The 167,120-nt window shown below is 47.0% G+C and carries 132 protein-coding genes, 9 tRNA genes, 1 rRNA gene, 1 other RNA gene and 1 riboswitch; of the genes, 24 read left to right on the top strand and 119 right to left on the bottom strand.

Translation table 11 applies throughout. The features are described 5' to 3' along the window. Nucleotides 1-549 precede the first annotated feature (549 nt). The 7 genes from J2Z28_RS19055 to J2Z28_RS19085 form a co-directional block, all read right to left on the bottom strand. Nucleotides 550-1,095 carry a GNAT family N-acetyltransferase gene (locus J2Z28_RS19055; protein WP_211083725.1) on the bottom strand — a complete coding sequence of 182 codons (546 nt, stop codon included), beginning with the start codon at nucleotides 1,093-1,095 and terminating at the stop codon, nucleotides 550-552. A 51-nt stretch (nucleotides 1,096-1,146) separates the two neighbouring features. Then, nucleotides 1,147-2,751 (bottom strand): response regulator, encoded by a 1,605-nt coding sequence (locus J2Z28_RS19060; protein WP_211083727.1) that lies wholly within the window; start codon nucleotides 2,749-2,751, stop codon nucleotides 1,147-1,149. Beyond that, complete coding sequence (locus J2Z28_RS19065; protein ID WP_211083729.1) at nucleotides 2,748-4,616, bottom strand: cache domain-containing sensor histidine kinase; 1,869 nt, start codon at nucleotides 4,614-4,616, stop codon at nucleotides 2,748-2,750. The genes J2Z28_RS19060 and J2Z28_RS19065 overlap by 4 nt, the downstream gene beginning before the upstream one ends. 28 nt (nucleotides 4,617-4,644) lie before the next feature. Further along, nucleotides 4,645-5,493, bottom strand: a complete 849-nt coding sequence (locus J2Z28_RS19070; protein WP_211083731.1) for a carbohydrate ABC transporter permease — start codon at nucleotides 5,491-5,493, stop codon at nucleotides 4,645-4,647. Then, nucleotides 5,490-6,440, bottom strand: a complete 951-nt coding sequence (locus J2Z28_RS19075) for a carbohydrate ABC transporter permease (RefSeq protein WP_211083733.1) — start codon at nucleotides 6,438-6,440, stop codon at nucleotides 5,490-5,492. The genes J2Z28_RS19070 and J2Z28_RS19075 overlap by 4 nt, the downstream gene beginning before the upstream one ends. 47 nt (nucleotides 6,441-6,487) lie before the next feature. After that, on the bottom strand, nucleotides 6,488-7,828 hold the full coding sequence (locus J2Z28_RS19080; protein WP_211083735.1) for an ABC transporter substrate-binding protein: 1,341 nt from the start codon (nucleotides 7,826-7,828) through the stop codon (nucleotides 6,488-6,490). A gap of 266 nt (nucleotides 7,829-8,094) precedes the next feature. After that, entirely contained in the window at nucleotides 8,095-10,338 is a 2,244-nt protein-coding gene (locus tag J2Z28_RS19085) for a glycoside hydrolase family 88/105 protein (RefSeq protein WP_211083894.1), read from the bottom strand. 360 nt (nucleotides 10,339-10,698) lie between these two features. Here J2Z28_RS19085 and J2Z28_RS19090 point away from each other — a divergent pair, with 360 nt between their 5' ends. Next, nucleotides 10,699-11,526 (top strand): methyl-accepting chemotaxis protein, encoded by an 828-nt coding sequence (locus J2Z28_RS19090; protein ID WP_211083737.1) that lies wholly within the window; start codon nucleotides 10,699-10,701, stop codon nucleotides 11,524-11,526. 162 nt (nucleotides 11,527-11,688) lie between these two features. Here J2Z28_RS19090 and J2Z28_RS19095 read toward each other — a convergent pair whose 3' ends face one another. Continuing rightward, nucleotides 11,689-12,507, bottom strand: coding sequence for an endonuclease/exonuclease/phosphatase family protein (locus J2Z28_RS19095; RefSeq protein WP_211083739.1), 819 nt, complete (start codon nucleotides 12,505-12,507; stop codon nucleotides 11,689-11,691). 280 nt (nucleotides 12,508-12,787) lie between these two features. Between J2Z28_RS19095 and J2Z28_RS19100 the strand changes: the two genes are divergently transcribed. Together J2Z28_RS19100 and J2Z28_RS19105 are read left to right on the top strand one after the other, a co-directional pair. After that, nucleotides 12,788-14,566 carry an SWIM zinc finger family protein gene (locus J2Z28_RS19100; RefSeq protein WP_211083741.1) on the top strand — a complete coding sequence of 593 codons (1,779 nt, stop codon included), beginning with the start codon at nucleotides 12,788-12,790 and terminating at the stop codon, nucleotides 14,564-14,566. A gap of 5 nt (nucleotides 14,567-14,571) precedes the next feature. Further along, nucleotides 14,572-17,592: a DEAD/DEAH box helicase gene (locus tag J2Z28_RS19105; protein WP_211083896.1), complete on the top strand. Its 3,021-nt coding sequence runs from the start codon at nucleotides 14,572-14,574 to the stop codon at nucleotides 17,590-17,592. Between the two features lie 149 nt (nucleotides 17,593-17,741). On the opposite strand, the gene J2Z28_RS19110 is transcribed toward J2Z28_RS19105, so the two are convergent. Then, nucleotides 17,742-18,206, bottom strand: coding sequence for a hypothetical protein (locus J2Z28_RS19110; RefSeq protein ID WP_244988411.1), 465 nt, complete (start codon nucleotides 18,204-18,206; stop codon nucleotides 17,742-17,744). A 383-nt stretch (nucleotides 18,207-18,589) separates the two neighbouring features. Here J2Z28_RS19110 and J2Z28_RS19115 point away from each other — a divergent pair, with 383 nt between their 5' ends. Beyond that, nucleotides 18,590-19,273 carry a type 1 glutamine amidotransferase domain-containing protein gene (locus J2Z28_RS19115; RefSeq protein ID WP_211083743.1) on the top strand — a complete coding sequence of 228 codons (684 nt, stop codon included), beginning with the start codon at nucleotides 18,590-18,592 and terminating at the stop codon, nucleotides 19,271-19,273. Nucleotides 19,274-19,377: 104 nt separating this feature from the next. On the opposite strand, the gene J2Z28_RS19120 is transcribed toward J2Z28_RS19115, so the two are convergent. The 4 genes from J2Z28_RS19120 to J2Z28_RS19135 form a co-directional block, all read right to left on the bottom strand. Further along, nucleotides 19,378-20,337: a 2-keto-3-deoxygluconate permease gene (locus J2Z28_RS19120; protein WP_211083745.1), complete on the bottom strand. Its 960-nt coding sequence runs from the start codon at nucleotides 20,335-20,337 to the stop codon at nucleotides 19,378-19,380. 6 nt (nucleotides 20,338-20,343) lie between these two features. Beyond that, nucleotides 20,344-21,801 (bottom strand): glycoside hydrolase family 1 protein, encoded by a 1,458-nt coding sequence (locus J2Z28_RS19125; RefSeq protein ID WP_211083747.1) that lies wholly within the window; start codon nucleotides 21,799-21,801, stop codon nucleotides 20,344-20,346. 47 nt (nucleotides 21,802-21,848) lie between these two features. Further along, nucleotides 21,849-23,777 (bottom strand): beta-glucoside-specific PTS transporter subunit IIABC, encoded by a 1,929-nt coding sequence (locus J2Z28_RS19130; RefSeq protein ID WP_211083749.1) that lies wholly within the window; start codon nucleotides 23,775-23,777, stop codon nucleotides 21,849-21,851. A 126-nt stretch (nucleotides 23,778-23,903) separates the two neighbouring features. After that, nucleotides 23,904-24,740, bottom strand: a complete 837-nt coding sequence (locus tag J2Z28_RS19135) for a PRD domain-containing protein (protein ID WP_036616378.1) — start codon at nucleotides 24,738-24,740, stop codon at nucleotides 23,904-23,906. Between the two features lie 322 nt (nucleotides 24,741-25,062). Here J2Z28_RS19135 and udk point away from each other — a divergent pair, with 322 nt between their 5' ends. From udk to J2Z28_RS19155, 4 genes are all read left to right on the top strand, one after another. After that, nucleotides 25,063-25,695, top strand: a complete 633-nt coding sequence (gene udk, locus J2Z28_RS19140) for a uridine kinase (protein ID WP_017691162.1) — start codon at nucleotides 25,063-25,065, stop codon at nucleotides 25,693-25,695. A 112-nt stretch (nucleotides 25,696-25,807) separates the two neighbouring features. Next, nucleotides 25,808-26,137, top strand: coding sequence for a chaperone CsaA (gene csaA / locus J2Z28_RS19145; protein ID WP_211083751.1), 330 nt, complete (start codon nucleotides 25,808-25,810; stop codon nucleotides 26,135-26,137). Between the two features lie 332 nt (nucleotides 26,138-26,469). Beyond that, complete coding sequence (locus J2Z28_RS19150; protein ID WP_211083753.1) at nucleotides 26,470-27,741, top strand: S-layer homology domain-containing protein; 1,272 nt, start codon at nucleotides 26,470-26,472, stop codon at nucleotides 27,739-27,741. 496 nt (nucleotides 27,742-28,237) lie between these two features. Next, nucleotides 28,238-31,132: a DUF5704 domain-containing protein gene (locus J2Z28_RS19155; protein WP_342357525.1), complete on the top strand. Its 2,895-nt coding sequence runs from the start codon at nucleotides 28,238-28,240 to the stop codon at nucleotides 31,130-31,132. Between the two features lie 718 nt (nucleotides 31,133-31,850). Then, nucleotides 31,851-32,042: riboswitch (cobalamin riboswitch) on the bottom strand. 77 nt (nucleotides 32,043-32,119) lie between these two features. Here the strand turns inward: J2Z28_RS19155 and J2Z28_RS19160 are convergent. Next, on the bottom strand, nucleotides 32,120-32,947 hold the full coding sequence (locus J2Z28_RS19160; RefSeq protein ID WP_211083755.1) for an AraC family transcriptional regulator: 828 nt from the start codon (nucleotides 32,945-32,947) through the stop codon (nucleotides 32,120-32,122). Between the two features lie 202 nt (nucleotides 32,948-33,149). On the opposite strand from J2Z28_RS19160, the gene melA reads away from it, so the two are divergent. Beyond that, a complete protein-coding gene (gene melA / locus J2Z28_RS19165) occupies nucleotides 33,150-34,451 on the top strand; it encodes an alpha-glucosidase/alpha-galactosidase (protein ID WP_211083757.1) in 1,302 nt (433 codons plus the stop codon). 117 nt (nucleotides 34,452-34,568) lie between these two features. Here melA and J2Z28_RS19170 read toward each other — a convergent pair whose 3' ends face one another. The 9 genes from J2Z28_RS19170 to ytxJ form a co-directional block, all read right to left on the bottom strand. Further along, nucleotides 34,569-35,270: a response regulator gene (locus J2Z28_RS19170; RefSeq protein WP_211083760.1), complete on the bottom strand. Its 702-nt coding sequence runs from the start codon at nucleotides 35,268-35,270 to the stop codon at nucleotides 34,569-34,571. A gap of 1 nt (nucleotide 35,271) precedes the next feature. Beyond that, complete coding sequence (locus J2Z28_RS19175; protein WP_244988413.1) at nucleotides 35,272-36,864, bottom strand: ATP-binding protein; 1,593 nt, start codon at nucleotides 36,862-36,864, stop codon at nucleotides 35,272-35,274. Nucleotides 36,865-36,871: 7 nt separating this feature from the next. After that, nucleotides 36,872-39,211: a histidine kinase gene (locus J2Z28_RS19180; RefSeq protein ID WP_211083762.1), complete on the bottom strand. Its 2,340-nt coding sequence runs from the start codon at nucleotides 39,209-39,211 to the stop codon at nucleotides 36,872-36,874. Nucleotides 39,212-39,301: 90 nt separating this feature from the next. Continuing rightward, complete coding sequence (gene kdpC / locus J2Z28_RS19185) at nucleotides 39,302-39,862, bottom strand: potassium-transporting ATPase subunit KdpC (protein ID WP_211083764.1); 561 nt, start codon at nucleotides 39,860-39,862, stop codon at nucleotides 39,302-39,304. A 61-nt stretch (nucleotides 39,863-39,923) separates the two neighbouring features. Further along, nucleotides 39,924-42,011 carry a potassium-transporting ATPase subunit KdpB gene (gene kdpB, locus J2Z28_RS19190; protein WP_415841466.1) on the bottom strand — a complete coding sequence of 696 codons (2,088 nt, stop codon included), beginning with the start codon at nucleotides 42,009-42,011 and terminating at the stop codon, nucleotides 39,924-39,926. A 121-nt stretch (nucleotides 42,012-42,132) separates the two neighbouring features. Beyond that, on the bottom strand, nucleotides 42,133-43,812 hold the full coding sequence (kdpA, locus tag J2Z28_RS19195; protein ID WP_244988414.1) for a potassium-transporting ATPase subunit KdpA: 1,680 nt from the start codon (nucleotides 43,810-43,812) through the stop codon (nucleotides 42,133-42,135). Between the two features lie 59 nt (nucleotides 43,813-43,871). After that, entirely contained in the window at nucleotides 43,872-43,949 is a 78-nt protein-coding gene (locus J2Z28_RS31845) for a potassium-transporting ATPase subunit F (RefSeq protein WP_074096687.1), read from the bottom strand. 325 nt (nucleotides 43,950-44,274) lie between these two features. Then, entirely contained in the window at nucleotides 44,275-45,471 is a 1,197-nt protein-coding gene (locus J2Z28_RS19205; protein WP_017691174.1) for a spr1629 family repressor/antitoxin, read from the bottom strand. Between the two features lie 70 nt (nucleotides 45,472-45,541). Further along, the gene (ytxJ, locus tag J2Z28_RS19210; protein WP_244988415.1) at nucleotides 45,542-46,081 is read right to left on the bottom strand and encodes a bacillithiol system redox-active protein YtxJ; all 540 of its coding nucleotides are present in this window, start codon (nucleotides 46,079-46,081) and stop codon (nucleotides 45,542-45,544) included. A gap of 222 nt (nucleotides 46,082-46,303) precedes the next feature. On the opposite strand from ytxJ, the gene J2Z28_RS19215 reads away from it, so the two are divergent. Continuing rightward, nucleotides 46,304-47,161 (top strand): hypothetical protein, encoded by an 858-nt coding sequence (locus tag J2Z28_RS19215; protein ID WP_211083766.1) that lies wholly within the window; start codon nucleotides 46,304-46,306, stop codon nucleotides 47,159-47,161. A gap of 116 nt (nucleotides 47,162-47,277) precedes the next feature. Here J2Z28_RS19215 and J2Z28_RS19220 read toward each other — a convergent pair whose 3' ends face one another. From J2Z28_RS19220 to J2Z28_RS19315, 20 genes are all read right to left on the bottom strand, one after another. Continuing rightward, nucleotides 47,278-47,706: a VOC family protein gene (locus J2Z28_RS19220; protein WP_211083768.1), complete on the bottom strand. Its 429-nt coding sequence runs from the start codon at nucleotides 47,704-47,706 to the stop codon at nucleotides 47,278-47,280. 167 nt (nucleotides 47,707-47,873) lie between these two features. Further along, nucleotides 47,874-48,434, bottom strand: a complete 561-nt coding sequence (locus J2Z28_RS19225; protein WP_211083770.1) for a hypothetical protein — start codon at nucleotides 48,432-48,434, stop codon at nucleotides 47,874-47,876. A gap of 79 nt (nucleotides 48,435-48,513) precedes the next feature. Beyond that, nucleotides 48,514-48,741 (bottom strand): hypothetical protein, encoded by a 228-nt coding sequence (locus J2Z28_RS19230; protein WP_017691180.1) that lies wholly within the window; start codon nucleotides 48,739-48,741, stop codon nucleotides 48,514-48,516. 188 nt (nucleotides 48,742-48,929) lie between these two features. Beyond that, entirely contained in the window at nucleotides 48,930-49,802 is an 873-nt protein-coding gene (locus J2Z28_RS19235) for a sugar phosphate isomerase/epimerase family protein (protein WP_211083773.1), read from the bottom strand. A 12-nt stretch (nucleotides 49,803-49,814) separates the two neighbouring features. Beyond that, a complete protein-coding gene (locus J2Z28_RS19240; protein ID WP_047841499.1) occupies nucleotides 49,815-50,690 on the bottom strand; it encodes a sugar phosphate isomerase/epimerase family protein in 876 nt (291 codons plus the stop codon). Continuing rightward, the gene (locus J2Z28_RS19245) at nucleotides 50,687-53,875 is read right to left on the bottom strand and encodes an alpha-mannosidase (protein WP_244988416.1); all 3,189 of its coding nucleotides are present in this window, start codon (nucleotides 53,873-53,875) and stop codon (nucleotides 50,687-50,689) included. Before J2Z28_RS19245 ends, J2Z28_RS19240 begins: the two co-directional genes overlap by 4 nt. Continuing rightward, nucleotides 53,872-56,184, bottom strand: a complete 2,313-nt coding sequence (locus J2Z28_RS19250) for a glycoside hydrolase family 3 N-terminal domain-containing protein (RefSeq protein WP_211083775.1) — start codon at nucleotides 56,182-56,184, stop codon at nucleotides 53,872-53,874. Before J2Z28_RS19250 ends, J2Z28_RS19245 begins: the two co-directional genes overlap by 4 nt. Nucleotides 56,185-56,234: 50 nt before the next feature. Beyond that, the gene (locus J2Z28_RS19255; RefSeq protein ID WP_211083777.1) at nucleotides 56,235-58,454 is read right to left on the bottom strand and encodes a helix-turn-helix domain-containing protein; all 2,220 of its coding nucleotides are present in this window, start codon (nucleotides 58,452-58,454) and stop codon (nucleotides 56,235-56,237) included. Between the two features lie 175 nt (nucleotides 58,455-58,629). After that, the gene (locus J2Z28_RS19260) at nucleotides 58,630-60,267 is read right to left on the bottom strand and encodes a type 2 periplasmic-binding domain-containing protein (protein ID WP_083677571.1); all 1,638 of its coding nucleotides are present in this window, start codon (nucleotides 60,265-60,267) and stop codon (nucleotides 58,630-58,632) included. A 129-nt stretch (nucleotides 60,268-60,396) separates the two neighbouring features. Beyond that, the gene (locus tag J2Z28_RS19265) at nucleotides 60,397-61,305 is read right to left on the bottom strand and encodes a carbohydrate ABC transporter permease (RefSeq protein ID WP_017691189.1); all 909 of its coding nucleotides are present in this window, start codon (nucleotides 61,303-61,305) and stop codon (nucleotides 60,397-60,399) included. Nucleotides 61,306-61,320: 15 nt separating this feature from the next. Then, nucleotides 61,321-62,298, bottom strand: a complete 978-nt coding sequence (locus J2Z28_RS19270) for an ABC transporter permease (RefSeq protein ID WP_074093076.1) — start codon at nucleotides 62,296-62,298, stop codon at nucleotides 61,321-61,323. 497 nt (nucleotides 62,299-62,795) lie between these two features. Then, nucleotides 62,796-64,208: an alpha-L-fucosidase gene (locus tag J2Z28_RS19275; RefSeq protein ID WP_211083779.1), complete on the bottom strand. Its 1,413-nt coding sequence runs from the start codon at nucleotides 64,206-64,208 to the stop codon at nucleotides 62,796-62,798. 1,057 nt (nucleotides 64,209-65,265) lie between these two features. Beyond that, nucleotides 65,266-66,324: a Gfo/Idh/MocA family protein gene (locus tag J2Z28_RS19280; protein WP_211083781.1), complete on the bottom strand. Its 1,059-nt coding sequence runs from the start codon at nucleotides 66,322-66,324 to the stop codon at nucleotides 65,266-65,268. Nucleotides 66,325-66,579: 255 nt separating this feature from the next. Next, entirely contained in the window at nucleotides 66,580-67,446 is an 867-nt protein-coding gene (locus J2Z28_RS19285) for a sugar phosphate isomerase/epimerase family protein (RefSeq protein WP_211083783.1), read from the bottom strand. Between the two features lie 266 nt (nucleotides 67,447-67,712). Next, nucleotides 67,713-69,482, bottom strand: a complete 1,770-nt coding sequence (locus J2Z28_RS19290) for a glycoside hydrolase family 35 protein (RefSeq protein WP_211083785.1) — start codon at nucleotides 69,480-69,482, stop codon at nucleotides 67,713-67,715. Between the two features lies 1 nt (nucleotide 69,483). Further along, nucleotides 69,484-70,944, bottom strand: a complete 1,461-nt coding sequence (locus J2Z28_RS19295; protein WP_211083787.1) for an alpha-L-fucosidase — start codon at nucleotides 70,942-70,944, stop codon at nucleotides 69,484-69,486. A gap of 30 nt (nucleotides 70,945-70,974) precedes the next feature. Further along, complete coding sequence (locus J2Z28_RS19300) at nucleotides 70,975-71,739, bottom strand: copper homeostasis protein CutC (protein ID WP_211083789.1); 765 nt, start codon at nucleotides 71,737-71,739, stop codon at nucleotides 70,975-70,977. 42 nt (nucleotides 71,740-71,781) lie between these two features. Next, entirely contained in the window at nucleotides 71,782-71,973 is a 192-nt protein-coding gene (locus tag J2Z28_RS19305; protein WP_211083791.1) for a hypothetical protein, read from the bottom strand. A gap of 217 nt (nucleotides 71,974-72,190) precedes the next feature. Beyond that, nucleotides 72,191-72,382 carry a hypothetical protein gene (locus J2Z28_RS19310; protein ID WP_017691199.1) on the bottom strand — a complete coding sequence of 64 codons (192 nt, stop codon included), beginning with the start codon at nucleotides 72,380-72,382 and terminating at the stop codon, nucleotides 72,191-72,193. A 189-nt stretch (nucleotides 72,383-72,571) separates the two neighbouring features. Beyond that, nucleotides 72,572-75,355 carry a glycoside hydrolase family 3 C-terminal domain-containing protein gene (locus J2Z28_RS19315; protein WP_211083793.1) on the bottom strand — a complete coding sequence of 928 codons (2,784 nt, stop codon included), beginning with the start codon at nucleotides 75,353-75,355 and terminating at the stop codon, nucleotides 72,572-72,574. Nucleotides 75,356-76,028: 673 nt separating this feature from the next. Between J2Z28_RS19315 and J2Z28_RS19320 the strand changes: the two genes are divergently transcribed. Beyond that, nucleotides 76,029-76,706 (top strand): PBECR4 domain-containing protein, encoded by a 678-nt coding sequence (locus J2Z28_RS19320; RefSeq protein WP_211083795.1) that lies wholly within the window; start codon nucleotides 76,029-76,031, stop codon nucleotides 76,704-76,706. Between the two features lie 121 nt (nucleotides 76,707-76,827). Here the strand turns inward: J2Z28_RS19320 and J2Z28_RS19325 are convergent, their stop codons facing one another. The 8 genes from J2Z28_RS19325 to J2Z28_RS19360 all read right to left on the bottom strand — a co-directional run bounded on the left by J2Z28_RS19325 (nucleotide 76,828) and on the right by J2Z28_RS19360 (nucleotide 83,777). Further along, nucleotides 76,828-77,916 carry a low temperature requirement protein A gene (locus tag J2Z28_RS19325; RefSeq protein ID WP_150364683.1) on the bottom strand — a complete coding sequence of 363 codons (1,089 nt, stop codon included), beginning with the start codon at nucleotides 77,914-77,916 and terminating at the stop codon, nucleotides 76,828-76,830. Nucleotides 77,917-78,032: 116 nt separating this feature from the next. Then, nucleotides 78,033-78,986: a ring-cleaving dioxygenase gene (locus J2Z28_RS19330; protein WP_211083797.1), complete on the bottom strand. Its 954-nt coding sequence runs from the start codon at nucleotides 78,984-78,986 to the stop codon at nucleotides 78,033-78,035. Between the two features lie 86 nt (nucleotides 78,987-79,072). Next, on the bottom strand, nucleotides 79,073-79,303 hold the full coding sequence (locus J2Z28_RS19335; protein WP_076329630.1) for a DUF896 domain-containing protein: 231 nt from the start codon (nucleotides 79,301-79,303) through the stop codon (nucleotides 79,073-79,075). Between the two features lie 185 nt (nucleotides 79,304-79,488). Continuing rightward, nucleotides 79,489-80,538: an SPFH domain-containing protein gene (locus tag J2Z28_RS19340; RefSeq protein ID WP_211083799.1), complete on the bottom strand. Its 1,050-nt coding sequence runs from the start codon at nucleotides 80,536-80,538 to the stop codon at nucleotides 79,489-79,491. A 77-nt stretch (nucleotides 80,539-80,615) separates the two neighbouring features. After that, nucleotides 80,616-81,416: a TPM domain-containing protein gene (locus tag J2Z28_RS19345; RefSeq protein ID WP_211083801.1), complete on the bottom strand. Its 801-nt coding sequence runs from the start codon at nucleotides 81,414-81,416 to the stop codon at nucleotides 80,616-80,618. Then, a complete protein-coding gene (locus J2Z28_RS19350; RefSeq protein WP_211083803.1) occupies nucleotides 81,413-82,444 on the bottom strand; it encodes a TFIIB-type zinc ribbon-containing protein in 1,032 nt (343 codons plus the stop codon). Before J2Z28_RS19350 ends, J2Z28_RS19345 begins: the two co-directional genes overlap by 4 nt. A 184-nt stretch (nucleotides 82,445-82,628) precedes the next feature. After that, nucleotides 82,629-83,330: a PspA/IM30 family protein gene (locus J2Z28_RS19355; RefSeq protein WP_211083805.1), complete on the bottom strand. Its 702-nt coding sequence runs from the start codon at nucleotides 83,328-83,330 to the stop codon at nucleotides 82,629-82,631. A gap of 228 nt (nucleotides 83,331-83,558) precedes the next feature. Continuing rightward, on the bottom strand, nucleotides 83,559-83,777 hold the full coding sequence (locus J2Z28_RS19360) for a hypothetical protein (protein WP_211083807.1): 219 nt from the start codon (nucleotides 83,775-83,777) through the stop codon (nucleotides 83,559-83,561). Between the two features lie 228 nt (nucleotides 83,778-84,005). Between J2Z28_RS19360 and J2Z28_RS19365 the strand changes: the two genes are divergently transcribed. The 7 genes from J2Z28_RS19365 (at nucleotide 84,006) to J2Z28_RS19395 (ending at nucleotide 92,031) form a co-directional block, all read left to right on the top strand. Further along, a complete protein-coding gene (locus J2Z28_RS19365; RefSeq protein WP_211083809.1) occupies nucleotides 84,006-85,688 on the top strand; it encodes a sigma-54-dependent transcriptional regulator in 1,683 nt (560 codons plus the stop codon). A gap of 166 nt (nucleotides 85,689-85,854) precedes the next feature. After that, nucleotides 85,855-86,841 (top strand): 2-keto-3-deoxygluconate permease, encoded by a 987-nt coding sequence (locus J2Z28_RS19370; RefSeq protein ID WP_211083811.1) that lies wholly within the window; start codon nucleotides 85,855-85,857, stop codon nucleotides 86,839-86,841. A gap of 95 nt (nucleotides 86,842-86,936) precedes the next feature. Continuing rightward, nucleotides 86,937-88,232, top strand: coding sequence for a four-carbon acid sugar kinase family protein (locus J2Z28_RS19375; protein ID WP_211083813.1), 1,296 nt, complete (start codon nucleotides 86,937-86,939; stop codon nucleotides 88,230-88,232). Beyond that, the gene (pdxA, locus tag J2Z28_RS19380; protein ID WP_211083815.1) at nucleotides 88,229-89,230 is read left to right on the top strand and encodes a 4-hydroxythreonine-4-phosphate dehydrogenase PdxA; all 1,002 of its coding nucleotides are present in this window, start codon (nucleotides 88,229-88,231) and stop codon (nucleotides 89,228-89,230) included. The genes J2Z28_RS19375 and pdxA overlap by 4 nt, the downstream gene beginning before the upstream one ends. 306 nt (nucleotides 89,231-89,536) lie before the next feature. Beyond that, entirely contained in the window at nucleotides 89,537-90,103 is a 567-nt protein-coding gene (locus tag J2Z28_RS19385) for a TetR/AcrR family transcriptional regulator (protein ID WP_211083817.1), read from the top strand. Nucleotides 90,104-90,226: 123 nt separating this feature from the next. Next, complete coding sequence (locus J2Z28_RS19390) at nucleotides 90,227-91,348, top strand: ABC transporter permease (protein ID WP_211083819.1); 1,122 nt, start codon at nucleotides 90,227-90,229, stop codon at nucleotides 91,346-91,348. Continuing rightward, a complete protein-coding gene (locus tag J2Z28_RS19395) occupies nucleotides 91,348-92,031 on the top strand; it encodes an ABC transporter ATP-binding protein (RefSeq protein ID WP_211083820.1) in 684 nt (227 codons plus the stop codon). The genes J2Z28_RS19390 and J2Z28_RS19395 overlap by 1 nt, the downstream gene beginning before the upstream one ends. A 123-nt stretch (nucleotides 92,032-92,154) precedes the next feature. Here J2Z28_RS19395 and J2Z28_RS19400 read toward each other — a convergent pair whose 3' ends face one another. After that, entirely contained in the window at nucleotides 92,155-93,096 is a 942-nt protein-coding gene (locus tag J2Z28_RS19400; protein WP_211083822.1) for an AraC family transcriptional regulator, read from the bottom strand. Between the two features lie 199 nt (nucleotides 93,097-93,295). On the opposite strand from J2Z28_RS19400, the gene J2Z28_RS19405 reads away from it, so the two are divergent. Beyond that, nucleotides 93,296-96,469, top strand: coding sequence for an alpha-mannosidase (locus J2Z28_RS19405; protein WP_211083824.1), 3,174 nt, complete (start codon nucleotides 93,296-93,298; stop codon nucleotides 96,467-96,469). Between the two features lie 117 nt (nucleotides 96,470-96,586). Here the strand turns inward: J2Z28_RS19405 and J2Z28_RS19410 are convergent, their stop codons facing one another. The 20 genes from J2Z28_RS19410 to secG all read right to left on the bottom strand — a co-directional run bounded on the left by J2Z28_RS19410 (nucleotide 96,587) and on the right by secG (nucleotide 118,356). Continuing rightward, nucleotides 96,587-97,441 (bottom strand): aldo/keto reductase, encoded by an 855-nt coding sequence (locus J2Z28_RS19410; RefSeq protein WP_211083826.1) that lies wholly within the window; start codon nucleotides 97,439-97,441, stop codon nucleotides 96,587-96,589. A gap of 164 nt (nucleotides 97,442-97,605) precedes the next feature. Beyond that, entirely contained in the window at nucleotides 97,606-98,850 is a 1,245-nt protein-coding gene (locus tag J2Z28_RS19415) for a macrolide family glycosyltransferase (RefSeq protein WP_211083828.1), read from the bottom strand. A gap of 184 nt (nucleotides 98,851-99,034) precedes the next feature. Continuing rightward, on the bottom strand, nucleotides 99,035-99,484 hold the full coding sequence (locus J2Z28_RS19420; RefSeq protein ID WP_017691221.1) for a hypothetical protein: 450 nt from the start codon (nucleotides 99,482-99,484) through the stop codon (nucleotides 99,035-99,037). 377 nt (nucleotides 99,485-99,861) lie between these two features. Beyond that, nucleotides 99,862-101,115 (bottom strand): mechanosensitive ion channel family protein, encoded by a 1,254-nt coding sequence (locus J2Z28_RS19425; RefSeq protein ID WP_211083830.1) that lies wholly within the window; start codon nucleotides 101,113-101,115, stop codon nucleotides 99,862-99,864. A gap of 148 nt (nucleotides 101,116-101,263) precedes the next feature. Continuing rightward, nucleotides 101,264-101,905 carry a polysaccharide deacetylase family protein gene (locus tag J2Z28_RS19430; protein WP_211083832.1) on the bottom strand — a complete coding sequence of 214 codons (642 nt, stop codon included), beginning with the start codon at nucleotides 101,903-101,905 and terminating at the stop codon, nucleotides 101,264-101,266. Between the two features lie 186 nt (nucleotides 101,906-102,091). Then, the gene (locus J2Z28_RS19435; protein WP_211083834.1) at nucleotides 102,092-102,967 is read right to left on the bottom strand and encodes a carbohydrate ABC transporter permease; all 876 of its coding nucleotides are present in this window, start codon (nucleotides 102,965-102,967) and stop codon (nucleotides 102,092-102,094) included. A gap of 15 nt (nucleotides 102,968-102,982) precedes the next feature. Beyond that, entirely contained in the window at nucleotides 102,983-103,852 is an 870-nt protein-coding gene (locus tag J2Z28_RS19440; protein WP_076210184.1) for a carbohydrate ABC transporter permease, read from the bottom strand. Nucleotides 103,853-103,999: 147 nt separating this feature from the next. After that, nucleotides 104,000-105,313 carry an extracellular solute-binding protein gene (locus J2Z28_RS19445; protein ID WP_211083837.1) on the bottom strand — a complete coding sequence of 438 codons (1,314 nt, stop codon included), beginning with the start codon at nucleotides 105,311-105,313 and terminating at the stop codon, nucleotides 104,000-104,002. Between the two features lie 183 nt (nucleotides 105,314-105,496). After that, a complete protein-coding gene (locus J2Z28_RS19450) occupies nucleotides 105,497-107,263 on the bottom strand; it encodes a response regulator (protein ID WP_211083839.1) in 1,767 nt (588 codons plus the stop codon). Then, nucleotides 107,254-109,266, bottom strand: coding sequence for a cache domain-containing sensor histidine kinase (locus J2Z28_RS19455; RefSeq protein ID WP_211083841.1), 2,013 nt, complete (start codon nucleotides 109,264-109,266; stop codon nucleotides 107,254-107,256). Before J2Z28_RS19455 ends, J2Z28_RS19450 begins: the two co-directional genes overlap by 10 nt. Nucleotides 109,267-109,899: 633 nt before the next feature. Continuing rightward, a complete protein-coding gene (locus J2Z28_RS19460; RefSeq protein ID WP_211083843.1) occupies nucleotides 109,900-110,262 on the bottom strand; it encodes a hypothetical protein in 363 nt (120 codons plus the stop codon). A 108-nt stretch (nucleotides 110,263-110,370) separates the two neighbouring features. Beyond that, the gene (locus tag J2Z28_RS19465; RefSeq protein WP_211083846.1) at nucleotides 110,371-111,078 is read right to left on the bottom strand and encodes a uracil-DNA glycosylase; all 708 of its coding nucleotides are present in this window, start codon (nucleotides 111,076-111,078) and stop codon (nucleotides 110,371-110,373) included. A gap of 131 nt (nucleotides 111,079-111,209) precedes the next feature. Next, nucleotides 111,210-111,554, bottom strand: a complete 345-nt coding sequence (locus tag J2Z28_RS19470) for a hypothetical protein (RefSeq protein WP_211083848.1) — start codon at nucleotides 111,552-111,554, stop codon at nucleotides 111,210-111,212. Further along, nucleotides 111,554-112,138, bottom strand: a complete 585-nt coding sequence (locus tag J2Z28_RS31850; RefSeq protein ID WP_211083850.1) for a metal-dependent hydrolase — start codon at nucleotides 112,136-112,138, stop codon at nucleotides 111,554-111,556. The genes J2Z28_RS19470 and J2Z28_RS31850 overlap by 1 nt, the downstream gene beginning before the upstream one ends. Nucleotides 112,139-112,508: 370 nt before the next feature. Beyond that, nucleotides 112,509-112,793, bottom strand: coding sequence for a hypothetical protein (locus tag J2Z28_RS19480; RefSeq protein WP_244988417.1), 285 nt, complete (start codon nucleotides 112,791-112,793; stop codon nucleotides 112,509-112,511). After that, nucleotides 112,786-112,983, bottom strand: a complete 198-nt coding sequence (locus tag J2Z28_RS19485) for a hypothetical protein (RefSeq protein ID WP_211083851.1) — start codon at nucleotides 112,981-112,983, stop codon at nucleotides 112,786-112,788. The genes J2Z28_RS19480 and J2Z28_RS19485 overlap by 8 nt, the downstream gene beginning before the upstream one ends. A gap of 88 nt (nucleotides 112,984-113,071) precedes the next feature. Beyond that, nucleotides 113,072-113,436: a transfer-messenger RNA gene (gene ssrA / locus J2Z28_RS19490) on the bottom strand. A gap of 592 nt (nucleotides 113,437-114,028) precedes the next feature. Then, complete coding sequence (gene smpB, locus J2Z28_RS19495; RefSeq protein WP_036674736.1) at nucleotides 114,029-114,511, bottom strand: SsrA-binding protein SmpB; 483 nt, start codon at nucleotides 114,509-114,511, stop codon at nucleotides 114,029-114,031. Between the two features lie 260 nt (nucleotides 114,512-114,771). Continuing rightward, the gene (gene rnr / locus J2Z28_RS19500; protein ID WP_211083853.1) at nucleotides 114,772-117,561 is read right to left on the bottom strand and encodes a ribonuclease R; all 2,790 of its coding nucleotides are present in this window, start codon (nucleotides 117,559-117,561) and stop codon (nucleotides 114,772-114,774) included. Nucleotides 117,562-118,122: 561 nt separating this feature from the next. Beyond that, nucleotides 118,123-118,356 (bottom strand): preprotein translocase subunit SecG, encoded by a 234-nt coding sequence (gene secG, locus J2Z28_RS19505; RefSeq protein ID WP_017691238.1) that lies wholly within the window; start codon nucleotides 118,354-118,356, stop codon nucleotides 118,123-118,125. Between the two features lie 221 nt (nucleotides 118,357-118,577). On the opposite strand from secG, the gene J2Z28_RS19510 reads away from it, so the two are divergent. Beyond that, a complete protein-coding gene (locus J2Z28_RS19510; protein ID WP_211083855.1) occupies nucleotides 118,578-119,378 on the top strand; it encodes a helix-turn-helix domain-containing protein in 801 nt (266 codons plus the stop codon). A 98-nt stretch (nucleotides 119,379-119,476) separates the two neighbouring features. Beyond that, nucleotides 119,477-119,845 carry a DUF8051 family protein gene (locus J2Z28_RS19515; protein ID WP_211083857.1) on the top strand — a complete coding sequence of 123 codons (369 nt, stop codon included), beginning with the start codon at nucleotides 119,477-119,479 and terminating at the stop codon, nucleotides 119,843-119,845. Nucleotides 119,846-119,970: 125 nt separating this feature from the next. Here J2Z28_RS19515 and eno read toward each other — a convergent pair whose 3' ends face one another. From eno to J2Z28_RS19545, 6 genes are all read right to left on the bottom strand, one after another. Continuing rightward, on the bottom strand, nucleotides 119,971-121,257 hold the full coding sequence (gene eno / locus J2Z28_RS19520) for a phosphopyruvate hydratase (protein ID WP_211083859.1): 1,287 nt from the start codon (nucleotides 121,255-121,257) through the stop codon (nucleotides 119,971-119,973). Between the two features lie 239 nt (nucleotides 121,258-121,496). Further along, entirely contained in the window at nucleotides 121,497-123,041 is a 1,545-nt protein-coding gene (gene gpmI / locus J2Z28_RS19525; RefSeq protein ID WP_211083860.1) for a 2,3-bisphosphoglycerate-independent phosphoglycerate mutase, read from the bottom strand. A 1-nt stretch (nucleotide 123,042) separates the two neighbouring features. Further along, the gene (tpiA, locus tag J2Z28_RS19530) at nucleotides 123,043-123,795 is read right to left on the bottom strand and encodes a triose-phosphate isomerase (RefSeq protein WP_036616221.1); all 753 of its coding nucleotides are present in this window, start codon (nucleotides 123,793-123,795) and stop codon (nucleotides 123,043-123,045) included. A gap of 36 nt (nucleotides 123,796-123,831) precedes the next feature. Then, the gene (locus tag J2Z28_RS19535; RefSeq protein WP_036674741.1) at nucleotides 123,832-125,013 is read right to left on the bottom strand and encodes a phosphoglycerate kinase; all 1,182 of its coding nucleotides are present in this window, start codon (nucleotides 125,011-125,013) and stop codon (nucleotides 123,832-123,834) included. Between the two features lie 151 nt (nucleotides 125,014-125,164). After that, nucleotides 125,165-126,172, bottom strand: a complete 1,008-nt coding sequence (gene gap, locus J2Z28_RS19540) for a type I glyceraldehyde-3-phosphate dehydrogenase (protein WP_017691243.1) — start codon at nucleotides 126,170-126,172, stop codon at nucleotides 125,165-125,167. Between the two features lie 106 nt (nucleotides 126,173-126,278). Continuing rightward, complete coding sequence (locus J2Z28_RS19545; protein WP_036616216.1) at nucleotides 126,279-127,304, bottom strand: sugar-binding transcriptional regulator; 1,026 nt, start codon at nucleotides 127,302-127,304, stop codon at nucleotides 126,279-126,281. Between the two features lie 426 nt (nucleotides 127,305-127,730). On the opposite strand from J2Z28_RS19545, the gene J2Z28_RS19550 reads away from it, so the two are divergent. After that, nucleotides 127,731-127,805, top strand: a tRNA-Arg gene (locus J2Z28_RS19550). 176 nt (nucleotides 127,806-127,981) lie between these two features. Then, nucleotides 127,982-128,578: an ATP-dependent Clp endopeptidase proteolytic subunit ClpP gene (gene clpP / locus J2Z28_RS19555; protein WP_017691245.1), complete on the top strand. Its 597-nt coding sequence runs from the start codon at nucleotides 127,982-127,984 to the stop codon at nucleotides 128,576-128,578. Between the two features lie 171 nt (nucleotides 128,579-128,749). Here clpP and J2Z28_RS19560 read toward each other — a convergent pair whose 3' ends face one another. From J2Z28_RS19560 to J2Z28_RS19605, 10 genes are all read right to left on the bottom strand, one after another. Beyond that, nucleotides 128,750-129,847, bottom strand: coding sequence for a stalk domain-containing protein (locus tag J2Z28_RS19560; protein WP_211083862.1), 1,098 nt, complete (start codon nucleotides 129,845-129,847; stop codon nucleotides 128,750-128,752). 387 nt (nucleotides 129,848-130,234) lie between these two features. Continuing rightward, nucleotides 130,235-130,987: an SIMPL domain-containing protein gene (locus J2Z28_RS19565; RefSeq protein ID WP_047841458.1), complete on the bottom strand. Its 753-nt coding sequence runs from the start codon at nucleotides 130,985-130,987 to the stop codon at nucleotides 130,235-130,237. Nucleotides 130,988-131,143: 156 nt separating this feature from the next. Next, entirely contained in the window at nucleotides 131,144-131,413 is a 270-nt protein-coding gene (locus J2Z28_RS19570) for an HPr family phosphocarrier protein (RefSeq protein ID WP_017691248.1), read from the bottom strand. 255 nt (nucleotides 131,414-131,668) lie between these two features. Then, the gene (gene whiA / locus J2Z28_RS19575; RefSeq protein WP_211083865.1) at nucleotides 131,669-132,607 is read right to left on the bottom strand and encodes a DNA-binding protein WhiA; all 939 of its coding nucleotides are present in this window, start codon (nucleotides 132,605-132,607) and stop codon (nucleotides 131,669-131,671) included. A 6-nt stretch (nucleotides 132,608-132,613) separates the two neighbouring features. Continuing rightward, nucleotides 132,614-133,600: a gluconeogenesis factor YvcK family protein gene (locus J2Z28_RS19580; RefSeq protein WP_017691250.1), complete on the bottom strand. Its 987-nt coding sequence runs from the start codon at nucleotides 133,598-133,600 to the stop codon at nucleotides 132,614-132,616. Nucleotides 133,601-133,613: 13 nt separating this feature from the next. After that, a complete protein-coding gene (gene rapZ / locus J2Z28_RS19585) occupies nucleotides 133,614-134,513 on the bottom strand; it encodes an RNase adapter RapZ (protein WP_017691251.1) in 900 nt (299 codons plus the stop codon). A 51-nt stretch (nucleotides 134,514-134,564) separates the two neighbouring features. Beyond that, nucleotides 134,565-135,515: an ROK family glucokinase gene (locus J2Z28_RS19590; protein WP_017691252.1), complete on the bottom strand. Its 951-nt coding sequence runs from the start codon at nucleotides 135,513-135,515 to the stop codon at nucleotides 134,565-134,567. Between the two features lie 446 nt (nucleotides 135,516-135,961). After that, complete coding sequence (locus J2Z28_RS19595) at nucleotides 135,962-136,993, bottom strand: AI-2E family transporter (RefSeq protein ID WP_036616412.1); 1,032 nt, start codon at nucleotides 136,991-136,993, stop codon at nucleotides 135,962-135,964. A 162-nt stretch (nucleotides 136,994-137,155) separates the two neighbouring features. Beyond that, on the bottom strand, nucleotides 137,156-138,115 hold the full coding sequence (gene trxB / locus J2Z28_RS19600; RefSeq protein ID WP_211083866.1) for a thioredoxin-disulfide reductase: 960 nt from the start codon (nucleotides 138,113-138,115) through the stop codon (nucleotides 137,156-137,158). Nucleotides 138,116-138,286: 171 nt separating this feature from the next. Beyond that, on the bottom strand, nucleotides 138,287-140,020 hold the full coding sequence (locus tag J2Z28_RS19605; RefSeq protein WP_211083868.1) for a tetratricopeptide repeat protein: 1,734 nt from the start codon (nucleotides 140,018-140,020) through the stop codon (nucleotides 138,287-138,289). 459 nt (nucleotides 140,021-140,479) lie between these two features. Here J2Z28_RS19605 and J2Z28_RS19610 point away from each other — a divergent pair, with 459 nt between their 5' ends. Continuing rightward, nucleotides 140,480-140,932, top strand: coding sequence for a hypothetical protein (locus J2Z28_RS19610; RefSeq protein WP_211083870.1), 453 nt, complete (start codon nucleotides 140,480-140,482; stop codon nucleotides 140,930-140,932). A 147-nt stretch (nucleotides 140,933-141,079) separates the two neighbouring features. Here J2Z28_RS19610 and J2Z28_RS19615 read toward each other — a convergent pair whose 3' ends face one another. The 31 genes from J2Z28_RS19615 to J2Z28_RS19765 all read right to left on the bottom strand — a co-directional run. Further along, nucleotides 141,080-142,831: a hypothetical protein gene (locus tag J2Z28_RS19615; protein ID WP_211083872.1), complete on the bottom strand. Its 1,752-nt coding sequence runs from the start codon at nucleotides 142,829-142,831 to the stop codon at nucleotides 141,080-141,082. A gap of 255 nt (nucleotides 142,832-143,086) precedes the next feature. Continuing rightward, nucleotides 143,087-144,037, bottom strand: coding sequence for a sugar phosphate isomerase/epimerase family protein (locus J2Z28_RS19620; RefSeq protein ID WP_211083873.1), 951 nt, complete (start codon nucleotides 144,035-144,037; stop codon nucleotides 143,087-143,089). Nucleotides 144,038-144,091: 54 nt separating this feature from the next. Further along, nucleotides 144,092-144,964 carry a carbohydrate ABC transporter permease gene (locus tag J2Z28_RS19625; RefSeq protein WP_036616194.1) on the bottom strand — a complete coding sequence of 291 codons (873 nt, stop codon included), beginning with the start codon at nucleotides 144,962-144,964 and terminating at the stop codon, nucleotides 144,092-144,094. 70 nt (nucleotides 144,965-145,034) lie between these two features. Continuing rightward, entirely contained in the window at nucleotides 145,035-145,934 is a 900-nt protein-coding gene (locus J2Z28_RS19630; RefSeq protein WP_036616191.1) for an ABC transporter permease, read from the bottom strand. Between the two features lie 116 nt (nucleotides 145,935-146,050). Beyond that, nucleotides 146,051-147,652, bottom strand: a complete 1,602-nt coding sequence (locus J2Z28_RS19635) for an extracellular solute-binding protein (protein ID WP_211083875.1) — start codon at nucleotides 147,650-147,652, stop codon at nucleotides 146,051-146,053. Between the two features lie 447 nt (nucleotides 147,653-148,099). Further along, nucleotides 148,100-150,361 carry a helix-turn-helix domain-containing protein gene (locus tag J2Z28_RS19640; RefSeq protein WP_211083877.1) on the bottom strand — a complete coding sequence of 754 codons (2,262 nt, stop codon included), beginning with the start codon at nucleotides 150,359-150,361 and terminating at the stop codon, nucleotides 148,100-148,102. Nucleotides 150,362-150,615: 254 nt separating this feature from the next. Beyond that, a complete protein-coding gene (locus J2Z28_RS19645) occupies nucleotides 150,616-151,563 on the bottom strand; it encodes a ribose-phosphate diphosphokinase (protein ID WP_036616184.1) in 948 nt (315 codons plus the stop codon). Nucleotides 151,564-151,827: 264 nt separating this feature from the next. Continuing rightward, nucleotides 151,828-152,652: a histidinol-phosphatase HisJ gene (hisJ, locus tag J2Z28_RS19650; RefSeq protein WP_211083879.1), complete on the bottom strand. Its 825-nt coding sequence runs from the start codon at nucleotides 152,650-152,652 to the stop codon at nucleotides 151,828-151,830. Between the two features lie 12 nt (nucleotides 152,653-152,664). Beyond that, entirely contained in the window at nucleotides 152,665-153,399 is a 735-nt protein-coding gene (gene hisIE, locus J2Z28_RS19655) for a bifunctional phosphoribosyl-AMP cyclohydrolase/phosphoribosyl-ATP diphosphatase HisIE (protein WP_127546306.1), read from the bottom strand. After that, complete coding sequence (gene hisF, locus J2Z28_RS19660) at nucleotides 153,392-154,153, bottom strand: imidazole glycerol phosphate synthase subunit HisF (protein ID WP_017691268.1); 762 nt, start codon at nucleotides 154,151-154,153, stop codon at nucleotides 153,392-153,394. Before hisF ends, hisIE begins: the two co-directional genes overlap by 8 nt. A 30-nt stretch (nucleotides 154,154-154,183) precedes the next feature. After that, nucleotides 154,184-154,918 carry a 1-(5-phosphoribosyl)-5-[(5-phosphoribosylamino)methylideneamino]imidazole-4-carboxamide isomerase gene (gene hisA, locus J2Z28_RS19665; RefSeq protein ID WP_047841450.1) on the bottom strand — a complete coding sequence of 245 codons (735 nt, stop codon included), beginning with the start codon at nucleotides 154,916-154,918 and terminating at the stop codon, nucleotides 154,184-154,186. Between the two features lie 62 nt (nucleotides 154,919-154,980). Next, the gene (gene hisH, locus J2Z28_RS19670; protein ID WP_211083881.1) at nucleotides 154,981-155,607 is read right to left on the bottom strand and encodes an imidazole glycerol phosphate synthase subunit HisH; all 627 of its coding nucleotides are present in this window, start codon (nucleotides 155,605-155,607) and stop codon (nucleotides 154,981-154,983) included. A 3-nt stretch (nucleotides 155,608-155,610) separates the two neighbouring features. Continuing rightward, nucleotides 155,611-156,240 (bottom strand): imidazoleglycerol-phosphate dehydratase HisB, encoded by a 630-nt coding sequence (gene hisB, locus J2Z28_RS19675; protein ID WP_244988418.1) that lies wholly within the window; start codon nucleotides 156,238-156,240, stop codon nucleotides 155,611-155,613. Next, nucleotides 156,224-157,537, bottom strand: a complete 1,314-nt coding sequence (gene hisD / locus J2Z28_RS19680; RefSeq protein ID WP_211083883.1) for a histidinol dehydrogenase — start codon at nucleotides 157,535-157,537, stop codon at nucleotides 156,224-156,226. The genes hisB and hisD overlap by 17 nt, the downstream gene beginning before the upstream one ends. A gap of 151 nt (nucleotides 157,538-157,688) precedes the next feature. Further along, nucleotides 157,689-158,348, bottom strand: a complete 660-nt coding sequence (gene hisG / locus J2Z28_RS19685; protein ID WP_211083885.1) for an ATP phosphoribosyltransferase — start codon at nucleotides 158,346-158,348, stop codon at nucleotides 157,689-157,691. 1 nt (nucleotide 158,349) lies between these two features. Beyond that, entirely contained in the window at nucleotides 158,350-159,549 is a 1,200-nt protein-coding gene (locus J2Z28_RS19690; protein ID WP_211083886.1) for an ATP phosphoribosyltransferase regulatory subunit, read from the bottom strand. Nucleotides 159,550-159,939: 390 nt separating this feature from the next. Further along, nucleotides 159,940-160,482 (bottom strand): acyltransferase, encoded by a 543-nt coding sequence (locus tag J2Z28_RS19695; protein ID WP_036616162.1) that lies wholly within the window; start codon nucleotides 160,480-160,482, stop codon nucleotides 159,940-159,942. Further along, nucleotides 160,479-161,135, bottom strand: a complete 657-nt coding sequence (gene ppaX, locus J2Z28_RS19700; RefSeq protein WP_211083888.1) for a pyrophosphatase PpaX — start codon at nucleotides 161,133-161,135, stop codon at nucleotides 160,479-160,481. Before ppaX ends, J2Z28_RS19695 begins: the two co-directional genes overlap by 4 nt. 6 nt (nucleotides 161,136-161,141) lie before the next feature. Next, nucleotides 161,142-162,167: a prolipoprotein diacylglyceryl transferase gene (gene lgt / locus J2Z28_RS19705; RefSeq protein ID WP_211083890.1), complete on the bottom strand. Its 1,026-nt coding sequence runs from the start codon at nucleotides 162,165-162,167 to the stop codon at nucleotides 161,142-161,144. A gap of 121 nt (nucleotides 162,168-162,288) precedes the next feature. After that, the gene (gene hprK / locus J2Z28_RS19710) at nucleotides 162,289-163,227 is read right to left on the bottom strand and encodes an HPr(Ser) kinase/phosphatase (protein WP_017691278.1); all 939 of its coding nucleotides are present in this window, start codon (nucleotides 163,225-163,227) and stop codon (nucleotides 162,289-162,291) included. A gap of 418 nt (nucleotides 163,228-163,645) precedes the next feature. Beyond that, on the bottom strand, nucleotides 163,646-164,773 hold the full coding sequence (locus tag J2Z28_RS19715) for an ABC transporter ATP-binding protein (protein WP_017691279.1): 1,128 nt from the start codon (nucleotides 164,771-164,773) through the stop codon (nucleotides 163,646-163,648). 103 nt (nucleotides 164,774-164,876) lie between these two features. Next, a complete protein-coding gene (locus J2Z28_RS19720) occupies nucleotides 164,877-166,070 on the bottom strand; it encodes a PucR family transcriptional regulator (protein ID WP_211083892.1) in 1,194 nt (397 codons plus the stop codon). Between the two features lie 143 nt (nucleotides 166,071-166,213). Continuing rightward, a tRNA-Lys gene (locus J2Z28_RS19725) sits at nucleotides 166,214-166,286 on the bottom strand. Nucleotides 166,287-166,293: 7 nt separating this feature from the next. Then, a tRNA-Tyr gene (locus tag J2Z28_RS19730) sits at nucleotides 166,294-166,379 on the bottom strand. A gap of 15 nt (nucleotides 166,380-166,394) precedes the next feature. Further along, a tRNA-Phe gene (locus J2Z28_RS19735) sits at nucleotides 166,395-166,467 on the bottom strand. Between the two features lie 20 nt (nucleotides 166,468-166,487). Continuing rightward, nucleotides 166,488-166,565: transfer RNA gene (locus J2Z28_RS19740), tRNA-Asp, on the bottom strand. Nucleotides 166,566-166,574: 9 nt separating this feature from the next. Further along, nucleotides 166,575-166,650, bottom strand: a tRNA-Thr gene (locus J2Z28_RS19745). Between the two features lie 5 nt (nucleotides 166,651-166,655). Continuing rightward, nucleotides 166,656-166,731 (bottom strand) — tRNA-Val (locus J2Z28_RS19750). A 9-nt stretch (nucleotides 166,732-166,740) separates the two neighbouring features. Continuing rightward, nucleotides 166,741-166,817: transfer RNA gene (locus J2Z28_RS19755), tRNA-Met, on the bottom strand. Between the two features lie 43 nt (nucleotides 166,818-166,860). Then, a tRNA-Ser gene (locus J2Z28_RS19760) sits at nucleotides 166,861-166,952 on the bottom strand. An 81-nt stretch (nucleotides 166,953-167,033) separates the two neighbouring features. Further along, nucleotides 167,034-167,120, bottom strand: a 23S ribosomal RNA gene (locus J2Z28_RS19765); the annotation flags it as partial.

The raw sequence follows: 167,120 nt of genomic DNA on the forward strand, positions 1-167,120 counted from the left end.
TCCTGAGCCAGGATCAAACTCTCCAATAAAGTATTGAAAAGAGCGATAAGCTCATTTTGAATCTGACGAGATTAAAAATCTCATTTGTGCTCCAGTCGATCCAAGCCAAGGCTTGTCTCGAACTTTCGCGTTCATTCTGCAAGCAGAACGTTTACTCACTCGTTGTTCAGTTTTCAAAGATCAAACCTGTTTCGTTACCGAGCGTTGTTCTCCTCAGCAACTTTTATATCATAACACTTCCGAACCAACTTAGCAAGCTCTTTTTTTAAGTTTCTTTCGAAGCTTATTTGTTTTGCCTAGCGACACTTTGTTTCTCGTGTTTTTTTGGCCGGAAATAGAATATATCATATACACAACACAATTACTACTTGTAAAATATCCCATCTGAAAACTGATTATATATTTGATTCAATCTCTTCATAATATCTCTTTTTCCAATGGCAATATCCTCTTACTATACCCTATATACACTCACCGGTCTAATCAATTTCAATATAGGTTGTGAACAGACCCATTCAACATCATTACTGCTTTTCACTTTTTATACTTTTAGTCTCTGAACCTGCCCATCACTATCGTGTCGTGATACTGTCCATCCGTGTGTCGCCGATCCTTTTTCAAAATCCCTTCGATCTCGAAGCCACTCTTTTGGTATAACTCGATTGCCTTTTCATTAAATGCCAGCACGTTCAACGTCATCTTCTCTACACCAGTCTGGTCTGCCCATTCTATCGACTTCTCCAACAAGTTCTTGCCAATCCCATGCCCCCAGAACTCTCGGACTACACAAACGCCGAACTCAACTTTATGGCAAAAGCGCTTCAGCACTGTACCTTCACATCGGGAGTATCCCACAACCTCCCCTGCCACTACAGCAACAAGGAATAGATTCCGTGACTTCTCAGTGTCCAAATGGATGATCCGCCTAAACCCGGTTGCATCGATATACGCCTCGCCCTCTTCACGATCCATGTTCTCGGTTTCCCCATCGATTTGTACACGTAGTGAAGACAAGGCCTCAGCATCCTTTTCCTCTGCCGATCTAATGGAGTAAGATAAGCCTTTAATGTAATATTCCTGCTGAACGATCATCATAAGAACCATACCTCCTCTTCCGCTTTGTATAATTACTGTACCTGTATCACTCTACCCCACCTCAGACGGACTCTTTCCCGTAAGCATTTTGAACACTTGGCTGAAGTACGTCGCATTACGGAACCCCGTCATCTCGCTCACCTCATATACCATGTAATGTCCCGACTGCAACAGTTCCAATGCTCTCTGAATCCGGTACCCGTTCAAATAACTCACGAAATTCTCACCGGTCACCCTTTTGAACAGTTGACTCAGATACTTCGGATGTACAAACAGCCCCTTGGCTATCGCTTCAAAACTAATCTCTTCGGCGTAATGAAGCTCTACATACTGTTTCACCTGCTCGATAAGTTTATTGCTTTTCTTCTCGCCCATCTCCTTACGTATCTGTTCCAGCCAGTCGCAGATAATACGATCCATCCAGCTTACCAGATCATGCAAAGCATATTTCGATTGAATTTCACGCAGAAAATCACTCATCGCCAGCGGCGGCGCTAACATAGGATGAAGTCGGTTCCAGCTATGCATCAACGTGTCAAACAGACTGACGGCCACAACCTGTACATCCTGTATCCCAACACATTTCCCCTCTTTCAGCAAAAGGCAAATATGGTGCCATACCTCTTCCGCCAGGTCAGGTCGAATATCCGCCCAAGCCTCATTCCATTGACGAAGCAATAATGAATAATCGGTCACACTTGGTTCTGCTTCCTCTGATGTTTCATAGTGGTAAATACGACTTCCACCTTGAAACTCTGCTGTTTCCACCGCTTCCCTGCTCTCGAGATAGGAATCTATCACCTCACATGGGTGACTCTTGGATCTTCCGATTCCAGCACTCACTTCAATTTTCAGATACGTAAAGATCTGATCAATCATTCGCTCCACAAGTGGCAGGCATTCCTCCAGATGATCTTTATCTCCTAATAGAAGCAACACAAATACCTGATCCGAATAATCAACAATCTCTACCTGACCATTCATGCGCGCCGCTTGCTCCTTCACCGTCTCCTGAATAATATCGGCCGCCCCATAGCGGAGAAGCTGCCAATCCCGTTCTTTCATTCGTGTCAAAAATACGGGTCGATTCAGTTGCAGACTAATGGCGCGTGTCTGTGAGGACATATGAATGCCTATATAGTCCATGCGCTCTTTAGGCAGCTCGTCTGCCCGATATCGCGTAGTCAGCAGTTCGTGAAGAAATTGTTTGCGCAAATACGGAAGTACCCGTCCAACCTCCTGCTTGTACGTCTGCTCCAGTCGCTCATGCCGCTCTCGGACATCTTGTTCCAGTAGCACCTCCCGCAGCACAGACTCAATCTCCTCAACCTCTGCCGGCTTCAGCAAAAAGTGATTTACCCCCCAGCGCATGGCTGCCCGGGCGTTCTCGAATTCGTCATATCCACTAAGAATGATGATCGGCAAGTGGGGATGATCACGTCGCAACGTCTGTGTGATCTCAAGCCCAGTCATTCCCGGTAGATAGACGTCAGTCATAACCACATCTGGATGCATGCGTTGAAACAGCTCCAGCGCATCCAAGCCATTGGAAGCAGTGCCTGCAATGCTGAGGCCCAGAGAAGGCCAATCGATATGATCTGTTAATGCCTTTACAATATGAGGATCGTCATCAACAAGCATAATGGTCTTCATCATTTTTCACCGTCCAGCCATAGATTTAATTGCTCGTCGGTCTCAATACGCGGCAGCGTAATAGTCACTTCCACGCCACCTGACTCTCTATCGCTCAGTTGAACGCCATACCTCTTCCCACAATAGAGCTGAATGCGCTGATGTACATTCCGTACACCGATGCCACACGTCTCTTCGAGTTTCCACCCCTCCGGCAAACCCCGCCCATTATCCGTGATACGAATGACGATATCCTCATGCGGGCCAACCTCTTCGTGCATATGCACCTGAATTCGAAGTGTGCCTTCTTCAGAGTGCCCGTGCATAACGGCATTTTCGATGAAGGGCTGCAAAATGATTTTGGGAATGTAACAACCGCGAATATGCGGATCGATCTGCTCCTGATATTGAATGGAGAACGGCAGCCGCTCTGACTGGATGTTAACGTAGCAACGGGCATGTTCCAACTCATCACGAACCCGTATAAACAATCTCCCTCCACTCAGTCCGATCCGTAACAGCTTACTGAGTTGTACAATCATGCGACTGATATCCTTGGCTTCGTAGTCAAGTGCGCGCCAGTGGATCATGTCGAGGGTGTTGTATAGAAAATGGGGTTTGATCTGGGCCTCAAGCAAGCCCGTCTGGGCTTCACGCTTGGCCCGGCTCTCATCCTTCACCTGTTCCATCAGTGTTGTGAGCTGTGAAGCCATGTGATTAAAGCCATAAGCCAAGTGGGCATATTCCTCCGTAAACGAAAGTTGGACCCGGGTATCGAAGTCCCCTTTCTCCAGTTGTCTCATTCGCTTGATTAATTGTCGCAAAGGTCGGATGATCTGCCTTACAAACAGATACGCAAGTACAGCCGAGCATAACAGCCCCAGCACGGCGATGCCGAGGATCTGCCAGCCCGCTTGTCTGAGCGGAGATAACAGTGTATATACCGGAATAGTCTGTACAAGGCGCCACTGAAGCATGGCTGGCCTGGAGTACAGCACCAATTGAGCACCTCCAGGTTGGCCGGAAACTACTTCGTACCCGTCTGCACCATGCTGGACATGTTCCTGAATCCATGCACTATCTATAATAGAAGAAGGTGAATTTACAGCTCCACCCGTTTCCTGTACTTTACTCGCTTCATTTCTTCGATCCGCTCGTTCCTTCTCCCCTGCTGGATCAACTCTCCCCATCTGCATTACGACATTACCAGCCGTATCTACCAACAGGACTTTTCCATCAAGCACCATGGGTACATCGGCAAACCTGCGTACGATGTCCGCTCTACTCAGTCGAATGAGCACATAAGCAACCGTTCCGCCATGACTGTCGAAAATCCGCTGGGCGTATCCGACTAGGGATTGGCCCGATTCGTTCTCACGCAGCGGAACCCAAGCCGCATCAGCCTTTTCCAGCGTAGCAAACCAAGAGTCATGTGCGATGGTGTCCACCGGAAATATGCGATCAGCCATAGTCACTGTCACTTCATTGAAGACATCCGTATACAGTTCAATGGAAGTGATGCCTTCACTCACGACCATGGTATGATCCAGAATTCGAGAGACCTCTCTCCGCTGGTGAATCTGTGCAAGCCTGCCCGTATCAGCCGTTTCGAGGAGACTGGACAGTTCCCGATTGCTTGCCAAAGCATAGGCAGTTCCGGTTACCCCTGTGATGAAATCAAATCCCCGACGTGTGCTTTCGTTCAGAAGAGCCAGGCGTGCTTTGCTAATCTCGGCAAATGTGACCGCGGAGAAAGACTGATATGCCAGCCAGACGACAACCGAGACAAGCAACAGGTTAAACGCAATAAAGCAAGTCACCATCAACGTGGAGAGCTTGCTTTGTTGCAGCTTTTGATTAATGAATGAAGACCATCTTCCTTTCCTCATGGAAAAATCAACTCGTTTCGTCTTGGAATTACCCTTTGAGCCCAGAGGTCGCGATTCCTTCCACGAAGTACTTTTGACACACGATAAATACGATAAAACATGGCACCAGCGACAACACCGACATGGCAAACATCGGACCCCAATCGGATTGAGAGCTGGAATCAAGGAACAGACGCAGACCCAGCGGTACGGTGTATTTGCTCACGTCACTCAAGTAGATCAACTGACTGAAGAAGTCGTCCCATGTCCACAAGAACGTAAAGATCATCGTGGTAACCAACGCTGGAAAAGCAAGTGGAATGATGATTTTGGTGTATATTTTCACAGGACCGCATCCATCAATGGTAGCCGCCTCATCCAGCTCTTTGGGCAATCCCCGGAAGAACTGTACCATGAGGAAAATGAAGAATGCGTCGGTCGCCAACCATTTTGGCACGACAAGCGGCAGATACGTATTCACCCACTCCAGGTGGTTGAAAAGGATATACTGCGGGATCAGCGTCACATGATGGGGTAGCATGATCGTCATAAGCATCAGGCCAAAGCAGATGGCTTTGAAACGAAAATTCAGTCGGGCGAAGGCATATGCCGCCATAGAGCAAGAGATAACATTGCCCAGCACGGCGCCAAGCGACAGGATGACAGAGTTGGTCAGGAAGCGGGAGAACGGATTACCCTGAATACCCGACCAGCCATTCATGTAATTTTTCCAATTCCATTCCTGTGGCCAAAACCAGGTCTCTGTAAAGATCATATGTCCTGGTTTGAATGAGCTGCCCAGCATCCAGAGGATCGGGTAGAGCATGACAAAGGCGATGCCTGAGATCAACACATGTTTGCTGACGACCCATGCTGTAGAGTTCCGTTGTCCAATCATGATTTCCCACCATCCTCATAGTGCACCCACAGCTTGCTGCTGCGGAATACGAGCAATGTAAATACGCCAATTAGGATCACCAGCACCCAGGCCATCGCGGAAGCATAACCCATCTGAAAGAATGAAAATCCTTTTTTGTACAGATACAGAGAGTACATTAAGGTTGAGTTCACTGGTCCTCCGCTACCGTTACTGATGACAAAAGCCTGCGTGAACGATTGAAAGGACGTAATCAGCTGCATGACGAGATTGAAGAAGATAACGGGTGACAGAATCGGCAACGTTATATAGAAGAATCTCCGCAGGGGACCTGCACCATCTACCGCTGAGGCTTCATCATACTCGGGTGGAATCTGCTTCAGGCCTGCCAGGAAAATAATCATCGACGATCCGAACTGCCACACGGATAACAGCACGATGGAGTACAGAGCATATTTCGGATTCGCTACCCAATCGGGCGCCTTAATGCCCACCATGGCAAGCACACTATTGAGTAGCCCGTCCCCACCCAGCATTTTACGCCACAACATTGCAATCGCCACGCTACCTCCAAGCAATGTCGGGATGTAATACACCGTCCGGTAAATACCGAGCCCTCGAATCCCTTTGTTCAGCAACATCGCTACAAGCAGCGCGAAAATCAATTTGACCGGTACGGATACAGCGACATACGTGAAGGTGACTTTGAGCGACTGGGTGAACAGTTTATCCGATGTAAACATCGTGGTGTAGTTATCCAGACCGACCCAGGAAGGGGCGCCCAAGATACTGTAATCGGTGAACGAAATGTACAAGGATACCAACATTGGACCTAAGGTGAGAAATAACAATCCGACAAGCCATGGGGCGAGAAATAGAAGTGCGGCTCCATTATGCGCATATCTCCGTTTGACTCGCCGGGTAGCTACACGCTCGATTCGTGCTTGACTGACCTGTGATGTCGTCATCTTCGCAACCTCCCCGCAGAATTAGAAGTCTGAGACAGTTTCAATTATTATTGAGTCGATCCAAGCGTAGCCTTGGCTCCTTCGATAAACTGGGCAATGACATCTGGAGTATTGCCTTGACCGAAGGCGATCTGCTCGCTTGCGCTCTTGAAACTTGTGTCCACTTCAGCAAATCCTTGCGGGTACGGTGGATCAATCTCGCTGGAGTTCTTCGATACGGTGTCGATAAATTGGAAAATGACTTGTTCCGCTTCCGGCAGCGTAGGCTGCATCTGTTCACGAATGCTGGAATTGACCGGCACCCCACGTTCAGAACCAAGAATAGCGGTTGCTTCTGGATCATTGACCATGAAATCAATGAACATGGCAACTTCTTTGGGATGTTTTGTTTTGCCATAACCGGAGAGGAACTGGCCTGGTTTCAGATATTCACCGATTTGCTTTTCACCTACACCATGCGGGAGTACCTGTATGCCAAGCTTATGATCCTGGTTTTTGTTCACCTGCTGGAATGTCAGCAATTGATTGGACCATGCAAAATCCATGGCAGCTGTGCCCAGTGAGATCGGGCGTGTCTCCAGCGCATTGGTTGTGGATGCCGTTATCTCCGCTGTGGTCACTCCACCATTCTCGCGTAGTGCGCTCCACATATCGAACCATTGTTGAAGCTCCTCGCTGGTAGCTGTCATTGTGCCACCATCAAACAATCCTTTCCCGGATTGCCGAATAAACACTTCAAACATGTTCGTTGTACCGGAAATGTCTGCCGATCCAAAGAACCCCTCACCTTTGGCTGCGGCGATCTTGGTCGCCATATCCCCAAAATCCTTCCATGTCCAGCTCTCTTGTGGTTCTTCGATACCTAATTCCTGAAATACGGTGGCGTCATAGATGACACCTGGTGCGTTAACTCCGAGGGTAATTGCATATAATTTATCGTCAATCGAACCGGCTGTAATCATGCTCTGATCATGATCCTCTGTCCGCAGCTCTTTACTCTCTGCAAACGGGGTCAGGTCAAGCAAGGCACCACGCCGGGCAAAGTCAGTCAAAAAGGCGTAATCCATCTGGATGATATCTGGTGCATTTGAACCGGCTACCTGTGTAGTCAACTTGTCAAAGTAACCATCCCAACCGGAATATTCAGGCTTAATGGTGATTCCCGGATGTTTCTCTTCAAACAATTGGATCACTTTGGTCGTCAGATCATGTCTAGTCTGTGATCCCCACCAGGTCATGCGCAGTTCAATCTTGCCTGAAGAGTCTCCTTCACTTCCACTTGCTTCACCAGAAGAAGCCGGCTTATCAGAGGCCCCTCCCGAACAGGCTGTAGCGAACAATAACAGGGACAGGCAGAACAGGGTTACCCACTTTTTAGTGATCATCATAAATGAATTTCCTCCCCTTTTCACTTCTATGGAATCGCTTACAAAACCTATTGTATCGGTCCATTGCTGTGCATGACATAAACAAAAGTAAGCTTTCCTGTCAAAAAAGTAAGGAGTTGAAGGAATCAAAAACCACCGGGAATGATATTCCCGGCGGTGATGTTCCCGTCTCAGATATGATTACGGGTATTCAACCGTACTACGTGGAGCAGAAGACAACTTGTTGTATAGGAACGATAGTATGAAAGTCAGACCTCGGTGGTCCGTCAGGAATGTGAGACGGCAGGTGAAGACACTCTGTGCTCAGCCAGATGTTCCTTCATTTTGGCTACCTCAGTTCCAGCCAGCATCATAATGCCTATTCCGTGATTGTCATTGGTGACGGTACGCAAGTCCTGATCATAATACTCTGCCGTAAACGCATATCGTGATCCGCTACACACGCCATGGACATTCCCTTGACGGTCAATTGCTTTGCAGATGAGTCCCTTCCAAGCCCGCTCGGCAGCTGTGACGTAAACTTCAGGGTCTTTGAACCAGCCAAAGCGTACACCTCTCGCAAAACCATAGGCAAACATCGCCGTGCAGGAGGCTTCTTCATACGTCTGCGGATTATTCAACACCTGATGCCACAACCCGCTTTCCCCTTGAAGCGCTGCGTACCCTTCACACAGTTCATTGAAAAAATCAATTAAAGCTGGGCGCTCGGGATGCTCTACTGGCAAAGCTTCCAGTACCTCCGTCAAAGAAAACAGTGTCCAACCGTTCCCTCGCCCCCAAGGAATCTGAGTTGCCTGTCCGTATTTGAAATCATATACATGGGACATGATCTTGAACTCAGGCATAAACAGATACTTCCGATAAAGTGAGAATTGTTTGGCGGCTTCATCCAATGCGGTTGAGTTGCCTGTCACCCGGGCATAACGAACGAGAAACGGCGTGCTCATATAGAGGTCATCTGCCCACATGGTATTCTCGGCATACTCCCCTACACATGTGCGATAAAATGCCCCATCCTCCTGCCGTTCCAGGCGGGAAAGCATGAAATCTGCAATGCGTTCAGCAATCGGAAGAAACGTTGGTTCATGACACTCTGAATACGCTTCCAGCATGGCTGAACCAAAAGAACCACAGTTATCCAGCATTTTCAGCATGACCAATTGTTGATTGACTGCCGGGAAACCATACTGCTCCCGATCCCATAAGGAGTACTCATACATCTGGGTACATGCCTGCACATGCTCAGCCGCATAACGTGTAATGTCCGGTCTTTGCAAATAACGCCCCGTCCGTAATAGACCATATACAGTGACACCCAATGGATAATCCCAGCGGCCATAATTGGTCACACTGCCCACTGTCCATTTGTTGCTTAACATGGCATTTTCATAATAAGGTCTGATCCAAGCATCCGGTCGATCTAAGCGCCAATATGTCTGTCCTTGCCCCGTTTGATACACTCGGTCCGTTCGAGTCAGATCCGCCAAGTCCGGTTCAACCTTCGATTCAAAAGGTCCAACATATAACCAAGACTCTCCATTAGCACCGTGCACACGCTGAGGAAGTTCCAGTGAGAGCGGCTTGCCCGACACGGTTGCGTTCAGATTAAAATGCCACGATCCTGCCGTAGTGTTGCACTCACTTCGGACAAGCAGGTCACTCCGTCCAAACGGGACTGGTATATCCACTTCGAACGAACCCGCCTCCTTCACTTGCGCCACGGGCTTGCCGCTAATCCATATACTTAGAGAACCGGAGGATTGACCTGACAATCGTACCTGAATCCCGGTTGAGTCATTGTTGTTCAAATGGGTCCAGGCATAAGCATGCTTTCCAGGCAGATGCCCGTATATTCGTTCGAAAGCTGGCTTGGTTTTATCTTCATCAGACCAGCCTGTCTCAGGCAGCCAGTTCAAGCTATAGTCTGATTCTTTTCCAAGTAGGTCCGGTTGCTTACTCGCAGCCGGGTTCGGTTGGGAGAACACCCACCCTGCTTGTCCCTGTCTCTCCTGAAACGGCGCAAATACGTTCAGAATACGCACTTTACCTTCATCTGACCCAAATTGGCAGCCAAATCCGGCAGGGGTGTTTTTCATTTCCAGCCAAATGGTGTTCCAACCAGGCTTGATATCGATGCTGAGCTTCACCGTTGCGTCTGGACTAATCTCATCCATTACGGTTGAGCGATAGACCATCTGCTCATTGAAATAGAAACGAACAGGTCCATAACAGCGGACCAGTACATCCAGGTTTCGGTCCTCGTCCCCCCATACCAGTGCAGCTGCGTAGGATATATGGTCTTTAGGTGCATCAGGAAAGCGTTTACCTAAATTCAGATCATAAAGCCCTTTTTCATTTTGCAAAATACCAGACTTCTGGAATACCCGATATACAAAATCAGCCTGCGCATTGGCTCCAATATACCTCTCGGCCAGTACCTTCAGCACCTGATCCTGATCTTCTCCAAATCGGTAATACATGCTCTGTGGTTCACTGAAATAGGTCGTCATCGATGGCACACATCCTTCTCCCGTTGAAATAAAGTCTTATATCATTGCATTCATACCATCCACACTGGAGCACTAAATTGATAAAGTATAGCGCTTAACCTAGGTGGGTAATCCCCTTACCGGGAAGTAGGTATGTCCCTTGGTTATCTTCTGAATAGCCGAATAATAATCCCAGTATAACTGACATGTTCGGTGGTGGCTACAGATTTTTGATTACGCTTACAATTATATCGGATTTAGTCGCCTTTTCTCTCTAGGTTAACTTAAATTTAAACAATAGTTTAAAAACGAGAAAACGTTACCGATATAAATACTAGATTGAAAAATTCCACTTTTTGTATCGGGAAGGAAAGATGCACATTGAATACTCTTGAATCTCTGGTAAATGCTATGCCTTTTGTTAGCCAAATGTTCCGTGACGACATATCCATATCCATTAATGATCATGAGAAAGTATTTTATTTTTCCGAAGCAAAAAGTCTGGAGATTGGCGTGAAGGTTGGGGATGAGCTGCATGATGATTATAAACATTTCAAAATGCTGACTAACAGAGATTCCCGTACCGTGACACGCATGCCTGGTGATCTGCAGGGCAGACCTTTTGATGCCATTCTAATTCCTATTAAAGAGAACGATCAGGTCGTGGGTATATTGGGTGTGAACTACGCACTGGATAGTCACATGACACTGGAAACGCTGATCCGTGAAAACGAAACAACCATTAATGCGCTCGTTGGTGGCATTCAGCAGATTGCTGCACATTCCGAAGAACTCTCCGCGACCTCGGAAGAGATTCTGCGCAACTCCAAAAAAGCTTCAGAGAACTCGGTCAGTGTAAGTAAAGTAACAAACGTCATTCGTGAAGTATCGGAACAAACCAATCTGCTTGGACTCAACGCCATGATAGAGGCAGCCCGTGTGGGCGATCAGGGGGCCGGATTCGGTGTGGTTGCCAGTGAAGTACGTAAGCTGTCAGATCATACGAAGCAAGCAGCAGCTGATATCGAATCATCCCTAGGCAGCGTGCAAGATTCCATGAAACATATGGAGCAGGAGATCGGTCAGATTACAACCGCAACAGTGGATCAGGCCAAGCTTGTTACCGAGTTCATGGAAAGTATCGAACAGCTTAGTGAGACAAGCGCGAATCTGAAAAAGTTTGTACATCAGATGCTGGCGCTCGAATAACAATAGAGTTCCACAACAGAAAGAACAAACGATGTGAAATGTACATAACAAATGATTTAGAATGTGAAAAGCCTCCGGCCACTTCCCTTTGCAGGAAGTCAGCGGAGGCTTTGTTTCGTATTTGCAGTGATATCACCTTTACGGTTTATGGTCACACGGCTGTTATATCTCTACAGCGACGCCAAAATGGTCAGACACGACCGGCCCGTTTTTACCGTTCAAGACCACGGTAGAAGATTTAGCCTGAATCGGACGATTGGAGAAAATATAGTCGATCCGAAGATCGCGTTTGTTATCTGCCCAGCCAGCAATGGCCTTCACCACGGTTGCTCCTTCATCCTTTTGCAATGCTGTGGTGTACAGGTCATTCCAGCCTTTGCTCATCATATAATCATAGCCTTCACCACGCACTTCCGCGACATTATTAAAATCACCCATTATATATAACGGCTGGTCCATGTAGGGGGCAAGCTTGCTCTCCGTCAACTCCCACTGTCCCTTGAAAGGTTCCTGCGCATCATCCCACCAGTTATAATGTCCGTTCACAAACCAGGTTGCTTCACCTTGAACGACCGTCTGAATTCCCACAATCTTGCGTGTACGATAGTTGTTATAATCTCGCATGTGGGACACGTATTCCCCAAAAGCCTGCTTAATCGGCGTCCGGCTAAGGATCGCCAGTCCTTCATCGTATTTTTGAAACCCAACATGCGCGGGAATCCACGTCCAGTAATATTGCTCTGTCAGCTGCTGAAGCAGGACGTAGGCATAGTTGTCTTTTTTAATCACAGCGTCGGATTCAGTAGCATAATACATCTTCAGTTCTTCTTCAGAAAGCGCGACTTCCTGCATCGATTGGTTGACCTCCTGCATGGAGATCACATCAAATTGATGTGTATTAATAAAATCAGCCAGTTGACTGATCTTGTTCAGTTGATCCTCTTCCGCCCAGGCGTGTGTGTTTAACGTAAGTATTTTCATATGCACTCTCCTGTTGTGTGTAGTATGGCCGTTTCCCCGGCCTGCATCGTTCCTGATAGGAATACATACCATAAGCATACACAATATGGTGCAATCATGCATTCCGTCCGCCAGCAGAACCGACGTGTTCATCCTGATTCCAGTTGGTCTGAAATAACTTCAAATTCTTCATAACCCATGCACGGATCGGCTCATAACTGATATGATGGATACAACAAATTTACAACATCACGTCACAGACGTGGTGATTACTGAACCTATGTTTACCCCAGGAGATGGAATGATGAACATACCGAATAACATGAGGATGGATGATGCGCAGTGGCAACAATTAATTCGGGAAGTTGCAGAGCATTTTAACAACCTGACGATCATGCGCGGATTCCAATATTATAAACAAAAACGTGTCGGACCATTAACCTATTCAGAACAACAAGGGATTTCGGCCGTTGTACAAGGATCGGAAGAGTACGAAGTAACATTGAGCATGCAATCCCTGACTACAAGTCATTGTACCTGCCCGGTGAGTTCCGTATGCAAACATATGACGGCTGTATTGATGAGTTATGCCGAACAACTGGAGCGACCTGTGCATGCTATTGTAAATGCACACTCCAGTACTGCGCTCAAACAAACGACCAAACCCATCGGTGCCATGTCCGCAGGACTATCCAGCTATACAGAAGCCGATGAACAACAGGATATGGACATTCCGGACAACCAATACAGCCAGATCAAGGAACGTGCAACAGAGCTTGCTGATCTCGAAATCTCGGAATGGCATGAACTATTCCACTCCTGTCTGAGACGGCTGGGTACTGGCACAGCAAGCACATCCTACGTACAGGAAGCAACGGACGAGCTCTATGCTATTAAACCAAGGCTAACCCCTGCGATGGACCAACTTTTTGAACTACATGTGCAGCTGCACCTCATCCGATTCTGCGTGCCGCCTGCTCGTAACTCCATCACGCATACCCCCGTGTACTTGAGCTACCCTGCCCAGCTCGCGGTGGATGCACTTCAGAAAGACATTGAACGGATCTTTAACCATCCGCTAGACCTGTCAGGTCTAAAGGGAAACAAGCTTGAACAACTTTGGAACAGACTGGCCGAAACCTCGGCTTATTTACGCAAACAGATGATGCCTGAGACAGCCAGCATGATGTTCTTCACTCCGATCTATCGACAACTGTGGTTGAACTGGATCGTACCTGAGCTTCAAGGGTCGCGGGACATGTTAGCGTCGGAACAGGCTATCTTAAATGATATAGAACGTAATATAACCGCCGCTTCGACACCATCCCAGTCAGGTGGAAGTGTCTTGAGTAGCGCTCAAAGTAATGGAAGTAGTAGTGATAGACCAGGCAAAGCCGTAACACTGCCTCTGCCGCTAGTACTCGCGCAGAGCTGGATGCACTTCCATCTGGGGCAAGATGATCACGCATGGCAGCGGCTCATCCATGGAAGCTCGGCCTACGGTTTCCCGCCAGAACAACTGTTGCATTTTCTCCATGTACTCGCAGATTCGGCTGAATGGAAGCGGCTTGGCGATTGGTTGGTACAACTTGGCCCCCTTCTGGCGAATCGGCGCAATACACCTTTGAATGATTACATGCAACTATGGGATACGGCCATTCAACATCTGCCCGATGCAGAGAACCGTATGTGGGACACGCTTGTCAGTATGCTTCCCCACTCCCGCCCCGCCTACGAGGATGCTATGCATTCGCGTGGACAGTGGCGCAGATGGATTGATTTTCAGCTGAGTACGGGAACGGAACCTCTCGAATTCCGCGTAGCGATGCTGCAACCAATCGAAAAAGATGCACCTGAGCTGCTGCTTCCCTTCTATCATCAGGCAGTGGAGCGTTATATCGGACACAAAAACAGGGACGGATACAAAGCAGCGGTGAAGCTGTTGAAACGTCTGTCCAAAATCTATAAAAAAATGAAGCAAGAAGCGCACTGGGAGCAATTCATCACCACACTCGCCGTTCGTAACAGTCGGCTGCGCGCCCTGCAGGAAGAGCTTCGGAAAGGTAAACTGATCTCATGAGCTTAATTCATCCTTACACTGAAACGATTGAGGTTCACGTCGCTTTAACCGGATATGGCGATGCTTTGTTTTACGGAGCACTCAACACACACCACTTTGTACCGGGACAGTCGCTTAAGCAGCGATTGTTCGCTTGGCATGCGCCTTCCTTCTACGGGACCGAACTGGAAGTTCGGCAGATTGAGGAGATTGAGCTGGTTGTTCTGCCTGCGGAAGAAGTGATTCCCTTTTTTGCCGAGATGCATACCCTGCTTCATATTGAATGGAAGTGGGACGAGCAAGCGGAACATCTGATTCGACTGGCTCCGGCACTCGCAGCATCTATCGAAAAACGCAAATACATGCCTAGCTTCGAGGCCTACCGTGCAGGACAGCTTCAGTGGACCTGGGACCCGGATAGCTTGAAAAAGCAGGAGCGGGCATCGCTTACGAAAGCGATTCAGCAGACGGACGAGAGCTATGCCGAGGGACTTGGGGCGGCTTACTCCGCCTTCGTATTCCAACGCTGGTACAGTTCGGAAGAAGCTGCGACGGATCTGCGGCGTGAATTTCCGCAGTTGTTCCCAGAGCGCGGCACTCTCCCTAAGACAGCCGGAATGGACGCCCAGTCCTGGCTCGTATCCATTGGCTGGAAAGCAGATGCCGCACCATTCAGACCCATGCTGCAATTGCAGGAGCCGGACGAGGATGAGCCATCTTGGCGGCTGCGACTGGTGTTGCAGAACAAGCTGGATGCCGCCGTATTGGTACCCGTCATGCTGGATTCACGCGGCAGACTTGAAGGCGAATGGCCAGAGGTATGGACACCGTTCATTCTGGATCGCTCCGCCGGATGGCTGGATCAGCTGCGTGCACATCTGCCGCGTCTCGGAAGCTCCATTAGCGGCAGGCGGGATGTGCTGAGTGATCCTTTGGGAGATCAGGAAGCCTGGCAGTTCCTGACGCAGGATAGCGGGCGGTTGCTCGCAGCGGGCTGGCAAGTTCTGCTGCCTGGTTGGTGGGAAGCAGCCCGTAAGAAGAAACCAAAGTTGCGTGCCAAGGTGCAGCCGGAGGAAGGCAGTGAGCGGGGACAGTCGTTCTTTGGACTGGACTCGATTATTCATTTTGACTGGCGAATTGCGATTGGTGACACGGATCTCAGCGAAGATGAATTCGCCGACCTTGTTGCCCGTAATGAACGATTGGTTCGCTTCCGCGGAGAATGGGTTCCACTTGATCCCGACCTGCTGGAACAGATACGTCGTGCCATGGGCGGTGTAGATCGGGAACAGGGACTCTCATTCCAGGATATTCTGCACCTGCATCTGCTGCACAATGAGCAACGGGAATATCGCAACCAGAAATGGAAGGAAGGACAACAAACCGAGGAAGAGCAGCAACCACAGGATGATCAGAATATTCGGCTGGAAGTAGAACTGAATGAGCACCTGAACCGGGTTATTGCACAACTCGGGGGCGGACAAGGCGGCGCACCTTCCCTGCCCATTCCGACAGGGCTTCATGCCGAGCTGCGATCGTATCAGAAGGAAGGTTTTGCATGGCTTGGTTTCCTGCGCAGATTCGGACTTGGGGCATGTCTTGCCGATGATATGGGTCTCGGGAAAACCATTCAGTTCATTACGTATCTGTTACACATCAAGGATCATGAACCACGTAAGCCGGGACAGGCTCCGGCACTTCTGATCTGTCCAACTTCTGTATTGGGCAACTGGCAAAAGGAGATTAGCCGCTTCGCACCCTCCATTAATGTCAGCCTACATTACGGGGCCCGCCGATTAAGCGGGGAAGAATTCCGGGAGCAGACGGAACAGGTGGACATTATCATCACGTCCTTTGCTACGGCTACACTGGATCAGGAAATGTTGCAGACTTACACGTGGGCGTGCATCTGTCTTGATGAAGCACAGAATATCAAAAACGCCCAGACCAAACAGTCTCTGGCTGTCCGCAGTTTCCCGGCGAAACACCGCATTGCAATGACGGGTACGCCGATTGAGAATCGGTTGTCCGAGCTGTGGTCAATATATGACTTTATCAATCCAGGATATCTGGGCAACGCCCGGGCATTCCAGACTCGCTTCATCAGTGCTATAGAGAAAGACAAGGACGAGCAACGGATGCAGGATCTGCAGCAATTGGTGAAACCATTCATGCTACGCCGTAAGAAAAAAGATCCGAATATCCAGCTCGATCTGCCGGACAAAAACGAGATGAAGACCTACATTCACCTGACGGGCGAACAAAGTGCTTTGTATGACCAGTCCGTACAGGCCCTGATGGATAAAATGAAAGAACTGGAAGGTATCAAGCGCAAAGGTGCGATCCTATCAGCCCTAACTCAGCTTAAGCAATTGTGTGACCACCCACTTCTGCTGACCAAAGAGGCCTTGCCAGAGGAACTGCCCGAAGACGGCGCATTAACATCTTCTTATGACGTGTACAGTCCGCAAGATATGGCGATGCTGATCAGCCGCTCTGCGAAGCTGGAACGACTGATGGAGCTTGTCCGCGAATTACGGGACGAGGGTGAGCGATGCCTGATTTTCACCCAATACATCGGTATGGGTCAGATGCTGCAACAGGTACTGCGTCAGGAGTTGCAGGAACCTGTGCTGTATCTGCACGGGGGTACGTCCAAGACGGGACGGGATCGTATGATTGAGGAATTCCAATCCCGTACATTGCCTGAGGACAAGCAACCGTCCGTCTTCATTCTGTCCATCAAGGCAGGCGGTGTGGGATTGAATCTGACGGCGGCCAATCATGTGTTCCATTTTGACCGCTGGTGGAACCCGGCTGTTGAGAATCAAGCTACCGACCGAGCTTATCGGATGGGTCAGACCAAGGATGTTCAGGTGCATAAGTTCATCTCTCTTGGCACATTGGAGGAGCGGATCGACGAGATGTTGGAGAGCAAACAGCAGCTCAGCGATAACATCATCACAAGCTCCGAGAACTGGATTACCGAATTGTCCACGGATGAGTTGCAGGATCTGTTCACTCGGCGTCGTGACTGGTCGGGCTAACTTGGATTGAAGAAAACAGTATACAGACTGGGTCCACACCCGGATTAGATGAGATATATCATAAAAAAGAGAAATACAAAAAGAGCGAAGTTTCGGAAAGTAAATTCCGGCTTCGCTCTTTTTGTGTTGTTGCAGTGAATCATCCGTTCTTAACGCATGTTACCGATGATGGATGATCTTGAATCCTGCATTTTTTTGACAAAGTTCGTCATAACATCAAACGCTTCATTGCGCTTGTTGGACATGGACTGCAGACGAAGCATGTCCATCTGTTGCGAGTTGCTTGCAGCATCAATTTGACCTTTCAGCTTTTGAACAGCTGCTTCATCCCCGTTTTGCTGGGCTACCTGTAATTGAGAGTTCAACTCAGCGATCTGTTGATTACGGTTCTGTACTTCCTGAATTTGCATTTGCAATTGCACATCCAGCAATTTGGTACGTTCTTGTTGGACCATCATCAAAGCCGTTTCGATATCCATACTGCTAATGTTGGCAGGTGTTACGCTAGAGATGTTGGAGACTGAAACTGTGCTCGCTGAAGCTGAAGAGACAATGGATACTGCAGCAACGGCAGCAACTACGGTTGAAGCGAAAAATTTGCCTGAACGTTTCATGAATGTTCCTCCAAGTATATATGTAATATGTACCAGTTTTTCGTTGGCATCTTCCGCCATTCTAAATCAAAAGAACTAGTTGTTCAATCAAATTAACATCAAATTTGAATTAATTTCGATATCGCTTACACACGTCTACCTCCGCTTACAAATTGAGTAAATTAAGCAGGGCATAATAAGTAAAAGTGCATTCTTACGGGCATATTTACTACGACTAGGTTGTTCTTTTCACCTCCGCTTGAAAGTCAAATTGGAGATCGACGATACGTTCATGGTTTTACTTTAGAACATGGTTATGTTATATTTACTAATATATTTTACACAATTTAATTTTGTGATATTTAATATAAATTGATGTTATATACTTTATGGGAGGTTTTTATATGAAAAAAATACTGGTTGTTCTAACAAATGTAGATAAGTACGCAACGAAAGACGAGCCTACTGGCTTGTGGCTGAGCGAAGCAACTCACTTTATTGAAGAGTTTGACCATAATGACAATGTTCAGATCGATCTGGTTAGCCCTAAAGGTGGGAACGTACCTCTTGATCCGAAAAGTCTGGGCGACTCTCTGGATGAGAGCACCAAAGCCTATTTCGAGAACGAAACGTTCATGAACCAATTGAAAAATACGTTGAAACCTAGCGAAGTGAATGCAAGTGACTACGATGCAATCTACTTCACAGGCGGTCACGGTACGATGTGGGATTTCCCGGACAATGCTGAACTTCAAGAGCTTTCTCGTGAAATCTATGAAAAGGGTGGCGTTGTATCCGGCGTGTGCCACGGAGTTACAGCCCTGTTGAATGTGAAGTTGTCCAACGGTCTGCTTTTGATCAACGACAAAACGGTTTCCGGCTTCACGAATGAAGAAGAAACATTGGCTCAACAAACCGAGTATGTTCCTTTCCTGTTGGAAGATGCATTGAGAGAACGCGCTGCACAATATGATAAAGCTGCTGCCTTCAGCTCCTATGTCACAACAGATGGCCGCGTGGTCACAGGACAGAATCCGCAATCCAGCAAAGCTGTAGCTGAAAGTGTTAAAAAATTGCTGGATCTGTAAAATAAACCGATCGATCCCTCTCCTCCCCCAGGAGATCCTATAGATGTACAAAGCAAAACAGCACGTGATCCGTCATAACCTGACAGAACACGTGCTGTTTTTTTCTAGTGATTTGTTGATGCAGAAGCTTCCGTCGCTGTTCCTCCAGCCAAACGCTTCACGATATAAGGCACGGTCACCGACGTCAGGATCACGGCAAACGCAATCTGAGCGATAGCTGTGTCTACATAAGGTGCATACGCCGGATTGAACCCGGCAACCATCGAAGGCACCACCATGGACAATCCAGCAACCGAACATGTCGCAGCCGCTGCGTAACCGGGTCGTCTTAATATCGTTCGATCTATTCCAATGAGCGGCAACATGCAGATCAGCAAAAATAATACCGTGACCAACAAGCCGGACAGACTGGACTGAAATGCAATACGCAGATCAATATTGGACCCAAAGCTTGTGCCCAGGAAAGGCAGCAGAATCAGTGTTCCCGGAGCAAACATCTTCTGTATATTACTATCCAGGTTACCAAGCAGTATCCCGATCAAGAAAGGCACTAGCGTAGCAAGTACACTGAGGTAATCGATACCGACACCGCTTGCCGAATTCAAGATCATGACCGGAATAACCGGTACGGCGATCAGATTCAGAATGCCAAACGCAGCCCGATCCACATCATCTCCATATGTGTTCATCAAGGCCAGATATAATCCTGGATTACAACTGGTCAGAACGGCAATGAAGGCTACCGCAGACACTCCCCCGACCCCACTTATGCCAAAAAAGTGTACAAACGCCCATCCGAACAGGCAGCTGATGAGGATACGGGAGATACAGAGCACCCCTGCTCTCTTCAAAGTCACCAGAAGCTGTGACAAATTAAGCTGTGTTCCTGATATCAGTAAAATCATACCGATCAGCACCATGGTACCTTTCGATGTGAATAGCGCTGTTGTTGGATCTCCGATCTGAAAAAACGATGGAAAAACCGTGTTGATGACCGCGGCGGCCAGCATAGGAACAATCAGCAAGCCGCCTGGGATTTTTTTGATACGACCCAGAATGTTCATGGTGCGTTACAGTTCTGCTCCGTTGGTACGGATCACATTCTGATACCAGAAGAACGAATCCTTACGATATCTTTTCAGCGTACCATTGCCATAGTCATCCTGATCCACGTAGATAAATCCGTACCGTTTGCTCATCTCGGAAGTACCTGAACTGATCATGTCGATTGGCCCCCACATTGTGTAACCCAACACCTCGACCCCATCCGCAATGGCGAGTCCCATCTGTTCGATATGTTTGCTCAGGAAATCAATCCGGTAAGGATCGTTGATCGTTCCATCTTCATTCAGTTTATCGTAGAAACCTGAGCTATTCTCCAGAATGAAGACAGGCTTTTGATACCGGTCATAGACGAGATTAAGCGTATACCGCAGGCCAATCGGATCAATCTGCCAACCCCACTCGTTAGCGGGCAGATGCGGGTTTTTATATACGCTGTGTACATTACCTGCAGTTAGTTCGAGCTGCTCCGTATCACTGCTGGAAATCATCGAGTTGTAATACGACATCCCCACAAAATCAGCCGTGTGTGCGCGAATGCTATCCAGATCGCCATCCTCGATGTTCAACTGGATCTCCTTGTTTTTGAAATACGTTTTACTATAGTAAGGGTATTCGCCTTTATTAAGCACATCGAGATAAAATTGATTCTTCATCTGATCATCCTGCTGCATCTGAAGTGCATCTTCCGGCTTGCAAGTGTAAGGATACGTTGTAAAATAAGCGACCATACTTCCGATCTGGTTATTCGGATCAATCTCATGGGCTATCTTGGTTGCTCTGGACGCAGCTATAAATTGATGATGCAACCCCTGGAACAGCATTTCTTCATAATTTGGAGCATCATAGTCAATGATTCCCAGCGTCTTGGCCGATGCTTTCACGCTCATGTTGATCTCGTTGAACGTCACCCAATATTTCACTTTGCCCTTGTAGCGATTGAACAGCACATCACAATAGTTCACATACAGATCGATCAGCTTGCGGTTATACCATCCTCCGAACTTGTCCATCAGTACAATTGGCGTATCAAAGTGACTGATGGTGATTAGGGGCTCCATACCGTGTTTAAGACATTCATCAATAACCTGATCATAGAACTCTAGTGCCTTTTCGTTCGGAGCGGCATCGTCGCCACCTGGAAATACTCTGGCCCATGAAATGGAATAACGAAACACTTTGAAGCCCATCTCGGCGAACAAGGCGATATCTTCACGGAAAGAATGATAGAAATCAATTCCCCGGCGCTTTGGATATTTCACGGTATCCGGGTCATTCCTTGCCTCTTCAATCATCTCCCAATTCACTCTGATCTGCTTGGTCACTTTGCGATCGTTCTTCTCATTAAACTTCATCACTTCTGGAATGGTCAGACTCTTGCCGTCCACATTATAAGCTCCCTCGGCCTGACAGGCAGACAGTGCACCGCCCCATAAAAAATCTTTTGGAAAATTGGAATTCGTCATTTTAGTTTCCTCCTGTTATTACGTGTTATTAGGTCTTATTACAAGTTTTATGGAATCAGCTTGATCAAAGGTTCACTCTCCCGGATCGGGCCGCTGGTCGCTGTAGTCAGCACATCTCCGTACTGTTGCATGTTGGTTACCACAATCGATGTAATGGTGTTATAGCCTGCTGACGTAATGCCCTCCGGATCAAACTCCACCAATAAATCCCCGGCCTTGATTGTCTGTCCCTGCTCGATATGGGCGTTAAAATATTTGCCTTTCAGACTGACGGTATCCACCCCGATATGAATCAGGATCTCAACACCATTCGCGGCTTTCAACCCGATGGCGTGTTTGGTGCGATAAAGTGCTTCGACTACTCCGTCAAATGGAGCATATACTTTGCCCTCTGTCGGAACGATTGCAATGCCTTTACCCATCAATTCTTGGGCAAACGCTTGATCCTCCACTTCAGAGATCGGTTTGATCTCCCCTGTCATTGGACTAACGATAAGCATGTCAGAAGATGTGGATGTCTGTGATGATACGGACGCTGGAGTTACCTCTGTGGCAACGATTGTTTGATTGCTATTTACTTTATTCGTAGCTTGCTGCTTCGATTTATTTCCATCTGTATCTTCCTTGATGCCCGCCAACAGCGTGAACACAAACCCGAGTACAACTGCGGCAACACAACCAATAACGACATACATGTAACGATCAGAGGAATACGTGCCAATTGCCAATACACCTGGAAGTGAAATTGCATTCGCTGTTGTATGCACCAAGCTGTAGAATCCACCAACTAATCCGCCTGCCAGACAACCTGCGAAAAACGGACGTTTGTATTTTAGCGTCACACCATAGATCGCTGGCTCAGTAATCCCGAATAACGCGGTGAATCCACTCGAAGCAGCCGCTGATTTCATCGTTTTACTCTTCGTTAGGACAAAAACACCGAAGGCTGCTCCAGCCTGAGCCAAATTCGCCGCTAGTGCCGTTGGTAACAACACGGTTGCGCCCAGTGTAGCCACTTGTTGAACCTGAATCGGCATGATGGCATAGTGCATACCGAACATAACCATGATCGGTTTGAAAAATCCAAGAATCGCACCAGCAAGAACACCTGCAGTAGAGAACAATGAGTTAATACCATTGGTCAACCAGTCACCGATATATGATCCTACTGGGCCAAGCACGATCAGTTCCACTGGAATCATAATGAACAAAACAATCATTGGGGTAAGCAGGACCTGTAGAAACTTGGGAATCACTCGATTGACGATTGGATACACATAACTCATAATCCATACCGCCAGAATGATTGGAATGACGGAAGAGGAATATTTCATCAACAGAATCGGCATGCCGAGAAAATCAATACTGTTTACACCTGTCTCAGCAATCTGAGCTGCAGCGTTCAAAATGGTTGGATGCATCAGCCCCGCAGCAAGAGCTACCGCCAAATAGGGATTAGTTTTGAAACGGTTTGCTGCACTAACAGCCAGAAAGAACGGCATGAAGTAGAAAATGCAGTCCCCGATCATGTTAATGATCGTCAGGAAGCCAGAACCCTCCAGGTAACCCATTGCAGTTATAACGGTAGCCAGACATTTGATCATCCCGCAACCAACAAGTGCTGGCAGAACAGGCGTGAATATACCTGCGATAGTTTCAAGCACTACGTTGATGGGGTTACGTCTCTTTTTCGGTCCACTGTCTGTAGACTCCGTAAGCTCACCAATATGGTCAGAAGTTAAATTCTTCACTTCACTGTATACCGCGTCTACTTTGGCACCGATAACAACCTGAACCTGTCCACCGGAATTTTGTGCCTTGAGCACGCCTTCGAGCTGATCCAGCGCCTTGAGGTCTGCTTTGTTATCATCCTTCAATACGAATCTCAAACGGGTTGCACAGTGTGTCAGACCCGATATATTTTGCTCGCCGCCAACGAGATCAAGTACGTTTTTAGCCAAGTCTTTGTTGTTCATGACCCTTCTCCTCTACATGAATAAATTGGATATATAAAAAATGACCAAGCCGGGGAATCGTCATTCCCTACGCTTGGTCATGCCTGATCGAATCAGTAACAGTCCAATATGGATTATTCGGTTAGTTCATTCCGTTGGTTCATTTGAGATCAATCGTTGGATATGCAGAATCAGATATAATTTTTCATCATCGGAACAGGTCCAGCCATAATTATTTTTCAGGAAATCAGCAATCTTCTCCACACAAGCCAGTTCTTTCGGAAACTTCTCCTTCACCATCAGGAAAAGCGATTCATTCTCATCTTTGAGCGATTTACCGCTCATCTGCCTCAGAATGAAATACCGGATATGTGTGGCAAAGCGCATGAAATGGATGGAATCCTCCTGAAAGTCAATTTTGAGAGCATATTTGATCACGGACAGGATCTCGCCCGTAACTGTAGTTACCTTGGTGGTGTCCGTCATCTCTCCAGAGCCCACCTGTGCATTAACAAAATGCAGAGCAATCAGTGTTGTTTCGGCTGTTGGCAGAGCGATATCCGTTTTTTCCTGAATCAGCTTCAGCGCAGCCTCCCCCACCCGGGTCTCGTCCGGATAGAGTGTCCGCACTTCCCATTCCAGCGGGTTTTTGATACGGATACCTTCTCTGGTTCGGGTTAATGCAAAACTGATATGGTCGGACAGGGTGAGAAGCAGATTCGGGTTAAATGTTTTATTCAGGATCTGACTGCCCAGCTTGATGACTTCCTCCGCGAGATAAATATCCTCAATCGGAATGCTGTTCAGCAGGTCATACATACGGATGTTCTTTGGTGCTACAAATATTTTTTCCACCAAGTCCGTCTCCGTCAGCTCATAGGGCGTTTTCAGAAATCCGACCCCTTTACCTACGACAAAAACCTCTTCGTTATGTTCATTAATAGCGATGGCTACGTTATTGTTTACTTTCTTGATAACCTTCAATGTTCTCACCCCCCCAACAAAAATAAAAAAAGACCGAAAGCGATTACAGTAAAGCAATCGAATTCGGTCATGCCTGGTTTCCCCAGTAACAGTCCGTGTTATGAATATAAGTTTATTATAGTGCTGTTTTTGAAAAAGTCAATCATCCAATCTTAGGGAAACATACCTCTGCAAAGCAGATGAAAAAAACAAAGCGCTGTGGTACAATGAAGGAATTGTGTATTCACAGACAGACATGTGGGTAAAGGTGCTGAATCGATTGTGGATCAGTGCTCTTTATCCATGACTATGCTGCCATTCTAGGGAGGCTTATGGAACAACCATGCTCATTATTGGTATCGCCGGAGGAACCGGCTCCGGTAAAACGACGGTAGCTCGCTCCGTCATAGACCGTCTGGGATCAGGTAAGGTTACTTTTATCTCCCAAGACAATTATTACAAAGACCAGTCGCAGCTCACACCTGAGCAACGCCGACTCACCAATTACGATCACCCGTTTGCATTCGATAATGATCTGTTGATTGAGCATCTCACCCTGTTAAAAAAAGGCCAAGCGGCGTATGCCCCCGTATATGACTTCACCATAGATAACCGTGCTGCCAATGAGACGGTTGAACTGGCACCGAACCATATTGTCATTGTAGAAGGATTACATGTGCTGATTGACGAACATCTTCGCAGTCTGATGGACATCAAAGTATTCGTTGATACTGATTCCGATGTGCGGATTCTGCGGAGAGTACTGCGGGACATTGAAGAACGCGGACGCACGATCCAATCCGTGTACAAACAATATCTCGAAACGGTAAAACCAATGCATGATGCTTTTATCGAGCCATCCAAAAAGTATGCCGATATCATTATTCCAGAAGGCGGACATAATGAAGTAGGTATTCAGATGTTATCCATCCTCACTGAGAAATACCTCACCGGGGAAAATTGGAACGGCGCTTAATTTGCTGCAAAGCAACACAACAGAAATCCAGGTTACGATACAGCGTAATCTGGATTTTTTGTTGATTTTTCATTTATAATAGTCCCCAATAGTTGAAAGGAGATCTACCCCTATGGCTACTTTTGAAGAGTTCATGCAACATGACATCCGGGTTGGTACAGTGGTGGAAGCCGAACCCTTCCCCAAGGCTCGCATACCCGCTATTAAAATGACGATCGACTTCGGACCATTTGGTCTTAAGCGCTCTAGTGCTCAGATTACTCAGCGATACACGCCTGACATGATCATTGGCAAACAGGTCGTTGCTGTAGTTGATTTTCCACCTCGGCGGATTGCCGGTTTTGTCTCTGAAGTACTTGTGCTGGGCGGCGTGCCTGGTGAAGGCGATGTTATCTTGCTCACCCCGGATAGTCCATTACCTAATGGAACACCGATAGCCTGACTTTATTTGGAGTAAGAAGAATAGGGCTTTTCAAATGTTTGGAAATCGAGTATTCTTGATTTATTGATTATTGATGGAACTACATATGTTGGAGACCTTAAAGCATAAGGCTATGAATCTGCGGATTCGTGGCCTTTTTTTGTGTTTTTTGAGGAAATATAGGTCTTGAGAATTAGTCGCAGTTGTGTGGAGAGGAGGAAATATATTGATAAATCATACCAATAGCCTAGTTATACATGGTAGAATATTGATTATTATTACAAATTTAGTATCTAGTAGCCTAACTTGTACATACCAAAGACAAAAAACTGCAATTGAGAGGAGTAAGATTCATGAAAAAAATGATGATTTCCGGCGTAACGGCATTAGCTTTATTAACAGGGGGTATCGTAGGTTTTGGAAGTGTTGGGAGTTCTGTAGAAGCCGCACAAGCTACAACTAAATTCAAGGACGTTCCAGCTACACACTGGGCATCTTCAGCAATTAATTCGGCCGTGGAACAAGGTTATTTCAAGGGGTATGCCGACGGGACATTTAAACCAAGTTCACCAGTCACCAAAGCTGAAATGGCAAGTATCCTTGGACGTTTATCCGACCAGCCTAATGCAACGACACAAGAACAAAACAATTTCACGGACATACCCGAATGGGCCAAAAGCGGTGTCTCTATTGCTATTGCAAAAGGTTTTATCAACCCTTCTAATTACAAGGGAAAATTGGATGCACAAGGCGCTCTTCAACGAGGAGAAATGGCTACTTGGCTGACGCAAGGGCTAACCGTGGTTGATCCTGAGTACAAACAAGCAATCTCTGATGTGACGAACACCGTTGTGCCTGCAAAGGAATATTTCACAGGTAAACTCGCAAGCGCTCAAAAAAATGCTGTAGCCGTTGCCCTGGGAACGGGACTGATGAGTGTGGCAAACGATAAAACATTTGGCGTTGATCGTACTACCACTCGGGCGGAAGTTGCTGTGTTGATCGCCCGTTATGCAGCAGTTGCCAAGACAAAACCTGCCGATTTTCAAGGTTTAAATGAGCTACGGGCGGTGGGATTGACGGGGACCAATTTGAATATTATTGCGCCTAAGTATCAGAAAGCAGGACCAGAAAAATTTTCTGAATCGTATGATTACAGCAAAGTAACTGGAGATTTTGGGAAAGTTCGTAATCAAGAATTAGTTACAGTAACGAATTATGCAGATCTGAAGGTCAAGAACTGGATCATCGTCAATCCATATGTAAAAGAAACTGAGAGAAGTATCTATTATCCTGTTTTCGTTGATGAAAAAGATAGATTACTAAGAGGCGCTTATTATTCTTTCACAGAGTTTGATATTAGTATTAAGAACTCTATGAATCAACTGCAAGCCGGTAGTCTTATCCATTCCCCAACTATTAATGCTCTAACTTCACCAAGCACCAAAGCTTTTAGCGAGTACGGACCTAAACATATAAATGATTTACTCGGACCCAAAGGCGTGTTTATCGTAAAGAACCCTGTTTACTGGGGCCATGGTCTCTTACATTTTGATAAGTCACTAAATCCTGGAGTACGCCTGACGCTCAAAGATGGAACAAACTATACTGTAGTTCCAAATTAAACTATGAAAAGGGTGTTCCAATGTGCAGTTCTATAAATCATTAAAAAAATTATTAATAGCATATATAACATTGTGTATATTGTTCCCAGCCCCTTCAGTTGTTTTTGCTGGAGGAGGGCCTGGAACAAAGCCAGTGTTAGAATCCTCTCATATAGTACCTCCATCACCTGCAAAGTCTCAGAAAAAAGTAATCCCCGTTGAGGGCAGTGGAATGTCTAATATCGGTGTTTATGTTTACCAGCTCGATAATTTAAGATGGCGTGTAGATGGAGAATGCAACGGCCAAACATTAAGCAATAACCCCGATACTAACAAACCAAACTCATCATTAGTTTGCGTAAATCTTTCACTGGATGCACCAAGCTACAAACCCTCTGAGTACTTTGATCGTTCCGGTCAGAGGTATTCTAGAAGTGAATTAACTACAATTTCGTTAAAGCCCATGTACATGGATAACACACAATATTACTTACCAGGAAAACCAATCTTGGTTAGTGTGGAATCATTTGACGGTGATACGGTGAAATTTACAACTCAAATCGGAGGTGCGATTGAACCAACAGCCCACAGACCCTATAATCCACCTAAATTCTCTGCCGACTACATATTCAATACGGATATATATTGGCGGGCCTTTGCCGAAATAACCAAAGAGATCAATCTTACCGCTGGCGGACAACTTAGCTTGAACCAGTCCAAACAATTGAATGCAACGGTCAAGACGAAAACTGGAGATGGAAACTTTGGAGCAGAGACCAATGTAAACACTGGAAGCGGTGGTACAACTACATGGGAATCATCCAATCCTGGTGTTGCTACCGTTAGTAACTCCGGATTAGTCCAAGCTGTCAGTAGGGGAACTACAACCATCACCGTACTGTGGAAGAAAGATGGATTTCAGTTAACTACCACAACAAACATTGGTGTTGAAGAGAACCCAGGTACTGGCGAGGGCGACGGTAACGGGGGCGGTGGTGGAGGTTGCACACCAACGATTGGACCACCTTCTGCTGGAACCATCATGAGCATGAATGATCTCGATCCAAATACCAACGGTGTTATCAAGTCAGATAACAGAGATAATGAAACATTCAATGTGTTAAAAGGAATACCTACTTCCGAATCACTCTACACAAATGCCTTTGCTGACAATTATCTGTTTAAACAAGCCTGGGCGAAAATGAGCGGTAAAGTTACATACAACTGTAATGTCACAATCTCGTACGACAGAGAGTGGACAGTACCTGGACCAGATGAATGTGATGATGATGGTTGTACACCAGGGCCACCTGTACCCGCGAACGACACGGTACCCAAGCCATACAACTTCCAGATCACAAGAGACTACTCCTACTGGAAAATTAACAATCTGGAAGTATACAAGATCGCTAAAGCAACCATGAACAATTATGCTTTGCCCGGTGAGACCGTTACGATGAATCCAACAGGATACACACCACCAACACTGGAGTCTAAAAATGATGAATCCGTAGAAAGCCATGTTCGACCAGGGCAAACCACTTCAATCTCATATACTCCACCCAAATTAACAGGTGGTTTGAACCAACCTCCCAGTGTGCCTGATGATACATCACGGTTAAAAGGGATGGCTGAATCCAACACACCTCAAAGTAAAGTGAATAATGATCTAGTGAAATTCAACAACACAACCATTATGAATGATGTGGAAGCAACCAAAGATGGCCCAACGCCATCCAATATTCCTAATCCAACGATGATTGGGCGCGATGTGCTGTACAAACCGGGTAATATGATCAGCAATTCCCTGCTTAATAAAGCAAACACCACAAGCTCTGGTGAAATCTATTATGATTTGCTACCGGGTAACGTGAATGGGGGTGCCAATAAAATATTACCAATTAACGGCATCAACACGGTCACGGTACACACCCCTGTCGTCAACTACGCCTGGGTATCGGATGATCAACCGCATAATCAGAAAACCGTACCGGACCCAACCAGCGCTGCACTCATTCTGGAACGTCCGTTCATTGTGCGAATTCCCACATCAGGACAGCACTTAGACGCAGCGAGTTATCCCGGTTATGGGAATCGGGACTATGCCAAATATTTTCGAATCAAACAGGTGCAATTCCCGTTTGATGTCTATAACGCAGATCGGAGCCAGTTTATCCCTGCTAAGACATGGGTGGATATTCCGGTCAATCAACTGGACACAACATTCTATCTCCCTGTATGGGTAGACGAAGGCAAATACCATATTGTATTCCGCAATATTGCAGAGAATGCACCTGCAAACTTTACCGAGCAACAGGATGCCAATACCAATCTGGCACATCATGTTGCAGCAGATACCGTACCGGTAGATGTCATCGGAAGGTTATATGATTTTCAGGTCACTGATATCTCCGATTACAACTGGGAAAATGTATTTCGCAAGCGATTGGGCAGTCCCGACCCAACGGGCTATAGCTACTGGACTGGGATGAATAGCATTGATGGTGATCCACGAGGTAATCTGGCTCCATTTGTATTGCCCATCCGACCAGGAAGCCATCCGGTGCAGGGATTCGCTAACGCGACTGTGAAGACAGGATACCATTTCAAGTTCGATCTGAAGACCAAGGGCAATATGTTTGGCAAACAGGATGGTATTCGAATTACACCCACTTTTGCTTTTGTGAATAAAGACGGGTCCTCCCGACAAGAAGTGGATCTGTACTACCATCGAGGCCAGGAACGCCTGATCCGTATCGGATCGTCTCAGGATCTGGAGAAACGCTTTGTTGTCCTGAACTCACGTCTTAGAAATGTACCCGGTACAGAGTTAGGCGATACAGCGCGTTATCAGTATACTTATGAACTGACAGCGGAAGAACGCAGCCAGCGTACGTTGGCAGAACATATGGTTCGCCTGGTCGATCAGACTTCTCATCAAAAAACATGGGTAGGTCGCTATGATTGGATGATCCTGTCTGCTCCAATTCGGACACTCATCGGACCCAAAACGGGCATTCCTTCCGGGGTCAACGTGGACCGGGCCAATGCAGCAATCCAGCGTTGGTACGGGGAGTACAGCTTGCCGGCCGATGTATATGCCGTACCAAAAGGTACGGCTCTCGAACCCCTCGCCCGACAAAATCAGCTGGATGAGAAATCGAAGATTTTTCTAAAGAATGGTTATATCGTAGTCAACTTCAACATGGAGAGCCTGCGGAATGGAAATACAGAGGCGCCCCATCTGCAATACATTCATGCACCGCTGATGAATCAATGGCAGATGGAAGGTTTCAACAAAACGCCAACAGACAGTCAAGGCAGAACCTGGCCACTGAAGGATGGCGATATTGTCTTTTACCATGCTGATCAGTCCAGCCGAAAAGACTTCCAATCCCAAGTACCGCACTAGTTTGAATCTCTCATGTCAGCACGACTGGCTAAGCATATGTAGCCAACTACATGTGGACAGAAGAGTCTGTATGCGGAGTACCTCTCCGAAATAAGACTGAATATCTGTATACCGATAATCACCCAATGAAGCAATCAATAAATATATGATGAAATAGCCATGAAGTGCCAGACTGAGTACTATACAGCCTGCGCAAAACTATGGTGTGCTTAATGACATAGGTGTACTGAACCACATACGATAAAGCATTCACAAGTGATTCCAGTGTCACATCCCAACTTCACACAACATGCCTGTTATACAACAAAAGGGTTATCCTGAAAGTCATCTATGGACTTTTGGGGTAACCCTTCTTGCATCATTCTCTTTTTATAACCTTACTTAGACTATAAAGAAAAACCGCACATCAGTATTATCCTGACAGACTTTCTCCAGGAGAGAGGTAGGTTAGCAAGAACGTCAGCAACGTGATACCGAACAATACGCTATCAGTTGTACCAATCGTTTAACGATATATCTGCTCAAGTGCTCTAACGTCCTTCCTTACAACTTTATGTATGTGCCATGATGTTCTCCGTCCACAGCTCCGCTGAAAACTTATAAATTCTATCAAAAAAGGCGGCCCTCTCCGTGTCACTGGATGAGGACGCCTTAAATAAACAGATTTCCAGAAAAAATCATGCTCTCTAAACACCTTCCTATCTCCCGTAGGGTACTACTGTATTTGTTAAACCTGGCAGGTCTCCTGGCTCCAGAATCATGGTCATTGCAGCTCCTTTCCGGTCTAAACCAGTGGATTATCGCTACTGGACTCCTCTGCTACAGTGGCAGGACCGCGCCGGTATTACACCGGACTTCCCTATTAAGCTTCCACCCTGACGGGCAAAGCACCAAGTTCCACATATTCAATTACACTTCTGTATCAGTAAAGCGGGACAACGTTTAATGATCAAAATTTTTCTTTTAAATTTAAAACACTAGATATGTCTAATCTCGATTTCTCGAACCCTTTGGAGACACACCCGTCACTCGCTTGAACATCTTGGAAAAAAGTAATGGGTCCGTATAGCCGACAGAATGGGCCACTTCACTGACCGACAGCCCTGGATTCTGAAGAAGTTCGGCAGCCCGATTCATGCGGTACTCCAGAAAAAAGGACTGTAGCGACATGCCATATCGCTCTTTGAACAATCCCGACAGATACGTGCGATCCAGCCCCACAGCTTGGGCAATATCCAGAATGGAGGTTCGCTGGCTGTACCTGTTCTCCATAAACTGCACCGCCTGCCGGATATACGCATCTTTGCTCGAAAGAAGCTGCCCTATTTCTTCCTCCACAGGCGAAGAAGAGATTAATTCTGCCATCAAGCGGTACAAGAGACTCTGATTCATCACATCTCCTCCCGGACGCGTAGAAGCCTGGACCATCTCCGTATACAACTGTTCCATCGTATTTGTATCATGGGCATCATATATCGGGCGCTCCGGGCTCAATTGGGCACGTTGCATGAATGCTTTGGCTTGTACACCCTTGAATCCAAACCACGAATACGTCCAGGGCTCCTTCGGATCTGCCTCATAATGAATGAGTGTGTCGGGGAGAATGACAAAACCCTGTCCCTCGCTAAGCTTGTATTCCTGATCCCCCATATACACGGTACCCTGTCCTTCATGGATGTAATGCACAATGTAAGAATCACGTACACCGGGTCCCCAATAATGCGCAGGGTCACATGCCTCCCACCCAAAAAACAACAAAATCAGCTCCATCTGTGTCCAGCCTGCGGGAACCACATTCATCTCAATGCGACTCATTTTTCGCCCTCCATCCTGACTTCGTTCGGCTTATCTCTTCATTCAATCAATTTATATTATAACAGCTAAATTTCTTCCATATTAATTGAAAGCGGGAACAAAAATGGGATTATGCCATGTTTGAAAGGGTTTGAGCCATAGTTATATGTGCCAAATCGGCCTATAGTTGGGGTACAACATTTTTCAGGGAGGCTGAACTTAAATGAATAAAATTACGTTTCTCGGTGCGGGAAGCACCGTCTTTGTCAAAAATGTATTGGGTGATGTCATGATGACCGAAGCACTGCAAGATTTTGAATTGGCATTGTTCGATATCGATGCTGAACGTTTGAGCGATTCAGAGCGTTTGCTGACCAGTCTGGCCCGTTCACTCGGAAGTCGTTGCGTTGTGAACGTATATCATGACCGCAAAGAAGCGCTACGCGGAGCCAAATATGTCATCAACGCCATCCAGGTCGGTGGATATGATCCATGCACCATTACGGACTTCGAGATTCCGAAGAAATACGGACTGCGTCAAACAATTGCAGATACACTCGGCATTGGCGGAATTTTCCGTAACTTGCGGACGATTCCGGCCATGCTGGATTTCGCCCGAGATATGCAGGAAGTATGTCCAGATGCATGGTTCCTGAACTACACCAACCCGATGGCCGTGCTTACCAACGTCATGAATGTGCATGGTGGGATCAAAACTGTAGGATTGTGTCATAGTGTGCAGGTATGTGTACCGCATCTATTCGATGCACTTGGGATCGATCAGACAGGTGTTGTGGCTAAGATTGCAGGGATCAACCACATGGCGTGGCTGCTCGAAGTTACCAAAGACGGGCAGGATCTGTACCCCGAGATCAAACGTCTGGCGAAGGAAAAACAGAAGGAACAGCATGACGACATGGTTCGTTTTGAGTTGATGCAGCGTTTTGGCTATTATGTAACGGAATCCTCTGAACATAATGCCGAGTACCACCCTTACTTCATCAAGCGGAATTACCCAGAGTTGATCGAACGCTTCAACATTCCACTGGATGAGTATCCACGCCGCTGTGTGAACCAGATTGAAGGCTGGAAAGAAATGCGTACCAAGCTGTTTGCCAGCGAAAATATTGAACATACCCGCAGCCGTGAATACGCATCCCATATTATCGAAGCGATGGAGACGAATAACCCGTACAAGATTGGCGGAAACGTTATGAACAACGGACTGATCACCAACCTGCCTCGCGAGGCTTGTGTTGAGGTACCTTGTTTGGTGGATGGATCAGGAGTCAGCCCTACGTACATTGGGGATCTGCCTCCACAACTCGCGGCATTGAACCGGACAAACATCAACACGCAACTGCTAACAATTGAAGCGGCAATCACTGGAAAAAAAGAACATATCTATCACGCCGCCATGCTTGATCCACATACAGCTGCGGAGCTGTCTATCGATGACATCGTAGCGATGTGTGATGAGTTGATTGAGGCTCACGGCGACTGGTTGCCAAAATACACGTCATAATACAAAAGCACCGTTTCCTTTGCAGCTAAAGGGGACGGTGTATTGTTCGTTCTATAGCGCTCACCCGCTGAAGCGTACATCACATCATTTATAAGAAACGCCCCGCTCCATTAAACCTTATTCTGCAGGAAGCAAAAAGCGATAACCAATGCCAGGCTCCGTTTGAATATATCGGGGATTCGTCGGATCTTCCTTTAATTTTTTACGCAGATGTCCCACATATACCCGGAGGTAATGACTGTCAGACTCATGATGATGCCCTCCCCATACTTGCTGCAAAAGCTGACGCTGAGTGATGATTTTCCCCGCATTCGAGGCGAGCACCTTCAGCATCTCATATTCCGTCGGGGTTAATTTGACCAAAGTCCCCTCCAGTTCGACCTGCCTTTGGGCCAGGTCAACCGTTAGTGATCCGAAGCGCAGTATTGGCTCATCCGTCGTTTTGGCTACATGACGCAGCGCCACCCGAATACGGGCGACCAACTCACCCATTCCAAATGGTTTGGTCACATAATCATCTGCACCACCATCCAACGCGGCAATTTTGTCTCCCTCCTGATCCTTCGCTGTCAGCACAATAATCGGCACTTGTGACCATTCACGAATCCGGAGAAGGACCTCCATGCCAGACATGCCCGGCAGACCAAGATCAAGGATGATCAGATCCGGATGTACAATACTGGCCTGAATAACGCCCTCTTCGCCATCCCCACACTCGTAGAGTTCGAATTGGTGTGCCTGAAGGGTGACCTTGAGCAATTTGCGAATCTGCGGCTCATCATCGATCACCAGTATGCGAGCCCCTAGTGGTGCGTTCATGTTATTCTTCAACCTCTCCTTGTTCTGAATAGGGAAACCGTGATCCGTGAGCCTCCATGGGGATATCTATGCGCATTCTCGTTCCCCCGCCCGAATTCGGCTCTGCTACTATGGTACCTCCGTGGACCTCCACAATGCCTTTGCAGATTGCCAGACCAAGCCCCGTTCCTGTGACATGCTGAGTAGACTCCGAGCGATAGAACTTATCAAATATACGTATTCTTTCCGCTTCCGGTATACCGATGCCTTGATCAGCTACCCAGATCGTCAATTGACTTGAACTCTTATCGCTTGCCACAGTAATGACAATCTGGCTCTCACCGGGCGAATATTTGATGGCGTTGCTGACGATATTGACCAGTACCTGCTCCAGCAATACTTCATCTCCGTAAATGAAGGCCGGATCATCAGGCAGTTCAACTTGAATGTTGCGATGCGGACTGAATTCCCGAACTTGTGTCAGTACAACGCTAATTATGTCTCCTACGTCACACCATTTCCGGTTCAGTTGCAACATGCCGCTCTCCAGCCGAACCATACCCAGCAGATTCGTGACGAGACGATTCATGCGCAAAGCTCCATCCCGAATGTTGCCTGTTAATTCTCTCCGATCCTCAGGTGTAAAAAGAGTATCATTCTCCAACAATCCCGTAGCCGAGCCGATAATGGCGGTTAGGGGAGTACGCAACTCATGAGAGACAGAGTCCAGCAGCGCTGTACGTATGCGCTCCGATTCGGCGGTGATCTGCGCCAATCGGGCCTCTTCCGCCAGCTTCACTCGGGCAATGGCACCTGCGGCCAGTCCTCCGCATGCCTCCAACAGACGAAGCTCTTCTTGCTGCTCATGAATCTCGCCAGCGTCCATGCTTACGGCGAGCACGCCATGAATCTGCTCCTCTGTGCGTAGCGGCACATATAGCCCGAGAGATTCCCGCAATGTGGATGATCCTTTACCAGCGATCTGTCCGTGATTATACACCCATTTGGCAATGGCAATCTCCGACTCTCCATCTCCCCAGCCATCCTTTTCCCATTCTGATGCGGGTGCAGAAGAGCTTGTAACCAGCAGATCCCCCTGCCCATTCGGAAGATACACAGCTGCTGGCTTACCCAGGGTAAGCGATACTTGGGTTGCGATGTTAACCAGTAATGTGTTCAGATCCGTAATAGCTGTCATCTGACGACTCAATGCGTACAGGGAGTTAGTCGTGGCCTCCCGTGCTTTTACCATCTCCAACTGTTGTCGCAATCGACCTGCAAGACTCGCTGTCAGGATCGCCACCGCAAGATACACAACAAAGGAGATGAGGTATCTCAAGTCTTCAACCGTAAAACTCAAATATGGCGGTACAAAAAAGAAGTCAAACATAATGACGCTAATACTCGCAGCATATACAGCTGGCCCCATTCCCCAATACACGGCACTCACCAGGACGGGAAACAGATATATAAGCGCTACATTAACCAAATCACCACTCATGCCGATGGCATGAAGCAGTAAAGTTAGCAGCGTCACCCCGAGGGTCACCCATACATATGCCGGAACCCGTTTCCCGCGGGCTGCCTGCGTTTCTTTTTTTATTTGTTCAGACAATATCCATTCACATCCCGCTCAGTTCATAATCATAATCTGCAACGATTAATACATCCAGATGCCGCGACAAGCGTACAAGTCGGTTGACCACCGACCCTGAGCCGCGATAGCCATTCAGCCACCACACCCGTCTTGCCTGCCCGACCACCAGCTGGGTTGCTCTTGCCTTCGATGCCTTTCTTGCCAAAATCTCAGGTACATCGCACAGTCTTGGACTGTGATGAATATGAAATTGACCACCAAGCCGAATTGTCAGCTGCTCCAACGCTTCCAGATGGCACTTCACTTCGTCACTCATGGACTCACCGATGTGGATATGATGTACATGCCAGATGGCTTTTAGACGATAAGCCATACGGAATCCGCGCCGGATCAGCCGCTCGGCATGACGATCACTGCTTACACATACAAAGACCGCTTCCTGTCTGCGCCAAGGTCCTCGAAGTGCAATTTTGGCCTGCTGTGTTTCAAGCCGTTCATCGACATCGTCCGCCAGCTCGCGCAGAGCAAGTTCTCGCAAGGCAATCAGATTACCGATTTTGAAGAAATTCGCAAGGGCTTGCTCGACCTTGGCAGTTGCATAGATTTTACCCTCCCTCATGCGCTGCCGCAAGGCCTGGGGTGCCACATCAATCAGCTGCACCTCATCCGCCATCTGAATGATCCGATCGGGTACGGTCTCGCGGACACGAACACCGGTAATATGTTCAACGGCATCATTCAGACTTTCGAGATGCTGTACGTTCATTGTGGTAATCACCGAGATGCCTGCATTCAGCAAGAGCAGAACATCTTCATAACGCTTTTGCCGGACACTCCCGGGTACATTCGTATGTGCCAGTTCATCCACAAGCACCACTTCTGGGCAAAGATGCAGAATGGCCTCCGTGTCCATCTCTTCCAGACGAGCCTCCTGATAAACGCGCTTCGCGCGAGAGATCACAGACAGGTGACCCATCTGCTCCACGGTTTCCGCCCGCCCATGTGTCTCAAGCAAGCCGATCTGTACATCGATGCCCTTGCGGAGCAAATCATTGCCTTCCCGAAGCATCATGTAGGTTTTGCCTACACCTGGTGCAGCTCCGATATATATTTTGAATGTGCCGCGCTGAATCTGACCAATCTGTTCCTTCATTTCCTGCTCGCTTAGTCTGCGGTATGTCAGCGACTCCACATCGTTAACTTTAGCCGGAACCACACGTTCACCCTCTCTTGCCGCTCGATCAGCAACCAGAAACAGATCGACACCACGTAATTTGCGCAGCAGCGAGTTAACAACAGACCCTTGCCACAGTTCCTGCCAGCGTGTACGCCGGGAGTGTCCCATCACAATCCGGGTAATCTGGTGCTCCATGGCGTAACGTGCCAGCGTAGACGGGATGTTGCGACGGTGTAATACGGACAGTTCCTCCATATGGCCGCCAAACTTCTCCACCAACTTGATCATATTTCGCCGAAATACGGTTGCCTCCTTGGTTAATGGCTGCTTCATATTCCGAAAAACCACGGCGCACAGATCACCATTCAGCCGTTTGGCAATCTGTTGTCCACGCCGGATATAGATGGAGCCATTCCAATGATATTGCGTGGACACCAAAATCCGCTCCATGATGCCTGTTGTGACGGTAATTCCCATCTCCTCCCGATGCTCGCGCAGGGATTCATTCACTCCTTCTGCAACCAATCTCAGGGCCAGTTCGCGCAGAATACCCAGATTGCCTTGACGAAATACAGCTTCTCCCTCATGGCCCTTCAGATGACCTTCTGCCAGACGACTCAGTATGGTTTCTGGTGTGACGTCAATCAGCTTGACTTCATCCGCAAGTTCCAGTGTATCGGCAGGTACCGTATGTTCTGCTGCGATACCCGTAAGTTGTCGTGCCAGCTCTGTATAGCCTTCCAGCTCATACACATTCACCGTTGTCATGACACTGATGTTGTTTTGGAGCAAGAACTGAATATCCTCCAGCCGAGTAGCATACCGGGCGCCTTCTCTGTTGCGATGTGCCAAACCATCCACCAGCACAACCTCCGGATTACGCGCCAACAGTGCATCCAAGTTCAGATCCTTCATCTCTACATCATCACTCTGGCGTAACCAGTGAATGCTTGGAATTCGTTCGAGTGCGCCAAGCTGTTCCACCGTTTCCGGTCTGCGCATTGTGGAGACGGCGCAGATGACCACATCAATGCCCTGTTGGCGCAATGTGTTCCCTTCCCTCAACATGTGATACGTTTTGCCTGATCCGCTGACTGGGCCGATGTAGATTTTGAGGGTACCCTGCTGCAGCTTCGTAATCATCCTCAACATTTCTTCCGGTGACTTGCGCTTAAAGCCGTCTTCCATCCGTCTTCTCCCCTTTCCTTTGAAAAATAGGATAAACAAATGGAGAAAGCCCCTCCCGATATATCGTGAGCAGGCTAATATGTTCGTCCGTTATTTCAGTTCTGCTGTCAGCGCCCGATTCAGAGCCGTTACATTCACACGTGGTTCCCCGAATATACCCATCTGACGGCCTTCCGTATGCTCATTTACAAGTTGCACAAGCTGCTGTTCACTAAGCCCGGTAGCTTCGCTAATGCGCGGGATCTGTGCCTCAGCGGCTTCGGGAGAAAGATCCGGGTCAAGCCCAGAGCCTGAACCCGTCACGAGATCAGCAGGGATCTGCTTCAATCCCGGGTTTTCCTGCTGGAGCTGAGCAATCTTTTCTTTCATCTCGCCGATATACTCCTCCGAGGCTACGGCGCGATTTGAACCGGCTGAAGCCGTTGGATCATAATCGGCATTTGATGCCCGGGGCTGGAACAGCCCCGGCGATTGGAAATCCTGCGCCAGCAGGGACGAGCCGATGATTTTCTCATTTTGCGTAATCAGACTGCCATTCGCCTGCGCAGGAAAGAGAAGTTGGGCTACGCCAGTCGTTACGAGGGGATAGATTAGGCCGCATATCAACATAAGCACAACGGATAACCGCACAGCGGGCAAGAACATGTTCATACAGATCACTTCCTGAATTCATTAGGATAAAAGAACAATTTTGATAAGAGTTGTTATCTCGTTAAAGAATCCCCGACAAAACCATGTCAATCAGCTTAATGCCGATAAATGGTACAATCACACCACCCACGCCATAGATGAACACATTGCGACCAAGTAACCGTTCCGCTGACATCGCCCGGTACTTAACTCCTTTCATCGCGATGGGAATAAGCAGTGGAATAATAATGGCGTTGAAGATCAGCGCCGACAGGATCGCAGACTGCGGTGAAGCCAGATTCATAATATTCAGCGCCTGAAGCTGCGGCATGGCGAGAATAAACATGGCTGGAATGATGGCAAAATATTTCGCGATATCATTGGATATCGAAAAGGTTGTGAGTGCGCCGCGTGTAATCAGCAGCTGCTTGCCAATGGAGACTACCGACAATAACTTAGTCGGGTCGGAATCCAAGTCAATCATGTTGGCCGCTTCCTTGGCCGCCATGGTGCCCGAATTCATCGCTAGGCCCACATCGGCCTGCGCCAAAGCAGGAGCATCATTGGTACCGTCGCCCGTCATAGCGACGAGTTTACCCTCCTGCTGCTCTTTTTTGATCGCCGCAATCTTGTCTTCGGGCTTCGCTTCGGCAATAAAATCATCCACGCCCGCTTCCAGTGCTATGGTCGCTGCGGTTAGCGGATTATCACCTGTACACATAATGGTCTTGATGCCCATGGCGCGCATCTCAGCGAACTTCTCTTTTAGCCCTGGCTTCACAGTGTCTTTCAGATAGATCACACCATAGATTCGTTCATCGATGGCTACAGCAAGCGGCGTGCCCCCGGCCTTCGCAATGCGATTTGCAATCTCATCCAGATCACCCGGTATGCGGCCTCCTGCGGAAGCAATATATCTTTTGATCGCATCCACCGCACCTTTGCGAATCTTCATTCCGCTGCTCAGATTGAGACCGGACATCCGGGTCTCTGCCGTGAATTCCACATTTTCCGCATTGGCATACTCCGTCTCAGCCCAGCTCTGGCCTTGTTTGCCTGCCAGTTCCACCACAGAACGCCCTTCCGGGGTCTCATCTCGCACAGAAGCCTGTAAAGCAGCTTGCGTCATCTCTGACGAAGTAATGCCCTGAACGGGAATAAACTCAGATGCCATGCGGTTTCCGTATGTGATCGTTCCTGTTTTGTCCAGAATCAAGGTATCAATATCCCCCGCCGCTTCCACCGCTTTACCTGACATGGCGAGCACATTGAACTGCGTAACACGGTCCATCCCGGCAATACCAATGGCGGACAGCAATCCACCAATTGTGGTTGGGATCAAGCAGACGAGCAGTGCGATCAATGTCGCCAGATCCAGTCGAATACCCAGGTAATTCGCCATCGGAACCATCGTCAGAATGACGATCAGAAAGATCAGAGTTAATACGGCGAGCAGGGTGGTCAGCGCGATTTCATTGGGTGTTTTCTGGCGCTGAGCACCCTCAACCAGAGAGATCATCCGGTCAAGGAATGATTCACCCGGATCGGTCTGAACACGCATGACGATGTAATCGGACACGACGCGGGTCCCTCCGGTAACGGAGGAGAAATCGCCTCCTGCTTCCTTGATGACCGGGGCAGATTCTCCCGTGATGGCCGATTCGTCAATGGAGGCCAAGCCTTCCATAATTTCACCGTCCGTCGGGATCAGTTCACCGACTTCCACACGGACCATATCGCCTTTTTTCAACTGGGTCGAAGACACTTGCCGGATTGTTCCATCCTTCTGTACCAGATTGGCCATGGTGTCCGACTTCGTCTTGCGTAACGTATCCGCCTGCGCCTTACCTCTTCCTTCTGCAAGTGCCTCCGCGAAGTTAGCGAACAGCAGCGTGAATAACAAAATGAAAAATACGGCGATATTGTATCCGCGCCCAGCCTCGGATGCGGTGAAGAGATCGGGATTAATGCATAATAAGAGCGTAATGAATGTACCCACCTCGACAATAAACATGACCGGATTTTTAATCATGACCATCGGATTTAGCTTTTTGAACGCATCCAGTGAAGCCTGAAGTATCATATCCTTGCTTAACGACCGTTTCGATCCGGGATCACGTTGAATATTACCGCGATTGATATTCGGCTCGTTGGCCTTCCTTCTGAACATTTCTGTATCCATCTGTTGCATCGCCTGCTCCTTCTTTCGTTCGACTGCATTCATCGTGCACTGCCACCTCCATACGTTACCTCCTTGTGCTGATCCATCTGTGGTTTCCCTGTCATAACCATCATTGAATCATCGCCAGATGCTCTGCAATCGGTCCAAGAGCAAGTGAAGGGAAGAATGTGAGTGCGCCGACAACAACAATCATCATAACCAGAATGCCAGCAAATAGAGGCGTGTGTGTACGTAGCGTACCTGTAGTTACCGGAACAACCCGTTTGGTGGCGAGTGAACCCGCAATAGCCAGCATGGCAATCATTGAAACGTACCTTCCCAGCAGCATAACGATACCAATTGCGATGTTGTAAAAGTCTGTATTGGCATTTAGTCCGGCAAAGGCCGATCCATTATTGGCTGCACCCGAGGCAAAAGCATAGAGAACTTCGGTCAGACCATGCATGCCCCCGTTCGAGATGGACGCAATGGCTTCAGGCCGCATAAGCGCGATTGCCGTTGGCGCCAGAATAATCAAAGGATGAATGAGCAAGGCGATAGATGCGAGCTTCACCTCTTTGCCCTCGATTTTTTTGCCTAGGAACTCAGGTGTTCGTCCCACCATCAATCCACAGATAAACACAGCCAGAATCACATACAACAGTCCGTTGATCAGTCCTACCCCTTTGCCACCAAACACGTTATTAAGCATCATCTGAGCCAGTGATACCATGCCTCCAAGTGGAGTGAGCGACTCATGCATATTGTTGACCGAACCTGTTGTAGCCGCCGTCGTGACCGCTGTGAATAAGGCCGACTCCGGTATGCCGAACCTGACCTCTTTCCCCTCCATATTGCCTTGAAGACCTACTGCATCCAGCGCGGGTACACCGCGATATTCGGAGACAAATACGGTGGTCAACATCACCAGGAAAAGAAAACTCATCGCTGCGAACAATGCCCAACCCTGCTTCCGGTTATTGACCATCAGGCCAAAGGCGTATACCAGTGCAGTAGGCAACAGCATCATGCAAACGATATGCACCAGATTGCTCAGGGCCGTCGGATTCTCGAATGGATGTGCAGCATTGGTTCCAAACCAGCCACCGCCGTTGGTGCCAATGTGTTTGATCGATTCCAGTGAGGCGACCAGTCCACGTGTGATCGTCTGCTGCGCGCCTTCCAGCGTGGTTGCGTTCACCGCTCCCGCGAGTGTCTGAGGCACACCCTGGAACACGAGGAACAAGGCCACGATGAAGCTCAGGGGTAAAAAAATCCTCGTAATCGACCGTACAAGGTCGACGTAAAAGTTCCCCAGTTCATCCCGGCGGCCTATCAGCCCGCGAATGAACGCAATAGCCACCGCAAATCCCGTTGCTGCCGACGTAAACATCGGAAATGTCACGGCCAGCATCTGTGACAGATACGACAGGGCATTCTCACCCGTATACGACTGCCAGTTCGTGTTAGTCATGAAGGAAACGGCCGTATTAAATGCCTGCGCCGCTGGCATATTGCCGATTCCATCCGGATTGAGCGGTAAATATTTTTGCAGCCGCAGCACCAGAAACATCATTACCAACATTACAAAGTTGGAGAGGAGAACCGCTGTAAGATACTTCTTCCACCCCATGGACTCGTTCTCCCGTACCCCCATCACTCGATAGAGCAGTCGCTCCGGTCCACCAAAAATCCGATCCAACCCCGTTCGCTGTCCATCAAACACGTTCACTATATATTTTCCCACCGGTTTCACCAGCAGCAGGATGATAAGCAGCGTCACCGCTACTTGCACTACACCGATACCCATATCCGCATTTCCTCCCTACTCGACGTTCACTTCTTCCCTCATTACGCACATCGTCAGCATCAGAATTTCTCCGGCTTCACCAGCACATAACCTAGATAAATCACCAGTGCGAGCACAATCATGCCGATGACGATCATCTGGCTTCCCCCTCTCTATCATCAAGCCTTCTCGCAGAATTTCACGAATCCCCAAAACACCGCAAACAGTAGCACAACCAATCCAATCATCGTGGCATCATTCACCATGCGCCCTTCCTCCCTCTCTCTACCGTTTTCTGCACCTGCTACATGTAAAATCGTAATACGAAACGCTGTAAAAAAGGGGTAAAGAAATGCCGTCACAGGTGTAAAAAAAACGTAAAAAAGACCCGATCTCCTCAGCAATGGGCTGAAAAGAACGGGTCTATCATCATTTTTATACGGAGCAATCCATTACGTAACAGTTTATTACCTACCAGTCATTTCAAGAGCTACGTGTAGGCATTTCCCTAACATTTTTAATACTAGTTTGTGGCTTGTTCGTCATGTACTTGTTAAAAAAGTCGGTGTTTATCCCTGTCATATGATGAAAGAAGGAAGTTTCCACTTTCCAATCCTCCTCAATCATATAACGGATATCCACAAGACCTTTATTGGAAAGCAGGTCAATAATGGTTTTAATTCGCATCGGCTTTTGAAGTGGAATCTCCCTGTCGAAAGGCTCCTTTTCCAGATATCCTCTTCGGTGCATCGCCGCATAGAAATTACGATGATCCTTAGCTTCCATCATTCCTAGATGTGCTGCTCTGTATCCCAGCACTTGTAGGGAAGTCTTCCATTTATTTTTCAAATCAAGATATTGATCGGGATTCGTCTTATAAGTGATTTCATTCATGTCCGATGAAAACTCTTCTTCGGGCAATAAAAATGCACCCGCAAACAGATTAGCTTCATTTTCAATCAATTTGTGTTCTTTTCGGTCCAGATTGACAAATTCAAGACGATAATGAAGCAACAAATGACCAAGCTCATGTGCAATATCGAAATTCCTACGAACCGCAGAACGTTTGATGTTGCCCAGTATGATAAACGGACGATCATTTCGTGTCCAAAGGCTGTACGCATCAATTTCTTCACCAATCGCTTTTTCAAAAACATATACACCACTTTTTTCGATCCGGAACATCAGGTTCTCATTCGTGGATGGCTCCATATTCAGCCGTTGTCTCGCAAGATGGGCAACATAATGGATCTGAGTCGTACGATCATCGTCTGTATGGTTCATATACTCAATTGCCTCTTCCCGCAATTGGATAATATTCAGTGTGGGAAGGCTAATCTGAGCGGTAATATAATTAATGAACGTGTCCAGATATTCTACATGCTTTGCTTCTGTCTGTGTCTTGGATATCACATTCATCACTTTCGAACGATAGGCAATGTTCATAACATCAATGTTGGCTGCGTTATTACGCTGTGTAAGCATATCTTTCGTATAAAAATACTTGCTTTTCACACTGAAAATGCGTTTCAACTCGTTAACAATTGGCACCTTCGGAGAGGTATACGCATTTTCATATTGCCAGACTGCTTGTTCTGTCACACCTAATTGTTCGGAGAGCTGTTTTCTCGAATACCCATGCATGATCCGCAAATTGGTCAAATTTTCACCAACGAACATGCTGCTCCCTCCTTACTGAACGACACAGGGAATCACCCCCGCTGTTCTCCTTCCAAAATTTCAATGGCCTTTATCCAAATGGATTCTGTGCCCACTGCAATAATCTCTTCTTCGTGATTTTGCCATGGGAGGTATGTTTGACGACTTTCCCTTGATCAAGCAACAGTATCTGTGGTGACTCATGATGAACCTCTGTTTCCTCTGCAATATGGCGGGACAACGAACGATTTTCAATCACTTTGACGATGCGGTAGTCCATGGGTTGTTTGGGATCTGATGCATGGGTGCCTACAAAAGCTATAAACTCTCTGTACGCTCTCGCACTGGTCGGACAAGTCGTGCTGTGTTTCAGGATAAGCACCGGATGATCCTGCGAGCGATGAAGCGCGTCTTCCCAGTCATCTGGTTTGTGCAATTCACGGACATGTTCGCTGAGCATATGTTCCGAGTCTGACCCTGCACGTTTGCTAACCACCGAACCAATCACAATGCCAAGCGCCACGCCAAAAGCAATCCCGAGTCCAAGCTGCTGCGTAGCCGTACCAATGCTGACTCCCATGGCAACACCTATAGCAAGCCATACGGCTTGATGATTCACCTTCTTCTCCATGCATATCTTCCCTTCCTGAAATATGTATATCAGGGCTATATCTTCCCATCGTATATTCTGATCAAATTATAGCATAGGCCTCTGTGAGCAGGCGTTGATAATCTTCATCTCCGGGTACAGATTTTAGTGATTGGATTTATGCAAAATGCTCATTTGTGATACACTGGTTGTAATTTGGAAACGATGAACATGAAGAATGGATTGGAAGGGCGGAAATTCCATATGACATACGCATTTATGATTGAACCGCAGGATTTTATTGCGCTGGATAACGAAGATGAGCTGATTGAGAAATGTCAGGAGTGGGGCCTGCTTTCGGGTAAAGCTACCAAACTCAAAACGTTCTATTATAAAGGAAACGGATTAAACATGCCGTGCACCATCATTGGATATGTCGATCACATGGCAGCTGTTATTCAACTGGATAATGGACAAAAGCATTGTGTTCACCCGTCTTATCTGAAGGAAATGCAAGCGTCTAGCTACAGTGCCAGAAGCATAAGTAATGCCGGGTCAGATCGAAGCATAGAACCTTCAACTTCGGATACAGTCGTACCAGTTCCCCCTGCTGAACTTACGCAAACTCCAGATGCCTTGGTTAACCTGGATGAAATTCCGGTGAATCTGGATGATTCGGACGATACGGACACAGATGAATTCTCCTCGGGGCTGAAGGGTGATCCGGATGGGCTCGTAGAAGAGTATGTTGGACCTCAAACCGGGGCATCCAGTGAAGCCAAACCTAAAGCCAAAACAGCGAGTAAAGCCAAGACCCTCAAGATTGATCTGCCAGAAGGCAAAGTGAAGATGAGTGCCGTTGTCAAAGAGTTCACCACCGTACCGAATCACTTCTCGGACAATGACGATGAAGTCATCATCTATGAAGCAGTTACCATCACGGAGCCAGACGTCATCGATGTTGGGGAAGCCTGGTCGAGCCACAGTGCTACGGTTAAGAAACAAGAACTGGAAGTGGGAGATGTTATCACGTTTGAAGCGAAAATTATCAAGAAGAAGCTGACACGTAACCCGGTTCCCTATAAAATCAACAATCCTTCCAAGATTCAGAAGGAAGACTAATCAAGGAAGATTAATCACGAGTCATTACAAAAAAAGCAAAAAAACCTCCACAACTGCTCAAAGCAGATTGCGGAGGTTTTTGCCATTTGTAGGCTATATTAGCGAAGAGTATGCTCTTAAGCTTGTCCAGGCGTAGCATTAACCTGAAAATGTACGCCGAATTTGTCGACAACCGTGCCGTAAGCTGGACTCCAGAACGTCTCTTGTATCGCCATTTCCACTACGCCGCCATCTTCCAGTTGGCTGAAAATTGCTTTGGCTTCATCCACAGTATCCGTGTTCACAGTAATACTAACATGATTACCTACAGTGTACGGCATGCCTGGAAATGTGTCGGACAACATTAATACCGAGCTGCCAATCTGCAAAGAAGCATGCATAATACGGTCTTTCGCTTCTGGCGGGATGGGATGATTAGGGTCGGATGGACCTTCGCCAAATGTTTGTAGTGCGAGCACTTCCGCTCCAAATGCCTTTTGATAAAAATCTACCGCTTCACGTCCATTACCGTCTGTTATCAGATACACATTCAAGCTGATCGACATGCGTTCTTCATCTCCTTGGGCTCATGTAATTATACGATTCATGCCACTTGCGACATGAGTATATATGAACAGGTTGTCCTTTGACAAGCGTATATTTCTCCACTCATCTCTGCAGACCCTTACACGATTAGGGTTACCAACATATTCTTGATCCATCCCTCTCTCCACTACTTCTTGCGCCTGCGTATATAGTAGAGAACAGCGATCAGAACACCCGGAACCAGTGCTGCAAAACTAGCATAGATCAGACACCATTTCAACAGGGTAAATATCGGAGTGAGCTCAGCAAGCAAAGGCGTACGTTCAGGATACCGATACATGATCAGGGATGCACCTATATTTTCGAGCATATCCATAGCCCAACCTAAGGTCGGAATCAGATTCAACCAACGCCAGCGACTCTTTACCGGAAGCACGCGATAGAGTACCGATAACAGAACAACCAAGAGGGACAGATAGGCTAAGGGCCATATGAGGTCAAATGTGAATCGTGCCTGAATATAGGAGCTCCGCCCTGCTTCACCATACTGCTCAGCCATCTGATAAAGATCATTTGCAGTGTACAAAAAAGAGGTATCCGGGGACTGCCCTCCACCGGTGGCATCCTCCGACTTTGCCGCCTGCCAGGGCAGAATAAATGCAATAAAACAGGCAAATATAACAACTGTAGCTGCAACCCATTTCCAATTCACCCGCTGATAGAACCAACCTGACACTTTATTCAGCACGTTCTGTCCCCTTTCCGATAAAAAAAAGACCACTCTCCCGAATCCTATCGGTAAAATGGTTGTGTTCAATCCTATGAAGTTATCGAGCTTGAACGATGTTATCTATTTCACTTTTCAATAAGAGGTATCGGTGAACACTTCTCATGATCGGGACCTTCGTTAGTTTGTTCTTGTCCACGTACAGTTTCATCTGGTCTTTGGTCAAACCAAGCAAACTTCCAGCTTCCGATACCGTCAATACTACCTCGGGGTTCGTAGCATTAAACGTCCTCTTTACTTTCTGATTCCAGTCCTCGAATACCTGCATAGATCAGTGACATCTCCTATCCATAGCCAGTTATTATCAGGCTGAATATATCCAGTATACCACACTTGTGCTGCTCGTAACTTAATCCTTGCGCAGAACCATATTCTGATAGGCTTTTTCCCTTGCTGTAACATGAGAAAAAGAGCCACGTCTGAACGCGGCCCTTGATGATCTCTCTATGATATTCGTTACGCCTCTTCCCAGAAGCGGCGCAGGTTGTCCATGGCGATTTTGGATGCGGATTTGCATTCCTCCATGCCTTCGAACTCCACCGTAATGTTGCCATCATAGCCGGAGTCTTTGATCAGCTTTACAATTTTACGAATTGGAATGTCACCTTGTCCAACGATGGCCCCACGCAGGAAGTTACCGTTGGCCGTCGTAAACCATTCACCCTCACCTGGATGCTCATCATAAGGACGGAAGTAAAAATCTTTGAAGTGGACCAGAGAAGCGTACGGCAGATTTTTCATGACACCAATGATCGGATTCTCATCCACACACATGAAGTTTCCAATATCGAGTGTTGTTTTGAAGTTCGGACGATCTACAGCATGCAGAACACGCTGCACCCGATCACTCGCCTGCACGCTGAAGCCGTGATTTTCAATGGTTGTCGTGATGCCAAACTGCGCGGCATAGTCCGCAATGATCTGGCTTCCCCGCACCATCAGAGGCAGATGTTCCTCGAACCAGGCAATGGTCATCTTCTCCTTTGGCAGGGTAAACGCCGTGACGTCATGCCGCATATGTTTTACACCCATTCGGTGTACGACATCCACATGTCTTTTGACCCGAGCCATCTCTTCTTCAAACGCATCTTCCGTCTCCTGCACGAAATTCGCTGGCATGGAGTAGTTGGACAGTTCAATACCCGCAATCGCCGCCCGCTCCCGAATCGCATCCGCCAGATCGTGATTATCCTCAACAGTGTATCCGTAAGGCACCATTTCCATATGCTCGCCGCCGTTCGCCGCAATCCAGTCGATCACATCCAGCACCGTCATCTCACCCGAATTCAAATCGTTCAACAAACTATACGTGCTCAGGCCCACTTTCATCTGCTCAGCTCCCTATCGATATTGTTGGATAAATTGAACCGCTTTGCGAATGTCCTGCTCCGGCTGATGCCCAACCTCACGTTCAATCGTCAGATAACCGGTGTAACCAATCTCCTGAAGCGCTGCAAAGTATCCGTCAAAATCAACGCCACCTTCGCCCAGCGGCACCTCACGGAAGAAAGTCCCGGATGAGACCATTTCGGCTATCTTATCGTGATCCATAGGGGCATAACCGACCGCTCCGTATACGTCTCGTGGGTCAACTTCCTTCAGCCGCACACCATCCTTCACATGAGTATGTACGATGTAATCCTTGAGCAGATGAACGCCCCGCGCCGGATCATCTCCGGTCACCATCACCATATTCGCCGGATCAAAATTCACCGATACTCCGTTGGTCGATAACGTATCCAGGAATCCTTTTAAGTCAGCAGCCGTTTCCGGTCCTGTCTCAATGGCAAAGTATGCGCCAACACTTTTGGCGTATTGGCCCAGTTCCTCACAAGCAGCATGCAGCGTGGCATAAACTTCCGATGAAGGGTCGTGTGGAACAATTCCGATATGTGTTGTGACGATGTTGGTGCCCAGATCGAGAGCCAGATCCACGATCCGCTTCGACTTCTCCACTTTCCACGGATTATCTTCCTTGACTTGAAACCCATGTCCACCCAGATCGCCAACCAATGCTGAAATTTCAAGACCCAGAGAATCAATGTAACTTTTTAGCTCCTTGCGCGCCGCAGGCGACAAATTCTCAGGGTCCATCTCTCCCTTGACGGCGTAGATCTGCACACCTTCCGCACCTACGTCTTTGGCTTTGTTCAACCCTTCCCGTACACCTACCCCAAAGCTATCCACGATGACACCGATCTTATTCGTTAATTTCATGTCATACCTCCTGTGATTGAATGAGTAACTCTACGTTCTCCTGTAAATGTAAGGTTCGACTCATTACTGATATCAACAAGTTTCACCGACTTGATCTCATACGGTTTGAATGTCAGTTCGAATGCTCCGTTCGGACAAGCCAACGGATGGATCTCATCCTCTAACAGATTAATCAGAGATGCCTTGATTTCCTTTTCAGCCCACTGAACCTGCACCGTTTCCCGACCTCCTGATGATTCGTAGAAACGTAACACCGTTCCAGAGCCGTCTTCTGCGGGCTTAATTGCATCCAGAATGACATGCTCACTGTGGAACTGAACCCAAGCGTGTTCGGCTGGCAATTGACCCGAAAAATGACTCGCTGTCACAACCTCCACCGGATGATTCAGCTCCATCGCCCGGCGAACGACGGCAGCTTGTCGCCAATCGCCCTGGTGGGGCAGGATCGAATACGTGAATTCATGATCGCCTTGATCGGCATGTTCATCCGGCCATTTCGGAGCACGAAGCAGAGACAGGCGGATCGTCCGATCCTTGATGTCATACCCGTACTTGCAATCATTCAGCAAACTCACACCGCTGTTGCCCTCCGAGATATCCGCCCAACGATGTCCACAGACCTCGAACTGCGCCTGCTCCCAACTGGTGTTGTTATGAGTCGGACGCTCCAACGCTCCAAACGGAATTTCATAGGCTGCTTTGGCTGCCACCAGATCCACTGGAAAGGCCACCTTAAGCAGCTTATGGCTCTCATTCCAGTTCACTTTTGTATGGAAATCAACACGCCGCTGGTGATGATGCAAAATGATATCCTGACTGATCTCCGATTGATTCAGCTTCCAGACAAACCGAAGTACATCTTGCGTAGCCCCGCGCTGTACAACTTCTCTGGAGATCAACTGCACCGCACCTGCTCGCTGGGATTCAAATCGTGGATCGATATCCCAGGCATCCCAGTATGTCGGTTTGTCATGGAAAAACTGCCACTCATTCGCCCGATCACCGGGCTTCAGCCAGTCGCGCCCTACCGTTTTGTCATACCATCGAGTGATCTCTCCCAAGTCATTGAACTCAAGGGTGTAGAATTCAGTTTCCCACGTGGAAGGGAAAGATTCTTTTTCCCTTAATGGAAGGATAACATCCGATGCCTCGCGCAGCCATATGGTTGTATACCCAAAAGCAGGAATCGATGGAACATGCACAAGCAGCGTATACTTGTCTTCTTTTTGCTCCAGATCACTAGCCAGACGGTTTCCTAATTGATCGAATGCAGCCATCCCGGCGAGGTGGGCATCGCCTATAATGGTGATATTCTCTCCACGTTCCCAGCCGAGGCTGTTGAATATAATGTAGGGAAGACCATCGACTTCATCTGTTGCGATGTTCTCCGCAAGGATATGCAGCGTTTCCCGCAGTGCGGATGTACCTAATGCAGATACCTTCGTGTACTCCTCGGTGGACGTTACGTAAACTTCAGGAATCGACGTTCCCGGAATAATGTCATGGAACTGGTTGAGCATGATCAGCTTCCAGCCTTCATCCAGATCATTCTTCGTGTGTGCAGCGCAAGCTCCGGCAAATTGCCCCCAGATCTCCGCTTCCCTGTACAATACCTCTGCCTTACGGTTGCTACGTTTGTTCCTCGCATGGGTCGTATAGGTTCCCCGGTGTAACTCCAGGTACAAGTCCCCATGCCATTTCGGCAACGTCGGATTATTTAATGATATGTCTTCAAAAAAAGCCCCTGCTGTGCTGAATTTGCTGATTGGCTGTCCAACCATCAAATGGGATCGCTCCGCAAACTCCACCATCTCATTCGTCACGCCACCACCACCATCGCCATGTCCGTAAAGCAACATTTGCTCAGGGTGCACATCCTTTTGTTTAAATGATTGCCAATGTTCATCCACATCTTTGGGACGCGTATGTTCATTCACCCCATGATTCAGATATGCCAGCACGGAAGTGCCATCTATGCCTACCCAGTCGAAGAGGTCATACGGAAACGCATTGGTATCATTCCAATTCAGCTTGGTGGTCATAAAATAAGGAATACCCGCGAGTTTCAGCATCTGCGGTAAGGAAGCGCAGTAGCCAAAGGTATCCGGCAGCCACTCGATGTTGGAGCGTTTGCCAAACTCCGCCTGATAGAAGTTCTGTCCATACAGAATCTGCCGAACTAACGACTCGCCACTCGGAATATTCAGATCCGGCTCGACCCACATGCCTCCGACCAGCTCCCAGCGGCCTTCAGCAATACGGGCTTTAACTCGCTCGTACAGCTCCGGGTAATGATCCTTCACGAAGGCGTACAACTGCGGTTGGCTCTGGGAATACACAAAATCCGGGTACGTATCCATCAAGGTGCACATGGTCGAGAACGTGCGACTGGACTTGCGAACCGTCTCACGTACAGGCCACAGCCAGGCAATATCAATGTGGGATTGTCCAACCAGATGCATGAAGCCACTTCGATATTCCTCCGGGTCTTCCTGCTGTACTGACTGTGCTAATACATATTCGAAGTTCTGTATCCAGGTTGCATCATTCCAGCGTTCCGGGTCATTGTACATGTTATCCATCACCTGATGAATAGCCTGGACAAGTGCCATCCGCTTGGGCTCCTTCTCGTTATATGCCCGGAGCGACTCGGCGAGTACCGTAACGCTGTACATCAGGCTCTGCAGTGGCTGATTGATATAAACCAACGCTGCCCGAATACCCTGAATAGGCAGCTGAATAACAGCTTGTCGGTTGAGTGGATCATGCGGCTCTGGAATCGGATCATAGAGTTCAATCTCCAACTGCGGTGTATTTCCTACCCGACTTCTCGGAAGGGGGACGAACCCGTGATTCCGGTCCAGTCCGTGATACGGCATGCCATTCACCTTCAGCAGCCCTTCTCCTCCAGCCTCGAAGATCAGCCCAACAGCTTGATCTTGCCATTCCGCCGGAATCTCCACACGATTACTCAGAAAATACGTCGTGCCGTGTACGCTTTTCAGCGGATTCAAGCTTTGCATGGCCTTGTCTGCCGGCTCATCTTTATTTACTTCTGCCTGTTCGTACTCGTATTCCCCTGGCCGAATGTATCTGGCCCTCTGCATCTCCCACGCTGGAAGCTCGATCGTATCCAGCCATTGTCGCTGTTTCAGATCTTCGATGAATCGCTGAATTCGAATCATACCTGCACCTCCACCTTCTGGATGTGCAGACTGCAGGCGGTCCAATCCATAGAATTGCGGCCAACCATGAGCCTGAATTCACCCGGTTCTACGACAGACTGGAGACGAGAGTCGATCAGTGCGAGATGTTCTTTTTGCACAGGGAACGTAACGGTCTGGATCTGTCCTGGCTCCAGATGGATTTTACGAAAACCCTTAAGTGACATTTCAGCCCGCGTAACCGAAGCCGACACATCCGTGATGTACAACTGCACAACCTCGCTTCCCGCAACCGCTCCGGTATTCGTGACTTCAACCATCACCTGTGCTTCATCATCCGGGCCAATCACATCCGGTATAACCCTTACGTTCTCGTATTTGAATTTGGTATAGCTCAGTCCATGTCCAAACGGATATTGCGGCGCCAGATCCATCTCCAGATACCGTTTGCCACGAGTGCGTTTGGCATGATAATAGACCGGAAGTTGCCCAACATGCTTAGGAATGGAGACGGTAAGACGGCCAGATGGATTCACATCGCCGAACAGAATATCTGCAATGGCGTTACCACCTTCCTGCCCGGGGTACCACGCTTCCACAATCGCATGGACATGCTTATCAATCCAAGGTTCAGCAATGGGACGGCCGTTGATATAGACCACGATAACGGGTTTCCCCAGCTTATGTACCTCCTGCACCAGCTCCAATTGAACACCCATGAGATTCAGGGAAGCCCGGTCAATGCCCTCACCGCACTCCATATCATTCCATGGATCATCGGTTACCACGGACGCACCTGTCCGCAAATCGATCGTACCTTCACCAAAATCGCGGGCGCTGGACCCGCCCATCACCATCACGATGACATCGGCCTGTTCCGCACAGGCGAGCGCTTGCGCAAAGCCCTCTTTGGAATCGCCTTTAATCCGGCAACCGGGTGCGTACAGTACCTGACCCGAATCCGCACCAAGCTTGCGCGTAATGCCATCCAGTACGGTGACGATCTGTTCTCTCGGCTGTGGCGAGGTATAGTCCCCAAGCTGGTTATAGATATGGTTCGCGTTCGGACCAATGACAGCTAGCTTCGTACCTGTTTTGGCAAGCGGAAGAGTATTTCCCTCATTTTTCAGTAAAACAATCCCCTCTTGTGCAACTTCCCTCGCCAGCTGAGTATGGTCTTCACATCCGATGACCTGTTCTGCAAACTCTGGATCAACGAAAGGCTTTTCAAATAACCCGAGTCTGAATTTCATCTCCAGCACCCGCCGCACAGCCAAGTCCAGATCCTTCTCTTCGATTAATCCCTGCTCCAACGCCTGACCAAGATGTTTGCGGTACATGTACCCGGACATCTCCATGTCTACCCCTGCCCGAAGGGACTGCGCTACGGCCTGTTCCCCGTTCTCGGCGGTGTTATGTCCATAGACCAGCATCTGAATGGCACCAAAATCAGTAATCACAAACCCATCAAAACCCCACTGCTCGCGCAGAAGGTCATTCAGCAGATACGTACTGGACGTGCACGGTAGCCCATCAATCTCGTTATAAGCGGTCATCACGGAGCAAGCCCCAGCTTCCACTGCTTTTTTGAACGGCAACAGATCTATTTCATGCAATTCACGTAATCCCATATGCACAGGTGCTGCATTACGCCCACCCTCTGAGCTGCCATAAGCCGCAAAATGCTTGAGTGTCGCCATAATTGTCTGGTTGGAATCAAGGCGGTCACCCTGTAGTCCCTTCATGGCTTCTACTGCAAATTCACCAATTAAGTAGGGATCTTCGGCGAAACATTCCTCCGTCCGTCCCCACCTCGGGTCACGCACTACATCCAGCACCGGGGAATACGTTGCCGCTCCCCCCTGGCTCCGGGTCTCCACAGCGATGGCTTCACACATCTTGCGGTATAACTCCATATTCCACGTGCTGCCCACTGTTAAAGGTACCGGAAATACTGTCGCCCCAATCGCCATATGTCCGTGGGAACACTCTTCCCCGAACAAAATGGGAATGCCCAGTCGGGAATGCTCCATGGCATACTGCTGAATGACATTCGTTGCAACGGCTCCCTGCCGTGGTGTCAGACCTGTCTCCAGCGTTACTTCAGTCCATGGATCGGCCCGAAGCACACCATACAGAGAACCGACACCGCCCTGTTCCATGTCCGCTTTGAACTCTTCCGTCACCTGTACTGTACCATCTGCTGCTTTATCATACGTCTTCCATCCCATCGGCTGGATGAGTTGTCCGATCTTCTCGGCTGTTGTCATCCGTCCGATCAGATCCTGAACACGCTCCTGAATGGGAAGCGAAGCATCTTTATAGTCCATATGCACATTCTCCTTATGCGTTCGGAATTAGTTAGGTGCGTGCACTCACATCACATGGCTTTGCGGTAGTCACTTGGTGCCACACCCACCACGTTTTTGAAAGCCCGATTGAAGGAATTATAGTTCGTGTATCCCACTTCCTCACTGATCTCCTGAATAGCCTTATCGGTATCCTGCATGAGCAGCTTGGCTTTTTCGATGCGATGACTAATGAGCAGATCCACGAACTTCTCCCCAATCTCATCCTTGAAAAGCTTGCTCAGATACTTCGGATTAATATCGAATAGATCACTAAGGTAGTTCAGCGACAGATCAGGATTGTTGTAATGCTCTTCGATGTATTTGCGAATCTCCAGAATATGTGATCTGTGTTTTCGGGAACAATGCAGCGTCTGCATCTGCAGCGCCAGTTCCCTGAACCCTTCCCAACACAGCTCACGCAGATCGTCTAACGTCTCCCAGCCCTCAAGCCTTGGAAGAAGTGGGGTGAATATAGCAGCCCATGACTCCTGATACTCCCGTGGAAGTTCGGCGAATTCCCGATTGTAATGTTGAAATAACAATTGGATTGTATTCATAATCTCCTGACGGGACAGAACGGACTCACTGATTTGTTCAAACAGTCTTTCAAAATGCTTTTCCCACACATCGTCCGATAAACGCATCGCCTGTACCAGCAGCGAGATGGTCTTCAGGAACTCATACACATCATTGGTCGAATTCGGCACATCACTACACGGAATGATGCGATTTATGCCCAGTACAGCCTTGTACTCCAGCGCGTGCACAGCTTCTTTCAATGAAGCTCTCAGTCCCCGAATATCGACAGCAACCCGACCAACACCGATGGTCACGGTGAAGTTCAGATACTGATCGATTCTGTCCAGATAACCAGCAAGCAATCGATGCTCAGTCTCCTCGGCCTGTTCCATTTCCGGAATCCAGAGGATGGCGTACAGACGCTGATCGGAGAGCCATTCAGCCCATACTTCCGTTCCTTCATGACGCGCACTCTCCTGCAGAATACTGGATAACACAAATTTCAAGAGGGATTGATCCTGATCATGATACTCCGTTACAAATGCATCATACCGATCCATCTCAACTACCATGACGGCCCAATGATGCTCCAGCTCAGGCAGTTTGAACTTCTTCATCTCCGCTGTCAGCTCCGTGCTCGTAAAGTCTCGTGTGCCCTCCAGCAACTCCTGAAAGAACATTTTTTTCTGCAAAATCAGATTCTCTTCATGCTCCTCCTGATATTGTCTCGTCTGATCAATCATGCGTTCCAGCGTTGTATGGATGAATCGGAACTCGTTCTCTTTGCCATAGTTCAGTCCGGATTGCTTCTGCGAAGAGACGGTCTGAATTAACGTGACAATCTGCTGAATCGGCTTGTAATTTCTACGGGTCACGTAGATCACCCACACCACTCCGATCAACACAACCACTACAGCAAAGGCAAACCAGATATTATAAAATTGCAGAGTCCATTTGACGATTTTGCCATTGTTGAGACCTGTCTGCACCTTCCAACCGCTATAACTTGACGTAAATTCGGAGAAGACTTCTCCCGTCGTGGTTTTAGTAGAAGCTGCAACCCCTTCTGGCATGCTGCTATCCCACAGATTGCCGCCCGAACGGTTGAAGATGTTCACAAACGTAAATTCCGGATCATACATCTGCATAATGGATTTTCTCAGGGTAGTCAGGTCCACGTTTGTGACCACAAGTCCTTTGCCGTTTCCTACACTTCGCACAATCGTAATCACCTGCTCCGTCGCTTGTGAAGGAAAAGCCTTGAACGCTCGTGCTCCTGCCCACTTCTGTTCATCCCTTGACCGGCTATCTGCAATAAAGTCTGCATCCGGGAACTCTTCAATCGGAACAGCCTTCCCGTTACTGAAGACCGTGCCATCTCCATATCGAACGAGATAAATTGAATCGATCAGCGGATACTCTATTTTCAATTCATCAACCACCTGGACCGCCTGAATGCCGGCATACACATCATCGCTGCCAGATACCGAGAAATAATTCTTCAAGTTAGGGTTGGTCAAAATCTCACGCAGTACCTTGAAGTCGATGGAGCGCAGGGAGTTGTCCAGATATTGCGTGACCTGAGAGGCCAGAAATTCATTGGCCTTAAGCGCTTCTCTACGGTTCTGTTCATTGAATACTTGAAAGAAAATAAAGAATAGAATGGTCGTCACAATAAAGAAAACAGGCAGATACGATAACAGCAAACGTCTAAACCAATTGTTGTTCATCTCCGAGATCCCCCCACCATTACTGTTCATGCTGAATGACGACAAACATCTGTGCTGATCGCTAATTTTCCATAAATATTCAGTACATTATATCGGATGACGTGGGGTTGTCATAGGAGAAGACCGTCCCGGTCAAGGGTGACAGACGGGACGGCCTCTATATTGAATCCTTCAATTATTGATTCTTCTCAATGGCACGCTGGTAGATCTCAAGGTAATTACTCAGCCCAAGACCATCGAAGCCTTTGACATATGAATCCCATTCCTTATCAATGCTCTTGCTGCCAATAATGAATTGTGCCATATTCGTCTGCACATAATCCTTTATGGCCGTAGTCAGTTGTGCAGCTGATTCCGTATCCTCTGGACGAATAAATACGTTCGCAGGGTATACTTCTTTGGGTGCATAAGGTTCATACACATTGGTAGCTTGAGCCAGACGTGTACCATAACCCTCTGCTTCTAAAGGATTCTGTCCTTCGGCAAACAGATTACGGAACGTGTTGGACAAGTCATGCGCTCCGATCTGTGACCAACTCTCGTTCACAACAACGTTCGGATCACGCTCAGGCAGGTTGTAGTAGCTGTATTTGGCCGGCTCGCCATTGATGTTTTTCTCATCGGCATCTGCCTTCTTCCAGCCCTTGCCTTCAGTTGGTCCATACTCTGCGTACAGCGCACCTTCTTCACTGAACATGTAGTCTACGATCTTGATGGCGGCAATCTGCTGTGCTTCTGTCGCTTTGTTCGTGATGGCAAACTCAAACTCACCTACGCTCTGCGTGGCGCCTGTCGTCTGCACTCCATCTGGTCCTTTCAATGGAGGAACGATCTCCCAGTGCTGATGACGGGTGATATCTTTGTCATAAGTATTCACGAGATAACTGACCAGCGCCGTTGTAATGGAGCCGACCACTTCATCGCCTTCCTTGTTGCCCAGTTGTCCGATTGCCTGATCGTTCTGTGTAAAGGAAGCCGGATCAATCAGGCCATCTGCATACAATTTATTCATGTACTCCAGCCCTTTCTTCCAGCCTTCCTGATTGGCGGCAAAACTCACCTTGCCATCGTTCACGATCAGATATTTGTCGTTGTCATTGTATATAAAGCTATTCATCAGGTAGGCATCAATGTTGCCATTCCATACATACTTGTTCGGTGCGCCTGTAAGTGGAATCTCGTCCGCTTTCCCGTTACCGTTTGGATCTTGTGTCTTAAACGCCTTCAGAACGGTATACAGTTCATCAGTTGTGGTTGGCATTTTCAGGCCCAAATTATCAAGCCACTCCGTGTTGATCCAGTATTTCTGTGCATACGTACAGTGGTAACATTCATTGAAGATCGGCAGCGCATAGATGTTGCCATCCGGCGCCGTAATAGCTTCTTTGAAGTATGGCTTCTCTTCCATAATCTTGGTCAGATTCGGACCATACTTCTGAATTAGATCTTGTAGCGGAAGGAACACGCCCTGTTTTCCATAGGTTTGAAGATCTGAGGTGGTGAACTTGCCGTGAAGAAACACTTCGGGATAATCACCACTGGCCAGCAGTAATTGTCTACGATCCTGCAAGGCGTCCGTTGGGGCCAGATCCCATTTTAGGGTAACGTCGAACTTGTCTTCGATAAATTGGGTAAATTCATTCTCTTCCATGGACGCTTTGCCTTGCGGAGCAAAGAGGGTCATGGTTACAGGACCGCCGCTCTCCCCGCTACCGTCGCTACTTCCACCCGACTCCTCGGATGAACTGCATGCGGACAACAAAGCCATCGAAGCAAAGACCAGAAACAACATCGAAATCCAAGATTTTCTCAATCTGACTCCTCCTTTTTGTTCATAACGGCAAATTATTGACTTGTACTGCACGTGTATAAAATCGACCCCGGAAGCCGGCGTGTTCCTTCCACCTCCTTTCAAGAGGCAACCAGGCTTAACTCACAAGGATTAACCTTTGAGGGAACCAACCATGACCCCTTTAACAAAATGCTTCTGTACAAATGGATACATGATCAGAATTGGAATACTCGCCACAACGATCAGTGCATATTTCAACACCTGCTCGAACCCTTGGTCCCGCATCTGTTGGCTGGTATTGGCAAGCATCGCCGGATCAGCCGCGTTGAGGATGAGCAGATTGCGAAGCACGTATTGTAGAGGGAACAATTTCTCGGAACGCAGGTAGATCAATGCATCAAAGTACGCATTCCAGTGACCTACGGCATACATGAGTGTCATGACTGCCAGAATGGGCTTTGATAAGGGAAGAACCACGCTGATCAGATACCGGATATCCCGGCAACCGTCCATTTCCGCGGCCTCCCCGAGTTCTTCCGGGATGGAAGATTGGAAGAAAGTCCTTGCCACGATGACCTGAAATACTGCGAGCGCCCCGGGCAGCCACATCGCCCAACGTGTATCCAGAAGGTGCAAATCCTTCATCAAGAGGTAGGTGGGAATCAGACCGCCATCAAAGAACATCGTGATCATCATGAAAATAATGATGGCCCCTCGTCCATAGAACGATTTTCGTGACAAAGGATACGCCAGCATGACGGTCAGCACCACGTTAATGAACGTGCCCACCACGGTGTAGATGATCGTGTTATAGAAACCGAGCATAAGCTGTTGGCTTTTGAAAATGGAGATGTACGCCTTGATGTTAAAGTCGACCGGGAACAGCCACACCTGACCGGATGTCACGGCTCGTGAAGAGCTGAACGAAGAACTGATGATATACAAAAGCGGATAAAACACTGTTAGCAGTATGGCGAACAGAAAGATATAGTTGAATGTCATGAAAATGCGGTCACCCAGCGGGTCCTTGATTCGGTTACGATTAATCAGGTTGAACATGGATAAACTCCTCCTTTACCACAAGCTGTTCTGGGATACTTTGCGCGATATGCCGTTGACGATAACCAGCAGGATCAGGTTGATAATGGAGTTGAAGAACCCTACTGCCGAGGAGAAGCTGAAATTCGCCCCGATCAGACCCACCTTGTACACATACGTGGAGATGACCTCCGAAGCGCTTGTGTTGAGCGGATTCTGCATCAGGTATATTTTCTCGAAGCCCACGCCCATAATGCTGCCCAGACTCAGAATAAGCATGATAACGGTGACTGGAACGAGCGACGGGAGGTCGATGTGCCATATTTTCCGAAGCCTTGATGCGCCGTCCATCTTTGCTGCTTCATAGAGAGATGGATCAACACCAGCAAGAGCTGCGATATATATAATTGATGAATACCCCATGCCCTGCCACACACCTGACCAGACATAGATCGATTTGAAGTATTCCGGAATGCCCATGAAGTTGGTCATCGGGAAGCCGAGCAGTGTGAACAGCTTGTCTACTACGCCCACATGCGGGGAGAGCATCAGAATGATAATGGATACCATGACAACCGTTGAGATAAAATGCGGAGCGTAAGTGACCATCTGCACGGTCTTCTTGAAGTAACCCGTTCGAATCTCATTCAGCGCCAGCGCCAGCAGGATGGGAATAGGGAAACCCGCAATTAAGGAATAAAAGCTGATGCCTATCGTGTTTTTGATTAACAGCCAGAAGTTTGGAGATTGGAAGAAGGCCTCAAAGTGTTTGAATCCGACCCACGGGCTTCCCCAGATTCCTTTAACTACACTGAAGTCTTTGAAGGCGATCTGGACACCTACCATAGGAATGTACTTGAAGATCAACAGATACAACACCGGGGGCAGCACGAGCAGGTAGAGCTCCCAGTGTTTCTTGAGGCTTTTGATGAATGGATGCTGCCGCTTGGGCTCCACATGTTTCCTCTGCTGGAGTTCCATCTTGGCGGGTATGCTTTCCGTAGCTCGACTCATTTGCGTCACTCCTTCTACACCTCAAGTGTAATGATACATTACATTTACATCCCTTAAACATCCTTTTTTCTGTCCTTAGTTCCTTGTTCAACAAACATGATGTAAACATTCATATCAGGTAGCGCTTTCTTAATTTGATAGTACATCGCCCGATAAACTTTTATCAATTTGCAATTTTCTCCGACTTCTCTTTATTCCACAAACCCTTGTGTGACAAGCGATTGCGAGCCGTTTCTATTGGGAATTGTGTCCCTTATGTATGAATAAAAAAATCCCGGAGGTGGTTATATCTCCCCCGGAATTGACATGGCATTCTTACATGCAAGTTCAAAAAGTTAACGATTCAGCACCGAGAAGGTTGCGAGAACCTGAAGGAGGAGGAGCGGAGTGTAGGCAAACCTACATGAGCACCGGACTCCGAAGGTGAACGCAAGATTCGATGTCGAGTTCGCTTCGTGGTTTACTTCGTGATCAATTGGGGACTTTTTGAACAACCTCTATGCGCTTGTGACCAATCTGAACGTATGTGTGATCGGTGCTTCACTCGTTGCAGCGGATTGTGGCATATCCACAAGAAGTCCGTCTCCCGTTTGCTGATACGAAAGTACGTCATCGCTACCGACGAGTTCGATCCGCTCTACCTTTTCCAGATAAGGAATGACCAACTGTGGGTGTACGGTCTCATTCTCGTTTCGGTACAAACGGAAGGCATAAACGGTGTTGATCTCTTCCTTCTGAGTGAAGGCCCAATCTTTCGTAAAATATGGCCCGCAAATTCGGGTTCCATAGATGCCTTCTCCATGAGTACCCAACCATTCACCGAGGCCCTTGATGCCTCGAATTGCCCCTTTTGGCAGACGCCCATCGGGTTGTGGACCTACATTCAGCGCCAGGTTACCGCCCTTGGACACAACTTCGAGTAGAATATGTGCCAGCTGTCTTCCCGTTTTATACTGATCATCGAAACCGAAGGCAAAGGAGTTACCAACTGTAATACAGCTCTCCCATGGAATGTTCATCGGATGTTCCGGTATGGTCTGCTCGGGGGTAACGATATTCTCATACGGCCCACCCACGGTGCGATCTGCGGACAGAAGCCAAGGTTGTGTGGTCTGACGCGCCCGTTCCACAACTTCTCCGAGCCTGATATCCTGACCATGGCGGCCTTCGCGCACCCAGCCGGCATCCAGCCACAGACATTCGATCCGCCCGTAATTCGTCAGTAGCTCCATGATCTGCTCATGTGTGAACTCCACGAATTTCTCCCACAGCCACGGATACTTATGGGGATCATACGAGGGCCCGCGCCACATATGACGTCCACGCTCCATGCCCGGTGCCCAGTAATACGGGGTATGCCAGTCCGCTTTGGAGAAATACGCTGAGATGCCCAGTCCTTTGGCCCGAAATGCATCAAATAATGCTCGACAGATGTCCGCATACTTATGGGTATGAAAAGGCGTGTCCTTGCCCGTAATCCGGTAATCCGTCGTCTTGGTATCCCACATGCAGAAACCGTCATGGTGCTTGGTGGTGAACAGGAAGTATTTGAACCCGTTATCTGCCGCCATTTGTGCCCATTCCTCAGGCTGGAAGCGAATCGGATTGAAGGTTTTGTTCAGATCAAAATATTCCCGCTTGAAGTCTTCCATGTCATCCGTCCAGTCGATGTCATCGCGCGACCAATCGCCATCTTCGTCGCTCAGCGCCCAAGATTCCACGAGGCCAAGCTGGGAATACGGCCCCCAGTGCATCATCAGCCCCAGCTTCTGATCCTTGAACCACTCCAACCGCTCATTCAGCAGCGGGTCCTCCGGTTTGATCCACTCGTCCTCTTTGCTAAAATTGTGCACGCCGGCTTCGACAATCTGCTCTTCCTGCTCCAGTACGGTTTCTTTGGTTTCGCTCATTCTGTTTCATCTCCTCTGGATTAGATGTCATACGCTGAACACATAGGTTTACACTCGGCCACTGCGCGGTCAGAATAATCTTCCGATCGCTGTTATCCCCAGATTTTTTTGATTATTTCCCTAGAGGGGAAATCCGGGGATAAAGGCGAGCGCTTCGCTTCTTCAGATTTCTTCTGCCCTCTCCGTTATCGTGTAAATGTTTAATTCAACTAAGAAGGACATCGCAAATCCTGTCATTTTTAGTGTGACTATTAAGGGGCTTAGTAACTCTGTTATTTCGATTGCAGTGCCATCTTCAATTACCATGGAACCCCATATTCCCCTCGTTTCTATAGTGAAATCCAGGAGCAGAGAGTGTGTACTGCGTTGTTTTGGATTGGTTTTGCGTTCTCCGTTTTGGCGTAAACGCTTAGTTTAACTGTGAGGGGCACAGTAATTCTGTTATTTCGAGTGCGGTGCCCTCTCCCAGTCACTATGGAGCCCCATATTCAATCGTTTCTATAGGGAAATTCCAAGGGTAGTGAGAGTGCGATTCGTTACTTTAGATTGGTTCTGCACTCTCCGTTTTGGAGTAAACGGTAAGTCTTCTATAGGGTGTGTCTTCAACTTCAGTTCAGGGAAGATATACGATGATGGATGTCGGCGTTTAAAGCGTCTTAAAATACAGGCCAGTTTATCCTGGTGAATAGGTAAAGTTTTTTCTAAGGAACACAGGGCGTCTTATTTAGCCTTTTGGTCCTCTTTTTAAATTGTAAGGAACATCAGACACGTTATTTTCCGAAATTAGCTGGTTAAAACGCTGTAAACTGCTGTTTATTCTCATATAGCGTGTGTCAGGTTCCTTAGATTTCTACTGGAGCTTCAGCTCCTTAAATAAGACGCCTCAGATTCGTTAGCGCTTGCTCCCTACTCTGCTCCATCGGAGAGCGGGAAGGACGAATCCATACCCGCCCGGAGCGGACCTTTTCATTGAAAAGGAGCGAAGTGCTCATAACTTTTAATGCTACGGGAGTAGTAAAGTATAAAAGTAGAGCATCCCCTTAATGCAATGCCCCTTTTACAGTGTGATTTCGCGGCCTTGTCGGGCTGATTCGTAGATGGCGCAGAGCATCTTCATTACCTCGACGCCGTCTTCGACGGGGCTGAGAGTTTCTTTGCGTCCCTGCGTGCTGTCGATAAAATGGTTGATTTCATTGCGGAACGAGCCCATAAAATCGAATGATTTGAAATCCACCTGTGGAGTCATGTTCAAAATGGTGTTGAATTTCTCGCCAATGATCGAAAATTCCGGCTCCAGCTCTGCGCCGCCTTTATCGCCATATAGCTTGACCGAAGTCTCATCCGCTTTAGCATGGAGCGTGAAGCTGACATCGACGAGCAGGCTTGCGCCATTCTCGAAACGAATCAAGGCATTCGCCATATCCTCAACGGTATTCTGCTCCGCGTCATAATCGGCTGCTTTGTAGAACGATAGATTGTTAATGTTCGAGCGGTTCCCTAATCGGTTGGACACGTTAGCGGAGACGGATTTCACCTTCGGTCTGCCCATCAGATACCAGCAAATGTCGATTACATGCACCCCGATATCGATCAGCGGGCCACCTCCGGAACGGTTAATATCCGAGAACCAGCCGCCCGGATTGCCCAGACGACGCAGACTGGAGGCTTTGGCATAATAGATCTCGCCTAGTTCACCTTCGTCGATAAACTTCTTCAGAATCTGTGCATTGTCGCTATAGCGGCGAACAAAACCAACTTGCAGCAGCTTTCCGCTGCGATGAACGGCCTTCTCTACTTCGAGCGCATCCTCCACCGTTTGGCAGAGTGGTTTCTCACACAGCACGTTTTTGCCCGCGTCCAGAGCAGCAATACTAATCTCCGCATGGGAGTCGTTCCATGTACAGATGCTGACGGAATGGATCTCGGGCAGTGCGAGTAATTCCTTATAATCGGTAAACACATGAGGTGCATTATATTGCTTCGCGACTTCTGCGGCACGTTCTGCATTCAGGTCGCAGATAGCGTATATTTCAACGTCCGGGTTACTCGCGTAGGCTTGCAAATGGCAATCGGATATTGATCCGGCACCGATAACGGCGACTTTCAATTTGGACATAGTGCTGATTCCTCCATAAATAAAATAATTAACGTCCAGCAGGTAGACGTTCCGGTTGCGAATCGTTCTTCCGATCGCTCTTATCCCTAGATTTCTTCAATCCCCTTTTTGTAAAGGGGAAATCCGGTGATAAAGGCGAACTCTTCGTTTCTTCAGAATCGATTTCGCCCCCTCCACTACTTTTTCTGACTGAACTAACTTTCTGTTTGAGCCATACGTAACAAGTCATATTTCATTTAAAACAAGCACTCAGCCCTATGCCTCTTCCCATAGGCGGCGGACGTTATCCATGGCAATGCGTGAGGAGGTTTTGCAATCCTCCATGCCTTCAAATTCAACCGAGATATATCCGTCATACCCGGATTGTTTCAACACACGGAACACCTCAGGCATGTCGATATCGCCATGGCCCACAATGGCACCGCGCAGGTAATTGCCGTGCGAGGTTTGGAACCAGCCTTCACTGGGATTTCGGTAGGAAGGTCTCCAGTAGAAGTCTTTGGCGTGCACGATCGACGCGTACGGAATGTTATTTTTTACGGCACTCACCGGATCTTCATCCACACAGAGGAAATTGCCGACATCCAGTGTGGTTTTGAAGTTACTCCGCGCTGTTTCGTGTAACAAACGCTGAATTCGCTCGCTCGACTGCACATAGTACCCATGGTTCTCGACGCTTGTTGTAATTCCAAAACCCGCTGCATAATCGGCTATGCGCTGACAAGCCTCCACCAGTACCGGCAGGTCAATCTCGAACTGTGTTACGGTTCCCTCTGGTGCTGGGCGGAAAGCCACGTCATGACGCATCAGCTTCACGCCGAGCGCAGCAGCCACATCCACATGTCGCATCACATTCTGGATCTCATGCTCCAACGCTTCGGCGTCCTCCTGCACAGCAAAGTTAGCGCCGATGGCATAATTGGAAATATCGATTCCGACCTCTTTTGCCACAGCTTTAATCTCATCAATCAACTCCGGATTATCGATCAGACTGAATCCCATCGGTACAATCTCCACATGTTCCCCGCCCTGATCGGCGATCCAGCGAATGGCATCTGGTACGGTCAATTCTTTGCTATCCAATGCTTGTTGCAGACTGTAGGTGCTGAGTCCAACTTTCATTTCCCCTCATCCTCTCTTTTAGGACGTGTCTCAAAACTCACTGAAGTGCATCTTTTACCACCTTTTCGCCCCCTGCTGCGTCACTTTCCCTTGACGTGCCCCGGCACGCCTGCGGAAAATTTCCTTGCTTGGAACGAAAATTCGGCAAAATCTGCGTCCTTCGGAGTTTTCAGACACGCCCTAGTCAATGTCCATACCCAACGTATACCTTTTTCCGGCGGACACGACAATTCTCAATAATCGTTTGACTCACCTATTTTCCTTTTCTAGCCCAAATCCGGTGTATCCACGAACGTTACCGCCAGATCATCCGTCTGATGAAGCTGGAATACGATGATTTCATTCTCACCTTCATGAAGGAGCGGAGCAGGTACATACAGTGTTTTTTGCGGTCCTTTATTCCAGTAGCGACCCAGATTGAATCCGTTTACAAAAACAACCCCCTTGGTCCAGTTATCCAGTCGCAGAAAAGTATCTCTTACATCCGTGATATTAAACTCTCCTCGATAAAATGCTGGTCCCTGTACTTCATTAATTGCTTCGCTAATCACATTACTAAATTGCAAACCCGACAGATCAGTTAATGGCAGACAATGAATCGTCCAATCATATAAAAATTGAAAGCCATGTCGCACACCCTCGGTGATGCCCTTCGGATCTCTCAGGTACGGACCATAGTTGATTCGCCCCATATTTTCAACAAGGATCAATAGATCTGCGCCCTCAGGCGGCACTGCAAAGGAAACCGATAATGCCGTATTCCCCCGTTCCAGCACGCCCTGAAATTGCCCATCAACAAACACAAGCGCACGGTCACGAACCTCCTGAACCACCAGTTCCTGTCGCTCCCTGGGTCCGGATATTCGGGTCTGATAACAAATAAATCCATAATCCTGACCCAGCTTCTCCATCGTTTCCGGATTCGTACGCTGCACCGGGGCTGATATCCGGTCCAACTGCGCCAGTAATGGCGCCTGCTGGTTCAACTCCACTCGCCCATAGCCCATAGTCCCCTTCGATTCTGGCAGCACAAGCTCACCCAGATTTACCTCGCTATACCGAGCAATAAGATCACGTACGGTATGGAATTTCGCTGTCGGCTCCCCAGATTCACTGAGCAGTGAATCGTAGTCGTAACTTGTAATTGTGGGTTCGTATTGATCCTTCTGTTGACAGTTCGCCCCGTTGTAAAATGCAAAGTTTGTTCCACCGTGGAACATATAAAAGTTAACCGAAGCTCCTGCTCGAAGCATCTCTTCAAACACACCAGCCACATCTGCGGCTTCCCGGGTATGATGCGACTCACCCCAGTGGTCGAACCAGCCGTTCCAATACTCCATGCACATCAAAGGTTCATCCGCCTGATATTCACGCAGCTTGGCGAACGCTCCCTCCGTACCTGATCCAAAATTGACCGTAGCCAGATGCCCCGGCACCGATCCCGCTTGCAGCATGTGGTCTGTCGGTCCGTCCGAGGTAAATAACAACACATCCATACCGCGTTCTACCATGCCATCACGTAAATATTGCAGGTAACTCGCGTCGTTCCCGAAGCTGCCGTACTCATTTTCAATTTGTATTGCAATGATCGGTCCGCCATGGGTACTAAGAAGGGGTTTTAATTTGGGCAAAAGCACATCATAATAACGATCCACATTCGCCAGAAATTTTGCATCATTACACCGCAGACGAATTTCATCATCGGCAAGCAGCCAGGCAGGTAATCCGCCAAACTCCCACTCGGCACATATATAAGGACTTGGGCGAACAATCACATGCAGACCCACATCTCCCGCAATGCGAATAAAACGTTCCAGATCAGCCATGCCTTCAAAACAATACTGCCCCGGCTGCGGCTCATGAACATTCCATGGCACATACGTCTCCACCGTATTGAAACCGCAGGCTTTCAGCTTAAGTAACCGATCCTCCCAATAGTCGGGGACCACTCTGAAATAATGGATGGCACCCGACAAAATCCGAATGGGCTCACCATCATACATAAATTGTGAACCTTTATACGTCAGCACCGCCATTTTACAACCCTCCCCGCTCGCTCAGATATATGCCTAACCCGGACAACGTAGGGTACCATCTGGATTCATGAATGCTTAATCGCATCTTTCTCGATGTGACCTGTGGGAAACAGCAAATTCGCTTATACCCCACCACCGTCCCCGTGTAAAACGTTTCCCAACCACCATCTGCCCTCTGCGACTCCAGTGTAAAACGCTCAATCCGTTGGCCTGTCTGGATATATTCCATCAGCACCACCCGGTCAAATGATCTTTCTTCCTGCAAATCCAGCTCAATCCAAGCCTGCTCTGTTCCTTCGTGAGGACACCAATACGTATCCCGGCGTTCCGTCAGCACTTCCGATACGGCATGTTGTTCATCCATCGTCTCCGATGCTTTTACCAGCGCCTGCGAGGCGAAATTTTCCTGAAAAATGGTACGCAGCGAATCTCCCAATTCCTTTAGTCGCTCGACATCCCGTTCGTGAATGAGACCACGCGTATCCGGTGGCAGATTGAGTAAAAAGGTGGCGTTGCCCCCCACTGCGCCATGATAGACGGCGAGCAGTTCTTCCAGTGTTTTGACCTCATCATCTTCACTGGCATGATAGAACCATCCTGGGCGAATCGAGGTATTCACCTCGGCAGGGTACCAGATCAGTGGCTCACCTTGGGAACGAATGACCTCTCGGCTTCCCAAATCACTGTCCTGCGTATTGATCCTTGTGGCAAACTCACCATCATCCACCTGTTGCGATTGCTCCTGAATCTTCTCATTATCCTGCATATGCGCTGGCACAACGCTCCATTCCGATTCCCGCGTATGCCCCGCCTCATTGCCGCACCAGCGAACATCCGGGCCACATACCGAGATAACAGCTTCGGGCTGGAGCTCACGAATAAGCGCATAATATGCGTCCCAGTCATAGACCTGCCTTTTGCCATTCGGACCCTCACCACATGCACCATCGAACCATACACAGAAGATGTCGCCATAATTCGTAAGCAGCTCGCGCAACTGATGGAGGAAAAACTTGTTATACCTCTCGGAATCTCCATAAGTGGCTTCATGCCGATCCCAAGGAGACAGGTACACGCCAAACTTCAATCCACCCTCACGGCAGGCATCGGCGACTTCCTGAACCAAATCCCCCGTACCATTCCTCCACGGACTAGCCGCGACCGTATGCGCTGTAAACTGACTGGGCCACAAACAAAATCCATCATGATGCTTACATGTCAGAATCAGCCCCTTCATCCCCGCAGCCTTGCACGCCTGCACCCATTGCGTTGCGTTCAGTTCAGAAGGATTGAAAATCGCCGGGTCTTCCTCCCCAGTGCCCCATTCCTGATCCGTAAATGTATTTACCGTAAAATGAATAAACGCGTAGAACTCCATCTCCTGCCATCTCAGCTGGCGTTCGGATGGGCTGACCTGTGCTGCGGACTTAATCCATTCGGCTGGTTGCAGTTCATCATTCATGGCGTATCACTCCTTTTATTTAGCGCATCCCTATATCATTGGACCACCCTTGCTTGGACCACTACTCAGTGCACTACTGTCCATGAATGGCTGTGATGCAAGCAATAACTGCTGCTTGGCTTCTTCAACCAAATGTGGATCAATGGGATAATTAAAGCTGCCTTTGTACCTCACGCCTGATCCCATATGGATTTCCGTGATACCCGTCTGACTCACTAGCGTTTGAATTCCCTCTATTGTGACCCCCGACCCTGCCATGACAGCGATGTTCAAGGTTTGCCCCAGTTCATGAAGCTGTTTCAGTTCCAATATGGCTTCAGGCGCTGTCTGTTTCCCTCCTGATGTAAGCACACGCTCCACGTTGCCCAATGTGTTAATGGCCTTGAGCGCCTCAGTCAGACTAATGCTCACATCAATTGCACGATGAAACGTAACGCCCAAACCCTGAGCTTCGGCCATACATGATTGCAAGGATAGGAGGTCCACTTCACCATCTCCCGTGAGGGCGCCGATCACGATGCCATCGACTCCAAGTTCCCTCGCCACGCTTATATCCCGAGTCATCGCGCGGATATCATCTGTGCTATAGCGGAACGAGCGGCTATGGGGACGAATCATGACATACACCGGGATGGATACTTGGGACACCACATGCTCCATGACGCCATAACTGGGAGTAAGCCCCCCTTCGGACATCGCAGACACCAGTTCAATCCGATCTGCCCCTCCCTCTTCAGCTGCTAGGGCATCTGCCGCATCCACAGCAATGACTTCCAATACAGGCTGTCTCTTCATAAGGTTGCTCCCTTCACTTCATCGTAGATTATTCCTGAACCGTTAACCCGTATCGATACACATCTCTCGAACTGCACACGGCCTAATCCATGACATAAAGGACCGACTGAACGCTTCATCAGCGCTCCTGCGGTCCTTCTTCATCATTATTTGACGATGGTCAGCTTCCAGATTGCAATCTGCAAAGGCTGGCCGTCCTGAAACGATATATGATTTGTCGGCAATGATCTTCATGATTGGATTCTCCTTTGGGGACCGGAATGGGCTAGCAAATAGAGAGCGCAACGGACATCATATACTTTGTTTGATGAGTTTTGTTATTTTTGTTATTTATAGTGTTATTATTTATTAGCAATAGTCTAAAACGTTAGGATCAGAACGTCAATACAAAAAAAGACACCCGGAGGGTGTCTTCATGTCTTGGATAACCTTCTGGTTATCCGAGCTTTTTCTATTTTCTACGCCGAGCCTTCGTCATTCGATTAAACATAATCAGTGCAGCAATAATCATGGCTATCATGGCAATATTACTCGCCACTTCTTGTGATAATCCGAAAAGAACTCCCAGGTTAGTCACCAGGCCTCTTACAATCAGCGCCACCACAACCAGCAGGATTGGACTCAAAAAATTATAATTTCTCATTCCTCGCAACACCCCTGACCCCATTGTTCAGAACTACGAATCTCATAACACTATCATAACAGTAGCTATTCCGTGTTACAACAAAGGACACCCGCGTACAGTGTCCTTTGTCATATACCAACGTATTCTGCTTTGGATGACAGAACAACCTTTCGATTGCTCTTATCACCTGATATTTCCGATTATCTTCTACACCTGTTTGAATTCGATCCAGTCAATCTGGAGACCTGGTTTGGTGAAGTCCAGTTTCAATTCATACAGTCCTGCTTCAAGATCTACTTTGACAAGTTTCTGTCTGATCCATTTGCCTTCTGTACCATTCGTTTGGATGGTGGTCACCAACTGATCATTCAGGAGCAGGTTACATGCACTTTGAGCCAGTTCCGGCTCAGGGGACATGATCTGTACGATAATCCGGTAATGGCCGGCCTGATCCACTTTCATATAGACGGGTTCAGCTACCGCAGGTTTCACCTGTGCGTTCTCAACCAGATCCTGAGCTTGTGCAGCAGATAGGGATGCATTCGCTTGGAACGAAGCGACGTTCTCCACGATCTCGTGTTTTCTGCCGGACACTGGTGCATTCATGATGAACTTGCAGATGTTAATCGCGGAACGTTGCAGTTCTCCGCGCGTAAGTGTTCCATTTTCCAAGGATTCAATCGTGTTGTCGTCCCAGCCATTGATCTCTGCGCCGTAGTTCGGTACAACCATGTAGAGATCATTCTGCGCACGAATCATCCAGTTGGTGTATTTGCGATCAGCCTCGCCACCTTCGGTCACATCATTCATAATCGCCCACCAGTCGGTCATTACGATTCCGTCGAAATTCCATTCGCCACGCAAAATCGTGGTGTTCAGGTCGTAGTTGGATGCCGCCCAGTGTCCGTTAACCGGGTTGTAAGAAGTCATGATGGAGTTGGCTCCGCCTTCTTTTACAGCGATTTCGAACCCTTTCAGGTAAATTTCACGCAGTGCACGTTCGGAGACAACAGCATCTACTTTACTGCGGTGCTTCTCCTGGTTGTTGCAGGCAAAGTGTTTCAGTGTGGCATTGGAACCACCCTTCATGATACCTTTCGTACATGCTGCGGCAAATACACCCGAGATCAGTGGATCTTCAGAGAAGTACTCAAAGTTCCGGCCATTGAGCGGGCTCCGGCGGATATTGAGTCCAGGTCCGAGCAGGGTATCCACCTGATTTCTCAGCAATTCCTGTCCTTCCATCACATACAACTCTTCAACAAGATCCTTGTTCCATGTCGCCGCAAGCAACGTACCAATGGATACCTGTGTTGCTTTCTCGCCACTATCCATACGAATACCGGACGGGCCATCTGCCGTACATGCTACCGGAATACCGTAGTTAAACAGGCTGTCGCTGACACCACCAAATGCAGATGCCGTTCCCGAAGTAACGAGCGGACTGCTCATGCCTTCACCACGGACAATCGCCGCCAGATCCTGATCACTCAGTTGAGCGATGAAGGTTTCCAGACTCACTTTGCCAGCCTTAACGTCACTCAGCTTGTAGCCCTGATTACCCGTCTGCTCCAGCGTTTGCGGGAGATTCTGCTCAATCCGGTTCGCCATGGATATCTTACGTTTCGGTACTTCTGCATAAGTCAGTTCATAAGATCCATCTTCCTTGCGCGAACCTGGTTTCATCCGTGTAAAATCTTCAGTTGGGGCCATCGCTTCTTGCAGTTGCTCCACTAATTGAAGGGATTCAATCACATATCCATCCTGGCCATCAATGCTGATATGCTCCACTTGTTTCACACTGGTTCCTACATGCAGTCGGTATGTGCCTTCTTCCAGAACATATGCGGAAGCATGACCTGTAACACCGGCATCATCGTAAGATGCCATGGCATGAATCGGGAAGCTGATCGTCAGAATTTCTGACTCACCCGGCTGCAACAATCCTGTTTTACCAAAAGCCACCAACGCCTTCGCCGGTTGTCCCAGTTTGCCTTGTGGTGCTTCATAATAAACTTGCACAACCTCTTTGCCCGCATATGTTGTACCTGAGTTGGTCACATTTACACGAACTTCGATGTAGGTTTCGCCGTCTTTGGACACTGATTTTGCTTCTTCGTGTTGAGCCAAAAACGTCGTATAAGACAGGCCGTAACCGAATTCAAACTGAACGCGCTCAGGTCGAAACGTTTCGAAATAACGATAACCTACATAGATATCTTCCTGATACAGGTTCTTGAACTCATTGCCGTAGTTGCTTGTCGAAGGGTAATCTTCAATGGAATAAGCAATCGTATCTGTCAGTTTACCGCTTGGTGTAACGTCCCCCGCCAGCACATCGGCAATCGCATTACCACCCTCCATACCGCCATGCCAGGAGTAAATTACACCTTGGATTGGATGTAGATACGTTTCGTTTAACCAGCTCATGTCGATGATATTTGAGACATTCAACACAACGATTGTGTGTTCAAATTGCGAAGTAACTTGCTTCAACATCGCTTTCTCATCTTCTGTCAGTTGGTAACTTCCTGGCGCATCCGCATTATCCTGGTCTTCTCCTGCTGTACGTCCAATCACGATAATGGCTTTGCTGGATTTGCTTCTGGCCTGTGCAACCAGTTCATCCGTCAAAGGCATTTCTTTCTGATTCCATGGCTCGGCCGCCCATACTTTTCCGCCATCATCAAATGGATTTTCTTCAATCCACTTCTCATAGACAGCTGCCAGTTCTTCATTCACCGTTATATTCTTTTTGCTTCGCAGACCATCCAATAGATTCGTTGTGTAGGCCACATGTACACTACCGCCTGAACCCGTGCCGCTCCGATAATAATTGACTTGAATCCGTCCAAAAACTGAAACGTTTTCGTTTTCACGAAGTGGAAGCACTTGGCCTTCATTTCTGAGTAAAACGGCTCCTTCAGCGGCAACCGTACGACTAAACTCTGCAAACCCTTCCAATGGAACTCCGATTTGATGTGTGCTCAATGATTTCCCTCCTGATTGTCATCCCCATATCTACGAATCGCTATATATAAAATGAACTAACCAAGCGCACACTCATTTTATAAAAAGAGATTCTATGATCTGGTAGATTCACTTGTACATAGTCTCATATTAACAGATTCTATAGAAGAAATTAAATTAGATTTGTGCTTTTGAGAAGAAATTACCCTAACGTCAAAAGTTGCAGACACAATTACGCCGTTCCACGATGTAAGAACACGCTCATTCAATCAATTATTCGTTAAGAATACAATGATTCAAGGATAATATTTAGGGAATTATTTCCGATAAACGTATGGATAATATCTCTCATTTTGTTGAACTAAAAGGCTTTTGTGGTATACTAGTGATATCAACAAATTTGGAGCGTACTGTGCTCACCAGGGTTGCAACCCTTGGTTCCACTCCGCAGTGGACTTTAAATAAGATGCGGAATAGAGTAATTAGTTGCATAACACACGGTAATACGGAATATACTATATTTGGACCCTTAGGGTCACTGGGGAAGGCGACCCCTAGTTCCACTCCGCGGTGGACTTTAAATAAGACGCGGAACAGAGCTTTTAGTCGCCACCATATTATAATTGTGAAGGCGCTGGTTCTATCTACCTAGCGTCTTTTTTAGTTTGTAAATAGAAACTGTGAGGGAACCTATATGCTCGAAAGGATATCACATGTCCACGACTTAAACTCACTAGATGTAAAACCAAGAATAGATCAGATTAACCTAAAATTGCTCCTCGACTACTACATAAGCTATCTATTACCATATCGATTTACATACCACTTGGGAGACGGCTCCGTACTTCACTTAGATTTTAACAAAGAAAACTTTTGTCATCTTGTAGGCTTACAAAGTATTGTCAATAAAACTTTGAAGGAACGCGCAGCTTCAAAATATAAGGGCATGCCAGGTTTCAATGGTGTTATGAACGGTATAATTACGTTTGAAGATTTAAAAAAGAAAAACAAGGGTGGATTCAATAGTGTAAAAAGTAAATTAGTTAATTTCCATCTCATTCCCAAGCTACTTATGTCTTCAACACAAGTCGTTTACTACACTCAACCTGTTAATAGTATTAATTGTGCCCTATTAATATTTGATGTGTATCACAATGCTTACATCCATCTTGGAATAGATAAAATAGTGGAAGGAACATATGTAGCAAGAACGTTTCTTATCGAACCGATAACACAAAAAAATTCGGGCACTACGTTCATTGATGGTCAAAAAGGACCCATACCCATTGTTAAGACCTTAAAAATGTTAAGACCCGATACACAAGTAGCCTCTACTGCTATCAACATCTCTGAATCATCAGATAACTATTAATGGTGTCTCATCTGGAATCGATTTCAGGTACAAACTAAATAACCGTTCTCCGGTATACTACTGGAAAACGGTTATTTAGTTTGTTTTGCTACCTAGAAGGCTATAGAATTCCTTTGATATATTAAGTCGTAAGTTTCGCATACACCAGGAAGAATAACATGTCTTCGCCCATGATGACATAACCCGGAACCCGGTAGACCAGATCAACAAGGACAAATGCCACCAGTAATCCCACCATGACTGCCAGATGACGTGGCCGGAGTCGTAGATGTGCGTGTCTATAACGATGGAACACAAGTGAGGTCGACAAGAAATACAGTAGCGCTGATCCAAATACAAATCCTATCATGAACACATAGTTTAACTGATTCTGATATAACAGCTGAATGGACGCAGCGATCATACTCATAGAGATGTAGATGAACAGATGGCCGTATATGATCGCTTGCCCGGCAGTCTGAATCTCTTTGCTGACCTTTTTCTCCACGTTGTCGAAGTATTGCCACCATATCGCAATGACAAAGATGGATGTAAAGGCGGCAAACAGAATGGATTTCATATCCCAATGATCGGCTTGCAGCACCGCAATAATGCTTACCACCGATTCACCCAACAGGATGAGTGTAAAGAGCGCGAAACGTTCCAACAAGTGATGGGTCTGAACCGGTACCTTCACCAGATTTTTGCGTCCGATCAGCGGAAGCACAATGTCCACAGCAATCCCCGCATACAAAATCACGTAGCGTAACCAGGAATCGAAGAACAATGAACCTGATGAGATCAATATGCCAATAAGGAAACAGATACCCAAGTAACGAGCCGCTTGCTGCTGATGCTCGCCTTTTGACTTGTGAGCCGTCAGATACTGAATCGCCGTAAATGCCCGTGAGCCGATATATCCAATGAAGAAGGACAAGTAGTATTGGTCAAAATGGGTAGAGAGGCTTGCCGTCATGACCATAACGGACAGAAGCTGAAGGATGAGGAATATTCGATGGATCAGGATATCTTGACCATAGCGGTTAATAAACAAGGTCTGACCGACCCATGCCCACCAAACAGGGATAAAAATAAGCACAAACTTCATTAAATATTCAAACGTAATTACTCCATGTTCGGCATGTAACAAGACATGACCCGCTTTGGAGACCGCTGCTACAAAGAGCAGATCGTAAAACAGCTCCAGCCAGGTAACCTTTTTCTCCATCATCCTTCGTTGCTCCTTTGGTTTTTCTCATACTACAACGCCTGTTGCTCACTCAGTACCTAAATCGCTGACTTGGTGACGCGCCCAGAGGAAAAGCTCTGAGCGCCATCTACCTTACTTCATTGTACTGTAGCAGGTACGAGTGTTCTTACCTCGATCGGTTGCAGATTGTCCTCAATTTGAGGGCGGTATTTCTCGAACCATTCAGGCAGCATCAATTTTTGTCCAAGCGAATCAGCAGGTTCATCTTTGGCAAAGCCCGGAGGATCTGTAGCAATTTCAAACAGAATGCCGCCAGCTTCTCTGAAGTAGATTGCGTTAAAGTACTGACGATCCCGCACTGGAGTCGGTTGGTACCCGTAATCACGTACAGCTTCACTCCACTGTGCATGCTCTTCATCGTCTTTGGCGCGCCATGCAATATGGTGCACGGTACCTGCGCCACCCATACCCAGAGCCATACGGGTCACTGGAACATCTACGACATTACCGATATCCCCGCTGGACCGGAAACGAGCATACTCTTCATTTTCACTTACTCTGACAAATCCCAAAATTTTCTCAAGAGCATCCATCGTTCTTTGCGGGTTAACACTGAACAGGACAGCACCACCGAAGCCTTTGATTGCTTTATCTGTTGGAATGCCCTCGTGCGCCCAAGTGCTGGTTGCTCCCTCTTCCCGTTCAACAAGCTCAAGCCGCAGGCCTTCGCCATCTTCGAATTGAAGCAGGTCTTCATTGAAGCGACTTGTTTTGGTTACCTCAATGTTATACTGTTCCAGCCGATTCTGCCAGAAGCCAATCGATCCAGGAGGAATGACATAGGAAGTGATGCCGACCTGGCCTCCACCAATTTTCCCCCGTGGTGATCCAGCGGATGGGAAGAAGGTAATGATGGTACCTGGGCTTCCATGTTCATCGCCAAAATACAGATGATATACATCAGGTGCATCGAAGTTGATTGTTTTTTTCACCAGACGAAGTCCCAGAACTCCGGCATAAAAATCAACGTTGGCCTGTGGATCTCCTGCGAAAGCTGTAATATGGTGAATACCTGCTGTTTGAATAGTCATGATTAATTCCTCCTTGGTTTGGTAAGTGATTTATAGTAAGTTTGTATTATCTTTAAATTAAGATATATGGTCTGGCGAGTTATATTCTAGTCGTTATTTTTATTGGCCTGTTCTTGTTTCAATTTATCAGGAGTCACGTCATCGCCGTTTGGATCATAGATGGTTGCATTCAGCAGAATGTCGTTGACCGAACCGCGAAAAGTTTGCAGATATTCCTGGCGAAGACGAACCTGTTCCTCTTTCTCCATCTCCGTCAATCCGCCCTCTTTGGCTTTTCTTGAAAGTTCATTTATTCTGGTCAATGTTGGGATAATCATCTTGATCTCTCCTTGTGTTATGGATTAAAGATATTTGTCGGTTGCTGTTTATATTTAAATTAAATATCTTAAATTAAAGATAAATGATTTGTGAGCGGTTGTCAACTCTTTTATAAAAATTAAAAAGGGCTAGCTCCGCAGTAATTTCACTTACTACGAACCTAGCCCTTCACATATTTAATTCATTAGCCCAGCTTTTGACCACAATTCGGACAGAAGTTGGCTCCTTCATTTTTGGCTCCACAGTTCGGGCAGAAGTTTGGCTTCTTGTTGCCTTCTGTAGATGAAGAGTTACCTGAATCACCGTTGCTATTTCCCGCTGGTTTCTGATCGTTATTCTGATTCTGAGACGAATTGGAATTGTTGTTCTGATTCTGGCCTTGGCCTTGATTCTGGTTCATGTTTTTCATCATTTCATTGGCCATGTTCATGCCCATCATCATGCCCGCCATATCCGAAGCTGCGCCGCCGCCTTGTACTTTACCGGATGCGATGCCGTCTGTCATGCTGACCTGCTGATACTTTTGCAGATTACCAACCATCTCATGCGAAGCGGTCTTTGTAATCATATCCTGAATCTCTTTTGGATAATTGAAGCTCATCACCTGAAAACCGGTAATCCCAATCCCGATGTCCATCATCTGCATATCCAGATCTTCCTGAATACCTTTGGCAATATCCGATGCATTGGCCTGCAGGTTGAACATATCCTTCCCTTCACGGCTAATCCACTTCATTAGAAGCTGATCCAGCACGGAAGTGATACGGATTTTGACATCCTCCACCAGATAACTTTGTTTGATGCCTGCAATCTTATCAATCAGGGTCACATAGTCACTTACTTTAAAATTAAATGTGCCGTTGGCCCGAATCGGCATCCCGCCGGGGAGTTGTGGTGTTGGAATCAACACCGGACTTTGTGTGCCCCACCGCACGGTGAACTCTTTTGTATTTACAAACAAGACTTCGACCCGCATGCCGCTGTTGAATCCAAATTTGAATCCTTTTAATGTAGAAAGAAACGGAATGATCTCGGAATCAATATTGAACGATCCTTCGTCCTCGAAAATGCCTTCCACTTTACCGTTATTCAAGAAAATGGCGTCCTGACCGGAACGGATGATCAGTTTACTCCCCTTCTTGATCTCTCGGTTGCTCCACTTCCAAAATATCATGTCATCTCTGAACTCTTCCCATTCCACCACATTCGAAAATTGATTTCTGAAAAATCCCATACTAATTCCCATCCCTTCTATTAGTAAGCATTGTGTGTCATCATGCCTGCGTTAAGTTATTGCGAGTGTCCGTGATGCTAGAAAGATCGGCTGCTACCGCTATGGGAATGGCCACCTCGGGTGGTTCCTCCACCGCCGCCTCCGCCACCGTTATTATTGTTCTTCTCAATCTTGCGTTTGGTGACCGTTGTACGAATGTACCGATCCTGACGATCAATTACACTGGAATTACTGGAATCCTCATACGTTGCACGATTTACAGTAACTCGCCCGCCAGAACGATGGGTCATTACACCAACTACAATTCCTCCGATTGCCACGGATACAGCAAGTTGAAACCACGTCTTAAAGAGGATATTATCCGGGTTTACCCCGGGCTTAAGATCCATATATTCGTAGGAGAGCTCCAAATATTTTTCAAAAGCCAATCTATAATTTCCATCCGATACATCTGGGGCAATTTTGGCCGTAATTTTATCGGCTCTGCCATTATCGATGTACTCTTCCCCTTTGTAAAAACCAGCCAGATACATCTTCCGATTGTACATGTCTATTGTAAGAATAACTGCGTTTCCATGCGTTTTATCGTAACCAAATCCCTGATCGTCATAAAAGTCTTCGGTAAGCAGTTTTTCACTTTTATGCTCCTCATTATTGGAGGTATAGATTACAAAGTCCGTCTGCCGTTCCGCGCCATACTGACTTGCAAGTACATTCAGTTCACTTATCTCCTGCTCACTCAGCAGGTTGGCCTCATCGTAGATGAGATTTTTGTTCTCCGCTGCGGATGCCGATGACATGGGAATCAACGGAGCGACAAGGGTGATCATAAGTAAAATGAGCGTAGCCATCACGGCCAGAGGGGTTCTTTTTCTCATAAGAATCCACCTCCCATCATCCAGGAAACCAGCTTCAGTGACAACAACGAGACCGCAGAGACTCCTGCGAACCATCCTGCCACTTTAGCTTTGCTGATCGGTGGTTTGCCGACCACTTTTCCTGTCTGACCATTCATGGCAAAGGTATACTGTGCCCGATTGTAGTCATAGTTGACCATCCACACCGGGAGCAGCACATAGTCTGCATTTTTGAGCGTAGTATCAATCTGTTTGTCCGTGTAGCTCACGCTGGTATATCCGGATACAGTTGAGGCAATATAAGAATCAATGTACGATCTCGTTTTATCCTTGGCCCGTGGAAAAAGTTCCTCGTCCGTATAACTGTATTTTTCCGCAATGTACCCCGCCAGATACGGGGTCTTGAACAATTTCAGTTGATTATATGGAAAAGGCTCAAGCTTATCCATCAGTTCATCCTTCATTTTCTCCGATGCATCGATGGGCAGGTTCACGTAATTCAGCCGAATCCGGCGGTATATATCGAAGTGCTGTGTTTCCGTGTAATGGTAGTCGCCCTGGGTGTAGGATCTGACCTTGGTGCCACGACCATGCACTTCGATTTTGTTATGTAACTCGTACAACCAGAACGGCACGTACATGCCGGTAATGCTCTGAATCCGATCGGCGGACATGAAGCCACTTGGCGTTAACAGGCCATTTCTGCACCACTTTTTGAAAGCCTGCTTGGCTTGATCCTTGTTGATCGAAAAGGGAATCACCATCGCAGGGGCCAGATTGCCCGTCAGCCGATCACTGAGTACAACCGCTGCACCGCAGAAACTGCACGTCGTCGCACTGGTCTCCGGCTCCGTGACAATGTCAGCTCCGCAGCTGTTACAGTGGTATTCCTTGACCTCATTCTCCGTGAACACTTGTCTCTTCAAGGGATCGGGGATCTGCTCTATGTTGTCCTGGCGGCCGCAGCTGGGACAGGATAATGCACCTGACACACTGTCAAAGATCATGCCACTGCCGCAATTTGGACATTTATATTCAATAACCGGCATCTGCTCACCTCAATGTTAACGAAATATGATTCTAATTGACACTGTATAACTTCGCTGGCAAAACAACCTTCCGATCGCTCTTAAGGGCGAAGTGTTTGCTTCCGATGCAGCTTTCTTTCAGAAAGCTTTTAGCTCCGCTTCTTCAGCTCATTTCTGCCTCTACGTTGTAGTCTATATGTTAAACTCACTTCTTCAGCTTTTCCTGAATCGCTGCGAGTTCTTCCTCCGCACTTGGCGACGCATTCTCATTATTACCCGCATCTGAGTTCATGTCCCTCTCCAACTGGGCGATTAATTCGTCCAAATCATCTTCCTGTGTCCCAGCACGAAGTTCTGCCAAAGCCTCTGCTTCGTTCAGCGCCTGATTCGCCTTATCTTCCATGGCCTTCAATGCAGCATCAGCTCTGCCCGTAGATGTATTCCGTTCATTGGCCTGTTGTTGCGCCTTCGCATCTGCGATGCGACCTTTCAGTTCTGCATGCCGCGCCTCCAATTGCCCTAGATCTGCAACCAGTTTATCGTTCATATGCTTCATCATCTTGGCTTTGGCGGAAGCACGTTCATAGGCGGCTTGTAATTCATTCAATTTGTCAGTCAGCTTCACTTTCTTCTCCAGAAAACCACGTGCCTTGTCTTCGTCTCCCGACTCCGCTGATTTTTCCGCATACCGCTGTAACTTCTTGACCTCGGCGCTGCACTCATCCAATGCTCGCTTCGCCCGGCTCTCATCCGACAGCACCGCTGTCGTTTCAGCCTTCACCTGACCCAGATCACTGCTCAGGCTGCGCATATATTCATTCACACTTTTCTCCGGGTCTTCCGCCCGAGACAACATGTGGTTCACATTGGCCTTCATCACGTCTCTAAACCTCGATAAGATTCCCATTACTTGTTCCTCCTCCGAAAAGTTCATATGTATACTATAATACATGAATACGCCCACATACGTTTCACATTTCACGATGGCAAGTGGAGTTACTACGATCCAAAGTCGGGTAATGATGGAGTATAAAAGAAAAGACGAACACCTATAGTGTCGCCTTATGACCTTGTATAAACACACAAAAACTCAAGTACTAATCCTTTCTCGCAATCCACAAATCCCTACCTAAATCTATGGCTCGACCGGAAGGCTCTCCACCGCTGTGAAAAACACATCCAATAATTCAACGTTATACGTTTTATGGACGTATTCGGTTATTAACGCCACATCCGCTTCCCTCTGATACTCAAGACATGGACGGCCTTCACTCCACAGCACCCTGCACGGGAACTTCCCGACAACATCCTTAATGATGTGATCCGGCTCAGCTACTTTATGAATGTCTCCCATATGAAATTTCCTCATTTCTCTATACTTATCGTGTGCAATTATGCATTAATTTTGAAATACATAACGATTCGATTCAGTGCATTTCATCACATTCCACTCGGAGAGTTATGAAGGCATAACACACAGGCATTTTGCAGACACAACAGGGCTGGTTCCCCCATAGGTGCCATTCCTTCGCAAGTTGGCTATAATAAGGGGATCAAAGTTTTCTATAAAGGCAGGAAAAATATGCGTACACGAGTTCACTTTATTGCTCCCTACGAATCGATGATTCCTATTATACAAGAGTGCATTCCTCGCTTTCCCCAGTTAACCATTCAGACGGACGTGGGCGACTTGGCGAACGGTGTGGAATTAGCAACTCAAGCTGAGAAAAACGGTGCAGAGATTATCATCAGCCGCGGCGGAACCGCCCAACTCATTAAAAAAGCAGTGACCATTCCCGTCATTGATGTGCAGTTATCGGGCTATGATATGATTCGTTCACTTACACTGGCAAGCCAGTTTAACGGCCAAACAGCCATTGTTGGCTTCTCCAACATCACCTCTGGTGCACAATCGATTATTGATCTGATGGATCTGCCCCTCAAGGTCTATACCATACATAGCTCGGAAGATGTCGCCCGATTACTTTTGGAGTTGAAAGCTTCCGGGTACCGACAGATTGTCGGAGATGTGATCACCGTCAACACCGCGAAGACCTATGGTCTGGAGGGATTGTTAATCCAATCTGGCCAGGAATCCATCCTTAGAGCGATGGAGGATGCACAGTTGGTCTACCGTTATTTGAGCAAAAATCATGCGATATCGATCATCCTGAATGACCTGGTTACACGGGAACATCCCAATTTGCTTATTTTAAATGAACGGAATGAAGTTGTATTTGAGAACCTGACCGATTTTGAGAAAAATCCGCTGACCGATAATTACATATATCTGACCAACACCAGCCTGGATTTCCATCAATCCCAGATCCAAAATGTGTTCATGGTGGACGATTACCAGCTCACGGTTAACGCCTATGAAACGACCCTGGACAACAAGAACTACAAGGTATATATGCTGGAAAAAGGACAACCCTATGCCTTTGTACAATTCGGCATAACAACGTTTACGGACGCATCGATGGAGCCTATCGTTGCCGAATCCCCTGCCATGCAGGCGGTATTACAGAACATTCAGGCACTCTACGAGAATCATGAACCGATCTATCTGCGGGGTGAAGCAGATTCCGGTAAATCTTTTCTGGTCAAACATATTCATCAGATGTACTCAGGTGGCGGACTCTTATTACAGATGGATCTCTCGCAAGTTCCGCCCGGTCATTTGCACAAGATACCACTCGCCAAGGTTAGAAATGTAGAGATTAACCACATGGAAACACGTATGGAAGATCCGGAGTTGCTCGCCTTTATCCAGAGCTGCCTTCAAAACCAGATTGGGGTGTTTATACTCGGGGAACAGATAATGAACCCGCAGTGGTCACTTGATCTGGAGCTTAATACAATCATGATGCCAAATCTTGCGGATAGACCAGAGGATCTGGCTCCACTGATGCAGCATTTCCTGACGGATTACTACCACAAATACGGAACTACTGCGGTGAGAATCAAAGAAGATGCTCTACAGCTGATCCAAGATCAGATCACACATATGAATGTCAACCAGCTGAAACAGCTGATCAAGCAGGCTGCACTCAACGAACAAGATTATGTAATCACCACGGCTACCTTGTCCCGCTTGCTGGATCAGCAACCTTCTTCAAGCCCAATGAAGTTGGATGGTACGCTGAAGGAGATTGAGAAAGAAGTTATTCAGTTCGTGCTTCAGGAGGAAAATAATAATCAATCAAAGGCCGCAGAGCGTCTGGGGATTAACCGGGCCACATTATGGCGTAAACTTAAAGATTAACTTTAAGTTTGCGTCTTTTTTATCGCCTTTATATGTTGCATTTTTAAACAGTTAACCGAGTTCTTAAAATTTACAATAATTTATTGTTGCTATATTAAACGATATGGGATAATATAATCCCTGCAAGCGCTTCATAAAAACGATTACTTCATAAGGAGCTACTACTATGAACATTAAAGCAACTTTAGATCGCATCCCTGGCGGTATGATGGTCGTTCCCCTGTTACTTGGTGCAACCATCAATACATTCTTCCCGAATGCCCTGCGCATTGGCGGATTCACGGAAGCACTTTTTGTCAACAGTGCCAGCACGTTGATTGCCCTGTTCCTGTTCATTGCGGGTACACAGATTACGTTTAAAACAGCAGGTTCCTCTGTCGGCAAAGGTTTGACCTTGCTCACGTTCAAATGGGTGATTGGTGCAGCCCTTGGTTTTATCGCTATTTTGTTCGCGGATTCAAATGGGTTATTTCTCGGCCTGGCCCCGCTTGCCATTATTGCTGCAATGACTAACTCCAACGGTGGTTTGTACATTGCTCTCGCCGGCCAATACGGGAAAGAAGATGACAAAGCAGCCTACCCTTTCCTAGCACTCAGTGATGGTCCTTTCCTGACCATGGTAGCGCTCTCCGTCTTTGGTGCGATGGGTTTTGCGAACGGTATGTTTTCCCCAATGGCCTTTGTCGCGGTATTGCTTCCGCTTATCGTTGGTGTCATTATTGGTAATCTGGACCGCAATCTGGGGGAATGGCTGCATAAAGGCAGTGACAAACTTGTTCCGTTCTTTGCATTTGCTCTGGGTATGAACATTAGCTTCTCCTCCATCATTCAAGGTGGTCTTAGCGGAATTTTACTGGGTGTGTTAACCGTGTTATTAACGGGCGGAATCGGTTTCCTGCTCTTTAAAGCCATCGGCTGGAACCCCATCGTGGGTGCTTCCGAAGGTTCAACAGCCGGGAATGCCGTAGGTACACCTGCTGCCATCGTGGCTGCTAATGCTTCATTTGGCCCAATTGCCGAGATTGCTACGGTGCAAATTGCAGCGAGCGTTGTAACAACAGCCATCCTGTTGCCGATCTTCATCGGGTTCCTCTCCAAACGACTGGAGAAATCAGGCGGAGTCGAGAAATACAATCAACGACCAACCACATAAATGGGTATCACCTGATTTAATGTGATTGATCTGTGCTTAATGGATGATCTGAACGGACTTTTTATTAAATTGTGCTTACAAGGAGGGATGACTGCATGAAATTAGCCATTATTGCAGATGATTTGACCGGTGCCAATGACAGCGGGGTGCAGCTTGCCCGTCATGGCTTGAAGACCAGTGTTCTTTTTAATATAGATGAAGGCCCTCTTACACGTTACGATGCCGTCGTCTTTGATACAGATAGTCGTTCCATATCTTCGCAGGAAGCGTATGACCGTGTATATCAGGCTGCTGAATTGCTGACGAACAACGGATTTGAGACGATTTTCAAAAAAATGGACTCCACCATGCGCGGTAATATCGGCATCGAGATTGATGCTGTATATGATGTCGTAAAGCCGGACTTTATGATGATTGCCCCGGGTTATCCCAAAAATAACCGGACGATATTGGAAGGAATCCACTACCTGAACGGCGTTCCGCTGGCAGATACTGAAATTGCCCATGATCCGAAGACACCTGTAACGATTTCCTACCTTCCGGACTTGTTGAAACAACAGACCAAGTACGAAGTTGGCGAAATCACCGTCGCCGATCTGGAAGCCGGGCAGAATCATATTCGCACCAAGCTAGAGCAGTTGAAAACAAATAATATCCCGTATGTAATGGTGGACTCCACCGAAGAAAGACATCTGGAACTGATTCTGCAGATGACTCGCGAGTTGGAGTATACCTTTACTTGGGCAGGTTCGGCGGGCATTGCCAATTACCTCCCCGCACATTACGAGTTGGAATCCAGAGCTGCGTCACTTGATATCCCGGAGAATTCCGGTCCAATTCTAACGGTGGTTGGCAGCGTGAACAAAAACTCCCGCGAGCAGCTGCATCGCTTGATGCGTAAGTCCCGCGTTGCTTCAGTCTCCTTCCATTCCTTCAAAGCGGTATCCGCAACCGCAGACCGCGCGGAAGAGATGGAACGTGTCTATAACGAGGTCCGAGACAAAGCGCTGGAAGGACAAGATGTTGTCCTCTACTCCACCGCTGAACAAGTGGATATCGAACTGGCACGAGCAACGGGCGAAGTTCGTGGTCTCAATCACACGGAAGTCAGTAACCAAATCGTACTCGCGATGGGTGAGATCTGTGCCAGACTACTGGAAGAGGGACTTTTCAAAGGGGTATCCATGACTGGCGGCGATACGGCAAAACAAATCTGTCTGAAATGGAATATTAGCGGCTTCGAGCTGCTGGATGAGCTTGAAATCGGCGTGCCAATCTCCAAGTTTATAGGGATTGATGATCTGCATGTGATTACCAAAGCAGGCGGATTCGGTAAACCGGATGTCTTTATCCATGCGATTCAAAAATTAAAAGGGGGTATTCTCGTATGAAACCTACAATTGGAATTACGATGGGCGACGCAGCAGGTATTGGACCGGAGATTATTATGAAAGCACTGGGTCATCAAGAAATGTACGATCAGTGCAACCCGCTCGTTATCGGTGATGCAAAGATTCTGGAGCGTGTGTTGCCAGTCATCGGTTCAAGTCTGAACGTTAACGCGATTCAAGAGCCTTCTGAAGCCAAGTATGAATTCGGTACTGTGGATGTGATTGATCTGAACCTCGTTCCTGCGGATCTGGAATATGGTAAAGTATCTGCCGTGGCTGGAGATGCAGCATTCCAGTTTCTCGCCAAAGCCATTGATCTTGCCAAAAAACAGCAGATTCACTCCATCTGCACCGCGCCTTTGAACAAAGAAGCTCTGCATCAAGGGGGGCACCTGTATCCAGGGCACACCGAGATTCTGGCAGACCTGACGGATACACAAGACTTCTCGATGATGCTGACCACGCCTAATCTGCGCGTTATTCACCTGACAACACACATGGGTCTGATCGATGCCATTGCAAGTATTAACCCGGAAAGAACCTACACCGTCGTGAAGCTTGCTCATGATACGTTGAAAAAAGCAGGCTTTGAGAATCCGCGCGTTGCCGTATGCGGAATCAATCCTCATGCCGGAGAGAACGGCTTGTTCGGTAATGGAGAAGAAGAAGAGAAACTTCAGCCCGGTATCGAACGTGCACAGAAGGAAGGCATTAACGTCGTTGGTCCACTCCCAGCGGACACACTCTTCTTCCGCGCTGGTCGCGGTGACTTCGATATCGTCGTAGCTTGCTACCACGACCAAGGCCATGCACCGATCAAGGTAATGGGCATTGAAGAAGGCGTGAACATCACTGTTGGCCTGAAAGGCGGCATCATCCGTACGTCTGTTGACCACGGTACGGCCTTTGATATCGCTGGCAAAAATATCGCCGATGATAAAAGCATGCTGGCTGCCATTCGCTCTGCTATCGAGCTGGCGCCGAAGGATCAGGGATAACATCAAGATTCATTCGGTACATGCGTGAGTCTGATCGTAAGATTAATTGTATTCGTATCGGTATATATTCGTTATTCGATAAATAGAAGGAAAAAGGCAAACCCTCTGTAAGTTCAAGGGTTTGCCTTTTTGTATATCGTCCACCCATTTATCCAGACCAATAGTCTTGGTTGGTATTATGGCCATCAAACATATGCTAAACTGATCATAATAAGCAAGTAAAGTGAAGAACTCCTGTAAACCTGCAGTACACATCGATTACGTGAAGTTCACACTGACTTTAAATGATAAAAAGGAAGAGATTTAATGGGACGAAAACAATCTTTTACTGAAACAGAGCTACTGGACACAACTAAAAAATTAATACTTGAGCATGGCTATGACGGTTTTCATCTCAAGCTGCTCTCACAGCATCTGTCCGGAGCCCGGAGCACGATATATCAATATTACGCGAATAAAGAAGAGATCGTCGCTGCTTGTATGAAGCGATCAATTGCAACCGTATTAGAGAATTCATTAGCCATTGATGAGACTGATCCAATGGATGCTCTTGAGCAACTGCTTCTGATCTACGCAGAAGAATCTACGCTCCATCAACTTCTGGGAGATGCCAGTAAAATTAATACAACTAATTCTGCTGCGGCAGCGAGAGATCTTGAATTTATTGAGGAAGCACATAGGACCCTAAAAATTCAATTATCACGCTTGTTTGAACGCGCTCAGCAGGATCAAGCCCTGCGACAAGATATTCCTCTACCTGTACTTATTGGTGTTTTTTTTAACTTAATTAATACGCCTAATATGCTAAATATCCCTACGCCTGATTGGGGAAAGTTGCTGTTCCAAATGTGGATCGGAGGAGCCAAGAGCTAACTTTATTCTTGGCTTTAATTTGACACAAGTGTCATTTATATCGTTTAATTATATAAACCACGTGGCTGTACCTCTAATTTGACACATGTGTCAATAAAAATGAAAGAAGGAGTTGAACAGATCATGTTTTTAGCGATGAAGGAGTTAATGCATAGTAAAATGAAGTTTTTAATGATTATCATTATCTTCGTACTAATGGCTTGGTTGGTATTTATTTTATCCGGTCTGGGAAATGGATTATCTACGCTAGCCGCATCAACATTCAAGACTATGAAGGCTGATTATGTCATCTTTGAAGAAGGAGCTCAGTCTTCCATGAGCAAGTCACTGCTGTCAGATCAACTGGTGGCGAAGGCGGAACAACTTCCTAATGTGGATGCTGCATCACCTATGGGAAGTACGATGGCAACGGCACTGAAAGAGAATAGCACCAAGAATGAAGATAAGGTAGATATAGCGATTATAGGAATTGACCCAGGAAGCTTTTTGGAACCAGCTATTGTAGAAGGTGAAAGCCTGTCTTCCGAGAACCCTACGGGTGTCGTGGTGAATTCAACCATGAAAGATGAGGGCTATCAACTTGGGGACACGTTTCAACTGGATGGCACGACGGAATCATTGACTATTATCGGATTTGTGGAGAATCAGACGTATAACCACGTTGCATCCGTATTTACCCCAATGGCTGAATGGCGGAAGATTGCCTTCGCGGCTCCAGGTTCAGATAAAGGAATTGCCGGACCGGTTAATGCGATCATGTTACAAGGGGAGAATATTGATCCAGAAGCTATAAATAAAGAGTTATCCAGCACGGATACAGTTACCCGGTCGGAAGCTGTGCAAGGCATGCCAGGGTACAAAGAGGAGAACGGAACTATTCTGATGATGCTTGCATTTCTACTAGCGATCTCTGCATTTGTACTCGGGGTATTCTTCTATGTCATTACGATGCAAAAAACCAACCAGTTTGGCATTATGAAAGCGATAGGTGCTAGTAACCGTTTCTTGGGAAAAGCCATTATCTCGCAAGTGTTTGTACTTTCGCTGACCAGTATTGTTGTTGGAATCTTGCTGACTTATGGGACAGCAGCAATTATGCCAAAAGGAATGCCATTTAAGCTGGAAACCAGTCTTGTCTTCAATTATTCTATTATCTTGCTGGTTATTGCTATGTTAAGTTCACTGGTATCTGTTCGTAAAATTACTAAGATTGATCCGCTTAAGGCGCTCGGGAGGGTTGAATAATGAGTAAGGGACTGCACATGCGGGAAGTCACCATGTATTATGCCGAAGGAAACAATCAAATCACTGCACTCGATCATGTATCCATATCCGTGGAACCGGGGGAGTTTGTTGCTGTAGTTGGACCTTCTGGTTCTGGTAAAAGTACATTCTTATCTATTGCTGGGGCCATGCTGAAAGCCTCCGAAGGAGATATTCAACTAAACGGAAATCATATTTCGAAGCTTACGGAGAAAGAGCTATCTAATATAAGGCTGCACGAAGTTGGATTTATTATGCAATCTTCAAATCTAGTTCCCTATCTAAATGTTCTGGATCAACTGCTAGTTGTAAAAAGGATGGCCGGGACGATTAAAAAAGAGGATAAGGTATTTGCCATCAAGCTGCTGGAAGAACTGGGGCTGGGTTTGAAGTTAAAAAGTTTTCCCGAAGAGTTATCCGGTGGTGAGAAACAACGGACAGCCATTGCTCGTTCTTTAATGAATAATCCCAACATCATCTTAGCCGATGAACCAACCGCCAGTTTGGATACCAAACGAGCCCATGAAGTGGTTAGTCTAATCGCGCAAGAAGTGAAATCACGCCAAAAAGCGGCCATTATGGTTACCCATGATGAGCGTATGCTTGAATATTGTGACAGAGTATATCGGATGTATGATGGCGGTTTGTCCCTAGCTGAATCGTAAATATATGGACCAAACAATATACCATTTCTCTTCTCTATTCTTTCTTTTATAAAAAGCTTCTATTCAGAAAAGAGTAACATGTTAAGTAGATTTTAGGTCTGTCCATCACTCTCCTCGTCCCTCTCACTCTAGGCTCCCAAGTGGTTCGGGTCTCTCACCCACAAGCATAACTTCACGCTCGCTCTGCGAATGTCTGCTTCGGCGATATGCACTTGGTGACATTCCGTTCTGTTTGTTGAAGATGCGATTGAATTGGGAAAAGCTTGTAAACCCACACTGTGCAGCAATATCTGTGATTTTCTCACTCGAATTCAGCAGCATTTGCTGGGCATTCCGAATACGGGTCATCTGCACATACTCTGTGAAGGTGAAGCCGGTAACCTTATTGAATTGGCGAGACAAGTGATGGGCACTTACATAAAAGCGCTTGGATACCTCGTCCAAAGATAAATCCTGCTGATAATGGCTGTGAATATAAGAGGCAATGGCATACATGCGCCTGGACATCGTTGATCCAGTCTCTTCACGCACATACCCGTTCTCTGGTGAGTAACGATGAAGAGCGCAGAGAAACTCCACGAACTTGCTATGAATCATAACCGATTGAAGGACAGAAGGCTGCTGCGATATAGCAAAAATATCATTGATCGGCGCGAGGACTTCCTTGCGTCTTTCTTCTGTAAATCGGAATATCGGGACCGGTTTATTAAAAATCGAAAACAGCTCGGTGTAACCGCTATCAAGACCAGGTGTATTACGTGGCATGGCAAAGGTGATCATCAATCGTTTCGGCGGAGCACCCTTCGGATATTGCGTTTTATGCAGCAATGAAGGCCGCAACAGAACGATATCCAGAGGCTGGATCTCATATAAACTGCCTTCAATGATGTGCGCAGCTGTGCGATCGAGAAGGATACAGATTTCATAGAAATCATGGAAATGCTGAAATTCCATATTCAGTTCATGGGAGCGCTCGTCATAATCCAGATGATAAAAAAGTGAATCTCCAGGCTGGTTCACATGGATCGCATATCCTTGCTCGTATGCCAAAACCGATGGTGTCATGGACATGCCCCCTATCCTGATTCTAATGATTTTATTTTAGCATGAAATGCAATAAAAAGACGTTATTTTCAGCATACAATACATAGTTTCGCCCATTTCTCTTTTGTTATGATAGAGTTGATATGTTAGCGCTTGCAGTATTATCACTCCAACAACGACTACAGCCTGTACTTACTACTAACCAAGGTGGGAAACCAACATGAAAATGAATTCCTTATATACTCGAATCCATACCATTGTGAAACACTTGGAACGTGCACGACTAACCTCAAAGACATATATCCCTGAGCTTTATCATAAAGAAAGTGGATACCACTCCTGGGAACTGGTGCATGAGGACCCTTCCTCCTGGAACGTATTCCGTAAGGGTGATGGCTGGGGTGGCAAAGATGTACACAGCTGCTTTAAAACCCGCATTCGAATTCCGGATCATCTGGAAGGAAAAAAGGTCGTGTGTACCATCGTTACTGGTGCTGATGACATCTGGAATTACGATAATCCGCAATTCTTAGCATTCCTCAATGGGGAACTGATCTGCGGTCTAGACGTGAACCATACGGAAATTGACCTGACACCCGCTGCGGCAAAAGGTGATGAATTCGAACTGGCATTATATGCGTATTGCAGTACGTCTGCTGCGGATGTTTTTCTAAATGTATATATCGCCGAGCATCATCAGCAAGTCTCCGATTTGTATTATGATCTCAAGGCTGCGCTGGAAGCTGCGGATCTGCTGCGTGAGGACGATCTGGAGCGGCTGAAGTTAGTCGAACATCTGAATAAAGCCGTGAATTTGCTGGATTTGCGCCAGGAAAACAGCGCAGAATTCCATGCGTCGGTACTGGAAGCGCGCCGATATCTGCAAGATCATGTCTATGGTGATATCCGCCCTGCCGGTGATCACATCCCTACCGTGCACTGTATCGGACACACGCATATCGATGTGGCATGGCTGTGGACGCTGGATCAGACTCGGGAGAAGGTCATTCGTAGCTTCGCGAGTGTATTGTATCTGATGGACAAGTTCCCGGAGTATACCTTCATGTCCTCTCAGCCCCAGCTGTATGCATACCTGAAAGCAGACTACCCATCCCTATATGAAAAAATCAAAGAAAAGGTGGCCGAAGGCCGCTGGGAAGCGGAAGGTTCAATGTGGCTGGAAGCCGATTGTAACCTGATCTCGGGTGAATCCATGATTCGTCAGATTATATACGGGAAACGTTTCTTCAAGGAAGAATTCGGTGTGGAGAACCGTGTGCTCTGGTTGCCGGATGTATTTGGTTATAGTGCAGCGATGCCGCAGATTATGCGCAAGAGCGGCATTGATTATTTTATGACAACCAAAATTGCCTGGAATGATACAAACCAGATTCCAAACGATACGATGTACTGGAAAGGAATCGACGGATCAGAGGTCCTGACCCACTTTATCACAGCAACAGACTATGACAAACATCCTGATTTCAGGCAGCGCCGCTTCGAAACGACCTATAATGGACGATTTAATGCTTCGCAAGTGAAAGGCACGTGGCAACGATACCAGAACAAAAACATCAATGCAGATGTCCTGCAATGTTTCGGATTCGGAGATGGCGGCGGTGGACCAACCGAAGAGATGCTGGAGCATGGCAGACGACTTGATGTCGGATTGCCGGGTGTACCTGCGGTGAAACGTACCTTTGTACGCGAGTTTTTCGAGAAGCTGGAGCAAAATCTGGCGGATGTTCCTTCCGTCCCCCGCTGGTCGGGTGAGCTGTATCTGGAGTATCACCGGGGGACCTACACGTCCATGGCGCGTAACAAACGGTACAACCGTCATAGCGAATTTGCGCTGGCTGATGCCGAGCTGTATGCCATGATTCATCGTCATTCGAATGCACAGGCGGCCTATCCAACCGATGCACTGGAGCATGCATGGAAGCTGACGATGCTGAACCAGTTCCATGATATTCTCCCGGGCAGCTCCATTGAGCAGGTATATGTGGATTCCAAGGAGCAATATGAAGAAGTTCTGCGTGTCACGGATGAGCTGAAAGACAGTGCGCTGAACGGCATTGCAAGCCAAATTACATCTGATGGCGAAGCCATTGTGGTATTTAACACGACCGGATTTGTACGGACGGATGTGGTTGAACTGCCTGCTTTTGCGAGAAAAGTAACCGTCTATGATGGAGATCGCCCTGTACCAAGCCAGCGGACTCCCGAAGGCGGACTTGTGTTCCTTGCAGAGAACGTGCCTGCATCCGGGTATAAATCCTTCCGAATCACACCAGATCTGACAGACGAGCTTGTTGCGGGCGTATCGGTTGCACAGTGGGAAGCAGATCGGCGCCACATCCATACACCTTGGTACGATATTCACCTGAATGAAAGTGCCGAGTTCACATCCGTATGGGACAAGCTGGAGGGCCGTGAGCTGCTTCAGTCTGGCAAGCGTGGTAACGTGCTGCAAGTGTTCGAGGATCGACCTGCGGAATACGAGGCATGGAACATTGACGATTATTATGAACAGCATATGTGGGAGATTAATGACCTGCAGTCGCTGGAGTGGGTTGAAAGCGGGCCGGTACGTTCCGTGCTTCAAGTGAAGCGACAGTTCCTGGACTCGATCATTGAGCAAACGATCATCTTCTACGCGCATACACGCCGGATTGATTTCCGTACGTTTGTGGACTGGAAGCAGGAGCATTTGCTGCTGAAAGCCGCCTTCCCGCTCGATATCTGGAGTGAGAAAGCAGTCTACGAAATCCAGTATGGCAATGTTGAGCGTGCTACCCACCGTAATACGAGCTGGGATCAAGCCCGATTTGAAGTATGCGGGCAGAAGTGGGCCGATCTGGCGGAGAACGGGTACGGTGCTGCTCTGCTGAACGACTGCAAATACGGATATGATATTCATAACTCGGTGATGCGACTGTCACTGATCAAGAGCGCAACGTACCCGAATGAAAATGCTGACAAAGAGCAGCACGTATTCACCTACGCGCTCTATCCGCATCAGGGTGACTTCCGTGAAGGGCGTGTCATCCAAGCTGCTTATGATCTCAACCGTCCGCTGGTTGCCCGTGAAGTAAGTCCGCAAACCGGTACGTTGCCGAGAACATGGTCAATTGCATCGGTCGATCAGGATAATGTCGTGCTGGAGGTTATCAAAAAAGCCGAGAACAACGATGATATGATCATCCGAGTCTATGAAGCACATGGCCGCCGCAGCCGTGCTTCCCTGCAATTGCCTGGGGGAGCAGGTGCTACGGCGTACGCGTGTGATTTGCTCGAGAATAACGAAGCGGAATGCGCCGTGGAAAATGGTCGAATTTCTTTTGATATCAAACCGTATGAGATTCTGACCTTCCGTATCCCTGCTGAACAGTAAACAGAAATTACGCAACATGAAAAACTGCAACATTGCTTAATATGCTTCAACAATAAAGCAATAAAGGGCTGCCTCCTGTCATATCTGACATGAGAGCAGCCCTTCATTGGTCGTTCTTTAAAATTCTTCGTACTCGCTTGGGTCCTGATCCCACAACCGTCCATCTGGACGATTAAATGCAGAGATGACCTGCATCTCTTCTGTGCTCAACTCAAAATCGAATATATCGATATTTTCCTGCTGATGCTGCAAGGAGCCGGCTTTCGGAATTGGAATGGAACCCAGCTGAACATGCCAGCGCAGAATGATCTGGGTTGGCATTTTGCCATGGGTTTCCGCGATTCGGAGAATGTTCTCATCCTTCAGAATATCCTGTACGGCATCATTGCCACGTCCAATCGGACTCCAGGATTCGTTCACGATGACATGCTTCGTATCCTGTTCCCGCTGATCGGCTTGGTCGAAGAATGGATGCAGCTCAATCTGATTCAGACTCGGCGCTATCCCCGTTTCCTTAATCAGCCGTTCATTGTGCTCAGGCAGGAAGTTGCTGACTCCAATGGATCGGATATATCCACGTTTTTTAGCTTCGATCAGCGCTTGCCATGCCTCGACATACATGTCCTTCTTCGGATTGGGCCAGTGAATCAGATACAGGTCGTAATAATCCAGATCCGCTCTGTACAGGGATTCCTGGATTGCCACCAGTGCTTTATCATGAGCGTGATAACGCCCTGGCAGCTTCGAGGAAATGAGCAGTTCTTCTCTGGCGATGGAGCTTTGTTTGATTGCTCTGCCCACCGTTGCCTCATTCTCATAGTTATACGCCGTATCAATTAATCGATAACCCGCATCCATTGCAGACGCGATCGATTTAACGCCTTCTTCACCTTTTAAACTATAGGTACCAAATCCAATTGCAGGTACTTTCAAGCCATCGTTTAATGTGTACTCAGGGATTGTATGATTCATGTGGGAACTCTCCTTTGTGAAAGGTATACGAACAATATGGTAAAAATAATGCCCCTCTCCGTTTATCTACCCCTCCATACGTGCTTGAATCAATTGGAAGCCACCACTCCGTTTTAGTCGATGACGGCTTCCTCTTCTAGTTCTCATGAAGAACGGTCTCCTTTTCATTCAAACGAAGAGATGGGCGTGGCCGATAACGGCTGATTACCTATAAAGTTCTTAATTGCACTTGCAGCCTGTTTGTACCCACCGGCGTCACGTAGCGTTTTCCCAATAACCCCTGCCTGTTCCCTGTAGGAGGCATTGCCGAGCACCTCTAATACTGCGTTTCTAAGCACATCGGGTGTAAGGTTATTTTTGTCCACGATGACCCCTGCTCCCAACTCCTGTACCCGGCCTGCTACACGCGGCTGATCCGATGTTAACGGAAGCATGATTAACGGTACATCGTAATACAAAGCTTCGCTGGTACTGTTCATGCCTGCATGTGTCAGGAAAGCATCTACGCACTGCAACACTTCTAGTTGAGGGACATAGGGCCTGATGATGAAATTGTCAGGAACGAGATCAGCAATAGGCTCTATATCGGTATCCTTCCCAGAAGATAAGATAAACTGCACAGGCAAATCACGAAAGGCCGTAAAGCAAAGCTTATAGAAATCAAGATCCTTATTTAAAATGGTTCCCATCGAAATATAAACTGCCTGTTTATAAAGAGCATGCAGAGACTCGTTTGCAAAGCCTGGCGCATCCTTGCGGGGGATAATAGATGGGCCAGTGAATACAAAGCTGTCATCCAGCTTCTCCCCCATGGGTTGAAAATAACGACTTGTATACACAATTTTCAGTTGTCCTGAATGCCCTGAAAGTTCCGCTAGGGAAGGTACAGCCACATCGAACTGGGAAGCTATTTGCTGGGATATTTCCACGATGCTGTTATATAACTCCTTGACCTCCTCTGCATCATCCTTCAGTTGATTGTCTGATCCAAGAGGCTCCACAAAAACAAAGGTGCTGGTGGAGCATACCGTTGGTATACCTAGCTTCTCACCTAAAATTTGTCCTCCCCAGCCTATTATGGAGTCAAAAATGATATAATCGTAGGTTTCATGTTCGATCAGATTCAGAACATCTGGAATAAACCGTTGAATAACTTTTTCTAATATCATATATAAAAATTGGTAAGGATGCTTGAGTTCAAATGGCTTCATACCAGGGTTGTTGAGCAGGGTTGCCTCGTTGAAGGAGTAGGCTTTAAATTGTGCGCCTAACGCTTCAATCTTCGTCCGGTATTTTTCGGTACAACAGTAGACCACTTCATCACCGTTCTCTACCAGTTCCTTGATTAATCCAAGCGACGGATTGATATGGCCTTCTGCAGGGATCATCACAACTAATACACGTGCCACGGCACTCACCTCCATTAAATTTTCCAATGAACTATCAAGTGGGGGATATGGTAACCCATTCTTCCAGACCACTAGCTTGAATAAATAAAACTCTACTACCTCATTGAGGCGGTAGAGTTCCTATTCATGAAACGGAAGCATTAAAGTCTACGATACCTAACGTTATTTTACTCTCACGAGCTGGTCACGGCACCCAGACATCCCTTTTATAAAAGGTTACGCTGTAAGCATCGGTATCGCTGTATCGTCCATCTTTACTTACCACTTTAAAATATACATTATTGTAGTCGACAAGAACCGTATCCGCTCCTGACGTATTCGTAGAAGAAGCAACCAAATTTCCAGCGCTGTCATAGGCGTACAGATCGTAATCATAGCCGGAAGGAGAACCCAGCACGACAGATTTGCCATGCCCTCTGAATGTAAAGTAGTCTACATCTGTCGGGGATGATAGATAAGACCAAGCACTTCCACCCCAGTAAGCCGGACCGTAGGGAGTGGCCACCGTTTGCGTTGGGATTTTATACGCAGTGCTCAACGTGTCATTCGACTCGTAATTATCCGCCAAGGCCGTACCCACAATCGATCCTGATAAAAGCGTTATCATAATAGCAGAATACAATGTTTTCTTCATTTCATTCTCCCTCCATTTCTTTTGAAAAGTTAGCACGCCAAAGAGACTCCTTACTTTTTCCCTCGTTCTTAGACACGCCTTCTCAGAAAAATCTCCGAATCACCCCTTTCAAAATATGGAATTAATTAGATTATAATGTAAACAAATACATATTGTCTACTTGTTTTTGCAAACATTCTTTTTTGTTATCTTGCACTGAACCCTATCCCATGAACTGACCCTCAGTCTCATAAATAAAACATGTGGATGTGTTCCTGTGATTTTAAAAATTAGCCAACTTACCGACGTGTTCTCACCCATGGCCAAATTGGAGGGGCATCCAAACGTAAAAACGACCACCAATATGGTGGCCGTCACATCTATTTTGATAAATCCTCTTAATACTCTCGCGAGTATTGTTTATCCTCTTTCAGCTGCACAATGTCATGTCCGGTTGGATTCTGGAAGGCCCGTAGTCCAAATGTTGACGCCACCGCGAAGATATGGTCAAAGATATCCGCCTGAACGTTCTCATATACACCCCAGTTAATATCATTGCTGAATGCATAGATTTCCAGAGGCAGCCCGCGATCTTCCGGTGCTAATTGTCGCACAATCATCGTCATATCTTTATTGATTTTTGGATGATTCCTCAAATATTGATGGATATATTCCCGGAATACACCGACATTTGTCAGTTGTCTGCCATTCACGTTGCTTTCGGTATTCACCTGGTGCTCCATGTTATACGCTTGAATTTCCTTTAATTTTTCCGTGACATAATCAGTAAGGTAGTGGATTTTCTCAAATTCAGCCACCATCTCTTCCGTACAAAAACGGATACTGCTGATATCAATATAGATACTCCGCTTAATCCTTCTGCCACCGGACACCTGCATACCTCTCCAGTTACGGAACGAGTCCGAAATGAGGGCGTAGCTTGGAATCATCGTAATCGTTTTATCAAAGTTCATAACCTTTACCGTGTTCAAAGTAATGTCGATGACGTCACCGTCCGCATTATACTTTGGCATCTCGATCCAGTCACCAACGCGCACCATATCGTTCGACGATAGCTGTACACCGGCCACGAGGCCCAGGATCGAGTCTTTGAATACGAGCATTAATACCGCCGATAACGCCCCAAGTCCACTAAGGATAATGAGCGGGTTCTGTCCGATCAGGCTGGAGATGACGATAATGCCCCCGATAATGAACAGGACAATCTTGGCTACCTGAATGTAACTCTTGATTGGGCGAATCTTCGACACCTCATAGCTACGATAGATATCATCGAAGACATTCAGCAGAGCATTCAGAACCGTAATCATGATGACAATCATGTAGGTCATTGCTGCTTTTTCAATCAAAGCCTGATAGGGCGGGAAAATATAAGCAGAATAATAGATAATAATGGCCGGCACGAGATGCGACAACTTATGGAATAACTTCTTCTCCACAATGATGTTGCCCCACTTATACCTATTGTTATTGACGATATGATTAATCGCTTTGAGCACTAATTTTTTGGCTATAAAGTTTGCCAGTACCGAGATCACTGCTATAAAAATAACCATAATCACATTCGAAAGGTATCCAATGGAAGGTCCACTCATGCCGAGTTCTTCTAGTTGATTTCTGATAAAGTCCATTGTTTCCTCCTGACATAATCTAGTTTAGCCTATTATTATAAAGTAGTTTGAGAGGGCAAGCAAAGTTTGTGCCTCCACTTCATTCTTCCTATGTATTATATATATTAAAAAAGAACCCTGTCATTCAAAGAATGATGGGTCCACTTGATTATGTCGTCTTTTCATCATGCTCACTAGAAATGTCTAACAACTCACTCACCGTCACCAGACGGTACCCTTCCGCGACCAGTTCATCCACCAGCACACGAACCGCCTCCACCGTCTGGGAACGCTCCCCGTACCCGTCATGGAATATGAGCACGCTACCGGGTTTCACCGCAGACCGGGTATGCTCCAGAATGTACTCAACACCGGGATTGTCCCAATCCCTCGCATCACCGTTGACCGCACCAATCGTACGATATCCACGCTCCGCTGCCAGAGACAGTATTTCATCGTTTACGCCAAAATACGGCGGGCGGAAGCAGCGGGCAGGTTGCCCCGTAACTTTTTGAACAAGATTTTCCGCGCGTTGCAGCTCTTCGCCAGCTTCCTCCAGCGTCAGCTCAGTCAAATTCGGATGTGTGTATGTATGGTTGGCAATCTCATGCCCTTCACGGTGCACCTCCGCCGCAATCTCCGGGTGGTTCTCTATCTCTTGGCCAATCATGAAAAACGTTGCCCGCCCTCCTGAACGGCGGAATATCTCAAGCACTTGATGTGTGTATACCGGATGCGGCCCATCATCAAACGTGAAAGCCACAACCTTTTCCCGAACAGACTCCTGCACTACCATTGCGGTATTGACCATAAATAATGACCCCTCTCTGCAACTGCCTGGCTACATACCCCCTTATTATTCCATGACCACAGGCTCCGGTCTAGTCCAGAGATCACACCTTGCGAAATCCTGAATCAGCCGATATCCACCAGAAAGAGAGCACAGCGAGCGAGCAGCAAGCCCTTCTACCGCCACGCCCTCCAGTCCAGCCTCCAGCTAACCTTTGATTGCACCTGCGATCATACTCTTCTGCACCTGTTTGTTCAGCAGCAGATAGATGACCACCGTTGGCACTGTCGTAATCATCAGTCCAGCACCAATGATACCCCATTGCGTAATGTACGTTCCCACCATCGACATCATACCCACCGTCAACGTCTGGTAAGCCGTGTTATTGATAAACGTAACTGCAAACATCAGCTCATTCCAGCAGGACAGAAATGTGAAGATGGCTACCGTTGATATAGCCGGGGTTACCAGAGGCAGAATAATAGAGAAAAACGTCCGGTATATGCCGCAGCCGTCAATAACCGCCGACTCCTCCATCTCTCTTGGGATACCTTTGAAAAAACTGCCCAGAATGAATACCGCCATCGGAATGCCAAATGCCACATAGGGAATGATCAGAGACCAGTAGCTGTTGAGCAGGCTCAGATTCTTCAAAATAATAAACAATGGCAGCAGCGCCGCATGAATCGGCACCATCATGCCCAGCAAAATAATCGTCATCGTCAACCCGCTGAGCTTCCAGTTCATTCTTGTGATTGCGTATCCCGTCATGGAGGACAGGATCAGTACCAAGACAATGGAGGCCGCAGTAACCAGCACACTATTCATAAAATAGGTCAGCACATGGCCGTCGGACATTGCTTTGGTGTAGTTGCTCCACAGAAACGCTTTGGGCAACCCGGCCACATCACCGCTGAAGATCTCACTATTATCCTTCAGGGAAAACAGCGCAAGCCAGATGAGCGGGTAAATCTGCACAATCGCAACGAGGATCAGAAACGCTTGCAGGAACACTTTCCCGATCGGTCCGGAGATGAACCCCGGCTTGGGCTTTTTTTGCAACATGACTTCTACGGTACTCATGCCTTATGCCTCCCTCTACTCCGTTTTGAACAATGAATTAATGAGGATCGTACACACCAAACACTCCACAATAATAAAGACCGAGATCGCACTGCCATATCCGTACCGGAACGTATCAAAAATGGTAGCGTACATCAGCGTGCTTGGCACTTCAGTGGTGTAAAATGGCCCCCCACCTGTCAGCACATAGATCAGGTCAAACACCTTGAATGCACCGATGACCGAGAATACAAGGCTTACCTTCAGAATGGGTTTCATCAGCGGGATCATAATGGACCACGCAGTCCGAATACGGGAAGCACCATCCATTCGAGCCGCTTCGAGCACATCCTGAGACACGGACTTCGCACCTGCATACATCAGCAGCATGTGATACCCCACGTACTGCCACAAGGTCGGAATAAATGATGCCGCCAGCGCGGTGTCCTTCTGCCCCAGCCAGTCCTGTGCCAGGCTGGATAAGCCGATACTTTGCAGCAGCACGTTCAGCAGACCATAATCGGCATTGTAGATTTTTGACCACAACTGGGCAATAACCACCGTTGAGATCAACACCGGGATGAAATACACGGTCCGGTAGAAGCCTTCCCCCTTGACGTTAGACGCCAGAATCAGTGCGAGCACCAACGAGATCGGCAGTTGAATGAACACCGAAGCACCCGCGAATAACAGGGAGTTTTTGATCGAATTCAGCACACGGGTATCCTTAAACATCTCTACATAGTTGTCCAGGCCGATAAATGTACCCCTGCCTACGCCGTTCCAGTCCAGCAGACTGTAATAACTGGAGACAAAGATTGGAATAAGCACAATTCCGCAGAAGAGAATCAGTGTGGGTAGTACAAAGACGGCTATCGTGCCTTTATTGGAAAATACAGAGTTCATTGTTGTTCTCCTCTCAAAGGCGTGACCGGGATATGCCGGACCACGCCTTGTTTGGGTTCATCTTCATTGTTAACAGGCTTCAGCTTGGCAATCTCACGAGCGTACACATGTAAGGGTTGCAATTGCGCGCATGTTAGCCTGCGCGTCCTACAGGCTCAGCTCTGTTGGTTTGAGCTGTGCCATCTGTTTGCAGAACTCCTCCGGTGTTACATCTCCGGCAAGCAGCTGGGCGATCAGGTTTTTGTGCGCTTCGGCAGACTCCGCTGGCAGAATGTTATCCCACCACGCGATGAATGAGGTCGCCGTTTTCATAATATCTGCCGCAGACAAATCTAGGGAGGACAGGCTGGACGTGTCGAGTGCATCTGTTTTCCAGCTTGGCAGGCCGGCTCCAGCCAGGAAACCTTGCGTACCAAGCTGCTCGCTCAGATACATGAGGAATTCCACGGCTTCCTTCGAATGTTTGGTATTCTGGTTGATGTAGAAACCATCGACGGCTCCGCCGAAGATTTCGGTATTTGTGCCTTTGCCATCCTCAAATACCGGGAACGGAATCACTTTCACTTTGCCTTTGACCGCGGAGGACGGGTCCTCAATTCCTGCATTGACCCAGTTAGCCTGGAACATCATCGCCCCGTTGCCTGCATTAAATGCCCCAAGCATCTCGTCATAGCTCATGCTGAACATGCTGCTGTTGAACGCTCCTGCTTGCGCGAGCTGCTGCATCTTAGTCGCAGCGGCTACAAAGTCGGGTGAATCCCATTTCGACGGATCTTTAAAGGCTTCCATCACCGCAGCATTGCCTGCCTGACGCATCGCAATAATGTCGTACCAGTACATGCCTGGCCAGCGGTCCTTCTCTCCAATCACAGCCGGGGTGATCCCCGCCGCTTCCAGCTTGGAGACTGCATCCAGCAGTTCGTTATAGGTGGTCGGAATCTTGGCACCCGCCTGCTCGAACAGTTCCGTATTCACGTAAAGGTTGGCGATATGTGTGTATACGGGCAAGGTGTAGATTTTGCCATCCATATTGATGGCCTCAGCCATTCCAGGACCCATTCGTTCTTTGATATCATCCGTCAGGTAACTTGAGATTTCCAGCACATTGCCGGATTTGATGTACGGCTGCATGAAGCTGCCGCCACCCATGCCATAGAACAGGTCTGGCGCTTCACCAGCTGCAATCGATGTTTTAACTTTGGTTTTGTACTGTTCTCCTGTCGTGCCCGTACGTTCAACCTGGATGTCCGGATGCTCGCTGTTCCATTTCTCAACAATCTCGGGCAGCAGCTTGGCCGAAGGATCGGTATTGCCGACCGATTGATCCCACAGCGTCAGCTTGATCTTGCCATCGCTCTCCCCCTGTGCACCACCGGACGAACCGGATGAACATGCCGCCAGACTGCTTACAATTCCCAGAGTCAGAATTAGACTTGCTGATTTTTTTAATAGCGCTTTCATCTCTATGGACCTCCCTATGTGTTTTAGTTGGTTCTAGCCCATATTTTAGGCGAACTGTGCGTTGTTCTCCATTTAGAAAACAGGCATCGATTTGTAATATTCGAACATATGTGGAATTGGAGAGGGGGTGCGCTCACACCTTCTCTACACTCCCCCACACTCCAATTTTTGCATTCTCGTTTTTCAGGATTTTACATTCCGATATTCATTCATGGATCGGCCGATATGTTTTTTGAACAAGACGCTGAAATAGTGTGGGTCCGGGATTCCTACCTGCTGCCCGATCTCATACCCCTTTAAATCGGTCTGCTTCAACAGCGTTTCGGCCTTTCTCATACGAAGCTGTGTCATATATTCCACAAATGTTTGCCCGGTTTCTTTTTTCATCAGCCGCCCCAGATGGCCCGAACTTACGTAAAAAGCAGCCGCGGTGCTTGAAAGTCCCACTTCCGCATTGCCCATGTTCTCTTCAAGATAAGCCATCACCCGGTCGATCAGATTGCCTTCCTTGGCCTGTCGTTTGGCTTGTATGACATCCGATACCGTGCGGACATGCTGCTCCAGCATGCTTTTTAGTTCAGGCAGATGACCTGCTGTAAAAATGGCCGCAACGGCCTCTTTGTTCAATGCGTACTCTCCCTCAAGCTGTTGCTCTATGGCGGCACGCTGGCACTCCGTAACCACATCCATGGCTGCCATCCGAAACTGTGAAACGTCCGAGAACGGCACAGACAACATACGCTCCAGCAACAATACGGCTTCTTCCCCCGCACCAACACTGACGTAAAATTGCAGTTGTTGGAGCAGCTGAGCATCCGAGTGGTAGGGCCTTTTCCCGCCTTCGATGACCAGATCCTCGAAGCAAATAACCTGATTTTTCCCCACAAACGCCTGATAATCGAGTGCACGACAAGCTTCCCGGTATCCCACACAAGCCTTTCCCCACCCTGATTGCCATTGCCCAATGCCTACGGTCACATCAACTTCACACCCTTCGAGCTTAAGTGTATGTTGAAGTTCTTCTTGAAGCTGCTGTACCTGATTGGAAAATTCCGTATCCGTACCAATCGAGAGCACAACGATCCGGTTATGTGGGTCCATGACGATAATGGTTTGCGAATCCTGCGGATAAAAAGCCTGCACCTGCTTCATGCCTGCCATTCGCAGCAGAATATGTATTTCCTCGGCAGTATGTGGATGGGCTTCTGTCTGATGCTGGCTTAATTGGGGCTGACCTTGTCGATGTTGTTGTTGCTGAGGCCCACGTTGTACTTGGTATGTTTGGGGTGTTTGGTGATATGGTTCGGACAGATGTTGATATACCTCTGGTACAGATATCTTCGCTTGCGGTACAGCAACCTCCACCTCCATTACTGCGATGCGTAATCCTGGTTCACCAGACGAGATAGGTATGCCGAAGAAAAGCGCCTTCTCTTGTAGTTCATCCTCAGGTATCACATCACTTAACCACTGATTTACAAACCTCTCCCTGAGATATGGCAAGCTCTGCTTCATCTCCTCCCGCAGCTTCATCAGCTCGTACTCACGCCCCATCTCCTGCTCGATTGCCGCTCGCAGCTTCGCCGTAACCTGTAATAACTCAGAAGCACGGATGGGTTTCAAAATAAAATCCGATATGCCCAGCTTCACACTCTGACGAGCATATTCAAATTCATCATGTCCCGTCACAACCACGATTTTTATGTTCGGGTAACGCTCCATGAGGATGCCGCTCAGTTCAATACCGTCCATCTTGGGCATGTATATGTCCGTGAACACGATGTCTGGACGCAACAACTCAACCTGATTCAAAGCCTCTGCAGCATCGGAGGCCTCGCCAATGATGGTCATGCCTTGCTGCTCCCAATCGATACGCATGCGCAGCAGATTTCGGATGAGGTACTCATCATCCACAATCAATACCTTCAATGGTTCCACAGTTAATTCCATGATTCATCGGCTCCCTTCGGGATCGTTATGATAATGGTGGTTCCTTTTCCAACCTCGCTCTGCAACTGGAGTCCATCTTCTCTGTCATAAAAAATGCGAAGCCGCTCCATCGTCCCCCATAAGCCAAAGCTTGGATTGTGTTTAGCGTTATAGGTAGGATTAGAAGTATCAGAAGAGTTCGAGCGATTAGACCTGTTCATTTCTGTTCGTTGAACCTGCTGTACTTCTTCCTCGGACATGCCGACTCCGTCGTCAGTGATCAATAGAAGTACCCCCTTCTTGGATCGACAAGCTTGAATGCATATCGTGCCTGGGCTGCCTTTGGGACGAATACCATGATACAGCGAATTTTCCACCAACGGCTGGAGCACAAGCTTGGGAATCATCACTCGCTCACAATCTGGAGCAATATCGTACTGCACCTCAAATACACCGGGGTATCGTACCTGCTGGATCGTCAGATAATTGCGTACAATCTCAACCTCCTCGTGCAGTGTAATCAGTTCACGCCCTTTGCTGACACTCAGCCGATAATAACTTCCGAGCGCTTCTAACAGCTCACATACCTTATCGTTCATACCCGACATCGCCAGGGAGGTAATGGAATCAAGTGTGTTATATAGAAAATGTGGCTTGATCTGCGCCTGAAGTGTATTCAGCTCTGCTCGGCGGATCGTCTGCTGCTCCTGAATGATGCGTTTCAACATCTGCTCAATCTGCTCAATCATTTGGTTGTATCCTCCATATAGCTGTGCGAATTCGTAACTGTTCAGCTCAACCGTCACTTTGCGGAAGTTGCCGCTTGGTGCTTTCTGCATGGAGCGAAGCAGCTTGTGAATCGGCTTAATGACGCTGCGCGAGATGATGAATGAACTGACAAAAAAGACCGTTCCGTTCACTGCGAGTAATATTAGCGCCAGCAGCACCATGGATTTATTACGGGTATCTGTAGCCCGGTATGGACTCATGCTGATGAATTTCCACTGATCATCACCAGCCGATCGATAGGTCACCGCATATTCCTGACCACCCGATTGCAAGGTGATGAAGCCAGAGGGCTGCTCTTGAAATGTTTGTTTTAACTTGGCCTGATTGGCCTCTAACATCTCGTGCATCCCATCCTGTACAGAAGCGGCAGACATGGATTCGTCGGATACAGCAGGCACGGCCTTCTTTCCATCGGTTGCGTTCGTTGCGATCACCCGCTGATGCTCATCCAGGATGGCCACCTGAAATGAATCCGGTGCAGACAGGTTGGCATAGGCCTGAGCAATGGATTTCCCCTTGATGTTCATGACCAGAAATCCAAGTGGAGACGTATCATCCAAATCCCGAATGAGGCGAATAAATGACACCACCTCTTGCCCATCATTCTCCCCCGTCGCCGAGACTCCGCTGTCGTTGTTGCCACTATTCAACCTGAGCAGATATCGTCCGTTGTGCTTCAAGGCCTGTTCGTACCACGGCGCTTCCTTCACACTCGCTTCCATAAACGTGGGCCATTCCTGTGTACCGACCGAGAATCGGTGCCCGGAATTATCGTAAATATATACTGAATCGATAATTGGAACCGCTTGCATAAGATTGGTCAAATACGCGCTGACCTTGGACTGTGTCTGTAAATTGGAGTACACATTGCCCTGCCGCAGCAGGTTTTGCAAGTTGGGATCGGAGAAAATCATTTTCGAATAATTGTTCACGTTCTCGATCATCAGATTAACGTTGGTCTCAATGGATGTAATCGTCTGAAGTGATGCCTCATTGATCTTTCGCTGCGCGTCATTTTCCGAGATTCGATTCAACACCAACGCACTGAACGCCACCGTTAGCAGAATAATGACAAAGTAGGCAAACGGGATTTTAAAAGCCAGCGTCTTGGGCTTGCGTTGAATGAACTCTTTGAAACGGGGCGTCCAATTCTTCTTCATTGCACTGGTGTTCGCTTTTGCACTTGCGTTTGCTTCTGCATCGGTCTCAATATTTGATTGGGTCGTTGCTTTCACTTCTATTTTTCATCTCCCTCTGTTACTGCTCCTGCATCTGTTGTTGCATCTTTTGCTCTTTGATTCAATGTGACCCTCCTTTGGTTCCGAGGTGTGATGGGTTTATCGGTTGTGATCGGATGACCTGTTGTGATATCCACCACTCTCTCGGATTTTATACAATTGTATATTATAGGACTGTGTATGGAGCAGGCTCAACTCTTTTTATCGCTTGGGGATGGCTTGACTGAGTGAAATAGAATGAGATTTTGGGATCTGATTGTTGTGAATGCAACGGGTAGGGGCCCCAGTAATTGGAGCTTCAAGGAGTACTGCTTTATAAAAATTTGGAGGTACAGATAATAAGTTGTGGTTTGTGCCGGATGGAGAGTGAGGCAAGGGAGAGGCGGAGGGTCTGATTACACAAAAGACGATGATAAACGTCTACCTTGATATGGGCATACTTTTGAGCAAAATTAGAATATCTACGGGCATAATCTTACTACTTACAGAGTGTTGATCGAGTGGTTAAGGTTGGAAGTCTAATCATGGTCTTCTCGTATGATGAATTTAAGTGGGGAAAATGTCGGGGACAAACTGCCCTCGGGCAGGACAAGCACAGAGTTCGTTATGGTAGGAAACAGCAAATCGTGATCAAAGCGAGAATTCGGTAACGCCTTTTTTGGAGGCATATTTCAGCGTGTAGCTTCCTTCTGTGCCATATGGCATCGTAGCGATTTGGATGCGGGTGTAATCCAACCGACTCTCTCTCAGCACTTTTTTAACTAGCGCTATGCTCCGATCCTCGTCCGTTACCACACAGAAAATGTTCATTACATATTGCTTTGGATCAGCCACACGGCCACCCATATCACATCCATCCACCTCTCCCAACTCAGCTTGGGTCAGAACGGTTTCCAGATATTCCATCACCTTCTCCTTCAACCAATGATCTCGTTTGCTACCTTGTGCGCTCTTCAGCGGATATTGCACCACAAGCCAGTATTTTTCACTCATTTAGCTTCACCAACCAATCTTTATATGATGGGGCACTACGTTATGTGTAGGACACTTGAACGATAAGAATGCATATGTCAGCCTCACATTTCTCCAGTTCAAAATGGGCTAGATAATTGACCTTACTGCTTTTTGGAATTGTACTGCCCTTCCATTTGCAGGATGAGGAACATGGTGATGTTTAATGAGATGGGAGCTTAACGTGTCTGCTGACTTTCTGCCAATAGCCACCATCTGAGCATCAGGATTCAGTTGCATAAGCTGTCTGGCGAATACCACACCATCCTCCAACTCTGCCAAAGTCGGCGTACGATTCGTCATCCTGTTTTCGGCAGATTGATAAGGATGAAAGGGATAAATGTTCCAAAATATAAAGTCCGTTGGTTTCCACGTTGAACTGGATAACACTTCACCCCATATGATGGATGCTGTCGGTTCTGCGAAACCATACAACGCCTGACTCCGGTTAGGTTTGGCGATATTGGGCAAGCTTGTTCGAACACCCGGCTCGCCTGAAAAAATCATCTGGTGATTCACCAACGAGTGATTCCCGGTAACCATTCGCTCAGACGTCAAGGGTACACCGGAGAACCTCGCCCCTTGATAGCCCACAGCTTCAGCAATAAAAATGTACCGAGCCTTGGACATTCGTGGTTCCAAATACCTGACCAAATGTTCAGAACGAATCTTCACCGCTTCGGGGCCGATATCATAGCCCGTCACATAATCTCTCCAAGGATTAATCACATTTACTGGCGACACATATGCTTGTACCCCTGCAACAAACTCGCTGATCTGTTGCTGCTTTTGGCTCATGCTTTTTTGCCTCCTTTGGGAGATTACGGCGTAAATTGGGCTTGCATCAGCTTATATTACAAAGATTATAGCATAAACAGAAAAACCACCAACCAGAACGCTGGTTGGTGGTAGATAGAAACCGTAGCAAATTACTGCGGTATAACTTCTTCCCACTGACCATTGGTGGTTTCTTTGTAGGTAAGAAGATTTCCATCATAATTTCCCTGAATAAAGTTAGAACCCGCTTCTTTCCATTCCTTAGTAACAGATAGGACAACTTTAGAATTCTGTGAATTTATTAAAACGTATTTCCCTCTTGATAAATTAATCTCAAAGGCTACTGGATAAAAATCGTACCAGAATAGTTTGTCTGATTTTTCTCCCAGTATACCCGCATCACCACCTTTAGAGAAATGAGGACTGATGACTCGAAATCTGAACTCTAACCATTTTAGGGGATTTAAAGGATATTCATAATGACTATTGGGCTCCACTATAACATATGACTCTTCAGGAATTTTTTGTGTTGAACTTGAACTTTCTGCTCAATTATTTCTTTTGATATTATTCGAAAGACTATATATCCCACTATGAATAGTATCGAAGTAATTATAGGTAATTTAGACTTGTTCCTCAAAAAAATACTCAATCCAAGACCCATACTTAACGGAAACCAAATCCATGGATCTCCCAATGTAATGGCTCCCATAATATATGATTTATCGCTAAAGGGATAGAATGCTGGTAAATCATGTCCCATATAGTCTAAAAATAAGTGTCCAAACAAGACAGACAAAATAGAAGATCCCCAGAATAATTTGAAACTTGTCTTTTTATAGAACAGTTTTGTCAAATATGCTATTCCTAAAGCTAAAAGGGGTGTAAACAATATAGAATGGGACCACGGAGCTACACTTCTATCCCCAAAAATATCAGGAATTATTCCACACAGTGCACCCGAACATAGACATATCATAAGATCTTTCCATGTAGCCCTTGGCAAAAAGCAGTATGCAATTACCGCCCCAAGAAGAGCATGTGATAGAACATGAAAAAACAAATATAAGTACGGATCCAAAATAACTACTCCTTTACTCTGTTAGCATCAACAATATGATATTTAATGTTAAACATTATAAATTAGTTTGTCATATAAAAAACCCTGAGAGTCGAACCTCTTCCAAAGGTCTGCGGGAGTAGTCTCCGTTTGGATATATCCAATCTACTTTCTTGATCTAAATTCGCGTACCAAGCCAGCATAGTCTCCACACAAGTGGAATCAACAAGCTTTAAAGATTCCTACAACAATTGTTGGTTCGTATGTACGTTCCCTTATCATAATTTGGTCTAGTAAAAAGCAAACTTTGGATACCTGGATATGTTTCAAGCAAATATGTACCTGATAAGGTTGTCTCATTCAAAAAGCGTTAACCGCTTTTAATAAGCGACTATACTTCTTTTGCTGTTACCATATGTTTTAAAACAAATGAACCAGAAAATGTCGTTTCAATAGCGAAGTTTATACCACTTTTAATAAGAGATCGAATTCTTTTCACAACTTCCCTACCAGCAGACAGGTCAGCACTGCGCGGATTCTCTGGCTTCAACTCTCTTGCAATTTGATCCGGATCAACCAGTTCACCAAGCCACTCTCTCATTTGCATGCTGAGTGTACTTTTCCCTGCTCCATTGGTTCCAGCAAACACAGTCATAACTGGTCTAATTTCACTCATGATATTCAAACTCCTGGCGTTTCCCAGTAGCATCAAATATAATTTCGAATTTATTACCCGCAGCATCCTCACGAACGCGTTTGTTGTTCTTTATATAATAAATAGAGGCACCTGATTCTTTAGCTTGTTTCCGTGCATGTTGATTGGCTTTATTTAAAATTTCTTGGAGCTGTTCTCGATTTTCCAACATCTGGAGTCCCCCCAATCTAAATTTATGCTTATTATATCATAAACATAAAAACCACCAACCAGATTACTGGTTGATGGTCTCTTGACTCTAATGGAGGCGAGGGGAGTCGAACCCCTGTCCGAAGATAACGGCACATAAGCTTCTACGGGTGTAGTCACAGTTTTGATGTCACCCGAGTATCGCCCCGTAACCGGCTATACGTTGGGTCAGCCTGATTGTCTTCTTCAGCACACCCCAGGCGGAGATGTGACAGCGTATCCCACTACTAGTTAGCCCCTATCCCTGTCACATGGGCGATGCAGGGTAGAAGCACGCACACAGTTTCTTAGGCTGCGAAAGCGTAGTTTGTTTGTTGTTTGCCGTTTAATAGGCTTTAGCGTTGATAAAGCGGACGCGTCCCCACTACCCGCTACCCATGCTCGAACTATCCCCGTCGAATCCATAAACGCCCCCTCAATGAAGAAGGGCTCCAGGATTAATCCGTGAATACGGAGCAAAGGTGCTGCACATCTTTTTCCTCCAAGGTAAAAAGATGCTTCTTTCAAACTCGGCATTCCTGTCTGCTACATGAGTAATCATAACACAGGACACATCACCGAAATAGTACAGATTGCTGGAAGACATTCCAGCAGGCTGAGCATGTGTACAAGGTTATCCAATACAACAGGCTCAATCGTCTACATATTATACCGCGTCGCCAATCGGAAGTAAAGTTTACCCAGATCGGCTCACGAACAACGGCCCCTAAGTATATTACCCACGTTTCAGGCAAACTACGCAAAGGCTAAAAATTTTGATTCATCAACGCGCCAAGCTTCCATGCTCCTACCGAATTCCCTTCAACACATATCAAAGGTAATCACCACACAATACACTTCAGCAACTCACACCATATCCCTTTTCCACTAAAAATTAAAAAAGCCTCAATCTTGCCCATTGCAGGACAAACCTTGAGACTCTTTACCTCGTAAATCACTCTTCCTAGCTTCATCACAAAAACTATCTTATACACTTAAAAGTAAAGCATTTACGCCCAGCGCTCCACTTATCGTGCAACCTTCTGCTTCTCGCGCAGTACCCGTTGGATATCACGTTGTGCATCCCGCTTAGCCGCAGTCTCCCGTTTATCATACTGCTTCTTACCTTTACCCAGTCCAAGCAAAAGCTTTGCATAACCATTGCGGATATAGATCTTCAGCGGCACAATGCTGTACCCGTCCTGTTTCGACAGCCCGAGCAGCTTGTGAATCTGCACTTTATGCATCAGCAACTTGCGCGTACGTGTCGGATCGAGCGGATTATTTCGGTTCCCTTGTTCAAAAGGACTAATATGCATATTGTGAATATGAATCTCACCGTTTCGAATGGTGGCAAATGCATCACCAATATTCGCACGGCCGTTACGAAGAGATTTGATCTCCGTTCCGGTAAGCACCATGCCCGCTTCATACGTATCTTCAATGAAGTAGTCATGGGAAGCCTTTTTATTCTGTGCGAGCACTTTACTCTGTCCATCATTCTTGCCCATGTCCTCACTCCTTCTCCGTAAAATAAGCCGGTACCATGCTCTATAGCAGCGCACCCAATGTTGCACCAAGGTACCACGTGCCAGACCCTAATTGTAGCAAGTACGGCTGTTAAAATCAAGAAAGAGGCGACCTCTGCCGCCCCTCCTCATTACACCACTTTCAGACTGTGCGAAACAACACACCGGCTGAAATGACTATTTTCTCCAACGCTTAACCTGGAGGAACGAATTGTTATCCATCTCTTCAAGTTACGTTAGCTTTATTTTTTCTTTTTCCGTACAAAAGCTGCCGTGCCGTTACCAGCTGCACCGTTGCTCTTCTTCCGCTTGCGTCTTGGTGCTCCGCCTTCCTGAGCGCCACCAGGAGTTGCATTCTCTCCAATAAATACGCCGCTCGGTGAAGTGTTCTTGCGTCCACTTCCGCCTTTGCCACCTTTACCGCCGCCCTTGCCGGACTTAAAGCTTCCTTCACCGCGACCGCTGTTCAGGCCACTTCCTTGTCCACCGGTTGAACTACTATCCGATCCACCCGATGTAGAGCCATATCCGCCTTTACCTGAGCCAAAACCAAAGCTCACCGCGCCTTTGCCCCGGCCAGTTGATCCGCCAGCATCACCAGCACGACGCTCACCTTTTGGTTTGCCGCCGCCTTTACCTGCGTAGCCACCGGATGAGCTTGCGCCCGCACCTGCACTCGCAGCACCACTGCGACCGCCACGTCCACCTTTGCTGCTATCTTCCGGTGATCTGCCACCACGGTTGCCTCCAGCAGCGGATGAGCCGCCTTTGCCGCCACGCGAACCGCTGAAACCACCCGGTCCACTCTTGGCACCGCCGCGTCCGCCGCCGCTAGTTGGACGTCCACCTTTACCACCGCGTCCGCCACCGAAGCCGCCAGGACGTTCACCGCGAGGTTTCATATCCACCATTTCAAAATCAATCGTATACTCTTCCATGCTTACACGTGCCACACGGATCTTCACTTCATCACCGATGCGGAAGACTTTCGAGGTACGTTCACCAATCAGAGCCATATGCTGATCGTCAAAATGGTAATAGTCGTCCGTGAGCGCGCTCAAGCGAATCAGACCTTCAACCGTGTTCTCCAGTTCAATGAACATACCAAAGCTGGTCACACTGCTGATCATGCCTTCGAACTCTTCGCCTACTTTGTCGAGCATGTACTCGGCTTTTTTCATTTTCTCCGTATCCCGCTCAGCTTCTACCGCCACACGTTCACGTTCCGAAGACTGTTGCGCAATATCGGCCATACGTGCTGCTAAATACTCCTGACGTTTCTCCGGCAAAGCACCATTATTTTCAATGACTTCGCGAATCACCCGGTGAATAACGAGATCGGGATAACGACGAATTGGAGACGTAAAGTGACTATAGAATTCTGCCGCGAGGCCAAAGTGACCTGACATTTCAGAATCATACTTCGCCTGTTTCATCGAACGGAGCATCATTGTACTAATAACAGTTTGTTCTTTCGTTTCTTTGATATCCTCAAGCAACGATTGAAGCGCCCGTGGATGAATCGCATTGCCACGTCCTTTGACCTGGTGTCCAAAATTCGCCGCAAAGGCGAGGAAATTTTGCAGTTTTTCCTGATCCGGGTCTTCGTGCACACGATAAATGAACGGAACTTTCAACCAGTGGAAATGCTCTGCCACTGTTTCGTTCGCTGCCAACATGAATTCCTCAATGATTTGCTCGGCAATCGAACGCTCCCGTTTCACGATATCTATCGGTTTACATTCTGCGTCCACAATGATTTTGGATTCTTCAAAATCAAAGTCGACCGCACCACGGCGCATACGCATAGCACGCAGCTTCAGGGCAATCTCTTTCATCAGATGGAAATCATCTACCAGATCCTTATAACGCTCGAGCAATTCAGGCTCTTCACCTTCAAGAATTTTACGGACGTTGGAATACGTCATCCGCTCTTTGGTTTTGATTACACTTGTAAAAATGTCATGTTTTACAACCTTCATCTGGTCGTTAAACTCCATCTCACAAGACAGTGTCAAGCGGTCTACCTGCGGGTTCAAACTACAGATTCCGTTGGACAGACGTTGTGGCAGCATCGGAATAACCCGATCCACCAGATACACACTGCATCCACGGTTGTAGGCTTCCTGATCAAGCTTAGAATTCTCCTGCACATAATAGCCAACGTCGGCAATATGAACACCTAGACGGTAGTTCCCGTTAGGCAGTTTCTCTACGTTAACAGCATCATCCAGATCCTTGGCATCTTCGCCATCAATCGTGACAATGTTAAGTCCGCGCAGATCACGGCGACCCTGTTGTACAATCTCTTCATCTGTGATGGACTCAGGTGCTTTTTCCGCCTCTTCTACCACTTCATCGGGGAAAGCTTCAGGCAACTGATGCTTGCGAATAACGGACAAAATATCAATACCCGGCTCATCCTTATGACCGAGAATCTCGATCACTTCACCCTCGGCCGCCGCACGGCCCTCTGGATAGCTGACGATTTTTGCTACAACCTTCTGTCCATCAACCGCCCCTGCAAAATTGGTACGCGGGATGAAAATATCGCGATTAATCCGTTTGTCATCCGGGATAACGAAGCCGTACACCTCATGGCTCTGGAACACACCAACGACTTGGGTCACACCATGAGTAACAATACGGACGATCTCACCCTCCAGGCGACCGCCAGAAGGTCCTTGAGACGTGACTTTAACCAATACCGTGTCACCATTCATCGCACTTTTCATATCATTGGCGTGAATGTACACATCCGGGTGCTCCCGATCCTCAGGGATAAGGAAAGCAAAGCCTTTGGCGTGAGCCTGTAAACGTCCACGTACCAAATCCATGCGCTCTGGCATGCCATAGCGATTGTTACGGGTCAGCAAAACTTTACCAGATTCCTCCAGCGTATTAAGCATAATCAAAAAGGCTTTGAAATCAGCTGCATCTTCAATAGCGAAGTGCTGTTCCAACTCCTGATAAGTCATCGGTTTATAAGCGGTTTCCCGCATGAAGTCGAGCAATTGTTGTTCTGTTATCATTAATATATTCACCTCGGGAAACATAAAAGTGTAAGCAAGTCTCATCTCTTTATGTATCGGAATTCTTACCATTTTCATGCAATACAATATCATTGCTGTGAAGAGTGTAGTAGTACAACCATACTATCTCATACCCTAGTATACACGAATTCAATCCGGCCCATCCGTACCTCGCAAAAAAACCACAGTTGCCGGGCGCTCCTCTAAAATCACGCTTTCACGTATCTCTACAGACATTTTATGCGATACATGTGCTGTGCACATCTGGAAAAGGACTACATCCGAAAATTTTCTGTACACATGACATTCATTATAGGGAGTGAGTTCGCGTAACGAATAAGCGAGGGACATACCATACATGATAGGGGTGTGTTGCATGTTAAGGAAGGAAAACCGAACAGAAGTGAGAAGAAGACCGAAAATAATGGAGTCTATAGATTAGCCTGTTGGTAAAGTTTGGACACGTAAGAATTTATTAAAAAACCCCCGTTTCTTCACGAAACGAAGGTTCATCAATTAAGCCATTAGCTTAAGCTATTCATTGAACAGCAGTTCCAATTCTTACTTGGAAGCCACCGTAACAACAATAGACAAAATCATAAATCCTGCACCCAGTACCACCGTTGCACGTTGCAGGAAGAGATCCAATCCGCGCGCTTTCGTTTTACCGAAAAGATGTTCCGCACCACCGGAGATGGCACCCGCCAAACCAGCGCTTTTCCCGTGCTGCAGCAATACTACAGTGATTAGACCGATCGAGAAAACAACGAGCAGCAATTTCAAAGCAATATCCATTCTTTCCACCTCCTACCCATGTGGGCATACATCTCACCATAAAAACAGTTACTTTAATTGTAACATAGCTATGGTTGTACTACAAGTAGTGATACAAATGATAAGGAGCTACTCATCTCATCTGTAAGTCATGATAATATGGTCATATGGTTTTAATCACATTATGTTCTCATCCAAGATAAGGACTTACTTTAGAAGCTTAGGAATTTAGGGAGGGCAAAATGATTCAAAGATTTCAAGCCACAGATGCCCTTAAAGGCATCATAGATTATATATGGATTGTAGAACAAGACAACCTCGCCCCAATGAACAGACAAGACATCATTATGCCGTTAGGTCATATTAATATTATTTTCAATTATAGATCCCCCTACTACCTCATCGAGAGAAAAAAACGAATTCTCATATCCAATTCATCGGTCATCGGTCAGATTAAAAGAGCGAAGCATGTCCAGTACGGAGAAAACTTGTACCAAATTGGCATTTCATTAACTCCTGTGGGGTACATTCAATCTTTTGAGTACCCCATTTCTCGGCTCACCGAACGAATATGCTCAGTAGTCGACGTATCCTCTGGGCTAGATCAATTACGTACCCAACTCACCAATGCCAGAGATAACGAATCGATCATTACAGCGATCAACGATTATTTCATTGAAAGAATCAAGTTGAACCCTTTGGATACGCAGCGTGCCGATCATATGCTTTCTTATGTGGAACAGCAATGCGGAAACCTGAATGTCTCCCACATGGCAGCATATTTTGGATTTTCCATCAGTACGCTGGAGCGTACATTTAAGCGATATACAGGACTTACCCCCAAAGTGTATGGAGATATCGTGAAGTTCCAAAAAAGTATTGTTGATGCAAATTGGCACACTGAAATATATGAACAATACTACGACCAGTCTCACTTCATTAAGACATGCAGAAAATTTGCCGGTAAAACTGTAAGTGAACTTGAGAAGTCGGCTGACGAACTAACCCTTCGTTATCTATGGCAATCCAAAAACAAATTTTAAGCCCTTATTTGCATGCTTATTTTTTACAATACAGCGAGCCTTATGACCTGATATACTTTAGCCACAACGACGATGGAGAGAGGATGGCGTTCGTAACAATGATGCTTATAGCAAGTATAATCGTACTTTTAAATGTCACTTTACTGGCGATCTTGGTTCCGGGTGGCCCCATTGAAAATCGGGATTTCTCCAAGCTTAAGGGAATTGTATTCTGGGGATTTAATCTGTTTTTGATTTTGCTTGGAGCTGGATCTTATATTGCCAGTTATCTCCTGCTGATTTCTTCCCCTCATGCTTTGTGGATTGCTCAAGTAATTGCCATTCTGTACTTTATCGTGTATGCTGTTGATCTCGCTGGCATATTTCCAAAATCCCCAACAAAAATGAGCAAGCCATTACTATTACTCGAAATTATCAATATCTCTATGGCTGTTTATCTATTTCTCTTTGTCACAGCTATGAGTTAAGGTGCAATATACATCCCTTGAACAAGTCCAATTACAGCAACCAGCCAGGTTGCTGTTTTTCTATTTATCTATAACACAAAAAGACAGACCGATTTCGCGGTCTGTCTAAAATTTGTAAAAACAACTTATTTTTTAAGGTTGTAGAATCCTTTAAGACCATTGTATTGAGCCAGTTCACCCAGTTGATCCTCAATACGGAGCAATTGGTTGTACTTCGCAATACGGTCTGTACGGGAAGGAGCACCCGTTTTGATTTGGCCAGCGTTTGTTGCAACAGCGATGTCAGCGATTGTGCTGTCTTCGGACTCACCGGAACGGTGGGAGATTACAGCTGTGTATCCTGCACGTTTAGCCATTTCGATTGCATCGAATGTTTCAGTCAATGTACCGATTTGGTTAACTTTGATCAGGATGGAGTTACCGATACCTTCGTTGATACCTTTACCCAGACGCTCAGTGTTCGTTACGAACAGGTCATCACCAACGAGTTGTACTTTGTCTCCCAGTTTTTCTGTGAGCAATTTCCAACCATCCCAGTCATCTTCGGACATACCGTCTTCGATTGTGATGATTGGGTATTTCTCAACCCATGAAGCCAGAAGGTCAACATACTCAGCAGAAGTGTAAGATTTACCTTCGCCAGCAAGTGTGTACTTACCATCTTTGTAGAACTCAGTGGAAGCTACGTCCATACCGAGGAATACGTCAACGCCTGGTTTGTAACCTGCTTTTTCGATAGCTTCGATGATCGTAGTGATTGCTTCTTCGTTCGAACCAAGGTTCGGTGCGAAACCACCTTCGTCACCTACAGCTGTGTTCAGGCCTTTGGAGCTCAGTACGGATTTCAGGTTGTGGAAGATCTCTGCACCTACGCGAAGAGCTTCTTTGAAGCTTGGTGCTCCAACAGGAAGAACCATGAACTCTTGAACATCGATGTTGTTGTCAGCATGCTCACCACCGTTGATGATGTTCATCATTGGTACTGGAAGTACTTTAGCGTTGAATCCGCCCAGGTAAACGTACAATGGCAGATCAAGAGCATCAGCAGCTGCGCGAGCAACAGCCATGGATACAGCCAGGATTGCGTTAGCACCCAATTTAGCTTTGTTTGGCGTACCATCCAAAGTGATCATCAATTTGTCGATACCTAGTTGATCCAATGCATCCATACCGATAACTTCTGGAGCGATTGTTTCGTTTACGTTTTTAACAGCTTGCAGAACGCCTTTACCAAGGTAACGGGATTTGTCGCCATCGCGAAGCTCAACCGCTTCGTGGGCACCAGTGGATGCACCGGATGGAACGATTGCGCGTCCAATTGCACCGGACTCCAGGTATACTTCAACTTCTACTGTAGGGTTACCGCGGGAGTCGAGGACTTCGCGAGCGTACACGTCAGAAATAATAGTCATTTGTGATAATCTCCTTTAAATTTGAAATTTTATTTTAATACGTTCAGAACAAACATGTTTCACCAAGCCACTCCGCGTGCAGTACCGTCCTTCGATCGCTGTTATCCCCAAATTCTTTGAACTCCTTATAAAAGGTGAGAATTAGGGGATAAAGGCGAGCGCTTCGCTTCTCCAGATCGGTTCTGCCCGCTTCGTTAAGGTGTAACTTAGGTCTTATTCGACAACCTATTAAAATTATATTATTTGCGGGTAGAGATAACGGATGTACCTGTCATCTCAGCCGGTTTAGGCAATTGCATCAAGTCAAGGATCGTTGGCGCGATATCCGCCAAGATTGCACCCTCACGCAGGGTTACATTTGCATCGGTAACGATAAATGGAACTGGGTTCGTAGTATGAGCTGTGAACGGACGTCCCTTCTCATCGAACACCATATCCGCGTTACCATGATCCGCAGTGATCAGTACAACGCCGCCTTTGGCAAGTACTGCATCCACAACACGGCCCATGCACTCATCTGTTACTTCAACCGCTTTAATGGTAGGCTCCAGCATGCCGGAGTGTCCAACCATGTCAGGGTTAGCAAAGTTCAGAATGATGGCGTCATGTTTGTCTGCTTCGATCTCGCGAACACATGCATCAGCCACTTCATACGCGCTCATCTCCGGTTGCAGGTCATACGTTGCAACTTTTGGTGAGTTGATTAGTACGCGAGTTTCGCCCGGAAGCTCCACATCACGACCGCCGCTGAAGAAGAAGGTAACGTGCGGGTATTTCTCAGTTTCTGCAATACGCAGTTGTTTTTTATTGTTCTGTACCAGAACTTCACCCAGCGTGTTGTCGAGGTTCTTCGGCGAATAAGCCACATAACCTTCAACCGTCTCGCTGAACAAAGTCAAGCATACAAAGTGCAAGCCCACAGGGAACTTCGGACCACGATCGAAACCACGGAAATCCTGGTTCGTGAATACTTGCGACAACTGGATCGCACGGTCAGGACGGAAGTTGAGGAAGATAACGGAATCGCCGCTCTCTACCAAACCTACCGGCTCACCATCCGCTTTGACGATAACCGTTGGTTCAACGAATTCATCAAATACGGATTTCTCATACGATTCTTCAACCGCTTTGAGTGGGTCAGTGTATTTTGGTCCATCGCCATAAACGATGGCGCGGTATGATTTCTCAACCCGTTCCCAACGTTTGTCACGGTCCATCGCGTAATAGCGACCTTGAACCGTTGCGATTTGTCCTACACCTACTTCTTCAATCTTAGCGATCAGCTTCTGCATGAAGTCTTTACCACTGTCTGGCATAACATCACGGCCATCCATGAAAGCATGAATATATACATCATTCATTCCTTCTTTTTTGGCCAGATCCAGCATAGCAAACAGGTGGTCGATGTGACTATGTACGCCGCCATCGGACAACAAGCCGTAGAGATGAAGCTTTTTGCCGCTTTGTTTCGCTTCGCGAACAGCTTTGACAAGTGTTTCATTGTCGTAGAACTCACCGTCACGAATGGATTTGGAGATACGGGTCAAATCCTGGTATACGATCCGGCCGGCACCAATGTTCAGGTGACCTACCTCGGAATTCCCCATTTGCCCTTCTGGCAAACCTACAGCTTCACCGCAAGCAGTGAGTGTTGTATGTGGGAATTGGCTCATGAAACGGTCATAGTTCGGTTTCTTGGCTTGCGCTACCGCGTTGCCTTCCACCGTGTTACGTAGACCAAAGCCATCCATGATGATCAGTGCTACAGGTTTTGGAGCTGTCATCTTACTTCGCCCCCTCAACAAGCGCGATGAACGAAGCCGGCTGCAAGCTGGCACCGCCAACAAGCGCGCCGTCGATGTCGCTTTGTCCGAGGTATTCTGTTACGTTCTCCGGTTTAACACTGCCGCCGTATTGAATACGAACTGCATTAGCTACCGTCTCGTTGTACAGATCCTTCACCAGCGTACGGATGTAAGCAATAACTTCATTCGCATCTTGGGAAGTGGAGGATTTGCCTGTACCAATCGCCCAGATTGGCTCATAAGCGATAACAACTTGTGCCGCTTGCTCTGCAGACAGACCTGCAAAAGCAGCTACTGTTTGCACTTTGCATACGTCTTTTGTTTGGTTCGCTTCACGCTCTTCAAGCGTCTCACCAAGGCAGAAGATTGGAGTCAATCCGTGACGGAATGCTGCATGCAACTTTTTATTGACAGTCTCATCGGTTTCCGCAAAATACTGACGGCGCTCCGAGTGACCAATAATGACATAATCCACACCCAGGTCTTTCAGCATTACACCGCTGATTTCACCTGTGAATGCACCGTTATCTTCAAAGTGAAGATTTTGTGCACCAATTTTGATGTTTGTGCCTTTAACGGCTTCTACCAGGGATGGCAGATTTGTAAACGGTGCGCAGATTACAGTCTCCACGCCTTCAACTTCCGCTTTTCCTTTAACTTCCTGAATGAAGTCATTGGATTCGGAAACCGTTTTGAACATTTTCCAGTTACCTGCGATAATCGGTGTTCTCATGGGTTTCAACTCCTTCATGCTATAGACTACTAAAACTTACTTGTCGTTCAATGCCACAACGCCTGGAAGTACTTTACCTTCCATGAACTCGAGCGATGCACCGCCACCTGTAGAGATGTGGTTCATCTTGTCAGCCAATTTGAACTTCTCAGCTGCTGCTGCGGAGTCACCGCCACCAATTACAGTGTAAGCTTCTGTCTCAGCGCAAGCTTCCGCTACTGCACGAGTACCGTGGGAGAATGGCTCGATTTCAAATACGCCCATTGGTCCGTTCCACACAACCAATTTGGAGTTTTTGATTACGTCAGCATAGATCTCACGTGTTTTAGGACCGATGTCGATACCTTCCCAATCTGCTGGGATACCATCGATGTCAACGATTTGTGTGTTTGCTTTCGCACTGAAATCGTCAGACACTACGATATCTACTGGCAGGTAGAAGTTTTTGCCCAGTTTCTTCGCTTTTTCGATGAAACCGAGAGCAACATCAAGTTTGGAATCATCCAGCAAGGATTGTCCAATTTCATGTCCTTGTGCTTTGAAGAACGTGTAAGTCAGACCGCCACCGATGATTACGTTGTCTGCAATGTTCAGCAGGTTGTCGATTACATCGATTTTGTCTTTAACTTTGGATCCACCAATGATAGCTGTGAAAGGACGCTCAGGGTTGGAGATTGCTTTACCCAACACTTCAAGTTCTTTCTCCATCAACAAACCGGACACTGCTGGAAGCAAGTGAGCGATTCCTTCAGTCGAAGCGTGTGCTCTGTGAGCCGCGCCAAACGCATCGTTAACGAAAACGTCAGCCAGTTCAGCAAATTGTTTTGCCAGTTCCGGATCGTTTTTCTCTTCGCCAGCGTGGAAACGAACGTTTTCAAGCAACAATACGTCGCCGTTGTTCAGTTCAGCGATTTGAGCTTTAACAGCGTCACCAACGGAATCGTCAGCTTTAACTACTGTTTTACCAAGCAATTCAGACAAACGCTCAGCTGCTGGAGTCAAACGCAAGGATTCAACCACTTCGCCGTTAGGACGACCCATGTGGCTTGCCAAAATGACTTTAGCGCCTTTTTCAATCAAGAAGTTGATTGTAGGAAGCGTTGCACGAATACGTTTGTCATCTGTAATTTTACCATCTTCGAGCGGCACATTGAAATCTACACGGACAAAAGCCCGTTTTCCTGTCAATTCGATATCGCGTACACTTTTTTTGTTCATCTGTATTTCCTCCGCACCCATGTATTTGGTGGACCAATCAAGAGCTAAAATCCCTCGTCAATCCTGGTGTTTTTGAGAAATTTGCAAAATGTAGATATATAAAGAGCGGAAACAATATAGCATCTGTTTCCGCTCTATGTTATTGCAGATATTACTTAATCATTTTTGCAAAGTGCTCCAAAGTGCGAACCAATTGTGCAGTGTAGGACATTTCATTGTCATACCAAGCTACAGTTTTAACCAATTGTTGGTCGCCAACAGTCAGAACTTTAGTTTGAGTTGCATCAAACAGGGAACCGAAAGTGATTCCTTGGATATCGGAAGATACGATTTCGTCTTCTGTGTATCCGAAAGTTTCTGGATCGGAAGCTTCTTGCATAGCTGCGTTAACTTCTTCAGCAGTTACTTTTTTGTTCAGAACAGTTACGAGCTCAGTCAGGGAACCAGTAGCTACTGGTACACGTTGAGCTGCACCATCAAGGATGCCTTGCAGTTCTGGGATTACCAGACCGATTGCTTTAGCAGCACCAGTTGTGTTAGGGATGATGTTTTCAGCTGCTGCGCGAGCACGACGGAAGTCACCTTTAGGGTGTGGAGCATCCAACGTGTTTTGGTCGCCAGTGTAAGCGTGAATTGTAGTCATCAAACCTTGAACGATTCCGAATTTGTCTTGCAGTGTTTTTGCCATAGGTGCCAGGCAGTTTGTTGTGCAAGATGCGCCGGAGATTACAGTTTCAGTACCGTCGAGGATTTCATGGTTTACGTTGTAAACGATGGTTTTCATGTCGCCAGTAGCTGGTGCGGAGATAACAACTTTCTTAGCTCCACCTTTCAAGTGTTTCTCAGCTGCTTCTTTAGTTGTGAAGAAACCAGTACATTCCAGAACGATATCTACGCCCAGGTCGCCCCAAGGAAGTTCTTCCGGGTTACGGTTAGCCAATACTTTAACTTCTTTGCCGTTCACTTTGAAGAAGCCATCGTGTACTTCAACATCGCCATCGAAGCGACCTTGAGTTGTATCATATTTGAGCAAATGAGCGAGCATTTTAGCGTCAGTCAAGTCGTTGATTGCTACTACCTCGATGCCTGCTACATTTTGAATACGGCGGAATGCCAAGCGTCCAATACGTCCAAAACCGTTAATACCTACTTTAATCATGAGTAAGTTCCTCCCAAGTTTTGATTAATTTTTTATGAAACTTATATATTCAAGACAGACGGTGAAGTCCGTCAAGACAACAATAGTTGTGATACAAAGTAAAACCTTATTCCATTTCAGCAACGATGACTTCGGCAGCAGCCTCATCAATAATCAGAATATCTTCCTGACCAAATCGTAACACGGAATGTATAGCAGCAGCTTTGCTTTTGCCACCTGCAATTCCAATCACAACATCGGTTCGTTCAATATCCTGAAGTCGCATACCCAGTGTAAGCATGGTATGTACCACCTTACCCTGATCATTAAAGTAATAACCGAAAGATTCAGATACGGCCCCTTGCTCCTGAAGTTCATCTATAATCTCCGTCGCAAGTTTGCGTCTTTTGGCCATCTCTACGGCATCACCAATTCCATGAATAACAATCCGTGATTGCCTGATCAGCTGCAGAATCTCCTGAACACTAGGGTCCTGGATTAATGATTCATAGGCATGATCACTGAGCAAATCCGGTACATGCAGGAGTTTGTATTGCGCCCCTACCCGTTTTGCCATTGTGGATGCGATCGTATTAGCCTGAATTTCAAGGCTTTCTCCAAGTCCACCGCGTGCTGGTACGAACCAGACACCTTTTAGCGATGTTGGCGGATTTAGTTGTTCTGCGACTTCGGCCGTTGTTGAACCGCCAGTAACGGCGACAACGTCGTTGTCACTCATGATATTGCCGAGAGCCTTCGCTCCGGCTCTGCCCAGTTCCCTTTTGGCAAATGGAGAAACGTCCGAATCACCAGGAACCACAACTACCTTTTGCAGACCGTAGGCTTGCTTGATGCGCTCTTCCAGCTCGGATAATCCGAACAGCTCTTTGGCTACGGGCTCTAACTGCTGCAGCAAATCATACCCTGCCTCGCTGATCTTCATTCCTGCACTGTCAATTTCAATAAGTCCCTGAGCCTTTAACAGATCGGTCTCAGCCCTCAGAACCCGCTCGGTCATCTGCATGGAATTAGCTAACGTTCTCCGTCCGATCACATCCGATAACATGATCTGTTGCAGAATCGTATACCTCTTTTTCAAGATATCCATGAGATCAGGCAGAAGCTGCTTTTGTACTTCTAAAATCGTTCGCATGCTTTCCACTCCCGCAAGTTCTCGTTCTAAGCTCTCTTTCGTGGCCCTAAAACGTCCCGGGTTAACTTTTTAAGTCCCACGTCTATTCTACCTAAAACTGACGTGACATGCAAGTGTTTCAACGTGTTATTTCGACACGCATGCAGCGTTTGTACGCGCCTATTTTCACAATCCTAGACTTCCATGATCTACGACTAGCTCACGCATACCATATATAGAAGAAACAAATGAATTCAATCTACATATCGCTCAGAATCACATTTCATACGGCATGTCCAAAACCTCTAATAGCATTTACTTAAATGTACTCTTTATCCACTCTTCTTCATCATGATCATTTTTAGGTTAATCCAAACCAATACCACAACGAACTGCTTGCAATTAAATATTTCATGAGCTATAATCATTATTGCTGTCACATAATGTGCGCCCGTGGTCCAATGGATATGACGTAGGCCTCCGAAGCCTGAGATCCAAGTTCGATTCTTGGCGGGCGCGCCATTTTTATTTAGCAGCTCATAACCCATTTAACCAATGAAACCGGAAAGGTTTCTTTTTTTTGCAAGTTAGTTTGACTTTCTTTGACTTTTTGTTTGGAATTGTTTATTATGTGGGTAATACGGTAACAGTTTAAGTATAAACACCAATAACATTTACATTCCAAGGAGGTTTTTCACGTGAGTTTTATTCCAATGGTCGTTGAACAGAGCAACCGGGGTGAGCGCGCCTACGACATCTACTCCAGATTGCTGAAGGATCGTATTATTTTCCTTGGTAGCGATGTTAATGACGTAGTGGCTAATGCCATTATGGCACAGATGTTGTTCCTGGCTGCGGAAGATCCGGAGAAAGACATTCACTTATACATCAACAGCCCAGGCGGATCGATTACAGCCGGTATGGCCATCTACGATACAATGCAATTCATCAAACCGGATGTATCTACCATCTGTGTAGGTATGGCGGCTTCCATGGGTGCATTCTTGTTGAATGCCGGTGCAAAAGGTAAACGTTTTGCATTACCAAACAGTGAAATTATGATTCACCAACCACTTGGTGGTGCACAAGGTCAAGCTTCCGACATCGAAATCCGTGCTCGCCGCATCCTGAAAATGCGTGATACCTTGAACCGCATCATCTCTGAGCGTTCAGGTCAACCGCTGGAGCGGATTGAGAAAGATACAGATCGTGACTACTTCATGAGTGCTGCTGAAGCCGCCGATTACGGTATCATTGATAAAGTCATCGAAAACGTAGGATCACAAGGCATCTAAGTGTGACGTAGACCACGGTCTATGCGTTAACATCATCAACACCTAACGTAGTCAGCAACATATAATTATGTTGTCTATACGAGAAGAAGCCCTCATCATGACCACATGATGGGGGCTTCTTCTTTTTCATTTTATAAGAAAGATAACTTAAGAGTGCACTATGATGATTCTTTACTTGCTTCCCGTTACATTACCAAAAGGTTCTGTGCCTTTAGGGAGAAGCTCTTTATACGTAAATGGCATTTCAGGGAATCCCTCTGCGTACGCCGTATACTCATACAACTGGAAGAACACGACCACACCCGTTGGTGTCACATAGAAATCTTGATCTTTATTTAACCCTTTGTAACCGTCGAGGTATCCACCGCGGGCTTTCAGTTGTTCACCCACTTTTTTACTCAACGTCTCGCGCATGGTTTTGTTATTTTGCAGCACATCATCTAACGTAAGCTCCTTACCTGTGTCCAGTGCAAAGGTGTGGCCCGTACGGTATGTCATACCATGAGCACCAGCATAATCCTCATATCGTTGTGTAATGAGTCCCAGCACGCCTTTTTCGTTATACGTCACTACATAAGAGCTCTCAAATGCATATGGACGATTGGCTGTTGCACCGCCGAATTCAGATGTCTGTTTCTTGAAGGCAGCTACATAAGCATCCACTTCGTCTTTCAGCACTTTGTTGATCGCCGCTTCAGCTTCTTTGCTGGCAAGTCCACTCACCTGCGGATATTGAACATCTACTTCAGCATTTTTCACAGTGACACTAACTGTTGCCGCTTTAATTTTAACGTTATTTTGTTTCACCTTGCTGAGTGTCAACGTTTTGTTTTTGCCATCCCAATTCCCCTGTACACCCAGATAATCTCTCATTGCCGAGAATGGGATATATAATCGACCCTCAATCAATTTTGCTTCCACCTGAGGGTAATAACCGTTAATGTAAACGTTTGGTTGTCCATCCATCAGGCTAACGGTCATCGCATTGTTGGCTGCTGTTACCGTATATGACTTGGTTTTCGCATCATATTTCAGCGTCCCACCCGCTACATCTTTTACTGCCGTAAGAGAGACCCAAGTTGAACCACCTTGAAGAAGTCCTTTTTGAGTCAGTGTTTTTCCACCCGATTTCAGAGTTACCTCAGCCGGGGTTGTCACTTTTGAGGATACCGATGCTGCCTGAACCGAACTGTCCTGCCATACCGAACCGCTACCTACAATAATTCCTGCTGCAAGCAACGCACTTGTCCATTTTTTCCATGATGTCATATATAAAACTCCTCTCTGAATTCACAATTAGGGATCATTGCGTATGTAATCCTGAACTGATCGCATATCTCATACGCTCACCTCTCTATTATAATTAACCCAATTTCGGAAAGGTTTACAGCTCGAGTTACAATGTTGATGAATATCAGGTGGAAAATATATCGGGATATGACCTTTTTGTCACGAACAACTATACAAAAAAGATACCTAAAAACAACATTTCATGTAGCTTTAAAAGGGTAACATCCCTTCTGACTTCACCAAAGTTTGATTTTGCAACAAAAAAGACCTTGTCCTCAGGACAAAGTCTTTGTCATTATTCCGTTGTACCCTTCAAATGACACTTAAAAAGGTTACTTGAGCTTACAATCCTTAGTTCGATCTTGTTTATTTCATTTCATACGTGATATTCAGGATTGTACTTACTTTAACCTGGCCTGTTTCAATCTCAGTGCCACCTGCTGTATCTTGTGCTTTGGACATCAACGCCTCGCTTGCATAGAACACAGGCACATTGGCATCACCTTGGCTTACGGAAAGAACAGCACCGAGTTGACGTTTAACTGCTTTTGCAATGGCGCCAGCTTTCACATCTGCATTGGCAACAGCTTTCTCAATCACTTGGGACTCATAACTTTCCGGATTTTCTACCGTAAAGCGCACGTTTTCAATATTGTTGGCACCCGCACCCGAAGCAGCATCGAGCAACTCGCCAATCTTGTCCATCTGACGATATGTGACTGTCAGCGTATGATGCGCTGTATATCCTTTAATTTGTTGTCCGTCTTTTTCGCTATACGTATAGTTGGGTTGTACAGAGAACTGACTCGTTTGAATGTCGTCTGCACTGATCTTCCACGTATTTTTCAGCAAATTGGATACTTTTTGAACTTTGGCAGCATTCGCTTTTTGAGCAGATGCAGCTGTCTCTGCAGTACTGTTCACACCAATGGACAGATACGCGATATCAGGCTTCACCTGAATCTCACCTTTACCCACAACATTAATCACATTCTGTTGTACTCCCTGAACCTCTGCAGCGTAAGCATAGTTGCCTGGTGCAACCCATGCTGTTCCTCCAACAAGCAACGTACTTGCCACCAGCACCGCACCAAACGGTTTCATCCATTGTTTACCCATCACGATAGCCTCCTTATGTGTTAACATCTCAAACTTTAATCGATTTGATACCTTAACAGACGGGACAAATTCCATAATGTTGCACTTGACGATAGCAAATACGTCAATAACGCAAAAAAGCCCCTTTCGGGACTTCTTCATTGGATTGATCATATCTTATTGGTTTTCGAGCTCTTCCTTGCTTACCAGACTAACTAAAGCGTTTACAGCCTGTTCGGCATCCGCGCCTTCTGCACTAATCTGGATTTCCGTACCTGTGCTAATTGCAAGGCTCATGATCCCCATGATACTTTTTGCATTAACTTTTTTGTCGTCCTTCTCGACGAACACTTCAGACGAGTACTTATTCGCTTCTTGAACGAACAGTGCCGCAGGTCTGGCATGGAGACCCGTTTTCAAACGGACAACTACCGGGTGCTTTGTCATGGAAACTTACCCCCTATTATGAAATCTGGACATTAAATACACAATTATATTTATACAACATTATACCATTAACCCGTGCAGGACACTAGAAGAAAAAACTCAGGGTGCTTTGGAGGACATTATCTTGCCCTAATTTCATCTTTTGCACAGTGCATCCAATGACCTAAGTGAGTCTCCCAGATCCTTAACGGCTGACTTCCCCACCATTTCTGTTCAGCAGAAACAGCCGACCTTGTTACTTTACCCTACTCTGTCTTAACCATAACGTTCTGTGCGCACTTTCTCAGCCAACTCATCAATTTTACGAAGCCGGTGGTTCACTCCCGACTTACTGACTGTACCTTTAAGGAGCTCGCCAACTTCCTTCAAGTTAATATCTGGATTAGCGAGTCGAACCTCCGCCACTTCGCGAAGCTTCTCAGGCAACGATTCCAGACCAACTTCCTTTTGCAACAGCCGGATATTATCGATTTGCCTTACCGCCGCTCCGATGGTTTTATTCAGGTTGGCGGTCTCACAATTGACAATCCGGTTAACGGAGTTACGCATGTCGCGCATAATCCGTACGTCTTCAAACTTGAACAAGGCCTGATGAGCACCAATGATGCTGAGCAGCTCAATGATTTTCTCGCCTTCCTTGATATATAGGATGAATCCTTTTTTCCGTTCTATACACCGGGCATTCAGATGAAATTCATTGGCCAGGTCAACCAGTGCCTGACAGTGCTCCTCATACATGGACGCAATCTCCAGATGGTAGGAAGAACCTTCCGGGTTATTAACCGATCCCCCTGCAAGAAATGCACCGCGAAGATAGGCCCGTTTACAACAGTTTTGCTGAAACAACTCCGTACTGATCCCTGGGGTAAAGAGAAAGCCCTCAGATACAATATGAAGACTATTGAGAATCTCCTGTACCATGGTTGGAATACGAACAATATATACATTGTTCTTTTTCAGCCGCATTTTTTTGCGGACCAGTAATTCCGTATGCACTTGAAATTGCTTTTTAAGCAGAGAGTATGCCCGTCTTGCAATGGCGGCATTCTCCGTCGAAATATCCAAGATCACTTTTTTATTCGATAACTGCACTGCACCAAGCATACGGATGAGGGCTGAAAGTTCCGCCTTTTCGCAGCACGGTTCGCTCTCGATCATAGTTAACTCTTTTTTGGTCTGTGCTGCAAACGACATGGGACTTCACCTCTTCCGTAACATCCAATTTTGTACCAGTTGGTAGATGTGATGACTTAACTTGTCGGCATCATGACGCAGATAGGTTTTGAACAGAACAAGAGTATCTGCAACCACCTGATAGCCGGCACTTTCGAGTACATTCATATCCAGTACAACCGGTTTTGCTCCTTTTTCCGCATACTTATTTTGCACTTGCAGCGGAATATCACCATTATTCACGATAACATAGTCGAAGAGCTGATGACCTATATGCTCGTGTACCGCCTTAAGGTGGTCACTTACCGTATAGTTATCTGTTTCTCCTGGCTGTGTCATCACATTACAGATAAACATCTTCACCGCATCAGCCTCTACCACAGCTTCTGCAAGCTTAGGTACAAGCAGATTGGGAAGAATGCTTGTATAGAGGCTGCCTGGCCCGATCAGAATGGCGTCAGCTTGACGAATGGCCTCTACTGCCTCTGGCAACGGCTCCACGTGATCCGGTTCAAGGAAAACACGTTTGATGCGTCCACCCGCCTCAGGGATCTTGGACTCACCTGTAATAATTGTCCCATCTTCCATCTCCGCATGCAACACCACGGCCTGGCCGGCGGCTGGCAATACCTCACCTCGAACGGCAAACACGCGGCTAAGTTCCCGCACTGCGGTCACAAAGTCGCCCGAAATATCCGTCATTGCAGCCAAAATCAAATTTCCCAAGCTGTGGCCTGCAAGCCCCGCGCCTGTATTGAAACGGTACTTCAACATATCTGAAAGCAATGGTTCTACATCAGCCAGTGCCGTAAGCACGTTGCGAATGTCGCCCGGAGGCGGCATCTGTAGCTCATTGCGCAGGATGCCTGAACTTCCACCGTCATCTGCAACTGTAACGATGGCCGTGATATCCAGCGGCTTCTCTTTCAAACCGCGCAGCATCACGGATAATCCGGTTCCGCCGCCCATTACAACTATTCTCGGACGTTCTCTTCGTGGTCCGGCCTCTTTCATCCCTTCACCCTCTTCAATGACGGTCCCGGTCAGCGTCGCGATGGCTCACGGTAACAGCTTCTGTCTCGCTGCTTCCCAACATCTTGCCTAAATATTCCGATATTGCTACCGAACGATGCTTGCCTCCGGTACAGCCGATTCCAATAATAACCTGGCTTTTGCCTTCCTTCCGGTATTGCGGAATCAGGAAATGCAGCATATCCAGCAGCTTGGTCAGAAACGCCTGTGTCTCTGGCCACTTCATAACATATTCGTACACATCACTATTCTGTCCCGTATTCGGTCGCAAATGATCAATATAATGCGGATTTGGTAAAAAACGTACATCAAACACCAGATCAGCATCAATCGGAATGCCATATTTGAATCCAAACGACGTAATATTCACCGACAGCATTTGGCTCTCCAGATGAGAAAAGCGGGATATGATGCGTTCTTTCAGTTGAGCAGGCTTCATTGTGCTTGTATTCAGTACCTGAGTCGCAGAGTTTTTGAGTTCCTCCAACATCTTGCGTTCCAGTCGGATGCCGTCCAGCGGCATGCCCTCAGGAGCGAGAGGATGTCTGCGCCTGCTTTCCTTGTAACGCTGAACAAGTACAGAATCTGTAGCATCCAGGAATAAAATTTCGCAATGAATGGTAAAATGATCTTTAATATAGTTCAAAGACTCGGACAGAGCCGTAAAGAATTCACGCCCGCGCAGATCGATAACCAATGCAACCTTACCAATCTTTCCGTTTGACTGTTCAATTAGTTCCGCAAATTTCGGAATCAATACCGGCGGCAGATTGTCCACACAGAAGAAACCCAGATCCTCCAGGCTTTGTACTGCAATGGTTTTACCTGCTCCGGACATGCCTGTAATGATAATGAGCGTGGCGCCTGTGCCTGGTGATCCTTCACCTTCAAGCATAAATGTCCCCTCCTTATCATATTGCTGTCTTCATATATTGTTACGAGGGTACTAGGAACGCAAGAGAAGACCTGCTGCGCCCACAATACCTGCATTATTACCAAGTGTAGCTTCCAGAATCTGAACCCCATCTTGCAACGGTTCTGGCGTCAGCTTAGCAAACACAGTACGGATTTCATCAAACAAGAAATTGCCCGCTTTGGATACGCCGCCACCGATGATGAACATCTCCGGGTTAATGACAGCTGCTACAGTAGCCATGGACTTGCCCAGGTAAAAGGCCGCACGATTCACAATGCGCTGTGCCACTTCATCGCCTGCCTTGGCAGCATCAAATACTTCTTTGGCTGCAATCTTGTCGACAAGTGCCAGTGACGTATGATCACCACGTTCTACTGCATCCTTCGCCATACGGATAATACCCGTTGCAGACGATACTGTTTCTACACATCCCATTTTACCACATCCGCACTTGATGGCCTCCAGATCAGGTACAACACTGATATGACCCAGTTCTCCCGCCATACCGGAGAAACCTTGATAAATGTTACCATTCAAGATCAAGCCTCCGCCAACGCCTGTACCGAGTGTATAACATACGCAGTTGTCTACGCCTTTGCCGGCACCTGCCCATACTTCACCCAGTGCAGCCACGTTTGCATCGTTATCTATTTTGATTGGCTTGCCCAGACGTTCTTCCAGAATCGAACGAATGGCCACATTCCGAAATCCAATGTTAGGGGCATGAACGATAATTCCCTCGCGTACATTCGTGAAACCGGCCACTCCAGCACCTACACCCTCAAGTTGTTCCCAACTGTAAGGTGATTCGGCTACGATATGTCGGACATACTTCTCGATGTTGGCGATGACCGTGTCTACGCCCTTATCCACTTCAGTCGGTCCTTCATACGTATGCATTAGCTGACCTTGTTCATCGCATATACCGACCTTGATTGCTGTTCCGCCGAGATCGACCCCAACGTAGATTTTCTCAGACATGCTGCAAGCCACCTTTATCTATCTAAAATAGTTTAAGTCCTACGTACCAACTATAATTGAAGGATACGCCTGGGTCAAGACGATAAGACCTCTAGTACCTCCTGCTCCGCCGGGGTTGTGAACCACATCACACACCGTTTTTGAATACGTATACATCCTCATTACCTTCATTTATTAACGCACGCTTTATTCCTTCCTCCATAACAGAGGAAGCCTCAACTCATGATATTGCATCTTCACTCGTTCCATTCATAAAAGATGATCTTCGCCCCCTCATATAGGTGACTCGTCTTATGCACCCCACCACCTGCCATTCTCATGCAGAAAGCTATCTAATGGCGCGGTATTGCCAACAAAAAAGAGCCTTCCATCCACAGGAAGGCCCCCTTACTTTTATGAAAATCTGAAATTGTAGAATTGGGTTAAACTCAGTTGATTTTTCTACGTTATAACTTCGTTTCCACACGTACCGGCTCTTCTGTCTTCTCCATCTTGTTCACATCCAGAATATCTAGCAGGAAGACAAAGATCGGAATACCAATGATTAGTCCCCAGATCCCCAGGAAGTGTTGCGACAGAATTAGTACGATAAAGGTGTAGAACATTGGCAATTTGGTCTTGTGTGCCATCAGTTTTGGATTCAGGAAGTACGTCTCCAAAGCATGAATAACAATAATCATGATGATCACAATAATGCTTAATTTCAGTCCACCCATCTGATACCCAATCAGACAGAGCGGTACAAGTGAGATGATAACCCCCGCAACGGGAACCAGACTGAGCATGAACACCAGAATGGTCAGAGCGAACAGATACGGGAAACCCAGAATCCATAACCCCAGTATCGTCAGTACCGTATTAAACACCGCAATAAGAAGCTGTGCCTCAATAACTTTACCAAAAGAAGATACGAATTTGTCTCCCAGATAAGCAACTTCATTGTAGAACCATCCAATTTTACTTGTTTTGAACTTGGACGTAAACTTGGATATCTCCTGCTTCTGCAACAAGAAGAACAGACTCAGAATGATAACGAGCAGAATAAACTCCAGCCATTTGCTCAAAGCGAAAATATATTTCAATGCATCATTGGTGTAATTTTTAATATCGAAGGATTGAAGATAACCCGCAATTTTGGATGCAAAATTATCACCGTCAGCACTATCCAGAAATTTCATAATCTCATTCGTCAACTGAACGACCTGATCCACGATCCGTGGTGAATATCTGGAAATGCCAAGCACAATTACTGCGATCACAATCATATAGAGTAGGATGACCACAACTTTATAATTGATTGGAAACAACCGATTCAAACCACCTGTAATGAAATGCTGTAACCTGTTCATGACATATGTCACCAGGAACAACAGCAAAATCATGTGCAGCATACTCCCCATACTGAACAAAATTAAACAGAACAAGAGCAGGATCAAAAATCGTCTCACTGTCGCATTCTGTAACCAATCTTTTATCATTTCCCCCAAAATCTTCACCTCACAGCTAATATGCCCTATATGTATACGATCTCATGCCCATTGTAGTTTCAAAAAAAGAGAAGCCTTCCGGCTTCTCTCATTTCATGAGACTTCCCGTTGTCTCTTATTCCTAGTTTATGCCCAACCATACGCATGTAATGCTTACTTATCCAACGTTTCGCTCCAATCATGGACAATGCTTCCTTCAAGGAACTTCTCACAATCCATCGCGGCCATACATCCTGATCCTGCAGCCGTAATAGCTTGACGATACTTCGTATCCTGAACATCACCACAGGCAAATACACCTGGAATATTGGTCTCCGTTGTTCCCGGTTTAACCACAACATATCCATGTTCGTCCGTCGTAATCGCATTCCCCAGGAATCCGGTATTTGGTGTGTGACCAATGGCAATGAATACGCCATCCGCTTCAAGCAACTCTTCCTGCCCCGTCTCGTTGTTGCGCACCTTCAGCCCTTTGACACCCAGCGCTTCAGGTACGACCTCAAGAGGAGTACGGTTCAGTGCCCACTTCACCTTCTCATTGCTGCGAGCCCGATCCTGCATAATTTTGGATGCACGCAATTCATCCCGGCGGTGAACCAATGTCACGTCTGTTGCAAAACGAGTCAGGAAACTCGCTTCTTCCATCGCGGAGTCTCCACCGCCCACGACCACGATTTTTTTGCCTCGGAAGAAGAAGCCGTCACATGTCGCGCATGTACTTACACCACGTCCCACATTTTCCTGCTCACCCGGAATACCGAGATAACGAGCGGAAGCACCTGTGGAGATAATGATCGATTCAGCTTCCAGTTCACCGATTCCTCCAACTTTGACCTTGAAGGGCGGTTTGCTGAAATCAACCTCTTCCACCCAACCATTTTTGAATTCCGCTCCAAAACGTTCAGCTTGCTTACGCATGTTGTCCATCAGTTCCGGACCCATGATACCTTGCGGGAAACCGGGGAAATTCTCAACTTCCGTTGTCGTCGTCAATTGACCACCCGGCTGAACACCTTCGATAACCAGTGGTTTCAGATTAGCACGAGCCAGATATATCGCTGCTGTCAGACCCGCAGGTCCCGTTCCGATCACAATCGTTCTGTATTTAGACATATAGATACAGCCTCCTTAATTAAGGTGAGAATGTGTTGTACTAGCGATGAACTTGCCAAGATGATATCCTACAGGCGTTTACGAGGCCCATTCGTTAAGTTTACCCGTTTTCCCGGTTGTTGTATCCTTCACCTGATGATGTCTTTCTGAAAACGAGTTGAAGCGAACTTTCTATACAAGTGGTGGCTTGCTGTTACAAACCGAATGAATCTGTTTAGCATACTTGCTAACCGTTGATGCCGATATCCCATACCGCTCAGCAATGCTTTGATAGGTAACGGGCCGACTGTGATTTTTCGCTGCCAAATATTCAAGTCCTGCAGCCCAACCCTCAATCTGCTTCGTACCCGGAACCTCCGGATGTACCCGGGATACATAATCCGTCCAGAGTCGTTCCATCTCTTGCTGCAACTCAGCCTTTGCTTCAGACATCTGTAACGCACGATCAACAACAGCCTGCCAATGGGAAGTTGAACCGGTGTCCGATTGCTCTGATGTGGATGGAACCTTCCCAATAGACTTCAAGGCTACAGGAGAAAAGGGTCGAACCACCAGAGAATTCCGATCCTCATGTTCAGCCGATTTCAATCCGTTCAGTACAGTTTGTGCTGCCTCAAGTAGATCCTGTTCTTCTCCAGGCTCTTCAATAAAGGATTGTAGAGCCTGCTGCACCTCATAGTCACCGATCATCCCAAGCGCATGAATAACCTGTAGCTTGGTTGCCCGATCACCATGACGCAATGCCCAGAAGAAAGATGAGCGAATCAATGGATCATTTTTCATTTCTTCAGGTATGCCACTACCATAGTTCTCCCACTGTCTGAATTGCTCATCAAATGGCAGATGATAGTGATAACTTAGCTTCTCTGGCTCTTGCTCGCCTTGTTTTACAGCCTCAAGACCTGACAGATAATACCGGGATACTTCGGAACCCGGATCAAGCTTGGACACATGATGCCATAAACGCTCAGCAGCATCATACCGTTCTGTATTATAAGCCGCCACTGCTGCATAGTGAGCAAGTGCCGGATCAGCAGCTGTCTCTTCGTCCTTGAGCAAACGCCGGAAGTGAACATAAGCCGTATCGTGTTGGCCCAGAATTCCCATCGTTGTCGCCAGTTTGTAGACTTGTTCGTGCTGGAATGGCACGATGACCCGCAATTTTTTGATCAGAAGCAACACTTGATCAGCCCGGTTCTCATTTTGATGGAAAATGGCCAGATTACAGAGTGCATGCAGATTACCTGGTTCCTGTTCAAGCACTTCGGCAATAGTCTCTTTTGCTTTGGGAAACAGACCCATATAATAGTAGGCGAGTGCCAGATTGTTACGGGCAGCCAAGTAATCAGGATAATCAGAAGACATGCCTTCGAGTAATTCAGCAGCCTGTGCAAATTTTCCTTCTTCCAGCAGTTCCCGTGCCTGATCGTGCTCCACTACACCTTTGCGTGATTTGATTCGATTCAGTTTGGTCGGACGATCCAGCTCATAATACAGAAGCTCCATCATCTCTTCAGCTTCCGTCATGAACTGACCTTGGGTGTCCTCCTCCAGATAGGTAACAAGTGCTTGCTCGGCTTCCTCAAACCGATCCATATTTGCATAATTGTTCGCCATATAAAAATAACATTCCGTCATCGACGGATCTACCACTTCCAGCACGTTAGCCAGAATGGCATTGGAGGCTTCGTAATCCCCCTTCTCCGATAATATACCCGCCATATTACAATGATTTACCGGATTTTCCGGTTCGTATTCAACAGCTTTGCGAAAATATTTTAATGCCTTGTCGACATGATTACGGTCCAGCGAGCGGACAGCTCTTTCAAAGAAGAAAGAAGCATCCAAGTGAATCGGTATAATATTGGCAAGGTGTCCCTCAGCCCGCACTAGCTTGCCCTTCATCTTCCAAGGCACCTCCTCTTTGCATTTCATTCATACTCTTCAGTATACCACATCTTAAGGCCCACTTCTCAATATGTAGTTTCATGTCGTTTATGAAAAAAATGCAAAAGAAGGTGATATTCCATTTTGCGGAAACCTATCACCTTGGAGCGTTGTTTATTCAGTTGTTTATTCAAAGGAAACCCATCTTTTCTTAGAGACTCCTGCACTCGCTTGCCAAGGATCTATTTGCAGTATTGCATTAGTCCATTCTTGTCGCTTACGCGGCGTCTAATGGATTCCGTCCGGTTATGAAAAAGATAAGTATACTTATATGGTATTATTATCCTTATTGTCCTTTTGAGTGGTTTCTCCATTAAATGCAATCAAAAAACTTTTATTGGCTCTGACCCTCAACTATTATTTGCGTATGTAATAAAAAATAAAGACACATCATTATTATTTTAAGGAGATGTTCTATTGATGATCTCGAAAATAAAACCACTTGTATTCATCTTAATATGCTTGTTTGCTTTGAATGGATGTTCAAAAGATATAGACAACTTAGGAAATAAGTTCACATTAGATGATGTACTGAGAGCGCTCGAGTCCCAAGAACTGGATTTAGTGTCCTTTGGTATAACCGGGTATCCTTTAAAATTAAATGATGTTGTACCTGAGGTGTATTCCGTTGAAGTGCCCGTGGAAGAAGAACCATATAGCCCTGAATTTATACATTTTTATATTTTCAATTCTGAAAAGGATCGCATCAACGGGACAAAAGAATTCAATAAACACATGGAAAGCGCCCAATTCACAACATTCCCTTTTCTATATGAGAAAGGAAATGTTCTTATCGTTTACTGGAGCAAAACCAAAGATAATTCTCTGTTTGCTAAACCAATCGAAACTGCGTTAGAGCAACTGAAATGATAATAGTTCATACATTACTGGACTGAGCTCGACAGTGGGAATATCGTTTTAGAACGTTAATCGCAGTCATTCATCATTCGTAAAAAAAAGAAGACCGAGCATTTGAGCTCGGTCTTCTAACTGTTATGGCTTAAAGATCCAAAAGATTTAGATCTTCAACGCCATCGATGGTGAAAGTGAAATATGAAGGGTTTTATCAAACGGTGTCATGAAATTGACCAGCACAACCTTACACTTGTCCGGCAGTTTTGCCTCACGTACCGTTGCCGCCAGATGCCCCAGCTCGCCCCCGGTGATCTCCAACCAGTCTTCTCCGCAGGTATAGCGTAATGTACCGCCTTTCCACAAGTAGTGACCCTCACTCGTTTCAATCGCGTCCTCACAGGTCAGTTCACCTTCGCTTCCGAATACAAAGGACAACTGCATCATAATGTCCGCCGGTTCCTGGCCCGATAGATGCATGTTCCATCCGTTTTCCGTTGGCTGTAATTCCGCTCCTACACGGAAGGTCTGCTCATGAGTAAGCTGACGACTCTGATGAGGTAGCAAATACCATGGACTTATATCTGATGCAGCCGATTCTGGCAGCAGGTTCGCAGGGATTGGGCCGTAGTAACCTTTTTTCTGCTCACCAGTCAGTCGATACCCTTCGGTTAATCTGGTCATTTGCTGCATAGGGACATACCCCGGATTAAAGTACGAGGCCAGTTGCACAGCCAGCAGGCGCACCTTGCCATGACGAAGCGCGAAGAAAGAAGGAACTTCTGTCATCACAGTCACACTTGTAGCACCATCCCGAATTCGGGCTACCGGAGCACCAAAATCCGTATGCATTCGACTGTGAGAGATACGTCCGTGATGCCCTACTGAGTCCATCTGCTCCAGATGTTCTCCCCGTACAAAATGTTCATTCAGCATGACCTCATACTGTTCCGGTAATGCATCACGTGTATCATTCGTCTGCTGAAGCTCCGGCTCAAGCATTAATCGAATGAGCGTATTCACCGAACATACTCCCGGATCGGTCAATGTATCTCCAGCCCAGGCTGCCATACCTGCAAAGAGTGGATCACCGTCCAGCCGAGCCAAAATGGCATAAGGCAGATAGTAAGGTGACAGATCATGAACACTGCCCAGATCCTGTCGCCCTGAATAATCCGTAACAATTTCACCCATTGGATGGACCAGATACACCATCATGCGGAGATTAAGCCTCACTGGTTCCAGCAGTTCAGGACGATTGAGCAGGCGCGCAGCATGAATTAACATGATGTCGCTAACTGCGCTGTATATCCCGTTGCTCCGTTCTGTCCACTCCCCATCGGGTGTAATATCCATGCCTTCATCCATCCACTGCTCTGCGCGCTGCACAGCTTCCTCCAGATCAAATATTTCATGCAGGAAACCAAGCGCCGCGCATAGCACCCAGCGATGATTAGGCGTATGACAACCTCCCGTAAGCATGGTTGGGATTGTACGTTCCAAGAATAGCCTCATATTGTTCAATACGGGTTGAAGCGGCTCCCATTCTTGCTGCTGAAGAAGCTGATACAACTGTGAATACCCTACAACGACAAATGCAGTATCCGGAGGGGAATGGTAATTGGTCCAGCCAGGCGATATTGAACCGTCTTCATGCTGGAAGCGGAGTACAAATTCCGTAGCTAACAGCAGTCGATTTAACAACGACTCATCCCGGTAATAGATAGAGTCCGGATTGGAGAGCGCAGCTCCCCAGTAACACATATCCGTGGGCGTTCCAGTCGTATGGTTGACCCAGGCAACACCAGTGAAGGGATCAATTGTCCCTCCATAGTAACGGCTTTCCGGGTCAAGCATCTGCCGGGATATGCCTCTTTCTACCGCTCTATCATTACTGTCCACCAGTTGTTTGTACATGTGCAGTCCCCTCCATACCAATGCATTCTCCCGATGTGCGAAGTATGTTGCTTCAGCGCCTTCAATTCAGACCAGAAGCTTAATCATACCGCCCGTAGGTGAGTTCATTTTTCTCGTCAGTATATATCATATTTCTACAAAAGTCGCTAGAAAATCTGTGCTTGTTTTACTACATATCCATGGGTCTCCGTCACTGAGGAAACAGTCGTTAAACACACGCTGTGAACACGCCAACTGTTCCCCACTTCACCGCGCCTACTCTGTCACTCCAAGCTTCTTCATAAGCAAGTCATGACTCTCATGAATCTCTTCTGCCTTACAGGCAGACTTCAACTCGTACACTTTCACCTGTGCCCGGCGAATCATCGGCAGATAGGCATCATAGAAGTTCATATCCTTACTGTGTACATACGGGCACCAGTGATCAGAGAGACCAAGTGTCTCATGGATATGGACCCCTACGATATCATCCATCAGGCCTTGCATTTCTCCCACACTGTCATAAAGGCCCAATCGGTCCATCATGATGGCATGACCGGTATCGTACCAGATACCAACCGGAGCCCCTTTGAGCGCCGTGATGATGGTCTTGGCTTCGGCAAGGGTAGGAATCTGTTGTGGTCGCGATCTTGTCTCGATTCCAAAACGAACATCCAGACCTTTAGCTGCCGTCCGATTGCATACCTCATCCAGACTGGCGATAATTTTCTCCACATACCCTGAACTGAGGGCTTCCCGCCGCTCCATCAATTCAGCCCATTTGCTGCGATACTTCAGTGAATCCGGACCTTCCTCGTTATAAATCTTTCCAAGGTCTTTGCTGATATCCTCAGGAAAAGGTACCTCTCCCGGGTGTACAACAACAGCTTCTCCCCCATAACGTTGGGCATATTCAGCTGACTCTACCAGCAATTCGATCGCCCGCTTACGTTTCACTTCATCTTCGAAGCCGAGCAAGATGGAGTCCGTACCGTAGTCTGGATCAGGGTCATGTGGAAAAGTGTTGTGGACACTAGAAATTCCGATCTCTCCACGCTCAATCATGGGCTCAATCGTCGTGAGCATCTCCTTCGTCACATTATAATTGAGCTCCACCCGACGAAAACCGAGATCCGCAATCTCCCGAATCATATCTTCCCCGACATCATGTTTTCGAATATTCCAGCATGTGGAGAACGAATATATACCCTTATCTATGTGCTGCATCTGTTTTCCTTCTCCTCCCTCTGGCTAAACTTTTTACATCAGCCTTAACTCAACTCAACCTTTTACCGCGCCAAGCATCGCACCACTGACAAAATACTTTTGCAGCCACGGATAAACGAGCAGAATCGGAACGGTTGCAAAAATAACGGTTGCGGCCTTGAGACTCTCGGGAGTCAATGGCGTACGGTTAGCACCCTCCATCTGGGTAAGCTCGCTGACCATATTGTTCTGTACCATTTGGAATAACTTCAGTTGAAGCGGGTACAGCTTCGGATCATTAATATACATCAGGGAATCCTGGAACCCATTCCAGCGTCCAACCGCATAGAATAGTGCTAATGTAGCCAGTACTGGCATGGATAGTGGCAATATAATTTTGAAGAGCGTGTGTACATGGGAACTACCATCAATCTCAGCGGATTCTTCCAGACTTTCAGGAATACCTCTGAAGAAAGAAATCAGGATAATCAGGTTAAACGGACTGACCAGTCCCGGCAGAATCAGTGCCCACACGGAATTAAGCAAGTTCAAGTCACGAATGAGCAAGTACTCGGGAATGATCCCGCCACTGAAGAACATCGTAATGATGATGACATACATGAAGAGCTTGCGCCCTTTCAATTTTTTCTTGGTTAACGGGTATGCAGCTGCCAGTGTGAACACCATGCACAGCACAGTAGTAGCAATGGTCAGAACTGTCGTGTAACCCAGTGAATAGATCATCGACTGATCAGAGAACACCTGGATATACGCATCCCAATTGAATTCTTTCGGGAATATGGTCACTTCGCCTGACGTAATCGCACGGTTAGAACTGAATGAGATCGCGATTGTGTGCAAAAATGGAGCCAGGCAGAATATAACAAACAAGGTGATAAAGGAGATATTAACGATATCAAAAATCCGGTTTGAGGTGCGTTCACTCATATGCGCACAGCTCCTTTACTGATGGTCTATACAAATAAGCCGATTGGCGTCTCTTCCGTTCATCCACAACCTACAAAATACCTTCACCGGTTGCTTTCTTCGAAATATAGTTAGATCCTAGCACGAATATGAGTCCCACCACTGCCTGGAACAGTCCGACGACAGTTGCCAGCGTGTATTGTCCTGATTCAAGACCAACTCTGTATACAAAGGTACTGAGTACATCGGAATATTCACGCACGGCCGTATTACCAATGATATAAGGCCGATCAAAACCGATGCTGACCATATGTCCAAGATTGAGAATAAGCAAGGTCACGATGGTTGGTTTAATACTTGGCAATGTAATATGCCAGATTCTCTTCAGCCGCGATGCTCCATCGATCTCAGCTGCTTCAAACAATTCCTTGTTGACGCCGGTTAATGCGGCCAGATATAGAATGGTTCCCCATCCTGCACTTTGCCAGACACCTGTGAAGAGATACGTCACAAGCCATGGATTTTTTTCTGTCAAAAATGGTATTGAATTTAAGCCCATGCTTTCCAGTACACCGTTAACCATACCGGATTGATTACCGAACAATTGGTACACAATTCCCCCGATGATTACCCATGAGATAAAGTGAGGAATGTACAATATCGTTTGTGAGATTTTTTTGAACCATTTGAATCGAACTTCATAGAGCATGATCGCCAGAATAATAGGAGCTGGAAATGAAACGACCAGATCAAGAAAATTCAGCATAAAGGTGTTGCGCAATGTCGTGTAGAAGTCCCGCATTCCAAATACTTCGCGAAAAGCATCAAAACCGATCCACTCACTGCCGCTGATTCCCTGAAACAGGTTAAAGTCCTTAAAGGCGATCTGTACACCGTACATCGGTCCATAACGAAAGATTAAAAAGTAGATAATGGGCAGTGAAATCAGAGCGTATAATTGCCAATACCTCTTCAAGTATGTGGTGGTCAAGTCGGTTTCCTCCTATCAACAAGGAAACGGCTGTGCCGCCAGTCCGGCGGCACACGTTCCTTTCTAGTTAAGCCGTAGTATGGGTATCTGTCTTGGATATTGAAATGTGGAGCTACTTAATTTGCAGGGAGTGCCTGAACTGCTTCTTCAAGTTCTTTTTTCAGTTCAGTACCACCCAGAGACATGAAATCAGCCATTTCTTTTTCATATACCGCATCGAATTCTGCTGGCTTAGCCATCGCTGTTTTTACGATAATGACATTTAATTTGTCTTTGAGAGCTGTGCTGTACTTCATCTCTGCTTCAATCGGTTTGTCGAAAATGATTGGTCCTACCGTATCGGTGTTAGCAATATCAATGGATTGTTTCAGCATTTCCTGATTATTTTGCGGGAAGCCCATAATCCATGCCTTTTCATTCGTCGCTTGATCACCAATGTTTTTACCGTTCGAGATAATGGCTGTATCCCCTGCGTTAAACAGACGATCCTGCGCTTCCTGGGATGCATCCTCTTTCACAACCGGAATACCGTCTACCAGATCATAGTTCTCGCCTTCCACACCACTGTAGATATCAATCAGATTGTTGTCAGATGCCATCCAGTCGAGATATTTAATCGCTTCGACAGAACGTTTGCTGCTCTTCGGAATCATAATGTACATACCATTTGTTCCGTAGCGTGACTTGATGTGTTTGTTGTCTGCATTTGGATTGGTGTATACATCAACCGGCAACACTTCACTGCCACTCACATTTTTACGCAAATTATCCAGTGTGCCATCTCCGTAGAACATGGCATCCACATCTTCAGACCAGTAACCTACGTTACCGTTTTGAATGTCTTTCCCTAACTGCGTTTTGTCTTCATCCAAACTGAAGTCTTTGCTGATCAAACCTTCGTTGTACAGTTTGTTCAGGAACTGCATCGATTCTTTGAATCCTTCATGCAGCGGCAATTCATACCGTTGACCATAAGTCAGGTCGCCACTAACTGGCTTGATGAATGAGTAGATGAGCGTTTCGAATTGAGCTGGTGCAAGAGCCATACCCATTGGGATGTTTTTGCTTCCGAGACCACCAGGATCTTTATCCTTGAACGCTTTCAAAGTTGTATATAATTCATCCGTAGTCTTCGGCGCTGGCAATCCCAGCTTATCGAGCCAATCCTGACGAATGTAGGAACTGTATCGGCCTGTGATAGCACGTTTACCCGGAACAGCAAACTGTTGTCCTTCCACTTGCCCAAACTTCAAAGTATCTTCACCCAGGAACTTCTTCAGGTTCGGACCGTGCTGATCAATCAACTCTCCAACATCAGTCAATCCACCCTGCTGGGCATACCGATAAAACACGCTTGAGTCATAAACAAAGACAATATCAGGGACATCCGTATTGCTAGCCATCAGGACGTTCAGCTTGGTAACTTCCTCAGAACGCTGAACGGGTACAAACTGTACATCAATATTGTTGGGATCACCGAACTTCTCCTGAATCATCTTAGATAGATAGTTGTTCGAGATTGTGTACGGTGAAGGACTGTTACCACGGTCGAAAATCTCCACCTTTAAGGTAACGCGCTCGCCATTGCCTGATGTTCCGCCTTCAGCTGATTCTTCTGATGCTGATGAGCATCCCGCAAGTAAAGAAACGCCCATTACCATCGTAAGCGCCAAACCCATCCATTTCTTTAGACTCCCTTTGGTTGCTTTGCTTCTCATTTTGTCATCCCCTTTGGCTTTGCGTGAATGTTTAAAGCTTGCCCAGAGTATTTCACATTTTTCCGTCATCCTGCAATAAACCTCTTTCGGAAGCGCTTACAAACGGATTATGGTTTATATGTTAAGCCTATTTTCGCAGACTGATTCTTTTCCCAAAGCCACGCTGCTCTAAGCTTTGACGACACTCTTCGCCTCAAGGATCGGAACTGCCTGTCCCAAGTCGGATAAACCATTTTCACACACTGCCTATATTCGTAAACGGGAAAAAAACAGGAATATCAGCTTGCTATCCTGGGAAAACAGTTGCATCCGATCTCAGTATAAGAGTATTGTTCAACGAAAACAGGGTGAACCTCTGCAAGCCTCTCTCCTAAGTGGAAAGTGACTGCATGAAATTCACCCTGTGTTATCCTGATGTACAGATCTCAGAATAGGATCACTTTTGCGTTACTCTTCGGGTTCTCGATGTTCACGTTTCAAACGACGATAATCTCCTGGTGTAATACCCGTTACCCGCTTAAATACACGTCCCAGCGTAATTCCATTTGCATACCCCACCTTCAGGGCAATATCCTGCAAAGAGTAATCGGTATTGAGCAGAAGCTGCTCCGTCTCCTTCATGCGAAGCTCTGTAACAAAATCAACAAACTTCATGTTGAATTCTGTCTTGAACAAATAACTCGCATGTTTGCCCGTAATCTGGAATCGATCGCTCAGATGTTTCAATGAAAGATCAGGATTTGCAAACTGTTCTTCGATATAATTTTTCATTTCGTTAACCATTGCTTTGTAACTCTTGGTTTCCGTTACCGCTACATACGTTCTGAACAAGTCCGTCAGACCATCAAACAAAAGACTTTTCACATCCGCAAGCGTCTCTGCCTCTTCTACAGCACTCAACCATCTGTTGATGTTTTCTTCGGACAGCTCTTCCTGGAGTCCTTCGGACATCATGGCCACCTCTCGGCTAAGCATCTGTAACATGGCCTGAATCAGAGAACGAATCTCATCATCTGGCAGTTTGTTCTGTTCAAACGCTGTAAAGATCTCCTCCAACTGTTCCCGCCACTGTCCACTCGACATCCGGAACCGCTTAACAAAGTCCGCAATCATCTGCAGATAGGTATAGGTATCCAGCAAAGGATGCTGTGTTTCACCGCAGTCGGCTTGGCCGACATCTCCAGTCATCAACAGTTTACGTTGCATTACCGCTTCTGCGGCCGCATAGGAATCTCGTATTGTACCGATTCCCTGAGCGATAGGTCCAATGCCAAAGCTTAAGGAAATGCGTAGATTTTGTTCTACCCAAGATTTGCATTCCTCAGCTACAACACGAATCTGACCAGACATATCCAAGTTGTTATCATTCTGTTCTTTGAACACAAAAAGGATTGCAATTCGATCCACACTAATCCATTCCGTCCAGCATTGGACCCCCGTATTACGTGACAGCTCTTGCAAAACGTTCATCAAGGCAAACTTCAGCGTATTTTGTTCACCTCTCGTGTACCTCTCCTGAAATCCCTTCTCATAACGGTTAATCTCTCCAACAACAACGACAAAACGCGACGAGTCATGCACGTCATTCAATGGAGAAAGCTCTTTTAATTGCTCTGCTGCATTTTCCATGTGTTCACCATGCAACAGGGCATTGAACAACTTGCTGCGCTGCATAAGTACATTTTCCCTGCTTTTCTTGTCATAATCCATCATATGATTAATCAGATTCTCAAGCACACCGTCAATCATCTTCATCTCATCCGTGCGAGCACCTGAGTGTTCGAACGCCCGAATCTGATGAGACTCAATCCGGTTCATGATGATCTGAATGGGTTTATAGTTACGGCGAGTAATATACACGATATATACAATCGCACAGATAACAGTCACAATAGCAATGATTACCCATACATAAGATATGACAGATACCCAGCCAAATAAGTTGCCGGCCTTAATTCCACTGGATATTGTCCAGCCCAGTCTTTCTAGCGCTAGCCTATTCAGTTCCTGACCATCTATAGAGCCCTCTTGGTCCGAATGTGCATTATACACAACCTTACCGTCCCGATCCGTAATCGTCAGGAATGAGAGCTGACCATTAACCATACTATCTACACTCTGTTCAATGCTGCTCATCTTGATATTAATGACCAATGTGCCCTGAGAGCCAAAAGGCAAAGGCATGTCCTTGTTCACGGTTAATACGCGAATAGGGGTACGTTGAACAGAGTCCGCGTCGAATTCCCGGACCGGCTGCCAGCCTGAACCGATAGACCCGGTACCCATCTGATCAATCCATGCCTCATCCGAGAAACCTTCCACTTCTCTGGAACCACTTACGGTCAGAACATGTTTATTTCGCTTGTCATATAGATAGATGGATTGAATCCATGAGGACGAATTGGATAGCTCACGTAAATTCTGAGCAATTGCATACACCGTGTCCGAGCTGGTCAGGTTTGTGTTATTGAAATAGAGTTTGTATGCCTGCTGACTCTGTACCGTTTCCAAGATGGAAAGTTCAATATCCCTGATTGTGCGATCCACCGTGTCTATCATATAACTGGAGGAGATTCGGTCTGCTTTCTTAGTTTCCTCTTTAGAGATGTCATTGATAAATACAAACGCGATGAAAATGAGTATGGTCACCGTAAGAAAAAAAATTGGGAAATACGAGAACAATAACCGGTAGTACCAATTACGAGACAATAGACCCCACTCCTCACTCCACGATGCCAATGTTCTCAGCCGTGGTTCTACTGTTCAGCATCCATCTCACCTTAGGGGCTGAATACTATATGATAACGCTATCATAACTGATTTTATGTTATTATAGCACAAGCCTCTGAGCAGCAAAGCAAGAATTGAATTCAAAGAGCCAAAACAAAAAAACCGTGCTGAGCAGACAACAACTCAGACACGGAACAGTTCATCTGGCAGCACACCGTTATATCTTCGATGCTCTAAATACCAGAATCCTTAAACAATGTGGCCATGGAGCCACCATCCACAATAATGCGTACGGCGCGGGCCAGCATTGGCGCAACAGGTAACACTTTGAAGCATTCAGGGTGGTCATCTGGCAGTGCGATCGAGTCCGTAACTACCACCTCTTCAATTGACGGGTGATTCAATTTACTTACTGCACCATCCGAGAACAATCCGTGTGTTGCACATACATATACATTTTTGGAGCCACGTTCCTTCAACCCTTCCACGACATTCAGAATGGTTGTTCCAGTGTCGATCAGATCCTCAATAATAATAGGTGTCCGTCCTTCTACATCACCAATGACATGGGTAATCACCGATTCATTATGGCTTGGACGTTTCTTGATCATAATGGCAAATGGAGAATCCAGACGGTTCGCCAGCTTCTCTGCCATCGATGCTCGTCCCGCATCCGGGGAGACGACAACAGGGTTCTCGATTCCTTTGCTTAACAGATAATCACTAATCAGATCCAGTGATGTCATATGGTCAACCGGAATGTTGAAGAATCCCTGAATGGCCGCTGCGTGCAGGTCGATCGTTACCACTCGATTGGCGCCAGCCGTAGTTAATACATCTGCTACCATCTTGGCCGAGATCGGTTCCCGTGGAGCGGATTTGCGCTCTTGACGAGCATAGCCGTAATACGGAACAATGATGTTCACAGTGCGCGCTGAAGCCCTCTTTGCGGCATCAATCATCACCAACAGCTCGACAAACAGCTCATTGATCGGATGAGACAACGACTGTACCAGAAACACATCACAATTACGGATCGTTTCTTCATAATGAACGTATATTTCTCCGCTCTTGAACCTGGACAGCTTGATCTTGCCCAGTTGTACACCCAGCTTGTCACATACCTGTTCTGCCAGCTTAGGGTTCGATGAACCGGAAAAAATACGTAACGAATGCTGCATAATGCCCTCCCGAGGGTTGAAGTCCCTATATAATCCCTTATCTAAAAGCGAGTGTTCAAAAAGACCGGTTTTCAGTACCGAGAAGATGGGATAAAGCTAGAAATGGAGTAGCGGAGCGTAGGCAAAACTACGTGAGCAACGGACATTTCGGCTGAATTCCAGCTTCGATGCTGAAGATGCCATTAGGCATCCTTCGTAATCAAAGGCGGACTTTTTGAACTACCTCTAAAAGGTTATTTCCTACCCTCATTATACTCTAATGGCTTATACATTTAAAGGAATGAACGAGCGATGACGGCCTTCAAAAACAGCGACTTCCGTACAGCCCAACTCATGCAAAAGTGCTTCAGCTTCGGGCAAATAATCGCCCAGCTTCATTGGGTCATGTGCATCAGAGCCCATGGTTAATGGAATACCCAAGCGAATGGCTTCTGTCAGCATTCTGCGACTAGGGAACATCTCGGCACAAGGCTTCGATAACCCGGAAGCATTCAACTCCATGGCGCAGCCACTTTTGGCAATAGCCTGCAACGCTGCGTTCTCCAGTGAGATACGTTCTTCTGTCTGCTCCGTTGAAGGAACATAGCCAAACCGTTTAATGACATCCGTATGGCCCATAATATCGTACATCCCCGTGGCGGCTGCCTTGCTTACGGCATCGTAGTACTGACGATATACTTCAAGAATCTCTTTGCCCTCCCAGTGATGGGTCTGGCGGAAATCCGTAATGTCCCATTCCCCGAGGAAATGAACAGAGCCAATCACATAGTCCCATGGATAACGCTCAATGATTGCACGGATCTCTGTTTCCCAACCTTCAATATAGTCACCTTCCAGACCAACACGTACGTCAATCTGCCCACGGTAACGTTCTTTCAGGGAGAAACACTCCTCTACGTAACGCGGCAGTTCATCCATAGGCATCGCCATTTCCGGATAATATTGAGCCGGATCGACATGCAACAATGGCATGTGATCGGACAATCCAATCTGGGATAGTCCGATCTCCACACCACGCTGTACGTACTCTTCCAGTTTGCCAACGGCATGTCCACACCGCTCATGGTGTGTATGATAGTCTATACGCACGAAACTCGCCTCCTAATCGCGGCGAGGCCGTTCATGACGGCGGCTCAGCTCTGACATAATGTCGTCCAGCGGCAGCTTGCGTTCTTGTAACAGGACGAGCAGGTGATACATCAGGTCACTGACTTCCAGACGAAGCTCGTCATTATCTTTATTTTTGGCGGCGATGATTGTCTCGGACGCTTCTTCACCGATTTTTTTCAGTATTTTGTCTACACCTTTATCAAACAGATACGTTGTATATGCACCCTCAGGACGCTCACGTTCACGCTCTGCAATAACGGATTCCAGTTCAGCCAATACCTCAAAGCGACTTTCGGAACCGGAACTTGCAGAAGCAGATGCCGCACCCGCTTCATCCGAAGCCTTGTCTGCCGATTTCTCTGGCAAGCCAATGATCTCATTATGGAAACAAGTTACCGCCCCTGTATGGCAAGCCGGACCGTTCGGTTTCACCTCAACCAACAAGGTATCGCCGTCACAATCATATTTTAGGGAAGTAATCGTCTGCACGTTGCCAGATGTTGCCCCTTTATGCCACAACTCCTGACGCGAGCGTGACCAGAACCACGTCTCACCGGATTCAAGCGACAACTTCAGAGATTCGCGATTCATATAAGCCATCATTAAGACTTCCCGAGTATCCACATCCTGCACAATGGCAGGAACCAATCCGTCACTCCAACGAATGTGTTCCACAACCTGTTCCAAGGACAACTGTTCCTTGATTTCATCGCTCACTTTAGTCACGGATCTCCACCCCTTGTTCTCTCAAATGTTGTTTTAACGCCGGTACGGCGATTTCTTTGTAATGGAAAATCGTTGCGGCCAGCCCTGCGTCCGCTTTGCCTGTGGTAAATACATCATAGAAATGAGATTCCTTGCCCGCACCGCCCGATGCGATGACTGGAATACGCACAGATTCGGATACCGCTGCCGTCAGCTTCAGATCAAAGCCGTCTTTTGTTCCGTCCGCGTCCATACTTGTGAGAAGAATCTCCCCCGCGCCCAAGCTCTCAGCCTGTTTAACCCATTCCAGCGCCTTGATCCCGGAGGGTTTCCGTCCACCATGGGTATAGACTTCCCACTCGCCCCAAGCTTCGTTATACTTGGCATCGATCGCTACCACGATACACTGCGAGCCAAAGCGACGTGCACCATCTGCAATCAACTGCGGATTAAGTACCGCGGCTGTATTCACTGCAATTTTATCCGCACCTGCACGGAGAATCCGCTTCATGTCCTCTACCTTAGAGATGCCACCACCTACCGTAAAGGGAATAGCGATCTCGCCCGCCGTCTGCCGCACGACTTCTTCCATCGTTTCGCGCCCTTCTACCGAAGCGGAGATATCGAGAAACACCAATTCGTCCGCGCCCTCGCGGTCATATAGTGCCGCCAGCTCTACCGGATCACCCGCATCGCGGAGATTAACGAAGTTGACGCCTTTGACGACCCGGCCGTCCTTCACGTCCAGACAGGGGATGATTCTTTTTGCCAGCATGCTACCTCTTCCTCTCTACCCGAATATCCCTTACTTATTGACCGCACGTACTGCCTCAGACAGATCGATACTCCCAGTATACAGTGCTTTACCCACGATCGCTCCACCAACACCATCATCCGCATGACGACTCAGACGAAGCAGATCATCCATTACACTTACACCGCCGGAAGCAATAACCGTCCGTCCGCTTGCCTTGGCTAGAGACACAATCGCTTCCACATTAGGACCCTGCATCATGCCATCACGGGAAATATCCGTAAAGATAAACGTTTCTGCCCCATACGCCGCCAATTCCTTTGCGAGTACCTCTGCTTGCACTTCCGATGTTTCAAGCCAACCGCGAGTTGCCACGTAACCGTTACGAGCGTCGATGCCAATTGCCACTTTGTCGCCATAACGTCCCAGTACTTCCTCTGTAAAAGCACGATCCTCAATCGCTGCTGTTCCAATGATCAGCCGGCTAACACCCAGACCCAGCAAACGTTCTACATCAGCTACCGTACGAAGTCCACCACCTACCTGAACAGGTACGTTCACAGCCGAGGCAATCCGCCCGATCAGCTCATCGTTAACAGGGTGCCCTGCTTTCGCACCATCCAGATCCACCAGATGAACGTATGTACCGCCTTGTTTCTCCCAGGATAGAGCTACTTGAACCGGGTCATCGTTATACACGGTCTCCTGATTATAATCTCCCTGCACCAGTCTTACACATTTGCCGTCCCGGATATCAATCGCCGGATATAGGATAAAAGATGACATACAAGGCCTCCTGAATATGAATTAGATTTGTACGCTTTCTATAGTTAAAAAGAGATGATGTTTTACCTTTGTACAGGTGCTCCTGTCAGGGCCAAAAAGTTGCCGAGCAGCTTCATACCAAGCTCTCCACTTTTCTCCGGGTGGAATTGCATACCGAAGTTGGACCCTCTGCCTACAATGGCTGTCACCGGATGTCCGTAATCCGTTACCGCCAGCAAATCGTCCCTGTTTTCAGTAAGCGCATGATAGGAATGGACAAAATAGACGTGACCTGCCTCAAGCCCCGTAAATAGCGGATTTTCCGCGTGCAGGAATTCCAAACGGTTCCATCCCATATGAGGAACTTTCAGCTTTCCTGGTGCGAATCGCACCACTTTACCTGGCAAAATATCCAGTCCCTCATGCTCGCCATGCTCTTCACTTGAGCTGAACAACAATTGCATGCCCAGACAGATACCGAGCAGTGGCTTGGACCCGGCAGCGGCTTCCTTCACCACCGTATCCAGTCCACTCTCCCGCAGATGAACCATCGCATCACCAAAAGCACCTACGCCTGGCAGAATGACACCATCTGCGCCAAGAATCTTTTCCCGGTCACCCGTGACCAGCGCTTCGTAGCCAAGACGTTCGACCGCTTTGCCGACGCTGTGCAGGTTCCCCATACCGTAATCGACAATTGCAATCGCCATCGTCTACAGCACTCCCTTCGTAGAAGGCACACCCGTTACACGTGGATCAATCATCGTTGCTTCATCCAGTGCACGTCCCAGCGCCTTAAAGATCGCTTCAATCATGTGGTGGGTGTTCTGACCATAGTGCACAATGACATGTAACGTAATCCGAGCTTCCAGCGCCAATTTCCACAGGAATTCATGTACCAGCTCCGTGGAGAAACTGCCTACCTGTTGGGATGGGTATTCTGCACGGTATTCAAAGTGAGGTCGGTTACTCACATCAATAATGACCTGGGCGAGCGCCTCGTCCATCGGTACAAAAACACTGGCGTAACGCTTAATACCGCGTTTATCACCCAACGCTTCTCGCAACGTCTGTCCCAGACAGATTCCGATGTCTTCAACCGTGTGATGATCGTCAATATCAATATCACCACGGGCATGTACATTAAGGTCGAATTGTCCGTGCTTCGTGAACAAATCCAGCATATGGTTCAGGAAAGGTACATCCGTTTCAATCGTGGATTGTCCTGTTCCATCTACAGTAAAGGCCAATTGGATATTGGTCTCGTTTGTTTTGCGGTCAACCTCTGCTTGGCGCACTGCACCTTTGTTTTCAAGTTCCACACCATTATTTTGCTTTTCCATTGTCCGATTCCGCCTTTCCTTCCTGTTCTAACCGTACAGCGATTGCACGGGCATGCCCTTCAAGACCCTCATGGCGGGCCAACTCTATAATAGCCGCTCCGTTCTGCAGCAGCGCTTCTTTACTATAATAGATCAGACTCGATTTTTTGATAAAATCATCCACGTCCACTGGCGAACTGAATCGCGCGGTTCCATTGGTCGGAATAATGTGATTTGGTCCGGCAAAATAATCGCCTACTGGCTCCGAGCTGTACGGGCCGAGGAAGATCGCACCGGCATTCTCGATCCGGCCAGCGTAAGCCATTGGCTCCTGCACCATGATCTCCAGATGCTCCGGTGCAAGTCGGTTCACCACGTCGATTCCCTCATCGATGGAATCGACCACAATAATCGCGCCATACTGCTCCACGGAAGCAGCAGCGATATCACGTCGCGGTAGCACTTCAAGCTGCCGCTGCACTTCGCCCTGCACGGCTTCCGCCAGCGTGGCCGAATTCGTGACGAGAATGGCCGATGCCATCTCGTCATGTTCCGCCTGCGACAATAGGTCGGCGGCGACGTACACCGGATTCGCCGTATCATCGGCGAGCACCACAATCTCACTCGGCCCGGCGATACTATCGATATCGACCGCACCGTACACCTCGCGCTTCGCGAGCGCCACGTAAATATTGCCCGGTCCACAGATCTTGTCGACCGGTGCAATACTCTCCGTGCCGTAAGCCAGGGCGGCGATAGCTTGAGCGCCGCCAACCCGGTACATCTCGCTCACGCCTGCTTCCGCAGCAGCAACGAGGATGTACGGGTTAATACCTTCGCCACCGTTCGTTGACGGCGGCGTCACGACAACAATCTCCGGCACGCCTGCCACCTGTGCCGGAATCACATTCATCAGCACTGACGATGGATACGCTGCTTTGCCGCCAGGTACATAGACGCCGACCCGCTTCAGCGGTCGGATGACCTGGCCCAGCAGGCTGCCGTCCGGCTGCCAATCCATCCACGAGTTGCGTTTCTGTTTCTCGTGAAACGCACGAATGTTGGCGGCGGCTTGCCGAATCGCCGTCACAAAGGATGGCTCCACGGCTGCATAAGCCGCCTGCAGCTCTTCCTGCGGCACGCGCAAATCCGCGGCCGTCAGCTTTGTACGGTCCAGCTGCTCCGTGTAACGCAGCAGTGCCGCATCACCCTCACGGCGAATGTCGCTGACAATCTGCCGTACCGTTTCATTTTGCTGCGGTGTGCCATACTCCACTTCCCGCTTCAGATCAAACTCCCGTGCAGGTACAATTTTCATACGTACAACCTCCTCATCCTCTGTAATACCTGCCTTCTTGTGGCCGATTTGCTTCTTTATTTTGTCTCTTACTCTTACTCTTACTCTTACTTTTGCTTCTGCTTCTGCTTCTGCTTTGCATGTTTCTCATCTATATATCCGACACAGTAGATTATCCCCGAAAGCTTCCCGCCGATATCTCATTCGATGCCGGAATGACCTGCTGAAGTGCATCACACAAGGCCTGAATTCGTGCATTTTTCATTCGATAACTTACCCGATTGGCGATAAGACGGCTAGTAATCTCCAGAATACCCGTGATTTCGACGAGTCCGTTCTCACGCAGCGTCTGACCTGTCTCTACCAGATCGACGATTCGATCTGCCAAACCAATCAGGGGTGCAAGCTCAATGGAGCCATTCAGCTTAATCACCTCGACCTGCTGCCCCTGCTCCCGAAAATACTGTGAAGCAATCCTTGGATACTTCGTTGCAACACGTTGCTGGATGCCTGGCTTCCAGTCTGGAAGTCCGATCACAGACATACGGCACTGAGCGATTCCCAGATTCAACAGTTCGTACACATCCCGATCTTCCTCCAGTAGCACGTCTTTACCAACAATTCCGATATCAGCAACACCGTACTCCACATATGTTGGAACATCTACGGGCTTCGCCATAATGAATTCCATTCCCGCTTCCGGTACTTCAATGACCAGTCTGCGTGTATCGTCCACGTCTTCTGGAATATCCAGCCCCGCTTCACGGAACAACTTGGAGGCTTTTTTATAGATTCGGCCCTTCGGCATGGCCACCTTCAGAATATCCGACATCTCAGCGTCCTCCTTCTTCAGATCCGTAAGTAATAACCTGCTCCGCCTGAACGGTTGTTGCTCCACCTGATACGGCACTTGCCTCAGCCCCGTCTTCAGGAAGGAGGAGTGTCACTACATTTTGTCCCATACTGCGTAATCTTGCTGCTTCTGTTAGTGCCTCGGCCCGACGTTTCGGGCTATATTGGATAAGTATCGGTTTTTTCTCTTCAATGATAATGCCATGAACACCATCAATAATACGGTTCGTTTTCAGTGCAAATCCTGTAGCTGGCAATGAACGACCAAACTGTTGTAACAGATTATCATACCGTCCGCCGCTACATACCGGAGATCCCAGTTCGGCTGCATACCCTTCAAAGGTCATGCCCGTATAATAGGAGAAATCACCGATCATCGTCAGATCAATCAGCACATGCTCGGATACACCGTACGCCTCCAACACTTCGAATACGGCACACAGATGTGCAATCGACTGTGCTGCTTCAGCACTTGAACTTAGCTCTACCGCATGTGTGCATACTTCCTTACCACCACGCAGACGCAGGATCGCTTCAAGCTGTTCTTTCAACTTCGGCTCCAGATTCAATGCTTCAATTGACTGGCGATAGCCGACATAATCACGTCCGAGCAACCCTTCCTTCAATTGCTCCTGCTCAGCGGTCTGGCCTGGAATCACTTCCTCCAGTAATCCGTTCAGGAATCCCATATGACCCATCGCTATTTTAAAAGAAGACACTCCCGCTGCCTGCAAAGAGGCGATCGCAAGCGCAACAACTTCTGCATCCGCCTCAGGTGAGTCGTCTCCAACCAACTCCACGCCTGTCTGAAAGAATTCAGCTTCACGTCCAGCTTCCTCCTCAATAGAACGGAATACGTTCGCATGATAGGACAGACGCAGCGGCAACTGCTCATCTTTGAGCATGGATGAAACGACGCGTGCAATTGGAGCCGTTAGATCCGATCTGAGTACCAGTGTGGTTCCCCTGCTGTTTAGCAATTTAAATAATTTACGATCTGATGTAGAGCTTGCCACACCTACCGTATCGTAATATTCAATCGTTGGTGTGATGATCTGACGGTAACCCCAGCGTTCCATACATTCCAGTACATTGCGTTCAATCGTCCGCAGCTTGGATACTACATGTGGTGTATAGTCGCGGAATCCGGTCGGTTTTTCAAAACCTTTTGGTTTGGACATTGGTAATATTCACCCCGAGTCAGTAATTTAAGAGTTGCACTCGTTCTATTTCAACAGGATTTATGTAGTGTAAATCCCCAATCTATCTTATAAACCTGAATCACAGTATTATCGCATAAGCCTTCAACTATTGGTTTAGTTCAATCTTTATCATGCTTCATTTCTCCAAGAATACTTTCACATGGTAAAGTGCTAACAAACTAAAGGATATGGGATATGATAACATGAAATCCGCACTACCGTCAACAATACCAAAGCTTGATTGCCCTTGGATCAACATATCGTTTTTATATACACACCGTTACACTCGCCAATCGGTATTTATATACGAAAAAAGCTGCCATAAGCAGCTTTTTACTTCAACACATCTTCATTCATTACTTTATTGACTCAATGCACACTACCCTGAGAAGAATCATCCGTGTTAAAGACAGTTTCTTCCGTAGAAGCTGCCGCGCGGGATAAATCACGTAGTGGATTACCTCCAACAAAAGCTCCTGGAGCAACATCCTTATGTACGACTGCTCCAGCAGCTACAACGGCTCCATCCCCTATGGTTACCCCGGGCAGAATCGTTGTGTTAGCACCAATCAGTACATTTTCCCCGATAATCACCTCACCGAGCCTGTACTCCTTAATGAGATACTCATGAGCGAGAATCGTTGTGTTGTAACCGATGACAGAGTTTTCGCCGACCGTTATTTTCTCCGGAAAAAACACATCCACCATCACCATCAGGCCAAAGGCCGTGTGTTTTCCTACCTTCATACCGAGCATTCGGCGGTAAATCCAATTCTTCACCGATAGGATCGGACAATAGCGTGACAACTGGATCCAGATAAAATTACGAACGCCCTTCCACGGACTCACTGTCTTGTAGATATGCCAAAGTGCATTCTGGTCCTCTACCGGATAGCGGGTTACTTTTCTCATGAACGTCCCGTTTCAACCCGGATGAGTTTCAACAAGTCTCTCATATCGTGCAACATGTGATCAGGACCATATCCGTTCAGGATTGTTTCCCCTTTAAGGGACCATGCAACCCCCGCCGAGAGTGCGCCCGCATTTTGAGCCGATTGAATATCCACTGGACTGTCACCCACCATTAACGTTTTGGCAGGATCTGCACCCAGTTCCGTCATCGCTTTCAGTACCGGTTCAGCGTGTGGCTTCGGATTCGTCACATCGGTCACTGTTACAATCGTCTTCATATATTTCAGTAGGTCAAAACGCTCCAACACCTTTAATGTAGATGGACGAATTTTGGTTGTGACCACACCCATCACAATGCCAGCCTGATGCAGCGCCTCTACTACCTCAATAACATGTGGAAAAGGTCTAACCATCGCTTCATGATGGATATCATTATAAGCACGGTAACCTTTCACGTACTCGGAGACTTCCTCCTGGCCAGAAAAGGTACGCATTTGCTGCTCCAGTGTGCCACCCATATGTGGAATGATCTGTTCCCGAGTCCATGGAGCTGAATGCTCCCATCCCCCCATGACATGCTGGAATGAGCTGATAATCAACTCATTGGTATCAATAATCGTTCCGTCCAGATCAAACAATACCGTGTCAATCATGTTGCATTACTCCTTTTTATCATCAACTTGCTTGGATTCATCTTTGGCTGGAGGTGTTAACTTATTCTCTTTGCCAGCAACTCTTCCCGTATGCTCCATATCATCTGAGGTAACTTTGGACGATACAATCGGATCACTATAACGAACATCTGCTTTACCTGTCACTCTTCTCACCACAATGAATACAACAGCAACAATAATGATGCCAATCGCGAGCAGTTGCGAGATTCTTACGTTACCGTAAGCAGGATCAAGATATCCTTGTTCAAAGCCCATTGCAGTCATTGGAGACCATAGCCCGTTCACTAATGAAGCGACCCATTGCGGAGCCTGGAAGCCAAGACTATCCGTACGTAGAGCTTCAATGAAGAAGCGACCGATAGAGTACCAGATGAAATAAGACATGAACAGTTCACCTGAACGCAGAAACTTCTGACGACGCAGAACCAGCAGCAAGACCAGACCAACGAGACTCCACATCGATTCATACAAAAATGCAGGATGGTGGAATACGCCTTCTACGTTCATTTGATTCACAATAAAGTCCGGCAGATGAAGCTTGTCTCTCAAAAATGATTCTTCTACAGGACCGCCGTAGGCTTCCTGATTCACAAAGTTCCCCCAGCGTCCGATCAACTGTCCAACGAGCAGTCCAGGCGCACAGATATCGGCCATACGCCAGAAGTTATACCCTTTACGACGGAAGAAAATAACTGCACAGATGATTGCACCAATAAGGGCACCATAGATGGCGATACCGCCATTCCATATTTTAAAGACATCCCAGAAATTATCTTTATAATCTTCCCATTTAAATGCGACGTAGTAGATGCGGGCACCAATGATGGCAGAAGGCACGCCCAGCAAGACCATGTCCATGAACACTTCCTGTGGAATATTGTAACGTTTGCCCTCCCGGATCACGAGCAGGAGTCCTATAAGTGCCGCAGCACCAAGAATAAGCCCGTACCAGTGAACCTTTAACGCTCCAATAGAGAACGCAATCGGGTTCAACAGTAATAATGTATCCATTCATTCACACTCCTATTTATTCAATCAATCGCACGCATGACGAATGGTTGGCATACACTGCGCCTTAAGAGAAGCAGTACATGTCAACCATTTATCTTCATTTCCTTGTATAAAATGTTTCTTAATCCATGTCTTCCATATCTTCCGAGATGGTTGCTGTCAGCTTATTCGTGAATTGCAGTGCAGCATTCAGACCCATCTGTTTCAGGCGATAGTTCATACCTGCCACTTCAATAATAACCGCCAAGTTCCGTCCCGGACGAACAGGAATCGTAACGAGAGGTACATCCGTATCAATGATACGTGTAGTCTCTTCATCCAGACCCAGACGATCATATTGTTTATCCTGCTGCCATGCTTCCAGACGTACAACCAAAGTAATCCGTTTGTTATTCCGAACCGCACCAGCCCCGAACAATGTCATGACGTTGATAATACCGACACCTCGAATCTCGAGCAAGTGGCGGATCAATTCTGGTGCAGTACCGTGCAGCTGAAAATCTGACGTTTGGCGGATCTCTACCGCATCATCGGCAATCAGTCGGTGTCCACGTTTCACCAGTTCAAGCGCTGTTTCACTCTTACCAATACCGCTGCTACCTGTGATCAGCATACCTACGCCATAGACATCACAAAGTACACCGTGAATGGTTGCTGTTGGTGCCAATTTCTTTTCCAGGAATCCCGTGATCCGGCTGGATAGAATCGTAGTAGCCATGTTGCTGCGAAGTACAGCCAGATTCTGCTCTTCACTGATATCAATCAGCTCTTGCGGAACTTCCAGTCCACGCGTGACAACGATACAAGGCGTCTCTTCCGTACAAAGACGTTGCATACGATCTCGCCGCTCTTGCTCAGGTAACATTGCAAAGAAAGCTAACTCCGTTCTTCCAAGCAGCTGTACCCGTTCTTGTGGATGGTATTCAAAATAACCGGCCATTTCCAGACCAGGACGGTTCAGGTCATCTACCGTAATGACTCTTTTCAATCCGTGAGATCCAGAAACAACCTCCAACTGAAATTGCTGCACCAGTTCAGATACTTTCACTTTTTTCGCCATTTGTCTCTTCCTTTCAGCATTAGCTGTCCCTCTATGTACATCAGATCGTGTATCAGTTATTTCCATTATTAGCGCATTCACAACATGGGGTACAGAATGCATACCCTTCCAACAGTCGATTCTCTCAAATAAATGAAGACAGACCTTCAAATAATCTTAAATGAATTCCGAGATGAATGCAATCGCAGCCTCCGACAACCATTAGTAAGAAAAGTCTTCTGATCGAAGCACCTTCTAGGATACTACATTCGTAGTTTAAGGGGTGTTTTTCTTACGATTATTAATCCTTCAACTCTGCCGAAACTTATAAATTCATTAATCTTAAAAAAGCCCCTTCCAGCAATAACGGAAGGGGCTCTCATTACAATGTATAATTGCGTTAACTGTCAGGTTCCATCGTCACCGAGGAATCCCAGTATTATTTGTCTTGAAGAAGTACGTTCACTTCAGTCTCTTTGTCAAAGATATGAACTTTGTTCATGTCGATGGCCATTTTAACTGTGGAACCATCACGAGTGTTAGAACGTCCGTCTACACGTGCGATCGTTGTATCATTACCAACACCGCTCAAGTAGAGGAGCATTTCGTGACCCAGGTTCTCTGTAACATCTACGTGTGTAGAAAATACAGAGTTCGGGGAAGCTTCCAGGAATACTGGCTCTTCGTGAATGTCTTCTGGACGAACACCCAGAATCACTTCTTTACCAATGTATCCTCTAGATTTCAACACTTGTGCTTTACCTTGCGGGATTTCAACATCCACACCAGGAGCTATGAAATGCATGCTAGTACCTTGCTCAGCGAGTTTACCCGAGATAAAGTTCATTGTCGGGGAACCGATGAAACCAGCTACGAACAGGTTAGCCGGCAGGTTGTACAACTCTTCCGGAGAAGCTGCTTGTTGGATGATACCATCCTTCATAACAACGATCCGATCACCCATCGTCATAGCTTCGATCTGGTCATGCGTTACGTAGATAACAGTTGTTTCCAAACGTTTCGCAAGTTTAGTGATCTCAGCACGCATTTGACCACGCAGTTTGGCATCCAAGTTGGAGAGAGGCTCATCCATCAAGAACACTTGTGGATCACGGACAATCGCACGTCCCAAAGCGACACGTTGACGTTGACCACCGGACAATGCTTTAGGTTTACGCTCAAGCAAATGTTCGATATCCAGGATTTTAGCTGCTTCACGTACACGTTTGTCGATCTCATCTTTTTTAACCTTACGCAATTTCAAACCAAACGCCATGTTTTGATATACGCTCATATGCGGATACAAGGCGTAGGATTGGAATACCATCGCGATATCGCGGTCTTTAGGTGCAACATCATTAACGACACGGTCACCGATATAGAGTTTACCTTCAGAAATTTCCTCAAGGCCTGCGATCATACGAAGTGTTGTTGATTTACCACAACCGGACGGACCTACCAGTACCAGAAATTCTTTATCTTTAATGTCCAGGTTAATGTCAACTACAGTTGCTTTATCAGAACCCGGGTATTTTTTGAAAATATGCTCTAAACGTACTCCAGCCATGATTGTTGCCTCCTCAGAGATCATTTTGTAATCGAATACAATTTGTATTTTTATAATACCCTACTTACGTGAGGTTTGACTATTCGCAAACTGCACAAAAATATCAATGCTTTTTCGTCACTTTGTACATTAGTAGTAAAAACTGCACTAGAACAGCACTTTCAAAGTGCCTCACATCGTAACCAATCTCCTGTTTGATCTTGTCCAGACGATAAACCAACGTATTACGATGGATGAAAAGTCGTTTCGCTGTCTCGCTGACATTACAGTCCAGGCTAAAAAAGGTCTCCAGCGTAGCAAGTGTCTCACTGTCATTGAAGATTACCGTATCTTTGCCTGTTTCTTGTATAAAACGTGTACGTTGATCATCTGGTATGCTCGCTACCAACCGCTCCAGGTGAAGATCCCATGGGAGATGAATATGCTGCGTGACATGGAATGCTCTACCCAAGTGAACACTTTCTTTAAGAAGAGCTGTGACCGATACAAGTTGTTGTGCAGGAATGCATGGCAGAGAAGCAGACAGATGGAACACCCCAGCCCACTCACTGGCAACCAATTCATGTAATCCTAGACAAAAAGCGTTCAATGAATCCTTTTTGGCCTCCGTTGTATCTTCCTCAGCTTCTTCGGTAACAATTTCTTTATCACCCATGAAAACCCACTCTTGCTCCCCCAAAGGAATCAAGACAATTTCCTCGCCAAAGTAACTCTCAAGCAACTTGTTGAGTTCCTTTGATCGTAAACGGTGTGCATCCGGTGTATCCCCTTGCAGTAAGAACAGAATCTTCTCAGCATTTAATCCTGCGGGCACCACAAAGCGATCAGGAACCACTTCAGATTCCTGCTTGGTTGATTGTTCGATCTGCCCTTTAAGCCAGAGACCCAATTCAGTCAAATACTGTTCCCTATCATTCTCATATATAACAGGTTGTACCTCATCGGGTAGAGCCGAGTTAGTACGGATTAAAAGCTCAATCAATTGTCGTGTTTCCACGGTAATAGATTTTGCAGGGCATCCCCAACACACGACAGTCTCTTCTTGCTCATTCATCCGAACCTTAAAAAATATACGCTTTCCCGTATTCAAACTGATCACATCGGATGAAATTGGAGATGCAGATTGATCAGATACCTCCTGATGCTCACCCTCATCACCAAAGGTCTCTGAATTTTCATGTCGACCAACCAGATTCGCAACGGATTGCGTCCATTCTTGTATTGTAATTTCATATTCGTCCAAAGTTGTGCCTATAATGACTTCAATTTGCTGTTTTAGATCAGGTATGAGCTTCATATAATGAACGTCACCACTCTGCATGTTTTCTATTAGTTTATCATATCTTGCCCAGCATTAATAAATATCGATATTGAGATAAAATCACACAACAAAAAAGAGCGACTAATCAAATTAATGATTAATCACTCTTTTCTTAGAGATGAGTCATGAAGGGCTCGAACCTTCGACACCCTGATTAAAAGTCAGGTGCTCTACCAACTGAGCTAATGACTCATGAAACTGGTGGAGGATGATGGATTCGAACCACCGAACCCGTACGGGAGCAGATTTACAGTCTGATGCGTTTGGCCGCTTCGCTAATCCTCCAAGGTTAAATAAAAGTGGCTCGGGACGGAATCGAACCGCCGACACGAGGATTTTCAGTCCTCTGCTCTACCGACTGAGCTACCGAGCCTTATTTAATTTTAGGATTAATGGCGGAACCGACGGGATTCGAACCCGCGATCTCCTGCGTGACAGGCAGGCATGTTAGGCCAACTACACCACGGTTCCAGGCATTAATGGTGCCGGCGAGAGGACTTGAACCCCCAACCTACTGATTACAAGTCAGTTGCTCTACCAGTTGAGCTACACCGGCGTATATGGTGGAGGCTGAGGGGATCGAACCCCCGACCCTCTGCTTGTAAGGCAGATGCTCTCCCAGCTGAGCTAAGCCTCCTGGGTAATATGGTAGCGGCGGAGGGGATCGAACCCCCGACCTTACGGGTATGAACCGTACGCTCTAGCCAGCTGAGCTACACCGCCATATTAATTGTGTCTTGATTGCTTGTCCATCTTTAGGTAAAGATGGCGGAGAGAGAGGGATTCGAACCCTCGCACCGCTTACGCAGTCTAACCCCTTAGCAGAGGGTCCCCTTATAGCCACTTGGGTATCTCTCCAAATAACAATCATCAACATCATTCAAGGATTGCTCCCTGAAAACTAGATTCGAAACGAAACATGCGAATTATCACTTGCTATTGGATAAGCCCTCGACCGATTAGTACTGGTCAGCTCCATGCATTGCTGCACTTCCACCCCCAGCCTATCTACCTCGTCGTCTTCAA

Origin of the sequence: Paenibacillus xylanexedens, from assembly GCF_017874615.1 — a bacterium.
In the GTDB taxonomy this organism is placed as follows: domain Bacteria; phylum Bacillota; class Bacilli; order Paenibacillales; family Paenibacillaceae; genus Paenibacillus; species Paenibacillus xylanexedens.

Excerpts from the sequence above, each read along its gene's own strand:
- J2Z28_RS19285 (WP_211083783.1), bottom strand. The coding sequence starts at position 67,446 with ATGAAAGTTGGACTCAGCACCTACAGTCTGCAACAAGCATTGGATAGC.
- J2Z28_RS19720 (WP_211083892.1), bottom strand. The coding sequence starts at position 166,070 with ATGAAGCTCATACCTGATCTAAAACAGCAAATTGAAGTCATTATAGGC.
- J2Z28_RS19580 (WP_017691250.1), bottom strand. The coding sequence starts at position 133,600 with ATGAAAGAGGCCGGACCACGAAGAGAACGTCCGAGAATAGTTGTAATG.
- J2Z28_RS19385 (WP_211083817.1), top strand. The coding sequence starts at position 89,537 with ATGGGACGAAAACAATCTTTTACTGAAACAGAGCTACTGGACACAACT.
- J2Z28_RS19450 (WP_211083839.1), bottom strand. The coding sequence starts at position 107,263 with ATGGAATTAACTGTGGAACCATTGAAGGTATTGATTGTGGATGATGAG.
- J2Z28_RS19370 (WP_211083811.1), top strand. The coding sequence starts at position 85,855 with ATGAACATTAAAGCAACTTTAGATCGCATCCCTGGCGGTATGATGGTC.
- J2Z28_RS19110 (WP_244988411.1), bottom strand. The coding sequence starts at position 18,206 with ATGAAACGTTCAGGCAAATTTTTCGCTTCAACCGTAGTTGCTGCCGTT.
- J2Z28_RS19620 (WP_211083873.1), bottom strand. The coding sequence starts at position 144,037 with ATGCAGCACATAGATAAGGGTATATATTCGTTCTCCACATGCTGGAAT.
- J2Z28_RS19150 (WP_211083753.1), top strand. The coding sequence starts at position 26,470 with ATGAAAAAAATGATGATTTCCGGCGTAACGGCATTAGCTTTATTAACA.
- J2Z28_RS19545 (WP_036616216.1), bottom strand. The coding sequence starts at position 127,304 with ATGCGAACGATTTTAGAAGTACAAAAGCAGCTTCTGCCTGATCTCATG.
- hisH (WP_211083881.1), bottom strand. The coding sequence starts at position 155,607 with ATGGCGATTGCAATTGTCGATTACGGTATGGGGAACCTGCACAGCGTC.
- secG (WP_017691238.1), bottom strand. The coding sequence starts at position 118,356 with ATGGATATTGCTTTGAAATTGCTGCTCGTTGTTTTCTCGATCGGTCTA.
- J2Z28_RS19070 (WP_211083731.1), bottom strand. The coding sequence starts at position 5,493 with ATGATTGGACAACGGAACTCTACAGCATGGGTCGTCAGCAAACATGTG.
- J2Z28_RS19295 (WP_211083787.1), bottom strand. The coding sequence starts at position 70,944 with ATGAATGATGAACTGCAACCAGCCGAATGGATTAAGTCCGCAGCACAG.
- pdxA (WP_211083815.1), top strand. The coding sequence starts at position 88,229 with ATGAAACCTACAATTGGAATTACGATGGGCGACGCAGCAGGTATTGGA.
- J2Z28_RS19255 (WP_211083777.1), bottom strand. The coding sequence starts at position 58,454 with ATGAACAACAATTGGTTTAGACGTTTGCTGTTATCGTATCTGCCTGTT.
- hisB (WP_244988418.1), bottom strand. The coding sequence starts at position 156,240 with ATGGAAAAGCAAAATAATGGTGTGGAACTTGAAAACAAAGGTGCAGTG.
- J2Z28_RS19440 (WP_076210184.1), bottom strand. The coding sequence starts at position 103,852 with ATGAACTCTGTATTTTCCAATAAAGGCACGATAGCCGTCTTTGTACTA.
- J2Z28_RS19355 (WP_211083805.1), bottom strand. The coding sequence starts at position 83,330 with ATGGGAATCTTATCGAGGTTTAGAGACGTGATGAAGGCCAATGTGAAC.
- kdpA (WP_244988414.1), bottom strand. The coding sequence starts at position 43,812 with ATGGGTATCGGTGTAGTGCAAGTAGCGGTGACGCTGCTTATCATCCTG.
- J2Z28_RS19080 (WP_211083735.1), bottom strand. The coding sequence starts at position 7,828 with ATGATGATCACTAAAAAGTGGGTAACCCTGTTCTGCCTGTCCCTGTTA.
- J2Z28_RS19690 (WP_211083886.1), bottom strand. The coding sequence starts at position 159,549 with ATGTCCAAACCAAAAGGTTTTGAAAAACCGACCGGATTCCGCGACTAT.
- J2Z28_RS19570 (WP_017691248.1), bottom strand. The coding sequence starts at position 131,413 with ATGACAAAGCACCCGGTAGTTGTCCGTTTGAAAACGGGTCTCCATGCC.
- J2Z28_RS19625 (WP_036616194.1), bottom strand. The coding sequence starts at position 144,964 with ATGAGTGAACGCACCTCAAACCGGATTTTTGATATCGTTAATATCTCC.
- trxB (WP_211083866.1), bottom strand. The coding sequence starts at position 138,115 with ATGTCTAAATACAGAACGATTGTGATCGGAACGGGACCTGCGGGTCTG.
- J2Z28_RS19205 (WP_017691174.1), bottom strand. The coding sequence starts at position 45,471 with ATGTTCGTTGGTGAAAATTTGACCAATTTGCGGATCATGCATGGGTAT.
- J2Z28_RS19120 (WP_211083745.1), bottom strand. The coding sequence starts at position 20,337 with ATGAACATTCTGGGTCGTATCAAAAAAATCCCAGGCGGCTTGCTGATT.
- hisA (WP_047841450.1), bottom strand. The coding sequence starts at position 154,918 with ATGTCATCTTTTATCCTATATCCGGCGATTGATATCCGGGACGGCAAA.
- J2Z28_RS19565 (WP_047841458.1), bottom strand. The coding sequence starts at position 130,987 with ATGGGTAAACAATGGATGAAACCGTTTGGTGCGGTGCTGGTGGCAAGT.
- J2Z28_RS19645 (WP_036616184.1), bottom strand. The coding sequence starts at position 151,563 with ATGCAGCATTCGTTACGTATTTTTTCCGGTTCATCGAACCCTAAGCTG.
- kdpB (WP_415841466.1), bottom strand. The coding sequence starts at position 42,011 with ATGTTCAGAAGGAAGGCCAACGAGCCGAATATCAATCGCGGTAATATT.
- eno (WP_211083859.1), bottom strand. The coding sequence starts at position 121,257 with ATGACTATTATTTCTGACGTGTACGCTCGCGAAGTCCTCGACTCCCGC.
- hisG (WP_211083885.1), bottom strand. The coding sequence starts at position 158,348 with ATGTCGGATATTCTGAAGGTGGCCATGCCGAAGGGCCGAATCTATAAA.
- J2Z28_RS19245 (WP_244988416.1), bottom strand. The coding sequence starts at position 53,875 with ATGATTCGAATTCAGCGATTCATCGAAGATCTGAAACAGCGACAATGG.
- J2Z28_RS19160 (WP_211083755.1), bottom strand. The coding sequence starts at position 32,947 with ATGAGTCGCATTGAGATGAATGTGGTTCCCGCAGGCTGGACACAGATG.
- J2Z28_RS19180 (WP_211083762.1), bottom strand. The coding sequence starts at position 39,211 with ATGGAAGACGGCTTTAAGCGCAAGTCACCGGAAGAAATGTTGAGGATG.
- J2Z28_RS19275 (WP_211083779.1), bottom strand. The coding sequence starts at position 64,208 with ATGAGCGAAACCAAAGAAACCGTACTGGAGCAGGAAGAGCAGATTGTC.
- J2Z28_RS19405 (WP_211083824.1), top strand. The coding sequence starts at position 93,296 with ATGAAAATGAATTCCTTATATACTCGAATCCATACCATTGTGAAACAC.
- J2Z28_RS19325 (WP_150364683.1), bottom strand. The coding sequence starts at position 77,916 with ATGATGGAGAAAAAGGTTACCTGGCTGGAGCTGTTTTACGATCTGCTC.
- J2Z28_RS19280 (WP_211083781.1), bottom strand. The coding sequence starts at position 66,324 with ATGTCCAAATTGAAAGTCGCCGTTATCGGTGCCGGATCAATATCCGAT.
- J2Z28_RS19305 (WP_211083791.1), bottom strand. The coding sequence starts at position 71,973 with ATGAAGATCATTGCCGACAAATCATATATCGTTTCAGGACGGCCAGCC.
- rnr (WP_211083853.1), bottom strand. The coding sequence starts at position 117,561 with ATGATAACAGAACAACAATTGCTCGACTTCATGCGGGAAACCGCTTAT.
- J2Z28_RS19065 (WP_211083729.1), bottom strand. The coding sequence starts at position 4,616 with ATGAGGAAAGGAAGATGGTCTTCATTCATTAATCAAAAGCTGCAACAA.
- J2Z28_RS19215 (WP_211083766.1), top strand. The coding sequence starts at position 46,304 with ATGACATACGCATTTATGATTGAACCGCAGGATTTTATTGCGCTGGAT.
- J2Z28_RS19715 (WP_017691279.1), bottom strand. The coding sequence starts at position 164,773 with ATGGCTGGAGTACGTTTAGAGCATATTTTCAAAAAATACCCGGGTTCT.
- whiA (WP_211083865.1), bottom strand. The coding sequence starts at position 132,607 with ATGTCGTTTGCAGCACAGACCAAAAAAGAGTTAACTATGATCGAGAGC.
- J2Z28_RS19425 (WP_211083830.1), bottom strand. The coding sequence starts at position 101,115 with ATGGACTTTATCAGAAATCAACTAGAAGAACTCGGCATGAGTGGACCT.
- J2Z28_RS19590 (WP_017691252.1), bottom strand. The coding sequence starts at position 135,515 with ATGTCTGAGAAAATCTACGTTGGGGTCGATCTCGGCGGAACAGCAATC.
- J2Z28_RS19465 (WP_211083846.1), bottom strand. The coding sequence starts at position 111,078 with ATGAGCCAAAAGCAGCAACAGATCAGCGAGTTTGTTGCAGGGGTACAA.
- J2Z28_RS19055 (WP_211083725.1), bottom strand. The coding sequence starts at position 1,095 with ATGATGATCGTTCAGCAGGAATATTACATTAAAGGCTTATCTTACTCC.
- J2Z28_RS19335 (WP_076329630.1), bottom strand. The coding sequence starts at position 79,303 with ATGATTATCCCAACATTGACCAGAATAAATGAACTTTCAAGAAAAGCC.
- J2Z28_RS19560 (WP_211083862.1), bottom strand. The coding sequence starts at position 129,847 with ATGACATCATGGAAAAAATGGACAAGTGCGTTGCTTGCAGCAGGAATT.
- J2Z28_RS19060 (WP_211083727.1), bottom strand. The coding sequence starts at position 2,751 with ATGATGAAGACCATTATGCTTGTTGATGACGATCCTCATATTGTAAAG.
- J2Z28_RS19095 (WP_211083739.1), bottom strand. The coding sequence starts at position 12,507 with ATGAAAATACTTACGTTAAACACACACGCCTGGGCGGAAGAGGATCAA.
- J2Z28_RS19250 (WP_211083775.1), bottom strand. The coding sequence starts at position 56,184 with ATGGACTATAAAGATGCTTCGCTTCCCATTCAGGAGCGTGTTCAGGAT.
- hisD (WP_211083883.1), bottom strand. The coding sequence starts at position 157,537 with ATGAAAATTGTACCTGCACGGGAGTTTGATCTGAAGCGGGAAGTGGAG.
- J2Z28_RS19075 (WP_211083733.1), bottom strand. The coding sequence starts at position 6,440 with ATGACGACATCACAGGTCAGTCAAGCACGAATCGAGCGTGTAGCTACC.
- tpiA (WP_036616221.1), bottom strand. The coding sequence starts at position 123,795 with ATGAGAACACCGATTATCGCAGGTAACTGGAAAATGTTCAAAACGGTT.
- J2Z28_RS19125 (WP_211083747.1), bottom strand. The coding sequence starts at position 21,801 with ATGACGAATTCCAATTTTCCAAAAGATTTTTTATGGGGCGGTGCACTG.
- melA (WP_211083757.1), top strand. The coding sequence starts at position 33,150 with ATGAATAAAATTACGTTTCTCGGTGCGGGAAGCACCGTCTTTGTCAAA.
- J2Z28_RS19240 (WP_047841499.1), bottom strand. The coding sequence starts at position 50,690 with ATGAAATTAACGAATAAGATCGGTGTCATCGTGGATAGCTTTGGGGTA.
- J2Z28_RS19220 (WP_211083768.1), bottom strand. The coding sequence starts at position 47,706 with ATGTCGATCAGCTTGAATGTGTATCTGATAACAGACGGTAATGGACGT.
- J2Z28_RS19395 (WP_211083820.1), top strand. The coding sequence starts at position 91,348 with ATGAGTAAGGGACTGCACATGCGGGAAGTCACCATGTATTATGCCGAA.
- J2Z28_RS19515 (WP_211083857.1), top strand. The coding sequence starts at position 119,477 with ATGATGCTTATAGCAAGTATAATCGTACTTTTAAATGTCACTTTACTG.
- ppaX (WP_211083888.1), bottom strand. The coding sequence starts at position 161,135 with ATGATTGACACGGTATTGTTTGATCTGGACGGAACGATTATTGATACC.
- kdpC (WP_211083764.1), bottom strand. The coding sequence starts at position 39,862 with ATGAACATGTTCTTGCCCGCTGTGCGGTTATCCGTTGTGCTTATGTTG.
- J2Z28_RS19535 (WP_036674741.1), bottom strand. The coding sequence starts at position 125,013 with ATGAACAAAAAAAGTGTACGCGATATCGAATTGACAGGAAAACGGGCT.
- J2Z28_RS19435 (WP_211083834.1), bottom strand. The coding sequence starts at position 102,967 with ATGAGTACCGTAGAAGTCATGTTGCAAAAAAAGCCCAAGCCGGGGTTC.
- J2Z28_RS19375 (WP_211083813.1), top strand. The coding sequence starts at position 86,937 with ATGAAATTAGCCATTATTGCAGATGATTTGACCGGTGCCAATGACAGC.
- J2Z28_RS19695 (WP_036616162.1), bottom strand. The coding sequence starts at position 160,482 with ATGAGAAAAGTAACCCGCTATCCGGTAGAGGACCAGAATGCACTTTGG.
- J2Z28_RS31845 (WP_074096687.1), bottom strand. The coding sequence starts at position 43,949 with ATGATCGTCATCGGCATGATTGTGCTCGCACTGGTGATTTATCTAGGT.
- udk (WP_017691162.1), top strand. The coding sequence starts at position 25,063 with ATGCTCATTATTGGTATCGCCGGAGGAACCGGCTCCGGTAAAACGACG.
- J2Z28_RS19130 (WP_211083749.1), bottom strand. The coding sequence starts at position 23,777 with ATGAACAACAAAGACTTGGCTAAAAACGTACTTGATCTCGTTGGCGGC.
- ytxJ (WP_244988415.1), bottom strand. The coding sequence starts at position 46,081 with ATGGAGAAGAAGGTGAATCATCAAGCCGTATGGCTTGCTATAGGTGTT.
- J2Z28_RS19410 (WP_211083826.1), bottom strand. The coding sequence starts at position 97,441 with ATGAATCATACAATCCCTGAGTACACATTAAACGATGGCTTGAAAGTA.
- J2Z28_RS19635 (WP_211083875.1), bottom strand. The coding sequence starts at position 147,652 with ATGAGAAGCAAAGCAACCAAAGGGAGTCTAAAGAAATGGATGGGTTTG.
- J2Z28_RS19265 (WP_017691189.1), bottom strand. The coding sequence starts at position 61,305 with ATGTTCAACCTGATTAATCGTAACCGAATCAAGGACCCGCTGGGTGAC.
- J2Z28_RS19445 (WP_211083837.1), bottom strand. The coding sequence starts at position 105,313 with ATGAAAGCGCTATTAAAAAAATCAGCAAGTCTAATTCTGACTCTGGGA.
- J2Z28_RS19605 (WP_211083868.1), bottom strand. The coding sequence starts at position 140,020 with ATGAAGGGCAAGCTAGTGCGGGCTGAGGGACACCTTGCCAATATTATA.
- J2Z28_RS19270 (WP_074093076.1), bottom strand. The coding sequence starts at position 62,298 with ATGAGTCGAGCTACGGAAAGCATACCCGCCAAGATGGAACTCCAGCAG.
- J2Z28_RS19340 (WP_211083799.1), bottom strand. The coding sequence starts at position 80,538 with ATGGGATTTTTCAGAAATCAATTTTCGAATGTGGTGGAATGGGAAGAG.
- J2Z28_RS19350 (WP_211083803.1), bottom strand. The coding sequence starts at position 82,444 with ATGCCGGTTATTGAATATAAATGTCCAAATTGCGGCAGTGGCATGATC.
- J2Z28_RS19115 (WP_211083743.1), top strand. The coding sequence starts at position 18,590 with ATGAAAAAAATACTGGTTGTTCTAACAAATGTAGATAAGTACGCAACG.
- J2Z28_RS19170 (WP_211083760.1), bottom strand. The coding sequence starts at position 35,270 with ATGAACGCACCACTAGGGGCTCGCATACTGGTGATCGATGATGAGCCG.
- J2Z28_RS19330 (WP_211083797.1), bottom strand. The coding sequence starts at position 78,986 with ATGACTATTCAAACAGCAGGTATTCACCATATTACAGCTTTCGCAGGA.
- J2Z28_RS19100 (WP_211083741.1), top strand. The coding sequence starts at position 12,788 with ATGATGAACATACCGAATAACATGAGGATGGATGATGCGCAGTGGCAA.
- hisF (WP_017691268.1), bottom strand. The coding sequence starts at position 154,153 with ATGCTGGCAAAAAGAATCATCCCCTGTCTGGACGTGAAGGACGGCCGG.
- csaA (WP_211083751.1), top strand. The coding sequence starts at position 25,808 with ATGGCTACTTTTGAAGAGTTCATGCAACATGACATCCGGGTTGGTACA.
- J2Z28_RS19460 (WP_211083843.1), bottom strand. The coding sequence starts at position 110,262 with ATGAGTGAAAAATACTGGCTTGTGGTGCAATATCCGCTGAAGAGCGCA.
- J2Z28_RS19595 (WP_036616412.1), bottom strand. The coding sequence starts at position 136,993 with ATGATAAAAGATTGGTTACAGAATGCGACAGTGAGACGATTTTTGATC.
- hprK (WP_017691278.1), bottom strand. The coding sequence starts at position 163,227 with ATGGCGAAAAAAGTGAAAGTATCTGAACTGGTGCAGCAATTTCAGTTG.
- J2Z28_RS19085 (WP_211083894.1), bottom strand. The coding sequence starts at position 10,338 with ATGACGACCTATTTCAGTGAACCACAGAGCATGTATTACCGATTTGGA.
- J2Z28_RS19615 (WP_211083872.1), bottom strand. The coding sequence starts at position 142,831 with ATGTACAAACAACTGGTGGACAGTAATGATAGAGCGGTAGAAAGAGGC.
- J2Z28_RS19290 (WP_211083785.1), bottom strand. The coding sequence starts at position 69,482 with ATGGCGGTGCTGACGTATAAAGGTTCACAATTTATGTATGATGGTGAG.
- J2Z28_RS19320 (WP_211083795.1), top strand. The coding sequence starts at position 76,029 with ATGCTCGAAAGGATATCACATGTCCACGACTTAAACTCACTAGATGTA.
- J2Z28_RS19345 (WP_211083801.1), bottom strand. The coding sequence starts at position 81,416 with ATGAGAAAAAGAACCCCTCTGGCCGTGATGGCTACGCTCATTTTACTT.
- J2Z28_RS19365 (WP_211083809.1), top strand. The coding sequence starts at position 84,006 with ATGCGTACACGAGTTCACTTTATTGCTCCCTACGAATCGATGATTCCT.
- gpmI (WP_211083860.1), bottom strand. The coding sequence starts at position 123,041 with ATGACAGCTCCAAAACCTGTAGCACTGATCATCATGGATGGCTTTGGT.
- J2Z28_RS19430 (WP_211083832.1), bottom strand. The coding sequence starts at position 101,905 with ATGGTCAATACCGCAATGGTAGTGCAGGAGTCTGTTCGGGAAAAGGTT.
- J2Z28_RS19300 (WP_211083789.1), bottom strand. The coding sequence starts at position 71,739 with ATGAAGAGACAGCCTGTATTGGAAGTCATTGCTGTGGATGCGGCAGAT.
- J2Z28_RS19400 (WP_211083822.1), bottom strand. The coding sequence starts at position 93,096 with ATGACACCATCGGTTTTGGCATACGAGCAAGGATATGCGATCCATGTG.
- smpB (WP_036674736.1), bottom strand. The coding sequence starts at position 114,511 with ATGGGCAAGAATGATGGACAGAGTAAAGTGCTCGCACAGAATAAAAAG.
- J2Z28_RS19480 (WP_244988417.1), bottom strand. The coding sequence starts at position 112,793 with ATGAGTGAAATTAGACCAGTTATGACTGTGTTTGCTGGAACCAATGGA.
- J2Z28_RS19390 (WP_211083819.1), top strand. The coding sequence starts at position 90,227 with ATGTTTTTAGCGATGAAGGAGTTAATGCATAGTAAAATGAAGTTTTTA.
- gap (WP_017691243.1), bottom strand. The coding sequence starts at position 126,172 with ATGATTAAAGTAGGTATTAACGGTTTTGGACGTATTGGACGCTTGGCA.
- J2Z28_RS19235 (WP_211083773.1), bottom strand. The coding sequence starts at position 49,802 with ATGAAAGTGGGCCTGAGCACGTATAGTTTGTTGAACGATTTGAATTCG.
- lgt (WP_211083890.1), bottom strand. The coding sequence starts at position 162,167 with ATGGATACATTATTACTGTTGAACCCGATTGCGTTCTCTATTGGAGCG.
- J2Z28_RS19485 (WP_211083851.1), bottom strand. The coding sequence starts at position 112,983 with ATGTTGGAAAATCGAGAACAGCTCCAAGAAATTTTAAATAAAGCCAAT.
- J2Z28_RS19360 (WP_211083807.1), bottom strand. The coding sequence starts at position 83,777 with ATGGGAGACATTCATAAAGTAGCTGAGCCGGATCACATCATTAAGGAT.
- J2Z28_RS19310 (WP_017691199.1), bottom strand. The coding sequence starts at position 72,382 with ATGAGAAATTATAATTTTTTGAGTCCAATCCTGCTGGTTGTGGTGGCG.
- J2Z28_RS19230 (WP_017691180.1), bottom strand. The coding sequence starts at position 48,741 with ATGCAGGTATTCGAGGACTGGAATCAGAAAGTAAAGAGGACGTTTAAT.
- rapZ (WP_017691251.1), bottom strand. The coding sequence starts at position 134,513 with ATGCTTGAAGGTGAAGGATCACCAGGCACAGGCGCCACGCTCATTATC.
- J2Z28_RS19510 (WP_211083855.1), top strand. The coding sequence starts at position 118,578 with ATGATTCAAAGATTTCAAGCCACAGATGCCCTTAAAGGCATCATAGAT.
- J2Z28_RS19420 (WP_017691221.1), bottom strand. The coding sequence starts at position 99,484 with ATGAAGAAAACATTGTATTCTGCTATTATGATAACGCTTTTATCAGGA.